General features: G+C 62.9%; 205 protein-coding genes and 2 tRNA genes (1 of these 207 cut by a window edge). 90 read left to right on the top strand and 117 right to left on the bottom strand.

Annotated elements, in window-relative coordinates:
* Together DDE20_RS12880 and DDE20_RS12875 are read right to left on the bottom strand one after the other, a co-directional pair.
* Positions 1-1,621, bottom strand: partial view of a thiamine pyrophosphate-binding protein gene (locus DDE20_RS12880; protein ID WP_116558911.1) — the 5' portion only. It extends 41 nt beyond the left edge of the window; only the first 1,621 of its 1,662 coding nucleotides appear in the window; it begins with the start codon at positions 1,619-1,621; its stop codon lies beyond the left edge, outside the window.
* Positions 1,622-1,629: 8 nt separating this feature from the next.
* On the bottom strand, positions 1,630-2,418 hold the full coding sequence (locus tag DDE20_RS12875; protein WP_165814517.1) for an SDR family oxidoreductase: 789 nt from the start codon (positions 2,416-2,418) through the stop codon (positions 1,630-1,632).
* A 128-nt stretch (positions 2,419-2,546) separates the two neighbouring features.
* Between DDE20_RS12875 and DDE20_RS12870 the strand changes: the two genes are divergently transcribed.
* The 3 genes from DDE20_RS12870 to DDE20_RS12860 all read left to right on the top strand — a co-directional run bounded on the left by DDE20_RS12870 (position 2,547) and on the right by DDE20_RS12860 (position 6,482).
* Positions 2,547-4,001: an aldehyde dehydrogenase family protein gene (locus tag DDE20_RS12870; protein ID WP_165814516.1), complete on the top strand. Its 1,455-nt coding sequence runs from the start codon at positions 2,547-2,549 to the stop codon at positions 3,999-4,001.
* 168 nt (positions 4,002-4,169) lie between these two features.
* Complete coding sequence (locus DDE20_RS12865; RefSeq protein WP_116558908.1) at positions 4,170-5,363, top strand: diaminopropionate ammonia-lyase; 1,194 nt, start codon at positions 4,170-4,172, stop codon at positions 5,361-5,363.
* A 177-nt stretch (positions 5,364-5,540) separates the two neighbouring features.
* Positions 5,541-6,482: a LysR substrate-binding domain-containing protein gene (locus tag DDE20_RS12860; RefSeq protein WP_116558907.1), complete on the top strand. Its 942-nt coding sequence runs from the start codon at positions 5,541-5,543 to the stop codon at positions 6,480-6,482.
* A gap of 65 nt (positions 6,483-6,547) precedes the next feature.
* Here DDE20_RS12860 and DDE20_RS12855 read toward each other — a convergent pair whose 3' ends face one another.
* From DDE20_RS12855 to DDE20_RS12825, 7 genes are all read right to left on the bottom strand, one after another.
* Positions 6,548-7,723 (bottom strand): alpha-hydroxy acid oxidase, encoded by a 1,176-nt coding sequence (locus tag DDE20_RS12855; protein WP_116558906.1) that lies wholly within the window; start codon positions 7,721-7,723, stop codon positions 6,548-6,550.
* A gap of 2 nt (positions 7,724-7,725) precedes the next feature.
* Positions 7,726-8,742: a proline racemase family protein gene (locus DDE20_RS12850; protein WP_116558905.1), complete on the bottom strand. Its 1,017-nt coding sequence runs from the start codon at positions 8,740-8,742 to the stop codon at positions 7,726-7,728.
* A 42-nt stretch (positions 8,743-8,784) separates the two neighbouring features.
* Complete coding sequence (locus tag DDE20_RS12845; protein ID WP_116558904.1) at positions 8,785-10,065, bottom strand: TRAP transporter large permease; 1,281 nt, start codon at positions 10,063-10,065, stop codon at positions 8,785-8,787.
* Positions 10,062-10,598, bottom strand: a complete 537-nt coding sequence (locus DDE20_RS12840; protein WP_116558903.1) for a TRAP transporter small permease — start codon at positions 10,596-10,598, stop codon at positions 10,062-10,064. The genes DDE20_RS12845 and DDE20_RS12840 overlap by 4 nt, the downstream gene beginning before the upstream one ends.
* A gap of 40 nt (positions 10,599-10,638) precedes the next feature.
* Positions 10,639-11,637, bottom strand: a complete 999-nt coding sequence (locus DDE20_RS12835; RefSeq protein ID WP_116558902.1) for a TRAP transporter substrate-binding protein — start codon at positions 11,635-11,637, stop codon at positions 10,639-10,641.
* Positions 11,638-11,892: 255 nt separating this feature from the next.
* Complete coding sequence (locus DDE20_RS12830) at positions 11,893-12,852, bottom strand: PDR/VanB family oxidoreductase (RefSeq protein ID WP_116558901.1); 960 nt, start codon at positions 12,850-12,852, stop codon at positions 11,893-11,895.
* 143 nt (positions 12,853-12,995) lie between these two features.
* Positions 12,996-13,691: a hypothetical protein gene (locus tag DDE20_RS12825; RefSeq protein ID WP_116558900.1), complete on the bottom strand. Its 696-nt coding sequence runs from the start codon at positions 13,689-13,691 to the stop codon at positions 12,996-12,998.
* 438 nt (positions 13,692-14,129) lie between these two features.
* Between DDE20_RS12825 and DDE20_RS12820 the strand changes: the two genes are divergently transcribed.
* The 3 genes from DDE20_RS12820 to DDE20_RS12810 all read left to right on the top strand — a co-directional run bounded on the left by DDE20_RS12820 (position 14,130) and on the right by DDE20_RS12810 (position 17,299).
* Positions 14,130-15,224, top strand: coding sequence for a TRAP transporter substrate-binding protein (locus DDE20_RS12820; RefSeq protein WP_116558899.1), 1,095 nt, complete (start codon positions 14,130-14,132; stop codon positions 15,222-15,224).
* A gap of 171 nt (positions 15,225-15,395) precedes the next feature.
* Complete coding sequence (locus DDE20_RS12815; RefSeq protein WP_116558898.1) at positions 15,396-15,926, top strand: TRAP transporter small permease subunit; 531 nt, start codon at positions 15,396-15,398, stop codon at positions 15,924-15,926.
* Between the two features lie 26 nt (positions 15,927-15,952).
* Complete coding sequence (locus DDE20_RS12810) at positions 15,953-17,299, top strand: TRAP transporter large permease (protein WP_116558989.1); 1,347 nt, start codon at positions 15,953-15,955, stop codon at positions 17,297-17,299.
* A gap of 301 nt (positions 17,300-17,600) precedes the next feature.
* Here DDE20_RS12810 and DDE20_RS12805 read toward each other — a convergent pair.
* Positions 17,601-17,687: transfer RNA gene (locus tag DDE20_RS12805), tRNA-Leu, on the bottom strand.
* Positions 17,688-17,915: 228 nt separating this feature from the next.
* Between DDE20_RS12805 and DDE20_RS12800 the strand changes: the two genes are divergently transcribed.
* Positions 17,916-18,905 carry a complex I NDUFA9 subunit family protein gene (locus DDE20_RS12800; RefSeq protein ID WP_116558897.1) on the top strand — a complete coding sequence of 330 codons (990 nt, stop codon included), beginning with the start codon at positions 17,916-17,918 and terminating at the stop codon, positions 18,903-18,905.
* Here the strand turns inward: DDE20_RS12800 and DDE20_RS12795 are convergent.
* Complete coding sequence (locus DDE20_RS12795; protein WP_116558896.1) at positions 18,896-19,699, bottom strand: undecaprenyl-diphosphate phosphatase; 804 nt, start codon at positions 19,697-19,699, stop codon at positions 18,896-18,898. The genes DDE20_RS12800 and DDE20_RS12795 overlap by 10 nt on opposite strands.
* A 214-nt stretch (positions 19,700-19,913) precedes the next feature.
* On the opposite strand from DDE20_RS12795, the gene DDE20_RS12790 reads away from it, so the two are divergent.
* Genes DDE20_RS12790 through gltB form a run of 3 tightly spaced genes read left to right on the top strand, consistent with a single transcriptional unit; the run spans position 19,914 to position 26,355 of the window.
* Entirely contained in the window at positions 19,914-21,350 is a 1,437-nt protein-coding gene (locus DDE20_RS12790) for an NAD(P)-dependent oxidoreductase (protein ID WP_116558895.1), read from the top strand.
* Positions 21,347-21,805 (top strand): GFA family protein, encoded by a 459-nt coding sequence (locus tag DDE20_RS12785; RefSeq protein WP_240608041.1) that lies wholly within the window; start codon positions 21,347-21,349, stop codon positions 21,803-21,805. Before DDE20_RS12790 ends, DDE20_RS12785 begins: the two co-directional genes overlap by 4 nt.
* Positions 21,802-26,355: a glutamate synthase large subunit gene (gltB, locus tag DDE20_RS12780; protein WP_116558893.1), complete on the top strand. Its 4,554-nt coding sequence runs from the start codon at positions 21,802-21,804 to the stop codon at positions 26,353-26,355. Before DDE20_RS12785 ends, gltB begins: the two co-directional genes overlap by 4 nt.
* A 481-nt stretch (positions 26,356-26,836) precedes the next feature.
* Here gltB and DDE20_RS12775 read toward each other — a convergent pair whose 3' ends face one another.
* The 6 genes from DDE20_RS12775 to DDE20_RS12750 are packed head-to-tail and all read right to left on the bottom strand — an operon-like array spanning position 26,837 to position 33,426.
* Entirely contained in the window at positions 26,837-28,003 is a 1,167-nt protein-coding gene (locus tag DDE20_RS12775; RefSeq protein WP_116558892.1) for an ABC transporter substrate-binding protein, read from the bottom strand.
* A 34-nt stretch (positions 28,004-28,037) separates the two neighbouring features.
* Entirely contained in the window at positions 28,038-29,906 is a 1,869-nt protein-coding gene (locus tag DDE20_RS12770; protein ID WP_116558891.1) for an AMP-dependent synthetase/ligase, read from the bottom strand.
* A complete protein-coding gene (locus DDE20_RS12765) occupies positions 29,903-30,673 on the bottom strand; it encodes an ABC transporter ATP-binding protein (protein WP_116558890.1) in 771 nt (256 codons plus the stop codon). The genes DDE20_RS12770 and DDE20_RS12765 overlap by 4 nt, the downstream gene beginning before the upstream one ends.
* Positions 30,670-31,470, bottom strand: coding sequence for an ABC transporter ATP-binding protein (locus DDE20_RS12760; protein WP_116558889.1), 801 nt, complete (start codon positions 31,468-31,470; stop codon positions 30,670-30,672). The genes DDE20_RS12765 and DDE20_RS12760 overlap by 4 nt, the downstream gene beginning before the upstream one ends.
* Positions 31,467-32,546, bottom strand: a complete 1,080-nt coding sequence (locus DDE20_RS12755) for a branched-chain amino acid ABC transporter permease (RefSeq protein WP_116558888.1) — start codon at positions 32,544-32,546, stop codon at positions 31,467-31,469. The genes DDE20_RS12760 and DDE20_RS12755 overlap by 4 nt, the downstream gene beginning before the upstream one ends.
* 4 nt (positions 32,547-32,550) lie before the next feature.
* Positions 32,551-33,426, bottom strand: coding sequence for a branched-chain amino acid ABC transporter permease (locus DDE20_RS12750; RefSeq protein ID WP_116558887.1), 876 nt, complete (start codon positions 33,424-33,426; stop codon positions 32,551-32,553).
* Positions 33,427-33,750: 324 nt separating this feature from the next.
* Between DDE20_RS12750 and DDE20_RS12745 the strand changes: the two genes are divergently transcribed.
* Complete coding sequence (locus DDE20_RS12745) at positions 33,751-34,833, top strand: transglutaminase domain-containing protein (RefSeq protein ID WP_165814515.1); 1,083 nt, start codon at positions 33,751-33,753, stop codon at positions 34,831-34,833.
* The gene (locus DDE20_RS12740) at positions 34,830-36,098 is read left to right on the top strand and encodes a phosphopantothenoylcysteine decarboxylase domain-containing protein (protein ID WP_116558885.1); all 1,269 of its coding nucleotides are present in this window, start codon (positions 34,830-34,832) and stop codon (positions 36,096-36,098) included. The genes DDE20_RS12745 and DDE20_RS12740 overlap by 4 nt, the downstream gene beginning before the upstream one ends.
* A 42-nt stretch (positions 36,099-36,140) precedes the next feature.
* Here the strand turns inward: DDE20_RS12740 and DDE20_RS12735 are convergent, their stop codons facing one another.
* The gene (locus DDE20_RS12735; RefSeq protein WP_116558884.1) at positions 36,141-36,845 is read right to left on the bottom strand and encodes a winged helix-turn-helix domain-containing protein; all 705 of its coding nucleotides are present in this window, start codon (positions 36,843-36,845) and stop codon (positions 36,141-36,143) included.
* Entirely contained in the window at positions 36,817-37,110 is a 294-nt protein-coding gene (locus tag DDE20_RS12730; protein WP_116558883.1) for a hypothetical protein, read from the bottom strand. The genes DDE20_RS12735 and DDE20_RS12730 overlap by 29 nt, the downstream gene beginning before the upstream one ends.
* 303 nt (positions 37,111-37,413) lie before the next feature.
* Between DDE20_RS12730 and DDE20_RS12725 the strand changes: the two genes are divergently transcribed.
* From DDE20_RS12725 to DDE20_RS12715, 3 genes are all read left to right on the top strand, one after another.
* Positions 37,414-38,028: a hypothetical protein gene (locus tag DDE20_RS12725; protein WP_116558882.1), complete on the top strand. Its 615-nt coding sequence runs from the start codon at positions 37,414-37,416 to the stop codon at positions 38,026-38,028.
* Positions 38,029-38,598: 570 nt separating this feature from the next.
* Positions 38,599-39,243, top strand: a complete 645-nt coding sequence (locus DDE20_RS12720; RefSeq protein ID WP_116558881.1) for a ribonuclease HII — start codon at positions 38,599-38,601, stop codon at positions 39,241-39,243.
* Between the two features lie 117 nt (positions 39,244-39,360).
* A complete protein-coding gene (locus tag DDE20_RS12715; RefSeq protein ID WP_116558880.1) occupies positions 39,361-40,470 on the top strand; it encodes a site-specific DNA-methyltransferase in 1,110 nt (369 codons plus the stop codon).
* Between the two features lie 137 nt (positions 40,471-40,607).
* Here DDE20_RS12715 and DDE20_RS19030 read toward each other — a convergent pair whose 3' ends face one another.
* The 3 genes from DDE20_RS19030 to DDE20_RS12705 are packed head-to-tail and all read right to left on the bottom strand — an operon-like array spanning position 40,608 to position 42,866.
* The gene (locus DDE20_RS19030) at positions 40,608-40,763 is read right to left on the bottom strand and encodes a hypothetical protein (protein ID WP_165814514.1); all 156 of its coding nucleotides are present in this window, start codon (positions 40,761-40,763) and stop codon (positions 40,608-40,610) included.
* Between the two features lie 3 nt (positions 40,764-40,766).
* Complete coding sequence (locus tag DDE20_RS12710) at positions 40,767-41,603, bottom strand: NAD-dependent epimerase/dehydratase family protein (RefSeq protein ID WP_205961670.1); 837 nt, start codon at positions 41,601-41,603, stop codon at positions 40,767-40,769.
* A 51-nt stretch (positions 41,604-41,654) separates the two neighbouring features.
* Positions 41,655-42,866, bottom strand: coding sequence for an NAD(P)/FAD-dependent oxidoreductase (locus tag DDE20_RS12705; protein ID WP_116558878.1), 1,212 nt, complete (start codon positions 42,864-42,866; stop codon positions 41,655-41,657).
* A 284-nt stretch (positions 42,867-43,150) separates the two neighbouring features.
* Between DDE20_RS12705 and cysD the strand changes: the two genes are divergently transcribed.
* Both cysD and cysN read left to right on the top strand, forming a co-directional pair.
* Positions 43,151-44,050 carry a sulfate adenylyltransferase subunit CysD gene (gene cysD, locus DDE20_RS12700; protein WP_116558877.1) on the top strand — a complete coding sequence of 300 codons (900 nt, stop codon included), beginning with the start codon at positions 43,151-43,153 and terminating at the stop codon, positions 44,048-44,050.
* Positions 44,050-45,972: a sulfate adenylyltransferase subunit CysN gene (gene cysN, locus DDE20_RS12695; RefSeq protein WP_116558876.1), complete on the top strand. Its 1,923-nt coding sequence runs from the start codon at positions 44,050-44,052 to the stop codon at positions 45,970-45,972. The genes cysD and cysN overlap by 1 nt, the downstream gene beginning before the upstream one ends.
* A 425-nt stretch (positions 45,973-46,397) precedes the next feature.
* Here the strand turns inward: cysN and glpD are convergent, their stop codons facing one another.
* Positions 46,398-47,942, bottom strand: a complete 1,545-nt coding sequence (gene glpD / locus DDE20_RS12690; protein WP_116558875.1) for a glycerol-3-phosphate dehydrogenase — start codon at positions 47,940-47,942, stop codon at positions 46,398-46,400.
* A 213-nt stretch (positions 47,943-48,155) separates the two neighbouring features.
* On the opposite strand from glpD, the gene DDE20_RS12685 reads away from it, so the two are divergent.
* Positions 48,156-49,037, top strand: a complete 882-nt coding sequence (locus DDE20_RS12685; protein ID WP_116558874.1) for a 2-dehydro-3-deoxygalactonokinase — start codon at positions 48,156-48,158, stop codon at positions 49,035-49,037.
* Positions 49,038-49,102: 65 nt separating this feature from the next.
* On the opposite strand, the gene DDE20_RS12680 is transcribed toward DDE20_RS12685, so the two are convergent.
* The 3 genes from DDE20_RS12680 to DDE20_RS12670 form a co-directional block, all read right to left on the bottom strand.
* Positions 49,103-49,177 (bottom strand) — tRNA-Lys (locus DDE20_RS12680).
* A 101-nt stretch (positions 49,178-49,278) separates the two neighbouring features.
* Entirely contained in the window at positions 49,279-49,998 is a 720-nt protein-coding gene (locus DDE20_RS12675) for a response regulator (protein ID WP_116558873.1), read from the bottom strand.
* Positions 49,995-50,495 (bottom strand): MarR family winged helix-turn-helix transcriptional regulator, encoded by a 501-nt coding sequence (locus DDE20_RS12670; RefSeq protein WP_116558872.1) that lies wholly within the window; start codon positions 50,493-50,495, stop codon positions 49,995-49,997. Before DDE20_RS12670 ends, DDE20_RS12675 begins: the two co-directional genes overlap by 4 nt.
* 162 nt (positions 50,496-50,657) lie before the next feature.
* Between DDE20_RS12670 and DDE20_RS12665 the strand changes: the two genes are divergently transcribed.
* Positions 50,658-51,527, top strand: coding sequence for a branched-chain amino acid aminotransferase (locus DDE20_RS12665; RefSeq protein ID WP_116558871.1), 870 nt, complete (start codon positions 50,658-50,660; stop codon positions 51,525-51,527).
* A 288-nt stretch (positions 51,528-51,815) separates the two neighbouring features.
* Here the strand turns inward: DDE20_RS12665 and smc are convergent, their stop codons facing one another.
* On the bottom strand, positions 51,816-55,265 hold the full coding sequence (gene smc, locus DDE20_RS12660; RefSeq protein WP_116558870.1) for a chromosome segregation protein SMC: 3,450 nt from the start codon (positions 55,263-55,265) through the stop codon (positions 51,816-51,818).
* Between the two features lie 297 nt (positions 55,266-55,562).
* Between smc and DDE20_RS12655 the strand changes: the two genes are divergently transcribed.
* Complete coding sequence (locus tag DDE20_RS12655) at positions 55,563-56,552, top strand: MDR family oxidoreductase (RefSeq protein WP_116558869.1); 990 nt, start codon at positions 55,563-55,565, stop codon at positions 56,550-56,552.
* 21 nt (positions 56,553-56,573) lie between these two features.
* Here the strand turns inward: DDE20_RS12655 and DDE20_RS12650 are convergent, their stop codons facing one another.
* A complete protein-coding gene (locus DDE20_RS12650; RefSeq protein ID WP_133240352.1) occupies positions 56,574-56,900 on the bottom strand; it encodes a hypothetical protein in 327 nt (108 codons plus the stop codon).
* A 185-nt stretch (positions 56,901-57,085) separates the two neighbouring features.
* Positions 57,086-58,180, bottom strand: a complete 1,095-nt coding sequence (locus DDE20_RS12645; RefSeq protein WP_116558867.1) for a TAXI family TRAP transporter solute-binding subunit — start codon at positions 58,178-58,180, stop codon at positions 57,086-57,088.
* Between the two features lie 230 nt (positions 58,181-58,410).
* Here DDE20_RS12645 and DDE20_RS12640 point away from each other — a divergent pair, with 230 nt between their 5' ends.
* Positions 58,411-58,866 carry an Lrp/AsnC family transcriptional regulator gene (locus DDE20_RS12640; RefSeq protein ID WP_116558866.1) on the top strand — a complete coding sequence of 152 codons (456 nt, stop codon included), beginning with the start codon at positions 58,411-58,413 and terminating at the stop codon, positions 58,864-58,866.
* A 307-nt stretch (positions 58,867-59,173) separates the two neighbouring features.
* Here the strand turns inward: DDE20_RS12640 and DDE20_RS12635 are convergent, their stop codons facing one another.
* The gene (locus DDE20_RS12635; protein WP_116558865.1) at positions 59,174-60,769 is read right to left on the bottom strand and encodes a GMC family oxidoreductase; all 1,596 of its coding nucleotides are present in this window, start codon (positions 60,767-60,769) and stop codon (positions 59,174-59,176) included.
* Positions 60,770-60,990: 221 nt separating this feature from the next.
* Between DDE20_RS12635 and DDE20_RS12630 the strand changes: the two genes are divergently transcribed.
* The gene (locus DDE20_RS12630; protein WP_116558864.1) at positions 60,991-61,296 is read left to right on the top strand and encodes a hypothetical protein; all 306 of its coding nucleotides are present in this window, start codon (positions 60,991-60,993) and stop codon (positions 61,294-61,296) included.
* Positions 61,297-61,682: 386 nt separating this feature from the next.
* On the opposite strand, the gene DDE20_RS12625 is transcribed toward DDE20_RS12630, so the two are convergent.
* Together DDE20_RS12625 and mnmC2 are read right to left on the bottom strand one after the other, a co-directional pair.
* Positions 61,683-62,561 (bottom strand): DMT family transporter, encoded by an 879-nt coding sequence (locus tag DDE20_RS12625; protein WP_116558863.1) that lies wholly within the window; start codon positions 62,559-62,561, stop codon positions 61,683-61,685.
* Positions 62,558-63,214, bottom strand: a complete 657-nt coding sequence (gene mnmC2, locus DDE20_RS12620) for a tRNA (5-methylaminomethyl-2-thiouridine)(34)-methyltransferase MnmC2 (protein WP_116558862.1) — start codon at positions 63,212-63,214, stop codon at positions 62,558-62,560. The genes DDE20_RS12625 and mnmC2 overlap by 4 nt, the downstream gene beginning before the upstream one ends.
* A 50-nt stretch (positions 63,215-63,264) precedes the next feature.
* Between mnmC2 and DDE20_RS12615 the strand changes: the two genes are divergently transcribed.
* Positions 63,265-64,347: an NAD(P)/FAD-dependent oxidoreductase gene (locus DDE20_RS12615; RefSeq protein WP_205961666.1), complete on the top strand. Its 1,083-nt coding sequence runs from the start codon at positions 63,265-63,267 to the stop codon at positions 64,345-64,347.
* A 73-nt stretch (positions 64,348-64,420) separates the two neighbouring features.
* On the opposite strand, the gene DDE20_RS12610 is transcribed toward DDE20_RS12615, so the two are convergent.
* The 5 genes from DDE20_RS12610 to DDE20_RS12590 form a co-directional block, all read right to left on the bottom strand.
* A complete protein-coding gene (locus DDE20_RS12610; protein ID WP_116558861.1) occupies positions 64,421-64,975 on the bottom strand; it encodes a F0F1 ATP synthase subunit B in 555 nt (184 codons plus the stop codon).
* On the bottom strand, positions 64,972-65,532 hold the full coding sequence (locus DDE20_RS12605; RefSeq protein ID WP_116558860.1) for a F0F1 ATP synthase subunit B': 561 nt from the start codon (positions 65,530-65,532) through the stop codon (positions 64,972-64,974). Before DDE20_RS12605 ends, DDE20_RS12610 begins: the two co-directional genes overlap by 4 nt.
* 80 nt (positions 65,533-65,612) lie before the next feature.
* Positions 65,613-65,849, bottom strand: coding sequence for a F0F1 ATP synthase subunit C (locus DDE20_RS12600; protein WP_009157477.1), 237 nt, complete (start codon positions 65,847-65,849; stop codon positions 65,613-65,615).
* Between the two features lie 48 nt (positions 65,850-65,897).
* Positions 65,898-66,668, bottom strand: a complete 771-nt coding sequence (locus DDE20_RS12595; RefSeq protein WP_276308532.1) for a F0F1 ATP synthase subunit A — start codon at positions 66,666-66,668, stop codon at positions 65,898-65,900.
* Positions 66,669-66,670: 2 nt separating this feature from the next.
* Entirely contained in the window at positions 66,671-67,006 is a 336-nt protein-coding gene (locus DDE20_RS12590; RefSeq protein ID WP_116558858.1) for an AtpZ/AtpI family protein, read from the bottom strand.
* Between the two features lie 204 nt (positions 67,007-67,210).
* Between DDE20_RS12590 and DDE20_RS12585 the strand changes: the two genes are divergently transcribed.
* Complete coding sequence (locus tag DDE20_RS12585; RefSeq protein WP_116558857.1) at positions 67,211-67,552, top strand: ArsR/SmtB family transcription factor; 342 nt, start codon at positions 67,211-67,213, stop codon at positions 67,550-67,552.
* 613 nt (positions 67,553-68,165) lie between these two features.
* Here the strand turns inward: DDE20_RS12585 and DDE20_RS12580 are convergent.
* Positions 68,166-69,515: a lytic murein transglycosylase gene (locus DDE20_RS12580; RefSeq protein WP_116558856.1), complete on the bottom strand. Its 1,350-nt coding sequence runs from the start codon at positions 69,513-69,515 to the stop codon at positions 68,166-68,168.
* Positions 69,516-69,576: 61 nt separating this feature from the next.
* Positions 69,577-70,671, bottom strand: a complete 1,095-nt coding sequence (locus DDE20_RS12575; RefSeq protein WP_205961665.1) for an ABC transporter ATP-binding protein — start codon at positions 70,669-70,671, stop codon at positions 69,577-69,579.
* Between the two features lie 224 nt (positions 70,672-70,895).
* Here DDE20_RS12575 and deoC point away from each other — a divergent pair, with 224 nt between their 5' ends.
* Together deoC and DDE20_RS12565 are read left to right on the top strand one after the other, a co-directional pair.
* On the top strand, positions 70,896-71,843 hold the full coding sequence (gene deoC / locus DDE20_RS12570) for a deoxyribose-phosphate aldolase (RefSeq protein ID WP_205961669.1): 948 nt from the start codon (positions 70,896-70,898) through the stop codon (positions 71,841-71,843).
* A 28-nt stretch (positions 71,844-71,871) separates the two neighbouring features.
* Complete coding sequence (locus DDE20_RS12565) at positions 71,872-74,181, top strand: aldehyde dehydrogenase family protein (protein ID WP_116558854.1); 2,310 nt, start codon at positions 71,872-71,874, stop codon at positions 74,179-74,181.
* A 144-nt stretch (positions 74,182-74,325) separates the two neighbouring features.
* Here DDE20_RS12565 and infB read toward each other — a convergent pair whose 3' ends face one another.
* The 5 genes from infB to pip all read right to left on the bottom strand — a co-directional run bounded on the left by infB (position 74,326) and on the right by pip (position 80,964).
* The gene (infB, locus tag DDE20_RS12560; protein ID WP_116558853.1) at positions 74,326-76,842 is read right to left on the bottom strand and encodes a translation initiation factor IF-2; all 2,517 of its coding nucleotides are present in this window, start codon (positions 76,840-76,842) and stop codon (positions 74,326-74,328) included.
* Positions 76,843-76,850: 8 nt separating this feature from the next.
* Complete coding sequence (locus DDE20_RS12555; protein ID WP_116558852.1) at positions 76,851-77,471, bottom strand: RNA-binding protein; 621 nt, start codon at positions 77,469-77,471, stop codon at positions 76,851-76,853.
* A gap of 16 nt (positions 77,472-77,487) precedes the next feature.
* Positions 77,488-79,119, bottom strand: a complete 1,632-nt coding sequence (gene nusA, locus DDE20_RS12550) for a transcription termination factor NusA (protein ID WP_116558851.1) — start codon at positions 79,117-79,119, stop codon at positions 77,488-77,490.
* Positions 79,120-79,122: 3 nt separating this feature from the next.
* Positions 79,123-79,725, bottom strand: a complete 603-nt coding sequence (gene rimP, locus DDE20_RS12545) for a ribosome maturation factor RimP (RefSeq protein ID WP_116558850.1) — start codon at positions 79,723-79,725, stop codon at positions 79,123-79,125.
* Positions 79,726-79,983: 258 nt separating this feature from the next.
* Positions 79,984-80,964, bottom strand: coding sequence for a prolyl aminopeptidase (gene pip / locus DDE20_RS12540; protein ID WP_116558849.1), 981 nt, complete (start codon positions 80,962-80,964; stop codon positions 79,984-79,986).
* A gap of 75 nt (positions 80,965-81,039) precedes the next feature.
* Between pip and ubiG the strand changes: the two genes are divergently transcribed.
* The gene (gene ubiG, locus DDE20_RS12535; protein WP_116558848.1) at positions 81,040-81,777 is read left to right on the top strand and encodes a bifunctional 2-polyprenyl-6-hydroxyphenol methylase/3-demethylubiquinol 3-O-methyltransferase UbiG; all 738 of its coding nucleotides are present in this window, start codon (positions 81,040-81,042) and stop codon (positions 81,775-81,777) included.
* Positions 81,778-81,946: 169 nt separating this feature from the next.
* Here the strand turns inward: ubiG and DDE20_RS12530 are convergent, their stop codons facing one another.
* From DDE20_RS12530 to DDE20_RS12515, 4 genes are all read right to left on the bottom strand, one after another.
* Positions 81,947-82,573 (bottom strand): HD domain-containing protein, encoded by a 627-nt coding sequence (locus DDE20_RS12530; protein ID WP_116558847.1) that lies wholly within the window; start codon positions 82,571-82,573, stop codon positions 81,947-81,949.
* 200 nt (positions 82,574-82,773) lie between these two features.
* Entirely contained in the window at positions 82,774-83,517 is a 744-nt protein-coding gene (locus DDE20_RS12525) for a hypothetical protein (RefSeq protein ID WP_133240351.1), read from the bottom strand.
* Between the two features lie 160 nt (positions 83,518-83,677).
* The gene (gene secB, locus DDE20_RS12520) at positions 83,678-84,211 is read right to left on the bottom strand and encodes a protein-export chaperone SecB (protein WP_116558845.1); all 534 of its coding nucleotides are present in this window, start codon (positions 84,209-84,211) and stop codon (positions 83,678-83,680) included.
* Positions 84,212-84,369: 158 nt separating this feature from the next.
* Positions 84,370-84,831, bottom strand: a complete 462-nt coding sequence (locus DDE20_RS12515; protein ID WP_165814513.1) for an FxsA family protein — start codon at positions 84,829-84,831, stop codon at positions 84,370-84,372.
* 101 nt (positions 84,832-84,932) lie between these two features.
* Between DDE20_RS12515 and DDE20_RS12510 the strand changes: the two genes are divergently transcribed.
* A complete protein-coding gene (locus DDE20_RS12510) occupies positions 84,933-85,592 on the top strand; it encodes a Tim44/TimA family putative adaptor protein (RefSeq protein WP_116558843.1) in 660 nt (219 codons plus the stop codon).
* A gap of 75 nt (positions 85,593-85,667) precedes the next feature.
* Complete coding sequence (locus DDE20_RS12505) at positions 85,668-86,321, top strand: Smr/MutS family protein (RefSeq protein ID WP_116558842.1); 654 nt, start codon at positions 85,668-85,670, stop codon at positions 86,319-86,321.
* Positions 86,322-86,337: 16 nt separating this feature from the next.
* Here the strand turns inward: DDE20_RS12505 and DDE20_RS12500 are convergent, their stop codons facing one another.
* Complete coding sequence (locus DDE20_RS12500) at positions 86,338-87,507, bottom strand: alpha/beta hydrolase (protein WP_165814512.1); 1,170 nt, start codon at positions 87,505-87,507, stop codon at positions 86,338-86,340.
* Positions 87,508-87,620: 113 nt separating this feature from the next.
* Here DDE20_RS12500 and ilvA point away from each other — a divergent pair, with 113 nt between their 5' ends.
* Entirely contained in the window at positions 87,621-88,868 is a 1,248-nt protein-coding gene (ilvA, locus tag DDE20_RS12495; protein WP_116558986.1) for a threonine ammonia-lyase IlvA, read from the top strand.
* Positions 88,869-88,921: 53 nt separating this feature from the next.
* On the opposite strand, the gene DDE20_RS12490 is transcribed toward ilvA, so the two are convergent.
* Complete coding sequence (locus DDE20_RS12490; RefSeq protein WP_116558840.1) at positions 88,922-89,248, bottom strand: Hpt domain-containing protein; 327 nt, start codon at positions 89,246-89,248, stop codon at positions 88,922-88,924.
* Between the two features lie 150 nt (positions 89,249-89,398).
* On the opposite strand from DDE20_RS12490, the gene DDE20_RS12485 reads away from it, so the two are divergent.
* The gene (locus DDE20_RS12485) at positions 89,399-90,679 is read left to right on the top strand and encodes a PP2C family protein-serine/threonine phosphatase (RefSeq protein ID WP_240608038.1); all 1,281 of its coding nucleotides are present in this window, start codon (positions 89,399-89,401) and stop codon (positions 90,677-90,679) included.
* Positions 90,680-90,700: 21 nt separating this feature from the next.
* Here the strand turns inward: DDE20_RS12485 and DDE20_RS12480 are convergent, their stop codons facing one another.
* The 8 genes from DDE20_RS12480 to hslO form a co-directional block, all read right to left on the bottom strand.
* Entirely contained in the window at positions 90,701-91,474 is a 774-nt protein-coding gene (locus tag DDE20_RS12480; RefSeq protein WP_116558839.1) for an ion transporter, read from the bottom strand.
* Between the two features lie 15 nt (positions 91,475-91,489).
* The gene (locus tag DDE20_RS12475; protein WP_116558838.1) at positions 91,490-92,698 is read right to left on the bottom strand and encodes a class I SAM-dependent RNA methyltransferase; all 1,209 of its coding nucleotides are present in this window, start codon (positions 92,696-92,698) and stop codon (positions 91,490-91,492) included.
* Positions 92,695-93,120, bottom strand: coding sequence for a VOC family protein (locus tag DDE20_RS12470; RefSeq protein WP_116558837.1), 426 nt, complete (start codon positions 93,118-93,120; stop codon positions 92,695-92,697). The genes DDE20_RS12475 and DDE20_RS12470 overlap by 4 nt, the downstream gene beginning before the upstream one ends.
* A complete protein-coding gene (locus tag DDE20_RS12465; protein WP_116558836.1) occupies positions 93,117-94,970 on the bottom strand; it encodes an ABC transporter ATP-binding protein in 1,854 nt (617 codons plus the stop codon). Before DDE20_RS12465 ends, DDE20_RS12470 begins: the two co-directional genes overlap by 4 nt.
* Positions 94,967-96,811, bottom strand: a complete 1,845-nt coding sequence (locus DDE20_RS12460; protein WP_116558835.1) for an ABC transporter ATP-binding protein — start codon at positions 96,809-96,811, stop codon at positions 94,967-94,969. The genes DDE20_RS12465 and DDE20_RS12460 overlap by 4 nt, the downstream gene beginning before the upstream one ends.
* 61 nt (positions 96,812-96,872) lie before the next feature.
* Positions 96,873-98,030, bottom strand: a complete 1,158-nt coding sequence (locus DDE20_RS12455; protein WP_116558834.1) for a CCA tRNA nucleotidyltransferase — start codon at positions 98,028-98,030, stop codon at positions 96,873-96,875.
* Between the two features lie 4 nt (positions 98,031-98,034).
* Positions 98,035-98,631, bottom strand: a complete 597-nt coding sequence (locus DDE20_RS12450) for a CoA pyrophosphatase (protein WP_116558833.1) — start codon at positions 98,629-98,631, stop codon at positions 98,035-98,037.
* Positions 98,618-99,610, bottom strand: a complete 993-nt coding sequence (gene hslO / locus DDE20_RS12445; RefSeq protein ID WP_116558832.1) for an Hsp33 family molecular chaperone HslO — start codon at positions 99,608-99,610, stop codon at positions 98,618-98,620. The genes DDE20_RS12450 and hslO overlap by 14 nt, the downstream gene beginning before the upstream one ends.
* A 118-nt stretch (positions 99,611-99,728) precedes the next feature.
* Between hslO and DDE20_RS12440 the strand changes: the two genes are divergently transcribed.
* Positions 99,729-100,175: an NUDIX domain-containing protein gene (locus DDE20_RS12440; RefSeq protein ID WP_116558831.1), complete on the top strand. Its 447-nt coding sequence runs from the start codon at positions 99,729-99,731 to the stop codon at positions 100,173-100,175.
* The gene (locus DDE20_RS12435; RefSeq protein WP_116558830.1) at positions 100,163-100,672 is read left to right on the top strand and encodes a L,D-transpeptidase family protein; all 510 of its coding nucleotides are present in this window, start codon (positions 100,163-100,165) and stop codon (positions 100,670-100,672) included. Before DDE20_RS12440 ends, DDE20_RS12435 begins: the two co-directional genes overlap by 13 nt.
* Before the next feature lie 22 nt (positions 100,673-100,694).
* Here DDE20_RS12435 and dalA read toward each other — a convergent pair whose 3' ends face one another.
* Entirely contained in the window at positions 100,695-101,255 is a 561-nt protein-coding gene (gene dalA / locus DDE20_RS12430; protein WP_116558829.1) for a divisome-associated lipoprotein DalA, read from the bottom strand.
* A gap of 162 nt (positions 101,256-101,417) precedes the next feature.
* Here dalA and DDE20_RS12425 point away from each other — a divergent pair, with 162 nt between their 5' ends.
* Complete coding sequence (locus tag DDE20_RS12425) at positions 101,418-102,044, top strand: L,D-transpeptidase (protein ID WP_116558828.1); 627 nt, start codon at positions 101,418-101,420, stop codon at positions 102,042-102,044.
* 151 nt (positions 102,045-102,195) lie between these two features.
* Entirely contained in the window at positions 102,196-102,372 is a 177-nt protein-coding gene (locus tag DDE20_RS19025) for a hypothetical protein (RefSeq protein WP_165814511.1), read from the top strand.
* Positions 102,373-102,483: 111 nt separating this feature from the next.
* Here DDE20_RS19025 and hemH read toward each other — a convergent pair whose 3' ends face one another.
* Both hemH and DDE20_RS12415 read right to left on the bottom strand, forming a co-directional pair.
* Positions 102,484-103,563 carry a ferrochelatase gene (gene hemH, locus DDE20_RS12420; RefSeq protein ID WP_116558827.1) on the bottom strand — a complete coding sequence of 360 codons (1,080 nt, stop codon included), beginning with the start codon at positions 103,561-103,563 and terminating at the stop codon, positions 102,484-102,486.
* 72 nt (positions 103,564-103,635) lie between these two features.
* On the bottom strand, positions 103,636-104,496 hold the full coding sequence (locus tag DDE20_RS12415) for a methyltransferase domain-containing protein (protein WP_116558826.1): 861 nt from the start codon (positions 104,494-104,496) through the stop codon (positions 103,636-103,638).
* Positions 104,497-104,632: 136 nt separating this feature from the next.
* Between DDE20_RS12415 and DDE20_RS12410 the strand changes: the two genes are divergently transcribed.
* The 4 genes from DDE20_RS12410 to DDE20_RS12395 all read left to right on the top strand — a co-directional run bounded on the left by DDE20_RS12410 (position 104,633) and on the right by DDE20_RS12395 (position 107,030).
* Positions 104,633-105,355 (top strand): double zinc ribbon domain-containing protein, encoded by a 723-nt coding sequence (locus DDE20_RS12410; RefSeq protein ID WP_240608048.1) that lies wholly within the window; start codon positions 104,633-104,635, stop codon positions 105,353-105,355.
* A 108-nt stretch (positions 105,356-105,463) separates the two neighbouring features.
* Positions 105,464-105,724, top strand: coding sequence for a glutaredoxin 3 (gene grxC, locus DDE20_RS12405; RefSeq protein ID WP_116558824.1), 261 nt, complete (start codon positions 105,464-105,466; stop codon positions 105,722-105,724).
* Between the two features lie 6 nt (positions 105,725-105,730).
* Positions 105,731-106,582, top strand: a complete 852-nt coding sequence (locus tag DDE20_RS12400) for a carbon-nitrogen hydrolase family protein (RefSeq protein ID WP_116558984.1) — start codon at positions 105,731-105,733, stop codon at positions 106,580-106,582.
* A complete protein-coding gene (locus DDE20_RS12395; protein WP_116558823.1) occupies positions 106,569-107,030 on the top strand; it encodes a MarR family winged helix-turn-helix transcriptional regulator in 462 nt (153 codons plus the stop codon). The genes DDE20_RS12400 and DDE20_RS12395 overlap by 14 nt, the downstream gene beginning before the upstream one ends.
* A gap of 33 nt (positions 107,031-107,063) precedes the next feature.
* On the opposite strand, the gene DDE20_RS12390 is transcribed toward DDE20_RS12395, so the two are convergent.
* Together DDE20_RS12390 and DDE20_RS12385 are read right to left on the bottom strand one after the other, a co-directional pair.
* Positions 107,064-107,621, bottom strand: coding sequence for an ActR/PrrA/RegA family redox response regulator transcription factor (locus DDE20_RS12390; protein WP_116558822.1), 558 nt, complete (start codon positions 107,619-107,621; stop codon positions 107,064-107,066).
* A gap of 81 nt (positions 107,622-107,702) precedes the next feature.
* On the bottom strand, positions 107,703-108,323 hold the full coding sequence (locus DDE20_RS12385) for an SCO family protein (protein WP_116558821.1): 621 nt from the start codon (positions 108,321-108,323) through the stop codon (positions 107,703-107,705).
* Between the two features lie 98 nt (positions 108,324-108,421).
* Here DDE20_RS12385 and regB point away from each other — a divergent pair, with 98 nt between their 5' ends.
* Entirely contained in the window at positions 108,422-109,798 is a 1,377-nt protein-coding gene (regB, locus tag DDE20_RS12380; protein WP_116558820.1) for a sensor histidine kinase RegB, read from the top strand.
* A gap of 87 nt (positions 109,799-109,885) precedes the next feature.
* On the top strand, positions 109,886-111,502 hold the full coding sequence (locus tag DDE20_RS12375) for a PAS-domain containing protein (protein WP_133240350.1): 1,617 nt from the start codon (positions 109,886-109,888) through the stop codon (positions 111,500-111,502).
* A 15-nt stretch (positions 111,503-111,517) separates the two neighbouring features.
* On the opposite strand, the gene trxA is transcribed toward DDE20_RS12375, so the two are convergent.
* From trxA to tsaE, 4 genes are read right to left on the bottom strand one after another with little or no spacing between them, the layout of a single operon-like run.
* Positions 111,518-111,838, bottom strand: a complete 321-nt coding sequence (trxA, locus tag DDE20_RS12370; RefSeq protein WP_116558818.1) for a thioredoxin — start codon at positions 111,836-111,838, stop codon at positions 111,518-111,520.
* A 51-nt stretch (positions 111,839-111,889) separates the two neighbouring features.
* Entirely contained in the window at positions 111,890-115,228 is a 3,339-nt protein-coding gene (gene addA, locus DDE20_RS12365; RefSeq protein ID WP_116558817.1) for a double-strand break repair helicase AddA, read from the bottom strand.
* A complete protein-coding gene (addB, locus tag DDE20_RS12360; protein WP_240608036.1) occupies positions 115,221-118,148 on the bottom strand; it encodes a double-strand break repair protein AddB in 2,928 nt (975 codons plus the stop codon). Before addB ends, addA begins: the two co-directional genes overlap by 8 nt.
* Positions 118,138-118,602 (bottom strand): tRNA (adenosine(37)-N6)-threonylcarbamoyltransferase complex ATPase subunit type 1 TsaE, encoded by a 465-nt coding sequence (gene tsaE / locus DDE20_RS12355; RefSeq protein WP_116558815.1) that lies wholly within the window; start codon positions 118,600-118,602, stop codon positions 118,138-118,140. Before tsaE ends, addB begins: the two co-directional genes overlap by 11 nt.
* A gap of 100 nt (positions 118,603-118,702) precedes the next feature.
* On the opposite strand from tsaE, the gene hslV reads away from it, so the two are divergent.
* Complete coding sequence (gene hslV / locus DDE20_RS12350; protein WP_116558814.1) at positions 118,703-119,260, top strand: ATP-dependent protease subunit HslV; 558 nt, start codon at positions 118,703-118,705, stop codon at positions 119,258-119,260.
* Positions 119,257-120,555, top strand: a complete 1,299-nt coding sequence (gene hslU / locus DDE20_RS12345; RefSeq protein ID WP_116558813.1) for an ATP-dependent protease ATPase subunit HslU — start codon at positions 119,257-119,259, stop codon at positions 120,553-120,555. The genes hslV and hslU overlap by 4 nt, the downstream gene beginning before the upstream one ends.
* Before the next feature lie 77 nt (positions 120,556-120,632).
* On the opposite strand, the gene DDE20_RS12340 is transcribed toward hslU, so the two are convergent.
* On the bottom strand, positions 120,633-121,076 hold the full coding sequence (locus DDE20_RS12340; RefSeq protein WP_165814510.1) for an acyl-CoA thioesterase: 444 nt from the start codon (positions 121,074-121,076) through the stop codon (positions 120,633-120,635).
* Positions 121,069-121,851, bottom strand: coding sequence for a hypothetical protein (locus DDE20_RS12335; protein ID WP_165814509.1), 783 nt, complete (start codon positions 121,849-121,851; stop codon positions 121,069-121,071). Before DDE20_RS12335 ends, DDE20_RS12340 begins: the two co-directional genes overlap by 8 nt.
* 160 nt (positions 121,852-122,011) lie before the next feature.
* On the opposite strand from DDE20_RS12335, the gene DDE20_RS12330 reads away from it, so the two are divergent.
* The gene (locus DDE20_RS12330) at positions 122,012-123,244 is read left to right on the top strand and encodes an argininosuccinate synthase (RefSeq protein WP_116558983.1); all 1,233 of its coding nucleotides are present in this window, start codon (positions 122,012-122,014) and stop codon (positions 123,242-123,244) included.
* Between the two features lie 56 nt (positions 123,245-123,300).
* On the opposite strand, the gene DDE20_RS19020 is transcribed toward DDE20_RS12330, so the two are convergent.
* The 3 genes from DDE20_RS19020 to DDE20_RS12320 form a co-directional block, all read right to left on the bottom strand.
* Complete coding sequence (locus DDE20_RS19020; protein WP_165814508.1) at positions 123,301-123,459, bottom strand: hypothetical protein; 159 nt, start codon at positions 123,457-123,459, stop codon at positions 123,301-123,303.
* Between the two features lie 103 nt (positions 123,460-123,562).
* Complete coding sequence (locus tag DDE20_RS12325; RefSeq protein ID WP_116558810.1) at positions 123,563-124,438, bottom strand: ribokinase; 876 nt, start codon at positions 124,436-124,438, stop codon at positions 123,563-123,565.
* The gene (locus DDE20_RS12320; RefSeq protein ID WP_116558809.1) at positions 124,435-126,705 is read right to left on the bottom strand and encodes an NADP-dependent malic enzyme; all 2,271 of its coding nucleotides are present in this window, start codon (positions 126,703-126,705) and stop codon (positions 124,435-124,437) included. The genes DDE20_RS12325 and DDE20_RS12320 overlap by 4 nt, the downstream gene beginning before the upstream one ends.
* Positions 126,706-126,854: 149 nt before the next feature.
* Here DDE20_RS12320 and mutS point away from each other — a divergent pair, with 149 nt between their 5' ends.
* Positions 126,855-129,476: a DNA mismatch repair protein MutS gene (gene mutS, locus DDE20_RS12315; protein WP_116558982.1), complete on the top strand. Its 2,622-nt coding sequence runs from the start codon at positions 126,855-126,857 to the stop codon at positions 129,474-129,476.
* A gap of 99 nt (positions 129,477-129,575) precedes the next feature.
* On the opposite strand, the gene DDE20_RS12310 is transcribed toward mutS, so the two are convergent.
* Both DDE20_RS12310 and hrcA read right to left on the bottom strand, forming a co-directional pair.
* The gene (locus DDE20_RS12310; RefSeq protein WP_116558808.1) at positions 129,576-130,166 is read right to left on the bottom strand and encodes a nucleotide exchange factor GrpE; all 591 of its coding nucleotides are present in this window, start codon (positions 130,164-130,166) and stop codon (positions 129,576-129,578) included.
* 12 nt (positions 130,167-130,178) lie between these two features.
* A complete protein-coding gene (gene hrcA / locus DDE20_RS12305; protein WP_116558807.1) occupies positions 130,179-131,252 on the bottom strand; it encodes a heat-inducible transcriptional repressor HrcA in 1,074 nt (357 codons plus the stop codon).
* A gap of 84 nt (positions 131,253-131,336) precedes the next feature.
* Between hrcA and rph the strand changes: the two genes are divergently transcribed.
* From rph to hemW, 3 genes are read left to right on the top strand one after another with little or no spacing between them, the layout of a single operon-like run.
* On the top strand, positions 131,337-132,047 hold the full coding sequence (rph, locus tag DDE20_RS12300) for a ribonuclease PH (RefSeq protein ID WP_116558981.1): 711 nt from the start codon (positions 131,337-131,339) through the stop codon (positions 132,045-132,047).
* Positions 132,044-132,655 carry an RdgB/HAM1 family non-canonical purine NTP pyrophosphatase gene (rdgB, locus tag DDE20_RS12295; RefSeq protein ID WP_116558806.1) on the top strand — a complete coding sequence of 204 codons (612 nt, stop codon included), beginning with the start codon at positions 132,044-132,046 and terminating at the stop codon, positions 132,653-132,655. The genes rph and rdgB overlap by 4 nt, the downstream gene beginning before the upstream one ends.
* 11 nt (positions 132,656-132,666) lie before the next feature.
* Positions 132,667-133,833 (top strand): radical SAM family heme chaperone HemW, encoded by a 1,167-nt coding sequence (gene hemW / locus DDE20_RS12290; RefSeq protein ID WP_116558980.1) that lies wholly within the window; start codon positions 132,667-132,669, stop codon positions 133,831-133,833.
* Here the strand turns inward: hemW and DDE20_RS12285 are convergent, their stop codons facing one another.
* From DDE20_RS12285 to rho, 6 genes are read right to left on the bottom strand one after another with little or no spacing between them, the layout of a single operon-like run.
* A complete protein-coding gene (locus DDE20_RS12285) occupies positions 133,834-134,745 on the bottom strand; it encodes a ParB/RepB/Spo0J family partition protein (RefSeq protein WP_116558805.1) in 912 nt (303 codons plus the stop codon).
* On the bottom strand, positions 134,738-135,535 hold the full coding sequence (locus tag DDE20_RS12280) for a ParA family protein (protein ID WP_116558804.1): 798 nt from the start codon (positions 135,533-135,535) through the stop codon (positions 134,738-134,740). The genes DDE20_RS12285 and DDE20_RS12280 overlap by 8 nt, the downstream gene beginning before the upstream one ends.
* Complete coding sequence (rsmG, locus tag DDE20_RS12275; RefSeq protein ID WP_116558803.1) at positions 135,532-136,173, bottom strand: 16S rRNA (guanine(527)-N(7))-methyltransferase RsmG; 642 nt, start codon at positions 136,171-136,173, stop codon at positions 135,532-135,534. Before rsmG ends, DDE20_RS12280 begins: the two co-directional genes overlap by 4 nt.
* The gene (mnmG, locus tag DDE20_RS12270; RefSeq protein ID WP_165814507.1) at positions 136,157-138,028 is read right to left on the bottom strand and encodes a tRNA uridine-5-carboxymethylaminomethyl(34) synthesis enzyme MnmG; all 1,872 of its coding nucleotides are present in this window, start codon (positions 138,026-138,028) and stop codon (positions 136,157-136,159) included. The genes rsmG and mnmG overlap by 17 nt, the downstream gene beginning before the upstream one ends.
* Positions 138,029-138,040: 12 nt before the next feature.
* Positions 138,041-139,321 (bottom strand): tRNA uridine-5-carboxymethylaminomethyl(34) synthesis GTPase MnmE, encoded by a 1,281-nt coding sequence (gene mnmE, locus DDE20_RS12265; RefSeq protein WP_116558801.1) that lies wholly within the window; start codon positions 139,319-139,321, stop codon positions 138,041-138,043.
* 17 nt (positions 139,322-139,338) lie between these two features.
* Positions 139,339-140,610 (bottom strand): transcription termination factor Rho, encoded by a 1,272-nt coding sequence (rho, locus tag DDE20_RS12260; protein WP_116558800.1) that lies wholly within the window; start codon positions 140,608-140,610, stop codon positions 139,339-139,341.
* Between the two features lie 477 nt (positions 140,611-141,087).
* Here rho and DDE20_RS12255 point away from each other — a divergent pair, with 477 nt between their 5' ends.
* Genes DDE20_RS12255 through DDE20_RS12235 form a run of 5 tightly spaced genes read left to right on the top strand, consistent with a single transcriptional unit; the run spans position 141,088 to position 145,005 of the window.
* Positions 141,088-141,684, top strand: a complete 597-nt coding sequence (locus tag DDE20_RS12255) for a Maf family protein (protein WP_116558799.1) — start codon at positions 141,088-141,090, stop codon at positions 141,682-141,684.
* Complete coding sequence (locus DDE20_RS12250; protein ID WP_116558798.1) at positions 141,681-142,520, top strand: shikimate dehydrogenase; 840 nt, start codon at positions 141,681-141,683, stop codon at positions 142,518-142,520. The genes DDE20_RS12255 and DDE20_RS12250 overlap by 4 nt, the downstream gene beginning before the upstream one ends.
* A complete protein-coding gene (gene coaE / locus DDE20_RS12245; protein WP_116558797.1) occupies positions 142,517-143,113 on the top strand; it encodes a dephospho-CoA kinase in 597 nt (198 codons plus the stop codon). The genes DDE20_RS12250 and coaE overlap by 4 nt, the downstream gene beginning before the upstream one ends.
* The gene (gene dnaQ, locus DDE20_RS12240; protein WP_116558796.1) at positions 143,106-143,801 is read left to right on the top strand and encodes a DNA polymerase III subunit epsilon; all 696 of its coding nucleotides are present in this window, start codon (positions 143,106-143,108) and stop codon (positions 143,799-143,801) included. Before coaE ends, dnaQ begins: the two co-directional genes overlap by 8 nt.
* Positions 143,791-145,005: a TIGR03862 family flavoprotein gene (locus tag DDE20_RS12235; protein WP_116558795.1), complete on the top strand. Its 1,215-nt coding sequence runs from the start codon at positions 143,791-143,793 to the stop codon at positions 145,003-145,005. The genes dnaQ and DDE20_RS12235 overlap by 11 nt, the downstream gene beginning before the upstream one ends.
* On the opposite strand, the gene DDE20_RS12230 is transcribed toward DDE20_RS12235, so the two are convergent.
* The 5 genes from DDE20_RS12230 to DDE20_RS12210 form a co-directional block, all read right to left on the bottom strand.
* A complete protein-coding gene (locus tag DDE20_RS12230) occupies positions 144,967-145,581 on the bottom strand; it encodes a 4'-phosphopantetheinyl transferase family protein (RefSeq protein ID WP_133240349.1) in 615 nt (204 codons plus the stop codon). The genes DDE20_RS12235 and DDE20_RS12230 overlap by 39 nt on opposite strands.
* A 23-nt stretch (positions 145,582-145,604) precedes the next feature.
* Complete coding sequence (locus tag DDE20_RS12225) at positions 145,605-150,137, bottom strand: MupA/Atu3671 family FMN-dependent luciferase-like monooxygenase (protein WP_116558793.1); 4,533 nt, start codon at positions 150,135-150,137, stop codon at positions 145,605-145,607.
* A 1-nt stretch (position 150,138) separates the two neighbouring features.
* Positions 150,139-151,083, bottom strand: a complete 945-nt coding sequence (locus DDE20_RS12220) for a glycosyltransferase family 2 protein (RefSeq protein ID WP_116558792.1) — start codon at positions 151,081-151,083, stop codon at positions 150,139-150,141.
* Positions 151,080-157,424, bottom strand: coding sequence for a type I polyketide synthase (locus DDE20_RS12215; RefSeq protein ID WP_116558979.1), 6,345 nt, complete (start codon positions 157,422-157,424; stop codon positions 151,080-151,082). The genes DDE20_RS12220 and DDE20_RS12215 overlap by 4 nt, the downstream gene beginning before the upstream one ends.
* A 104-nt stretch (positions 157,425-157,528) precedes the next feature.
* The gene (locus DDE20_RS12210) at positions 157,529-159,043 is read right to left on the bottom strand and encodes an amidohydrolase family protein (protein WP_205961664.1); all 1,515 of its coding nucleotides are present in this window, start codon (positions 159,041-159,043) and stop codon (positions 157,529-157,531) included.
* Between the two features lie 195 nt (positions 159,044-159,238).
* Between DDE20_RS12210 and DDE20_RS12205 the strand changes: the two genes are divergently transcribed.
* Positions 159,239-159,985, top strand: a complete 747-nt coding sequence (locus DDE20_RS12205) for a WecB/TagA/CpsF family glycosyltransferase (protein WP_116558791.1) — start codon at positions 159,239-159,241, stop codon at positions 159,983-159,985.
* 1 nt (position 159,986) lies between these two features.
* On the opposite strand, the gene DDE20_RS12200 is transcribed toward DDE20_RS12205, so the two are convergent.
* The gene (locus DDE20_RS12200; RefSeq protein ID WP_116558790.1) at positions 159,987-160,952 is read right to left on the bottom strand and encodes a glycosyltransferase family 2 protein; all 966 of its coding nucleotides are present in this window, start codon (positions 160,950-160,952) and stop codon (positions 159,987-159,989) included.
* 151 nt (positions 160,953-161,103) lie between these two features.
* Between DDE20_RS12200 and DDE20_RS12195 the strand changes: the two genes are divergently transcribed.
* The 3 genes from DDE20_RS12195 to DDE20_RS12185 are packed head-to-tail and all read left to right on the top strand — an operon-like array spanning position 161,104 to position 164,710.
* Positions 161,104-162,273 carry an acetyl-CoA acetyltransferase gene (locus DDE20_RS12195; protein WP_116558789.1) on the top strand — a complete coding sequence of 390 codons (1,170 nt, stop codon included), beginning with the start codon at positions 161,104-161,106 and terminating at the stop codon, positions 162,271-162,273.
* A 2-nt stretch (positions 162,274-162,275) separates the two neighbouring features.
* On the top strand, positions 162,276-163,883 hold the full coding sequence (locus DDE20_RS12190; protein ID WP_116558978.1) for an acyl-CoA synthetase: 1,608 nt from the start codon (positions 162,276-162,278) through the stop codon (positions 163,881-163,883).
* Between the two features lie 8 nt (positions 163,884-163,891).
* Positions 163,892-164,710 (top strand): hypothetical protein, encoded by an 819-nt coding sequence (locus DDE20_RS12185; RefSeq protein WP_116558788.1) that lies wholly within the window; start codon positions 163,892-163,894, stop codon positions 164,708-164,710.
* A 141-nt stretch (positions 164,711-164,851) separates the two neighbouring features.
* On the opposite strand, the gene idi is transcribed toward DDE20_RS12185, so the two are convergent.
* From idi to DDE20_RS12165, 4 genes are all read right to left on the bottom strand, one after another.
* Entirely contained in the window at positions 164,852-165,373 is a 522-nt protein-coding gene (gene idi, locus DDE20_RS12180; protein ID WP_116558977.1) for an isopentenyl-diphosphate Delta-isomerase, read from the bottom strand.
* 52 nt (positions 165,374-165,425) lie between these two features.
* Complete coding sequence (locus DDE20_RS12175) at positions 165,426-166,730, bottom strand: Wzz/FepE/Etk N-terminal domain-containing protein (RefSeq protein ID WP_116558787.1); 1,305 nt, start codon at positions 166,728-166,730, stop codon at positions 165,426-165,428.
* A gap of 12 nt (positions 166,731-166,742) precedes the next feature.
* Positions 166,743-167,627, bottom strand: coding sequence for a P-loop NTPase family protein (locus tag DDE20_RS12170; protein WP_116558786.1), 885 nt, complete (start codon positions 167,625-167,627; stop codon positions 166,743-166,745).
* Between the two features lie 123 nt (positions 167,628-167,750).
* Positions 167,751-169,103 carry an oligosaccharide flippase family protein gene (locus DDE20_RS12165; RefSeq protein WP_116558785.1) on the bottom strand — a complete coding sequence of 451 codons (1,353 nt, stop codon included), beginning with the start codon at positions 169,101-169,103 and terminating at the stop codon, positions 167,751-167,753.
* Positions 169,104-169,357: 254 nt separating this feature from the next.
* On the opposite strand from DDE20_RS12165, the gene DDE20_RS12160 reads away from it, so the two are divergent.
* Positions 169,358-170,578, top strand: a complete 1,221-nt coding sequence (locus DDE20_RS12160; protein ID WP_116558784.1) for a glycosyltransferase — start codon at positions 169,358-169,360, stop codon at positions 170,576-170,578.
* Here DDE20_RS12160 and DDE20_RS12155 read toward each other — a convergent pair.
* Positions 170,551-171,375 carry a glycosyltransferase family 2 protein gene (locus DDE20_RS12155; RefSeq protein WP_116558783.1) on the bottom strand — a complete coding sequence of 275 codons (825 nt, stop codon included), beginning with the start codon at positions 171,373-171,375 and terminating at the stop codon, positions 170,551-170,553. The two genes, DDE20_RS12160 and DDE20_RS12155, sit on opposite strands and share 28 nt — an antisense overlap.
* Positions 171,372-173,108, bottom strand: coding sequence for a hypothetical protein (locus DDE20_RS12150; RefSeq protein WP_133240348.1), 1,737 nt, complete (start codon positions 173,106-173,108; stop codon positions 171,372-171,374). Before DDE20_RS12150 ends, DDE20_RS12155 begins: the two co-directional genes overlap by 4 nt.
* A gap of 215 nt (positions 173,109-173,323) precedes the next feature.
* Here DDE20_RS12150 and DDE20_RS12145 point away from each other — a divergent pair, with 215 nt between their 5' ends.
* Positions 173,324-174,499: a glycosyltransferase gene (locus DDE20_RS12145; RefSeq protein ID WP_116558781.1), complete on the top strand. Its 1,176-nt coding sequence runs from the start codon at positions 173,324-173,326 to the stop codon at positions 174,497-174,499.
* A 21-nt stretch (positions 174,500-174,520) separates the two neighbouring features.
* Here DDE20_RS12145 and gph read toward each other — a convergent pair whose 3' ends face one another.
* From gph to DDE20_RS12125, 4 genes are all read right to left on the bottom strand, one after another.
* Positions 174,521-175,180, bottom strand: coding sequence for a phosphoglycolate phosphatase (gph, locus tag DDE20_RS12140; protein ID WP_116558780.1), 660 nt, complete (start codon positions 175,178-175,180; stop codon positions 174,521-174,523).
* Positions 175,181-175,812: 632 nt separating this feature from the next.
* Positions 175,813-176,376, bottom strand: coding sequence for a peroxidase-related enzyme (locus tag DDE20_RS12135; protein WP_116558779.1), 564 nt, complete (start codon positions 176,374-176,376; stop codon positions 175,813-175,815).
* A complete protein-coding gene (locus DDE20_RS12130; RefSeq protein ID WP_116558778.1) occupies positions 176,373-177,095 on the bottom strand; it encodes a GNAT family N-acetyltransferase in 723 nt (240 codons plus the stop codon). The genes DDE20_RS12135 and DDE20_RS12130 overlap by 4 nt, the downstream gene beginning before the upstream one ends.
* Positions 177,092-177,817 (bottom strand): competence/damage-inducible protein A, encoded by a 726-nt coding sequence (locus tag DDE20_RS12125; protein ID WP_116558777.1) that lies wholly within the window; start codon positions 177,815-177,817, stop codon positions 177,092-177,094. The genes DDE20_RS12130 and DDE20_RS12125 overlap by 4 nt, the downstream gene beginning before the upstream one ends.
* Before the next feature lie 82 nt (positions 177,818-177,899).
* On the opposite strand from DDE20_RS12125, the gene sfsA reads away from it, so the two are divergent.
* Complete coding sequence (sfsA, locus tag DDE20_RS12120; protein WP_116558776.1) at positions 177,900-178,619, top strand: DNA/RNA nuclease SfsA; 720 nt, start codon at positions 177,900-177,902, stop codon at positions 178,617-178,619.
* 39 nt (positions 178,620-178,658) lie between these two features.
* On the top strand, positions 178,659-179,468 hold the full coding sequence (gene map / locus DDE20_RS12115; protein ID WP_116558775.1) for a type I methionyl aminopeptidase: 810 nt from the start codon (positions 178,659-178,661) through the stop codon (positions 179,466-179,468).
* Positions 179,469-179,516: 48 nt separating this feature from the next.
* Here the strand turns inward: map and DDE20_RS12110 are convergent, their stop codons facing one another.
* From DDE20_RS12110 to DDE20_RS12095, 4 genes are all read right to left on the bottom strand, one after another.
* Entirely contained in the window at positions 179,517-179,828 is a 312-nt protein-coding gene (locus tag DDE20_RS12110; RefSeq protein ID WP_240608034.1) for an H-NS histone family protein, read from the bottom strand.
* A gap of 217 nt (positions 179,829-180,045) precedes the next feature.
* Positions 180,046-180,498, bottom strand: a complete 453-nt coding sequence (locus tag DDE20_RS12105) for a YaiI/YqxD family protein (RefSeq protein ID WP_116558773.1) — start codon at positions 180,496-180,498, stop codon at positions 180,046-180,048.
* A gap of 94 nt (positions 180,499-180,592) precedes the next feature.
* A complete protein-coding gene (locus tag DDE20_RS12100; protein WP_116558772.1) occupies positions 180,593-181,201 on the bottom strand; it encodes a hypothetical protein in 609 nt (202 codons plus the stop codon).
* Between the two features lie 129 nt (positions 181,202-181,330).
* Positions 181,331-182,152 carry an ABC transporter permease gene (locus DDE20_RS12095; protein ID WP_116558771.1) on the bottom strand — a complete coding sequence of 274 codons (822 nt, stop codon included), beginning with the start codon at positions 182,150-182,152 and terminating at the stop codon, positions 181,331-181,333.
* Positions 182,153-182,266: 114 nt separating this feature from the next.
* On the opposite strand from DDE20_RS12095, the gene cysQ reads away from it, so the two are divergent.
* The 7 genes from cysQ to DDE20_RS12060 all read left to right on the top strand — a co-directional run bounded on the left by cysQ (position 182,267) and on the right by DDE20_RS12060 (position 190,250).
* Positions 182,267-183,073 (top strand): 3'(2'),5'-bisphosphate nucleotidase CysQ, encoded by an 807-nt coding sequence (gene cysQ, locus DDE20_RS12090; RefSeq protein ID WP_116558770.1) that lies wholly within the window; start codon positions 182,267-182,269, stop codon positions 183,071-183,073.
* Between the two features lie 141 nt (positions 183,074-183,214).
* Positions 183,215-184,108, top strand: coding sequence for a UTP--glucose-1-phosphate uridylyltransferase GalU (gene galU, locus DDE20_RS12085; protein ID WP_116558769.1), 894 nt, complete (start codon positions 183,215-183,217; stop codon positions 184,106-184,108).
* Between the two features lie 279 nt (positions 184,109-184,387).
* The gene (locus DDE20_RS12080; RefSeq protein ID WP_116558768.1) at positions 184,388-185,410 is read left to right on the top strand and encodes a glycosyltransferase family 2 protein; all 1,023 of its coding nucleotides are present in this window, start codon (positions 184,388-184,390) and stop codon (positions 185,408-185,410) included.
* Positions 185,407-186,033 carry a class I SAM-dependent methyltransferase gene (locus DDE20_RS12075; RefSeq protein ID WP_116558767.1) on the top strand — a complete coding sequence of 209 codons (627 nt, stop codon included), beginning with the start codon at positions 185,407-185,409 and terminating at the stop codon, positions 186,031-186,033. Before DDE20_RS12080 ends, DDE20_RS12075 begins: the two co-directional genes overlap by 4 nt.
* A gap of 141 nt (positions 186,034-186,174) precedes the next feature.
* A complete protein-coding gene (locus DDE20_RS12070; protein WP_205961663.1) occupies positions 186,175-187,152 on the top strand; it encodes a glycosyltransferase family 2 protein in 978 nt (325 codons plus the stop codon).
* A complete protein-coding gene (locus DDE20_RS12065; protein ID WP_240608031.1) occupies positions 187,149-188,846 on the top strand; it encodes a beta-1,6-N-acetylglucosaminyltransferase in 1,698 nt (565 codons plus the stop codon). Before DDE20_RS12070 ends, DDE20_RS12065 begins: the two co-directional genes overlap by 4 nt.
* A gap of 3 nt (positions 188,847-188,849) precedes the next feature.
* Complete coding sequence (locus DDE20_RS12060) at positions 188,850-190,250, top strand: sulfotransferase family 2 domain-containing protein (protein WP_116558765.1); 1,401 nt, start codon at positions 188,850-188,852, stop codon at positions 190,248-190,250.
* Between the two features lie 237 nt (positions 190,251-190,487).
* On the opposite strand, the gene DDE20_RS12055 is transcribed toward DDE20_RS12060, so the two are convergent.
* The 4 genes from DDE20_RS12055 to DDE20_RS12040 all read right to left on the bottom strand — a co-directional run bounded on the left by DDE20_RS12055 (position 190,488) and on the right by DDE20_RS12040 (position 194,331).
* Entirely contained in the window at positions 190,488-190,829 is a 342-nt protein-coding gene (locus tag DDE20_RS12055) for a DUF2853 family protein (RefSeq protein WP_116558764.1), read from the bottom strand.
* 165 nt (positions 190,830-190,994) lie between these two features.
* Complete coding sequence (locus DDE20_RS12050; RefSeq protein WP_116558763.1) at positions 190,995-192,173, bottom strand: lytic murein transglycosylase; 1,179 nt, start codon at positions 192,171-192,173, stop codon at positions 190,995-190,997.
* A 215-nt stretch (positions 192,174-192,388) separates the two neighbouring features.
* Positions 192,389-193,222 carry an S-formylglutathione hydrolase gene (fghA, locus tag DDE20_RS12045; protein ID WP_116558762.1) on the bottom strand — a complete coding sequence of 278 codons (834 nt, stop codon included), beginning with the start codon at positions 193,220-193,222 and terminating at the stop codon, positions 192,389-192,391.
* Positions 193,222-194,331 (bottom strand): S-(hydroxymethyl)glutathione dehydrogenase/class III alcohol dehydrogenase, encoded by a 1,110-nt coding sequence (locus tag DDE20_RS12040; RefSeq protein ID WP_116558761.1) that lies wholly within the window; start codon positions 194,329-194,331, stop codon positions 193,222-193,224. Before DDE20_RS12040 ends, fghA begins: the two co-directional genes overlap by 1 nt.
* A 568-nt stretch (positions 194,332-194,899) precedes the next feature.
* On the opposite strand from DDE20_RS12040, the gene DDE20_RS12035 reads away from it, so the two are divergent.
* The 9 genes from DDE20_RS12035 (at position 194,900) to DDE20_RS11990 (ending at position 204,211) form a co-directional block, all read left to right on the top strand.
* Positions 194,900-195,835: a histone deacetylase family protein gene (locus tag DDE20_RS12035; protein ID WP_116558760.1), complete on the top strand. Its 936-nt coding sequence runs from the start codon at positions 194,900-194,902 to the stop codon at positions 195,833-195,835.
* On the top strand, positions 195,832-196,068 hold the full coding sequence (locus DDE20_RS12030) for an exodeoxyribonuclease VII small subunit (RefSeq protein WP_116558759.1): 237 nt from the start codon (positions 195,832-195,834) through the stop codon (positions 196,066-196,068). Before DDE20_RS12035 ends, DDE20_RS12030 begins: the two co-directional genes overlap by 4 nt.
* Positions 196,065-196,925 carry a polyprenyl synthetase family protein gene (locus tag DDE20_RS12025; RefSeq protein WP_116558758.1) on the top strand — a complete coding sequence of 287 codons (861 nt, stop codon included), beginning with the start codon at positions 196,065-196,067 and terminating at the stop codon, positions 196,923-196,925. The genes DDE20_RS12030 and DDE20_RS12025 overlap by 4 nt, the downstream gene beginning before the upstream one ends.
* A 13-nt stretch (positions 196,926-196,938) precedes the next feature.
* Complete coding sequence (dxs, locus tag DDE20_RS12020) at positions 196,939-198,870, top strand: 1-deoxy-D-xylulose-5-phosphate synthase (protein ID WP_116558757.1); 1,932 nt, start codon at positions 196,939-196,941, stop codon at positions 198,868-198,870.
* A gap of 196 nt (positions 198,871-199,066) precedes the next feature.
* The gene (locus DDE20_RS12015; protein ID WP_133240347.1) at positions 199,067-199,696 is read left to right on the top strand and encodes a hypothetical protein; all 630 of its coding nucleotides are present in this window, start codon (positions 199,067-199,069) and stop codon (positions 199,694-199,696) included.
* Positions 199,697-199,836: 140 nt separating this feature from the next.
* Positions 199,837-201,312, top strand: coding sequence for an AMP nucleosidase (locus DDE20_RS12010; protein ID WP_116558755.1), 1,476 nt, complete (start codon positions 199,837-199,839; stop codon positions 201,310-201,312).
* A 248-nt stretch (positions 201,313-201,560) separates the two neighbouring features.
* Positions 201,561-201,845, top strand: a complete 285-nt coding sequence (locus DDE20_RS12005; RefSeq protein ID WP_116558754.1) for an HU family DNA-binding protein — start codon at positions 201,561-201,563, stop codon at positions 201,843-201,845.
* Between the two features lie 661 nt (positions 201,846-202,506).
* Complete coding sequence (locus DDE20_RS11995) at positions 202,507-203,406, top strand: ParB/RepB/Spo0J family partition protein (protein WP_116558752.1); 900 nt, start codon at positions 202,507-202,509, stop codon at positions 203,404-203,406.
* A 10-nt stretch (positions 203,407-203,416) separates the two neighbouring features.
* Positions 203,417-204,211: a biosynthetic peptidoglycan transglycosylase gene (locus DDE20_RS11990; RefSeq protein WP_116558751.1), complete on the top strand. Its 795-nt coding sequence runs from the start codon at positions 203,417-203,419 to the stop codon at positions 204,209-204,211.
* On the opposite strand, the gene DDE20_RS11985 is transcribed toward DDE20_RS11990, so the two are convergent.
* A complete protein-coding gene (locus DDE20_RS11985) occupies positions 204,184-204,795 on the bottom strand; it encodes a hypothetical protein (protein WP_133240346.1) in 612 nt (203 codons plus the stop codon). The genes DDE20_RS11990 and DDE20_RS11985 overlap by 28 nt on opposite strands.
* Positions 204,796-205,103: 308 nt before the next feature.
* On the opposite strand from DDE20_RS11985, the gene DDE20_RS11980 reads away from it, so the two are divergent.
* Positions 205,104-205,988, top strand: coding sequence for a DMT family transporter (locus DDE20_RS11980; RefSeq protein ID WP_116558749.1), 885 nt, complete (start codon positions 205,104-205,106; stop codon positions 205,986-205,988).
* Here the strand turns inward: DDE20_RS11980 and DDE20_RS11975 are convergent.
* Positions 205,985-207,115, bottom strand: a complete 1,131-nt coding sequence (locus DDE20_RS11975; RefSeq protein WP_116558748.1) for an alkane 1-monooxygenase — start codon at positions 207,113-207,115, stop codon at positions 205,985-205,987. The two genes, DDE20_RS11980 and DDE20_RS11975, sit on opposite strands and share 4 nt — an antisense overlap.
* A gap of 24 nt (positions 207,116-207,139) precedes the next feature.
* The gene (gene mutY / locus DDE20_RS11970; RefSeq protein ID WP_116558747.1) at positions 207,140-208,225 is read right to left on the bottom strand and encodes an A/G-specific adenine glycosylase; all 1,086 of its coding nucleotides are present in this window, start codon (positions 208,223-208,225) and stop codon (positions 207,140-207,142) included.
* Between the two features lie 106 nt (positions 208,226-208,331).
* Between mutY and DDE20_RS11965 the strand changes: the two genes are divergently transcribed.
* Genes DDE20_RS11965 through DDE20_RS11955 form a run of 3 tightly spaced genes read left to right on the top strand, consistent with a single transcriptional unit; the run spans position 208,332 to position 210,732 of the window.
* The gene (locus DDE20_RS11965) at positions 208,332-208,907 is read left to right on the top strand and encodes a DUF721 domain-containing protein (protein WP_240608029.1); all 576 of its coding nucleotides are present in this window, start codon (positions 208,332-208,334) and stop codon (positions 208,905-208,907) included.
* An 11-nt stretch (positions 208,908-208,918) separates the two neighbouring features.
* On the top strand, positions 208,919-209,617 hold the full coding sequence (locus tag DDE20_RS11960) for a DsbA family protein (RefSeq protein WP_116558745.1): 699 nt from the start codon (positions 208,919-208,921) through the stop codon (positions 209,615-209,617).
* Positions 209,614-210,732, top strand: a complete 1,119-nt coding sequence (locus tag DDE20_RS11955) for a CaiB/BaiF CoA transferase family protein (protein WP_116558744.1) — start codon at positions 209,614-209,616, stop codon at positions 210,730-210,732. The genes DDE20_RS11960 and DDE20_RS11955 overlap by 4 nt, the downstream gene beginning before the upstream one ends.
* An 83-nt stretch (positions 210,733-210,815) precedes the next feature.
* Here the strand turns inward: DDE20_RS11955 and htpX are convergent, their stop codons facing one another.
* The 4 genes from htpX to DDE20_RS11935 are packed head-to-tail and all read right to left on the bottom strand — an operon-like array spanning position 210,816 to position 214,667.
* Positions 210,816-211,712: a zinc metalloprotease HtpX gene (gene htpX, locus DDE20_RS11950; protein ID WP_116558743.1), complete on the bottom strand. Its 897-nt coding sequence runs from the start codon at positions 211,710-211,712 to the stop codon at positions 210,816-210,818.
* 58 nt (positions 211,713-211,770) lie between these two features.
* Positions 211,771-212,766: an adenosine kinase gene (locus DDE20_RS11945; RefSeq protein ID WP_240608028.1), complete on the bottom strand. Its 996-nt coding sequence runs from the start codon at positions 212,764-212,766 to the stop codon at positions 211,771-211,773.
* Positions 212,763-213,407 carry an endonuclease III gene (nth, locus tag DDE20_RS11940; protein ID WP_116558742.1) on the bottom strand — a complete coding sequence of 215 codons (645 nt, stop codon included), beginning with the start codon at positions 213,405-213,407 and terminating at the stop codon, positions 212,763-212,765. The genes DDE20_RS11945 and nth overlap by 4 nt, the downstream gene beginning before the upstream one ends.
* A gap of 39 nt (positions 213,408-213,446) precedes the next feature.
* The gene (locus DDE20_RS11935; RefSeq protein WP_116558974.1) at positions 213,447-214,667 is read right to left on the bottom strand and encodes an MFS transporter; all 1,221 of its coding nucleotides are present in this window, start codon (positions 214,665-214,667) and stop codon (positions 213,447-213,449) included.
* Positions 214,668-214,924: 257 nt separating this feature from the next.
* Between DDE20_RS11935 and DDE20_RS11930 the strand changes: the two genes are divergently transcribed.
* From DDE20_RS11930 to DDE20_RS11915, 4 genes are all read left to right on the top strand, one after another.
* Positions 214,925-215,782 (top strand): methylated-DNA--[protein]-cysteine S-methyltransferase, encoded by an 858-nt coding sequence (locus DDE20_RS11930; protein ID WP_116558741.1) that lies wholly within the window; start codon positions 214,925-214,927, stop codon positions 215,780-215,782.
* Between the two features lie 132 nt (positions 215,783-215,914).
* The gene (locus tag DDE20_RS11925; RefSeq protein WP_116558740.1) at positions 215,915-216,565 is read left to right on the top strand and encodes a YiaD family glycine zipper/OmpA-like lipoprotein; all 651 of its coding nucleotides are present in this window, start codon (positions 215,915-215,917) and stop codon (positions 216,563-216,565) included.
* Positions 216,566-216,717: 152 nt separating this feature from the next.
* Positions 216,718-217,488 carry an FCD domain-containing protein gene (locus DDE20_RS11920; protein ID WP_116558739.1) on the top strand — a complete coding sequence of 257 codons (771 nt, stop codon included), beginning with the start codon at positions 216,718-216,720 and terminating at the stop codon, positions 217,486-217,488.
* Positions 217,489-217,671: 183 nt separating this feature from the next.
* Positions 217,672-217,896 carry a DUF1127 domain-containing protein gene (locus DDE20_RS11915; RefSeq protein ID WP_240608024.1) on the top strand — a complete coding sequence of 75 codons (225 nt, stop codon included), beginning with the start codon at positions 217,672-217,674 and terminating at the stop codon, positions 217,894-217,896.
* 158 nt (positions 217,897-218,054) lie between these two features.
* Here the strand turns inward: DDE20_RS11915 and DDE20_RS11910 are convergent, their stop codons facing one another.
* The 3 genes from DDE20_RS11910 to DDE20_RS11900 form a co-directional block, all read right to left on the bottom strand.
* On the bottom strand, positions 218,055-219,410 hold the full coding sequence (locus tag DDE20_RS11910) for an MATE family efflux transporter (RefSeq protein WP_116558738.1): 1,356 nt from the start codon (positions 219,408-219,410) through the stop codon (positions 218,055-218,057).
* Positions 219,411-219,682: 272 nt separating this feature from the next.
* Entirely contained in the window at positions 219,683-220,141 is a 459-nt protein-coding gene (locus DDE20_RS11905; protein ID WP_116558737.1) for a GAF domain-containing protein, read from the bottom strand.
* A 32-nt stretch (positions 220,142-220,173) separates the two neighbouring features.
* On the bottom strand, positions 220,174-220,611 hold the full coding sequence (locus DDE20_RS11900; RefSeq protein WP_116558736.1) for a MarR family winged helix-turn-helix transcriptional regulator: 438 nt from the start codon (positions 220,609-220,611) through the stop codon (positions 220,174-220,176).
* Positions 220,612-220,783: 172 nt separating this feature from the next.
* Here DDE20_RS11900 and hmgA point away from each other — a divergent pair, with 172 nt between their 5' ends.
* Together hmgA and fahA are read left to right on the top strand one after the other, a co-directional pair.
* Entirely contained in the window at positions 220,784-222,139 is a 1,356-nt protein-coding gene (gene hmgA / locus DDE20_RS11895; protein WP_116558735.1) for a homogentisate 1,2-dioxygenase, read from the top strand.
* A 95-nt stretch (positions 222,140-222,234) separates the two neighbouring features.
* Positions 222,235-223,491 (top strand): fumarylacetoacetase, encoded by a 1,257-nt coding sequence (gene fahA / locus DDE20_RS11890; RefSeq protein ID WP_116558734.1) that lies wholly within the window; start codon positions 222,235-222,237, stop codon positions 223,489-223,491.
* 128 nt (positions 223,492-223,619) lie between these two features.
* Here the strand turns inward: fahA and DDE20_RS11885 are convergent, their stop codons facing one another.
* The 3 genes from DDE20_RS11885 to DDE20_RS11875 all read right to left on the bottom strand — a co-directional run bounded on the left by DDE20_RS11885 (position 223,620) and on the right by DDE20_RS11875 (position 226,124).
* On the bottom strand, positions 223,620-223,943 hold the full coding sequence (locus tag DDE20_RS11885) for a DUF3775 domain-containing protein (RefSeq protein ID WP_116558733.1): 324 nt from the start codon (positions 223,941-223,943) through the stop codon (positions 223,620-223,622).
* 109 nt (positions 223,944-224,052) lie between these two features.
* Complete coding sequence (locus DDE20_RS11880; RefSeq protein ID WP_116558732.1) at positions 224,053-224,835, bottom strand: DUF1365 domain-containing protein; 783 nt, start codon at positions 224,833-224,835, stop codon at positions 224,053-224,055.
* Positions 224,832-226,124, bottom strand: a complete 1,293-nt coding sequence (locus DDE20_RS11875) for an NAD(P)/FAD-dependent oxidoreductase (RefSeq protein WP_116558731.1) — start codon at positions 226,122-226,124, stop codon at positions 224,832-224,834. The genes DDE20_RS11880 and DDE20_RS11875 overlap by 4 nt, the downstream gene beginning before the upstream one ends.
* A 252-nt stretch (positions 226,125-226,376) precedes the next feature.
* Here DDE20_RS11875 and DDE20_RS11870 point away from each other — a divergent pair, with 252 nt between their 5' ends.
* From DDE20_RS11870 to DDE20_RS11860, 3 genes are all read left to right on the top strand, one after another.
* Positions 226,377-226,883, top strand: coding sequence for a sigma-70 family RNA polymerase sigma factor (locus DDE20_RS11870; protein ID WP_205961667.1), 507 nt, complete (start codon positions 226,377-226,379; stop codon positions 226,881-226,883).
* A gap of 11 nt (positions 226,884-226,894) precedes the next feature.
* Entirely contained in the window at positions 226,895-227,533 is a 639-nt protein-coding gene (locus DDE20_RS11865; RefSeq protein ID WP_116558730.1) for a ChrR family anti-sigma-E factor, read from the top strand.
* 103 nt (positions 227,534-227,636) lie between these two features.
* Positions 227,637-228,482, top strand: coding sequence for a PilZ domain-containing protein (locus DDE20_RS11860; protein ID WP_116558729.1), 846 nt, complete (start codon positions 227,637-227,639; stop codon positions 228,480-228,482).
* Positions 228,483-228,571 lie beyond the last annotated feature (89 nt).

Here is a 228,571-nt window from a genome sequence, read left to right as displayed (position 1 = left end):
CCGGCACCTGAATGATCGCCGGTTTGCCCGCAGCAATCGCCGCCTTGACCGCCTCGCCGATCTCGTCCTGCGAGCGGGCGATATAGCCGTTGCCACCCAGACCTTCGGCAACCTTGGTCCAGTCGCGGCGCGGCAGGTTCATCGCATAGGTCTCGCCGTATTGCTGCGCCTGCGGCAACGAAATCGCGCCCCACATCTCGTCATCGAGCACGACAATGATCATCGCGCGGCCCTGACGCTCAAGCGTGTCCAACTCGGTGACATGGTAGCCGACGCCGCCGTCGCCGACAAAGACCACCACCGGCACATCGGGGTTGGCCATCGCCGCACCGGCGCCGTAAGGCACCTCGGCGCCCAGCGTTCCCGACTGGCCGGCGCGCAGATAGCGGCCCGGCGCGTTGATCTGCAGGCGGGCATCGGCCCAGAAGTCGACGTTGCCATGGGAGGTGACAAAGATCGTCTCTTCCGGTGCGGCATCGCTGACCGCGTCGATCGCGGCGACCGGATGGATGCCATTGGCGTCGCCCTCGCCGAGTTGCGCGGCACGCTCGGCTTGCCAGGCGGCGGTGAGCTTCTTCGTCCAAGCGCCGTCTTTGGCTTTGATCCCGGCACCATGGGCGGCAGAAACTGCCCAAGCCGGGCTCGCGGCAATCGCCAGATCGGCGCGGCGGTTGCGGTGCAACAGCTCGGGGTCCGAGGCAATCTGGATCACCCGCACGTCCTCGCCAAGCCCGTCGCCAAAGCCGAGGTCGAACTCGAAATGATGGCCGAGAACAAAGACGCGGTCAGCCTCTTTGAGCGCGTCGCGCAGGGTCTCGTTGCAGGGCACATAGCCCGGACCGGCCCAGTTCGGATGCCGCTCGTCAACGATGCCGCGCGCCAGACGCAGGGTCATGAACGGCAGATTGACCTCATCGATCAGCGCTTCCAGCTTGCCGCAGCGGTTGAAGAACAGCTCATCCCCCAGCAGCAGCAGCGGACGTTCGGCGGCGTTGAGTTCCGCGACCAAAGCCTCCAGATCCTTGGGCGAAATGCCTGCGGTACCCGGTTTCACCGGCGCTTGCGGCGCGGCTTTCGGGGTGAAACTGGCGTGGAGCACATCGGTCGGCACCTCAAGGAACACGGCGCCGGGGCGGCCCGCCCACATCTTGCGCCAAGCGATGTCGAGATACTCGGTCAACCGCGAAGGATCGATGCAGCGGCCCGCCCATTTGGTGACCGAAGTCATCGCCGGCATCACGTCATAATCCATCCCCGCGCCGCGTTGGTTGTTATGGGTCGCGGCCTGCGCGCCGACGATCAACAGCGGCGTGCCCGCCATCTGCGCGACCAGCGCTGGTGTCACCGCATTGCTGACCCCCGGTCCAAGGGTGACGACCAAGGCCGCGGGCTGGCCGGTGACGCGGCCTTCGGCCTCGGTCATATAGCCAGCGGCGGCCTCGTGGCGGGTGTGGATCAGTTGCACACCCTGCTCGGCGCAGGCTTTGTAGATCGGATTGATCGGCCCACCCGAGACCGAATACACATGGTTAATTCCGGCCGCGCGGAACCAGCTGATAATCGCTGCGCCACCGTCGATTTCCGTCGTCTCGGTGTGTGTCATGTTGGTTTGATCTTTCATGATTTGCCTCAATATGCTCGTGATTTGCCGCCATCGAGAGCGATGGCCTGACCGGTGATAAAGCTGCCGCGCTTTGACGAGAGCAGCGCCACCATGGCGCCGAAATCCGCCGGATCGCCGAACTGACCGGCGGGAACCTCATCCAGCCAGAGCGCCTCGGCGGCGGCGCGGTCGATGTTGTCGCGCTCCATCGAGGAGGTGACGAGATACTCCATACGGTCGGTTTTGAACGGGCCGGGGCACAGGCAATTGACCGTGATCCCCTCATGCGCGACCTCGATCGACAGCGATTTCGCCATGCCGACAATCGCCAGCCGGATCGAATCGGACAGCACCATATTCGGCTGCACCATCTTCACGCCGACGGTGGTCACATACATGATCCGGCCCCAGCCGTTTTTCTGCATATGCGGCAGCACCGCATGGGTCAGATCGACCAGCGGCAGCAGGCTATCGCCCAAGGCTTCTTCCCATGCGGCGCGCGGGACATCGACAAAGGGGCCCGAATCAGGGCCGCCGGTGTTGCCCAGAAAGACATCAATACCGCCGAGTTCTTTGGCCGCTTCGGCAACGCCTTTGGCCAGTGTGTCGCGGTCGGAAAGGTCGATATGCACCGCCACCGCCTTCGCGGCACCGGCGGCGCGCAACTCCTCCAGCAGATCGCCCATCGCCGCAATATTGCGCCCCGCGACCGCCAGACTGGCGCCCTCGGCGGCCAGCGCCAGGGCTGCAGCCCGGCCCAGCCCGCGTGAGGCGGCAGTGATCAGAACGCGCTTGCCGTCCAGTTCCAGGTTCATCTCAGCTCTCCGTAAAGTTTCAATGTTGATACCACCTTGTTGCCAATCCGTCAAACATTGTCGACAGTAATAATTATCTTGCATACACTCGCGTCATGGCTTTATGCAGTGATGAAAGGAGACCAAGTATGACCAACTCAATGATCCCCCTCGCCATTGGCGATGCCACCCTCACCGAGGCCAGCGGCGGTGTCGGCGAAACCCGCAACCCCGCCACCGGCGCTTTGCTCAGCCATTTCGCTATGGCCGGTGAGGTCGAAGTGAACATGGCGGTGAACGCCGCGCGCAAAGCCTTTGACGAGGGCGCATGGGGCCGCATGCGCCCGTTCGAGCGCGGGCGCATCCTGCAGCGGATCGGTGAATTGATGCTGGAACGCCGCGACGAGATCGCGCGGATCGAGACCGAAGACAGCGGCAAACCCCTGCGCGACGCCTATTGGGAAGTCGATTGCGCGGCGCGGTTCTTTGAATTCTACGGCGGTTTTGTCGACAAGATGCAGGGCAATTCGATCCCCTTGGGGCCGAATTACTCGGATTGGACCACCTTAGAGGGCATCGGGGTCAGCCTGCACATCATCCCGTGGAATTACTCGTTCCAGCTGATCGCGCGCGGTGTCGCACCGGCCTTGGCGGCGGGCTGTTCGGTGATCATCAAACCGGCGACGGAAACCCCGATGTCGGCGTGGAATTTCATCCAGATCTGCCGCGAAGCCGGTCTGCCCGAGGGTCAGGTCAACCTGATCAACGGCCGTGGCTCCGTGGTCGGCGACCTGCTGGCGCGTCACCCCGGTGTCGACCAGATCACCTTTACCGGCTCGGTGCCGACCGGCCAGCGAGTGCTTGAAGCCGCGGCCTCGCATGCGATCCCGTCGAACATGGAACTCGGTGGAAAATCAGCACAATTGCTGTTTGCCGACGCCGATATGGACGCCGCGATGCCGATGGTTCTGGGCGGTGTCTTCACCCATTGCGGACAGGTCTGTAACGCCGGCACGCGGCTGTTGGTGCAGCGCTCGGTGCATGACGAAGTGGTCTCGAAGCTGCACGACAAAATCAAGGGTATGACGTTGGGCGCCGGCATCGACGACCCCGACATGGGCCCGCTGGTCAGCAACGCGCAAAAGGCCAGTGTCGAGGAGTATTACGAGATCGCCGCCAAGGAAGGCGAGCTGTTGCTCGGCGCCGATCTGCCCGGCGATGCAGCCCTCGCCAATGGCGCTTTCGTGCGTCCAGCCATCGTCGCCGGTGTCGATAACACCGCCCGTGTCGCGCGCGAAGAGGTGTTCGGCCCGCTGCTCACTGTGATCCCCTTCGACACCGCCGAAGAGGCCGTGCAGATCGCCAATGATTCGCCCTTCGGGCTGGTTGCCGGTGTGCACACGCAGAACATCTCGAACGCGCTGGCCGCCGCCGAGCGTCTGCGCGTCGGGCAGGTCTGGATCAACAGCTTTGGCGTGGGTCTGGATGTCGAGTTCCCCTTCGGCGGCTACAAGCTTTCGGGCTTTGGCCGCGAGAAAGGGCTCGAGGCGATCTCGGCCTACCAGCAGGTGAAAAACATCTGCATCCGCCATCCCTTCGCCTAAAGCTTCCAGCCAAGGCCGCCACACAGGCGGCCTTGGCGCCAGCGCTGCGGGGCGCTACCCTGCGGCAAATCGTTACGACAGTAGGTCGACAATCGCAGACCCCCTGCACACAGTTTGGCGCAACCCCGCCGCTCACGCTGCGACTGCGCAACCGAAAGGATCTATGACATGCATGAACGTTTCCCCGCCACCGGCGTCCGTCACATCCCCTATGAGCGCCGCAGCGGCGATGCCTCCGAGCGAGTGATCAGCCGCGAAGCCTTCGCCACCGCCACTGCCGAGATCACCCAATGGGAGGGCTACGCGCCGACGCCTTTGGTGACGCTTTCGGCGCTGGCCAAGGAGATCGACGTCGCGGATATCTACTATAAGGACGAAGGCCCGCGCTTTGGTCTGGGCAGCTTCAAGGCGCTTGGCGGCGCCTATGCCGGTCTGCGCGTGTTGCAGCGCGAGATCAGCCGCAAACTGGGCCGCGAGGTGGCGCTGGCCGATATCCGCAACGGCAAACACAAGGAAGAAGCCGCCGGGATCACGCTGGTCTCGGCCACCGATGGCAACCACGGGCGTTCGCTCGCCTGGGGCTGCCAACGCTTTGGCGCGCCGTGCAAAATCTATATCCACGCGCTGGTCTCCGAGGGCCGCGCCGAGGCGATGCGCGCGCTTGGTGCCGAGGTGATCCGTATCGAAGGCGACTATGATGATTCGGTCGATCTGGCCAAATCCGAAGCCCAAGAGAACGGCTGGTTTGTGGTCTCCGACACCTCGTGGGAGGGGTATTCGCAGCCGCCGCGTGATGTGAAAGCGGGCTACGGCGTGATGGTGCAGGAAATATGCGACGCGCTCGACGCCGCGCCCACACATGTGTTCTTGCAGGGCGGCGTCGGCGGTCTGGCCGCCGGTGTCGCCGCCGCGCTGCGCCAGCATTACGGCGAGGACGCGCCGCGGGTGGTGATTGTCGAGCCCGAGCTTGCCGCCTGTTTGTTTGAAAGCGGTAAGGCCGGAAAACCGACCGCCTTTGCGATTCAGGAAGAAACGCTGATGGCGGGTCTGTCCTGCGGTGAACCCTCGGAACTCGCGTGGGAAATCCTCACCGAAGAGGCCAGCGATTTCGTCACCATCCCCGAGGAACTCGTCGCCCCTGCCGTGCGCCTGTTGGCCCGCCCCTTGGCTGGCGACACCCCGGTCGAGGCCGGTGAAAGCGCAGTCGCCGGTCTGGCGGCGCTGATCGCGGCGCGTCAGGACGAGACCTTGGCGGTGGATCTGGGGCTCGATATGTCGGCCCGCGTTTTGCTGATCGGCTCGGAAGGCGTCACCGATGCGGCGATTTTCGCGCGTATCATGGAGGAACAGGACGCGGCGTAGCCGGTCCTTGAGCGCAGGTTAGCAACACCAACGTCACCGCAGATATGCGGTGGCGTTTCGCGCTTTATGGGGCCGGTTTGCGGGCGCCCAGCGGGTTACCCGACAATCCGCTTGAACTTACCCCGCGCGCGTCGCCTAATTGCCGAGGGTGCATTGTCGCGCGCCACAGGAGGAGACATGCCGCAAGACAAAGCCGATGCCGCTCCGCGCCGCGAACCGCCGCCGCTCAAGGCCCTGCAGGCGTTCGATCTGTTTGGCCGCCTCCACAGCGTCGGCGAGACCGCCGAGGCGCTTGGCGTGACCTCCGGCGCGGTCAGCCAGCAGTTGCGCAAGCTTGAGGCGCATCTCGGGCTGCAACTGATCGAGCGGGCCGGAAACCAGATGCGGCTCACCTCTTGGGGGCAGATGTATCACGAGGATATCGCCAAGGCGTTTACCCTGATCCGCAGCGCCGAGGACAAGATCGACCAAGCCCGCGGGTATGGCACGATCACCCTGTCGACGCTGCCCTCTCTGGCGAACAAATGGCTCGGCCCCAGCCTGTGCGACTGGCAGGCGAAATTCCCCGATGCGAATGTGCGGCTGGTCAGCAGCGATGTTGAGCCGGATCTGGGGAATTCAGGCGTCGATTACCGGATCACCTACAGCCGCCGCATTGCCGGCCATGACCATTTTGTCGAATTGTTCACCGATTCCGTGGTGCCGGTCTGCGCGCCCGCGTTTCTGGCGCATTCCGGCGTCTATAGTGCCGAAGACCTGCTCGAACAGCCACTTCTGGGCATCGAATGGGATATGACCCTGCCGCCCGCACCGACATGGAGCGATTGGGCGCAAAGCATGGGCGTCACTCCGCGTGCGCCGCTGCGGGAACTGACCTTTTCGCATTCCTCGGTGGCAATTGACGCGGCGATCAGCGGACGCGGCGTGGCGCTGGGGCAGATAGCGATGATCTCGGAAGACCTGCGCACAGGACGGCTGATCATCCCGATTGACCATAGGCTACGCTTACAGGACGCCTATTATCTGGCGTGGGACCGGTCGAGTTTTTCGAAACCCTTCAGCCCGAAACTGCGCGACTGGATTATGTCGTTCTCACGGCCCAAAGCGTTCAAGGTCTAAGACGGGTGTGGAGCGGGCACGCGCACATATTGGCGCGCGCTCACGGGGCACGCGCCCAATCGAGCTCAATCGCGGACCATCTCGATCTCGCGCAGCCCGTCGATGCTGGTGCAGCCGATCTGGCCCATGCAGGTCTCGAGCTCATTGGACAACATGCCCAGCGCCGCCTCGACCCCCGCCTGCCCGCCAGCGCCCAGCCCGTAAAGCGTGGCGCGGCCGAAGAAGGCGCCGCGCGCGCCAAGAGACAGCGCTTTGGCGACATCCGAGCCCCGGCGAAACCCGCTGTCGGCGTAGATTTCGCAACTGTCGCCGACCGCGTCTTTGATTTGCGCGATCTGGTCCAGAGGCGTGGCTGATCCGTCAAGCTGCCGCCCGCCGTGGTTCGAGACCACAACGCCATCGGCCCCGGCCTGAACCGCGCGTTTGACGTCCTCGGGATGCATCAAACCCTTGATCACCAGCTTTCCGGGCCAATCCGCGCGCAGCTCTTCAATGCGCTGCCAATTCAGCGCGCGCTCCATCTGCTCCGAGATAAACCGCGCCCCATCCGCCGCCGACCATTGGCTTTTCGGCAGGAACTCGGTCAGGTTGCCGAAGATCGGGATGCCATGCGGCACCAGCACATCGAAAATCCAGCGCGGCTTCAGCGCGGTGTCGATCTTGTTGCGCCATGTCGGCACCTGCGGCTTGGAGAAATTCCGCCGATCGCTCTCGCGGTTGCCAAGGATCACCGCATCGGTGGTGATCACCAGCGTCGTGCAGCCCGCCGTATGGGCGCGCTCCATCAACCGTTTGCTGATCGCGCGGTCCTTGAGCACGTAAAGCTGGAACCAATGCTCGCCACCCTTCATCTCGGCGGCGATCTCTTCGATTGACGAGGTCGACATCGTGCTTTGAATGAACGGAATGCCGAATTTCGCCGCCGCGCGCGCCAGTTTCAGGTCGCCGTGGTGGGTCAGCATGCCGTTGTAGCCGGTCGGACAGATCGCAAACGGGCGTTTGACGCCGCGCCCGAAAAACTGTGTCGCAAGATCAATGCGCGACACATCCCGCAGCTGCCGTGGCACCAGACGGATCTGGCGAAAGCTGTTGCGGTTGGCGGCCATGGTCACCTGATCCTCGGCCCCGCCATCGACGTATTCAAACGCGAAATTGGGGATTCGGCGGCGGGCGAGCGTGCGGAGGTCCTCGATATTGAGGGCCTCCGACAGCCGGCGGATTTTGGGCGCGGCATTATTCATGGTTACAGCTGAGCGACGTCGTAGCCGCGGCCCACCGGATCGGTTGGGTCCATGAACCATTTGCCGAAACCGATCAGCTTCGAGCGGCCCTTGACCGTCGAGACCACACCGCGGTGGTTGCCGATCTTGGTCTCGCCGATCAATTCACCCTCAAAGGTGCCAAGGCCCAACATACCCTGCGCGCGCACCTTCTCGTTCATCTTGATCAACCCGCGGCCTTCCAGCATCGCCAGCATCGCCGAGGTGCCGGTGCCGCCCGGCGAGCGGTCGAGACTGCCATCGCGGTAGGCATGGACCCAGCGGTAATCGGCGTTATCGCCCGGTACTTCGTGGTAGAAGGTGACCAGGTCAATCTCGGTGATATGCGGCTTTTCGGGATGGGTCAGCTGGAAGCGCGCGTTGATCTGGTTCTTGATCACATTGCCCATATGGCCCAGCCATGCCGAATTCTCGGGGCTGACCTGCTTCACCGCCGGATCGAGCTTGACGGTGATGAAGTAGTTGCCGCCAAAGGCAATATCGACCTGGATGTCGCCCAGTTCGGGCACGGTCACGGTGATATCCTTTTCGGCCAGATAGCCGGGCACGTTCTGGAACCGGCAGCCGGTGATCTGGTCGCCTTCGGTGAACACCTCGGAGGTGACGATACCGGCGGGGGTTTCCAGACGCAGGCGGCTTTCACCGTCCTGACGCGGCAGCAGGTTGTTCGAGGCCATCAGCGTCGAGGTCGCAATCGTGCCATGTCCGCACATATCGCCGTAGCCGACGCAGTCGATCCAGATCACCCCGATATCGGCCTCGGGCGTCGAGGACGGAACGATGACGCCGCCGAACTGGTTATTATGACCGCGCGGCTCGCGCATGATACCGGCGCGGATCCAGTCGTAATGCTCTTTGAAATATTCGCGCTTGCCCAGAATATCGAGCCCGGCAGGGAAGTGGAACTGGTTGTTGATCAGCGCCGTCGTCATACCCTCGGTCTGGGTATACGAGACATCAACATAGGCGGCGACTTTCATGGTAAACTCCTATCAGTCAGGGAAGTGGGCCGGATTTCTCGCTCAGAGAAGACCGGCTTTTTGCGGAAGCCAAAGCACCGTTTGATACGGGAACAGGATGACGAGGCCGAGAATTCCACCCATCACCAGAATGAACCACAGATTGGCGCGGGTGATCGAAATCACATCGACGCGGGCCATCAGGCTGGTCAGGAACAGGGCCGAGGCCATCGGTGGTGTCTGCTGGCCAAGCCCCCAGCACATGATCAGCACCATGGCAAAGTGGATCGGCTCGATGCCCACCGAGATCGCGGTCGGCAGGAACAGCGGTACGACGATGAACATCATCGCGAACCCGTCAAGGAAGATGCCCAGAAGGATCATCACCAGCGACAGGGTGAAGAGCACGGCCAGCGGGCCCATATCGGCGGTGTTGAAATAGCCGGTGATGGTGGCGCTGAACTGCTGAAAGGTGAAGGTAAAGCCCAGCACATGCGCGGTGGCGGTGACGAACATCGTCGCGCCGGTCAGGATCGCGGCGTCGCGGATCGCATAGTAGAGCTTGAGCATGTTCAGCGTGCGCAGGATGAAGAAACCGGCGATGATCCCGTAGATACAGGCAATCCCCGCCGCCTCGGTGGCAGTAAACACGCCACCCAGAATGCCACCGATGATGATCAAGGGCATCAGTAGCGGCGGGATCGCGGCGACAAAGGCGCGCAGAAAGCGGCCAAGTTCGAATTTCTCTTCCACCGGATATTCGCGGATCACCGAGATGATCCAAGCGGCGATGATCAGGCCGAAACCGACCAACAGCCCCGGCACCACGCCGGCGATGAACAAGGCCCCTGTCGAGATCCCCATATAGGAGGCCAAGACCACCATCGGCAGGCTCGGCGGCAGCAGCACACCGATGGTCGAGGACGCAGCGGTGACGGCGGCGGTAAAGGCGCGGTCATAGCCGCGTTTGATCATATTGGGGATCATGATCCCGCCGACGGCTGCGGTGTCGGACATCGAGGTGCCGCTCATACCGGCAAACAACATGCTGGTGATCACATTGACCCCCGCCAGCCCGCCGCGCATCCGCCCGACCAGCGTCGCAGCGAAATCAACCAAGCGGCGCGAGATATCCGCTTGGTTCATCAGCGAACCCGCAAAGATAAACAGGGGCACCGCAAGGAAGGGGAATTTATTGGTGCCTTGGTAAATCCGCTGCACCGCGACCAGCATGCTGACATCCGCATACCAGAGGATAATAATCGAGATGGTGGACAGGGCGAAGGCAATCGGCATGCCGATTCCAATCGCGACCAACAGGCCTCCGAAAGCCGCGAACATCATGTCTGAAGACCCTTTTCTGCGTCCATTTCCTCGCCAAAGCCGGGCAGCGTGAAGTCAAACGTCTCGGCCTCGCCCTCGGTGAAGAATTTCCAAATGCCCAAGACGAGATCCGCGATCACCTGAAGGGTCATCGCAAACCCGCAGATCGGCACGACGATGTAAAGATAGACCACCGGCACCCGCAGGATATCAGTGGCGGAGCCGGAAAAACGGAACGCGTATTCCCAGCCCCAGATCGTCATCACGACGGTGGTGATGGCAATGCCAGACTTTGCCACCAGAAAGCAGATGAACCGGATATTCCGCGGTAGCGCCTCGACGATGACCGTCACCCGCAGATGACTGCTGGTCCGCGTTGCCAAGAACCCGCCCACAAAGGTGATGTAGACCAAAACGATCTGCAAAAACTCATATGACCAGCCAATGGACCCGCCCAGCGCATAGCGCGAGACCACCTCGGCGAAACCGACGACAGTGGCGATGACGATCAACGCCCCCACTGCGACTTCGAGTAGTTTGTCGAATATCCACATGGTTCACTTTCCTCCCAAACCGTTAATCAGCGGATTCCGATCAATGCGTGTTCTGGATACTGGTCAGCAGCGCACGCGCGGTCTCGGCATCCTCGTCCGACATTGTGTTGCTGATCATTTCCATATGCAGCGGCTGCGCGGCGGCCATGAAAGCAGCGACATCGGCGGTGTTCACCTCCATGCCGCGCGCGATCGCCCGCTCTTCGGCCTCGGCATCGGCCTGGGCACCGTAGGCCACCGATTCCTCACCCGAGATCCGCCCGCATTCCCGCACCACCACGCGCAGATCCTGCGGCAGCGAGTCGTAGGCTTGCTCGGACATCACCAGATAGCTGACGCCGTAGACATGCGAGGTGAACGACAGGTAGTTCTGCACCTCGAAGAGATTGGCATCCTCGACATAGAGTGCGGGGTTTTCCTGCCCGTCATAGACGCCGGTTTGCAGCGCCGAATAGACCTCGGACCAGGGCAGCGCCGAGGCGTTCGCACCGAGCGATTGGAACAGCATGATGCGGCTCAGGTCGCTGGGCGTGCGCAGCTTGATACCTTCCAGATCGGCGGGTGTATGGATCGGGCGCACATTGTTGGTGATTTGGCGGAAACCGCCTTCCCAATAGCCAATCGCAATCACATTGCGCGCAGCCAGACGCTCGGCGACGAAACTGCCCACCGGCCCATGCATCACGCGGTCGACATGGTCACGGTCGCGGAAGATATAAGGCAGCGTGAACACCGACAGCAGCGGATCCACGGTGACGATCGGCGACACCACCTGCGTGAAGTCGATCAGATTGGTGCGGATCGATTCCAGATTGTCGGTCTGGTTGCCCAAAGCGCCCGACGGGAAGATGGTGATATTGATCCGCTCGTTGCTGCCCTCTTGCACACAATTGGCGAAGGCCTGTGTCGCTTGGCCACCGATGCTTTGCGGGGCTTCGACATTGGCGAATTTGAACTCGAATTCGGCGGCGACGGCCGGAACAACCGCCATGGCCGAAACCAGCGCGGTTGCCGCAGTGAGTTTGCTGAAGAATTTCATAGATGGTCTTCCTCGTGTTGGTGGGGATGGCGGTGTTTTTCCACTCGCTCAATTTGCGCACACTGACTATCAAATTACACGCAATTCAGGTGACTCTGCATACAGCCATCCAGCCTGTCAACAGTTTTGAACCTGCATAAGCCATTGATTTCAAAGCGTGTCTCTGGTGTTTCTCTGGAATTTAGGGAACGCCGAAAACCCCCTCCCGCGGAGGGGAGGAGGTATAAAAATCATCGCCGGATCGGGGGTTTTACATCACAGGTCGAGCACCAGAAGATCCGATTTCGAGCGCGACACACAGACCAGCATCATCTTGCCCGAGGCGCGATCTGCGTCGGACAGGACGTCATCTTGATGATCCGGCTCACCGGCCAGAACATTGACCAGACAGGTGCCACAAATCCCTGCCGTGCAGGAATTGGTGACCTCGTGACCGGCGTCTTGCAGCACGTCGAGCAGGCTTTCATCGGGCGGCACATAGATCCGCTCACCCGATTGCGCCAGCTGCACCTCGAAGCCACCGGGCTCGGCGGTGATCTTTTGCTTGGGCGCAAATCGCTCGCGGTGCAGCCTGCCCGCAGGCCAAGACGCGCATTGCGCTTCGACCGCGTCGATCAGCGGGCCGGGACCGCAGACATAGGCATGGGCGCCATCGTCATCGGCGCCAAGATAGCCGCCCAGATCCAGCAGACCGACCTCATCTTGCGGGGCGATTGTCACCTTGTCGCCAAACCGCGCGAGGTCGTCCAGAAACGCCATCGTGTTGCGTGAACGCCCGCCATAGAGCAGCGACCAGGATTTACCCGCTGCCTCGGCCTCATGAATCATCGCCAGAATCGGGGTGATACCGATGCCACCGGCGACAAATTTGTAATGTTCGGCCTCGGCCAGTTTGAAATTGTTGCGCGGCTGCGAGACGCGGATGCGGTCGCCGGCTTTGATATGCCCGTGCAGATAGGCCGAGCCGCCGCGCCCCTCGCGCTCATGCAGGATCGAAATCCGCCATGTGCTGCAATCTTGCGCGTCACCGCAGAGCGAATACTGCCGCACCAGCCCGTTCGGCAGGATCACATCGATATGGGCTCCTGCCTGCCATGTCGGCAGCGCCGTGCCATCGGGCGCGCGCAGGATCAGCGAGACCACGCCCTCGGCTTCCTGCGTGATCTGCGCGATCTCGACCTCGAGCTGCGCGGCAGAAACGATGCTGTCTTCCATTATCATGGCGATCCTCAATGCTGGGTGAAATAGCCCTTCGCCGGACAGTTTTGGCGAAGGGCAAGTGCGACGCTATAGGGAGGCAAGCGTCAGCGACGGGTCCCGCATGCGGTGCGCGGCGGGCCCCGTTTGCGGTGCGGCGGTTACTGCGCCGCCATGCTTTCAGCGACCGATTCCGGCGTGAAAGTCTTCCACGCGATGTCGCGCATGCCGCGCATCGCGCGCAGGATTTCCTCGCGGTCGTGGTCGGTTTTCGCGTAATCGGCCAGGATCTGGGTGCCCAGACCGACGTGGAATTTCTCGTCGATGGCGATCTTTTTGTAGACTTTCACCACCGTATCGAAGCCGAATTTCTCGCCCGCTTCAAAGGTCGGCTCAAAGCTGCCCGAGGCCGAGGTTTCCGACAGGTTCCACGCGGCAATCGCGGCCAGCGGGTGACGGTCGAGGCACTCCCAGAGAAAGTCGCTCCACGGCTTCGCCGATTCCGGCACCGAGGTCGGCACCGTGCCGCCCAGCGATTCAATCACCCGGCCGACGTCTTCGTAATGCTCGGCCTCTTGGAACGACTGTTTGGCCAATAGCGTGATATGCTTGCGCGAGAACTGCATGCCGTAGCGGCGGATCTGTTCATTGAGCAGGAACACATAGTCGATTTCGCGCCATGCCCGTGGCTCCAGCCATGCGGCCAGAATCTTCGGATCGGGGTTCTCGGCATATTTATCAAAGAAAGACACCGTCGCCTGGCGGGTGTTCTCGACCACCGCATCCAGCATCGCGTCGACTTCCTCGCGGATGCCGGTCAGACCGTCCCCACCCCTGACTTGACGCACATCAACCATTTGCTTTCCTCCGTGAGTTTTCCTTCGGTCGGCCCTATGGCCACCGTCACAAACAGCAGGCCTGTGAAGATGCAGACCCGACTTACCTTTAGTGTTACGGCCCCGCCTGACCTCGGGGAAGCGAGGGAAACTGGCTTGCAGTTTAGAAAAGCTAAATCCGCGCGCGGAGGGGCTGGCGAAAGGAGCGCAAACCGCATAGATCTTTGCAAATCGGGACGCTGAAACAGATGCCGAATCCCATACATATTGTTATTAATTAGTAACTTAACCCACAAAGCAGTGTGTTTGACGGGCAGAAAACCCGTGCAAACGGCGCGCATGGGGCGAAAATTAATAATTTAGCGTATTCACAGATAATACAAAATGTCACATGCTGTATGCACGGGAGCGATGGGTCGCGCACAATACGCGCCCCAGTGAACAACAGGGAGACTATGTATGAAACGTCGTCAGTTTATTCAGGGCGCCGGTGTCGCGGCGCTGGGCAGCGCCGCTGCCGCCCCCGCCATTGCGCAGGACACACGGCGCTGGCGTCTGGTCCATGCCTACCCCAAGGGCTATCCGATCTACGGTATTGCACCAGATATTTTTGCCGAATTCGTCAACGCGGCCTCGGGCGGACGGCTCAATGTGCAGGTCTTTGGCGCCGGTGAAGTGGTCCCCGCCTTCGAGACCATCGACGCGGTCAGCAATGGCACCGCACAGATCGGCTTTGGCACCTCCTACTACTGGAAGGGCAAGGTTCCGGCGCTGCAATTCGTCACCGGCATGCCCTTTGGCCTGACCGCACAGGAGCAGAACGCATGGTTCGCCTCGGGCGGCCAAGAGCTGACCCAGCGCGCCTATGACGAGCTGAACTGCAAGTTCTTCGTCGCGGGCAATTCGGGCACCCAGATGGGCGGCTGGTTCAACCGCGAGATCAACTCGGTCGATGATCTCAGCGGCCTCAAGATGCGTATTCCGGGGCTCGGCGGCGAGGTGCTCAACCAGCTTGGCACCACCATTGTCAACCTGCCAGGCGGCGAGCTGCTGCCGTCGATGCAATCGGGCGCCATCGACGCCTGCGAATGGATCGGCCCCTATCTGGATATGGCCTTCGGCTTCCACCGCGTCGCCAGCTATTACTACTATCCGGGCTGGCAGGAACCCTCGGGGATCAATGATCTGTTCATCAACCTTGATGAATGGAACGACCTGCCTGAAGATCTGCAAGCAATCGTCGCCGCCGGTGCCGAGAAGATGAACAATTATGTTCTCAACCAGATGATGGTGCGCAACCCCGAAGCGCTGCGCGCCTTGGTCGATGAAGGCGTCGAATTGCGCCGTTTCAGCGACGACACGCTGGTCTCGCTGGCCAATACCACCGGCACAATGCTCAACGATCTCGCCTCGCAAGACCCGCTGAGCCGCGAGATCCTCGACAGCCTGCTGACCTTCCGCGACAAATCGCTGAGCAACACCGATATCAGCGAACGCGCGGTGATGCAGGCGCGGGCGCTCGATTATGAATACGGCGCGTTGAGTGGCAACTAACACTCTGCCCGCAATTGGGCAGAGGTGATGCAAAAAGGGTTCGACAGGGCGCGGAAATCCTGCACTCTGTCGATCCCGCGCGGCTTAGCCCGATGGGCCTAACCCGCCGCGATCGCGCCGGCGTCACAGTGACGTGACCGGCGCATGACCAGATTTCAAAGGGAGTGAAGGATGAACAGGCTTGCCACGATTGCCGACCGGATCGACCGCAGCGTAGATCTATTGGGCCACGCGCTGTCATGGCTGATTGGCCTCACCGTTGTGACCTGCGCCGCTGTCGCCGTATTGCGCTATACGCTGGGCGTCGGCTGGGGCTGGATGCAGGATCTCTACCTTTGGGCGAATGCCGTCGCCTTCATGATGGCCGCTGGTCCGGCGTTTCTGCTTGGCCGCCACGTGCGGGTGGATTTCCTTTATGGCGCGTTCAGCCTTCGCGGAAAGGCACGGGTGGATCTATACGGCACCTTGTTCCTGCTGTTCCCCACAGTGATTGCGATTGCCTGGCTGTGTTATCCCTATGTGCTGGATTCCTGGAAACGCTGGGAGGGCACGCTGAATGTCGGCGGCATGCCCGGCGTCTATTTGATTAAATCGGTGCTGGTGCTGTTTTGCATTCCCCTCGCAGCGCATGGCGTCTCGATGGTGATCCGCAGCTATCTGAGCCTGCACGGCACCTCGAACGACAAAGAGAATGACCAGTGATCGCACCTGAACTGATCGGGATTCTGATGTTTCCCGCCGTGATCGCCGTGCTGCTGCTCGGCTATCCGGTCGCCTTTACCCTCAGCGGTGTCGCTATCGGTTTCGCCGTATTCGGCTGGGGCTTTGACATTATCGACCTCGCGCTGATGAACAGCGTGCCGTCGCGGATCTACGGGATTATGACCAACCTTGTGTTTGTCGCGATCCCGCTATTCGTGTTCATGGGCGTGGTGCTCGAGCGCTCGCGGATCGCCGAGGACTTGCTGCTGGTTCTGGGCGCCTTGTTCGGACGGATGCGCGGCGGCCTGGGCCTCTCGGTGATCTTTGTCGGCGCCTTGATGGCCGCCTCTACCGGCGTGGTTGGTGCCAGCGTGGTCACTATGGGGCTGCTGAGCCTGCCGGCGATGATGCGCGCGGGCTATGACAAAAAGCTCGCCGCCGGGGTGATCTGCACCTCGGGCACTTTGGGCCAGATCATACCGCCCTCGACGGTGCTGATCCTGCTTGCCGATATCCTGCAGGGGGCGAATTCACAGGCGCAGATGGCCAAGGGCAATTTCGCGCCCGAGCCGATCTCGGTGGTGGAACTCTTCGCCGGTGCCTTCATCCCCGGATTGATGCTGGTCGGCCTCTATGCGCTTTACATGATCTATGTGGCGATTTTCCGTGGCGAGAAATGCCCTGCGCTGGAACCCGAAGAGGATGCAGCCCATCTTGGCCGCCGCGTACTCAAGGCGCTGCTGGCGCCGCTGGCGCTGATTGGTGCGGTGCTCGGCTCGATCCTGATGGGGCTCGCCACCGCCACCGAGGCCGCCGCCATCGGGGCCATCGGTGCGGTGCTGCTGGCCGCGTTGCAGGGCAAGCTCAACCTGAAACTGATGCGCGAAGCGATGCATTCGACGCTGATGATGTCCTCGATGATCTTCCTGATCCTGATCGGCGCCTCGCTGTTCTCTTTGGTGTTCCGCATGTATGACGGTGACCAGTTGGTCGAGGCCTTCCTCCACGGCATGCCCGGTGGTGTGTTCTCGGCGATGCTGTTTGTGATGCTGGTTATCTTTGTGCTCGGCTTTGTGCTGGATTTCATCGAGATCATGTTTTTGGTGCTGCCGATTGTCGCCCCGATCATGCTGATGTTCGACATCTCGCCGATCTGGTTCGGGATCATGATCGCGGTCAACCTGCAGACCAGCTTCCTGACCCCGCCGTTTGGCTTCTCGCTGTTCTACCTACGCTCGGTGGCCCCGCCCGAGATCAAGACCACCGACATCTACCGCGGGGTGATCCCCTTTGTCGGACTGCAGATGCTGGGTCTAGCGCTGCTGGCGGGTTTCCCCGCCTTGGCGACTTGGCTGCCGGCGGTGTTGTTCTGAGGCGCTAGAATTCTGTTTGGCCCGGGGGCACCCCGGGCCGCGCCCCCCCCGGGAGGGCGCTTTGGCGATGTGGCGTGCGGCTCGGACGCGACCAATGCTTTTAAGCGCAGCGCGTTGTGGAAGGCTTGCAAGCGCCCACCCATGGTCGGGCGCGTCCCTTCGCACTTGGCTCAAAGGATTGAGAGCAAACGGGCGCTTGCCAAAATCCCCAATGATTTCCAGCCCACCAAACCACAAAAAAAACCCGCACAACCGGCGGGTTAAAACAAACACAGATTTTACCGAAGTCTTATCTTGCAAATGGTGCCCAGGAGAGGACTCGAACCTCCACTTCCTTACGGAAACTAGCACCTGAAGCTAGCGCGTCTACCAATTCCGCCACCTGGGCAGGCTGCGTGAGCGGGTGATTAGCCCTGACGCGCGTGGGTGTCAACGGCGATCTTTCAAAAAACCTCCTCGCGGTCAAAGATATCGTCGACGCCGCGCAAAGATGTCGCGTCACCGGCTGGGCGCCGGTCTTGCTTTGGGCTTGTTTGCCTGCGCGCTGGAAGGTATTGACCGAAGATAAGCGATGCACTTTAGCGATGCACTTAAGCGATGTACTTCGGAGGGCGAGATGACAAAACTGGTCACGATCCTGGGCGGCTCGGGCTTTGTCGGGCGCTATGTGGCCCGGCGGATGGCGCGGGCTGGTTGGCGTGTGCGTGTGGCGACCCGTCGGCCCAATGAACGCATGTATGTGCGCACCTACGGCGATGTCGGTCAGGTCGAGCCGATCCTGTGCAACATCCGCGATGACGCTTCGGTGAGCGCGGCGATTGCCGGTGCCGATGCGGTGGTGAACTGCGCGGGCATCCTGCTGGAAAGCGGCAAGAACTCGTTTGACGCGGTGCAGGTCGAAGGCGCGGCGCGGGTGGCGCGGTTTGCAGCGCTGCACGGGGTGCCGCAACTGGTGCATATCTCGGCGATCGGCGCCGATGCGAATTCCGACAGCGACTATGCGCGCAGCAAAGCCGAGGGCGAGGCCGCGGTGCTGGAGCATTTCCCCTCTGCGGTGATCCTGCGCCCGTCGATCATGTTCGGCACCGAGGACCAGTTCTTTAACCGCTTCGCCGGAATGGTGCGTTTCGCGCCGGTGCTGCCGATTGCAGGCGCCGACTCGCGGTTCCAGCCGGTCTATGTCGATGACACCGCGCAGGCAGCGGCCAAAGCGGCGATGGGTCAGGTCGAGGCCGGTGTCTATGAACTCGGCGGGCCGGATATCGAGACCTTCCGCGAGCTGATGCAGCGCATGCTTGACGAGATCCGCCGCAAGCGGGTGATCGTCAACCTGCCGGGTTTTGTCGCGCGGATCATCGCAAGGCTGCTCGGCGCGGCGCAGTTCCTCACTGCCGGATTGTTCACCAATTCCACGCTGACGCTGGACCAGATCAAGAATTTGGGCCGCGACAATGTGGTCTCTGAGGGCGCCAAGGGCTTTGCAGAGCTGGGCATCACCCCGACGCCGATGGAACTGATCCTGCCCGATTACCTCTGGCGCTTCCGCCCCACCGGCCAATACACCGCGATCAACGAATCCGCCGCCAGCCTGCGCTCTCAGGAATAAGCCAATACCAATAGCAGCACGCCCAGAATGATCCGGTAGATCACATAGGGCGTGTAGCTGACCGAGCGCAGCAGCCGCATCATCAGGCTCAGCGCCAGCAGCGCGGCGACAAAGGCCAGCGCGGCGGCGATACTGCCGTCGATCAGCACCTCTGCGCTCAGTGATCCGACCAGCCCCAGTGCGGTCAGCCCCGCCGAGGCGATGATCGTCGGGATCGACATCAGCATCGACAGCCGCGCCGCCTCCTGCCGCTCGAATCCCAGTATTCGCGCGCCGGTGATGGTGATGCCCGAGCGCGAGGTGCCCGGGATCAGTGCCACCGCCTGCCAGAGCCCCAGGATCACCGCGTCGCGCAAGGTCCAGCCCTCGGCTTGGCGGGTTTCTGCGCCGCGCCGGTCAGCGATATAGAGCACGATCCCGAAGACCAGCATCGCCCAGCCGATCACCGCGATGCTGCGGAACTGATCGACCAATCCGGTCACTTTCAGCAGCAGGCCGACGACCATCACCGGAATCGTCGAGATGATCAGCAAAAGCGCCATCCGCGCGCCGGTTGATTCGGCACGCCCGCGCAGCAACTCGGGCAATCCGCGGAAAATCTGCGCCATATCGCGGTGGAAAAACAGCATCACCGCGAACAAAGTGCCGACATGCACCGCCACATCGATCACCAGCCCCTGATCCGCCATGCCGGTCAGTTCCGGCAGCAAGATCAGATGCCCCGAGGAGGAGATCGGCAGGAACTCGGTCACGCCTTGGATGACGGCCAAAATAATCAAATGAAACAAAGTCATGGAAAACCGCGTTTTGAAAGGTTTGGCGCAGACTACAGGCTTTTGGGGAAAGCGAAATGCGATAATTGGGTATCATATGCTGACCTATTATCACGTTTTTTCTTGCGCGGCACTCTGGGCCAAGTATAAATATGGGTAATTAGGTAAACTATGTTGACCGATATTGCCCGACCTCGTGCAATTATCCAGCGCAGCACACAGGGAGGACCCGAGAATGGCACAGCAACCGATGCTCAAATTCGTGCAGACCGCGCGCCAGATGCCCGACAAGCGACAGGCCGAGGACCGTCGCGAGGATTTTGACGAGATCTACCGCGAATTTGCGGCCGAAAAAGCCGAAGAACAGGCCAGCCGCTGCAGCCAATGCGGCGTGCCCTATTGCCAGACCCATTGCCCCTTGCACAACAATATCCCCGACTGGCTGATGCTGACCGCCACCGGACGGCTGCGCGAGGCCTATGAGATGTCGCAGGCGACCAATACCTTTCCCGAGATTTGCGGCCGGATTTGCCCGCAGGACCGGCTCTGCGAGGGCAATTGCGTCATCGAGCAATCCGGTCATGGCACCGTCACCATCGGCGCGGTCGAAAAATACATCACCGATACGGCATGGGAGCAGGGCTGGGTGCAGCCGGTGCAACCGCGCCAAGAGCGCGGCGAATCCGTCGGCATCATCGGCGCTGGCCCCGGTGGTCTGGCCGCCGCCGACCGTCTGCGTCAAGCCGGTGTGCAGGTCACCGTCTACGACCGCTATGACCGCGCGGGCGGCTTGATGACCTACGGCATTCCCAGCTTCAAACTGGAAAAGCCGGTGGTGATGCGCCGGATCGAACAGCTTGAGGCCAGCGGCGTGCAATTCGTGCTCAATTGCAATGTCGGTGAGGATATCAGCTTTGACGCCATTCGCGGCAAGCATGACGCGGTGCTGATTGCCACCGGCGTCTATACCTCGCGCGATCTCGGCGGGCCGGGCTCGGGTCTGGCGGGGATCGAGAAGGCGATTGACTACCTGACCGCATCGAACCGCAACAGCTTTGGCGATGAGGTCGAGGCGTTTGACAATGGCGCGCTCGATGCGCGCGGCAAGCGGGTGGTGGTGATCGGCGGCGGTGATACCGCGATGGACTGCGTGCGCACCGCCGTGCGCCAAGGCGCGAGTAGCGTGAAACTGCTCTATCGCCGCGACCGCGAGAACATGCCCGGCTCGCAGCGCGAAGTGCAGAATGCCGAGGAAGAGGGCGTCGATTTCGTCTGGCTGACCGCGCCTGCGGGGTTTACCGGCGAGGCGCAGGTCGACGGGGTGATCGTGCAGCGTATGCGCCTTGGCGTCGCCGATGCCTCGGGTCGCCGCGCGCCGGAACTCATTGAGGGTGCTGATTATATCGAGCCAGCCGATCTGGTGATCAAGGCGCTCGGGTTCGAGCCCGAGGACCTGCCGACCCTGTGGAATACGCCGGAACTGACCGTGACCCGCTGGGGCACGATCCGCTGTGATCACAAAACCCATATGAGCGCCCTGCCCGGTGTCTTTGCCGTTGGCGACATCGTGCGCGGCGCCTCTTTGGTGGTCTGGGCGATCCGCGACGGGCGCGAGGCCGCCGATGCGATGCTCGACTATCTGGCGCAGGCCGATGCAGTGGCGGCGCAATGAGAGCCGCACCGGACATCAGAACCGGCGGCTGCATGTGCGGCGCGGTGCGCTTCAGCGCGACGCTGACCAGCGCGGAATTCGGCGCCTGCCACTGCGAGATGTGCCGCCGCTGGACCGGCTCGGCGCTGCTGGGGATCACCATGCCCATGGCGAATATCACTTGGCAGGGCGCCGAACATATCCGCCGCATGCAAAGCTCGGATTGGGCAGAGCGCGCCAATTGCGACACCTGCGGCTCGGCGCTCTACTACCATGTCACACTGGACGACCCGATGGCGGACAATCTGGAGCTTTGCCTCGGCGCGCTCGATGACGCCAGCGGGCTGAGCTTCAACCGCGAGATTTATATCGACCACAAACCCGACAGCTTTGCCTATGCCGGCGAGCGCGAGCGGCTAACGCGCGCGCAGATACTGGCGCAACTCGGGATTTCGGACAAGGAAGGCCAAGCATGACCCGTTTTGACACCCCTATCTATGACGCCTCCTGGGTTGCTGCCGAGGAAGCAAAACGCGCCCGTATCGCCGAGACCGGCCTTTACCGCAGCGAGGATGAGCATTCGTCCTGCGGCGTCGGTCTGGTGGTCTCGATTGACGGCAAGCCCAGCCGCAAAGTGGTCGAGGCGGGGATCAACGCGCTGAAAGCGATCTGGCACCGTGGTGCGGTTGATGCCGATGGCAAGACCGGTGATGGCGCCGGTATCCATGTGCAAATCCCGGTGCCCTTCTTTCACGACCAGATCCGCCGCACCGGCCATGAGCCCGACAAAGACGCGCTGATCGCCGTCGGTCAGGTGTTCCTGCCGCGCAGCGATTTCGGCGCCCAAGAACGCTGCCGCAGCATTGTCGAGACCGAAGTGCTGCGCATGGGCTATAATATCTATGGCTGGCGGCATGTGCCGGTTGATACCTCGGTGCTGGGCGACAAGGCCAACGCCACCCGCCCCGAGATCGAGCAGATCCTGATCAAGGACACCAAAGGGCTGGGCGAAGAATCCTTTGAGCGCGAGCTTTATGTGATCCGCCGCCGCATCGAGAAAGCCGCCGCCGCCGCGCAAATTCAGGGGCTGTATCTGTGTTCGCTGTCCTGCCGCTCGGTGATCTATAAAGGCATGATGCTGGCCGAGGAGGTCGCGGTTTTCTACCCCGACCTGCAAGACACCGCGTTCGAATCCTCCTTTGCGATCTATCACCAGCGCTATTCGACCAACACCTTCCCGCAGTGGTGGCTGGCGCAGCCCTTCCGCATGTTGGCGCATAACGGCGAGATCAACACCCTCAAGGGCAACGTCAACTGGATGCGCAGCCATGAAATCCGCATGGCCTCGTCCGCCTTTGGCGAGATGGCCGAGGATATCAAACCGATCATCCCCGCCGGTGCCTCGGATTCGGGCGCGCTGGATGCGGTGTTCGAAGTGCTGGTGCGCAGCGGCCGCAATGCGCCGATGGCGAAAACCATGCTGATCCCCGAGGCGTGGTCGAAATCCACCGTCGAGTTGCCGCAGGCGTGGCAGGATATGTATGCCTATTGCAACGCTGTCATCGAGCCTTGGGACGGACCTGCCGCGCTGGCGATGACCGACGGGCGCTGGGTCTGCGGCGGGCTCGACCGCAACGGCTTGCGCCCGATGCGCTATGTGGTCACCGGCGACGGGCTGCTGATCGCGGGCTCCGAGGCCGGAATGGTGCCGGTCGACGAGATGACTGTGGTCGAAAAAGGCGCGCTTGGCCCCGGCCAGATGATCGCCGTCGATATGCAGGAAGGGCGGCTGTTCCATGACGCCGAGATGAAGGACAAGCTGGCCGCCTCGCAGCCCTTTGGCGACTGGATCGAGAAGGTGATCAACCTCAACAGCCTGCTGATCACCGTGCCCGAGCAGCCGATGCACCGCGGCGATGAATTGCGCCGCCGCCAGATCGCCGCCGGCTATTCGATCGAGGAAATCGAGCAGGTGCTGGCGCCAATGGCCGAGGATGGCAAGGAAATGATCGCCTCGATGGGGGATGACACCCCCTCGGCGGTGCTCAGCCAGACCTACCGCCCGCTCAGCCACTACTTCCGGCAGAACTTCTCTCAGGTGACCAACCCGCCGATTGACAGCCTGCGCGAAAGCCGGGTGATGAGCCTGAAAACCCGCTTCGGCAACCTGAAAAACGTGCTCGATGAAAGCAGCGCGCAGACCGAGATTCTGGTGCTGGAAAGCCCGTTCATTGCCAATGAAGAATTCAAGGTGATGGTCGAGCAGTTCAACAATAGCGTCAGTTTCATCGACTGCACCTACCCCGCCGAAGGTGGCGAGGACATGCTACGGCAGGGGCTGGAACGCATCCGCGCCGCCGCCGAAGACGCGGTGCGCTCGGGCACCGGCCATCTGGTGCTGACCGATGAACATCAGGGCGAGGGCCGCGTGGCGATGCCGATGATATTGGCGACCAGCGCGGTGCATTCATGGCTCACCCGCAAAGGGCTGCGCACCTTTACCTCGGTCAATGTGCGCGCCGCCGAATGTGTCGATCCGCATTATTTCGCCGTGCTGATCGGCTGCGGCGCGACCACGGTCAACGCCTATCTGGCGCAGGATACGATTGCCGAACGCATCGAGCGCGGGCTGATCGAAGGCTCGCTGACCGATGCGATTCTGCGCTACCGCGATGCGATTGACGCTGGCCTGCTGAAGATCATGTCGAAGATGGGGATTTCGGTGATTTCCTCCTATCGCGGCGGGTTGAACTTTGAATCCGTCGGTCTCAGCCGCGCGCTGGTCGCCGAATATTTCCCCGGTATGCACAGCCGCATTTCCGGTATCGGCCTGCACGGGTTGCAGCGCAAAGCCGATCAAGTGCATGAAAAGGCATGGAAAAGTGCCGCAGCCCCGCTGCCGGTCGGGGGCTTCTATAAGGCGCGCCGCTCGGGCGAGAAACACGCTTGGGAAGCGCAGACCATGCATTTGTTGCAATCGGCCTGCGACCGCGCCTCCTATGATATGTGGCGCAAATATTCCGCCGCAATGCGCGCCAACCAGCCGATTCATCTGCGCGATCTGCTGGATTTCAAGCCGCTAGGCCGCGCGATCCCGCTGGAGGAGGTGGAATCGATCACCGCCATCCGCAAGCGCTTCGTCACGCCGGGCATGTCGCTGGGCGCGCTCTCGCCCGAGGCGCACCGCACCCTGTCGATTGCGATGAACCGGATCGGCGCGAAATCCGACAGTGGCGAGGGCGGCGAAAGCCCCGATGATTTCACCCCTGAGCCCAATGGCGACAACGCCAGCGCCAAGATCAAACAGGTCGCCTCGGGCCGCTTTGGTGTCACTGCGGAATATCTGCTGAACTGCGAAGAATTGGAGATCAAGGTCGCGCAGGGTGCCAAACCCGGCGAGGGCGGGCAATTGCCCGGCATGAAGGTGACCAAACTGATCGCCAAACTGCGCCATTCGACCCCCGGCGTGACCCTGATCTCGCCGCCGCCGCATCATGACATTTATTCCATCGAAGACCTCGCGCAGCTGATCTATGACCTCAAACAGATCAACCCGCGCGCCAAGGTGACGGTGAAACTGGTGGCCTCGTCCGGCGTTGGCACGATTGCCGCCGGTGTCGCCAAGGCCAAGGCGGATATCATCCTGATCTCCGGCCATAACGGCGGCACCGGTGCCTCGCCCGGCACTTCGATCAAATACGCCGGTCTGCCATGGGAGATGGGGCTGACCGAGGCGCATCAGGTCTTGGCGATGAACAACCTGCGCGACCGCGTCACCCTGCGCACCGATGGCGGGCTGCGCACCGGCCGCGACATTGTCATTGCCGCGATGCTCGGCGCCGAGGAATTCGGCATCGGCACCGCCGCGCTGATCGCCATGGGCTGTATTATGGTGCGGCAATGCCAGTCGAACACCTGTCCGGTCGGCGTCTGCACGCAGGATGATTTCCTGCGCAGCAAATTCACCGGCAGCGCTGATAAAGTGGTCAATCTGATCACCTTCTATGCGCAGGAGGTCCGCGAGATTCTCGCCGAATTGGGTGCGCGCTCGATTGACGAGATCATCGGGCGCGCCGATCTGCTGGCGCAGGTCAGCCGTGGCTCGGCGCATCTCGATGACCTCGATATGAACCCGATGCTGATCACCGTCGATGGCACCCGCAACATCCGCTATGACCGCGACAAGCCGCGCAATGCGGTGCCCGAGACGCTGGACAGCGAGATCATCCGCGACGCCGCGCGTTTCTTTGGCGAGGGCGAGAAGATGCAGCTGAGCTATGCGATCCGCAACACCCATCGCACCGTCGGCACCCGCGCCTCGAGCCATATCGTCAGCGAATTCGGGATGAATAACGCGCTGCAATCGGATCATCTGACGGTGAAACTGGCCGGTAGCGCGGGGCAGTCCTTGGGCGCCTTTGCCGTGCGCGGGCTGAAACTCGAGGTCTACGGCGATGCCAATGACTATGTCGGCAAGGGCTTGTCCGGCGGGCTGATCGTGGTGCGTCCGCGCATGTCCTCACCGCTGGTCGCCGCGCAGAACACGATCATCGGCAATACCGTTTTGTATGGCGCGACGGCGGGTGAGCTGTTTGCCGCAGGCCGCGCCGGTGAGCGTTTCGCGGTGCGCAACTCGGGCGCCACCGTGGTGATCGAGGGCTGTGGCTCGAACGGTTGCGAGTATATGACCGGCGGCACGGCGGTTATTCTGGGCTCGATCGGGGCGAATTTCGGCGCCGGTATGACCGGCGGGATGGCCTATCTCTATGATCCCGAGGGGGTCTCGACCCCGCTGATCAATATGGAAACGCTGGTCACCTGTCCGGTGAGTGTCGCGCATTGGGAGCAGGAGTTGAAAGCCCTGATCGAGCGGCATGTGGCGCAGACCGAAAGCGCCAAGGGCGCCGAGATCCTGCGGCGTTGGGATATCGAAAAGGCGAATTTCGTGCAGATTTGCCCCAAGGAAATGCTGGTGCACCTGCCGCAGCCCCTGCTGGTCGAAGCCCCGGCGATGCCTGCGGAGTAACGCGCGTGGGGCGGTTTCGCGCCGCCCCGCCGCCCTCGCCCGCGCGGAATCAAGGCGGAGCCGCCGCGCATCGCCAGTCCGCCCCGCGGACTGGCTGACTAGCCGTTGTCTATTGGTCCAATACCGCAACCGCCGCATACCGCCCTGCGCGGAATCAAGACGAAGTCGCCGCGCATCGCCAGACCGCCCACGGGGCTGGCGATCTGGTTGCTGTTGGCACGTCGCTTGAATGTCGCCCGAACTTAGCCACCATAAAGCGCATTGCTCCACACTTGGCTCGCCATCCCGCGGCCTGGCAATGCGCGGCTTGGTCTGTGCCGCCAAGGTCGCATCGTGCAAAAGGGGGCCGAACCTAGCCACTATAAAGCGCCCCGCTCCACGCTCGGCTCGCCATCCCGCGGACTGGCAATGCGCTTCTCGTCATAGGCCGCGCATGAAAAAGGGGGCCCTCAGGCCCCCTCTCCCGCCATAGTCCAGCGAATTACTCGCCGCTGATCGTGGCCAGCGTGTTCCAATGGCCATCACCCACCTGGCTGATGAACACATCATTTGCGCCCTGATGATCCTCGGGGGTGAAGTTCACATGCGTCCCCAACAGCGCATCGTCGTAATCAAGCGAATGCATCCCGTCCATGAAACTCTCGACGGTCAGATCCGGCCCTGCGGCCTCCAGCGCCATCACCATCTGCTGCGCGGCGGTATAGCCGAGCATGGCGAAACCACTTGCCGGCTGGCCATAACGCTCTTCATAGGCGGCGATGAAGGCGGCGGGCGCTTCTTCGGTGGCGCGGGCGCGCAGATCCTGCCAGCCCGAGGCACCATAGAGCCCGTCCGTCACCCCGCCCGGAACCATTGCCACCGGCTCAAGGAAACCGGCCGAGGAGACCAGAAAATCAACGTCATCCCAGCCCAGCTGCTTGGCGGTGCCGACCACGGTGATCGAGGCGCGCACGCCCAGCGCGATGGTCACGATATCGCATTCGGCAGCGCGCAACCGGCTGACCGAACCGACGAAATCCTGATCATCAGGACGATGCGTGGTCTCATCGGCAAAGGTCAGACCCAGCGCCTCGGCGGTCTCGCGGCTGGAGATCGCGATCTCTTCGCCGAAATCCGTCGGCAGATACATCGCGCAGACCGTGTCGCGACCGTTCTCATTGTGCAGATACTCGATGCCCTGCGCGATCTGGTCGTAATAGCTTGAGAACGAAGAGAAGTTCATCAAGGGCGGATCGGGCAGGATCGCCCGTGCGGCGGTCAGGGGCGCCACATTCGGCACGCCGCGACGCTCCATCAGCGGGTAATGCGCCAGGTTATGCGGGGTGCCGAGGTTGAGCAGCATGGCGAACACCTGATCGCGCTCGATCAGCTTGTTATAGGCCTGCGTCGCGCGCGGCAGTTGGTAACCGTGATCCTCGGTCATATAGTTGATCATCCGGCCATGCACGCCGCCGTTTTCATTGACCATATCGAAATAGAGATTGGCGCCCGAGACCGCAGGCGTCGAGACCGCGGCGAAGACGCCGGACAGGTCATGCACGCCGCCGATGCGGATTTCGTCATCGGTGACACCGCGGGTCTGCGCCTGCGCGCCCACCGCCAGCGTGGTCGCCGCCGCTGCCGCCATCAGAGTTGTCAGTTTTTTCATGGTTTTCCTCCCCATAACGAGTCCAAGACTCAGATCAATACATATCATCAATCAACGCCTTGTGGCGTTTTTCGACACTCGCACGCTTTAGTTTCATTGTGGCCGTCAACTCTTCGTCCTCGGCGGTCAGCAGCACATCAATCAGCCGGAACTTCTTGATCTGCTCGACCTGCGCGAACTCTTTATTGGTGCGCTCGACCTCGCGCTGGATCAGCTCGACAACCTCGGGCGCGCGGCACAGGCTGCGGAAATCGCCAAAGGGCACTTTATGGTCCTGCGCGAATTTCTCGACGTTCTCCTGATCAATCATAATCAGGCAGGTCAGATATTTGCGCTTGTCGCCGATCACCACCGCATCCGAGATATAATGGCTGAACTTCAGGCTGCTCTCGATCTCGGCGGGGGTGATGTTCTTGCCGCCGGCAGTGATGATAATATCTTTGATCCGTCCGGTGATGGTGACGAATCTCTCGTTATCAATCCGCCCGACATCGCCGGTTTTCAGCCAGCCGTCCTCGGTGAAGGTTTCGGCGGTTTGCTCGGGCTTGTTCAGATAGCCTTTGAACACCACCAGACCCCTGATCTGGATTTCCCCGTCCGGTGCAATCCGCACATCGACACCGCGGATGGTCTGCCCGACCGAGCCGGTCTTATTCGCCTCCGGCAGGTTGATCGTGGCGACACCGGCGGTTTCGGACATGCCGAAACCCTCGAACAGCGGCACGCCGATCGCGTGATACCACTTGAGCAGCTCCGGCGAGATCGGCGCCGCACCGGTCAGCCCGCGCTGCATCCGGTTCATCCCCAGAAGCCGCCGCAGATTGGCCAGCACCAGAAAATCCCAGATCCGGTAACGCAGCGCCACGCTTGATGGCACCTCTTGGTTCTCCATCGTATAGGCGGCGCGCGCATGACCGGCCTTGATCGCCTGCGCAAAGGCCCAGCGCCCGATCACGGTGCTCTCCTGCGCCATCACCAGAACACGGGAATAGATCTTTTCCCACACCCGTGGCACCGCGACAAACCCGTGCGGCGAAACCTCGCGCAGATTGTCGAACACCGTCTCGGGGCTTTCGGCGAAATTCACCGTCGAGGACACAATCAGCGGCGTATAGAGCGAGACCAGCTTTTCCAGAATATGGCACAGCGGCAGGAAACACAGTTGCTCGGCGCTCTGGTCGAACGGCAGGCTGTAAAGCCCGCTGGCCATACCGGCGAGGATATTCTCCTGCGTCAGCATCACGCCTTTGGGCTGGCCGGTGGTGCCCGAGGTATAGATCAACACGCCAACGCTTTCGGGTGTTACCGCGTCGATCTCGGCATTGAACACCGCCTCATCATCATTGGCGCGGCCCAGTTCATAAAGATCGGACAGCAACATGCATTTGTCGTTCTGGAAATCATGCAGCCCCTCGGGATCAAAGATGATCACCTTGATCAGGCTGGGCATCTGGTCCTCGACCTCGAGAAACTTATCCAGTTGCTCGTCATTCTCGACAAACAGGAATTTGGTCTGGCTGTCATTGACCAGATAGGCCAATTGCCCCGCCGCATCGGTGGTATAGACCCCCGAGGACACCGCCCCCATGCATTGCGCCGCCATGTCGCAATACATCCATTCCTTATTGTCCTCGGACAGGATGCTGATCACATCGCCGCGTTGCAGGCCAAGGGCGCGCAGCCCCATGCCGATCCAGCGCGCGTGGTTCAGGTAATCGGTCCAAGTGTAGGCCTGCCAGATGCCGAGGTCTTTCTCGCGGTGCGCGGTCTTTTCGGCATTCGCCAGACAGCGCGCGCGCAGCAGTGCCGGCACGGTGGTATGCCCGTCGATATGGGCGGGGCTCTGGTCGGGCAACGCATTGACCCGCACACCCTTCAGCAGCGTTTCGGTCGGTGCATTCATCGCCAGGTCTTCCTTTTCTTCCAGCGCCGCTCACCGCGCGCCCCCTCATTCGCGTGGCCCAGATAAAAGCTCTGGATATCCTCCGAGGCCGAGAGTTTCTCCGCCGTATCGGCCATCACGATGCGGCCCAACTCCATCACATAGCCGGTGTCGGCCAGATCCAGCGCCACCGCGGCGTTTTGCTCGACCAGCATCATTGTCACCCCCTCATCGACATTCAGCCGCTTGAGGATTTCAAAGATTTCCTGCGTCAACAGCGGCGAGAGGCCAAGGCTCGGCTCATCCAGCAGCATGATCTTGGGTCGCAGCATCAACCCGCGCCCGATCGCCAGCATCTGTTGCTGCCCGCCTGAAAGCGTGCCCGCCTCTTGCTGGCGGCGGTCCTTGAGGATCGGGAAATAGCTATAGACCAGATCGCGGTCGCGGGCGATTTCCGCACGGTCCGAGCGGGTATAAGCGCCGAGCGAGAGGTTTTCCTCAACCGTCAGCAGCGGAAACACCTCGCGCCCCTCGGGCACCTGCACCACGCCGCGGCGCACGATCTGATGCGGCTCGCGGCCCTGAATTTCCTCGCCTTCAAAGACGATCTGCCCCTTTTCAGGGTCCATAATGCCGGAGATGGTTTTCAACAGCGTGGTTTTCCCCGCGCCATTGGCGCCCAGAACCGTCACCACCTGCCCCTTATGCACCTCCAGCGACACACCCCTGATCGCCATGATCGGGCCGTAAAACGTCTCGAGATTGCGAACTTCCAAAAGCGCGCTCATACCCGCTCTCCCTGTGCGTTCGCGGTCTTGGAAATCGCCGAGGTGCCCAGATACGCCTCGATCACCGCCGGATGCGCCTGCACCTGTGCCGGTGTGCCCTGCGCCAGTTCCGCGCCATCGGCCAGCGCCAGCACGCGGTCGCAAACCTTGCCGACCAGCCCCATGTCATGCTCGACCATCAGCACGGTGATGCCCATCTGGCGGCGGATATCCTCGATCCACCAGCGCATATCCTGCGTTTCCTCGACGCTTAGGCCCGACGCCGGTTCATCGAGCAGCAACAGCCGCGGTTTTGTCGCCAATGCGCGCGCCAGTTCCACCACTTTGCGCACCCCGTAGGGCAATCCGGCGATATGCTGGTCGCGGTAGGCTTGCAGATCGAGGAAATCGATCACCTCCTCCACCGCCAGCCGGTTCTCGCGCTCCTGCGCGCGGGCGCGGCCAATAAACAGCATTTCCTCCAGCAGCATGGTCTTGCGGTGCCGATGCCGCCCGACCAGCAGGTTTTGCAGCACCGTCGCGCGTTCGAACAATTCGATGTTCTGGAAGGTCCGCGCGATGCCTTGGCTCGACACCTGATTCGGCTTTTGCTTCAGCAGGTCCTTACCGTCAAAGCGGATCGAGCCGCGAAACGGGCGGTAGAACCGCGAGATCATATTGAACACGGTGGATTTGCCCGCGCCATTGGGGCCGACCAGCGCGAAGACCTCGCCCTCTTCGACCGACATCGACAGGTTGTTCACCGCGGTAACGCCGCCGAATTTCAGCGTCACATTTTCCAGCTCAAGGAGGCTCATCTCAGGCGCTCCGTTTTCAAATAGGTTTTCTGGCGGCGGAACATATCGCGCCGCGCGAAGGGGAAGAGTTCAAGCCATGTGCGGATTTTCAGCCATCGCCCGTAAAGCCCCATCGGCTCGAACAGGATGAACGCGATCAGGATCATCCCGAAGACGCCGGTCTCCAATCCGGGGATCGAGGACGAGCCCAAGAAATCGGTGGAGATCGACAAAAGCTGCGGCAGGAAGGCGATCACAATCGCGCCCAGAAACGCGCCGTGGATGAACCCCAGCCCGCCGATGATGATCATCATCAACAGTTGAATCGCGATCAGGAAGTTGAAGGTCTCATTGTTAAACGCCCCCGCAAACAGCCCCATCAGCGCGCCGCCCAAGCCCGCAAAGGCGCAAGACAGGCCAAAGGCAATCGTCTTGGTGCGCGCCACATCGACGCCCATCGCCTGCGCCGAAATCTCACTATCCCGCACCGCCGCAAAGGCGCGGCCCAAGGGCGAGCGCAAGAGGTTGCGGTAAAGCAAAGTCACCACCAAAGCCGTGCCCAGCGCCAGATAATACCACGCAGCGGGGTTGATCCAGCGGTTGACCTCAATGCCGAAAATCCAGATCTCCGGCGCGAAATAGCCGTTCACCCCGCCGGTCCAGTGATCCAGAATAACGATGATATCATCGGCCAAGATCGCCAGCGCCAGCGTTGCGATAGTCAGATAAACACCGTGCAATTTCAGCGCCGGTATCGCGATCACCGCGCCGATCACGCCGGTGATGATCCCCGCCAGCACAAACGCCAGCAAAAACGGCATGCCGGTTTCCATCAGGTTCACGCAGGTATAGCAGCCCAGCGCCATAAACGCCGAATGGCCAAGGCTCACCTGCCCGGTCTGTCCGGTCAGCAGCATCAGCCCGAGACCGGCGACGGCCCAGATCAACACATTGGTGACCTCACCCAGATAGAAACTGTCGATCACCATCGGCAGCACGATCAGCACCACCAGAAGTGCGGCATAAAGCGAGAAGTTCCACCAGTCGGGAAACAGCCTAATGTCCTGATCATAATGGGTTTTGAAGTGAAATCTCATGATGTCAGACCTTCTTTATCCGGACCTGCGAGAACAGACCGTTCGGGCGGAACACCAAGACGATGATCAGCAGGGCATAGGGGGCAATCTGGCTGTAACCGGCGGGCAGATAGCGCGAGGCGAAAGGCTCGATCACCCCGACGATCAACCCGCCCATCAAGGCACCGGGCAGACTGCCGAAACCGCCGATCACCGCCGCCGCAAAGGCTTTGATACCGATGAAACCGGCCGAGATATCCAGCGTGCCCTTCGAGGCATAGAGGATCCCCGCCACACAGGCGACGACACCGGCCAAGGCCCAGACCGCGCCCTGAACGCGCTTTACCGGAATGCCCATGTAATAGGCCGCCATCTGGTTCTGGCTCGCCGCCTGCATCGCCAGCCCCAGTTTGGTGCGCTGAAAGAACTGCCAGAGGAACAGGGTCATCAACACGGTGACCACGATCACCGAGATATCGGCGAAACTGATCACCACATCACCGAGCCGCAGATCGCCAAAGGCCAGCGGCGAATGCAGGTTCAACGGCTCATGCCCCCAGATCAGACCGGCGACAAAGCGGATCACAAAGCCCAAGGAAATCGTCAGGATCACCACCGCGATCTGGCTCTGGCCAAACATGAAGCGCAGCACCGCCAGATCCAGCAGATAGCCGAACACCCCCATCACCAAGAGCGCCAGCGGCACCGCCAGCCAGAAGTTCAGCCCGAGGAACTGCGGATTGACCAGACCAACCATCACAAAGGCGCCCAGCATCATGAAATCGCCCTGTGCGAAATTCACCGCTTCGGTCGCCTTGTAGATGAGCACGAAGCCCAGAGCGACAAGCCCGTAAACGCAGCCGTTGGCGAGCCCGCTCAACAGCAGTTGTAGAAATTCCATGAATGGCCCTCCCAGACCGGCGCCCCAGACCCGCCGTTTCCCGCCGGTGTCAGTTAACCGTGAGGCGCCTGTCTTCAGGATTGCCGCAACTCATCAACGTTTCAAGTAATTTTCTTACCCCGACCTGAGGGCGACGTAACGGAAACCACCCCCATTTGAGCCATGAACAATAGGCCTCGCCCGGTGATTTTGTTGAACAAATGTAAAATATGGCTTTTTTTGGGCGAATTACGGCGGTATTGTGGTGACAGCGCCAGTTCACGAGCTGCCCGTATCAAAAGTACCGGCGCCCTACACCGTAAAATAAATCTTGTTGGGGGACTTATGACAAACACGATTGCGATGCAGCACAACCCTGAATTGCTCGACCAATTTAGCGATTCAACTCTCGGACTCTTTCTCGATGATGACTGTCCGCAAGTGTTCAACGCCGGGGTGATCCACAAGCTGATTCCGGGCGCAACCCTAAGTAATAAAGGGATTCGGCCCCTGCATATCGTGCTCGATGGCCGTGTCGCCGGCGCCCGTGACTGGTTCGGACCCGGCAACCATTTCGAGACCAGCGGCCAGACCCTGAGCGCGGTCGATCTGCCGGCGCGGATCTGGACCATCGACCTTGGCGCCCCCGCCTGGACGGCCCCCGGCAACCGCAGCCTGCGTCGGGCGATGACCAAAGCCCTGATCGCTGCTGATTCGGCCGAGGCGAATGCCACGCCGCCCGCGATTCTGCCCGAGCCAGAGACGCTGTGTGACATTGATCACCCCGATATCCAGCGTCAGGCGACCCGTCTGCGCCGCGCCACACAGGCCAGCACCGCCGAAGCGGTGTTGCGTTTTGTCCACAGTTTCCCCTACCGCTTTGGCGCCTGGCAAGAACGCGCCTCGGACACGCTGTCGCGCGGTGTCGGCATGTGCACCACCAAGACCAACCTGCAGGTCGCGCTGATGCGTGCCGCCGGTCTCGAGGCCGGTTTTGCCGAAATTCCGATGGAAACCAGCGTGCTTGGCAAGCTGATGCCCAGCGGCTGGCTGGCGCTGCAGCGTCCGACCGTCAAACACTACTTTGCCGCCGTTAAGCTGAACGGGGTTTGGCATGGCGCCGATTCCTCCTATGATGTGGCCAGCTACCGTATTTTCCTGGAGATGTTCCCCTGGATGGCCCACCGCGAAACCCCCACCCTCACCGAGGGCAGCCCCTATATTCCGGCGCTGGAAATCCAGCATGCCGATTTGTTTGACATCACCGTGGTCGACAGCATCGCCAATGAGATGGGCAAGCGCAGCCGCTTTCTGCCGCGCCATTTCGAAGCGCTGAACACCCGCGTTGACCGCGCCCGTGGCGTCCATCGCCATTGGGGCCGCGTCGCCCAGATCATCGAGACCGAGCGTGAAGAGGCCCGCCGATGAGTCACTTCGACTGGGACTTTTCTGCACCGACCCCTTCCGACATGGGCGACCATGATGTGCCCCCCGCCTCCACTCGCTTGGCGGGGCGGCGCATTGCGCTTTTGGTCACCGGCGGCATTGCCGCGATGAAGACCCCCGAAGTGGCCCGCGGCTTGCGGCGTCACGGCGCCGAAGTCGTCGCTTTCGCCAGCGAGGATGCGCTGCGCTATGTGGCGCGCGAGGCGCTGGAATGGGCGACGCTCTCGCCGGTGATCACCGGTCTGACCTATCAGGCCGAGCACCTCAGCGATGGCGCGCCTTTCGACGCCTATCTCCTCGCCCCCGCCACCCATTCGACGATTGCCAAAATGGCCCATGGCATTGGCGATACGGTGGTGACCTCGGCGCTGATCTCGGCACTTGGCCGGATGGAGCGCGGCGAGACCCAAATTCTGGTCGCGCCAACCATGCATGGCACGATGCATAACGCGCAACTGGTGGATAACGCCAAACGGCTGGCCGCGCAGGGGGTGCATTTTGTCGCCCCGCGCGACGCCTATGGCAAGCATAACCTGCCCGACACGCAGACGCTTTGCATCGCTGTCGGTCGCGCGCTCAGCACCTCGCCGCTGGCTGGCAAACGCATCATGGTCACCGCCGGTCCGACGCCGGTGCCGATCGACGGCGTGCGCCGTATCGTCAACCGCTTCCGTGGCCGCTTGGGCGCGCAGATCGCCGAAGAACTGACCTGGCGCGGGGCCGAGGCCGAACTGGTGCTTGGCGATGGCGCATGGCGGCCCAAGGCGCCCTTGGCACTGACCGTCACCCGCACCTTTGACGCCTACCGCGACACCGTGGTCGCGCGCGCCAATTCCGGCCTCTGGGCGGCGATCTTCTCGGCGGGTGTCGCCGATTACCGCCCGAAACAGGCGGTGGCGGGCAAGATCACCTCGGGGCAGTCGTCATTGATGCTGGAGCTGGAGCCCACCGAAAAGGTGATTGATCTGGCGATGAAAGCCGCGCCTGCGATGCATTCGATTGCGTTCAAATACCTTGAGGGCGTCTCGGAGGAAGAGCTGATCCGCGTCGCCGGTCAACGGCTTGACCGTGCCAGCCTTGTCGTTGCCACCCGTGGTGAGGATACTCGCGGCACCGAGCAGCGCGCGCTGATGGTGCGGCCCGACGGGGTGACACCGATCGAGAATAAAGCCGCGATTGCCGCCGCGATTGCCGATCATCTGGAGACATTGGCAGCGCAGGACGAGATCCGCATCGCCGCGCAATAACCGCGCAAAACACCCAATCGGGGCGGCAGCATCCCTGCCGCCTCAGATCATCCGGATCACGTCTTTTTCCACCGTCAGCATATAGCCCTGCCGCGCGATATTGCGCACCAACAGCTCGGTAACGATCTGGTTGCCAAGGGAATCGCGCAGCCGTTTGATCCGCGTCGCGCCGGCGGCCTCTTCGCAATCCGCCTCACGCCGCCCCGAAATCACCGATTCCAGCTGCGTGCCGGACAGCATATCGCCATCCATCCGCGCCTCGGCCAGCACCGCGAGGGTCTCGACCGCGGCTTCGGTCAGGTTGAATTCCAGATCGTTGATATAGACCTTGCGCTCGGCGCGGCTGATCACCAGCGAGGACACTTGAATCCCCGCCTTCTGCACCGTCGCCAAGCGCCGGTTCAACCCGATCAGCGACAGCACCAAGACCAGCGAGGTGATCAACAGCGCGCTGGCAAAGACCAAAAGCACAAAAATCACCATCCTATAGCTGACCAGAACCTCGGAAAACGTTGTCCCCGATTGCGCCAGTATCTCCAGCAGACGCAACTCGGCCTGCTCGCTCAGATTGGTGTTTTCAATAAATATCCGCTCGACCCGCGCGTTGAACGCATTGGTGTCGGGCAGGTTGATGAACAGCAAAACCGCCGCCACCGCCAGGATCGCGACAATCGCCGCCAAGCCCAGAACAATGGCGCGCGAGCCAACGCGCGTCAGGTTAGTATCTAAGGTAGTATTGTCCTGCACGGCTTCGTCTCGACGCTAGTCCATCCTCTCTGAACGTGGACGAAACATTGGCCAAGGTCCAGCCATTCCGCTGCAATCTGCCGACGAGTTCATTATAGGCCGCAGCATTGTTACCGCAGGCGGCGTCGGAAATCGTCGCCACGCCGGTGTGAAAGATCACCGCACCGATCTGCTGGGCGCGGTATTCGGCGTAACACTGGGCCGAGGCCGGCAGTGCCAGCATCAGCGATGCGCCTAGGGTCAAGAGGAACGGTCGAAACTTCATAGCGGGTGGTCCTTGTAAACTGGAATGCGAATTGATTGCTCTGCTGCTGAACATGCCGCTGGCAGGCCTGCTATGCAATATCGGCCCCCCGCTTTGGCCCTGCGCGGCGCTGGTTATCCAATAACGCGGCCCCGTTATTGCCTGTCACGGGGGGCAGGCGCAGGATTGCGCAGAGATACGGGCGAAGCCGTTATTTGCCGCCCGCTCCCTGCCCTCAATTGCCAACCGAAAGGCCTTTCCATGACCTATGTATTGCCCGCCAACGGGCCGAGATTCAGACAGAATTCCAGACGTTTAACCGTCATGCTTGCCGCTGTCGCGATTGCGTTCGCAGGCATGGCGGCAAGCACCAAACCCGCCCGCGCCAATGCCGAGGATATCCTGCGATTCCTTGCCGGAGCGGTGATTGTCGGTGCCATCGTCAATGCCATCGATGACCACCACACGCCGCGCTACTACGGCTCTTCGGCGCTGCCCGATTCCTGTATGGAGACCGTCCGTGTCGATTGGCGCAACATTCAGGTCTATAACAAACGCTGCCTGAACCGGGGCAATTACCACGGGCTGCCGCAGCGCTGCGAGCGGAACTTTCGGGTCAATGGCCGCAACCGTCGCGGCTATGTGGCGCAATGCCTCTGGGACGCCGGTTTCACCCGCGCCAATGGCTGGAGCCAGCCGCCGCGCCACAACAACCCGCCCTTCGTGCCGAGCCCGCCGACCTATGGCCATAGCGACCGGCTGCCGACCAGCTGCCTGATGCGCTATCGCCAGAACGGGCGCAGCATTCAGGGCTATTGGGCCAGCTGCCTGCGCGACAGCGGGTTCCGCAATATGCCGCAGAACTGCCGCCTGCGCACCCGCGACGGCGACCGGCTGTTCAACGCGCAATGCCTCTATAACGCAGGCTACCGCAACTGAGGATACGGGCGGGCCATCTGGTCCGCCCTTTCGCCACCCCCGTGGTGCAAAGGGTCGCGCCCGACCCTGGGTGGGCGCCCTGCCCTCGCCACAACGCGCCGCACTCAAAAGCACGCATGTCGCCCGCGCGGTGAAGACCATCGCCAATGCGCCCTCCCGGGGGGAGGGTCGGGCGCGGCCCGTGGGTTCCCACGGGTGGGAAGGGTGGGGATGTGGCTCTGCTGGGGGCTGTGGTTTATGCGTTGCCGGTAAGAGGGCGCATTGAACTGGGTTCGTTTCGCTTTCAGGAGGCTGGCATCCCCTGGAGCGCACCGTGTTTCAAAGCCCTTCGCAACGCGCATAGGGACGCGCCCGACCCTGGGTGGGCGCCACTGCCTTCACCACACAGCGCGGCGCTTGAAAGCTGAAATGTCGCCCGAGCCACACACAGCATCGCCAAGGCGCCCTCCCATGGGGAGGGTCGGGCGCGGCCCGGGGTGCCGCCGGGCCAAACAGAAGAGCGGTGCCGAACGGGAGAGCGGCGTGGCCCTTCCCGCTTGCAGCCTATCGCCGTGCATGGTTGATACCCGCATGCCCAGTGACCTCCCCAAACCCGCCACCAAACCCGCCCCCGATTTCGCCCTCGAGGATGCCGCCAAGGCGCGGGGCTTCGCGCGGATTGCCGGTGTTGATGAGGTCGGCCGCGGCCCCCTCGCCGGTCCGGTCACCGCCGCCGCCGTCATCCTTGACCCCGCGCGCCTGCCGCAGGGGATCAACGATAGCAAACGGCTCAACGAGACCGCGCGGCTCAGGCTGGCGGCGGAGATCAAACAGATGGCGCTCGCCTGGTCCATCGCCCATGCCACGGTCGCCGAGATCGACCAGCTCAACATCCTCCACGCCAGCCTCTTCGCGATGGACAAGGCTCTGCAGGCCCTTGCCCCCGCCGCCGATTTCGCGCTGGTCGACGGCAACCGCCTGCCCCCCGCCATGGCGCAACCCGCGCAAACCGTGGTCAAGGGCGACGCGCGCTCCCTGTCGATTGCCGCCGCCTCGATCCTCGCCAAGGTCGAGCGTGACCGGATCATGCGCGAACTGGCCCTTGAACACCCCGATTTCGGCTGGGATCGCAACATGGGCTACCCGACCGCGCAGCACCGCGAGGCGCTAATCCGCCTCGGACCCACCCCACATCATCGAATCAGCTTCGCGCCAGTCCGCAAGATGTTGTGTTAAGACAACTAAATAACGCCCTGATTCAAAAAGAAATTGACGCGCTGGCCTAGATGACTCATCTTAGCCGGTAACGGAGCGCCGCCGAAAAAACAAAAATGGCGCCCGATTGAGGCAGTGATGACGACAAGAACCAGAGCTCCAGACGCGGGGTCGCTTCCGCTGGACCAAATTATCGCGGGCGATTGTATCGATGTGATGAACGCGTTGCCGGAATGCAGCGTCGATCTGATCTTTGCCGATCCGCCCTATAATCTTCAACTCAAGGGCGCCTTGCATCGCCCCGACAATAGCGAAGTCGATGCGGTCACCGATGACTGGGACCAATTCGCCAGCTTTGCCGCCTATGACCGGTTCACCCGCGAATGGCTGGCCGCCGCGCGCCGCATCCTCAAGCCGAATGGCGCGATCTGGGTGATCGGCAGCTACCACAATATCTTCCGCGTTGGCGCCTCGCTGCAGGACGCGGGCTATTGGATCCTCAATGATGTGGTCTGGCGCAAATCCAACCCGATGCCGAATTTTCGCGGTAAACGGCTGACCAACGCACATGAGACAATGATCTGGGCCTCCAAGGCCGAGGGCGCGAAATACACCTTCAACTATGAAGCGCTGAAAGCGCTCAATGAGGGGCTGCAAATGCGCAGCGATTGGGTGATCCCGATCTGCACCGGCCATGAGCGGCTCAAGAACGAGAAGGGCGACAAGGCGCATCCGACGCAAAAGCCCGAGGCTCTGTTGCACCGCGTGCTTTTGGGCACCACCAATGAGGGCGATGTGGTGCTTGATCCGTTCTTTGGCACCGGCACCACCGGCGCGGTCGCCAAGATGCTGGGCCGCCATTACATCGGCATCGAGCGTGAGGCCGACTACCGCAAGGTCGCCGAGAAACGGCTGGCGAAAGTGCGCAAACTCGACAAAAGCGCGCTGGAAATCACCACCTCGAAACGCGCCGAACCCCGCGTGCCCTTTGGCCAACTGGTCGAACGCGGGCTGTTGCGCCCCGGTGAAGTGCTGGTCAACCAGCGCGGACAGGCGGCGAAAGTGCGCGTCGACGGCTCGCTGGTTTCAGCCGAGCATCGCGGCTCGATCCATCAGGTCGGCGCCCTCCTTGAGGGTGCGCCCTCCTGCAATGGCTGGACCTATTGGCAGTTCAAACGCGACGGCCAGTTGATCCCGATTGATATTCTGCGTCAGCAAATCCGCACCGAAATGGGCAAACACGGCTGACGCCCCCCGGTTTACCGCCTGCATCCGGGCCCCCAAGGCCCAGATGCAACCTATGCCCCGGCCTCTTGTGCCGGGGCCTTTTTTTTATCCTGAGGGGCGTCGCCGCCACGGTCCGGCCACAGCGACCGGACCGCAGATCAATCGGCCTCGGGTGCGGCTTTCGCCTTCTCCGCCGCCGCTTTCATCCGCGCCAGCAGTTCGGCCTTGTCGTCAGCCTTACCGCTTTGCGGATAGGGGTTGCGTGGCTCCTTGCGGTTGCCTTTCGAACTCCCCGATTTGCCGTAGTCAGCCATAGTTCACACTTCTTTCTTGTCATTGATGATATTCATCGAGGCGACGCCGCTCTCGCCCAAAGGCACCGAAGCGAACGGCCCGCCGTGATACATTTGCGCCGCGTCGGTGGGGTCGGCAGGTGGCGCCTCGGCCAGAACCTGTTCGGCAAATTGCTCGGCGTTATCCTTGGGCCGGTAGCCAAGATAGGACGCCAGATGATTGTCCACCGGCGCGCGGTCGTTGTTTGAAACCCCGTAGATCACCGAGAATCCCGTGGTCGGCGTGTCGATCGCGCGGGTGACCAGTTGGATCAGGTCATCATAGCTGAGCCACGAGCCCAGCGCACGCGGGTTGTTGACCTGCGCCGCCGAAAGAATGCGCAGACACACCGCCTCAAGCCCGCGCTTGTCCCAATACATCGAGGCCAGATCCTCGGCAAAGCATTTCGCCAACCCATAGAAGGTATCGGGCCGGTGCGGCGCATCAATGCCGATGAAATCCTGCTTTTTATGCATGCCCACCGCATGGATCGAGCTGGCATAGACCACGCGCCGCACCCCGTGCTGATAGGCGGCCTCCCAGACGTTATAGGCGCCGATGAAATTCGGCCCCAGCAGCACCTCAAACGGGCGTTCATCGCCAATCGCACCGAAATGCACCACCATATCGGCGCCCGCGATCACCGGCGCAATCTCACTCATCTGCGCCAGATCGGCCTTCTCATAGCGCTCACCTTGGTAAAGCGTGCCGATGTCATCAACGATATCCGTCGAGACCAGTTCTTCGCAGAGCTTGCTCAGCGGCTCGCGCAGATAGGACCCCAAACGCCCCGCCGCGCCGGTCAGCACAAGTTTCTTCATCATAAATCGCTCCTTCATATCCTTGGTGCCATACCCGACCTAGCGGCCGCGTCAGATCACCGCTTGTTCAATCATCGGCTGCCCCGCCGCAATCCGCGCATAGGAAAACGGCGTCAGATCGAGCGTCTGATAGGCGCCGTGGGTGATGAGTTCCGCCACCCCGCGCCCCATTGCCGCCGATTGCTGGAGCCCGTGGCCCGAGAACCCGTTGAGAAAGATGAAATTCTCCACCTCCGGATGCGGCCCCAGCACAGCGTTCTGATCCAGCGTGTTATAGGCGTAATGTCCGGCCCATTCGGTAACCAGCCGGATCGCCTCGAACTGCGGAATGCGGGTGGCGACAATCGGCCAGACATGCTCCTCCCAGAGGCTGTGATCCATGACGAAATCATCAGGCTCCACCGCCGGATCAGGCTCTCCGCGCGAGCCGACCATATAGGTCGTCGGCCCGTCCTGACGCATATGCACGCCCGAGGGGTCAATGGTCAGCGGCAAATCGCGCGGCAGCGGCGTCTCGGCGGTGAAAATCCATGTGTAACGCTTGCGCGGCTCCACCGGTAACTCGACCCCCGCCATCTTTGCCGTGCGCGCCGCCCGTGGCCCCGAGGCATTGACCACTGTCCCGCAAGCCACCACCTCGCCGCTGGCCAAGGTCACGCTCTCCACCCGTGCGCCCTTGCGGGTCATCGCGACCACTTCATTACTGATATACTCCACACCCCGCGCCCGCGCCGACCGCCGCCACCAGTCAAACACCGTGCCGCCGTCCCAATAGCCCTCATCCTTGGTGTTGATCGACCCCAAGAGAATATCATCCACCTGCATAAACGGATATTCGGCGCGGATGTCCTCGGCGCTCAACAGCCGCGTTTCCGCCCCCGCCGCCAGTTGCACCTTCTGATTGGCGCGCAATGTCTCGGCGAACCCCTCGTTATCCGCCAGATAGAGATAGCCGTAGTTCTGAATGGTCAGCTCCGGCACCCGATCATCACCAATCCGCGCGCGCAGGTTTTTCACGAAATCGGCGGCAAACTGCGAGATCTGCACGTTCAGCGCGTTAGAGAACTGCTGGCGCATGCAGGAATTGGTGTGCGCGGTCGAGCATTGCGCATAGCTGGGGTCTTTCTCGACCACCAGAATACGGCCCTGAAACCCCGCCTCGGTGAGGAACCACGCGGCGGAACTGCCCATAATCGCACCGCCGACGATCACCACGTCATAGACCTGATGCGCAGGCGTGGCGGATACTCCCTGTGTTGTCACGTCTTATCCCTTTTATCCCCTCGCTTTGGTGAAACCGTAACCAGCCATCTGCGCAATTACCATTCCCAACCCCGCCGCTTTCGCGCCAATCCCGCCAAAGCGCCGCCACCCCGCCTTGGCCGGCGTTCCACACAAATGCCGCAAGCGATGATATCCTCCCACTTGTGCCGCGATTTGCGGGAAACCGGCGCTTTTCATTTGGAAAACAGGGGCAAGCAATCGACAATCAGCAAAGATAGCGCAAGACATAGCCAATATTCGTCAATTGAGGTCCGTATCCGCCCATGTCTATGACCCATCTGCAGCGGCTCGAAGCCGAAGCGATCCACATCTTCCGCGAGGTTGCGGCAACGTTTACCAAGCCGGTGATGCTCTATTCCGTGGGCAAGGATTCTTCGGTGATGCTGCATCTGGCGATGAAAGCCTTCTATCCCGCGAAACCGCCGTTTCCCTTTCTGCATGTCGATAGCCATTGGAAATTTGGCGAGATGATCGCCTTTCGCGACCAGATGGCCGAAGAACTCGGCTTTGATCTGATCGTGCACAAAAATATGGAGGGCGTGCGCGACGGCGTCGGCCCCTTCACCCACGGTTCAAACGCGCATACCCATCTGATGAAAACCATGGCCCTGCGCGAGGCGCTCGACCTGCACGGGTTTGACGCCGCCTTCGGTGGTGCCCGCCGCGACGAAGAGAAATCCCGCGCCAAAGAGCGGATCTTTTCCTTCCGCAACGCCCAGCAGGCCTGGGATCCGAAAAACCAGCGCCCCGAGATGTGGAAAATCTTCAACACCCGCATCGCGCAGGGCGAATCGATCCGCGTGTTTCCGATCTCGAACTGGACCGAACTCGATGTCTGGCAATATATCCTGCAAGAGGGCATCCCGATTGTGCCGCTCTATTTCGCCGCCAAACGTCCGGTGGTCGCGCGCGACGGCATGTTGATCATGAAAGACGACGACCGCATGGAATTGCGCGACGGCGAGGTGCTTGAAGAGCGTCTGGTGCGCTTTCGCACCCTCGGCTGCTACCCGCTGACCGGCGCGGTCGAAAGCAGCGCCGACACGCTGGAGGGGATCGTGCGCGAGACCCTCGTGGCGCGCACCTCGGAACGTGAGGGCCGCGCGATTGACCATGACGAATCCGGCTCGATGGAAAAGAAAAAGCGTGAGGGGTATTTCTGATGGATACGCAGTTTCAAACCAGCGGCACCCCCAGCCGCGAAGAAATCAGCGCCGAAGTGCAGGCATTCTTGGCCGAGCAAGAGCAGAAAACCCTGTTGCGGTTTCTCACCTGCGGTTCGGTTGATGACGGCAAATCAACGCTGATCGGGCGGCTCTTGTTCGACACCAAGCTGATCTATGAGGACCAGCTTGCGGTCTTGGAACGCGACAGCCGCAAACACGGCACGGTGGGCGATGATTTCGATCTGGCGCTCTTGGTTGACGGGCTGGAAGCCGAGCGCGAGCAGGGTATCACCATTGACGTGGCCTATAGGTTTTTCTCCACGCCCAAGCGCAAATTCATCGTCGCCGACACGCCCGGTCATGAGCAATACACCCGCAATATGGCCACCGGCGCCTCCACCGCTGATCTGGCGATTGTGCTGATCGACGCGCGCCGCGGGGTGCTGCCACAGACCCGCCGCCATAGCTTCATCGCCTCGCTTCTGGGCATCCGCAACATCGTCGTGGCGGTGAATAAAATCGACCTTGTCGATCACAGCCAAAAGGTCTTCGACACGATCACCGCCGACTACCACGCCTTCGCCAAAGACCTCGGGTTTGAAAGCGTGCAGGCGATCCCGATGTCGGCGCGGTTTGGCGATAATGTCAGCACCCGCTCAAACAAGCTGGCGTGGTTCGACGGGCCGACCCTGATCGAACATCTGGAGAGCGTGCCGGTCGATGAGGGGCTCGCCGAAAAACCCCTGCGCTTTCCGGTGCAATATGTCAGCCGCCCGAACCTCGATTTTCGCGGCTTCAGCGGCACCATTGCCTCGGGCCGCGTATCACAGGGCGACCCGATCGTGGTGGCGAAATCCGGCAAACCCTCGACGGTGGCGCGGATCGTCACCCAAGACGGTGATCTTGCCAGCGCCTCGGCAGGGCAAGCCGTGACACTGGTTCTGGCGGACGAAATCGAGGTTTCGCGCGGCAATATGCTGGTCGCCCCCGACACCCGCCCCGAGGTCGCCGAGCAATTCGAAGCCTCGCTGGTCTGGTTTGACGAAAAACCGATGATGCCGGGGCGGTCGTATCTCTTGCGCACGGAAACCGACCAGACACCGGCCAGTATCACCGCGCTCAAACACCGCGTCGATGTGAACAGTTTCGCTCATGAGGCGGCCAATTCGCTGGACCTTAACGAGGTCGGCGTGGTCAACCTCTCGACACAGGAACCGCTGGTCTTTGACCCCTATGCGCAGAACCGCGTCACCGGCGCTTTCGTGCTGATCGACCGGCTGACCAATGCCACGGTCGGCGCCGGCATGATCAACCACGGGCTGCGCCGCGCCTCCAACGTGCATTGGCAATCGCTGGACGTGAACAAACCCGCCCGCGCCGAGCAAAAGCACCAAAAGCCTGTGGTCCTGTGGTTCACCGGCCTCTCGGGGTCCGGCAAATCCACCATCGCTAACCTCTTGGAAAAGCGGCTCTTTGCCGATGGCCGCCACACTTATACGCTGGACGGTGACAACCTGCGCCACGGTCTGAACCGCGATCTAGGGTTCACCGAGGAATCGCGGGTCGAGAATATCCGCCGCGTCGGCGAGGTCTCGAAACTGATGGTCGATGCGGGGCTGATCGTGCTGGTCTCCTTCATCTCGCCCTTCATCGCCGAACGCCGCATGGCCCGCGCGCTGGTCGAGGAGCACGAATTCGTCGAGGTCTTTGTCGACACGCCCTTCGAGGTCTGCGCGGCGCGCGATCCCAAGGGGCTTTATGCCAAGGCGCTGCGCGGCGAGATCAAGAATTTCACCGGCGTCGATTCGCCCTATGAGCCGCCGGAAAGCCCCGAGATTCATCTGCAGACCGTGGGCCGCAGCGTCGAGGATATGACCGACGAGATCGAAGATTGGCTGAAGCAACGCGGCTATATTTGAGGCGAAGGGGCGGGCCCCTAATCGGACCCACCGCCTCGCCCTATACAACCCTCAGGCCCGGCGGCACCGCCGGGCCGCGCCCGACCCTCCCCACGGGAGGGCGCACGGCGATGGCTTTCACTGCTCGCCCGACACGAATGCTTTCAAGCGCACCGCTCTGTGGAGAGGGTCCGGCGCCCACCCAGGGTCAGGCGCCGCCCTTCGCGCTTGGCGGTGAGGATTGTTGGCGGTCTTGCACACCTGCCACCAGATTTTGTCGCATCACTGGTCACCCGTCAGGCCCGTGGGCACCACGGGCCGCGCCCGACCCTCCCCCCGGGAGGGCGCATTGGCGATGTCATAAGGGGCTCGAACGGCATGAGTGCTTTTGAGTGCCCGGCATCGTGGCAAGTTCACCGGCGCCCTCCCAGTCTCGGGCGCGTCCCTCAGCTCTCGCGCGCGCGCATCCAGTCGTCCAGCGCCGCGATCTGCTCTGCCGTCATCCGCAGCCCCAGCTTGTTGCGCCGCCAGACCACATCCTCGGCGCTCACTGCGAATTCCTTTTCGATCAGCCAGACCACCTCGCGCTCACTTAGCGTCGCGCCGAAATCGCGCCCCAGATCATCCGCCGCCTGCGCATCGCCCAGAACCGCGCCCGCCTCGGTGCCGTAAGCGCGGATCAGGCGACCGGCCCAAGCCTCATCCAGAAACGGATACGCGGCCTGCAACCGCGCCTGCAAATCCGCCACACCGTCCACGGGAAAATCCCCGCCGGGCAGAGGCACCCCCGCCGTCCAATCGCCGCGCAGACCGGGAAAGAACAGCGCCGCTTTCTCCATCGCCCGCTCGGCCAGACGCCGGTAGGTGGTGATCTTGCCGCCAAAGACATTGAGCACCGGCGCGCCCAACTCGGCCTTTACGTTCAGCTTGTAATCGCGCGTCGCGGCGGTGGCGGAACTCGCGCCGTCATCATAGAGCGGGCGCACGCCGGAGAACGTCCAGACGATATCCGCGCGGGTGATGTCCTGCTTGAAATAGCCATTGGCGAAATCGCAGAGATACTGCTGCTCTTCGGGGGTGCAGATGGCGGGTTCCTCGGGGCTGCCATGATCCTGATCAGTGGTGCCGATCAGGGTAAACTCGCCCTCATAAGGGATCGCGAAAATGATCCGCCCGTCGCCGCCCTGAAAGAAATAGGCCTTGTCGTGATCAAACAGCTTTTTGGTCACGATATGGCTGCCGCGCACCAGCCGCACGCCCTCATTGGTGTCGATATGCACACGGTCCTGCAGGATCTCCCCGACCCAAGGCCCACCGGCATTGACCAGCATTTTCGCCCGCACCACCCGCTCGGCACCGGTCCGCACATCTTGCAGGGTCACCGCCCACAGCCCCTCAGCGCGGTGCGCGGCGGTCACTTTGGTGCGGGTCAGGATCTGCGCGCCACGGTCCTGCGCATCGCGGGCATTCAGCACCACCAGCCGCGCATCCTCGATCCAGCAATCAGAATATTCATAGGCCTTGGTGAACCTGTCGTCCAAGGGCGCGCCCTCCGGCCCCTCCCGCAGGTCCAGGGTCGTAGTCGCGGGCAGGATTTTGCGCCCGCCCAGCGTGTCATAGAAAAACAGCCCCAGCCGGATCAGCCACGCCGGCCGCCGCCCGCGCATCCACGGCATGACAAAGCTCAACACCTTTGAAACCGGCGTCTCCGCCTCAAAGCGCATGTCCTTATGGTAAGGCAGAATAAACCGCATCGGCCAGGAGATATGCGGCATCGCCTGCAGCAAAACCTCGCGCTCGATCAAGGCTTTGCGCACCAGCGAGACCTCGAAATACTCCAGATACCGCAGCCCGCCGTGGAACAATTTGGTCGAGGCCGAAGAGGTCGCCCAACCGAGATCATTCATCTCGGCCAGCACCACGCTGAGGCCCCGCCCCGCCGCATCCCGCGCGATCCCGCAGCCATTCACCCCGCCACCGATGATCAACATATCGCAGGGGTCAGGGCTCTGCTCTGGGTGTTGGGTATGCGCCACGGTGGTTCCAATCGGGTTGCCGGAACATCAGACGGCCCGATGTTCGTTTGTAAATTTATATGTTCGCAAATGCGCGATTTCAAGTCAGGAAACCCTGCCCATCGCTCCGCTTTGAATTTTCCCGCGGCAATGTTACCCCCAGCCGAGCGCAGCATCGGAGGCAGAGCCATGACCACAGACATTCGCCCGCAGTGGATCGCCGTCGATTGGGGCGCGGAGGTGCAGCGCGCTTATGCGATGGGCAAGGGCGGGCAGGTTCTGGCGCGCGCCGAATCGCGCCACGACAGCCTCGCGGATATCGAATCGCATCTGCTGGATCTGATCGGCCCTTGGCTTAGCGACACGCCGCTGCCGGTCCTCGCCTCTGGCCATATCGGCGCGGGTGGTGCCTTTGCCGTCACGCCCGGTGCCGTGCCTTGCAAACCCGCCGAGGCCAAGCCGCAACGCCAGCCGACCTGCGACGCACGCATCGCCCTGCATATTCTGCCCGGAGTGCAGCAATCCCGCCCCGCCGATCTGATGCAGGGCGGCGAAACGCAGGTGGCGGGTATCCTCGCCCAGCATCCGCAATTCGACGGCGTGCTTTGTCTGACCGGCGCGCAAAGCCGCTGGATCCATATCTCGGCCGAGGAAATCGTCAGCTTTCAATCCGCCCTCACCGGCGAATTGCGCGCGCTCCTGAGTGATCACAGCAGCCTGCAATCTGCGCTCAAGGGCGACGGGCCGCTCGATTTTGATGCGTTTGACGCCGCCCTCTCCGAGACCCTCTCGCGCCCCGAGCGGTTGGCACAGGCGCTGGCCGGCCTGCAGGCGATCACCGATCCGGCGCAAGCGCGCGGGCGGCTTTCGGGGCTGTTGATCGGGGCGGAACTGGCGGCGATGCGGCCCTATTGGCTGGGCCAACAGGTGCTGCTGGCGGGGCCGCAAGACCTCTCGGCGCTCTATGCCCGCGCGCTGCAAACACAGGGCGTGCCCAGCGCCAGCAATGATGCGGAATTCCTCACCCTCGCCGGTCTGTGCCTTGCGTGGAAGACCTTGCAAGCCGGATAACCGCGGCCGCATACCCCCAGAATACCAAAAAGCCCGCGCATCGCTGCACGGGCCTTTGGGATATATGGTGAGCCGGATTGGGATCGAACCAATGGCCAGCTGATTAAAAGTCAGCTGCTCTACCGCTGAGCTACCGGCCCACACATGCGATGCTACCTAAAAAGAACCGGCGCCAAGGTCAAGCGGTAAGCTGCACTTTTTCTTACACATTGTGCATCGAGGCGCCTTATGTCGCAGCGAATCAACCGCCGCTCAACATATAGCCCTCGCCGCGCACGGTTTGCAGGTAGCGCGGGCGCCGCGGGTCGGGCTCGATTTTGCGGCGCAGACGGGTGATCTGCACATCAATCGCGCGCTCTTGCGAGGGTTCCGGCGCCGCCAGCCCCTTGTCGCGGCTCAGATGTTCGACCAAGGCCTCGCGGCTCACCGCCTGCCCCTGCCGCGCCGCCAGCACCCGCATCAAGGCGGCCTCGGTCTGGGTCAGCCGCACCACCTCGCCGCCGTCGCGCAATTCGCCGCTCTCGATCTCATAGCGCATCCGCCCCATGATCAGCATCTGCGGGGTCAGCGGGCCTTGCTCGGGCAGCGGCGCGCGGCGCAGGATGGCATTGATCCGCAACACCAATTCGCGCGGCTCGAAGGGTTTGGCGAGATAGTCATCCGCCCCCGCCTCGAACCCCGCAATCCGGTCCCGCGCCTCGCCCCGCGCGGTCAGCAGGATCACCGGCGTGTCCAGCGCGCCGCGCAGCGCTTGCGTCAGTGCGATCCCGTCCTCGCCCGGCATCATCACATCCAGCACGATCAGATCGAACGCCAACCCGCTGAGCAGCCGCCGCGCCTGTGCGGCATCGCGGGCGGCGGTGACCATGAACCCCTGTTTGACCAGATAACGCTTGAGCAAATCCCTGATCCGCGCGTCATCATCGACGATCAGCAGATGCGCGGCGGTGAGATCGCTCATGAATTTGCGTCCATCAGTGACAGATATTGCGCGCGGATCTTGTCATCCATCATCGCCTCCAGCACCTGCCGGAACCCGGCCACCGCCTGCGGCCCCGCCGCGCGGTAGGCCGCCCGCATCCGCGCCCGCTGCGCCTCGGAAAGCTGCCGCTCCAGCTCCGCGCCTTTCTCGGTCAGATAGAGATGCCGCTCGCGCTTGTCCTTCAGGCCCACCCGCGATTCCACCAGCCCGTCCTCGATCAACGAGCGCAACACGCGGTTCAGCGATTGTTTGGTCACCCCCAGAAGCTTCAGCAGGTTGTTCACCGTGGTGCCCTGGTTGCGGTTGATGAAATGCAGCGCGCGGTGATGGGCGCGCCCATAGGACAGATCCGCCAGAATGCGGTCGGGGTCGGCGGTAAAGCCGCGGTAGGCGAAGAACATCGCCTCGATGCCTTTGCGCAACTGCTCATCGGTCAGGAACAGCAGAGTCTCGCCGCGTGTCGTTGTCTCAACCATATCTGCCCTCTGCTTTATCATCTCGCCTCCCGCCATTTTATGTCAGCCTTGTTGACTTTCCAAGATTATATTGTTAGCGACTCTCGTGATTGGCGCAACTTTATGCACGGCTCGCCCCCATAATGCGCAACAAAGTTAAAAACCAAGCAATCGGAGGCTCCTATGGCCGGTGCATATGACGACAGAGACGGGTTTATCTGGATGGACGGCGAACTGGTGCCTTGGCGCGAGGCCAACGTCCATATCCTGACCCACGCCCTGCATTACGCCTCTTCGGTGTTCGAGGGCGAGCGCTGCTATTCCGGCAAGATCTTCAAAAGCCGCGAACATTCGGCACGGCTGCTGGAATCCGGCAAGCTTCTGGACATGCCGATCCCCTATTCGATCGACGAGATCGAGGCCGCCAAAGAGGCCACGCTCAAGGCCAACAACCTGAGCGACGCCTATGTGCGGGTGGTCGCTTGGCGCGGGGCCGGCGATGATATGGGTGTCGCGTCCAGCCGCAATCCGGTGCGGATGGCGGTCGCGGTCTGGGAATGGGGCGCCTATTACGGCGACGCGAAATGGGAGGGCGCCAAGCTCGACATCGCCAAGTGGAAACGCCCCTCGCCCGAGACGATCCCCGTCGATGCCAAGGCCGCCGGTCTCTATATGATCTGCACGATGTCCAAACATATCGCCGAGTCCAAAGGCTGTTCGGACGCCTTGTTCATGGATTACCGCGGCTATGTGGCCGAGGCGACCGGCGCCAATGTGTTCTTTGTCAAAGACGGCGAGGTGCATACGCCGCTGCCCGACAGTTTCCTCAACGGGATCACCCGGCAGACGGTGATCGGCATGCTGGCCGAGATGAATATCCCCGTGCATGAGCGCCATATCATGCCCGAGGAACTCTCGTCCTTCACCGAATGCTTCCTCACCGGCACCGCCGCCGAGGTCACCCCGGTGGCGCAGATCGGCGATTATATGTTCGAGGTCGGGCAATTGACCCGCAATGTCTCGGACGCCTATGAAAAACTGGTCCGCAGCTGACCAAAAGGGAGCCCTCGGGCTCCCTTTTTCACTCCGCGCCGCGCCACCCTCTGGCCCGTGGTTCCCACGGGCCGCGCCCGACCCTCCCCCCGGGAGGGCGCACTGGCGATGCCACTCACCGCCCCACCAACATCCATGCTTTTGAGCGCCCCGCGCAGTGGCGAGGGCAGTTGCGCCCACCCAAGGCTCGGGCGCGCCCCTCAGCACAACACCCCGCCCCCATCATCTGTCCAAAAATATCCTGGGGGTGAGGCCCAAAGGGCCGAGGGGGCAACGCCCCCTAACCCCTCACGCCACCAGCGCCTCGGCCCGCTGCAGATCGACGCTGACCAACTGGCTGACCCCCTGCTCGGCCATGGTCACGCCAAACAGCCGGTCCATCCGCGCCATGCTCAGCGCGTTATGGGTGATGATCAGGAACCGCGTCTCGGTGCGCCGGGTCATCTCGTCCAAGAGGTCACAGAACCGCATGACGTTGGCGTCATCCAACGGCGCATCGACCTCGTCGAGCACGCAGATCGGCGCCGGATTGGCCAGAAACACCGCGAAGATCAGCGCCAGCGCGGTCAGCGTCTGCTCACCACCGGACAGAAGGCTCAACGACGACAGTTTCTTGCCCGGCGGCTGGCAGAGGATCTCCAGCCCCGCCTCCAAAGGATCATCGGATTCCACCAGCACCAGCCGCGCCTCGCCGCCGCCAAAGAGATGGGTGAACAGCGTGGCGAAATTGCTATTCACCTCGTCAAAGGCCGCCAGCAGCCGCTCGCGCCCCTCGCGGTTCAGCGCCGCAATCCCGTTGCGCAGCTTGCCAATTGCCGCCTCCAGATCGGCGCGCTCGGACACCAAGAGCCCGTGCTCCTCCTCGATTGCCCGTGCGTCTTCCTCGGCGCGCAGGTTGACCGCGCCGAGCCCGTCGCGGGCGCGTTTGAGCCGCGCGATATCGGTGTCGAGCTGCGCCACTTCGGGCATCGCATCCGCCGCAACCTCAAGCTGGTTCAACAGGCCCTGCGGCGTCGCGTCCAGCTCATCGGCGATCCGGTTGGCGGCCAGCGTCACCGCCTCGCCCGCCGCATCGACCCGCGCCTCGGCCCGCGCCCGTGCCTCGCGCGCTTCACCGGCGCCGCGCTCTGTCGCCCGCTCGGTCTCCTGCGCCGCCCTGAGCGCGCTTTCCGCGGTCAACAGCGCCTCGACGGCGGCATTGCGCCGCGCTTCGGCCTCGGCAATCGCCTCGCCCAATTCCTCGCGGCGCGCCTGTATTTCCTCGGGCGCGGCATTGGCCTCTTCCAGCTCTTCGGCGGCGGCTTCGGCGCGGCTTTCCAGATCATGGATGCGCTGCGCGGCGGTGGATTTGCGGCTTTCCCAGCTTTGGATATCGCGCGCCACTTCCTGCGCGCGGCTGCGGCGGGCAGACCCGTCGCGGCGCAATTCCTCCTGCGCGGCGCGGCGGGCCATCATCGCCATCCGCGCGGCCTCGACCTGTGTGCGCAGGCTCTCCAGCCCCGCGCGCGCCGTGTCCAGATCCTCGAGCCCCGCCAAAGCGTCCTGCGCCTCGGCCAGCCGTTCCTCGGCCTGTTCCGCCTCGCCCTGCATCCGCTCCAGCGCCAGAGCTGCGGTTTCGCGTTTTGACTGCAACAGGCTCGCCTGCGCCTCGGCGCGGCTGGCGGCGCGATTCGCCTCGCTCAGCCGCTGCTCGGCGGCGCGGCGGGCATCGCGCGCCATGCGGTCAGCCTCGGTCAGTTCCGCCAGTCGCGCCTGCCGCGCCTCATGCGCCTCACGCGCCATGTCCTGCCGCGCTTCGGCCTCGTCCAATTCCTCGCGCAACGCCTCAGCACGGTTGATCTGGGTCAGCCGGATTGCCGCCGCATTCGGCGCATCCTCGGCGCGCTGCATCAACCCGTCCCAACGCCAGAGATCGCCCTCGCGGGTCACCAACCGCTGCCCCGGAGAAAGCGCCGCATGCAAAGCCGCAGCCTCGCCCGCCGCGACCACACCGACCTGCGCCAAACGCCGCGCCAGCGCCTCGGGCGCCCGCACATGCGCCGCCAGCGATGCCGCGCCCGTGGGCAAAGCCGCCTCAGTCTCATAGGCGGGCAGTGCGTGCCAACCCGAGCCACCCTCCGCCAATGGCGCATTCAAATCATCGGCCAAAGCCGCGCCCAGCGCATGCTCATAGCCCGGATCAACGCCGATCTGGTCCAGTATCGCCCCCGAGGCATCGCGGTCGCGGGCAATCAGCCGGTCCAGCGCGCCCAATTCCGCCGCCAGCGCGGTCACCTCGCCCTCGGCAGCGGCCCGCGCGGCGCGGGTTTCGACCTCTTCCGCCTGCGCATCCCCGCGCGCTGCTTCGGTCTCAATCAGAGTTTCCTCGGTGGCCTCCAACAGCTCAATCGCAGCCTCGCGCGCCTCGGCGCTTTCCTCCTGCGCCTCTTCGGCATCGGCCAGAGCCTGCGCCGCCTGCGCCGCCTCATCCGCCGCCCGTTGCGCGCCCGAGGCCGCGCGCGTGCCCTCGGCCTGCGCCTCAGAGGCCTGCCGCGACAGCGATTGGTGCCTTGCTGCCAAACGCGCCACATCCTCGGTCGCCTCGGTCAGATGCGCCTCGATATCGGCCAGCACATCCGACGCTTCACGCGCCGCATCCACCGCTTCGGCCAAGCGCTCCTCATGGCCCTCACCGGCCTGCGCCAGCTGCTCGTCTTCCCATTGCAACCGCTCGATGCTCTCATCCGCATCCGCCGCCAATCCGGCCTCGCGCTGCGCATCCAAACGTAGCTGCTCGATCCGCGCCATCAGGGTGCGCACGGTGTCACGCGCGCGCGCCTCCTGATCGGCCAGCGTGTCGCGCTGCACCTGCAAGCGCTGCAGGATCGCACCGGCAATCGCCTCTTCCTCACGCAGGGGCGGCAGCGCATCCTCGCTGGCCTCGCGCGCTGCCAAAGCCTCGCGCGCCAGCCGCTCGGCAGTCACCGCCTGCGCAACCGCCGCGCTCAGCGCGGTCTGCACCTCGGTGCGCGCCAAGGACGCCTCGCGCCAGCGCCGATAGAGCAGCATCCCCTCGGCGCGGCGCAACTCCACGGCAATCTCGCGGTAGCGTTTCGCCTGCCGCGCCTGCCGCGCCAGCACGGTCAATTGCTGCGCCATCTGGTCAACGGTATCGCCGACGCGCTCCAAATTCGCCTCGGTGGCATTGAGCCGCAACTCCGCCTCATGACGCCGCTGATAGAGGCCCGAGATCCCCGCCGCTTCCTCCAAGATCCGCCGCCGCGCCTTGGGTTTGGCGTTGATCAGTTCCGAAATCTGCCCCTGCCGCACCAAGGCCGGAGAATGCGCGCCGGTCGAGGCATCGGCAAACAGCATCTGCACGTCGCGCGCCCGCACATCCTTGCCGTTCACCTTATAGGCCGAGCCCGCATCACGGGTGATCCTGCGCGAGACCTCAAGAAAATCGGAATCGTTGAACCCCGCAGGCGCCAGCCGGTCGGCATTATCAAGGCTGAGTGCGACCTCGGCAAAGGCCCGCGCGCCGCGTGACGAAGTGCCGGCGAAAACCACATCCTCCATCCCCGAGCCGCGCATCGCGGTGGGGCGGTTTTCGCCCATCACCCAACGCAAGGCCTCCAAAAGGTTGGATTTGCCGCAGCCATTCGGCCCGACCACACCGGTCAGCCCCTCGCGGATCACCAATTCGGTGGGGTCCACAAAGCTTTTGAAACCGTTGAGCCGGAGCCGCGTAAAATGCACGTGCCTGTCCTTCTTGGCATATTGCTCTTTATCCGGGTCTCGCGCCGCCAATAGCGCGCCCTTGCGCCTTGCCAAATACCAGAATCCGGTCAAATGCAAGAACGCACAGTCTCAGGCCCCGCTGCGCCCCTGTCAATGAAACCCCGCCCGATATGGCGTGATCTGCACCCTTATCCACAAGATATTGCGTGAAACAGCGCCATCCCTCCCCTGTGGGCCAGATGGATTGGCCCCTTGATGCGATGGGCGGTTTCGCGCCACACTGCGGAAAATCACTCAACCGTTAGGGTCAGCCAAATGTTCAAAGCGCTCGTTGTCGAAAAAGCCGAATCCGGCGACACCCACGCCTCGGTGCAAAATCTTGAGGACAGCCGCCTGCCCGAGGGCAATGTCACCGTCGCGGTGGAATATTCGACGCTGAACTATAAGGACGGGCTCTGCCTGACCTCGGGCGGCGGGCTGGTGCGCAATTACCCGCATGTGCCGGGCATTGATTTCGCCGGCACCGTCGAGGCCTCCGAGGATCCGCGTTACCGCGAGGGCGATAAGGTGGTGCTCACCGGCTGGCGGGTTGGTGAGGTGCATTGGGGCGGTTACGCCACACGCGCACGGGTCAATGCCGATTGGCTGGTGCCGCTGCCCGAGGGCTTGACCACGCGGCAGGCGATGTCGGTCGGCACCGCCGGTTTCACCGCGATGCTGGCGATCATGAGCCTTGAGGATCACGGGCTCGCCCCCGGCAATGGCGAGGTGCTGGTCACCGGCGCCGGTGGTGGCGTCGGCTCGGTGGCGGTCTCGGTGCTGTCGCGGCTCGGCCATCAGGTGGCGGCGGTCACCGGTCGCCCCGCGCTGGAGCCCTATCTGCGCGATCTCGGCGCCCACCGCATTGTGCCGCGCGAAGAGCTGGCCGAGACCGTCAAACGCCCGCTCGAGGCCGAGACCTGGGCGGGGTGTATCGACAGTGTCGGCGGCCCGATGCTGGCGCGGGTGCTGGGCCAGATGCAATATGGCGGCTCGGTGGCTTCGGTGGGTCTGGCGGGTGGGGCGAACCTGCCCGCCACCGTTATCCCCTTCCTGCTGCGCGGGGTGAACCTTTTGGGCATCGATTCTGTGATGCGCCCCTATGCCGACCGGGTGCGCGCATGGACCCGCATCGCCCGCGATCTGCCGGTCGAGAAACTCGAGGCGATGGTGCAGCCCGCGACGCTCAGTGATCTGCCCGATCTTGGCGCGGCGATCCTCAAGGGGCAGGTGCAGGGCCGTGTGCTGGTCGATGTCAACGCCTGACGCGGGCGGTTGATTAGCGCCCTAGTCACCACCCGCCGCGCAGTCCCGCGGTGCGTTGACCATGAACATCGCCGCCGCGGCCAGTTCCAGCGGCGGCACCACCCCGCGCAAGCGCTGCGCCTCGGCGTCATCGCCCGCAAAGGCGGCGATCACAAATGCCTGCTGATCCGCGTTCAACTCCGCGGAGGCCTGCGTGCCGATGCAAGTGCAGAGTTCCACCGGCATATTGCTGCCCGTGCCGCAGGCCGTGGCCACCGCTTGCACCTGCACCTGCGCCTCAGCCGCCGCATCTCCGCCCTGATCAGCCAGCGCCGCCGCGCCCAGACCAAGCACTGCGATTGCCACCAAGGTTGACGCTGAAGCTGACGCAGACACCGAAGCCGACACGGCCGAAATAACCCGAAATCCCATGGAATGACCCTTTCACTATCGCCTGCCGCGCCTTGAATGCCCCTGCGGGACAGCCAAAACGCAACCAGCTTGAAAGCCTCTATTCTAGCATGGATCGCGCGCGCCCCGAAGCGCGGCGCCGTTTAGCTGTCGTCGTCACCCTCGACAATCAGATCACTCTCATCGGCCATTTCCTCGAAATACCGCGCCGCGCCGGGATGTAGTGGCACCGGCAAACCGTCCTGCGCCATGCTCAGCGACAACAGACAGGCCGCCTGATGCACCTCGCAAAGATACTCCAGATTCTCGAACATCACGCGGGTGATCCGGTAGACATCCTCCTCGGGCACATCCGCATGCACCGCCAGAAAATTCGGCACCGCAATCGACTGCACCGCCTCCTCCATACCGGCATAGGTGCCGCCCGGGATCGACACCGTGGCGGCGCTGCGCAAGACCTCCGAGATCCGCGCCAGCTCCGCATCCGAAACCGAGAGCAACACCACACTGTCGCCCATCGCCGTCATCAGATTGGAGACCGCGCCGACGCCAAGACCGGATTCGATATTCACCCCGGCGATCCGCCCCTCGGGCAGGGATTCCACCGAATCGCGGTAGGTTTCATTGACCGGATTCCACTCCTGATAGGGCAGCTCCAGCGCCTCGAAGATCAGCGCGTTGATCTGCTCGGTGCTCGACCCCGCCGGGCCCAGCGAAAACCCCAGTCCGGTCAGGTTCTGCAAATCCGCCAGCGTGCCCTCCTCGGCGAGATCGGCGCGCAGGAGAAAATGCGCGACATCCGGCCAGAGCATGGTGACCGCCCGCAGATCCTCGCCCGCGGTCAGCGCTTGCACCGCGTTTGCCGCGCCAGAGGTCGCCTCGGTGGCTGTCTCGCCGCTGGTCTCTTCAGCCTCCGCAGACACCTCGGCCGCAGCGCCCGCCGCCATACCCACCGCCTGCAAGAACGCGAAATCGGCGCGGCCGGCCTCCATCATCGAGATATTATCCACCGACCCGCCCGAGACCACCGCCTCCATATCAATGCCGAACTGGCTGGCGAGGTTGATCTTGGTCAGTAACGCCAGCGCCACCCCCACCGGATAATAGGTGCCCCCCGCATTCGCCGTCGCCAACGTATAGACACGCGGCTCGCTCTGCGCCGCCGCCGTCACCCCCGACAGCGCGGCAAGTGGCGCGGCCAAAGCCAAAGCAAGCAGATGCGGGCGGATGAAACGCATAGAGTTCTCCAATCAAAACCGGTGCCGGAACCGTCAAACAGCGTGGAAAGCATGGCGATCTGACGATAATTATCAAGCCGCAATAGCGTTAATTTCGCCCCGCGAACACCCCGCGCCCCCGACGATCGCGTGATCCGCGCGCGCCGGATCGGCTTTTGACCCGCCGCGTAAAAACCGGCAGACTATGCGGGAAATCCGCAACATCCCCTCAAACCCCGCGAGAAACCGCCATGCTGGACCAGATCGACGCCAAAATCCTCGCAGCCATTCAGGATAACGCCATGTTGACCGCGCAAGAGCTGGGCGAGCGCATCAACCTCTCCGCTTCGCAGGCCGCCCGTCGCCGTGCGCGGCTGGAAAGCGAGGGCTATGTCACCGGCCATTCCGCCCGCCTCGACCCCGCGCGCATCGGGCTCACTGTGCAGGCCTTCGTGCAGGTGCAAATGTCCACCCATACGCCCGAACGCGCCAAGGGCTTCGAGCGTCTGTTGCAGGCCCAGCCCGAGGTGATCAGCGTCTGGACCCTGACCGGCGAGGCCGATTATCTGCTGCATGTCTGGTGCGCCGATCTCGCCGCGCTCAACCAGTTGATCCACGACCGCCTGCTGCCCGACCCCGCCGTCGCCCGGGTGCAAAGCCAGATCGTGATGAACCAGCTCAAATCCTTCACCGGCCTCCCCGTCTGAGCGCAAACTGTCTGAGCCACCCGATCAATCCGCAAACCCATACAATTTGCCTAAAATTGCCCCACTTTATGCCCCAAATATCCTGGGGGTGAGGCCCGCAGGGCCGAGGGGGCAACGCCCCCAACCCTCTGGCCCGTGGGAACCACGGGCCGCGCCCGACCCTCCCCCCGGGAGGGCGCATGGCGATGTCAGTCAAATCCCGACCGACATACGTGCTTTGAAGCAGGCCGCGCCGTGGAAAGCGCTCAAACGCCCACCCAGGGTCGGGCGCGTCCCTTCGCACTTTGTGTTGGCCGCATCGGCCCCCCTACCCCGCCAGGATCATCGCCGCCGCCTTCTCGGCGATCATCAGCGTCGGGGAATTGGTGTTGCCGCTGATAATACTCGGCATGATCGAGGCATCGACCACCCGCAGCCCCTCGACGCCATTGACCCGCAGCTCAGGGCTGACCACCGCGCGCGGATCAACCCCCATGCGACAGGTGCCCACCGGATGGAAAATCGTCGTCCCGATATCCCCCGCCGCGCGCATAACTTCCGCGTCGCTCTGCGCCTGCGCGCCGGGCATGAACTCCTCGGGCCGGTAGCGCGCCAAAGCCGGCGCCTGCATGATCCTGCGGGTCAGCCGGATCGCGCGCAGCGCCACCTGCCGGTCGGCCTCGGCACTCAGATAGTTCGGCGCGATCACCGGCGGCTGCATGGGATCGGGCGAGGCTATCCGCACCGTGCCGCGGCTCTCGGGCTGCAGATGGCAGACGCTGGTGGTGATCGCCGGAAACCTATGCAGCGTCTCGCCAAAGGCGCCCAGCGACAGCGGCTGCACGTGATATTCCAGATCGGCGCGCGCCACATCGGGGCCCGAGCGCGCAAAGGCCCCCAATTGACTGGGCGCCATTGACATCGGCCCACTGCGCGCCAGCGCATATTGCAGCCCGATCTTCGCCTGCCCCAGCCATGTGCCCGCCATCGTGTTCAGCGTCTTCGCGCCCGTCACCTTATAGGCCATGCGCAGTTGCAGATGATCCTGCAGGTTCTCGCCAACATCGCTGTCATGGCGCGTGGCAATCCCGTTTTCTTGCAACACCGCCCCCGGCCCGACGCCTGAGAGCTGCAACAGCTGCGTCGAGCCGATCGACCCCGCCGAGAGCACCACCTCCGCATTGCAGCGCGCCTCTACGGGATGCCCGTCGCGCAGATAGCGCACGCCGACGCAGCGCGCGCCGTCGAAAATCAGCCCCTGTGCCTGCGCGCTGGTGTGGATCTCAAGGTTGCGCCGCCCACGCGCGGGGCGCAAGAACGCCTTGGCGGTATTCCACCGCCAGCCGCGCCGCTGGTTGACCTTGAAATAGCCGACGCCCTCATTGTCGCCGGTGTTAAAATCCGCCGTTGCGGGGATGCCGGTCTCGGCGGCAGCCTTGGCCCAATCGTCCAGAATATCCCAGCGCAGCCGCTGGTTCTCGACCCGCCATTCACCGCCCACGCCATGCATCTCACCGGGTTCGGCGTCCAAATCTCCGGCGGCATAATCCTCATGCGCCTTGAAATAGCCCAGCACATCCTCCCAGCCCCAGCCGGTATTGCCCATCTGCCGCCAAAGGTCGTAATCCGCCGCCTGCCCGCGCAGATAGAGCATGCCGTTGATCGAGCTACAGCCGCCCAATATCTTGCCCCGCGGATACAAGAGGCTGCGCCCGTTCAGCCCCGCCTCTGGCGCGGTTTTCAGCAGCCAGTCGGTGCGCGGATTGCCAATGCTATAGAGATAACCCACCGGAATATGCACCCAGAGGTAATTGTCGCGGCCCCCCGCCTCGAGCAAAAGCACCTTGGCTTTGGCGCTCAGCCGATTGGCCAAGAGCGCTCCGGCGCTGCCTGCTCCCACGATGATATAGTCGTAATCTGCCATCCGCGCCTCCGCCTGCAGCGACAGTAGCAGCCTGTGATTCGGATGCAACGCGCAGATGGTGGGGCCGATCGCATCGGGATCGACTGTAAGTCTTGCGGTGGGGAAGGTCGCTGATGCTATCCCTAGCGGTTGTTGAAAATCCGGTTTTTTGCTACATCAGGTCAGAGTATCCACCGCATCAAGACGGCGTTAAATGCCGCACAGACCGGATCGAGGCAGAGATGAAGCATTTACTCCTAACCGCAACGCTGGGACTGGCGCTGCTGGCGCCCGCGGCGGCCATTGCCGGACCGTTGGAAACCGCCTGCAACCGCTCGGACCGGGCGCAGTCCAACCGCGCGCTCTGCCGCTGCATCGATTCGGTGGCCCGCAACACGTTGACCCGCAGCGAGCAACGCCGCGCCGCGCGGTTCTTCTCCGAGCCGGATGAGGCACAGCGCGTGCGCATGTCGCCGACGCGGCGGGACAATGAGTTTTGGGCCCGCTACCGCGCCTTCGGCGCCGCCGCCGAACGCAGCTGCTCGTAAGCCAAGCGCAAACCTCTGTTTCGCCCGGCGCCACCGCCGGGCCGCGCCCGACCCTCCCGCCGGGAGGGCGCAGTGGCGATGTCAGGCAAAGCCCAACCCACGCTGTGGAAAGGGTGCGTCCCCAGTATCGTGCGCAACCCTCTGTGCTTTCGTTACAGTGGTTTAATGAAAGGCGGGTTCAGGCGGCGCTGGTAACTGAGGCGCCACTGTTCAACCGTTTGGCCCGTGGGAACCACGGGCCGCGCCCGACCCTCCCCCCGGGAGGGCGCATTGGCGATGTCATCAGCGGCGCATGCGTCGTCCGTGCTTTGAAGCACACCGCGCAGTGGCGAGGGCAGTCGCGCCCACCCAGTCTCGGGCGCGTCCCTTAACGCCTCAGCGTCGCCTCAATCCCGCTGTTTCACCACCCGCTCGCGCCAGAGGGTGAACAGCCCCGCGCAAATCACGATCCCCGCGCCAATCGCCACATTATTGCGCAGCGTCTCGCTAAAGATGAACATCCCCAGCGCCGAGGCAAACACCAGCTGCGAATAGGCCAAGGGCTGGATCGCGCTCGCCTCGGCGAACTCATAGGCGCGGATCAACATATAGTGGCTGCCCGCCGCGGTCACACATAGGGCTGCCATCCAGCCCCAGTCGCTCTGGGTCATCGGCTGCCAGTAAAACACCCCGATCCCGGTGGTTACCAATGCGCCGATCACCCCCATCCAGAAAAAGCTCACCGCGCTGCTGTCATGCCGCGAGACATAGCGCGTCAGCAGCGAGTAGAGCGCGAACATCGCCGCCGCCAGCAGGGGGATCAACGCCTCGACCTGAAACACCCCGAAGCCGGGCTGCAGGATCACCAACACGCCGATAAAGCCGACGCCAATCGCCAACCAGCGCCGCCAGCCGACCTTTTCGCCCAAGACCGGCCCCGAAAGCGCTGCCACCATCAACGGGTAAACCGCAAACACCGCGTGGCTCTCGACCAGCCCCAGAATGGTGAAGGCCGCGACCATCACCAAGACCTCGACCGCGATCAGCACGCTGCGGAAGCCTTGGATCAGCGGGATTTTCGAACGCGCGGCTTTCATCACCCCGCCAGCGCTGCGCGAGGCCAAGGCGATGACAAACACCGCAAAGAACCAATAGCGCACCATGATCACCATGAAGACGTTGTATTCGCTGGCCATATAGCGCGACAGCGCGTCGGTCACCGCGAAAACAAACATCGCCGCCAGCATCAGCCAGACACCGGCTTTGGGGTTACTCTTGCTGCTCATTCGGGCATCCTGCCAATTGTCATATGTTTCTTGCGACCATAGCCCGCCGCGCGTGTGATCACAAATCCACCGGCCTCGAGCGCGCGCCTGACATGGCCCGCGGCGGTATAGGTGGCGACCGTGCCGCCTGCTGCGGTATGGCGCGCGACCTCTTGCATCAAATCCTCGCCCCATAACTCGGGATTGCGCGCGGGTGCGAACCCGTCGAGAAACCACGCATCCGCGCGCCCGTCCCATGCCGCCAAGGTCTCGCGCGCATCGCCGATATGGATACGCGCCTCAACGCCCTGCAGCGAAATCTCCCGCACTGGCCCCGTTGCATCCGCCCATTGCGCCACCAGAGCCTCGGTTTGCGGCAAGCCAAAGGGCGCCAGCGCGCGGGCCATATCCTCGGCGCGCATCGGATAGGCTTCAAAGGAGGTAAACCGCAAGATCCCTGCCCCCTCATACACTTGCGCCAAGGCCAGCAGGTTCAAACCGGTGCCGAACCCCAGCTCCGCCACCGCAAACCCGTCGCACATCCGCGCCGGCAAGCCGTTGCCCGCCAGAAACACATGCCGCACCTCGCCGAGACCGCCGGTGAAATAGGGGTCGTCGAAATCCGTGGCGACCGGGCAATCACTGTCGGTCCAGCTGAGCGAAGGGTGGTTCATCGGAGAAATGCACGTTAGGAACGCGCTGACCTTGGCGTGACACTCGGGGAATGGCAATGGCTGAAATCACCATCATCGGGGCCGGTATCTTTGGCCTGAGCGCCGCCTATGTGCTGGCGCAGCGCGGTGCCAAAGTGACAATTGTCGAGCGTGATCACATCGGCGCCGGCGCCTCGGGCGGGGTGGTCGGCGCGCTCGCCCCGCATGTGCCGGAACTGTGGAACACCAAGAAAGCCTTTCAACTCGAAAGCCTGCTGATGGCGCAGGGGTTCTGGGATCAGGTCGCGGCGTTCAGCGGCGTAAACCCCGGCTATGCCCGCCTTGGCCGCGTGCAACCGATCCCCGACACTGCCGCCTTGGACCGCGCCCATGAGCGGATCGCCGGGGCCGAGGAGCTTTGGCAAGGTCAGGCGACATGGCAGGTGCTACGCCTCAGTGACACGCCGGGGCTGAGTTTTGACAGCCCCACCGGCTGGGCGATCTATGACACGCTGACCGCCCGCCAAGCGCCCCGCGCCTCCGCCCATGCGCTGGCCACGGGCTTGCGCCGGATGAATGCGACGTTTCTGACCGGCGACCAACCGCCCGAGGGCGCGCAGAAGGTGCTCTGGGCCAGTGGCGTGCAGGGGCTTTTGGATCTCGGCGAGGCGATGGGCAAGATGATGGGCAATGGCGTCAAAGGCCAAGCCGCGCTCTTGGATGCCGATTACCGCAACGCGCCGCAACTGTTCATCGACGGGCTGCATATCGTGCCCCATGCCGATGGCACCACCGCCGTCGGCTCGACCTCGGAACGTTATTACAGCCACGCCAGCCACACCGATGAGCAGTTGGAAACCCTGATCGGTCGCGCCCGCGCCGCCTGTCCGAACCTCAAAGACGCCGTGGTGCTTGAGCGTTGGGCCAGCCTGCGTCCGCGCAGCCCGACCCGCGCGCCGATGCTGGGCGAATGGCCCGACAGACCGGGGCATTTCATCCTGAATGGCGGGTTCAAGATCGGCTACGGCATGGCGCCGAAACTCGCCCATCTCGCCGCCGATCTGCTGCTTGAAGGTGAGGCCGATATCCCCGAGGGCTTTCGCGTCACTGACAATCTGCCGCGCAAAAACGGCGGGCCGAAGAACTACACCTAGCCGCGCCGAGACGCCAAAACAAAAGGCCCCAACCACGCGGGTCAGGGCCTTTCATAACTTGTCAGCATCTCGCTCAGTGCAAGCGCGTTTCCACGGTCTCGATCGAGCTTTCGATCAATTTACCCGCGTCTTCGGCGCTCAGGTTCTTTGCGATCAGGGCGCCCGCCGCGGCAACCGCCACATTGATCGCCGTGTCGCGCACTTCGCGCACCGCCGAGGATTCAGCCGAGGCAATCTGGTCTTCGGCACCGCGCAAACGCCGTGCAATCGAGGCTTCCAGATCCACCCGCGCCTGCTGCGCCGCAACCTCGGCATCTGCCTTGGCTTTGGCGACAATACGCTCGGCCTGCTCTTTGACTTCGGCCTTTTTACGCTCGAAGGACGCCCGCAGCTCCTGCGCTTCTTCACGCAGTTTACGGGCTTCTTCCAGCTCGGCACGAATGGTCTCGGCGCGTTTGTCCAAGAGACCGGCCAAGAGACCGGGCACTTTGAAATAGACCAACACGCCGACGAACAGCAGGAACGACAGCAGCACAACAAAATCGGTGTTGCGCAGCGAGATTTCCCAGCCAGCCGCCATTGCCGGTGTGGCAATCAGCGCCGCGAGGGGGGCGATTAGACGGATCATGCGGCACCCCCTTTCAACTGGGCATTCACCGCAGCGGTCACCGAACGCGCATCGGCTTTGACGCCGAAGGAGTTGAGCAACTCTTTGGTGGTATCCTTGGCAACCGTGGTCACCGCCTCGGTCGCCGAAGCGCGGATTTCATCAATCCGTGCCGCGGATTCCGCTGTGCGAGCGGCGATTTCAGCGTCAGCCTTGGCGATCGCAACGTCGAGATCCTTTTGGATATCGGCCTTTGCGTCATTGATCACTTTGGCAGCCGCAGCGCGCGCGTCGTCGAGTGCCTGATGATAGGCGGCCTCGGCCTCGGCGGCTTGCTGTTTAAAGGTTTCCGCGGCGGCGATATCATTGGTGATCGTCCCGGTCCGTTCGGCCAGAACCGAACCGATACGGGGCAATGCCACGCGCGAAAGGATAAGATAGAGCACGACCAGCGCGACCACGAGCCAGAGGATCTGGTTCGGGAAGGTCGCGAAATCGAGTTGCGGCATGCCGCCCGAGCTGGCCGCATCTGCGGCATGTCCGGCGTCTGTCGCGTGCTCTGCGGTATGTTCAGCCATTGGGCGTCCTCCTGATGGACCGTAACCGTCGGGTGCACGCTGGCGCCCACCCGACCGTAAGGATCACGGAAAAGTCAGGATCAGACGGCGAACATCAGCAGCAGCGCCACGAGGAACGAGAAGATCCCCAGCGCTTCGGCAAACGCGATGCCAATGAACAGCGTCGCGGTCTGGCCAGCGGCAGCCGACGGGTTGCGCAGCGCACCCGACAGGAAGTTGCCGGCAACATTGCCCACACCAACAGCGGCTCCGCCCATGCCCATGCAGGCCAGACCAGCGCCGATGTATGCGCCCATTTGTACGATATCGCCTTCCATAGCAGTAGCTCCTTACGATTGGAAATTGGCTAGTTTGATGAACCCGAATTAGTGCGCAGGATGCAGGGCATCTTTCAGATACACACAGGTCAGGATGGTAAAGACATAGGCCTGGATAAAGGCCACGAGGATTTCGAGCCCGTACATCGCGGTGATGGCGATGATCGACAGCGGGGTGACCGCAATGCCGATGCCCGAGATCAGGATCAACGGCGCGAAAGCCGCGAAGACTTTGATCACCGCGTGACCGGCCATCATATTGCCGGCCAAACGAATGGAATGGCTGACCGGGCGCACGAAGTAGCTGATCACTTCGATCAGCGCCAGCACCGGCCGCAGCGCGAGGGGCGCCGAGGCGACCCAGAACAGGCCCAGAAACTTCATGCCGTGGATATAGAAACCGACAAAGGTCACGGTCAGGAACACCCCCATCGCCAGAATCGCCGTCACCGCGATATGCGAGGTCGGCGTAAACGCCTTGGGCAGCAAGCCAAGGAAGTTCGAGAACACGATGAAGATGAACAGGGTGAAGATATAGGGGAAGAACTTCAGCGCGTCGCGTCCCGCTACGTCTTCAACCATCTTGTGGATGAACCCATAGGCCAGCTCGGCGATCGACTGGATGCGGGTCGGCACAATCGCGCGGCCACGGGTGCCCATCACGAACAACAGCGCCGCCGCGATCACGGTGACCGCCAACCAAAGGGTCGAATTGGTGATGGTAAAGACCCCAACCGCACCGTCGCCGAACAACGGCTGAACGATGAATTGATCCATCGGGTGGAACGTTAGGCCTTCGCCATGCTCTTCCGCTGCCACGTCTAGTCCCCTTCGTCACGGGCGGATTGATCCGCCTCTGCCATGCTTCTGCGCTGGACGTCGACGGCGGTGCGCATCATCACGCGAATCCCGGCCGTCAGGCCCAGCAAGACAAACAACACCAGAAAAATCGGCATGGTGCCAAACAGCGTATCCAGGCCAAATCCGATGCCAAAGCCGATCAAAAGACCGGCCACAAGCTCTGTTACCATGCGCCAGGCGTGCTGCGCCATCTCATGGCTGTCTGCCTTTTTGGGCTCCGGCACTTGCGCCTTCTTCAGCTTCGCGAGCCTCTCGTCGAGCGCGCGCAGGCGCTCCAGATCGTGCGGATCACTCATTCTGATCGCCCTTTGGACAGTCGAGCGCAAACTAGGGCGCACCCCCCTCAGAGTCAAGCGCGGTGATTTGCACGTAAGCTATTGTAAATACTCATATTTCACTTATCGCATCGCGCCAAAATCCGCCGCCTGCACCGGTATTTTCTGCATCTGCACATTCAACCATCCGGTTGAATGTTCCCGCGCCTGCCGCCACAATGGCGCATGACCACGGATGCCAGCACCCAACTCGACACGATCTTCACCGCCCTCGCCGATCCGACGCGGCGGGCGATCCTCGCGATGTTGCTTGAGGATGATATGGCGGTCACCGATGTCGCCGAGCCCTTCCCCGCCTCCCTCGCCTCGATCTCGAAACACCTCGGCGTGCTGGCCAACGCGGGGCTGATTAGCCAGGAGAAACGCGGGCGGGTGAAATGGTGCAAACTCGAGCCCGACGCGATGCGCGACGCCTCGGTCTGGATGCAGGCCTTCGGCCAATTCGAGCCGGTCAACCTCGACGCCTTCGAGCGTTTCTTGGAGTCCGAGCTCGACACCAACGCATAACCCCCGCCCCCATCATCTGTCCAAAAATATCCCGGGGGTGCGCCCATCGGGCGAGGGGGCAGCGCCCCCTTCTTCCTAAGCCGCCACAACCCGCCTGCGCCTATACCCTAAGGGCCGCGCCCGACCCTGGGAGGACGCCGCACCCTCGCCACAACGCACGGCGCTCCAAAGCACGCATGCCGGCTGCGCTGCTCAAGCCATCGCCAAGGCGCCCTCCCATGGGGAGGGTCGGGCGCGGCCCGGCGGTGCCGCCAGACCAAACAGCCGAACCGATGCGCTCAAAGCCCTAATGGCCGCGCCGCACCCGAGGTGGTTTCAACACCCTCCTCGCACCGCGCCCAAGCCCTAAGGGCCGCGCCCGACCCTGGGTGGGCGCATAATCCGATTCCCGATGCGCGGTGCTTCAAAGCACGAGCGCCAGTCGAGCCCCAAACAACATCGCCAAGGCGCCCGCCCGGGGGGAGGGTCGGGCGCGGCCCGTGGTGCCCACGGGCGAAACAGGGGCCCCAACCAACCCCAACCGCTGCTTAGAGACCTAGGCGCCAATCACGCACGCGCGCCCCGTAGGGTGTGTGCTCTGCACGCACCGTCAGCGCACCGCCAGCACCACCCCCTACCGCCGCATCCGCTCCAGCAGCGCGAAGGACACATAGCCATCCGGCGCCAACCCCTGCGCCGCCTGCCAGTCGCGCACCGCCGCCAATGTCCCCGAGCCGACCCGCCCGTCGATATTGCCGTCGTAATGCCCCGCCCGCTGCAACACCCGCTGCAACTCCTCCCGCTCGGCGCGGCTCAATGGCCGGTCATCGCGCGGCCAATCGCCGACAAACCCGCCGCCGCCACGCAGCCGGTCGGCCAGATGCCCGATGCCGATCGCATAGGCATCGGCGTTGTTATAGCGCTTGATCACGTGGAAATTGCGAAACGCCAAGATCGCCGGCCCCTCGGAGCCCGCCGGAAACAGCAGCGTCGCCTCGCCCGAGCGCGGCAGTTCCAGCCCCGCCTGTGGCCTCACCCCCAGTTCCACCCAATCGCCCACATCCCGCGCGGTATTGGCCAGCCGCGGATTAAACCGCGCCGGTATCTGCACCTCGACACCCCATGGCTGCCCGCGCTGCCAGCCATGACGCGCCAGATATGCGGCGGTCGAGGCCAGCGAATCCGTCGGATCATCCGACCAGATATCACGGTGCCCGTCGCCGCGAAAATCCACCGCATAGGCCAGATAGCTGGTCGGAATGAACTGCGTGTGGCCCATGGCACCAGCCCATGACCCCACCAGATGCCGCCTATCCACATCCCCCGCCTGCAGGATCTGCAGAGCACCGATCAACTGCTGCTCATAGAACTCGGCGCGGCGGCTGTGGATCGCCAAAGTGGTCAAGGAGGGGATCAATTGCGAGGTGCCGCGCAGCGCACCATAGGAGCTCTCCAGCCCCCAAATCGCGATCACCACCTCGCGGTCAACGTCATAACGCGCCTCGATCTCGTCCAGCACCGCGCGGTGTTCGCGCAGCATCGCGCGCCCGCCCCGCACCCGTGCGCTGGACACTGCGCTATCCAGATAGGCCCAGATCGGACGGGTGAACTCGGGCTGGCCGGATTCGCGGCGCAGGATCTCGCGGTTGATCTCGACACCGGCAAAGGCGGCGTCAAACACAGAGCCGCGAATGCCCTGCGCCAGCGCCCGCCCGCGAAACCCCGCCAGCCATGCCGCCAGTTGCGCATCACGCGAGACGCCCAAACCGTCAGGCCGCAGACGCGGCAGGGCGGAGCGGGCGGGCGCAATTCCGGCCAAAGGCGCACGGTCCGGCGACGCGCCACCATGGCTTACCTGCGCCGCCACGGGTGCAGCGCTGTCAGGGCGGGGCATCGGGTATAGGGACCGTTCCACCGAGGCGTGGCCGTCAACCGCCAGAAAAGACGCGGCAAACAGGCCGATAAATCCGGCACGCAGTGTCATCAGGGCTGCTCTCTCTTGTTTTGCCGCAGATTACCGCATTTGGCGGCGCCAAGAAAGCCGCTCAACCGGCCCTAAGCGGAACTACGCAATCACAGATCCGCAGCTGCACACGGGTGCCGATCTGGTATTGCGCGCCGGGGCCGGAAATCACGATCATGCAATCATCGCCCTCCTGCACCCAGTAAATCTGGTCATGGCCGCGAAATTCGCGCCCGATGATCGTCGCCGAACCCAAGGGATCGGGCTCCAGCATGATCTGCTCGGGGCGCACCGCCAGATCGACGGCACCATTGGCCGCGCGCGACATCGGCAGATCGCCAAAGGCGGTGCGCACGCTCATCCCGTTGGCGGTGCCGCGCAGGATATTCGAGCGGCCGATGAAATTGGCGACAAATTCGCTGACCGGATTGGAATAAATCTCGTCCGGCGTGCCAAATTGCACCACGCGGCCCTTGTCCATCACCGCGATCCGGTCGGCCAAGGCCAGCGCCTCCTCTTGGTCATGGGTGACCAGAATCCCTGCCGAGCCGGTGGATTTCAACAGTTTGCGCACCTCTTGCCGCGTCTCCACCCGCATTTTGGCATCGAGATTCGAGAACGGCTCATCGAGCAGGATCAACTGCGGCGAGACCGCCAGCGCCCGCGCCAAAGCCACCCGCTGTTGCTGTCCGCCCGACAACTGGTGCGGGCGCCGTTTGCCCAGCTCTTCCAGCCCGACCAGCGCCAACATCTCCTCGGCCCGCGCCTTCGCCGCCGCGCGGGTCAGCTTGCGCAGCCCGAATTTGACATTATCCAGCACGCTCAGATGCGGAAACAGCGCGTAATCCTGAAACACAAAGCCGATGCCGCGCGCTTCCGGCGTCAGATGGGTGATATCCTGCCCGTTGAACAGCACCCGCCCCTCGTCCGGCACCTCAAAGCCGCCGATCATCCGCAGCGTCGTGGTCTTGCCGCAGCCCGAGGGCCCCAAAAGCGCCAGCAACTCGCCCTCGCCCAGAGCCAGCGACACCCGCTCAACCGCGGCGCTATCGGCATGGGCAAAGGTCTTGCGCAGCCGCTCGACCTCCAACAGCGGTTTCGCGGGCCGCTGCTGGAACCCCATCACCGAAGCCTCGGCGGGCATGCGAAATCTCAGGGCTTTGGGCAGTTCATTCATAGGTCACTCCGACCCTAATATACGTGGCTGCGCGGGTAATTCCAACCATTGCACTTGGTTATGATCGGCGCGCGGGGATGTCAATTTGCTTTGCCCCGCAGCAGATCAGCACCGGCCCCGCACAGACCCGCCGCAGACCCTGACCAGATGGTCAGACAGGGGGATTGCAAGGCCGCCACGCAATGCGCATACTCGCCGCTTGATCCCCAGCTTATGGACCGATGATGCACGCCCGAAACCCCGGAACGCCCCTGACCGTTGACTGGTTCGACCGTGTGCAGGTGAATCGCCCCGCCACCGAACGCCGCGCCAACACGTTGACCACGCGGCGCAGCGTCAAAAAGCAGTTTCAGGCGGCGTGGCTGGTCAATGCGATCACCTGCACCGATCTGACCACGCTGGCCGGCGATGACACCGACGCCCGCGTCGAGCGGCTCTGCGCCAAGGCCCGCCGTCCGCTGGCCGATCATATCGTCGAGGGGCTCGGCCTGCCCGATATGCCCAAAACCGGCGCGGTCTGCGTCTATCCGACGATGGTTGCCACCGCCAAACACGCGCTGTCGAACTCGGGCATTCCCGTGGCCTCGGTCGCCACCGGCTTTCCCGCCGGTCTGATGCCCCTCGATATGCGGCTTGCCGAGATCCGCTATGCCGTCGATCAAGGCGCCGATGAGATCGACATCGTGATCACCCGCGCGCATGTGTTCAACGCCAATTGGACCGCGCTTTACGACGAGATCGCGGCAATGCGCGAGGCCTGCGGCGCGGCCCATATGAAAGCGATCCTTGCCACCGGTGAGTTAACCACGCTGTCGAATGTCTACGCCGCCTCCATGGTGGCGATGCAGGCGGGCGCGGATTTCATCAAAACATCGACCGGTAAAGAACCGGTGAACGCGACCCTGCCGGTGTCCTTGACCATGGTCCGCGCCCTGCGCGATTACGGCGACCGCACCGGCTATAAGATCGGCTTCAAACCGGCTGGCGGGATCAAGACCGCCAAGGACGCCATCGCCTGGCAAATCCTGATGAAAGAAGAGCTTGGCCGCGATTGGCTGCGCGGCGATCTGTTCCGCTTTGGCGCCTCGTCGATGCTGGGTGATATCGAACGCCAGCTCGAACATTACGTCACCGGACGCTACGCCGCCTCGCACCGCCACGCCATCGCCTGACCCCAATTTCGAGCAAATCGAGGACGCCATGCCCACCGTTACCGAGGCCCTGAACACTATGGATTACGGTCCCGCCCCCGAATCGACCGGCCACGCGATGGACTGGCTGAAATCCCGCGGATTTGGCCATTTCATTAATGGTAAATTCATCTCCGGCAGCGAGACTTTCGCCAGCATCAACCCCGCCACTGGCGAGGAACTGGCGCAAGTCGCGCAGGGCACGGCGGCGGATATCGACACGGCGGTGAAAGCCGCGCGCAAGGCCGCCAGCGGCTGGGCGGCGCTGTCCGGCCACCAGCGCGCGCGCCATCTCTATGCTCTGGCGCGGCTGATGCAAAAACGCGAGCGGCTGTTTGCGGTGCTGGAGACGCTGGATAACGGCAAACCGATCCGCGAGAGCCGCGATATCGATGTGCCCTTGGCGGTGCGCCATTTTTACCATCACGCGGGCTGGGCCGAACTGGCCGAGGTCGAATTCCCCGACCACCGCCCCCACGGCGTCTGCGGCCAGATCATCCCGTGGAACTTTCCGCTCCTGATGCTGTCGTGGAAGATCGCCCCCGCGCTGGCGGCGGGCAACACCGTTGTTCTGAAACCCGCCGAGCAAACGCCGCTGACCGCGCTGTTGTTCGCCGAACTCTGCATCGAGGCCGGTCTGCCCAAGGGCGTGGTCAATATCGTCACCGGCGATGGCACCGCCGGTGCTGCGCTGGTCGAGCACGCGGGCGTCGATAAAATCGCCTTCACCGGCTCGACCGAAGTGGGCCGCAAAATCCGCCACGCCACCGCCGGCACCGAGAAGGCGTTAACCTTGGAACTGGGCGGGAAATCCCCGTTTATCGTCTTTGCCGAGGCCGATCTTGACGCCGCAATCGAGGGCGTCGTCGATGCGATCTGGTTCAATCAGGGCGAGGTCTGCTGTGCGGGCTCACGCATTCTGGTGCAGGAGTCCGTTTCTGAACAGTTCACCAACCGGTTGAAAGCGCGGATGAAAACCCTGCGCGTGGGCGATCCCTTGGACAAATCCACCGATATCGGCGCAGTGGTTGACCAGATCCAACGCCAGCGTATTTGTTCCATAGTCGATGACGCGGTCGCCCAAGGCGCGGTGCTGCATCAGGCCCCGGCCTATGAAGGCAAGGGCAGTTTTGTCTCCCCCGGTCTGCTCACCGGTCTTGGCGCGGCGAATATCGCCAATTCCGAAGAAATCTTTGGCCCGATTGTCACCCTGATGACCTTCCGCACGCCGAATGAGGCGGTGGAACTGGCCAATAACACCCGCTACGGGCTCGCCGCCTCGATCTGGACCGAGAATATCACCACCGCGCTGGACATCGCCGCGCAGGTCAAGGCGGGGATCGTCTGGGTCAACGGCACCAATATGTTCGACGCCAACGCCCCCTTTGGCGGCATGCGCGAATCCGGTTTTGGCCGCGAAGGCGCGCGCGAGGGCATGTTGGCCTATCTCGCCCCCGCCGCCCCCAAGGGTGCCGCGCGCAAAGCTGTTGATGCGCCCTCGGCCCTGCCCGAGGCTGGCAGCGGCGACGCCATCGACCGCACCCGCAAGCTCTATATCGGCGGCGCCCAGAAACGCGCCGACAGCGGCTATTCCTACGCCGTCGCCGGAGCGCAGGTGCCTTTGGGCAACCGCAAGGACATCCGCAACGCCGTGGAAGCCGCGGACAAAGCTGGCAAATGGTCCGGTGTCACCGGCCATAACCGCGCGCAGGTGCTGTATTTCCTCGCCGAGAACCTCAACGCCCGCGCCGCCGAATTCGCCAAACAAGTGGGCGAGGCCGAGACGCAGGCAGCGATTGCCCGCGCCTTCTACTGGGCGGCTTGGGCGGATAAATTCGATGGCCGCGTGCATTCGACGCAAAGCGCCCATGTGACCTTGGCGATGAAGGAACCTTTCGGCGTGATGGGGGTGATCTGCCCTGAGGAAGCGCCGCTTTTGGGCTTTGTCTCCACCATCCTGCCCGCCATCGCCATGGGCAACCGCGTGATCGCCGTGCCCTCGCAGGCCAACCCGCTGCCCGCGCTGGACCTCTACCAAGTGCTCGACACCTCGGATGTGCCGGGCGGTGTGGTCAATATCATCACCGGCCCGCGCGCTGAACTGGCCGAGACTTTGGCCAAACACGACGGGGTCGCCGCGCTCTGGGCCTTTGCCGATCCGGCAATTTGCGAATCCGCCAAGGCGCAGTCCGCCGGAAATCTCAAACCCGTCTGGGCCGAAAGCCAAGAGCGCGACTGGCAGGGCGCCGAGGGGCAATCCCAAGACTTCCTGCACCACGCCGTGCAGATCAAAACCATCTGGGTGCCCTACGGCGCCTGAGGGTTTTCACAGCGAAAAACAATAAAGGCCCGGTAGATTTACCGGGCCTTTATCATGAATATTTCGCTAACGCTGCAAGCCAAGCCGTTGAATTTGCACGACCCGCCACTGTCCCACGCGCGGGACAGCGGCGCGGCGCAAATCTTAGCTCAAGGTCCGCTCGACGGTCTCACGCTCGAAGATTTCGATCACGTCACCCTTGCGGATATCGTTGTAATTCTCGAACGCCATACCGCATTCCTGACCCGAGATGACTTCTTTCACCTCGTCCTTGAAGCGTTTCAGCGTCTTCAGCGTGCCCTCATGGATCACCACGTTATCCCGCAGCAGGCGCACCCCTGCCGAACGACGCGCGACCCCTTCGGTGACCAGACAACCGGCAACCTTGCCAACGTTCGAGACGTTGAACACGTCGCGGATTTCTGCGTAGCCGATGAAATGCTCGCGCACCTCATCCGACAGCAGACCCGAGGCCGCGGCTTTGATGTCGTCGATCAGGTCGTAGATGATCGAGTAGTAGCGGATCTCGACGCCCTTTTGCTGCGCAGCCGCCCGTGCCGTCGCATTGGCCCGCACGTTGAACCCGATCACCGGCGTGCTCGAGGCTTCGGCCAGACCGATGTCCGAATCCGTGATCGCGCCGACGCCGTAATGCAGAACCCGCACCCGAACCTCGTCGTTGCCGACCTTCTCGAGCGCCTGCACGATTGCCTCGGCAGACCCCTGCACGTCGGCTTTCACCAACACCGGCAGTTCCGCGACGGTCTGGTCAGCCTTGGCTTTCGCCATCATCTGCTCCAGCGTCGTCGCAGCACCGGCCGCCGCGCGTTTGTCCTTGGCCGCCGACTCGCGGTAGGCCGCGATCTCGCGGGCCTGCGCTTCGGTTTCGACCACGTTCAACACATCGCCCGCTTCCGGCGTGCCGTTGAGACCCAGAACCTCGACCGGAACCGAGGGACCGGCTTCGTCGACGCGCTCACCCTGATCGTTGATCAAGGCGCGGACCTTACCGAACTGCTCACCGACGACAAAGATATCGCCTTTGCGCAGCGTGCCGTGCTGGACCAGAACCGTCGCCACCGGACCGCGGCCCACGTCAAGCTTGGCTTCGATCACCGCGCCCTGTGCGGCACGGTTCGGGTTGGCCACGAGTTCGAGGATCTCGGCCTGCAGCGCCACCGCTTCGAGCAGTTGATCAAGCCCGTCGCCCTTGAGCGCCGAAACCTCCACATCCTGCACGTCGCCGCCCATCGCCTCGACCACAACATCATGCTGCAGCAATTCGGTGCGCACGCGGTTGGGATCAGCGGCCGGACGGTCGCATTTGTTGATCGCCACGATCAGCGGCACATTCGCCGCTTTCGCATGGCTGATCGCCTCGACGGTCTGCGGCATCACCGAGTCGTCGGCGGCAACCACGAGGATCACGATATCGGTGACCTGAGCCCCGCGCGACCGCATCGAGGTAAAGGCCGCGTGACCCGGGGTGTCGAGGAAGCTGAGCACAGCCCCCGATTCCGTGGTCACCTGATAGGCGCCGATATGCTGGGTGATCCCGCCGGCTTCGCCCGAGACCACATTGGTCTTGCGGAAGGCATCCAACAGCGAGGTTTTGCCGTGGTCGACGTGGCCCATGATGGTGACGATCGGCGGGCGCGGACGCATGTCCTCGTCCTTGTCCTCGACGGTGTCGATGACCTGCTCAACGTCCGAATCCGAAACCCGCACGGTCTTGTGGCCGAATTCCTCGATCACCAGTTCGGCGGTATCGGCGTCGATGGCTTCGTTCATCGAAACCATCATGCCCATTTTCATCAGCGATTTGACCACATCGGCAGCACGCTCGGCCATACGGTTGGCGAGTTCCTGCACGACGATGGTTTCCGGCAGCTGCACGTCGCGCACCTGCTTTTCCTGCTTCTGGCCGAGACCCAGCGCCTTGGCGCGGGCTTTTTCCTGCTTGCGCTTCATCGCCGCCATCGAGCGCTGGCGTCCGCCGCCTTCACCGCTCAGCGCGGCGTTCAGCGTCAGCTTGCCCGAGCGACGGCCACCGCCATCGTTGCGGCCTTTGCCACGGCTGTTGCGATCATCGCGTTCGCGGTCGGTCTTGCGCGGGGTCGGTGCAGCGCCACCACGGACCGGGCCACGGTCGGCGCGTTCGGCCGGTTTCTCGGGCGCGGGCTGGGCGGCAACCGCCTCGGCAGCTTTTTCGGCTTTCGCAGCCTGTGCAGCCTCGGCGGCTTTGCGGGCCTCTTCTTCTTCACGGGCCTTGCGGGCCTCCTCGCGCTCACGCTCTTCGCGCTCGCGGTCCTCGATTTCCTGGCGCCGGCGCTCGCGTTCTTCTTCGCGGGCCTTTTCTTCGGCGACACGGGCCGCTGCATCCTCGGCTTCACGCGCTTTCGCAGCGCGCACAGCCGCGAGGCGGCGCTCGAGTTCAGCCTCGGAAATGCCTTGAGGCCGGCGCGCAGCAGAGGCACCGACCGCGTTTTTCTTGGCCGCGTTATCTAGGGAAGGCGCCGTAACACCCGGTTTGGGCACGACGACGCGCTTGCGCTTGGTTTCCACAACCACTGCCTTTGTGCGGCCATGGCTGAAGCTCTGCTTCACTTGACCGGGGGTCCCGCGAAGCCCAAGGGGTTTTTTGCCGTCAGTATCGCTCATGCGTCTCGTCAATCCTCTCCGGCGGACACGCCGCCGTCACGCCCGCGCATTCGCGCCAGCTTCGCCGCTTCCTCTACTACACGCGTGCACAGACCGCCAGCGGCAAGCGCGGCATGTATCACATGTTCCCGACCGAATGCCAAACCCAATTCACCTGCGTCAAGGCAGGTGATATGGGTTTGTGCGCCGTCAGGGGGGCGCAGTTTGGTCTTGCCCCGCTCAGAGCCGTCAAAAGCCTGAACGAGTATTCTTGCATCTTCGTTACGCAACCAGTCGCGGGTCTTTTCATACCCCGCAACCGCCTGCCCGGCCTTGCGCGCCAGCGACAGCGAATCAATCACCCGACGGGTCAGCAGATCATGAACCTGATCCGCCAGATCGTCGGGCGCTGTCACCTGCGCCTTGGCCGCGCGCGAGAACAAGCGGCGTTTGACCGCTTGGTCTATCGCGGCACGGTCCGCCGCCACATACATCCCGCGTCCCGGCAATTTACCCGAGACATCGGGAACCACGCTGGCGTCCGGCCCGACCACGAAGCGGATCAAGCCGCCGCGCGGTTGCGACTCGCCCGTGGCAATACAGCGCCGTTCGGGTTCGTCTTGGTCTTTGGTCCGGCCGCCACGCGTCATGCGCTCGCCTCCGGCCTTAACCGATGTCTTCTTCGCCGTCTTCGGCGAGAAGCTCTTCGGTGTCTTCGTCTTCGTCGTCGCTCTCCAGTTCTGCCGGATCGACCCAGCCCAGCTGGATACGCGCCGTCATGATCAGCGTCTGCGCCTCTTCGAGGCTCATCTCGAAGGGTTCGAGCAGACCGTCATCCTTGATCCGCTGCCCGTCGACATTGGTCCAGCCGCCAGCCAGTTCCCAATCGGCGCAGGTGGCGAAATCTTCCAGCGTCTTGATGCCGTCCTTGGCCAAGACTTCGATCATCTGCGGGGTCAGCCCGTCAAAGGTGATCAGACTGTCCTCGACACCCAGAGCCCGAGCCGCATCCAGCGCGGCGGTGTTGATCGCTTCCAACTTGTCGCGGGCGCGGGCCTGAAGTTCGGTCGCGGTGTCGTCGTCAAACCCGTCGATCGACAGCAATTCGTCGATTTCGACATAGGCGACCTCTTCCAGCGTCGCGAACCCCTCTGCCACCAATAGCTGGGCCATCATCTCGTCGATATCAAGGGCCTCCATGAACAAAGCCGTGCGTTCGGCGAATTCTGCCTGACGCCGGGCCGATTCATCGGATTCCGTCATGATGTCGATATCGAGACCGGTCAGCTGGCTGGCCAGACGCACGTTCTGGCCACGGCGGCCAATGGCGAGCGACAGTTGCTCGTCGGGCACCACCACCTCGATGCGTGCGGCGTCTTCGTCGATCACAACCTTGCTGACCTCGGCGGGCTGCAGCGCGTTGACGAGGAAGGTCGCCTGATCCTCATTCCACGGAATGATGTCGATCTTCTCGCCCTGCAACTCGTTGACCACGGCCTGCACACGGCTGCCGCGCATACCGACACAGGCGCCGACCGGATCAATCGAGCCGTCATAGGAGATCACTGCGATCTTGGCACGCGAACCCGGATCACGGGCGACGGCTTTGATGTCGATGATCCCGTCGTAAATCTCGGGCACTTCCATCTTGAACAGCGCGGCCATGAACTCGGGCGCGGTGCGCGACAGGAACACCTGCGGACCACGGGCCTCGCGGCGCACATCCTTGATGAAGCAGCGGATGCGGTCGTTGGGGCGGTAAGTCTCGCGGCCGATCTTCTCGTTGCGGCGCAGGATACCCTCGCCACGGCCGATATCGACGATGATATTGCCGTATTCCTCACGCTTGACGACACCGTTGATGATCGTCTGCGCGCGGTCTTTGAATTCTTCATACTGGCGATCACGCTCGGCTTCGCGGACCTTTTGCAAGATCACCTGTTTCGCCGATTGCGCGGCGATCCGGCCCAGTTCAACCGGCGGCACTTCTTCGCGGATCTCGTCACCGATTTCCGGCGCTTCCAGATAGGGTTTGGCCTGCTCGACGGTCAGTTCAGCGTGGTAGTTTTCCAGCAGCTCCTCATCGACCACAGTGCGCACACGGGTAAAGGTGGCGCGGCCGGTCTTGCGGTCGATATGCACGCGGATGTCCATATCGGCGCCGTAACGCGACTTTGCCGCCCGCGCGAGGCTGTCTTCCATCGCCTGCACGACCAGTTCGGGGTCGATCAGTTTTTCACGGGCGACCGCTTCTGCGGTTTGCAGCAGTTCCAGCTGATTGGCACTGGTGATGGCCATAGATCACTCCTCCTCGGAAGCGGTGTCGGTTTCGATATCGTCAAAGTCCGATTCATTGACATCGCCGGTGCTTTTGCGGCTGCGCAAGGTCTCGGCAATCAACTCGTCTGTCAGGATCAGCTTGGCATCCGACAGCCAGTCGAATTGCAGGCCAATGGTCACCGGCGTGCCGTGATCTTCGATCTCGATCAGCACTTCGTTACCCTCGACACCCTGCAGCGCACCCTTAAAGCGGCGGCGGCCGTCGATCAGTTCTTCGGTCTCGATCCGTGCCTCATAGCCCGACCAATCCTCGAAATCCTTGAGCCGTGTCAGCGGGCGGTCGATGCCGGGGCTCGACACTTCCAGCACATAGGCGTCTTCCAAGGGATCATCGACATCGAGCACCGCCGAAACCATCGTGGTGATCGTGCCCAGATCGTCAATCTCGATGCCGCCGCCGGCGCGGTCGGCCATGATCTGCAGGGTGCGGGTCTTGCCGGCCATCAGCCGCAAGCGCACCAGTTCAAAGCCCTCGGCCTCGACCGCAGGGCGCACAATCGCTGCCAACCGCCGGTCAATGGCGGTGCGGGCAACCAGATCATTGGGTTCTGCACTCTCGCTCATCGCGATCTCCAGAAGTGATACCACAGGCCCGAGGGTCAAAAACCTTGGGGCCAAAAACAAAAAAACGGGCCAAGCGGCCCGTGCAAGCGTCCGGTGGCGCCGTCGAGTTTGGACCTCGCAGCCGCCGCTGTTGAAGGCGATATACGCCCCGCGCGCGCAAACTTCAAGCGATACTTCACGAGGTCACTCACGGGCGCGGTGTTTCTGCGCAATTTCACCCGCGGCGCAGGCTGAGTGCCACCGCTGGCGGGCGTCAGATCAACTGCGACGCGCACGGTCGCGCAGCCCGTCCATCACCCGCACCAATTCGGCGGTGATCCCCGGTTCCGACAGCGCATGCCCCGCCATCGGCACCATCCGCAGCGTGTTGCTGGCCCATTTGCGGTGTAGGTTCCAGGCGGTGACCGGCGGGCAGATCATATCGTATTGCCCCTGCACGATCACCCCCTGCACGTCTTTCATCCGCCAGAGGTTCGCCATCAACTGCCCGTCCTCTTCAAAGAAGCAATTGTTAATGAAATAATGGTTTTCCAGCCGCGCAAAGGCCCGCGCGTAATCCACCGGCGTGTCGAATTGCCCGCGGGTTTCCACCGTTGCCAGCGCGTTCTCCCAATTCGACCAGAGTTTGGCAAACCGCGCCTCTTCGGCGAAAACATCCGAGAACAGCCGCCGGTGATAGGCGCCGATCAGATCATTGCGCTCGGCTTCGGGGATCGGATCGACAAACCGCGCCCAGAACTCGGGATAAAACCGCCCCGCGCCGCCGCCATAGAACCACTCAAGCTCGCTTTGGGTGCCCATAAACACCCCGCGCAACACCAGATAGGCGACGCGCTCAGGATAGGCTTGGGTATAGGCCAGCGCCAGAGTCGCGCCCCAACTGCCGCCGAAACAGAGCCAGCGCTCGATGCCGAGGGTCTCGCGAATCAGTTCGATGTCATTGATCAGATGCTGGGTGGTATTGCCCTCGACACTGGCATGGGGCTTGGAGCGCCCGCAGCCGCGCTGGTCAAACAGGATCACGCGGTAATAGGCGGGGTCGAAAAACCGCCGCATCATCGGGCTGGAGCCACCGCCCGGCCCGCCATGCAACACCACCACCGGCACGCCCTGGGGGTTGCCGCATTGCTCGACATAGAGGCTGTGGCCGTCGCCGACCTCCAACATCCGCCGGTCAAAGGGCTCGGTGGCGGGGTAAAGATACGCGGTTGCGCGCTTTTGCTCGTGGGACTTATCCATATCTCGGTCTATATAACGGGCCGTGCCACCTATACGATGGGATCGCGGCACAAAACGCAAGCCGGAGAGCGCAGAATGACCACCACCACCATCGACCCCGCCGAAGTTGCCAAATTCGAGGCCATGGCCGCGGAATGGTGGGACCCGCATGGCAAGTTCAAACCGCTGCATATGCTCAACCCTTGTCGGCTGGATTATATCACCGCGCAGATTGCCGCCGAGTTTGGCCGCGACCTCAGCGAACCCCTGCCGTTCAAAGGGTTGCGGCTGTTGGATATCGGTTGCGGTGGCGGGCTGCTGGCGGAACCGATGGCGCGGCTGGGGGCCGAGGTTATGGGCGCGGATGCGGCGGCGGGGAATATTCCGGTGGCGCAGTTGCATGCGCAGCAATCGGGGTTGCAGATTGATTATCGCCACACCAGTGCCGAGGATCTGGCCGCTGCTGGTGAGCAATTCGACGTGGTGCTGAATATGGAGGTGGTCGAGCATGTCGCCGATCCCTTGGCCTTTCTGAGCGCCTGCCATGATCTGTTGCGGGCGGGCGGGCTGATGGTCTGTTCGACGATCAACCGCAATCCGAAGAGCTTTGCCATGGCGATTGTCGGCGCGGAACTGGTGATGCGCTGGCTGCCGCGCGGGACCCATGACTGGGCGAAATTCATCACGCCGGATGAATTATACGAGCTGCTGCGCAACGCGGGGCTGGAGCCGGTGGACCGCAAGGGCATGGTGTTCAACCCGCTGGGCTGGAGCTGGTCGCTCTCCGCACGGGATCTCTCGGTGAATTACGTAACGACATCGGTAAAGCGCTGAGCCCAAACCCTGTTTCGCCCGTGGGCACCACGGGCCGCGCCCGACCCTCCCCCCGGGAGGGCGCACTGGCGATGGCATTCACCGCTCGAGCTTCGTCAATGCTTTGAAGTGCCGCGCTTTGTGGTGAGGTTGCGCGCGCCCACCCAGGGTCGGGCGCGTCCCTTAACGCTTAGAGCCCCTCCGCGTCGATCTCTTTGATCAACGCATGATGACGGGCGATGAAATCCGCGCGCACCTGCACCGGCGGGCGCGGGTGGATGGTCAGGCTATTCGCGAACACCGGCGGTTTGCCGAAAATCGCATTCGCCTCGGTCGCGGTGAAACCGGCGATCTGCGTGGCCTCGAGCCAGGCGCTGATTGTATCGGCGCGCTTGATTCGTGCCTTGATCACCTTCGGCAGCGCGGCGGGCAGGCCAAACCGGATGTGGATCGCGCTGGTCAGCCGCTGGTCCAAAGCCTCGTAATCCGGCCCGACCGCGGCTTTGACCGGCGAGATCATATCGCCGATCACATATTCCGGCGCATCATGCAGCAGCGCCGCCAGCCGCCAGCGCGGCGAGGCGGCAGGGTCCGCGCGGGTAAACAGATCCTCGACCAATAGCGAATGTTCGGCCACCGAATAGGGCCAGTCGCCGGTGGTCTGCCCGTTCCAGCGCGCGACAAAGGCCAACCCGTGGGCGATATCCTCAAGCTCGATATCCACCGGCGTCGGGTCCAGCAGATCAAGCCGGCGGCCCGAAAGCATCCGTTGCCAAGCGCGCGGTTGTTTGCCTGAGGGTTTTCGGGGCTGTTTCATGCGGTCACCAAGGAAAAGCCAGCGTCAGAGAGCGCTGATACCCCGAAGCGACCATGGGGGTAAAGCCGCGTGACGGGCGTCACGCCGTAGTGCTCAGGCGCGAATGCCCACCGCTTACCGCTATGCCGCGGCGTCAGAATAGATCGCAATGACGTGAATTCGCCACTTGGTGGGGAAGACGTCATGCCACGCGGGCGGCGTTAGAACAGCAACAGCACCCAGAGGCCGACCAGACAGCCGCCGAGCAAAAACACCGTTAACACGCCCAGCCGGAACAGCGTTTGCAACAGCCGCGAGGGTGCCGAGAGGCCGGAGGCCTGCGCGTTACGGGCGGCGGCGGGGTCTGTCATAGGCTCGGAGCGCAGCGCCGGTTCGGGCGGGGTCAGCTCATCCTCATCGTCGATCCATGCGGCGGCGCTCAGGATTGACGGCTTGCCCTGCGCCCGCTCGGAACTGCCGCGCTGTGGCGCCATATCGGGGCGCATATCCGAACCATAAGCACTGCGCGGCGGCGGGGCGCTGCCCAGATCCTCCACCGAGGCCATCAATTTTTCGATATCCAGCGACAGCGTCTCGGACCCCTCAACCGCGGCCTCTGCCTGCGGGGACACGGGGTCACCAACCTCAGGCAGTTCCGCTGCGCGCGGCATGTCGGACACCTCCGCGCGCCTTGGCGGACCCTCGTCGACAAGCGGGTGGGTGGCAAAATATGCCGTCTCATCCAGTGCCGCAGGAGGCGGCGCCTTGGGCCCTGCTGCCGCCCGCTGGTCACGGCGCGACGAGCGCAGGTTCAGCCATTTGCCCATCAGCGAGGCGCGCCGCGGCGGTGGTTTCGGCGGTTGATTGGGGTTGCGTAACAGACCCACGCGCGCCTGCCGGTCAAGCCGGAGCTTGCGCCGCGACAGGGCAGCCGAGGGTGGGGGCGACGAGAGGGTTTGTGACACAGCGACCTTCCAATACAAGACACGGGCCCCTGCAGCATCGCATCAGGATGTTAACAAACGCTTTCGATCCGCAAACCGCCGCCATTTTCCCGCATTCCCGGCCCCGTAAACACAAACGGCCGGACCCGAAGGCCCGGCCGTATCCGTGATGCCGCCGCGCTCAGGAGGCGGGCGCGTCGCCTTGGCCCTGCTGCGCCTGACGGGCGGCAAGCTGCTGGCGATACATCTGCATGAAGTCGATCATATCGAGGTTCAGCGGCGGGAAGCCACCGTCGCGGGTCACATCCGAGATGATCCGGCGCGCGAAAGGGAACACAATGCGCGGGCATTCGATCAGCAAGAACGGATGCATCTGGTCCTCGGGCACACCGTCGATCAGGAAAATCGCGCCATACTCCAGCTCGACCAGATACAGCGTCGCGCCGGTCTCTTTGACCTTGGATTCGATGCGGTATTTGCTGATCACCTCAAAGTGATTGTCCGCACCCTCTTTCTTTTTCGCGTCGAGGCTGACCTGAACCTGAATGTCCGGCTGGCCGGCAGGGATTTTGCCGTCGCCACGCACCACGGCGTTTTCAAACGACAGATCGCGCACAAATTGCGCCAAAACCTGAAACTTTACCTGCGGCGCTGCGCCTGCAGCGGCGGGCTGCGCACCATTTTGCGGTGCTGCACCGTTGCCATTCTCGGCCATGAAACTCTCCTGATGTCAAAAACTGTTGGGGCGTTCTAGCAGGTGCTTTAAATGCGCTCAATGCCTGCGCGGAACAGCGACCCAACGATCATGGCCAGCTTACCACCGTGACGGTGATCGGGGCCTGCGTGGTTAAGCGGTCCTACTGTCGGGGCCAACTATCGGGGCCTACGCGGGTCATCAATCCGGCGGTCGGGTTCCAGAGGGTCGCGTGGGCCGTCGCGAACCTCGAAATCGCCCTCGATAATATCATCGCGCCGCGCATGGTGGCTGCTGTGCACAGTGGTGCGGGCGGCGACCGCGCGCATCAAGGCACGCTGCAGCGGCGGCACCAGCAGCAAAAGCCCCAGACTATCGGTCAGAAACCCCGGCAGGATCAGGAACAGACCGGCGAGCACCCGAAACGCGCCCTGCGCCAGAAACGCCCCCGGCTCGATCCGCAGCCCGCCCTGCATCAGCCCCAAGGCGCGTGCATGCTGGCCGCGCAGGATCGTCACCCCGACGGCGGCGCCCAGAACAATCAGTAACAGCGTGGTGAACACACCGATTTCAGACCCGATTGCGATAAACAGGGCAATCTCGATCAATGGCAGGGCAACAAAGAGTAATAGAACGGGCACGTGGGCGATTCCTCGGCGGTGACGTGGTAGACTTGCGGCGTCGTCCACCCTACATAAGCGATGAACGCTTAAAACCAAGCCCAGATTTCCCCGAGGACAACATGGACTCTGCCGTGATACAACTTCTCGTTTTGGCCGGCATCGCGGTCTTCCTGATTATGAAGCTCAGAAGCGCGCTTGGCACGCGGGACGGCTATGAACGCCCGCCCGAGCCGGTGATTGATCCGGCCACAGCCGCGCGGCAAGGGTTCGAGGTGATCGAGGGCGGCGAAGACCACGATATCACCGACCATGTGCCGGCCAATTCGGACTCGGCCAAAGCGCTGGCCGAGATCAAACGCGCCGAACCCTCGTTCAATGTCACCGAGTTTCTCGGCGGCGCGCGCGGTGCCTATGAGATGATCCTGATGGGCTTCGAGAACGGCGAGCTGGACGATCTGGTGCCGCTGCTGTCGCGCGATGTCTTCGAGAGCTTTGACGAGGTTGTGCAACTGCGCGAGCGCGAGGGGCTGAGCGTCGAGGCGCATTTCGTCGGGCTGCGCGAATTGGCGCTGAATAAGGCGCGATTCGACCCCGCCAGCAAAGAGGCCGAGATCACCGTGCGTTTCGTCGGCGAACTGACCTCGGTGGTGCGCAATGCCGAGGGCGAGGTGGTCGAGGGCGACGCCAATGCGATCAAGCAACAGCGCGACGTCTGGACCTTTGCCCGTGTCACCGGTTCGGACAACCCGAACTGGCGGCTGGTGGCCACCGGCGGCTGAGCGCGCCTGAGCCGCCGCTAGAACCGGTCGCACACAGGTCCCCAGCGCGGGCGTAGACGCAAGGAGGGAGCGCCAATGCCCCGTCGCTTGACCGACGACGACAAAGAGCTTTGGCAGCGGGTGGCGCGCAGCACCACCCCGCTGCAGCCAATGCCCTCGCCCAAGCCGGACCGGCGCAAAGCCCCGCTGCCGGACCCGCAGGCGCCGGAGCCCGCGGCGAGTTTCACCCCTGCATCTATGTCCCAGCAAATCCCCGCTGCGATGCCGCCGCGCTCGGCTAAACAAGTGGCGAAACAAGCCACCGCCCACCCCGCGCACCCGCGGATCAATCTGGATCTCGCCGAGCCGGTCGCACGGCAATTGGCCCGCGCGCCGGTGGCGATGGAGCGCAAGCTGCACAAGCACATGATGCGCGGCAAACTGCTGCCCGAGGCGCGGATTGACCTGCACGGGATGACCGTCGCGCAGGCGCATCAGGCGCTGATCGGCTTTATCCTCTCGTCACAGGCGCGCGGCTTGCGGCTGGTGCTGGTGATCACCGGCAAGGGCCGCAAGAAAGCGCCGGATTACGTGGCGCCGATGCCGGTGCGCGCCGGTGTGCTGAAGCATGAGGTGCCGCAATGGCTGCGCGCCGCGCCCTTGGGGCCGCTGGTGCAGGAATTGCGCGAATCACATCAAAAACACGGCGGCGCGGGCGCCTATTACGTCTATCTGCGCAAACGCCGCTAAGCTGAGTCGGGGGGCGTCAGCGGCGCGGGGTTGCCGCCTCGGCGCTTACCCCACCGCTCATCCGGCGCAGCCACCATGGCCGCGTGCGCCGCGATCCGGTCTCGGTCAGCGGCTGCAGCACCACCTGCGTGGTGTTTTGCAGGGTCAGGATCGTCGCCGGCAACAGCGGCAGACTGGCCGAGGTGCCGTCGGCGAGCGCGGAATTGAGCATCTGCATCTGATCCAACAGCCCGATCAAAGCCGGTGAGGAGGCCACGGTGAAATGCCCCGCCCCCTGCGAAAAGGCGCTGACATCCAGCAGCGTTACACCCAAACCGTTCAGCGGGGTGGCGTCGGGTAGATTGCCCAGCCGCGCGGTCTCGCCGCTGAGCCGTGCCGAGAGGGTCAACACGCGGTCACGCTGCGAGGTGACGATGACAAAGGGGTCCGGCAATGGCCCGATCGCCGCCACCTGCTGGCGGAACACTGAGACGTCGATATCAGGCGACAGCAGGAACACGCCGCCAATCGCCCGCAGTGCCGGATCATTGGTCAGCGCCAGTTGCCGCATTGCCTCCATCAACAGATGCGCACCCATCGAATGCGCGATCAGGATGATCCGCTGCGGCCTTGCCGCCTGCACCCGGCGCAGCATCTCGACCAGCCCGTCGCGGGCAAACAGCGCGCTGTCGCGGTCATGCGCATAGGCCAGCGGCGAGCCCAGCGAGGGCCATGAATAATGCAGCGACGCGCCCGGCACCCGCAGGTCGTAATCCAGTTGCGCGGTGCGGTAGAGCCCCTCGATAAAGGTGTTGTTGAACCCGTGCACATAGATCACCGCCTCACGCTCGCCCACGGGCTCACGGGCCAGAGCGGCGCGCACCGCCGTTTCGAAGGCGGCGCCATCCAACATCTGCGCATCCGCCAGCATGAAATGCCGTGTGGGGTCCGCCGCAGAGCGGTCACGCGGGCGCGGAATTTCGCCGAGTTCACGGTCGGGCGGGATCGACGTGGTGAAGCTGCCAAAGCTGACCTGTGCGCGGCGCTCCCAGCCCGGCACCGGCTGATTCGGATCCGGCGCGCGGGTGGTGGCAACCAGAACCGGCCACAACACCGCGCCCGGCGCGGGATGCTCAACGAAATCAACCTGTTCACGAACCGCACAAGCGGAAACACTTATTAAGAGAGCAAAAATAAAGACGCGCATGCACGGTTCCAACCCAAGTTCTGCCCTTGATACACGAGCATTCGGCCTCATGGCAGGGGGCTAATTACAAGTTGATCGTTTTCAATCCGTCGCGCGGGCGCTATCTGTTCGGGATGAGCGACATCATCCACTCCGCCGAGACCGCCACCCGCCAATTGCGCGCGCTGTTTGACCAGACACCGCTGCAGCGCAACGCCTATCTCTCGACCCGCTTTGGCGCCGATATCTGGCTCAAGCGCGAGGATCTGACGCCGGTGCGCTCGTATAAAATCCGCGGCGCGTTCAATGCCATGCGCAAGGTGCTGGAACAGACCCCCGAGCAGGAGATTTTCGTCTGCGCTTCGGCCGGAAACCACGCGCAGGGGGTGGCCTTTGCCTGTCGTCACTTTGGCCGTCGCGGGGTGATTTTCATGCCCGTGACCACGCCCAAGCAAAAGATCGACAAGACCAATGTGTTTGGCGGCGGCATGGTCGAGATCCGGCTGATCGGCGATTATTTCGACCATGCGCTGAGCGCCGCGCAGGACTATTGCGCCGAGGCGGGCGGGCATTTCCTCTCGCCCTTTGACGATGCGGATGTGATCGAGGGGCAAGCCAGTATCGCCGCCGAAATCCTCGATCAACTGGGCCATGCGCCGGATATGATCGTGCTGCCGGTGGGCGGTGGCGGCTTGGCGGCGGGGCTGCGCGGCTATTTCAAAGCCCGCGATCTCGCCACCGAATTCCGCTTTGTCGAGCCTCTGGGCGGCGCCAGCCTCACCGCCGCGCTGGCCAAGGGTGCGCCGGTCACATTGGACAGCGTTGACAGCTTCGTCGATGGCGCTGCGGTGGCGCGACTGGGCGAACGCCCCTTTGCAGCGCTGGCCGATGTCACGCCTGCGCAAGTGTATCTGGCGCCCGAAGACCGGATCTGCGTGACGATGCTGGAAATGCTCAACGCCGAGGGGATCGTGCTCGAGCCTGCCGGTGCGCTCTCGGTCGATGTGTTGACCGATCTCGCCGAGGACATTCGCGGCAAATCCGTGGTCTGCGTGACCTCGGGCGGGAATTTCGACTTCGAGCGCCTGCCCGAGGTCAAGGAACGCGCGATGCGCTATTCCGGCCAGAAGAAATATTTCATCCTGCGCCTGCCACAACGCCCCGGTGCGCTGCGCGAGTTTCTGGAAATGCTGGGCCCCGAGGATGATATCGCGCGGTTTGAATACCTGAAGAAATCGGCGCGCAACTTCGGCTCGGTGCTGATCGGCATTGAGACCAGCGAATCGGCCAATTTCGACGCGCTCTATCAGCGTATGCAGGACCGTGGCTTTCAATACCGCGATATCACCGATGACGAGACCTTGGCCAATGTGCTGGTCTGACGCCTAAGCTGCACGCCCACATCATAGCGCACCCCAGCCCTGAACGCGCCTGCCTAGGCGGCGCGGGTGCGCAGACCGCTGGCCAGCGCCTGCCGCGAGGCTTCGAAACTGGCGCGGATCGCCGCAAGATCCACCTGTGCCGCCTGCCCGGCATTGGCCTGCGCCTCGCCCTCACCGCAAAGCGCGGCGAACTCGGCAAACCCGAGGTTCAGTGCCGCGCCGCGCAGAAAATGCAGATCCGCCGCCAGAGTTTGTGCCGGAACCGTAGCCTCCAGCCGTGCCACGCCGTCGCTGGCCTCCAGCAGGAAGGCCTCGACCACCTCGTCAAAGGCGTCCTCCATATCCTGCTTCAATTCATCAATATGCGACCAGTCAATCATGCCACCCCCTTGGCTGCTGTCCGAGTATGCGCGCAACCGCCTAACCGGTTCTTAACGCGAATGTCCAAATAAAAACAATTTTTGCGTTCAGTAAATCTTAAGACGCCCTGCGCCAAACTAACAGTTAACTTATCAAAGGTTCTTTTTGTGTTGCCCTATGCTGCAGAACTTCCCACGCTCGACCCGATCGCTTCGGGACAGGCGATCCGCAATGTGCTTGTGGTCGATGATTCCCGCGCCCAACGTTTGGTGCTGGCCGCCGGTCTGCGCAAATGGGGCTATTGTGTCCATCAGGCAGAGTCCGGCGCGCAAGCACTGGAAATCATTGCCAAACATGAGATTGATCTGGTCCTCTCCGACTGGATGATGCCGGGGATGAACGGCATTGAATTCTGCCGCACCCTGCGCCAGCAGGACAGTGAGCGTTATACCTATTTCATCCTTCTGACCTCGAAATCCGACAAGGCCGCAGTCGCCGAAGGGCTTGAGGTCGGCGCCGATGACTATCTGGCAAAACCGGTTGATTCGGGGGAATTGCGCGCCCGAATCAAAGCTGGTGAGCGGGTTTTGGCGATGGAACGCGCCCTGCGTGGTAACAATGAATTGCTCACCGACACGCTGGTCAAGCTGCGCAACCTCTATGCGGCGCTGGATCGAGATCTGGTCGATGCGCGCAATTTGCAACAATCCCTGCTGCGCGAACCGCATCACCGTTATGACACCGGCGCGATCAGCGTGATGCTGCGGCCCTCGGGGCATGTCGGCGGCGATATGGTCGGATTTTTCGAGATCACGCCGGAACTGACCGGCATGTATGGCTTTGATGTCTCGGGCCATGGGGTCGCCTCGGCGCTCTTGACCGCGCGGCTCTCGGGGCTGCTGTCGGGCGCCTCTTCGGATCACAATATCGCCGTTGAACACGGGCCGGACGGGCCGATGGGGCGGGCACCGGCGCAGGTCGCCAAGGTGATGAATGAGCTGATGCTCGGCGAGATCGAGACCGACCGCTACGCCACCCTCGCCTATGCCGAGATCAATCGCACCAATGGCAAGCTGCGGCTGGTGCAGGCCGGACACCCGCATCCGCTGCTGCAACATGCCGATGGCAGCGTCACCATTCTGGGCCAAGGCGGGCTGCCGGTCGGCCTGCTGGAAGGGGCGGAATATTTCGGCTTTGAAACCACTCTACAACCCGGTGAGCGGCTGATTCTGGTCTCGGACGGGGTCACCGAATGCCCCAACCCGCAACAGGAAGAACTGGGCCATGAGAGGCTCAACCGCATCCTCACGCGGCTTGCTGATCTGCGCGGCAATGCGCTACTCGAGGCGCTAATGTGGGAACTGGCAACTTGGCACGACTCCGAGGATTTCCCCGACGATATCAGCTATGCGCTGTTTGAATATGATGGGCCCGCGGGGGAGGTGGCGTAATCCACCGCCACCCTGCCCCGTTCAATCGCGGGCCTGCAGCTTGGCCTCGATCGCCTGCAACCGCGCCAGAACCTCGTCGCGGTAAACATCGGTGCGCTCATTGTTTTCCTGATCATGCGCCTCTTGCATCGAGTTGACGATCAGGCCGACCAGCAGGTTCACCACCGCAAAGGTCGTGACCACGATAAACGGCACGAAAAACAGCCAGGCGTAGGGATAGACCTCCATCACCGGCCGCACGATCCCCATCGACCAGCTTTCCAGCGTCATGATCTGGAACAGCGAATAGGCCGCGCCGCCGAGATCGCCGAACCATTCGGGGAAAGCGCTGCCGAACAGCTTGGTCGCCATCACCGCCGCGATGTAGAAAATCATCGCCATCAGCAGGAACACCGACCCCATGCCGGGCACCGCGCGGATGAAGCCCTCGACCACCCGTCGCAGGCTGGGCGCGACCGAGACCACGCGCAAAAGCCGCAATACGCGCAGGGCCCGCAACACGCTGAATCCATGGGCAAAAGGCAACAGCGCAATGCCGACAATGATAAAATCAAACAGGTTCCAGCCCGAGCGGAAAAACCGCAGCCGCTTGGCGTAAAGCTTCAGCGCCAGCTCGATGACAAAGACCGCCAGACAGGCGGTATCCAGCGCCAAGATCAGCGGCCCCGCGACATCCATCACCGGCTGCGAGGTTTCCAACCCCAAGAGCACCGCGTTGAACAGAATCACCGCGATCACCGTGTTTTGCACGATCGGACGGTCGATAAATGCCGCCACTTTCTGTCGAATTGTCATAATCTCGGGTAGCCCTCAGGTCAGCGTGAACCGCGCTGCAAGTTCCACATGGGCAGACCAGCGGAACTGGTCAACCACCTGCACCCAATCCAACAGATAACCGGCGCTGACAAGGGTCTTTGCGTCGCGCGCGAATGTCACCGGATTGCAGCTGACAAAGGCGATCACCGGCACGCCAGAGGCCGCGAGTTCCGCGGTCTGCGCCTCAGCACCGGCGCGCGGCGGGTCGATCACCACCGCGTCAAATGCTGCCAATTCATCGGGCAACAGCGGGCGGCGAAAGAGGTCGCGCGTCTCGGTGGTGATCCGCTTCAGCCCCGTGGCATTGCGCCAGCCGAGATCGAGCGATGCCAACATCTCCGCCGCGCCCTCCACCGCCAGAACCTCGGCATTCTTGGCCAGCGGCAAAGAAAACGTGCCGCAACCGGCAAAGAGATCGGCGACCGAGCGCGCCTCGCCCACCGCCTCGCGGACCGCGCGCAACAGGCTGGCTTCACCATGCGCCGTGGCCTGCAAAAACGCCCCCGGCGGCGGCGAGACTTTTGCCGCGCCCATCGGCAGGCTGGGCGGCTCAGACTGCAACAGCACCTCGCCGTCCCATGCCAGACGCGCCACGCCATATTGTCCGGCGATCTGCGGCAGCCCCATGCGCAGCGCATTGTCCAACGGCTTGCCGCCGCTTGCCGCCACTTCGACCCCCTGATCAAATAGGGTGACGGTCAGTTTCACCTCACCCTTGCGCGAGCCCCCCAGCGCGACCAATGCCTCGAGCGCGGGGATCATGGCGATCAACGCCGGGTCGAGCAATTGGCAGTCGGGGATCGCCGTCACCGTGTCCGAGGCGCGGGCGTGAAACCCGACCAGCGCGGCCGATTTCAACCGCCGTCCGGCCAGCGTGGCGCGGCGGCGGCTGCGGGGTGGCGAGGTCAGGATCGGGCGGAACGCGGCCTCGATGCTCTGCAAGGCCAGCGCATGCCGCACCACATCCTGCTTCCATTCCGCGACAAATGCGTCGCTGGCATGCATCAACGCACAACCGCCGCAGGCTTTGTAGTGCTTGCAGGGCGCCGCGACCCGTTGCGGTGACGGCTGCAATATTCGCGGCTGCGCGATACGTCCGCTGTCTTCCGCGCCCTCGACCGCCTCGCCGGGCAAGGCGCGCGCCACGGTGACACCCTGCGCCACGCCCTCGGCGCGCAGATTGAGGCGCTCGATGGTGATCATGTCAGCGCCACGGCAGGCGAAAACGCATAGCCTTCGGGCGCCAGAATCGTCGCCTCGCGCAACCCGTGGGGTTTGTCGGCGGGCGGTTCGATCACCATGCCACCGGCGGGTTCGGCACGCGCGCAACAGGCATCGGGATCAAGCCCGAAAAGATAAAGCTGCACCCCCGCCCCGCGTGGCGGGTTTTCGGGCAGTAGATTGGTTAACGGATGCGCGGCGAATGTCCCGTCGGAATGCAATTGCACCAGAACCTCGCCGTATCTGGCGAGGGCGAAATCATCGCTGAGCCGGTGGATCGTCAGGCCGAAACACTCCTGCAGAAACTGCGCCATGCCGCGCAGATCGCGCAGCAGCAGGTTGACGCCCAACCCGCGCAAACCGCGCCCGAAATCCGCCGCGCTCACTGTCTCCAAATCCGTCACGCTGTCTCGCCTTCTTCCGCGTTTTCGTCCTCGCCGGTGCCCAGAAACCCGCCCGATTGCCGCGACCAGAACCGCGCGTATTGCCCGCCCTGCGCCAGCAATTCATCATGCGTGCCTTGCTCGACAATATGCCCCGCGTCCAGCACGATGATGCGGTCCATATTCGCAATCGTCGACAGGCGGTGGGCAATCGCAAGCACGGTTTTCCCCGCCATGATCTGGGTCAGCGCCTCCTGAATCTGCGCCTCAACCTCGGAATCCAGTGCCGATGTGGCCTCATCCAGCACCAGAATCGGCGCGTCTTTCAAAAACGCACGGGCCAAGGCAATCCGCTGCCGCTGCCCGCCGGACAAGCGCACACCGCGTTCACCCAGATGGGCCTCATAGCCCTCGCGCCCCGCCGCGTCGCGGAGATCTTGAATGAAATCATCGGCTTCAGCGGCGCGCGCGGCCTCGATCAACTCGGCCTCACTGGCATCGGGGCGCCCGTAAAGGATGTTGTCGCGGGCCGAGCGGTTGAACATCGCGGTGTCCTGCGTGACCATGCCGATCTGGCGACGCAGGCTTTCCTGTGTGACATCGCGCACGTCGATCCCGTCGATCATCACGCGACCTTCCTCGGTGTCGTAAAGCCGCAAGAGCAGTGCCACCAGCGTGGTTTTCCCCGCCCCCGAGGCGCCGACAATGCCGATCCGCTCGCCGGGTTTAATGGTTAAATCGAGATGCTCCACCCCGCCCGAGCGCCGCCCGTAAGCAAAGCCCACATCCTCGAAACGGATTTCACCCAGAACCGAGGGCATTTCGCGCGCGGTCTCCGCATCGGTCAGCGCATGGGCGGCGGTCAATGTGCGCATGCCGTCCTCGACCTCGCCGACATTGGCGTAGATCGCCATCAAGGTAAACGACACCCAACCCGTCATCTGCGCCAACCGCGTCGAGACCGCGCCCGCCGCGACAATCGCCCCCGCCGAGGCCTCGCCCTGCGCCCAAAGATACAGCGTGCCACCGACCAGAGCGACCGGCAGAACGCCGGCGATGATCATCAAGGTGACGCGGAAACTGGCCGAGAGAATGCCGAAAGACAGCACCTTTTCGCGGTAGCCCTGCATCGCCTCCAGCGCATTGCGATCCTCATGGCGGGAATGGGCGAACAGTTTGACGGTGCGAATATTGGTTATCGTATCAACCACTTGTCCGGTGACCATCGCCCGCGCCCCGGCCCGTGCGCCCGAGCGTTTGCGGATATGCGGCATGAACAGGCGGATCATGAACAGATAGACCACCGACCAGACGCCGAGCACCGCGCCAAGCCGCCAGTCGATCATCCCGACCAGCGCCGCCGAGCCGATCAGCGTCGACAGCGCGAAGGCCACGGTGTTGATCGATTCCGAGATCACCTCGGTTAATGCCCGCGCCGCCTGTATCTGCTTTTGGGCAATGCGACCGGCGAAATCATTGTCGAAAAACCCGATGTCCTGCCCCATCGTCCAGCGGTTGAGCCGCGACAGCACCAAGGGTTCGACATTCGGTGCGATGGTGACGAAATTCGCCGCCGAACTCAGGCCGAAGGTCAGCGGCCGGATCAGCAGGAAGAACGCCGCAAAGACGGTTAACAACAGCCAGTTCTCGGCGACAAAATTGCCCACCTGTGCGGTGGCGGTCGCGTCGATCAATTCGCCCATGATATAGGCCGCGAAAACCTCGGCCACGCCCGCCGCCGCAGAGATCAGCGTGGCGACCAATATGCCGCGCCCCGCGCCCGAGAGCGCCCAGCGAAAGAACCGCCACAGACTGTTCGGCGGCGGTCCCTCGGCCTGCATAAATGGGTTAATCAGCCGTGAAAGCTTCATTCTGCCGCCTCGTCCGTTCCAATAAATCCGCCTGATTGGCGCGCCCAAAATGCGGCATAGAGCCCGTTCTGCGCCATCAGATCGTTATGCGTGCCGTCCTCGACAATGCCACCGTCGTCGAGCACCACGATCCGGTCCATCCGCGCGATGGTCGACAGGCGGTGGGCAATGGCGATCACGGTTTTGCCCTCCATCATACCGTAAAGCGTGCTCTGGATCTGCGCCTCAACCTCGGAATCCAGCGCCGAGGTGGCCTCATCGAGCACCAGAATCGGCGCGTCTTTCATCACCACGCGGGCAATCGCGATCCGTTGCCGCTGCCCGCCGGACAGCTTCACGCCGCGCTCGCCAACCCGCGCGTCATAGCCCGTGCGCCCCTCGGCATCGCTGAGCGTCTCGATAAATTCATGCGCCTCGGCGCGTTTCGAGGCATCGAGCATCTGCGCGTCACCGGCCTCGGGGCTGCCGTAAAGGATGTTCTCGCGCACCGAACGGTGCAGCAGCGAGGTGTCTTGCTGCACCATGCCGATGCGCGCGCGCAGACTGTCCTGTGTCACCTGCGCGATATCCTGCCCGTCAATCTCGATGCGCCCGTGTTCCACGTCGTAAAACCGCAGCAGCAACTTAACGAGGGTCGATTTCCCCGCGCCCGAGCGTCCGACAAGCCCGACCTTCTCACCCGGTGCGATGGTTAATGTCACATGCTGCAACCCGCCCGAGCCGCGCCCATAGTGGTGGCTGACGTCCCGAAAGGCGATCTCACCGGCGCGGAACTCGAGCGGCTTCGCCTCTGGCGCATCGACCAGTTCCACCGGCTGGGCGATGGTCTCCATCCCCTCGGCGACAACGCCAAGGTTGCGAAAGAACGAGCTCACCGCCCACATGATCCAGCCGGTCATCGCGTTGAGCCGCAGCACCAGCGACGCCGCCGCCGCGACAATGCCGAGCGTCGCGGATTGTGTCGACCAGAGCAGGATCGCCCAGCCGACCACCGAGACGATCAGAAACCCGTTCAGCAAGACCAGCGACAGGTCCATCGTGGTAAAGATGCGCATTTCCTTCTGAAAGGTGACGCGCGCATTTTCGATCGCCTCGCGGGCGTAGTCGTTTTCATGATCGGCCTGCGCAAACAGCTTCACCGAATGGATGTTGGTATAGGCGTCGACCACGCGGCCGGTGACCGCCGAACGCGCATCCGAGGCGGCTTTCGAGGCCGGACCGACGCGGACAATCGTCCAGCGGATCAGCGCTAGATAGAGCGCCAGCCAGACCAGCAGCGGCAAGACCAGACGCAGATCGGCGCCCATCAACAGCACCGCCGCACCAATGATATAGGCCAGCGAAAAGCCCAGCGCGTCAAAAATCTGGAACACCGCTTCGCCAGCGGCGGGCGGGGTTTGCATGATCCGGTTGGCGATACGTCCGGCGAAATCATTCTCGAACCAGCCGACCGATTGGCGCAGCACATGGCGATGCGCGCGCCAGCGGATCAGCGTGCCAAAATTGGGCAGCACCGCGTTGTTAAGCAGGCCGACATTGATCACCTGAAACAGCGGCCGCAGGGTCAGGAGGATCAGCGCGGCGATCATCAATTCGACGCCATTCTCGGCCCAGAACCCGTCGATACCGCTGCCCTCGAGCAGATCGACCACGCGGCCCAGATACCACAGAAAGCCGATCTCGACGAAAGCGGTGATCACCGAGAAAATGCCGGTGACGATAAACACCTTGCGAAACGGCACCATATAGCGGCGCAGAAACGGCCAGAGACGGCGCGGCGGCGTGTCCTCTTCGACATAGTCGGTATAGGGATCCACCAGATTTTCGAAAAATTTATACACGCAACCAATCCTTAACCCGTGTGGCAATCTAGGGCGATTGGCGGCGCCTGACCAGTGCGCGTTAGCCCTTGTCGAGCCAAGCGATCAGCGCGGCGCCATCGGGGGCGAAATCCTGCGCGATCCACTGCGCTTGCGCCGCTTTCAGCGCTGCGCCCAGCGCGGGGCCGGTGAGCGCGGGCATCAGGTCTTTGGGCTTTAGCGGAAATTCCGCCGCCACGCCGCGCGCGATATCGGCACGCCAGCCTGCGGGTGGCGGCGTCTCAAAGAGCGCGGCGCGGGCGAGGATGATGTCTTCGGCAACTTCGCCGCCGTGCAGAAAGGCCAGCGCGGCGGCGGGGGTGGGCGCGCCCAAAGCGTCTCTAACATGGCTGAAATGGCGGATCTCGGCCTTGGTCATCCGCAAGCGGGCCTCGGGTGCAGCACCGCCCAGCACCGCCAGCCTCCGCAGCCAGCCGCCCGCGCGCCCGTCTTCGAAATGCACCAGAATCGGCAGCGCCTGCGGTTGCGCGCCGGACAGGATATGGTGCAAGACCCCGCTTTGCGCCATGGCGGCTACCGCGGGTGCGGGGTCGCTTGCGGCGAGGAGTTTGCGCAGCTCGGCGGTGATGCGTTCGGCAGAAAGCGTCTCTAACATGGCCGAATGTGCTGCACAGGCGGCCAGCGCCTCGGCATCAAGCCCCTGCGCGGGGTCGCCGTATTGGGCATGAAAACGAAAGAACCGCAGGATGCGCAGATAGTCCTCGGTGATCCGCGCCTGCGCGTCACCGACAAAGCGCAGGCGGCGCGCGCGCAGGTCCTCGATACCGCCCAGAGGGTCAACAACGGTGCCATCGGCACGCGCATAAAGCGCGTTCATGGTGAAATCACGCCGCCGCGCGTCCTGGATCAGATCGGCACCAAAGGCGACGCGGGCGTGGCGGCCGTAACCCTCTTCGTCATGACGAAACGAGGTCACTTCAAACCCCTCCCCCCCCGCCACCACGGTCACCGTGCCATGGGCAATGCCGGTGGGCACGGCGCGCAAACCGGCGTTTTCGGCAAGGTTAGTGACGATTTCCGGCAGCGCATCGGTGGCGATATCCACATCGACCACCGGCTCACTTAGCAGCGCGTTGCGCACGCAGCCGCCAACCGCCAGCGCCTGATAGCCGGCGTCACTCAGCAGCGCCATCACGGCTTGGGTGTTCTCATTCTCCAGCCATGCGCCACTGACCCGCATGTGCTCACTCCACCCGCTGGGCCAGCGCCCGCAGCATCCGCGCGGTGGCGCCCCAGATGTAATAGGGCCCCCATGGCACGGTATAGAAACTGCGCCATTGGCCCAGCCATTGACGGCGCTGCACCGCGTAATTCGCCGGATCGAGCAGATGCGCGAGCGGCACCAGAAACGCCTCTTCAACCTCGCCCCGCTCAACCACCAGATCGAAGGGGTCGCAGATATGGCCAAGGACCGGCGTCACCGCGAAACCGGTCACGGTTTCATGTTTCGGCATCTCGCCCAGCACCGAGACCAGCGCCGGATCAAGCCCGACCTCTTCCCGCGCCTCGCGCAGGGCGGCGGCGGTGACATTGGCGTCACCCGCATCCACTTTGCCGCCGGGAAAGGCGATCTGCCCGGGGTGATGTTTGAGCCCCGAGGCGCGTTTGGTCAGCAAGACCGATAGCCCCTGCGGGCGCTCAAGGATCGGCATCAGCACCGCGGCTTCGCGCAATGGACGATCCTTGGGGCGGAAATCGGGGTTCAGGTCAAAATCGCTCGAAGGGGAGCCGGATCTCGCCAGCGCCCTCTCGATGCGGGTTATCGCGTCACTCTTTGCCATCCTGCTCGGCCTCGAACCCCACGCTTTTGGCGTCCAACACATAATGCGCGCCGCAGAACTGGCAATCGGCGCTGACCGTGCCGTCATCCAGCGTCATATGGCCGATGTCCTTGGCCGAATAGATCGACAGACTCTGGCGCACTTTGTCCTCGGAACAGGTGCAGCCGAACTCAAGCTGCTGCGCGTCAAAGATGCGCGGCGATTCCTCGCTGAACAGCCGCACCAGCAGATCGGTCGGCTGCACCGTGGGGCCGACCAGCTCAGTCTCTTCGACGGTATCCAACAGGATATTCGCGCGGCTCCAGTTCTCCGCGTCATCGCCCTCGACCAGATCACCGGCAGCCAGCAGACCCTCTTCGCCACTGGCCGCGTCCTTGGCATGCGGCGAGGCTTTCGGCATATGCTGCAGCATCACGCCACCGGCGCGCCAGCGTTCATCTTGACCGGCCAGCGTCGAGCGCCCGAAGGCGGTGGCGAAACGGGTCGGCAATTGCTCGGACTGCGCGAAATAGGTCTCGGCGCAGGACGACAGCGAACCACCGGCAATCGGGGTGATGCCCTGATAGGGGGCCATATCCTCGCCCTGATCAATGATCACCGCGAAATAGCCTTTGCCGAGTTGGTCAAACGCGGCGGCCTTGAGATCGAGCGCCTCGGCGTCATAGCTGGCATAGGCGCGGATCTGCGCGGGCGCGCCATCGCCGGTTGGCGCCACGTAATCGGTGGCGATCAGACGCACCGCGCCTGAGCCGCGCACCTGCAGGGACAGCCGCCAGCGCAGTTTGATGGTCTGGCCGATCATCGCGGTCAGCAGCACCGCCTCGGCGACCAGCGCCTCGATCGGTGCGGGATAATTGTGTTGCGACAAGACCTTATCCAGCACGCCATCAACGCGCGCCAAACGGCCGCGGATATCCGCGTGGTCCAATTGAAAGGGCAGGACGGTGTCGTCCCAGGCGATTTGCGCACCGAGGGTCATGAGGAACCTTAACATCTAGGGCTTGGCATTGAGGCTTTCATATAGGAACCCATAGCTGGGGGAAAAGGGGCATAAGTGATTCGCCTGCCCGATCCGCCGCGCAACCCGAGGGTCATGGATGATTCGCCGCTACGGAAAACCCGCCGAAAGCCACCGCCGCTATCGCCTCAGGCGCGGGGCGTATGGCGTGTTGTGGCGGGGCGGGCAGGTGCTGCTGACCCATCAAGGCGCGCCGCGCTCCGAGTTCCAGCTGCCCGGCGGCGGTATTGATCCCGGCGAATCGCCGCTACAGGCGCTGCACCGCGAGGTCCGGGAAGAGACCGGCTGGTGCATCGGCACCCCGCGCCGCCTCGGTGCGTTCCGGCGGTTTACCTATATGCCCGAATACGACATCTGGGCCGAGAAGCTCTGCACGATCTATCTGGCGCGCGCGGTTCGGCAGAAATCCGCCCCGCTTGAGCAGGGGCATACGGCGATGCTGGTCGATCCTGAACGCGCCGTTGATTTGCTGGCCAATTCCGGTGATGCTGCGTTTCTACAAGGAGTTTTGCGATGGTTGCGGTAATCTCACGGCGCGCGGCGCTACTATCGGGCGTGGCTTTGGTGCTCACCGCCTGCACCCGCGCACCGCGGTATCTGGAGTATACCGGCCCCGAGATCACCGAGTTGCGGGTCTATAAGGGCGCGCGGCGGCTGGAGCTCTGGCATCATGAGCAGATGCTGCATGACTACGAGATCGGGCTGGGGCAGAACCCCTTTGGCCATAAGCAATATGAGGGCGACAGCCGCACGCCCGAGGGCAGCTATATCATCGACCGGCGCAATCCGCAGAGCGCCTATCACCTGTCGATCGGCATCAGCTATCCGAATGAAGAGGATATCGCCCGCGCCGAGGCCGCAGGCGTGCCGCCGGGGGGCGATATCTTTATCCACGGGCGCGGCGACTGGGGAATCGACCGGCGCGGCGACTGGAGCGCGGGCTGTATCACCGTGACGAATTCCGAGATCGAGGATATTTATGCGATGGTGCGCGATGGCACGCCGATCCACCTCTATCCCTGATCCCGTCTGAGCGCGCCGCGGCTTAACCTGCAGCGGCGGCCAGTGCCTGCGGCTGATTCGAGACGCCGGTGGTCAGCACCCACCAGAGTTTGCCATTCGCTTCCTGATGCCAGGCAAAGCCGATCTCGCGGGCGCGCGGATCCAGCAGGATCGCGCGTGTGTCGCGCTGATCAAGCCATGCGGTCAGGGTCTGGATCTCGGTCTCATAGGTTTCTGACAGGGTCTCGCCGAGAAACTCGCCGCGATAACCGACCCGCGCCACACGGTCGATCGGCGAGGAGCCGTCCGAGCCGAAATGCCATGGCCGCCCCTGAATTGACATATCGCGGGCGTGAGTGGCGGCGGCCGAGGTCAGCTCGACGCTCAATTCCACCGGCGCGACACCGGCCTGCGCGCGCACCGCATTGATCGACTCGCGCATCCGCGCCTGAATCTGCGGCACGTCCCCCTCGCGAATCCGGTAGACCACCGGCAGCGGGCGGCCATCAGGCCCAAGGCGCATCGCGGCGCTGGTCGATCCGGTGGTGGTGCAGGCGGCAACTGCAGCAAGTGCGGCCAAAGCGGGAATAACGGGGCTGGGCATGGCACTCCTGACGGTTGATTGTTGCTTTGCCATAGCGAATCAGCGGCAAAAATTCAAACACAACTCACCGTGATCGCCCGTGTCGGCGTTGCGTCCTCGTTGCGAATACAGCGTTTTTACCCTATCCTTTACAAAAAATCCGGATGATGTGAGGCAGTGACAATGGCAAACGACCCTTTCCTGCGGCTCAGCCGCCGAGGATTTTTGGCCGGTTCGGCAGCAATGGGCGGCGTATTGGCGGCGCCGGCGGTGCTGGCGCAATCGGGCACCACCCCCGAGATCATGGCCAATTCCACCGAGATCGAGACCACCGGTCTGGAAACCACCGACCGCAATATCTCGAGTTTCCGCACATTGAACTGGCGCGACCATTTCCCCAACCTGCGGCGCGGGGCGATTCTGGCCGATACCCAAAGCCGCGCGGTGCATTACTGGTCCGAAGATCACAGTATTTACCGGCTATATCCCTCCTCGGTGCCGATGACCGAGGATCTGACGCGGCGCGGGCGCTGCTCGGTGACGCGGCTGGTCGAAGGGCCGGAGTGGCGTCCGACGCCCTCGATGCGGGCGCGCAATCCCGAATGGCCGCCCTATGTCGGGCCGGGGCCGGACAATCCGCTGGGCACCCATGCCTTGTATCTCAGTTGGCAATATTACCGCATCCACGGCACCCATGACACGCGTAAAATCGGGCGGCGTTCATCGAATGGCTGCATCGGTCTCTATAACGAACATATCGCCGAACTCTTTGGCTTTGCTCAGGTTGGAATGCAGGTGTTGCTAATTTGACGACATTCCAGTGAAGTCGTAGAGGGCGAAAACTCCTCCGTTGCATTTGGCGGCGCAAACTGGTTTGAGAAGATCACGAGGTATCGTCTTGGGTGCGCTTTTTGCCATCTATGTGAATAGATTGAAGCGCACAATTACTGGAGGTTGACAAATGAAGAAACTCGCTCTTGCTGCACTGGTTGCAGTCACCGGTTCCGCAGCAGTCGCTTCGGGCTACATCGAACCCTACGTCGAGCCTGAAGTCATCGTGACTCACTCGTCGTCGTCGGTTGGTGGCGTCGTTGTGCCGCTGCTGCTGTTGGTTTTGGTTGCCGCTCTGGCTTCCTAATCAGCAATGCTGCCGATTAAGCAAAGGGGTCTAGCGCAAGCTGGACCCCTTTCGCTTTGGGCGGTGCGGTAAGTATCTTCGCCGCACCCACCCTCACCAAATCCCGCGCGATTATTCGATCCAGCCGCGCAGGTTCTCGCTGACAATCGCCGCCAGCGCATCCATATGCGCCGCGTCATCGTTCAGACAGGGAATATAGGTAAAGCTCTCGCCGCCGTTTTCTTCAAACGCCTCGCGAATCTCGCCCTCGATCTCTTCCAGCGTCTCGATGCAATCCGCCGCAAAAGCCGGTGCCACCACGGCGATCCGCTTGATGCCCGATTTTGCCAGCTCCGCGACATGTTCCACCGTATAGGGCCGCAGCCATTCCTCGCTGCCGAATACCGACTGGAAGGTGGTGTGGATCTTGCCCTTCTCCCAGCCCAACCGCTCCGACAACAGCCGCGTCGATTTCTGGCACTGGCAGTGATAGGGATCGCCCTCAAGCAGATAGCGCTTCGGCATCCCGTGATATGAGGCGACCAGCACCTCGGGCTCCTGTTCGATCGTCGGCCAGACCCGCTCGATCGACTGCGCCAGCGCCTCGACATATTGCGGATGGTCGAAATAGGCGGGCACGGTGCGCGCGGCAGGCTGGTATTTCTCCTCCATCAGGGCGCGGAAGAACTGGTCGTTGGCGGTGGCGCTGGTGGCACCGGCGTATTGCGGATAGAGCGGGAAAAACAGGATCTTCTCGCAGCCATCCGCGACCATCTGCCGGACGACCTTTTTGGTCGCCGGATTGCCGTAGCGCATGCAGAATTCGACCTGCACCTCGCCGCCATATTGCGTCTGCATCCGCGCGCGCAGGGCCTCGGTCTGGTCCTTGGTGATCGTCATCAGGGGGCTTTCGCCCTTATCGTGATTCCAGATCAATTTGTAATTCGCGCCCGAGGTAAACGGGCGTTTGCTCAGGATAATCAATTGCAGCAGCGGCTGCCATTTCCACGCCGCATAATCGATCACCCGCTTGTCCGAGAGAAACTCGTTCAGATAGCGGCGCATCGACCAATAGTCGTAATTGTCCGGCGTGCCCAGATTGGCGATCAACACGCCGATTTTCGCGCGTTTCACCGGCGGATGATCGGCTGGCGCATGCTGCAGGCGTCCCGCGCCGGGGTGGTCGGTCAAGCTGTTCGAGGCGTCAGACATGGGCATCCTTCATGGGCTTCCTGGATCGCAGGGGGTGGCATCCGCCCTGAGTTAGCGGGGTTGCGCGCGGGGTCAATCCTTGGTGGGCTTGGGTGCGGCAATCGGCGCCGGTTCCAGCGGTGTTTCGGTGGCGCCCAGCGCATCCGCCAGCCGCGCGGCGGCGCTTCCGGGGCGCAGCGGCTTCTGCTGGCTCTCGGCGGGCGCCCAACCGGTGAGGAAGATCGTCTCGACACTGGCGATCAGTCGCCCCTCGTCATCGGCGAACATCTCACGGTATAGCGCCTCGGCCCGCGCCAGCACATCGCGGCGCATCGGCGCGCGGTGGCGGCTGGCCAAAGCGTTGCTTTCACCCATACCGCGCAGATCGCGCACCAGATGCTGAAAATCGCGGTAGAGGATCTGCCGGGTGAACCCGTCTGCCACCGGCAGCGCCAGTTCGGCGCGTTGCAACAGCGCCCCCAGATCACGGATTTCCGCCATCGGCACGACGCGCGGCGACAGCCCGCCGGTCACATCCGCCTCGGCCTGCGCCAGCACCGCGCGCAGCTCATGCAGGCTTTGGCCGCCAAACATCACCCCGATGAACAGCCCGTCGGGCGTGAGCGCGCGGCGGCATTGGATAATCTGCCCGATCGGGTCATCCGCCCAATGCAGCGCCAGCGCGTGGATCACCAGATCATGCGCGCCAACCTGCAGATCAAGCACCGGCGCATCCGCCACAATCCGCGCGTCTTGCAGCCGATCCTGCCAGATTTGCGGAAAACCTGTCACCACAGCGGGCTTTGTAAAGGTTCTGTTAACCTCGTTGAGTCTCTCCTGAACCTCATCCGCCGCGTCCTCTTGCAGAAAGAACGCAGGGTTTTTGCAGGCGCGGGCGCGAAACCGCTCCAGCGCGGCGCGGTCGGTCAGGGTCGGGGGAGTGGATATGCTCATGAGGTCTGTGTTTGGCGCCCGCAGCGGTGAAGTCAAGAGGAGCACTTGCCGCAGCCCCGTGGATACGCACCCCGAATCCCATGCCGACACCAGCCCGAAACCCCATGCAGACCCCCTGCCCGAGACCCTGCCTGCCATCGCCCTGCGCCACCTGCTCAACACGCTCTACCCGCCGCATTGTCTGGCCTGCAGCACGCCGGTGCGCCGCGCCGGTCTTCTCTGCGCCGCCTGCTGGACCAACACCCCCTTTATCGACGGGCTCGCCTGTGATCACTGCGGCACGCCCCTGCCCGGCCCGCTTGAGGATGCGCCGGTGCACTGCGACGACTGCCTGCGCATCGCCCGCCCGTGGAGCCATGGCCGCGCCGCGCTGGTCTATAGCGACAGCGCGCGGCGGCTGGTGTTGGCGCTCAAACACGGCGACCGCCATGATATCGCCGCCCCTGCCGCGCGCTGGCTGGCGCGGCGTTGCGCGGGGCTGATCCGGCCCGACACGCTGATCGCGCCGGTGCCTTTGCACCCCACGCGGCTGTTTCAGCGCCGGTTTAACCAATCCGCGCTGCTGGCCAGAGCACTGGCGCAGGAGGTCGCGCGCCCCGCCTGCCCCGATCTGTTGCGCCGTATCCGCCGCACCAGCTCGCAGGATGGCCGCACACGCGAAGGGCGTTTCGAGAATATGCAGGGCGCGATTGCCGCCCATCCACGGCACGCCGCGCGCATCACCGGGCGCCATATCCTGCTGGTCGACGACGTGATGACCTCGGGCGCGACGCTCGCCGCCGCCGCCGAGGCCTGCTTTGCCGCCGGTGCCGATCACGTAGATGTGGCCGTTATGGCACGGGCAAAACGCCAGATATAGGGATTTGCCCCGCGATATCCCCGGTATAGCCGGTGAAACCCGATGATTGCGGTTCACAAGTGAAGCGCGGGTCACTACATCTTTGAGGCAAGGCAAAAGGATGTGCATATGGCCAAGATCGAAATTTACTCCTCGCCGTTTTGCGGCTTCTGCCACGCCGCCAAGCGGCTGCTGACCCAAAAAGGCGCCTCGTTCACCGAGATCGACGTGATGAAAAACCCCGACCGCAAAGCCGAGATGATCCAGCGCGCCAAGGGCAAACGCACGGTGCCGCAGATTTTCATCGATGGCGCGCATATTGGCGGCAGCGACGAGTTGCACGCGCTTGACCGGCGCGGCGGGCTCGATCCGCTGCTCAATGGCGCCTGAGCGTTGATCCGCGCGGGTCTCCTCCAGCTTTCTGTCGGTGATGTACCTGCCGAGAATGTCGCGCCGGTGCGCGCGGCGATCCGGCAGGCGGTGGCGGGTGGCGCTGGCATTGTGCTGACGCCCGAGGTGACCAATTGCGTCTCGACCAGCCGCAAACACCAGCATGAGGTTCTACGGGATGAGGCGAATGATCCGGTGCTGGCGATGATGCGCGAAGAGGCCGCGCGCGCCGGTATCTGGCTGCTCGCGGGCTCGGTCGTGGTGAAAACCGATGATCCCGAGGGCCGTTTCGCCAATCGCTCGCTATTGATCACCCCCGAGGGGCAGATCGCCGCGCGCTATGACAAGATCCATATGTTCGATGTGCAGGTCTCCGAATCCGAGACCTACCGCGAATCCGCCGCAATCCGTCCGGGTGCGCGCGCGGTGCTGGCGCAAACCCCCATCGGCGCCATCGGCATGACCGTCTGTTATGACCTGCGCTTTGCCGCGCTCTACCGCGATCTGGCGCAGGCCGGCGCCCAGATCATCACCGTGCCCTCGGCCTTCAGCCCCGTCACCGGTGCCGCACATTGGGAGACCCTGTTGCGCGCCCGCGCCATCGAGACCGGCTGTTATGTTCTGGCGCCCGCCCAGACCGGCACCCATCCGCATAGCACCGGCCGCAGCCGCGAGACCTGGGGCCATGCGCTGGCGGTGGCACCTTGGGGCGAGGTGCTGGCGGATGCAGGCCGTGAGCCCTCCGTGATCTATGCCGATCTTGACCTTGATGCGGTCACAGATGCCCGCCAACGCATCCCCGCGCTGACCCATGACCGCGCTTATGATCTGCACAGGGTTGATTATGAAAACCTCTGACGATCTGGCGGTCTCGCTGTTTGCCGAACTCTTCATGGCCGATCAACTGGCCCGCGCGCGGGTGGTCAAACATCTGCCCAAGGGGTTGGAGCTGTCGCAGTTTTCGGTGCTCAACCATCTGGCGCGCACCACCGAAGACCGCACGCCCGCGCAACTGGCCAAGGCGTTCCATGTGACCCGCGGGGCGATGACCAACACTTTGCGCAAACTCGAGGTTGCGGGGCATGTGCATATCAGGCCGGATTGGGATGACGCGCGGCGCAAATTCGTCACCATCAGCCCCGCCGGTCTGCGCGCCCGCGAAGACGCGATCCGCGCGATATCGCCGGTGATTTCAGGGCTGGCCGAGAAACTGGGCACCGCGCGTATCCGCACCGTGCTGCCGCTCTTGCGCGATCTACGCTCCGAGCTGGAACAGCCTGACGAGCCGACCCCTAGCCGCAAATAGCACGGTCGCAAATAGACCCGTCAGATCAAAGGCTTACCGCGGGCTACGCTTGGCCAGAATCCGCTGCAGGGTCCGCCGGTGCATCGACAACCGCCGCGCGGTCTCGCTGACATTGCGGTCGCATTGCTCATAGACACGCTGGATATGCTCCCAACGCACGCGGTCGGCGGACATCGGGTTGTCCGGCGGCTCGGGCAGCACCGCATCGCCGCGTTGCAACAGCGCGTTGACCACCTCTTCGGCGTCGGCTGGTTTCGACAGATAGTCGGTAGCACCAATTTTCACCGCCGCCACGGCGGTGGCAATCGCACCGTAACCGGTCAGCACCACGATCCGTGCATCGGGACGTTTCGCGCGCAGCACTTCGACCACATCCAGCCCGTTGCCATCCTCAAGCCGCAGGTCGATCACCGCATAGGCGGGCGGCCTCGCGGTCGCCAGAGCGCGGCCCGCAGCCACCGAATTGGCCATCTCGACGGCAAAGCCGCGCCGCTCCATCGCGCGGCCTAAACGCTTGAGAAAAACCTCATCGTCATCCACCAGAAGCAGCGACGGATCCTGGCCCAAATCGAGTGCAACATCGTCAGCCATGCCGAGTCCCTTTTGTTTGCACTTGATCTAGGCATTGCACCCGCCGAGGTCAAATCCCGGCGCGGTGAAAAGCGCAATTAATTACGCACGCTCAATGAAACATTGCGCGGTTTGCGCGACCTGCTCGGCGGTCAGATCCTGCCGCAGAACCTCGACGGTGCCATGGCCGGGCATCACCAGATAGGTAAAGGTCGAATGATCGACGAGATAGAAATCATCATCCGATTGATGCGCCGAATAGAAGGTGCGGTAGGCGCGCGAGGCAGCGCGGACCTGTTCATCGCTGCCGGTCAGCCCGACTGCGCGGTCATGGAAAATACTGGCGAATTCACCGACAACCTCGGGCGTGTCGCGGCGCGGGTCGATGGTGATGAACACCGGCTGCACGATATGGCCTTCGTCTTCCAAAATCTCGGTCGCCAAAGCATTGCGCGCCATATCCAGCGGACAAACATCGGGGCAGAAGGTATATCCGAAATAGACCATCGACGGCTGGGTGATCACATCCGCGTCGGTGACCGTCTCGCCTTGGGCGTTGATCAGTTCAAACGGCCCGCCGATGGCATCCAGCCCGCCCTGCATGGCGGTGGTGCGGCAGGGGGCGAACGGATCGTCGCTATTGCCGCCATACATCAGATAGCCCATCACGCCCAACACCACAGCGAGGAATGACGCTGCACCAATGGAATATGCTCGAATCATCTTTTCCCCTCGCATGTCCGGTCCACTGTTGTGCTTGATGCCCCAGCACCGGCTGCTTAACAATGGTCAAACCCCTTACCGCGACAACAGGCCGCTTTATGACGATTGAAAAACAGGGTCTGATGAACCGCGAAACGCAGGGTCATTGGGTGCGCCTTGAAACCCTGACCCGTGTGCGCTGGCTGGCCGTAGCGGGGCAGATCACCGCGCTATTGGTCGCCTATTACGGGTTGGAGCTGCAGTTTTCGCTGGTGTTTTGCTTGGCCGTGGTGGGGGCTTCGGCGCTGACCAACCTGCTCAGCCGCTTTGTCTATCCGCGGATCAAGCGCCTCTCCGACAGCGAAACCCTGCTGACGCTGGCCTTTGACGCGGCGCAATTGTCGCTGTTGCTGTTCCTCACCGGTGGCTTGAACAATCCCTTTGCGCTGATGCTGGTCGCGCCGGTGACGATCTCGGCGACAGCGCTGCAATTGCGCAGCACGGTGATCTTGGGCGTGTTGACCTTTGTGCTGGCCTCCCTGCTGGCGGTGTCCTTCGAGCCCCTGCGCCTGCGCGATGGCAGCATTCTGGAACTGCCCGATCTGTTCCGCTTTGGCTTCTGGCTGGCGCTGGTTGTCGGCATTGCCTTTACCAGCCTCTATTCGCGCTCGATCGCCGCCGAGAAACACAAATTGGCCGAGGCGCTTTTGGCCATGCGTCTGGCCTTGGCGCGCGAGCAAACCCTGACCGATCTGGGCGGGGTGGTCGCCGCCGCGGCGCATGAATTGGGCACGCCGCTGGCGACGATCAAACTGGTCTCGGCCGAGCTGATCGACGCCCTCGGTGATACGCCGGAACTGGTCGAGGATGCACAGTTGATCCGCGAACAGGCCGACCGCTGCCGCACGATCCTGCGCTCGATGGGACAGGCGGGCAAAGACGATATGCATGTCCGCCACGCGCCCTTAGAGGTGATCATCTCGGATGCCGCCGCCCCCCATATCGAACGTGGCATTGCATTTACCTTCGATCCCCTGAACCCCGATTACCCTGAATCGATGCCGCAAATCCTGCGCCGCCCCGAGATCATCCACGGGCTGCGCAACCTGATCCAGAACGCGGTGGATTTCGCCGATAGCCGCGTCTGGGTCGAGGCCGATTGGACCGACAGCCAGATCAGGCTGCGGATTATCGACGACGGGCCCGGCTATCCGGCGAACCTGCTCAAACGCATCGGCGAGCCCTATCTGCGCGACCGCCGCAGCGACCGGCGGCCGGAATACGAGGGGATGGGGCTGGGCCTGTTCATCGCCAAAACCCTGCTCGAACGCACCGGCGCCGAGGTGTTTTTCGCCAATGATACCGGCACGCAACCACCGCGCGGCTATACCGGCGAGAAACTCGGCGCGACGGCGCAGGTGACTTGGCCACGCAGCGCTATCGAAGCCGATCCGCGCAGTGCTCTGGGCGAGAACCTGCGCTTTCCCACCGGCTAGCCAACTTATCCTTAACCGCGCCTTAACCAATAAGGCGCAGGGTCACCTAAGCCAAATGTGTTTTTTCTGCGGCAAAAGGTGGTCAAAATGTTATCAACGCTTCTGCTGGCATTGGTGCTCACGGGAACCTCGGCGCTCACTGTCGCAGCGGTCTTGCTGATCACCGCCGCCCTGCCCCGCAAAAACCGCCGCAGCCGCCGCGCGCCCGCCCTTGGCGGCGGGGATGCCGCCTTTCTCTTTGCCGGCGAAGAGCTGATCGACACCAATGACGCCGGCGCCGCTTTGTTAACCGTGTTATCCGCGGCCAGCGGCGGTCGGGTGCAGAGCGATTGGCAGCGGCTGCTCACCCATCTCGACGCGGATTTCCCCGATCTGGGCAGTAAACTTGCGCAGGTCGCCGCCGATCACCGCGTCAAACTGTTGCCCGATACCACGCCCGACACCACGCCCGGCCCATCCTCGGCGCTGGAACTCGAGGTTGAGCGGCGCGGCGACACCCTGCGGCTGCGATTGATCGATACGCAGGCCGAGGGCGGGATGATCGCGCTCGACCGGCTCAGCTACCGCGCGTTGCAGGCGGAACTGGCGCTGCTGCGCGGCTTGATCGACAGCGCGCCCTTCATGCTCTGGCGCGAGAATAGCGACGGGCAGGTGATCTGGGCGAATAGCGCCTATCTGCTCCGCCTCGCCGCGCAGACCGAGATTTCCACATGGCCGCTGCCCAATCTCTTCCCGCAGGGCGAGATCGGCGACCCGCAGCGCCTCGCCCTGGTCGATCCCGCCACGCAGGGCCGCAATTTATGGTTCGATGTCAACCGGACCAGCGACCCTGCCGGACGTTTGGGCTTTGCCGTGCCCGCCGATGAGGCGCAAAGGGCCGAGCGGGTGAAACAGGAATTCGTGCAGACATTAACCAAGACCTTCGCCACATTGCCGACCGGACTGGCGGTATTCGACCGCACGCGGCGGCTGCAAATCTTCAATCCCGCGCTGATTGATCTGACCGGGCTCGAGGTGGAATTTCTCCTGTCTCGTCCTGGGCTTGAGGGGTTTTTGAACCGGATGCGCGACAAGCGGGTGCTGCCCGAGCCGCGCGATTACCACGCATGGTCGCGGCGCCTGCTCGATATCGAAAGCTATTCACCGCAGGCCGAATTTGATGAGACTTGGACCCTGCCCGACGGCCAGACCTTTCGCGTCAGTGCCAATCCGCACCCTGATGGCGCGCTGGCGTTTCTGATCGAGGATATCACCTCGGAAACCCGTATCACCCGCCATGTGCGCGCCGAAATGGAGACCAGTCAGGCGGTGCTCAACCAGATCGACGCGGCGATCGCGGTGTTTGCGCCGAACGGCCATCTGGTGCTGACCAACCGCGTGTTCTCGCTGCTTTGGCCCGCGGCAGACGAGGACCTGCTGACCGCCGTCACCCTGCCCGAGGCGCTGAAAATCTGGAGCGCCGCGGGCACCGATACACAGCTTTGGCAGCGGATCGGCGCATTGGCGCGGCGCCCTGCAGCGGATGCGCTGCCGATCACCGGCGAGATGCAATTGCCCGATGGCGAGCCCCTGCAAATCGAGGCGCGGCGGATGTCGAGCGGTGCGCTGATGCTGGTATTCACCGGCGAGCACCTACGAAAAACCGCCTCCAGGCTTGCGCCGGAGACGGTGTCAGACGCAGCTAAACTGCGCGCGAGTGCCTGAAATCAGGCGAGCGCCTTACAGCGACTCGTCGATCCAGCTGGCCAGCGCCGCTTTCGGGGCCGCGCCAACTTTATTGGCAATGATCTTGCCTTCTTTAACCATGAACAGCGCCGGAATGCCGCGGATCCCCATCGCTGCGGTGACCTGCGGGTTCTCATCGACATTGACCTTGGTGATCTTCACCCGACCGGCATATTCCACCGCCAGCTCTTCGAGCGCCGGGCCGATCTGCTTACAGGGGCCACACCATTCGGCCCAGAAATCAATAACGACCGGCAGGTCGCTGTCGCGGACTTCGGCGTCGAACGTCGCATCGGTCACAGCTACGGTGGACATGGCTTTCTCCTGATCGGATGGCGGTTTCGCCAGTTTTCATCTCAGACCTACCTAAGAAGGCACCGGTGTCGGGTCAAGGGCGGCCCGCGCCAAAGCGCCCGCGATCACATCTGCGTCAAGCGGCATCAATGCCGCCGTCGCGGTCCAGAGCACCGCCATCTCGATGCGCCGCTCGGGGTAGATCGCGCGCAACATATGGGCATAGGCGCCCATCTGGCGCAGCAGACCCTCGGGCGTGTCCTTGGGTTGCGCGGGCACCATACGGTTGGATTTATAATCAATCGCCAGCACGCGGTCTTGGGTCACGATCAGCCGGTCGATCATCCCCCAGATCGCGCGCCCCTCCCATGTGCCGCTCAGCGCCACCTCGACCAAAGCCTCACCGGCGAAAACTTCGGCCAGCTCCGGCGTGCTAAGCACCGTCAGAACCTCCTCCAGACAGGCTTGCGCATCGACTAACTCGGGGTCCGCGCCCCCCATCAGCATCTGCGCCCGCGCCACCCGTTGCGTCTCGGGCAGCTGCGGCAGAACCTCCAGCAGCGCGTGGATCAGATTGCCCCGTGCCAGCGCCGCGGGCGTGTCATCGCCCTCGCCCGCCAGCGCCTTGGCCCCGCCCAGCGCGGTCGGCGAGATCACCTCGACCCCCAAAGGCGCATGGGGCACGGCGGGCAAGTTCAGCGGCGCGATCACCGGCGCGGCCAACCGCGTCGCATGGCCCACCGGTTGCGGCCAGTCGCCATGGGTGATCCGCGCGCCATCGCCAAAGGGCGTCGACACCGAGACCGGCCCCATCGCCGCCACCCCCTGCGCCACCCGTTGATACCAGCTTTCCGGCGCCTCGGTCTTGCCGGCTCCGGCAATGATTAACCAGTTTTCCGCACGTGTTAGAGCCACATACAACAGCCGGTCATTCTCGGCCTCGCGCAGCGACACTGCTTCGGCCTCGGCCTCCAACTGCGCCTGTGTGGCATCCGCTTTATTGGCGTGCAGGATCGGCACCCCGTCGATGGCGGTGACCCCCGAGGCATTGGGCGAGCGCCGCAGCGCGGTATCGGGCAGGATCACAATCGGCGCTTCCAGCCCTTTCGCGCCATGCACGGTCATCACCCGCACCCGCCGCCCCGCCGATTCAGACTGGCGTTTGACCTCGGCATCGCTGGCCTCGAGCCAACCCAGAAACCCGTCAAGCGAAGGGATGTGCCCCTGTTCATAACTCAGCGCCAGATCAACGAAAGCCTCCAGCGCCTCGCTCACCTCATCGCCGAACCGCGCCCTAATCCGCCGCCGCCCGTCATGCCGCGTCAGCACCCGTTCGATCAACTCATAGGGGCGCAGGAAATCCACCTGTCCGCGCAGATCATCCAGCACGCGGCGCGCCTCTTCGGCCTCGGGCGCGTGGCGCATCACCTGCCACAGATAGGCCTCGCCGCGCCCATGCGCCAAGCGAAACAACTGGTACTCGCTCCAGCCAAATAGCGGCGAACGCAACACTGTCGCCAGTGACAGATCATCCTCGGGCAGCGCGAGGAATTTCAGCAGCGCAATCAGGTCCTTGACCGCCAGTTCCTCATCCAGCACCAGCCGGTCGGCACCGGCGATCTCCAGCCCCTCTGCCTTGCAGGACCGGATCAGCGCATCGAACAACAGCTTGCGACGCCGCACGAGGATCAGGAAATCCCCCTCATGGATCGGCCGCAGCTTCCCGCCCTCGTCAATCTGCTCACCGCGGTCGATGATCGCGCGGATTTCACCGGCAATCGCCTGCGCCAGCACGATATCCTCATGCGATTCCGAGGGCCGGTCGAGGGGATCATACCACGGCATATCCTCGCGTTTCTCGGCCTTGGGCACCGCTGGCCACAGATCCACGCGCCCCGGTTTACGGTCATGAAACGCCAGATGATCCGCCGCCCCACCGAGCCCGTTCTCGCCCAGAGCGCTGGCAAAACACTGATCGACCAAGTTCAGGATCGCCGCCGAGGACCGGAAGGAATGCTTGAGGTTCGAGGCCACCAACACCTGCCCCGCATCCGCCAACCGCTGGCTAAACGCCGCATGTGTGCGCTCATAGCCGCGCAGATCGGCGCCCTGAAACGAGTAAATCGACTGTTTGTGATCCCCGACCACGAAAATCGTCCGCAGATCCTCGCGCGCGCCATGACCGGCGGCAAATTCCTGCGTCAACAGGTCAATCACCCGCCATTGCTCGGGGCTGGTGTCCTGCGCCTCATCGACCAGAATATGGTCAATGCCGCCGTCAAGTTTGAACAGCACCCATTGCGCCACCGAGGACACGCCCAGAAGGCGCCGCGTCAGCCGGATCAGATCGTCAAAATCCAGCCAGCCGCGCGCGGTCTTGGCGCGGTCAAAGGCGGGCAGCCAGAGATGGGCGAATTCATGCAGGACGTCGGCCCCGCGGATCGTCTCCAGCGCCTGCCGCTTGGGCCGCGCTTCCTCAATCCGCGCCGCCAGATCGTCAAGCGCCAGTGCGTCCCCCTCGCCGACATGCGCCATCCCCGCTTTGCCGATCAATTTTCCGGTCTTGGCAACAAAGGGCGTTTTCGCCGTCGGACCAAACAGCAGCTTTCCGGCCAGTGCGGTGATTGCCCCGAGGTCAAACTCGGTGATCTCGGCCAGCGCCGTGGCCAGTTTCACATCATTGGCGCCACCGCGCTGCAACTGCGGGATGATCCGCGCGAAGAGGTCCGCCTCGCCACCGTCAAACGCCTCGGCCAGAAGCCGCGTCTCGTCATAGCCCTGCGGCAGGTCAAAGAGCGCGTGAAAATCGGGGGTCTCTAGATCAAAAGCGTCTCTATGCCTGCCCAAATCCTGCAAAATCCGCACAAAGGCGTCTTCGGTGAGACGGGTCAATAACGCCGAAAGTGTCACCGCCTCCGGCCCCTGCGCAAAGCGATCTAGCAGTTCCACACGCAGCTGTTGCAGGCTGCGCTCCTCAACCTCGGCGAAATCCGGCGAGACCGCCGCCTCCAACGGAAACCGCCGCAACAAGGACGAGCAAAACGCGTGAATGGTCTGGATTTTCAGCCCGCCCGGCGTCTCGATCGCGCGGGCAAACAGCCGCCGCGCACGCAGCAGCAGATCGGGGTCGGCCTCGCCATGTTCACCCAGATCGCGTAGCGCCGCCTTCAGGTCCGCGTCAGGCAGCATCGCCCATTGCCCCAGCCGCCGGAACAGCCGGTTCTGCATCTCGCTGGCGGCGGCTTTGGTATAGGTCAGGCAGAGAATCCGCTGCGGCGGCGTGCCATGCAGCAACAGCCGCGCCACACGGTCGGTCAGCACTTTGGTCTTACCCGAGCCCGCATTCGCCGACAGCCACGTCGAGGCGCCCGGGTCCGCCGCTGAAATCTGCCGGAGCGTTGCGTCATCCATCGGGGTCACCCACTTTAATCGTCTCGCTCGGATCGGTCGGTTGCCATTCGCCGCGCCGCGCCAGCGCATGAAAATCGCCGATCCGCGCTTCGTTCTCGACCGCGCGCATCACCGTGAACCCCTGCTCGGGGTCCAGATAATGCGCCAGCAGTTTGATCAGATCCTCACGCGTGGCGCTCTGGTTTTCCGGCGTCACATCGGCCTCGGATTCGGCAAATTCCTTGCCCAACCCGATATAGCGCGCCTCCCCCACCGGCACCGGCCCGATATCCTCGAAGGCGCCGTCTTCAATCATCAGCGCCAGCAGGATCAACTGTTTCGAGAAGCGGCTTTGCTGCGCTTTCGAGGGCAGCGCGCCGGTTTTATAATCGTAAACCCGCGCCCGCCCATCGGCGCCGATGTCGATCCGGTCGGGCTTGCCGATCAGATCAAAGGCGGGCAACGGAATATGCAGCCGCGCTTTTTTCTCGGTGACGCGGGGCTCGGCGTCGAGCTCTTCGTTCCATGTCACAAACCCCTGCGCCGTGCGCCGCAACCGCGCCAGCCAATGCAGACGGGTCGCTTGCCAGGGGCATTCCTCGGCCAAAACCGTCTCTGCAATTGCCATAAACGCCTCGACATCGCCTTTGGTGCCGGGTGGAAAGCGGCGCACATATTCCTCGGGCACGCGGTGCAAGACGGTGCCGCGCAGCCGCGCGTCGGGCTCAGGCGCCAGCGGATCCATCGGTTTGAGCCGCAGCACATGCTCGGCGTAAATCGCATATGGATCGCGCGACAGCGTCTCGATCCGCGTCACCGGCAATTCACGCGGGCGCGCCGATAATGGCGGTGCGGGCGCAGGCCGCGGGTTGCGCGTGGCGCAATGCAGCGGCACCCCGGATTGATCCGCGTCGTAACGGTCGGCCAGTTCTAGCCAGTGATTGCCCCTTGCGACCATCCCTGCCAGCGCCGCCTCGCCATGCTGCGCCGACAGTCCGAGGATCAGGTTGGTCAACCGGTTAAGCCAGCGCGAGGGCACGGTTTCCGCCTCGGCATCGCGTTTGGCGCGCGAGAGCACCACCTCGGGCGCGCCGATGGCGATCTGGAAGTCATGCGCCGAAAGGCCGATCTGCCGCTCGGGCAGCAACAGCCCCGCATCCAGCCGCATCTGCCGGTTGAACCACGGGTCCGGGCTGGGCGCGGCGGGCCATGTGCCATCGACCAGCCCGCCCAGAACCACGATATCGGCGCTCTGTGCCCGCGCCTCCAAGGTGCCCCAGATCATGATATCGGGGCGCGACTCGACGCTTTCGCGCACCTCTTTTCCGGCCAAAACAGTGTCTAACAAGGCAGAATACTCGCTAAACCGCATCTCGCCGCCATAGGCGGATTCCGTGGCCAGCTCGGTGAACACCGAAAGCGCCGCCTCGCCTGCAGGTTTCAGCCACAACTCGCCGCTGCCCGCGCCACCCGCGCCCGCCGCCAGATGCTGGGCGAGCGCCTGATGCGCGGTGATCCAGTCGCCCAGATCGCGCTCTTCATCGCCATTTGCCAATGTTAGTGACGTTTTCACCCACTCCGCCCAAGCCTCGCGCTCGGGTTTGCGTGCGGCAAAATCATCCAGCGATTGCGCGGTTGGAAAGGCATGGGCGCGGCGGCGCAGATGTATTTCCAGCTCGCGCAGGTGACGCAGATGCGGGCCGCGCTCAACGGCGCTATGGCTGATCGGGTGTTTCAACAGCGTGATCAGCGCCTCGGCGGTGACCGCGCGGCCAAACATCCCCGCGCTGAGCCGCATAAACCGCCCCGGCGCCGAGAGGCCCAGCGGGCGACCGGCACTGTCATCGGGGATCACTTGCCAACGGTCCAGCGCCGCCGTCACCCGCCGCGCCAAGGTCCGGTCCGGCGTGATCAACGCCGCGGATTTCCCGTCAACCGCCGCCTGCCGCAACACCAGCGCAATCGCCAGCCCCTCTTGCCGTGGTGAGCCCGCCTCGATCAAGGTCAGTGCCTCGGTCGGCGGGCGCAGATCGCCCAACTCCGGCCCATCGCGCAGCCATTGATCGGTGACCGGCGCAGGGCGCAGCGCCAGTGAGACGATCCGGTTGCGCTGCGCATCGGGCGCATCCACCTCGGTCCAACCCCGCACTTCACTGGCCGCGATCCCCAGCGTCTCCATCAAGCGGGCAAAGCGGAACTGCGGATGATCCTCGCTGTGCAGAGGATTGTCGAAACTTTGCCAGACCGCGCGCGGCAGATCGGCGTCAAACCCCGGCAGCACCAGCGCACCCTGCGGCAGATGCGCGACCGCCTGCATCAACAGCGCCGAAGGGCCACGCGAGCCGGTGGAGCCCGCGACAATAATCGGGTGATCGGGCGGCGCGACCTGCCAATCGGCGGTCAGTTGCGCAATCGCCGCGCGCAACCGCCCCTGCCCGCCCGAGACCGGCCCGAAATGATCCGCAATCACCCGAATGAACCGCAGTGAGCGCGTCCAATGCTCGGAATGATTGCTGACATCCAACGCCTCGAGCACGTCCAGATCGACGCCCTCACCCTGCATTTCATCGAGCAGACCATAGAGTCCGTCAGCCAGCGAAAACGCCGAACTCGCGGGGCCAAGGTCCGGCTCGCGTTTGAGCAGCGCGCGCACCGCCTGCGCCAGCGCCAGACGGGTGCGCAGGGGATGCGTCGGCGTGGTGGCGGGGTCGAGATCGCTGATCAGCCGGATCTGCGGCAGGAACCCCGCACCCTGACGCACCAGTGCCTCGCGCAGCCGCACCTGCACCCGCGCGGTGTTGACGATGACCTCAACGCGCGCCATCGCCTCGGGCGGTTCGCCCTGCATCCGCGCGCGAATCCCACGCGCCAAAGCGGCGGGAAAATCGACGCCGCAGGGCAAGCCGAAAACGCGCGGGGTTGTCGTGGCTTCAAACATCATCAAGCGCTTTCAATCTTTGCTGCCATTGCGGCGCGGGGCTGAGGAACTCCACCCTGCGCCCCTCGGATTCAGGCACTAACTGCAGGGTTAGAGCCTGTTTTGGCGCATCATCGCCCAGCTTCTCGGGCCATTCAATCAGGCAAAGCGCAGTCTCGAAAGCCTCGATCAGACCCAGCTCAATCGCCTCGTCGGGATGGCTGAGCCGGTAGAGATCGGCGTGCCAGATCTCGAACTCCGGCGCGTCGTAAGTCTGCACCAAGGTGAAGGTCGGCGAGGGCACATCCTCGGCGGTGAACTCTTGAATCAAGGCGCGGGCGAAATGGGTTTTGCCGGCGCCGATCTGACCCTCGAGCAACAGGCAATCACCGGCGCGCAACAGCGGCGCCAGCGCCTGCGCAAGGGCGGAGGTGGCCTCGGGATCGGGCAGGAATATGGGAGCGTGGACGGTGTTCATGGCGGCAGACTAGCGCCGCATTCCGGCCCCCGCCAGAGGGGGTTCTTGTGATACCGCCCCTGCACCGCCATATAGGATCAGGAATTGAAAGAGGATTGATATGGCGGAGCAGACATTCCCCGGTTGGCACGGCACAACCATACTTGCGGTGCGGCGCGGCGGTGAAGTGGTGGTGGCCGGTGACGGGCAGGTGAGCCTCGGGCAGACGGTGATCAAAGGCTCGGCGCGCAAGGTGCGCCGGATCGGCGCCAGCGGCCGCGAAGTGGTCGCCGGTTTCGCCGGATCGACCGCCGATGCCTTCACCCTGCTGGAGCGGCTGGAGAAAAAGCTCGAGGCCGCGCCCGACCAGCTCACCCGCGCCTGTGTCGAACTGGCGAAAGACTGGCGCATGGACAAATACCTCCGCAACCTCGAGGCGATGCTGATTGTCACCGACGGCGACGACCTCTTGGTGATCACCGGCGCGGGCGATGTGCTGGAGCCGGAATATGACGTCGCCGCCATCGGCTCGGGCGGGAATTTCGCCGAAGCCGCGGCGCGGGGATTGATGGAAACCGAGATGTCCGCCGAAGAGATCGCCCGCAAAGCGATGGCCATCGCCGCCTCGATCTGCGTCTACACCAATGGAAACCTGACCGTGGAGAGCATCCGCAAATGACCGATCTGACCCCGCGCGAAATCGTCTCCGAGCTTGATCGCTTTATCATCGGCCAGTCCGATGCCAAACGCGCCGTCGCCGTGGCGCTGCGCAATCGTTGGCGGCGCAAGCAGCTGGATCCGGCGATGCAAGAGGAAGTCTATCCGAAGAACATCCTGATGATCGGCCCCACCGGCGTCGGAAAAACCGAGATTTCCCGCCGGTTGGCGAAACTGGCGCGGGCGCCGTTTCTCAAGGTCGAGGCGACGAAATTCACCGAAGTTGGCTATGTCGGCCGCGATGTCGAGCAGATCATCCGCGATCTTGTCGATGTGGCGATGCAGATCACCCGCGACGCGATGCGCGAACAGGTGAATGCGCTCGCCCAGACCAATGCCGAAGAGCGCGTGCTCGATGCGATTGCCGGTAAGGATGCGCGCAGCGGCACCCGCGACCTGTTCCGCAAGAAGCTCCGCGCCGGTGAGTTGAACGACACGGTGATCGAGCTGGAACTGACCGATCCCAGCCCCGCAATGCCGATGATGGAAATCCCCGGTATGCAGGCGCAGGGGATGAATCTGGGCGATATTTTCGGCAAGGCCTTTGGCCAGCGGACCTCGAAAAAGCGGGTGACGGTGGAGGAAAGCCACGAATTATTGATCGCCGAAGAGGCGGATAAATTGCTTGATGAAGAGGCGGTGAAAGCCGCGGCGCTGGAGGCGGTCGAGCAAAACGGCATCGTGTTTCTCGACGAGATCGACAAGGTCTGTGCCCGCGCCGAAACCCGCGGCGCCGATGTCAGCCGCGAGGGTGTGCAGCGCGATCTCTTGCCCTTGATCGAGGGCACCACGGTCAGCACCAAACACGGCGCGGTGAAAACCGACCACATCTTGTTCATCGCCTCGGGTGCCTTTCACGTGGCGAAACCCTCGGACCTGCTGCCGGAATTGCAGGGCCGCCTGCCGATCCGCGTGGAACTGCGGGCGCTGACCGAGGATGATTTCGTCCGCATCCTGACCGAGACCGACAACGCGCTGACCCGCCAATATGCGGCGCTGATGGGCACCGAAGAGGTCGAGGTCAGCTTTACCGAAGACGGTATTCGCGCGCTGGCCAATATCGCCGCCGAGGTCAACCGCGCGGTGGAAAACATCGGCGCGCGGCGGCTTTATACGGTGCTCGAGCGGGTGTTCGAGGAGCTTTCGTTCCACGCGCCGGACCAAGCGGGGCAAGTGATCAGCGTCGATGCCGCCTATGTCGAAAAGAGCATCGGCGATCTGGCGCGTTCGGCGGATCTGAGCCGCTACGTGCTGTAAATGTGGCTGAGGGGGCTTTGCCCCCTCGGCCCTGCGGGCCTCACCCCCAGGATATTTTTGGACAGATGAGGGGGCGGTTATTCCGCTAACAAATGCTTTGAAAGACGGGCGCGAACCTCGTCGGGCATTGGTGCGGATTTGCGGGTTTTGGGGTCGAAGAAGACTTCGGTCAGGTTGTAAGTCGCATGCAGCGCGCCGGTCTCGACATGGGTCATGCGCTGGTGAAAGGTCACGCTGCGGCGGCCGATCCGGCTGACCGCGCCGTCGATGATGAACCCGTCACCGGCGACCAACTCTTTGATAAAATTGGTTTCTGCCTTGGCCGAGACGATATGGATGCCGAATTCCTCGATCAGCCAGTTGATCGAGATATCCATCGCCGCATAGAGGAAAAACGACGCGTCATCAAAGAACGGCGCATAATGGCGCACATTCATATGACCGAAGATATCATGATGCCACGGGTGCACCACACCGCGCAGAAGTTCGGGGCGCAGAAGTTCGGGTCTATTGTCAGGCATTGAGGTCTCGCTTTTGCACGTAATGGCCATAAATCGTGGTCAGGATACTCGCGCCGACGACAATGGCCAGCCATTGCGCCACCGCCGCCCAGACCAGCGCGATCGGCAAAGCAACGGGGGCGATCAGCGAGGCGGGCATATTGACCAGCCAACCGGCCAGCACCGAGATCACCGTCAGCACGACAAAAGCGGCGCCGCTGGGGCTGGTTTGATACCATGCGTCTTTGAGCGTCATCGCCTCGCCAATCGCCGCGGCGGGCAGGATCGGCGAGAGGCGGTAGGCGATATAGGCGGCGGGGACGTAGAGCAGCAGCGCGCCAAGGAGACCGGCCAGCAGCGAGGCCTGGCCATTGGTCGCCAAGGGCAGCAACAGCATGCCGCCGATCATCATCACCGGAATCATCACCGCGATCAGGATCAGGACAAGGATCAGACCGGCTTTGAAATAGCCGATGATCTCGGCGCCGTTCCACGCCGGAATATAGCCCGCAGGCTCTTGCTGCAGCAGGATATAGCGATGCCAAGCGACCGCGATCCACAACGCGAAAATGAATTGCACCAGACTGGCGGTCAGCAACAGGCCGGAGCTCTGCGCCCCGTCCATCATCTCGCCCACCACCTCACCGCTGGCCATGCCGCGGGCGAAATAGGCCTCGCCAAGGCTGAACACCAAGACCAGTTGCACCAGCAGCAATATACCGGCGATACGCAGCACGGCGTTGAAATTCCGTGTCACCATGCCCACCGCATGGGTGAAAATCTGGATGCCCTGCACCATCGCCTCCTGTTATTTGGCTCAATCTAAGCGGGCGCGGCGCGGCCTTGTCAATGAGCCGCTGCCAGGCAGGCAGATGCCCGCCGATGTTCAGCAGGTGTTGCGCCCAAGCGGTAAAGGGGTTAGCCAAAACGCGATTATTTTCATGGGAGTTTTCCACATGTCCGCCCCCAAAAAAGTTGTGCTGGCCTATTCCGGCGGCCTCGATACCTCGATCATTCTGAAATGGCTGCAGACCGAATATGGCTGTGAGGTGATCACCTATACCGCCGATCTGGGCCAAGGCGAAGAGCTGGAACCAGCCCGTCGCAAGGCCGAAATGATGGGCATCAAGCCCGAGAACATCCATATTCTGGACGCCCGCGAGGAATTCGTGCGCGATTATGTGTTCCCGATGTTCCGCGCCAATGCGCTCTATGAGGGGCTCTATCTGCTGGGCACCTCGATCGCGCGGCCGCTGATTTCCAAGCATCTGGTGCAGATCGCGCAAGAGCATGGCGCCGATGCGATTGCCCATGGTGCCACCGGCAAGGGCAATGATCAGGTGCGCTTTGAACTGGCCGCCTATGCGCTGGATCCGGCAATTCAGGTGATTGCGCCCTGGCGTGAATGGGACCTGTCGAGCCGCACGAAACTGTTGGAATTTGCCGAGAAACACCAGATTCCGATTGCCAAGGACAAGCGCGGCGAGGCGCCCTTCTCGGTGGATGCGAATCTATTGCACACCTCAAGCGAGGGTAAGGTTCTCGAAGATCCGGCCGATGAAGCGCCCGATTATGTTTATCAGCGCACCGTTTCGCCCGAGGATGCGCCGGAAACGCCCGAGATGGTCGAAGTCGAATTCGAGCGCGGCGATGCGGTGGCGATCAACGGCGAGCGGATGAGCCCGGCGACGATCCTGACCAAGCTCAATGAATTGGGCGGCAAACACGGGATCGGGCGTCTGGATCTGGTGGAAAACCGCTTTGTCGGGATGAAATCTCGCGGGGTCTATGAGACGCCGGGCGGCACATTGCTGCTGGAAGCGCATCGCGGGATCGAGCAGATCACGCTGGATGCAGGCGCCGGTCATCTGAAAGATTCGATCATGCCGCGCTATGCCGAGCTGATCTATAACGGCTTCTGGTTCTCGCCCGAGCGCGAGATGCTGCAGGCGCTGATCGACAAATCGCAAGAGCATGTCACCGGCACGGTGCGGATCAAGCTGTATAAAGGGTCGGTGCGGACGGTGGCGCGCTGGTCGGAGCATTCGCTGTATAGCGAGGCGCATGTCACCTTCGAGGATGACGCCGGTGCCTATGATCAAAAGGACGCGGCAGGGTTCATCCACTTGAACGCGCTGCGTTTGAAGCTGCTGGCCACGCGCAACGCGCGGGTTGCGGGCAAAAAGTAAACTTGTCTCTGGCGGGGCGCCCCACGCGCCCTGCCCTTGCCTTGGTTAGGCGGCCCTTACATCAACAGGGCAAAAATCCCGATCCATGTCACAGAGCCAATCAAGGCGGCCAGCGCCAGACCTGCGCCTGCGGGCAAGCGGATGCTGTCGCGGTCGGCGGAGTCGATCAGCGTGCTGTCGATCATCGAGGCGGCGGTTTCGGCGCGGGTGTTCATGGCGGTCCCTTTCGGTCATTTCAGCCAGTCTGGCCGTCATTTCTAAAAGAACCCTTAATTGCGACCCAATAATGGCAAGGCGGGGGTGATTTCCTGCGGCGCTTCAGGAATTATCCATAAAATTTTTCACATCCGCACGGCTGGGCATGGCATCGGCGGTGCCCGCGCGGGTCACCTGTAGCGCGGCGGCGGCAGCGGCATAGCGCATTGCCGCGGCGGGGTCAGCGCCGGTATCCAGCGCCGCGGCCAGCGACCCGGCAAAGCAATCACCGGCGCCGGTGGTATCGACCGGCTGCACCTTGATTGGCGGTGTGTGCTGCGGCGCCTTGCCCTGCTCGATCCAATCCGCACCCTGCGCGCCGCGGGTCATGATCACCGCCTGCACCGGCTGCTGTTCCAGCGCCACGCCCGTGGCGGCGACCAGTTCCGCGCCCTCGCCCTCATTGAGCAACAGATGCGTCACATAGGGCAGCACCGCGCGCAAAGGCTCCAAGGCAAAGGGCGCGGCGGAATAAAACACCTGCATCCCCGCCGCATGGGCCAGTTTTGCCGCCTCGACCTGATGCGAGGTCTCGTTTTGCAACAACAGGATATCACCGGCTTTGGCGCCCGAGAGGGTGAAGCGGATCATCTCGGAAGATTGCGCGTTATTGGCGCCCGAATGGATGATGATCTGGTTCTCGCCGGCATCGTCAATCGCCACAATCGCATGACCGGTCGCCACCTCAACGCGCGAGACCGCACCCATGGCAACACCGTGGCGGGTCAACTCGCCCTCGATCCAGGCGTCATCGCGGCCAATGGCGCCGATATGCACCACTTCGGCACCGGCGCGCAGGGCGGCGATCGACTGGTTGATCCCCTTGCCGCCCAGCCCGCGCGAAAACCCCGTCGCGGCCAGCGTTTCACCGGCTTTCGGCAGCGCCTGCAAGCGGTAGAAATTGTCGATATTGATCGAGCCCAGACAATAGACCGTCATTTTGTATTCGCACCGATCCGGCTGGCGGCCATCACCGACATATTGAGGATGTCGTTCACCGTGGCGCCGGTCGAGAGGATCTGAATCGGTTTCGGCACACCGGCAAGGATCGGGCCGATCACCGTGGCACCGGCCATCTCTTGCATCAGCTTGACCGAAATCGAGGCCGAATGCCGCGCTGGCACCACCAGCACATTCGCCGGACCGGTGAGCCGCGAGAACGGATAGGCGGCGGCGACGGTCGGGTTGAGCGCCACATCGACGGTCATCTCGCCTTCAAACTCGAAATCCACCCCGCGGCGGGTCAGCACTTCGGGGGCGCGGTGCATCTTGTCGGCACGCTCGGACACCGGATAACCGAAGGTCGAGAAGCTGACGAAAGCCACCCGTGGCACCAGCCCGATCGAACGCGCAACCTCGGCGGCGCGCGTCGCGATATCGGCCAGATCCTCTTCATCGGGCCATTCATGCACCAATGTATCGGCAATGATCATCACCTTGCCCTTATAGAGCAGCGCCGAGACCCCGACCGCACCATCCTGCGCGCGCGCGTCAAACACATGGTTGATCATATCCATCACCAGCGCCGATTTGCGCGTGGCACCCGTCACCAGCCCGTCGCCATGCCCGTGCTGCAGCATCAGCGCGGCAAAGATATTGCGGTCGCGGGTCACCAGCCGGTGCACATCGCGCTGGTCCATCCCCTTGCGCTGCAGGCGTTTATAGAGAAACGCGCGGTAGGTATCGAGATGACGGGTATTGGCGGCGTTGACGACCTGCAACTCGCGCATCGCATCGCCAAGACCGGCGGTCTCGAGGCGACGCTTCACGTCATCCTCTTGCCCGACGACCAGCGATTTGCCCAGACCGGCGCGCTGGTAGGCGACGGCGGCGCGCAGCACCCGCTCGTCATCACCCTCGGTAAAGATCATCCGCGATTGCGCCTGACGGGCACGGGCATAGAGACTCTGCTGGATCGAGGCGGTCGGATCCATCCGCGCCTTCAGCGAATGCTGATAAGCATCCAGATCAATGATCGGGCGCCGCGCCACGCCGGTGTCCATCCCGGCCTTCGCCACCGCGGGCGGGATCGTATAGATCAAGCGCGGGTCAAAGGGCGTCGGAATGATGTAATCGCGACCAAAGCTAAGCTTGCGCCCGTAAGCCATCGCCACCTCGTCGGGCACGTCCTCGCGTGCCAGCGCCGCCAAAGCATGGGCGCAGGCGATCTTCATCTCGTCATTGATCGCGCGGGCGTGGATATCGAGCGCGCCGCGAAACAGATAGGGAAAGCCCAGCACATTGTTGACTTGGTTCGGGTAATCCGAGCGGCCGGTGGCGACAATCGCATCGGCGCGCACCGCATGGGCCTCTTCGGGGGTGATCTCGGGGTCGGGGTTGGCCATCGCGAAAATCACCGGATTATCCGCCATCGAGGCGACCATTTCCGCCGTCACCGCGCCTTTGGCCGAGACGCCGAGGAACACATCGGCGCCGTCCATCGCCTCCTCTAGGGTGCGCAGATCGGTCTCGGCGGCATGGGCCGACTTCCACTGGTTCATGCCTTCGGTGCGGCCCTGATAGATCACACCCTTGGTGTCGCACATGATGCAATTGTTCTGCTGCGCGCCCATCGACTTGACCAGTTCCAGACAGGCGATCCCTGCCGCCCCTGCCCCGTTAAGCACAATCCGCACGTCTTCGATCTTTTTACCGCTGATCTCCAGCGCGTTGATCAGCCCCGCCGCGCAGATCACCGCCGTGCCATGCTGGTCATCATGGAACACCGGAATATCGCAAATCTCTTTCAGCCGCTGCTCGATGATGAAACACTCGGGCGCTTTGATATCCTCAAGGTTGATCCCGCCAAAGGTCGGCGACATCAGATGCACTGCTTTGATGATTTCATCGGCGTCCAGCGTGTCCAGCTCGATATCAATCGCGTTGACGTCGGCAAAGCGTTTGAACAGAACCGCCTTGCCCTCCATCACCGGTTTCGAGGCCAGAGCGCCCAGATTGCCCATGCCCAGAATCGAGGTGCCATTCGAGATCACCGCGACCATATTGCCCTTGACCGTATAGTCATAGGCCAGCTCGGGGTTGTCCGCGATCGCCTGCACCGGCACCGCAACACCCGGCGAATAGGCCAGCGACAGATCGCGCTGCGTGGCCATCGGTGTCGAGGCCACGATTTCATATTTGCCCGGCGTCGGCTCGAAGTGATAGGCCAGCGCTTCTTCGTCGGTGATGCGGTATTTGCGGGACATGGGATCTCCTTGTGATGCCTTACCTTTACCGCGCGGCCTGCGGCCAAACAACACCAAGCAAACCCCTTTCGGCGGGCCTGCGGGTTTTGTAGGGTGCGGCGCTGAATACGGAGAGTGAAGTGAGCGACGCGCAGCCCAATGTGACGCCGATGATGGCGCAATTTCTCGACATCAAAGCCCGGCATGCGGATGCGCTGCTATTCTACCGCATGGGCGATTTCTACGAGATGTTTTTCGACGACGCGGTCGCCGCCGCCGCCGCTTTGGACATCGCCCTGACCAAACGCGGCACCTATGACGGCGCGCCGATCCCGATGTGCGGCGTGCCGGTGCATTCCGCCGAAGGCTATCTGCTCAGCCTGATCCGCAAAGGCTTTCGGGTGGCGATTGCCGAACAGATGGAAGACCCCGCCGAAGCGAAGAAACGCGGGTCGAAATCGGTGGTCAAACGCGATGTTGTGCGGCTGGTCACGCCGGGGACATTGACCGAGGATTCGCTGTTGGAGCCGCGCCGTCACAACTATCTGACCGCATGGGCCGATATCCGCGGCGCCTCGGCGCTGGCTTGGGCGGATATCTCGACCGGTGAATTGCGGGTGATGCCTTGCCCGCGGGTGCGGCTGGCGCCGGAACTGGCGCGGCTGGGGGCGCGGGAGTTGGTGGTCACCGAGGATGTGGCCGCGGGGCTGCGCGAATTGGCCGATGAAATGGGATTTGCGCTGGCCGAACGCGGGCGCGCGGCGTTTGATTCCACCAATGGCAACAAGCGGCTCTGCGCGCTGTTCAACACCGCCACGCTGGACGGGTTCGGCAGCTTTGAACGCGCGGAACTCTCGGCGCTGGGGGCTTTGGTCGATTATCTGGATATGACGCAAAAGGGGCAGATGCCGCTTCTGACCCCGCCGGTGCGCGAGAATGCCAAGGCAGCAATGCAGATCGACGCGGCGACACGGCGCAATCTGGAACTGACCCAAGCGCTGGCGGGTGGCCGCGCGGGCTCCTTGCTGGCGACGGTGGACCAGAGCGTCACCCCGGGCGGCGCGCGACTGTTGGAGCGGCGGATTTCCAGCCCGTCTTGTGATCTGGGCGAGATCGAGGCGCGGCTGGCCGCGGTCACCGCGCTGGTCGACAGCGACCGGCTGCGCGGCGATCTGCGCGCGGCGCTGAAATCCGTGCCCGATATCGACCGCGCGCTGTCACGGCTGGCGCTGGACCGTGGCGGGCCGCGCGATCTGGCAATGCTGCGCGCGGGTCTCGGCGAGGCCGGAGCGATCGCGGAAATCCTCGGCAGCGCGGCGGTGCCGCCCCTGCTGGAAACCTCGGCCATGGCGCTGGTCGGCCATGAGGATCTGGCCGCCTATCTCGAGGCCACGCTGGTCGCCGATCCACCCTTGCTGGCGCGCGATGGCGGCTTTGTCGCGGCGGGTGTTGACGCCGATCTCGATGCCGCGCGTGAGCTGCGCGACGAGGGCCGCGCGGTGATTGCACGGATGCAGGCCGATTACGCCAAAGAGACCGGCATTCAGGCGCTAAAGATCAAACATAACAATGTCTTGGGCTATTTCGTCGAGACCACCGCCACCCATGCCGACAAGATGCTTTCCGCCCCGCTCAATGAAAAGTTCAAACATCGGCAGACGACCGCCAATCAGGTGCGTTTCACCACGCCGGAACTGACCGAGTTGGAGACCAGTATCCTCAACGCCGGTGGCCGTGCGCTGGATATCGAGCGTCGGATTTTCGAGGAGATGCGCGCCGCGCTGCTGGCTGCTGCGGGGGAGATACAGGTCACCGCGCGGGCGCTGTCGGAGATCGACGTCGCCGCCGGTTTCGCCGAACTGGCGCGGCATAACAACTGGTGCCGCCCGGTGGTGAATGACAGCCGCGATTTCAACGTTGATGGCGGGCGCCATCCGGTGGTCGAAGCGGCACTGCAGAAAGCCGGACAGCCGTTTGTGGCCAATTCGCTGGGGCTAGAGCCTGCCGCAGACGGGGCCGCGATCTGGCTGGTCACCGGGCCGAATATGGCGGGTAAATCAACCTTTCTGCGGCAGAACGCATTAATTGCAATTCTCGCGCAGGCGGGCGGCTACGTGCCGGCGAAAGCCGCCACCATCGGGCTGGTCGATCAGGTGTTCAGCCGCGTCGGTGCCTCGGATGATCTGGCGCGCGGACGCTCGACCTTCATGGTCGAGATGGTCGAAACCGCGGCGATTCTCAATCAGGCCGGGTCGCGGGCGTTTGTAATCCTTGATGAAATCGGCCGCGGAACTGCCACCTATGACGGGCTGTCGATTGCCTGGGCGGTGCTGGAACATCTGCACGGCGTTAACCAAAGCCGCGCGCTTTTTGCCACCCACTACCACGAGATGACCGCCATGGCCGACAGGCTGGACGGGGTCGATAATGCCACCGTCGCCGTGCGCGAATGGGAGGGCGATGTGGTGTTCATGCATGAGGTCACCAAGGGCGCTGCGGACCGGTCGTATGGGGTGCAGGTGGCGCGTCTGGCGGGGCTGCCCGAGGCGGTGATCGGACGCGCGCGCGAGGTTCTCGATATGCTGGAACGCGGCGATCAGGGGCAGCGCGGGGCGAAAACCCTGATCGACGATCTGCCGCTTTTTGCCATGCAGCCCACGCCGCCGCGCCCTGCTCCGGTGGCGAAATCCTCGGCGGTCGAGGACCGGCTGGCGGATATCCACCCCGACGCTTTGTCGCCGCGTGAGGCTTTGGCGCTGCTCTATGAATTGCGCGAGTTGCTGCCCGAGTAAGGCACGGACATCCGGGGCAATGAAAAAGGCGAGCCGGTTGCTACCAGCTCGCCTTTATATTTAGTTTCAACAGCTTATACGCCAAGACCCGGCCTGTATTTAGCCCGCGGGGGTCGAGGAGACACCGACCTGCGCGGGGCGCAACAGTTGCTCATGCAGGCGGAAGCCGACGTTGAGAACCTGGATGATCTGACCGGCTTTGGTGTCCGGCACCGGCGCTTCGAACATCGCCTCATGCAGATGCGGATCAAACTCTTCGCCGATCTCTGGCGCGAGTTTTTCAATGCCGTGGCGGGCGAAAATATTGACCAATTCGCGCAGCGTCAGCTCCAGCCCCTCAACCAGCCCTTTGCTGCGGGATTTGGTATCCTCATCAACCAGTTCCAGCGCACGGTTCAGGTTGTCATAGACCGGCAGCAGATCGCGGGCCAGCTTGGTGCCGCCGTAAAGCGCAGCCTCGCGGCGATCCTTTTCACCGCGTTTGCGGCTGTTTTCCAGATCGGCCAGCGCCCGCATCAGGCGGTCACGCATCTGCGTGCGCTCTTCCTCGAACTCGGCCTGAACCTCGGCCAGAACGGCGAGCGGGTCCATCTCGGCCTGCTCAGCCTGCACCGCCTCATCGGCCAGCGCGTCCTCTGACAATGCGTCATCTGCCTGTGTGTCTACGATATCTTCTTGTGGCTTTGCCATGTCTTCCTCTGTTCACTCGGACCCCAGTTCGGTCAGCATGCGGCCGACCAACTGCGCGGTATAATCAACTATCGGCACAATGCGACCGTAATTTAGCCTCGTCGGCCCGATCACGCCCACAGCACCGATAATCTTGCTGTCGGCGTTCATATAGGGAGAAACGACCAAAGTGCTACCCGTTAGTGAAAAAAGCTTGTTCTCGGCGCCAATGAATATGCGCACACCGTCGCCACGCTCGGTCAGTTCCAGAACTTCGGCGATATCCCGCTTGCGCTCAAGATCATCAAACAGCTCGCGGATCTTCAACAGACTGTCGGAATCGGTCTGATCCAGCAGATTTCCGCGTCCGCGCACGATCAGGCGCTCGTTATGGCCGCCCTCATCCTCCCAGATCGCCATGCCGCGTTCGATCATATCACCGGCGATGGTGTCGATCTCTTGCCGGCGCACGCTGATTTCCTTGCGCAGACGTGTGCGCAGATCGCTCATCGTCAGGCCGGAGGCGAAAGCGTTGATAAAATTCACCGCCTCGCGCAGCGCCGAGGGCAACAGACCTGGCGGCGGGCGGAACACGCGGTTTTCCACCTGGCCGTCAGCAAAGACCAGCACCACCAGCGCGCGGTCGGCGGCGATCGGCACGAATTCGATATGGCGGATCGGCGCCTCATGTTTAGGGGTCAACACAAGGCTGGCGCCCTTGGTGATCGACGACAGCGCATGGCCGACATTATCGAGCATCGAGCCGAGATCACGTTCGTTGTTCATCCGCGAGGCTTCGAGCTTCTCGCGGTCGGTGGCGGTGACCGGATCGACCTCAAGCAGCGCATCGACAAACAACCGCAGCCCGTTCTGCGTGGGCACCCTGCCCGCCGAGACATGCGGGCTTTCCAGCAAGCCGAGATATTCAAGATCCTGCATCACATTGCGGATTGTCGCCGCCGAGAGGTTCTCGCTGAAGTCCCGCGTCAGGGTCCGCGACCCCACCGGCGCACCGGTTTGCAGATAGGATTCGACGACGCGGCGAAAGACTTCGCGCGTGCGGTCGTTGAGGTCTGGAAACAGGGTGTTTTGCGGCTGATGTGTCATTTGGCGTGGGTTTCAGAGTGGATCCGGTTGCATGATCGCTGAAGGGGCGTGTAATTGGAAGCCAACATGGAAAAGGAAACCGAGATGCGCCCCTCTGGACGGAAGTTAGATCAAAAACGCAGCGTTTCAATCGAAACCGGTGTGATGAAACATGCGGAAGGCTCGTGTTTGATTAAAGTCGGCGACACCCATGTGCTCTGCTCCGCCTCGGTCGAAGAGCGCATTCCGCCGTTCCTGCGCAACACTGGTCTGGGCTGGGTGACAGCGGAATACGGGATGCTGCCGCGGGCCACCAATACGCGCAACCGGCGTGAGGCTTCGCAGGGCAAGCAAGGCGGCAGAACTGTTGAAATTCAACGGCTTATAGGTCGCTCTCTGCGCGCGGGTATCGACCGCTCGGCGCTTGGCGAACGCCAGATCACCGTCGATTGCGATGTGATCCAGGCCGATGGCGGCACCCGCTGCGCGGCGATCACCGGCGGTTGGGTGGCGCTGCGGATGGCGGTGAATACGCTGTTGAAGGCAGGGGTGATCTCCTCCGATCCGATCATTGACCATGTTGCCGCGGTCTCTTGCGGGATTTACGCCGGTCAGCCGGTGCTGGATCTGGACTATGCTGAAGACAGCTCGGCCGGCGTCGACGGGAATTTTGTGATGCTGGGCGATCTGCGGATGATTGAAGTGCAGATGTCGGGCGAAGGCAGCGTTTTTGGGCGCGCCGAGATGAACACGATGCTGGATCTGGCCGAAGCGGGAATCACCGAGTTGGTCGCGGCGCAAAAGGCGGCGCTGTGACCCGCGCCCTGACCGCCGATCAACTGCTGTTTGCCACGCATAATGCGGGCAAACTGGAAGAGATGCGTGAGTTGCTGGCGCCGCGCGGGGTGACGGTGGTTTCGGCAAAGGATCACAACCTGCCGGAGCCGGTCGAAACCGAGGATACTTTCGTCGGGAATGCGCGGATCAAGGCTCATGCGGCGGCCTCTGCGACCGGACTGGTGGCTTTGGCGGATGATTCCGGCCTTTGCATCGAGGCTTTGGGCGGTGCACCGGGGGTCTATACCGCAGATTGGGCGGAAACGCCCGAGGGTCGCGACTTTGATCTGGCGATGGGGCGTGCGCATAAGGCTTTGATTGATGCCGCTGCGCCGCAGCCTTGGCGCGCAACCTTTGTGTCGGTCCTGGTTCTGGCTTGGCCGGACGGGCATGATGAGGTGTTTGAGGGGCGGATTGACGGGGAGTTGGTCTGGCCAACCCGCGGCGCGCATGGGCACGGGTATGATCCGATGTTTATTCCCGAAGGCCATACTCTCACTTTTGCCGAGATGTCCCATCAGGCGAAAAATGCGGTCAGCCACCGCGGTCGCGCCCTGCAAAAATTGCTTGCCGAGTGTTTCACGTGAAACAATTCGCCATGCAAGAGCGCGAAGATTGGCAGAATGGAGGCTTCGGCCTCTATGTGCATTGGCCATTTTGCGCGGCGAAATGCCCCTATTGCGACTTTAACAGCCATGTTGTGCGGCACGTAGACCAGGTCGCTTGGCGCGATGCATTGGTTGCGGAAATCACCCGCTATGCCGCAATGACACCGGGGCGCACGCTGACATCGATCTTTTTTGGCGGCGGCACCCCGTCTTTGATGCCACCCGAGACGGTTGACGCGGTGATATCCGCCGCCCGCCGTGGCTGGGGTTTCGCGAATTCCATCGAGATTGCCTTAGAGGCCAACCCCTCATCGGTGGAGCTTGGCAAGTTCAAGGATTTCGCCAGCGCAGGCGTCAACCGCGTGTCATTGGGGTTTCAGGCGCTCAATGATGCAGATTTGCGCCGTTTGGGCCGGTTACACAGCGTTTCCGAGATCTATCAAGCCTGGGACGTCGCCACCACCGCCTTTGACCGCGCCAGTTTCGACCTGATCTATGCGCGTCAGTTCCAGGACGAAGCCCATTGGCGCGCCGAGTTGACCGAAGCCCTCGCCCTGCAACCGAGCCATATGTCGCTTTATCAGTTGACCATCGAAGACGGCACCGCCTTTGGCGATCGTTACCGGATAGGAAAGCTACCTGGCCTGCCCACTGATGATATCGGCGCTGATCTTTATCAAGCAACGCAAGAGCTTTGTGTGGCCGCCGGCCTACCCGCCTATGAAGTCTCTAATCATGCCAAAACCGGTGAGGAATCCCTGCATAATCAGGTCTATTGGCGCTATGGTGATTATGTCGGTGTCGGCCCCGGCGCGCATGGGCGCATAACTTTACATGGCCAACGCTGGGCAACCGAGGCCGAGCGCGCACCGACGCGATGGCTGCAATCCGTGCGTGACGGCAGCGCGAATCACGACAGTAAAACCGCCTTAACGCCGGCAGAAATGGGGTCAGAATACCTGATGATGAGCCTGCGCCTGAGCGAAGGCTCCAATCTGGATCGCTGGCGCAGACTAAGCGGCGCTGAGATCAATGAAAACGCGATGACTGCGCTGCAAGAGCAGGGTTTTATCTGGGTTGATGGCAGTCAATTTGGCACCACGGACAGCGGCAGACCCCTGCTGAATTCAGTTCTGCGCGCCTTGCTCAGCGATTGATTATCTGATCTGCGAAAGCAATTGGCACAATTGATCGAGCTGATCGAGCGAATTATAGCGAATGGTCAGTTTACCCTCGCCTCCTGCGCGATGGTCAATGATCACCGCCATGCCCAGATTTGCCGAAAGATCATCTTCCAATGCGCGGGTATCCGCATCACGCTGCCGCGCATCCGCGCGTTTCTTCGCCGGATCCTGCTCAGGTGTTGAGACCTTCTTGGCCAATGCCTCGGTGTCGCGAACCGACAAGCCCTTGGCATAGACCCGTGCCGCCAAAGCCTGAGGATCCTCGGCGGTAATCAACGCACGGGCATGACCCGCCGAGATTTTTCCGGCAACGACCATATCCTTGACGCCATCAGGAAGGTTGAGCAATCTCAATAGGTTAGCGATATGACTGCGGCTCTTTCCAAGTGCTTCCGCAACCTTTTCTTGGGTATGGCCGAAACGATCAATCAGCTGCCGGTAGCTTGCAGCCTCTTCAATCGCATTGAGTTCTTCGCGCTGGATATTCTCGATAATCGCAACTTCCAGCATCTCTTGGTCGCTGAAGCTGCGAATAATCGCGGGAACTGTGCTCAGTTGCGCCAGTTGCGACGCCCGCCAGCGCCGTTCGCCGGCAACAATCTCGTAAATTTGAGAGTTTTCAGGCGACTGACGCACCACCAGCGGCTGCAGAATGCCCTTCTCGCGGATCGACGCGGACAATTCCTCGAGCGCCTCAGGCTCAAATGTGCGGCGAGGCTGGTTCGGGTTCGAGACGATGTTCTCGATCGCAATCATCTCAAGGTTGGCGCGAGACGGCGTCGTGCCACTGGTTTCACTCGCATTCGGCGTGTCAATCCCCACATCTGCCATCAAGGCGGACAATCCGCGCCCCAATCCGCGACGTTCATTCCTGCGTTCAGCCATCTGCTTCGACCTTCTGCAAATTATTGTTATTCCTCAAGAATTCCTGCGCAAAGGCCCTATAGGCCATCGCCCCTTTGGACGTAGAGTCGTAGGAAATTGCCGGCATTGCGTAGGATGGCGCCTCGCTCAAACGAACATTGCGCGGGATAACCGTCTGATAGACCAGATCCCCGAGCGTGTCGCGCGCATCACTCTCGACCTGCTGCGCCAGATTGTTGCGCTGGTCGTGCATGGTCAGCAAAATCCCCTCAACCCTAAGCGCGGGATTCGCTGTTTGGCGGATCTCGCGAATGGTCAGCATGAGTTGCGACAGGCCTTCCAGGGCGAAGAACTCGCTTTGCAGAGGGATCAGAACGGAATCCGCGGCAACCAGAGCATTCACTGTCAGCAAATTCAGCGATGGCGGGCAATCGATCAGAACAAAATCGAATCGCTGGGCCTTTAGACCGGTGGCAGCCAGTGAGTCCTTGAGCAGAAAGCTGCGCTTGTTGACGTTGAATAGCTGCACATCCGAGGAGGATAATTCCGTCGTCGCGGGAATGAGCCAGACGCGTTCGGTCTCGGTTTCGACAACCGCCGCCTCAGCGCTCACATCCCCGAGCAGCAAATCGTAGACCGTTAACTGCCTTTGATCGAGACCGATGCCGAAACCGGTCGACGCATTTCCCTGCGGATCCATATCGATGACCAGAACCCGATGCCCGGCTTCAGCGAGGCTTGCCGCAAGGTTGATCGCCGTGGTGGTCTTGGCCACCCCCCCTTTTTGGTTCGCGATGGCGACAATTTTCATCCAGCAATCTCCCTTTTCCTAAGCCTCGAGAGTCGCAAGACGCGAGATTCCGGATCAACTCGGCTGGTTTCAACCTCTACATTGAATTGCCACGCTAAACTCGCCTGATCAAGCTCTGCTTGGAAGTTTCTGCCTTTAAACAACAATGCGGTGCCCATTGGCTGCATATGTTGCGCGACATAGGTTAATAACAGGTCAAGCGGCGCCAATGCCCGCGCGGTCACTATGTCCGCTTTCGCGCTTGGTGCTTTCTCGATCCGTTCCACCACCACATTCGCGTTCAACGCGTGCCGGTCAATCATCAACTTCAAGAAGGCCGCTTTACGCTTATCCGATTCGATCAACTGCGTTCGCGCCCCGGGGCTGGCGTCCTTCAGCAGAATTGCCACCACAATTCCAGGCAAACCTCCGCCAGAACCCAAATCTGCCCATTGTACCGGCCCATCTGGTGCTAGCCGCAATACTTGCGCGGAGTCGCAAATATGCCGCGTCCAAAGCTCGGCCATGGTCGAGGGCGCAATCAGATTGATCTTCCCCGACCATTTTATCAGGTTCTCGGAATAATCAACCAATGCGTCCAATGTTTCACGTGAAACATTCGCCCCGACGCTTGCCTCCAAGTCATTGCGCTGCTGCATTGCGCGTCCGGCCAAATTGCTTAACACCCGCCAAAATTAGCAATGTCGCGGCGGGGGTCATCCCCTCAATGCGCCGCGCGTGATCAATGGTCCGGGGCTGGATCCGTTGCAGTTTCTCGCGCTGTTCGTTCGACAAGGATGGAAGCCTGGAATAGTCAAATTCAGCCGGAATTCTCTTACTTCCCTCGTCCTTCAACCGCTCCACTTCCTTCAAATGCCGCTCAACATAGGGCCGGTAGAACGCATCCTTCTGCAATTGTGCAACTTCCCACTCTGACAAACTGAACTCATCATGAAAAACCACATAGAAGCGCTCAAGGTCCAAATCTGCCAACCCCAAAACCTCGAAAAGATTGCGTTTCGCGCCGGATTTCAGGTGCGTTAGACCCAATGATGTCAACTCATCACCGCTAACAACGCGCTGCCGCAAGCAAGCCTCCAGCTGCGCCAAACGTTCCAGTTTCGCTTTGGTGAATGCAGCGCGGGTTTCATCAAGCAGCCCCAAATCCAGCGCCAAAGGGGTGAGCCGCGCATCGGCATTATCCGCGCGCAAAATCAGCCTATGCTCGGCGCGAGAGGTAAACATGCGGTAGGGCTCGGTCACCCCTTTGGTCGTCAGGTCATCAATCATCACACCGATATAGCTGCTATCTCGCACGAAATTCACCGGCGATTTCTCTTGAGAGAACCGCGCAGCATTCAGCCCCGCAACGAGCCCCTGCGCGGCAGCTTCCTCATAGCCCGTTGTGCCATTGATCTGCCCTGCAAGATATAAGCCATTGATTTTCTTGAGATCTAATGTCTCGCCCAGCTCGCGGGGATCGATATAGTCATACTCAATCGCGTAACCATACTGATAAATCTCCACCGCCTCCAATCCGGGAATGCTGCGCAAGAAGGCATCCTGCACATCCACCGGCAGCGACGTCGAAATCCCGTTCGGATAGACGGTATCGATGCCCAATCCCTCCGGTTCCAGAAAGATATTATGCGAGTCTTTCTCGGAAAAACGGGTAATCTTATCTTCAATCGACGGGCAATAACGCGGGCCAACACCCGAAATATTGCCCGACCGCATGGCCGATAAATGCAGGTTTTGCTGAATGATCTCATGGGTCTCAATGGTGGTGTTCGTCACCCCACAAGCGATCTGTTCCGCCACCGGCTGCCTATTCATAAACGACAGCATCACCGGTTGCTCATCACCCAACTGCCGACCGATCCGGTCCCAATCAATACTCGTGCCCTTCAAGCGCGCAGGCGTGCCGGTTTTCAAGCGCCCCATGCGCAAACCAAGATCCCGCAGACGCGCCGCCAATTTGACCGAGGCTTTGTCACCCTTCCGCCCCGCAGCAATCCGCTCGCTTCCGATATGAATTTCGCCACCAAGGAATGTGCCGGTGGTTAGGATCACCGCACGGCTACTGATCTCGGTCTCATCCGCCATCACCACGCCGCGCAGAGCCCCGCCATCAAGCAGCAGGTCAATGACTTCGCCCTCGATCACGGTCAGGTTCTCTTGGCGCGCAACATAGGGACCAATGAAATCAGCATAACGCCGCCGATCCACCTGCGCACGCGGCCCCTGAACCGCAGCGCCGCGCGATTGGTTCAACAGGCGAAACTGGATACCCGCGTAATCCCCGGCCAGCCCCATCACCCCGCCAAGCGCATCAATCTCGCGCACCAGATGACCTTTGCCGATCCCACCAATAGCAGGATTGCACGACAAGACCCCTAGATCTGCCTTCCGAAAGGTGATCAGCGCCGTTTGCACACCACTCCGCGCTGCCGCCAGCGCCGCCTCGACACCCGCATGGCCACCGCCTACGACAATCACTTCGAAGTGTTTCACGTGAAACAATCCCTATTTACCAATGCAAAACGACGAGAAAATCCGCCCGAGAACATCCTCGATATCTACCCGCCCGACGATTCCGTCAAGGCTTCGCAACGCCGCGCGCAGGTCTTCGCTGGCGATCTCCCAAGCGCTGGCCGGTGACAGCAATTCCGCTTTCGCGCGCGTCAACGAGTCGACCGCTCGCGCCAGCTTATCAAAATGCCGCTCACGCATAAACACCGAAGACCCTTTGGTCTTCTCGCGCAATATCGCCTCAATCCGCGAGATCAGAGCGGCCACACCTTCGCCAGTGACGCCGGACACCCCCTCTTCACCCCAAAGATCCGCCTTTGACAAGACAACAATGTCCCCCTCCGACACCCCAACCGGCGCATCTTCAGGATCCGCTTTCAGGAATACCCGCAAATCCGCCTGCGCCGCCCGCGCTTGCCCGCGATCAATGCCCATGCGCTCGATCTCATCCTCGGTCTCGCGCAGCCCCGCGGTATCAATCAACGTCACCGAGAGCCCACCGATATCCATCCGCACCTCGATCACATCGCGCGTGGTGCCCGCCCGCTCCGAGGTGATCGCCGCATCGCGTCCGGCCAAAGCGTTCAGCAGCGTCGATTTCCCTGCGTTGACCCGCCCGATAATCGCCACTTCGAACCCGTCGCGCACCGATTCCGCGGCCGCACGCCCCGATAATTGCTGCGAGAGACTGCCCAACACCCGGTCCAGTGGCGCCACCACCAACGGCGTCAGATCATCGGGCAATTCTTCATCCGAGAAATCCATCGCCGCTTCCAAAATCGCCAAAGACTGCAGCAAATCCTCGCGCCAGGCATCCACAAGCCGCCCGGCTGAGCCATCCAACACCTGCATCGCCTGCCGCCGCTGGCCCTCGGTTTCGGCATCAATCAGATCCGCCAAAGCCTCGACTTCGGTCAGATCCATCTGCCCGTTCAGAAACGCGCGTTTGGTGTATTCCCCGGGTTCTGCCGCCCGCACACCGTCAACCGAAAGACAGGCACGCAGCATCGCCGCCACCACCGCCTGACTTCCATGCACTTGAAATTCAACGATTTTCTCGCCGGTAAAGCTGCGGCCTTCCTCGAAAACCAGCACCAGACCATGATCGATCCGCTCCCCCTGCGCATCGCGCAACACCGACAGCCGCGCCACTCTCGGCTCCGGCACGATCCCCGCCAGAGCCTTGCATACGGTCCAGGCCAGCGGGCCGGAGACGCGAATTACCGCAACGCCAGCGCGCCCCTGCGCCGTGGCCAGCGCAACAATCGTATCCATGGCAGTGCCTTCACGTCTTAGGTGTTCATCGAGTCGAAGAATTCGCCATTCGTTTTGGTCTGTTTGAGTTTCGAGATCAGGAATTCGATCGCATCGGTGGTGCCCATCGGGTTCAAAATCCGCCGCAGCAGGAAGGTTTTCTGCAGATTGGCCTTATCCACCAGCAGCTCTTCCTTCCGCGTGCCCGATTTCAGGATATCCATCGCCGGGAACACGCGCTTATCGGCAATTTTGCGATCCAGCACGATCTCGCTGTTGCCGGTGCCTTTGAACTCCTCAAAGATCACCTCATCCATGCGGCTGCCGGTGTCGATCAGCGCGGTCGCGATAATCGTTAGCGAGCCACCCTCTTCGATATTCCGCGCGGCACCAAAGAACCGCTTCGGCCGCTGCAGCGCATTCGCATCAACACCACCGGTCAAGACCTTGCCGCTTGAGGGCACAACCGTGTTAAACGCGCGCCCCAGACGGGTGATCGAATCCAGCAAAATCACCACATCGCGCTTATGCTCGACCAGCCGCTTGGCCTTCTCGATCACCATCTCGGCCACCGCCACATGTCGCGTCGCCGGCTCGTCAAAGGTCGAGGACACCACCTCGCCGCTCACCGAGCGCTGCATATCGGTCACCTCTTCGGGCCGCTCGTCAATCAACAGCACAATCAGATAGCATTCCGGGTGATTACGCTCGATCGAATGCGCGATATTCTGCATCAACACCGTCTTACCGGTGCGCGGCGGCGCCACGATCAGCGCCCGCTGCCCCTTACCCAGAGGCACCACGATATCGATAATCCGCGAGGACCGATCCTTGATCGTCGGATCCTCGATTTCCATATTCAGCCGCTGGTCGGGGTACAGCGGCGTCAGGTTGTCGAAATGCACCTTATGGCGCGCGCTCTCGGGATCGGTGAAATTGATCGAGGTCACCTTGGTCAGCGCGAAATACTTCTCGTTCTCGCCGGGCGCCTGGATCACCCCCTCGATGGTATCGCCCGTGCGCAGCGAATACTGCCGGATCATATCGGGGGTGACATAGATATCATCAGGGCCAGAGAGGTAATTCGCCTCAGTCGAGCGCAAAAACCCGAATCCGTCCTGCAAAACCTCCAGAACCCCGTCGCCGCCGATTTCCCAACCGTCTTCAGCGCGTTCCTTGAGGATCGAGAACATCATCTCGCCCTTACGCATCGACGGCGCGTTATCGATTTCCAGCTCTTCAGCCATCGCCAGCAATGCCGCAGGCGTTCTCGCTTTGAGATCAGCTAGATTCACACGGTTCTCACACATGAGAAGCCCTCCAAGACACCAGTAAGCATCTGTCAATTGTCACAACGGGAAATACGGTGGCCGGACGGCTCCGCTCAGAAGGTTCTCTAAGCTGATCCACCGGTCGAGTCAATCAGTGCCCTCGGTCCTCCGGGCGCCAGCTCTCCGCCTGCTTCTATTAATAAGAAAGAAAGATAAATGAGATGATGATGAAGTAGGGCCTAGGGATAAGTGTAATTATTCATTGATCCCCTGAGTTACACACAGGTCCAATCCAGCCGACAAACCGCGATTCGCAGTTGTTTAACAAGGAATTGCCGCGCTTTCTTCACCTTACATCCCCAGCCGCCCGGAACTATCCACAGGCAGTGGTTTTCACCTATCCACTGTGGATAACCGTGTCTCGCACCCTTGACATCCTGTGGTCAGTATCGCGTTCTGATCGCCCGCCCCGCTTATCCCCGAATTTGCACCGCACTGCCGCACAGGGTTATCCACATGTCTATCCTCACCCTTGCGTCCGGCTCTTCGATCCGCGCCACGCTCCTGCGCAACGCCGGCATCGATTTTGACGTGAAAATCGCCCGAATCGACGAAGAGATGATTCGCCTCTCGCTTGAGGCCGAGGGCGCCACGCCCCGCGATATCGCCGACGCGCTGGCCGAGCATAAAGCCGCCAAGATCGCCAATAAGCAGCCCGAGGCGCTGGTGCTGGGCTGTGATCAACTTCTGGAATGCGAGGGGCAGATCTTCGCCAAACCGCAAAATCCTGCGGATGCGATGGCGCAACTCCAAGCCCTGCGCGGCAAGACCCACCGGCTCCACACCGCCGCCGTGCTCTATGCCCAAGGCCAACCCGTCTGGCGCCATGTCGCCACCCCGCGCCTGACCATGCGCGATTTCTCGGAGGCTTTCGTCAAAGACTATGTCGCCCAGAATTGGGAGGAGATCCGCCACTGCGTCGGCTGCTACCAGATCGAGGGCGCGGGCATCCGCCTGTTCTCCAAAATCGAGGGCGATATCTTTGCCATTCAGGGCCTCCCCCTGCTAGAGCTCCTGACAATCCTCACCAGACGCAAGGATATCCCAGGATGAGCGCCCCTTTACCCCCAAATGCCATGCCTCTTGCCGCCGTGATCGGCGATCCCATCGCCCATAGCCGCTCGCCCCGCCTGCACGGGCATTGGCTCGCCCGCTACGGCATCAATGGCCATTATATTCCGCTGAAAATCGCACCACAGGACTTCGCCGAAGCCCTGCATATGCTGCCGCGCATGGGGTTCGCGGGCGCCAATGTGACAATTCCGCATAAAGAGGCGGCGCTTGCCCTCGCCGATCACGCCACACCGCTGGCCAAACGCATCGGTGCGGCCAATACGCTAAGTTTCACCGAAAACGGGATCGAGGCTGACAACACCGATGCTTATGGGTTCACCCAGAATATCCTCAGCCAGCAGCCCGATTGGCAGCCCAAAACCGTCGCCGTGATCGGTGCCGGTGGTGCTAGTCGCGCGGTGCTCGCCGCGCTCCTGGATCTGGGCGCCACGGATATCCGCCTGAGCAACCGCTCGCCCCAACGCGCCCTCGATCTCGCCGCCGAATTTGGCCCCGCGATCCGCGCCGTCGCGTGGGATGAGCGCAGCACCGCCCTCGCCGATTGCGACACGCTGGTTAACGCCACCTCTTTGGGCATGCAGGGCCACCCCGCGCTGGAGCTCGATCTCAGTGATCTGCCCGCAACGGCCGTGGTCAATGATCTGGTCTACGCCCCCTTAGAGACCCCGCTGCTGGCCCAGGCCCGCGCGCGCGGCAACCCCTGCGTCGACGGCCTCGGCATGCTGCTCTATCAAGCCGCCGCCGGTTTCGAGCGCTGGTTTGTCCATAAACCCGAGGTTGACGAGACCCTGCGCCGAGCGGTGCTCGCATCATGAGCGTTATCCTCGGTCTCACCGGTTCCATCGGTATGGGCAAATCCACCACCGCGCAGATGTTTCGCGACGCTGGCGTGCCGGTCTGGGATGCCGATGCCGCCGTGCATGACCTCTACGCGCAAGGCGGCGCGGCGGTTGCGCCAATGGCAGCGCTGCACCCGCCGGCGCAGAAAAACGGCGCCATCGACCGCGCCGCCCTCCGCGACTGGATCGCCGCGGACGCCTCTGCGCTCAAGCAAATCGAGCGCATCGTGCATCCCCTCGTCGCCAGGTCCCGCGAGGAATTCCTGCAACAACACGCAGGCGCGCCGCTTATCCTCCTCGACATCCCGCTTCTGTTCGAGGGCGGCGGCGACCGCGCTGTTGACGCCACCCTTGTCGTCTCCGCCCCGCAAGATGTGCAAAAATCCCGCGTCCTCGCCCGCCCCGGCATGACAGAGGCGCATTTCCAAACCATCCTTGCCAAACAGATGCCCGATGCCGAGAAACGCGCCCGCGCGACCTATGTCATTGAAACCCTGAGCCATGATCAAACCCGCGCCGATGTGCTTGATCTGATTGACAAATTGACAGGACCGAACAGCGATGCGTGAAATCGTTCTCGATACCGAAACCACCGGCCTTGATCCCAATGACGGCCACCGTCTAGTCGAGATCGGCGCGGTGGAACTCTATAATCACATGCCGACCGGCAACACCTATCACCAATATATCAACCCCGAACGCGGCATGCCGGTCGAGGCCTTTGAGGTCCACGGACTCGGCGATGAATTCCTCGCCAAACAGCCCAAATTCGCCCAGATCGCGCAGGAATTTCTCGATTACGTCAAAGGCGCGACGCTGGTCATCCACAACGCCGCCTTTGATATGCGGTTTCTGAACGCCGAACTCAAATGGGCCAATCTGCCCGAACTCCCCACCGACAATGTGATCGACACGCTGATGATGGCGCGGCGCCGTTTCCCCGGTTCGCCCGCCACGCTGGACGCGCTCTGCCGCCGGTTTGAGATTACCGGTTTCAACCGCGATCTCCACGGCGCGCTGCTGGACAGTGAGATCCTCGCCGAAGTCTATCTTGAATTGATCGGTGGGCGGCAGCCGGATTTCGCCCTGTCCGTGCACACCGACAGCGGCGGTAATCAAGACGCCAGCACCGCATGGCGCCCGCGTCCGCGCCCCACGCCCTTGGCCGCGCGGATCACCGAGGAAGAACGCGCTGCCCATGCCGCTTTTGTCGAAAAACTCGGCGATTCGGCGATCTGGCGACGCTATGACGGCTGACGCGCCCGTCGCGCTGGTCATCGGCGCCGGTCCTGCCGGTCTGATGGCCGCCGAGCAACTCCTGCGCAGCGGTCTGCCGGTCGTGATCACCGAGGCCAAACCCTCCCCCGCGCGCAAACTGCTGATGGCGGGAAAATCCGGTCTCAATATCACCAAAGACGAGGCTTTTGAGGCCTTTCTTGCCCAATACGGCGAGGCAGAGCCTTGGCTGGCCCCGATGCTGCGCGAGTTCGGGCCGGATCAGGTCAAACTCTGGGCGCAAGCCCACGGCCAAGAGATTTTCACCGGTTCCTCGGGCCGCGTCTTCCCCAAATCCATGAAAGCCTCGCCGCTTTTGCGTCATTTGCTCAGTGATCTGCGCAGCCGCGGGTTGGACCTGCGCACCCGCTGGCGGCTCACCGGCATCGGTGACGGTTTTCACTTTGACACCCCCGAGGGCGCGCATATCCTGCGCCCCAAAGTCACCATCCTCGCCATGGGCGGCGCCAGCTGGGCGCGGCTGGGCTCGGATGGCGCTTGGGCGCAGATGCTCGCCGCGCGTGACGTGTCATTAACCCCGTTTCAACCGGCAAATATGGGGTTTCTGGTCGATTGGTCCGCCCATATGACCCCGCATTTCGGCGCGCCGCTCAAATCCATCACCCTGATCGCAGGCGCGCAGCAGCAACGCGGCGAAGCCGTGATCACAAAACGCGGGCTTGAGGGCGGCGGCATTTACGCGGTTAGCCGCGCCCTGCGTGATGGCGCGCCCCTGACACTCGATCTTTTCCCCGATCTGACCCTTGAGGCGCTCACCAAACGCCTCGCGCAGCGCCCCAAGGGCGAAAGCACGGTTAACACGCTGAAAAAAGCCGCGAGGCTCTCCGGCGCGCGGCTCGCCTTGGTGCTCGAATGCGCCCGCCCCTTCCCCGTTGATGCCGCGGCGCGTGCCAAACTACTGAAAAATCTGCCAATTCCGATCACCTCCCCCTGCCCGATGGATGAAGCGATCTCCACCGCAGGCGGCATCCCCAGAACCGCGCTCGACGACACCCTGATGCTCAAAGCCATGCCCGGCGTCTTCGCCGCTGGCGAAATGCTCGATTGGGAGGCGCCGACCGGCGGCTACCTGCTCACCGCCTGCCTCGCCACCGGACGCTGGGCCGGAAACGCCGCCGCCCGCTGGCTAGGCGATGCCGGTCAGGATAAACCCGCCGCCGATTGAATACCGCCCGCGCAGGCAATCGCCCGCCGCAAACGGCGCGATATCCCGTTGAAAAACCGCGGTAAACACGCCGCTATCGGGTTCTAGCGTCACCTCGAACACCTCAAACCCGAACACCTGATTTGAACGCGGATACTGCACCTTATAGGCGCATTCCTTGGCGCTAAAAATCACCCGCGCCCATCGCCCCACATCGGGCATATCGCGCAGCGCAGCGCGCTCGCTATTGGTCAACACGGTCTCCCAGACCTCTGCCGGTAGCGCCGCGTCAACCTCCAGATCAATGCCGATCAACCTCTCCGCCGTGCCCGCCACGGCTAGCGCCCAACCGCCCGCATGAGTGATCGAACCGGCCATGCCCTCGGGCCAGACCGGCGCGCGATCCTCTGCCATCACCACCGGCAAATCGCGCCCCATCGCTGCCCGCGCCGCGATCCGCCCCGCCGCGAATTCCCGCTGCCGCGCCGGCACCGCGCTTTTGACCGCAGAATGTTCCACGTGAAACAATCGCGCCACATCCGCACGCGCCACCGCGCAGATCCCGCGCGCCACTGCGGGCGGGAAAACTTGCGCCATTAGCGCGGACAGCGCCGCGCCGCTCACCCCGAGCGGCTCAACCGTTCGGCCCGCATCGCGCGGCGCCGAGACATCGCATCGGCGCGGCTCTTCGCGGCGCCCGCCTCCGCCACTGCCGGAGCCCCCGCCGCAGGGTGCGGCTTCAACTTGCCGTCAATATGCCCTGCCAGCGCCGAGAGCACCGGAAAGCGGAACACATCGGTGATCGACAATCCGGGCAACGCCAGCGCCTCGCGGATTTCACGATGCGCCTGCACCGCCAGCAGCGAATGCCCGCCCAGCATGAAGAAATTATCCGCCGGTTTCACCTCCGCCACGCCCAGCACCCCGCGCCAGATCGTCGCCAGCTTCTCCTGCGTGTCGCTGCCATTCGCCGCCACCGGCGCCTCGATCACCGCGGGCCGCAGCACCCCGGGTTTCGGCAGCGCCTTGCGGTCGATCTTTTTGTTCGGCGTCAGCGGCAAAGCCTCCAGCTTGACGATATGCGCCGGCACCAGATGCCCGGGCAACCGCACCGCCAAAGCCGCGCGCAATGCAGCCGCATCCGCCGTGCCCACCACATAGCCGACCAGCCGCATATCGCCGGGCACATCCTCGCGCGCGATCACCACGCTCTGGGTCACCCCCGGCTGTGCATCCAGCGCGCTTTCGATCTCGCCCAGCTCGATCCGATGCCCGCGCAGCTTCACCTGATGATCCGCACGGCCCAGAAAATCCACCGTGCCATCAGCACAAAGCCGCACCAGATCGCCGGTGCCGTAAATCCGCCCCGCGCCAAAGGGATTGGCCACAAACCTATCCGCCGACAGATCATCGCGCTGCCAATAACCGCGCGTCACCCCCGCGCCACCGATCCACAACTCGCCGATGGCCCCCAGCGGCACCTCGCGCCGTGCCTCATCGAGGATATGCAGCGTGGTATTGGCAATCGGCGCGCCGATCCCGACCACCCCGTCACCGCCCGAAGTCGTCTCGCTGGTTGACCAGATGGTGGTCTCCGTCGGCCCATAAAGGTTAACCACCTCCTGCCCGCTGATCTGCGCCAGCTCCGCCGCCAGCGCACCCGGCAAAGCCTCACCACCGACCAGCAAATGCGGCACCTGCGTCAGGGCCGCGCGCGCGCGCTCATCCTCAACCAGCATCCGCGCCATCGAGGGCGTGCATTGCAGATGCGTCACGCCGTGGCGCTGGATTTGCGCGGCCAACGACACATCATCCGCCGCCAGTTCCACCGGCGCATTTGCGCGGCGCAGCACCTCGGCCAGCGGATAGAGGCTCTCGAGCACCTGCGCCGTCGGGATGCCGTAATCGATCAGACAGCCGATCTCATCCACACCAATCGCCTTGAGTTGCTCGGTGCGGCGCAGGCAATCCTCGACCGTGCCAAACAGCCCCGACTCCTCGAAATACCGGTTAAAGGCAAACTCGAGGATCCCGTCGACCTCATCCTGACTGAGCGCACTCAGGTCGATATCCATCGGATTTTTGGCGCCCGCCGGTTTCTTGAACGCCGGAAACGCCCAAGCGTATTGTTTGACCAGTCCCGCCGCCGCCAGAAGGTAGTTTTTCATCGGTTCGCGCGCGGTTTCACGCGCCAACTCACGGCTGCGCGCAACATAGGTGTGCAGCATCAGCGTGACTGTGAAATCCTTGGGGTCATGCCCCGCCTTGCTCAGCGCCTCATGGTAAATCTTGATCTTCCCCGCCACCTCGTCAATCGACTGGCCAAGCAGATGCGTCAGCACATTCGCGCCAATCTCGCCTGCCTCGCGCCAGGTGTCGGGGTTGCCGGCAATGGTCAGCCAGAGCGGCAATTCCTTGGACACCGGACGCGGCAATGAGGTCACCACCCGCGTCTCGCCATTATGGTCAAACGCCACCTCGTCGCCGCGCCATAGCTTGCGCAGTTTCTCAATGGTGTCGAACATCGCCGCCTTGTTATTTGGCACCGAATTCTCCGGCCGCAGCACAAAATCCACCGGATGCCAGCCCGAGGCAATGCCCAGCCCCGCGCGCCCGTTGGTCAGATTGTCGATCACCGCCCATTCCTCGGCGATGCGCAGCGGATGATGCAGCGGCGCCACGCAAGAGCCCGAGCGCACGTCGATATTCTGCGTCACCGCCGCCACCGCCGCGCCGGTCACCGAGGGGTTGGGGAACGGCCCGCCGAAGGCATGGAAATGCCGCTCGGGCGTCCAAACCGCGCGAAACCCGTGACTATCGGCAAACTTCGCGCCTTCCAGCAGCAACTCGTATTTCTTCGGCCCCGCGCCATCGTCATTGCCCCAGTAGAACAGGCTGAAATCCATACGCTTTTCGGTGATTGGCAGGGCGCCGCCCGAGACTTCCATGCGGCTTTCGTCCGAGGTCAGAACCAGTTTAAAACCGCGCGACAGGGTCCAGAACAGCTCGAGCACCGAGATATCAAAGGACAGCGAAGTCACCGCCAGCCAGACACCGCCCGCCTCATGGGCGATGCGCTCGTCCATCCCGGCAAAGAAATTCGCCACATTGCGGTGTTCGACCATCACGCCCTTCGGCAGACCGGTCGAACCCGAGGTATAGATCAGATAGGCAAGGTTTTCGGGCGTGGCACCGCTCTCGGGGTTCGCCTCCGGGGCCGCCGCCAGCCGCGTGTCGGTATCCAGCACCAAGAGTTCGGCGCTATGTTCAGGCAGCGCGTCAATCAGCCCCGATTGCGTGACAATCACCGGCGCGCCGCTGTCGCGCAGAAAATGCCGCAGCCGGTCCGCCGGATAGCTGGGGTCCATCGGCACATAGGCACCACCGGCTTTCAAAATCCCCAGCGCCCCGATCAGCAAATCCGGCGCGCGTTTCGAACACAGCGCCACCGGCGTATCTGGCGTGATCCCCATCTCCTGCAGCACATGCGCGACACGGTTGGCGCGCGCATTCAGCGCCGCATAGCTCAGGCTCTGGCCTTCAAACACCAGCGCGGTCGCATCGGGGGTTTTCGCCACCTGCGCTTCGAACAAGCGCGAGATCGTGCGGTTGTCAAACGCCCGCTCGGTGGCGTTCAGCGTCGCAAGGATCTCCCGCTCGGGCGCGCTGATCCGCTCCAGTTCCGCAACCGGTGCTTCACGATCCGCCTGCGCCAATAATTCCAACCGCGCGGCATAGATTTCCAGCAGCGCCGCGTCGCATTTACCAAGATCCGCCGAGAGGCTCACCCCCTCCGGCCCCGCCACCACACAAAGCGCCGTGCCGTCAATCCGCGCATGGCTCTCCGACAGGCCGAACGCAGGCGTTTCCAGCGGATCAAGCGCCGGATCACGGCCAATCAGATCGCGCGCGAAACTGGGCGATCTCTCCGCCCTCCGCTGCGTCGCTGCAATGCCCTCTTCCAGCGCCGCCAGCGTTTCGCCCTCCAGCACCATCGGCAACCAATCGCTTAGATATCTGGGCGCCGCTGCGAACAAATCCTGCGTCTCCGCCGCGGCATAGGCCCAACCGCCCGGCGCATAGCTGGCGATAATCGCCGCCGCCTGATGCGCCGACAGGCCTGCAATCTCGCGCGTTGCGATGCCTTCCGCCGCGCCGCGCGCGCTCGGCGCCTCGGCTGCGGCAAATCCGGTTAACACACGGCGCCAACGCGCCTCGCCCGGCGTCACACGGGCGATCACCTCATCCAATAGCGCCGCATTTGGGGCGGGCAACACCTCACCTTCCTGCGCGATATCCTGCGCCGCGACCGCCACGCCGTCCAACGTGGTCAACCCGCTCAACCGCACGGCACCATCCGCGCAAGCGACGGTTAACGCTTCACCACAGTCCAAAACCGTGCCCGCCACGCCGGTGCCCGCCACCGGTTCGGCAGAGGTCACCGCAAAAACCCCCGCGGATGTTTCGATTTTCGGCAAGGCCAGCGGGTTCCAATACCCACCGTGATCGAGCGCCCGCACCAGCCGCACCAGTTCTGCCACCGGCTGCGCGAAATCCAGCCGCGCCGCCGCTGCGGGCCGGTCATTGCGCCCGCAGACCGTCCTCTGCGTCAGATCCTGCGCCTGCCGCTCGGGCGCGCCTTGCTCCAGCGCGTCCAAAACCCGCGGAAAACTCTCGATCGCCGCGCCAAAACAGCGCGCATTCAGCGAAAACGCCGTGTCCTCTTCGGTGATATCGAACGCCACCTGCGCAAGGATATCCCCCTCATCGACCCCGCCGTCGATCATATGCCAGGTGATCCCGTGCTGCACCTCGCCCTTGAGCCGCGCCCAGATCGGCGCGTTCAAACCGGCGTAGCGCGGCAGTGGCCCATCGTGGAAATTCACCGCACCCTTGGCGGCCCGCGCCAGCAGCGCATCGGGCAGCACCCTCAGGTTGGCAATCGACAACAGCCAGTCAAACCCGCCGGTAATCCGCGCGTCCAAATCCGAATCCGGCGCCACGACCGGCAGCCCCTCGCCCTCGGCCCAGGCCAGAACATCGGCGTTGTCGCTGGCGATCGCCGCGATCCGGTGGCCGCGCGCCAAAACCAGCTTGGCGCATTCAACCACCAAGGATTGATTGCCGATCATTACACACGAAAACGAGGTCATACTAACTCTCCTGGGACATACGCGATCGCCAGCTGTGTCGCATAAGATCGCGGGCAAAATATGGCGGTGTATGGGGTTTCTTGCGCTGCAAAATCACGCGAAGGCCATAAATCCCCAGCCCCGCCAGATGCGCGAGGGTCGCCATGCCGGCATAAATCCGCCCGTGGTTTTTCTCAAAATAATACCGTCTTGAGGCGAACCAATAGTCCGGCACCCGCGCCCAATCGCGCATCCCTGTGCTGACCGAGCCGATATGCATCACGCGGCTTTCCACCACGTAATCCATCGCCCAACCGGCCCGCGTGGCGCGCAAACACAGGTCGGTTTCCTCAAAATAGAGGAAAAACCGCTCATCAAACAGCCCGATCTCATCAAGCACCTCGCGTCGCATCAACACGCTGGCACCGGCCATCCAGCCCACCCGCGTCGTTTCCTCGGGCAGCGCCGGCGCAACAATCGCGTGTTTCAACAGTCGCGAGATCGGTCCGGTCTTTGCCGCCCCCTCAAACTCCGAGGCAATCGAGGGAAAGCGGAACGCCGTGGTGTGCGGCCCCCCATCCTCGCCGTGGATATAACTGCCAGCAAACCCCACCTCGGGATGGGCGATCAAGTGACCCAGCAATTGCTTAATCGCATCCTCTGCCGGAAACGCATCGGAGTTGAGCACATAGATAAAATCGGGCTGCGATCCGTCGGGCAATCCGGCGCGAATGCCAAAGTTATTGCCCGCACCAAACCCGCCATTGCGCCCCGATTGCAGCACCTGCACCCGTGGCCACTCCGCCGCTGCCGCGCGCATTGTCTCAAACGAGCCATCGCCGCTGTCGTTATCGACAATGGTGATCGCGCCCTCGATCCCCTCCATCGCCGCCAGCGCAGAGCGCGCCGCGCGCAGGGTCATCTCGGGCGTGCGCCAGTTGAGTATGACGCAAAGAACTCGGCTCATATCTCGGCCTCGGCAATTAAATCTCGCAGGGTCGATGCCATCACCCGCACATTGGGTTCCAGCACCATGGAATCGTGATCGCCCGGCACCTCATGCACCGAAAGCGCAGGCATCCACGCCGACCACTGGTTGTCCTCATAGACATATTCTTTTTCGCGGCTGACCCAATGCCCGCCCGTCACCCGCCAATGACGATCCAGCGGCGGGCGGAACAGCGCCACGCGGCCCTCATAGGGGCGCAGTTCAACATGCGGCAGCGCCTCGCGAAACGCCGCCTCAATCGCGCGGTTCTGGAACCCGCTGGCGCATTCGCCCGAGGAATCCTGCGCAATCCGCGCCAATTCCTCTTGCCAATCGCGCCGCGCCTGCAGCCATTCCGCCAGATACCCGGGCCCCTTGCGGCGAAATTCCTGTAGTTTAATCATCGCCTTATCCACGCGGCTTAACGTGGGACGCAGCGGCAGCGGCGTATCGAGCAGGGCCAAAAGCTGCACCTCCTCGCCCTCAGCCCGCAGTTGATGCGCCATTTCCAGCGCGGTCAGCCCGCCGCCCGAAAACCCGCCCAGCAGATAGGGCCCTTTGGGCTGCACCTGCCGCAGTTCCACCAGATAGTCGCGCGCCGCCTCCTGCAGGCGGTTATGCGGCGCCGCATCGCCCATCAGCCCGCGCGCCTGCAATCCGTAAAACGGCCGGTCCGCGCCCAGAAGCTGCGCCAGTTGTCGCAGGTTCAGCACATTGCCGAACATCCCTGCAACAAGGAAGAACGGCGTTTTCACCCCGCCCTCGCCCTCATGCATCGGCACCAGATATTCAAACCGCCGCACCGGAGCCACAGCCGCAGGCGCATCGCCGGTCTCACTGATCCCCGCCACCTGCGCCACCCGCGCGGCGATCTTCTCCACTGTCGGCGCCTCGAACAACACCGAGATCGGGAAATCCACCGCCCAGGTCTTTTTCACCCGCGCAAACAGCCGCACCGCGATCAGGGAATGGCCACCGAGATCAAAGAAACTATCCTCAACCCCGATCCCCTCAACGCCCAGCAAATCCTCCCAGATGCCGACCAGCATACGCTCCACATCATTGCGCGGCGCGACATAGGCACCATCGAGATCAGGGCGCTCGAACTTCTGCCCGCCCTCGCCCGCCTCCTGCATCACCTGCCCCGCCTCGGCGATCAACTCTGGCAGCGTTAGAGACGAAATCACCACTTGCGACTGCTCCACCCCAAGCGCCCGCAAAAACGCCTCGCCACCCTCGCGCGGGGTGATCCCCTGCGCCAGATTGCGCGCCAGACGCTCCTCGGCGGGGCTCAGCGCACGGTCGGCACCCTCCACCGCGTCAAACTGTACTTCCGAGGGCAGCAAAGGCGCCGGAGTCCCCAGTCCGCCCGCCATCCGCTTGATGGTAAACCGCTCGATCTCCGCGCAAACCCGCCCATCGGGCGCGGCCAGCGTAATATCAAATGTCGCAAATCCCGGCTCGGCTTCGGCAATCCGCACATGGCTGACGATCCGCGCGGGCAAGGCGGAAAACACCCGCACGCGCCCGTAGGACACCGGCACCCAAAGGCTCTCGCCCGTATAACCGTCGATCAACCCCATCGCCCAGCCGGTGGCGATATCCATCAGCGCCGGATGCAGGATATAGCCGGCCTCCAGATCGCCGTGAAACGCCTGCGGCAGAGCCAGATGCGCAAGCCCCTCGCCCGCGCCATAAGCGCGCCGTTGCAACACCCGCCAGCGCGGCCCGAACGCCAGATGCGCCTCCTGTCCGGTGGCCATGCCTTGCACATCCTCGGCAATATCCCGCGCACAACGCGCTGAAATCGCTGCGATATTCAGCGGCGCGGGCGGCTCCATCTCACGCATGTCAATCTGCGCCTGCGCGTTCAACGCATAGCCCGCGCGCCCGTTCAACGTCACATCCGAGCGCAGCGCAAACTCATAGCCCGCATCTGATCGCTCCAGCGTCACCCTGATCTCGCGCGGCACCGCTACATCCAGCGGGCGAAAGAAGGTCAGATCCTCAATTTCAAACGGTGCCACCTCGCCCTGCGCCTGCAGCGCCTGCAAAGCGATCTCCAACATGCCGGTGCCGGGCATCAGCGCGCGCCCGTCCTTGGTGCGGTGTTCATCCAGCAGCCACATATCGGTGGAATATGTCGCCGAGAACTGCCTATTCATCTGCGCATCAAAGCCCGCCGCGTCCAAAAGCGGCTCTAACACTGGTGTTTCGGGCAATTTTGGCCCGTTGCCCAAGCGGCTGGCCATCGCCTCGGCGGCCATGCCCACCTCGGCCCAGATGCCCCAATTCAGCGCCAAGACACGGGTTTTTCCGCCCGCCCGCGCCCGCGCCCAGGCGTTGAGATATTCATTCGCCGCCACATAATCGACCTGCCCCGCCGGAGCGGTCAGCGTCGAGGTCGAGGCAAAGACCACGATCTGTTCCACCGCGCCATCGGGCAGCAGCGCGTCAAGCACCCTGAGCCCGTGCACCTTGGGCGCGAACACGCTTTCGACGCTGCCCACGGTTTTCGCCAAAAGCGGCGCGTCGTCGATCACCCCCGCCGCATGCACCACCCCGTGGACCCCACCAAACCTTGCGCGCACCGCGTCAAGAGCGCCGCGCATCTCGTTGATATTGCACACATCTGCCGCGGCGATCATCACCTCGGCGCCAAGCGCTTCCAGCCGCTCCACCGCCAGAATCCGCCGCGCGACCGGATCGGCGGGATTGTCCTTAATGCCGGGCCATTCCGCGCGGTCGGGCAGCTTTGTGCGCGAAATCAGCGCGATCTTCGCCCCCGAGGCCCCAATCAACGCCTCCGCCACGCTCAAACCGATGCCACCAAAGCCACCGGTGATCACCCAAGCCGCCCCCTGTGGCAATTGCGGCGCTACCTCAAGCACCTGCGGGCGCAACCGCTGCTCATACCGCTTGCCGCCACGCAATGCGGCCACGGTATTCGCCGGTTCCGCCAGCAATTCCTCCAACAGCGGCAGGATCAGATCCCCATGCCCGCCACGCTTGCGACTGCGCGGCTCGATATCCAGCGTCGCGACGGTGATTTCCGGCGCCTCGCGCGGGATCACCCGCGCCGGTCCGGCAATCATCGCCTTTTCCGGCCAGCGCAGCGCTTCATCGCGCACCTGCGCCGCGCCGGATGTGATCACAGTGATATGCAGCGGCGCGGAGAGCCCCTCACCGGCAATCGCCTGGCCAAGGAACATCAGCGCGTAAAACCCGCGCTCGATATGCGCCTGAAACGCATTCGAGCCCGCGCGAAACCGTTCTTCGCCCCCCGCCAGCCAGAAATGCGCGATGCGGGTGGGGATCGTGCCGCGCTGCACAAGGTCTTGAATTAACTGGTCATATCCTTCGCGCCCGCGTTCCGTAGGCAGCGAATAGAGACTGTCAGTGCGGCGGCGGAAGGTGTCGCCCGCCTGCACCTCGATCACGCGGTGTTTGGCGGCGCGCAGACGGGCGATCAGGGGCGCGCTGATCCCCTCTTGATCGGTGAACACGAGCCAAACCTGCGGCTCGGCACCGTCCAACTCCGTCTCGACGTCAAACGCCAGTTCGGCAGACCGCGGCACAAAGGTCAGCCGCGTGCCCATATCGGCGACAGCTTCGATCCGCGCCGGTTCTTTCGTGATCACATCATCCCGCGCCTGCGCCGGTGCGATGAAATACTCGCGCCGATCAAAGGGATATGTCGGCAGCGGCAGCTTCACCCGCCGCGCTTCGCCCCAAATCTGCGCCCAATCGAATGTGCCGCCCAAGGCCCAGATCCGCCCCAACAGCCCCATATGATAGAGGTCATCGGCGATATCTTCCTCGGGGTGGCGCAGCGCCGCCAGCACCTGTTGCGGTGGCACATCGCCGTGCATCCGCACTAAGGATGACAGCGCCTTGCCCGGCCCGACTTCCAGCCAGATGCGGTTCTTCTCTTGCGCCAGATGGGTCACGCAATCGGCAAACATCACCGTGCCGCGCAGATGCGCCGTCCAATACTCGGGGCTTGTCGCCTGCGCATCACTCAGCGGCTGGCCGGTGGTATTCGAGATCACCGGAATGCGCGGTGCGCTCAGCGGGATCGACGCCAGATAGGCGCGAAAACGGGCTAAAATAGGCTCTAACATACGTGAATGCGCGGCAATATCGATGGCAATGCGCTGGCTTTCGATCCCGTCGGCGCGCAGTTTTTCGGCCAGCGCCTCAAGCGCCGCATCGGGGCCGGAGACCGCCGTCAGTTCCGGCGCATTAACGCTGGCCACGTCCAGATCGCCCAGATAAGGCCGCAGTGCCGCCAGTGACAACGGCACCGACAGCATCCCGCCCGAGGGCACCGTGTCAAACAATGTGCCGCGCAAATGCACCAATCCGATGCAATCCTCGAATGTGATCACACCGGCCAGACAGGCGGCGGTATTCTCACCCATCGAATGACCCAGCAGCGCCGCGGGCCGCACGCCCCAAGCGATAAACATCTGCGCCAGCGCGTATTCGGTGATCATGATCAGCGGCAATTGCACCGAGGGTTTTTTCAGCGCCGCATCGGCGGTGGCCTCATCTCCCGCCTCGGGCAGCCAGAGCGCGCGGATGTCGTAGTCGAGCTTGGGCTGCAGGATTTCCAGCCCGCGGTCCATCCATTCGGCAAACACCGGCTCGGTCTCGTAAAGATCGCGGGCCATACCGGCATATTGCGCACCGCCACCGGGGAAGAGAAACACCACATCGGGGTTGTCGAGCGCAGAATGGGTGAACACCCGCAGCGGGTTGTCCGCCTTCAGCAATTCGGCGGCCTCTTCGGCGCTCTCGGCCACCACCACACGGCGTTTGTCAAAGGCATGCCGCCCCTCTTGCAGGGTCCATGCGACATCGGCCAGATTGTGATCACAACCGCGCAGATACTCCGCCAGATTGCCAGATTGCGCGTCCAATGTGGTTTTTGAGCGCGCCGACAGGGTCAGTAATTGAAACGGCCAATCGCTTTCGTCCGATGCCGCCCGCGCGGGCGCCTCCTGCAACACCGCATGGGCATTGGTGCCGCCGACCCCCAATGAGTTGACCCCCGCGCGCCGCGGATGCGCACCCTCCTGCCACGGGGTTAACCGGTCATTCACCACAAATGGCGATGCGTCAAAATCAATCGTCGGATTCGGCGCCTCATAGCCCAGCGAGGGCGGCAACTCGCGGTGATGCAGCGACAGCGCCACTTTCACCAGACTGGCCACGCCCGCCGCCGTGTCCAGATGCCCGATGTTGGTCTTGACCGAGCCGATGCGGGTGATCCCCGTGGCCTGCGTTGTCTGCCGATACGCCTCAGTCAGCGCCTCAACCTCGATCGGATCGCCCAGATAGGTGCCGGTGCCATGGCACTCGATGTAATCAATCGTCGCGGCGGGCGTGTCGGCCATCGCCTGCGCTTCGGCGATGCACCCCGCCTGCCCCTCGACCGAGGGCGCCAGATACCCCGCCTTTTGCGCGCCGTCATTGTTGATCGCCGAGCCTTTGACCACCGCCCAGATATGATCGCCGTCGCGCTCGGCATCCTCCAGCCGTTTCAGCGCCACACAGCCCGCGCCCGAGCCAAACACCGTGCCCTGCGCGCGGTGGTCGAACGCGTGACACTCGCCATCGGGGCTGAGCACCTCATTCTCGCGGTAGAGATACCCGCGCCCCTGTGGCAGCTCGATGGTCACCCCGCCGGCCAGCGCCAGATCGCATTCGCCGCTGAGCAGCGCCTGCACCGCGTAATGCAGCGCCACCAGCGAAGTCGAGCACGCCGTCTGCACATTCACCGAGGGGCCGCGCAGATCGAAAATATGGCTAACGCGGGTGGCGAGGAAATCCTTGTCATTGCCGGTATGGCGCAACAGGAACATGCCGACATCGCGCACCAGATCGCGGTTACTGCACAGGTTGAAATAGAAATAGCTGCCCATGCCGCAGCCCGCATAGACGCCGATATTGCCGTCAAACCGCGCGGGAACGGTGCCGGCGTTTTCCAGCGCCTGCCATGCGACCTCAAGGAATTTACGGTGCTGCGGGTCGAGGATTGCGGCCTCTTTCGGTGAAAACCCGAAGAACTCGGCGTCAAACTCGGCGAACCCCTCCAAATGCGCGGCAAAAGGGACATAATTGCCCTGCCGCATCAACGCCGGATCTTCACCCGCCGCCAGCAGTTCTTCCTCGGACAGGCGCCGGATCGCGCGCAGCCCGTGGCGCAGATTGTGCCAGTATTCGTCAATCGATGCGGCGCCGGGCAATTGCGCGGCCATGCCGACAATCGCGATATCGGTCTCGGACGTTTCGGGCGGGGGAGTGGCGGACATCGGCATACCTGAACTGAGCGTTTACGCGGGAAGATCATCACATTTATACGGCGAGAATTGCCCGCAAATCGGGCCGAAAGGTGGCACTGGCGGCAAGTCTGTGATCACAACACCGAGCGCCTCGCCTTTGGCGCCTCCGGTTCCGGCGGCACCAAGGTCGGCACCCCCAGCACCACACCGGCATGGGCCTTACGCAGATTGGCGGCGCGGGCGGCTTTATTGGCGTGGCGCAGGTCCTCGACATAGCCCAACAGCGCCCCCGCCATCAGCCATGTGAACGGGATCAGCGTCGCATTGGGCAGCAGATCGACCATATTCACCGCAAGGATCAGCGCCAATGTGCTGACCGCCACGGGGATCGGCGGCGCCTGCGGTTTGCGCGCCTGCCACCAGAGCCCGAGCAGTGGCATCGCCAGCAGGCCAAACAGCGCGATAAACCCCAGCCAGCCGTAATGCCCGATGGTGATGATCCATTGCCCGTCAACCACGGTTTGCGACTCGCCGGTGCGCGGATCATAGACCATGAACCGCCCCCAACCGCCCCAGCCGAACAGCGGTTTCGCCTCGACATGGGCCAGAATGTCATCCTCGTTGTCAAAGCGGTATTCCAAGGATTGCGCGCGCTCGGCGTTATGCGGCGCGAGGCTGGCGACCATCTGCTGGGTCGGCACAACGCCCGAGCCGCGCAGCAGCGGATAGGCCAGCACCAGCACCGCCAGACCCGCCGCGATGGTGACATTCACCCGCGGTTTGAACAGCAGCACCATCGGCACGAAAGCCAGCGTGAACACCAGCGCGCCCAAGGATTTGCAGATCACCACCAAGAGCGCCATCAGGCCCAGTATCATCAGCCGTTTGCCGCGGTCACGGACCTTGGAGTCGCGGACCCAAGCGGCGGCGGCCATGGCGCACATAAAGGCAAAAAACGCCACCCAAAGCCCATGTGGCATGAACACGAAGGGCCGGAACCCGCCGTCCCGCATCGCCTGCGCAAAAGAGTGCTGGAAGAACCCGTAAACCTGCGTGTGTAGCTGCGGGCTAAACCGCACTTCCCAGAGCATCGGCAGCGCATAGATCGCCCCCGCGATGACCAGCGCCAGTAGGATCTCGCGGATCGCCGCCTCAGAGCGCAGCACCGCCCGCGCCAGAAAGAACGGCAGCATCAGGAACACCTGCTGCGCCAGCGCCGACAGCGAATCGTAAACCCGCAGCCCCGGCAGCCCCCAACGCTCCAGCGCATTCGGATCAACCAGCCGCAGCGAGCCGAACTGGTCAACGCCAAATTCCACCGGCTCGAGGTTGGTCAAAACGGTGATCGCAGGGCTGACAATGAACATCACCAACAGGATACGTCCGGCGATGCTTTGCGGGACAATATCGGGCCGCTTGCCCCAGATCCCGAGACACAGCGCAAAAGCCATCAGATTGGGGATCGTCACCTTATCAAAGGCAGGGATCGCCGGCAGATTGATCTCGCTGACCTGCGGCAGGAACATATAGGCGGCAAGGATCGACCAGATCAACGCCCGTTCCAGCGGCAGGCGCTTGAACAGCATCACCGCCACCAGCGGCCAGCCGAGCAGCGCCAGCAGGGCAAATGAATTGCCGATCTGGATCATACGCGCGCCCCGATCCGCGGCACCGGCCCAAGCTGGATTTCCATGCCGTTTTGCCCTCTACCTCGCAGATCAACGCCCCCTCTGCCGGAGTTTTGATTGACCATGGCCCAAGTTATAACAAAGTTCACCGGCAAAGTCTGCCCTGACACTGGGGGCTATTCTTGGCGTCAAATGCGTTCAGAGTAAGAGAATTTGATGAAGTTTTCATTTCCACCGGATCAGATCACCGTGAATATGCCGGATCGCGCGACGCTGCTGGCCGAGGTCGGCAGGCGGATGCGGGCGCGCACGGGCTATGCGCTGGCCACGATCAACCTCGATCATCTGGTGAAACTGCGTCGCGATGCAGGGTTTCGCCGTGCCTACGCCGCGCAGGATCTGGTCTGCGCCGATGGCAATCCGGTGGTCTGGCTTTCCAGACTCGCGCGCAAACCCGTGTCTCTGGTCCCCGGCTCCGATCTGGTGCTGCCTCTGGCTGAACTCGCCGCTGCCAACAATGTGCCCGTGGCGCTGATGGGCTCCACCGATCCCGCGCTCAAAGCCGCCGCCGCAGCACTCAAATCCCGCATCCCGGGCCTAGAGGTCGCCGCCACCATCGCCCCGCCGATGGGCTTTGACCCCGGCGGCGATGCGGCCCGCGCTATCTTGCATGAGATCGAGGCGTCCGGCGCGCGGCTGGTGTTCATCGCGCTCGGCGCCCCCAAGCAAGAAGCCTTCGCCGCGCTGGGCCGCGACCTCACCCCGCAGATCGGCTTCGCCTCGATCGGTGCCAGCCTTGATTTCCTCGCCGGTCGCCAGAAACGTGCGCCAAAATGGGTGCGCCGCATCGCGATGGAGTGGCTCTGGCGCATGCTCAGCAATCCCCGCCGTCTGGCCAAACGCTATGCCGAATGCGCGTTAATTCTGCCGTCGGAGGCCCTGCGCGCTATGCAGCAACGTTAACTCACTTATATTCGATCAACCGCGCCTCACCGCGTCCGATCCGCCGCGCATAAAACCGCAGCGCGCCCATCGCCTCGGGGAATTTCCCCAGCGTGTTGAAAAACGCCCCGCGCCAGCCCATCGCCCCCTGCAGGCGTAGCACCTGCAGCGGATAGGCCAGCAACAGCAGCAGCGCCGCCGGATGCAGCAGCGACCCGACCAGCGCAATCAGCGGCAGCGCCAGCCCCCAGATCCAGATCCGCCGCACCTCGCGCGTCCAATGCGGGCTACGCGTCGTCGAAAACCGCGCCGCCCCCTCGGCAAAGGCATGCCCCGCCCGCTCGGCCCGTCGCCACCATTGGCCAAACCGCATCATTTCGGCGTCATGCCATGTCATTTCCGCATCAATCCGCCAGATGCTCCACCCATGCGAGCGCAGCCGCAGACACAATTCCGGCTCCTCCCCCGCAATCAGATCCTCGCGGAACCCTTTCACCGAACTCACCGCCTGATAGCGCATCAGGGCATCGCCGCCGCAAGCCGTCGCCTTGCCCACCGGCGTGTCCCATTCCGCATCGATCATCGCGTTATAGAGGCTCGCCTCGGGGAACCGCTCACGCCGCCGCCCGCAAACCACCGCCGCGCCCAGATTGTCATGCAAAAACTGCCGCCCGCGCGCGATCCAGCCCTCGCGCAGCGCGCAATCACCGTCGATGAATTGCACGAAATCCGGCGGGTCATCCGCCAGCGCCGCCAGCCCCGCATTGCGCGCCCGCGCGGCAGTAAACGGCAGGCTCATATCCAGCGCCACCACCTGCGCGCCCATCGCAAGCGCCGCCTCGACACTGCCATCACTCGAGCCGCTATCGACATAGACCACCCGCCGCACCTCGCCCGTCAGCGAGGCCAGACAGGCCTGCAACCGCGCGCCCTCGTTGCGGCCGATGGCCACGGCGTCAATCGTCAATGTCTGCGCGGATTTCGGCATTCGGTGAACTCTTTGATCCGGCGTATCCGGCACATTCTGGCAGCCACGGCAGGCGCGGCTCTGGTCCGGCGCGCAAGGAAAATGCGCGCATCCTCTGGTTATTAGCAGATAAATGTGTTGCATTCTCGCGCAAAACACAAAGGATTTCGCCATGACAAACGCCCAGATCGTCGGTTGGAGCCACTCCAAATTCGGCAAATCCGACCAGCCCGACACCGAACATCTGATCGCCGAGGTGCTCGCCCCCGCGCTTGAACACGCAGGCATCGGTGCCGAGGATGTCGACGGCATTTTTGTCGGTGTTTTCAACAACGGCTTCTCGCGGCAGGATTTTCAGGCGGCCTTGGTCGCGCTGGCCGATGAGCGCCTGCGCCACACCCCCGCGATCCGCTATGAAAACGCCTGCGCCACCGGTTCCGCCGCACTCTATGGCGCGATGGATTTCATCGAATCAGGTCGCGGGCGCATCGCCTTGGTGGTCGGCGCCGAGAAAATGAGCGCCACACCCACCGCAGAGGTCGGCGACATCCTCCTCGGCGCCTCCTATGTCGCCGAAGAAGCCGATGTCCCCGCCGGTTTCGCCGGACTGTTTGGCAAGATCGCGGGCAGCTATTTCCAGAAATACGGCGATCAATCCGACGCGCTGGCAATGATCGCCGCCAAGAACCATGCCAATGGCATGGCCAACCCTTATGCCCATATGCGCAAGGATTTCGGCTTCGAGTTTTGCAACACGCCGTCGGACAAAAACCCCCATGTTGCGGGGCCGCTGCGGCGCACCGATTGCTCGCTGGTCTCGGACGGGGCGGCGATTCTGGTCCTCGCCGACGCGGAAACCGCCGCCACGCTCAACCGCGCGATTGCCTTCCGTGCGCGCGTTCAGGCGAATGATTTCCTGCCCCTCTCGCGCCGCGATATCCTCGATTTCACCGGCGCGCGCAAAGCCTGGGCCGGTGCCTTGGACGGCGCCGGTCTCGCCATCGACGATCTCAGCTTTGTCGAAACCCACGATTGTTTCACCGTCGCCGAAATGATCGAATATGAGGCCATGGGTCTGGCCGAGCGCGGCCAAGGCCACCGCGTGATCCGCGACGGCGTCACCACCAAAGATGGCAGATTGCCGGTGAACCCCTCGGGCGGCTTGAAATCCAAGGGCCACCCGATCGGCGCCACCGGCGTCTCGCAACACGTGATGGCCGCGATGCAGCTCGCCGGTGAGGCGGGCGACATGCAGATCAGCGGCGCACGACTGGGCGGCGTGTTCAACATGGGCGGCGCGGCGGTGGCGAATTACTGCTCGATTCTGGAGCGCGTGAAGTGAGGATCGACCTCTCGCAGGGCATTGTGCCGGTCTCCACCCGCGTGATGAACCTGTCGCATCTCCTGACCGAGGTCGCGCGGCGCCACCCCGATGCCGAGGGCTTTATCTGGGGCGAATCGGTCTGGACTTGGGCGCAGATCGAGGCCCGCGCCGCCGCTTTCGCCGAACTCCTGATCACCCGCTACAAGGTGCAAAAGGGCGACCGTATCCTCGTCCAATCCGCCAATAACAACCAGATGTTCGAGGCGATGTTCGGCTGCTGGCGCGCCGGTTGCATCTGGGTGCCGGCCAATTTCCGCCAGACGCCCGAGGATGTCGCCTATCTCGCGCAATCCTCACAGGCGCGCGGGTTGCTGGTTGGCGCCGAATTCGCCGCCCACGCCAAAGCCTGCGCCCCCCATCTCGACTTCACCATCGCCATCGGCGCCCCCGATTACGACGCGGATTTCGCCCCCGATTACGACGCCCTCATCGCCCCCCATATCGGCCAATCACGCCCCGCAGTGGATGTGCTGCGCGATGATCCCTGCTGGTTTTTCTTCACCTCCGGCACCACCGGTCGCCCCAAGGCCGCGGTGTTGACCCACGGGCAGATGGGCTTTGTGATCACAAACCATCTGTGCGATCTCATGCCCGCCAGCGGCGCCGATTGGGGCAGCGCCGACGCCTCTTTGGTCGTCGCCCCGCTCAGCCACGGCGCCGGTATCCACCAGCTTGCGCAGGTCGCCCATGCCGTGCCCACGATCCTCCCCGCCGGCAAAACCTTTGATCCCGCCGAGATCTGGTCCCTCGTTGAGCGCCACCGCGTGACCAATATGTTCACCGTGCCGACGATTGTGAAACTCCTCACCGAGCACCCCGCGGTTGATGCGCACGACCATTCCAGCCTGCGCTATGTGATCTACGCGGGAGCGCCGATGTACCGCGCCGACCAGATCACCGCGCTGGAAAAACTCGGGCCGAAACTGGTGCAATATTTCGGGCTGGGCGAGGTCACCGGCAATATCACCGTGCTGCCCCCCGCCCATCATTCCTCTGGCGACGACATGCGGATCGGCACCTGCGGCTTTGCCCGCACCGGCATGCAGGTGCAGATCCAGCACCCCGATGGCGGCGAATGCGCGCCCTTGGAAACCGGCGAAATCTGCGTCACCGGCCCCGCGGTTTTCGCCGGCTATTTCAACAATGACGCCGCCAATGCCAGCGGCTTTCGCGACGGCTGGTTCCTGACCGGCGACCTCGGCCATATGGACGATGAGGGCTTCGTCTATCTCACCGGCCGCGCCTCGGATATGTATATTTCCGGCGGCTCGAACATCTACCCGCGCGAGATTGAGGAAAAAATCCTCCTCCATCCCGCGGTCTCCGAGGTCGCTGTCCTCGGCGTCGAAAACCGCAAATGGGGCGAGGTCGGCATGGCGGTTTGCACCTGTTCAGCGCCCCTGACCGAGGCCGAGTTGCTCGAGTGGCTCGGCCCGAGGATGGCGCGCTATAAACTGCCGCAGCATGTGGTGTTCTGGGAGGATCTGCCGAAATCCGGCTACGGCAAAATCACCAAAAACCTGATCCGCGACCGCCTGATCGCCCGCGATCAACTCCCGCCTGCATGAGCCTGCCGATGCTCACCCACCCCGGCCCCGCCGCCGCCGAGCGCTGGGCAATCGCCCGCTGTCAGGCCATGCCCATCGAGGTGACATTACCCCTCGCCGATACGCTGGCAGCATCCGTCGCCGCCGCCCTCGCGCAGTTCGACGGCGGCTGGCTGGTGATCGAGGATGCGCCGCTGGCCAATCTCGATTTCCTGATCCCCGGCGAAGACCCTACAGGCGCTCATGCCGCGTGGTATGCCGGCCCGCACCAGATGGGCGCGGGGAAAATCCGCCACCTCGGCTTGCACGTCGGGTGCAAAGACGGCGCGCCTTGGCTCCACGGCCACGGCAGCTTCACCGCCCCGGATTGGAGCGGCCCAAGCTTCGGCCATATCCTGCCCAATGAGAGCCACCTCGCCCATCCAATCCGCGCCCGCGGCTGGGGTCTCAAAGGCGCGCGTCTTGAGGTCACGCCCGACACAGAGACGCATTTCCCCCTGTTCCAGCCGGTGAAAACCGTCTCTCACCCTGCCGAAAACGCCGCGCTCGTCACCCTGCGCCCTAATCAGGACCTCTGCGCGGCCCTCGCCAGCGCTGCCGAATGCGCCGGTCTCACCGAGGCCCGCGTTTACGGTCTCGGCTCGCTGATCCACCCGCGCCTCACCGGCCAGCCGCCCATCGACAGCTACGCCACCGAAATCCTGCTCACCAGCGGCACGCTCTCGGATGGCAGCGCGCAAATCGACGCCGAAATCGTCACCCTCAAAGGCAGCACCCACAAGGGCCGCCTGACGCCGGGCCAAAACCCGATCTGCATCACCGCCGAACTGCTGCTCGTCGCGCCCTGACCCCTCATCTGTCCAAAAATATCCCGGGGGGCGGCGCAGCCGCGGGGGCAGCGCCCCCTCCATCATCGCGCATCAAGCGAAACCCCCGGCTTCATCTTGCCAAAAATTCTCAAAATCCCGGCGCATCAACACGCCAAAGGATCAAAACCCGGGCAACACCTGCTCGGCATGATCGCGCAGGTAGATCCGCAGCCATGGGGTGAATTCCTCGCCACGCTCGGCCAGCGCAATACGCAGCGTCGCGGGGTCGATCCATGCGGTGTCCATCACCTCGGCGGGGTTCAGGGTGATCTCCGGCGGCGCGGCAAGGTCGGCCAGATAAAGATCCACCAGCTCATGTTCGATCAGCCCGCCGCCGACATCGGCGCGGTATTCCACCTGCCCGCGATGCGTCAGGCTCAACCCGTGGATGCCCAATTCTTCAGCCAGCCGCCGCTGGGCGCAATCCAGAGGCGTCTCGCCCCACAGGGGATGCGTGCAGCAGGAGTTCGCCCAGAGCCCCGGCGTGTGGTATTTGCCCAAAGCGCGGCGCTGGATCAACAGCCGCCCGCCCGCGACCACAAACACCGAGACCGCCGGATGGCGCAGCCCCAATTGATGCACGCGCAGTTTGTCCATGGGCGCCAATTCGCCCTCGACCCAAGCGGGAATATCTTGCTGCATGATCATCGCCCTTTTCCCGCTCTATGGCGCAAATAGGCGCAAAACGGAAGGGTCAGAACAGCCCCAACGCCCAAGCGGTGGCCAGACCACCGGCGACCAGCAGCACCGTGCCGAACCCCCAGATCATCTGGCGGCGGCGGCGCTCATGGCCGGGCATCGTATAGGGAATGCTGATCACCGGCCGCAATTGCAGCTCGCGCTCGACCCGCGCGGCGGTGCGCATCACCGGATGCAGGAATTCCAGCAGATAGGCCAAAAACACGCCCAGCATCACGCCCCCCGCCAGCCCCATCAGCGCCACCTTCTTGCGGCTGCGCGAGATCGGATATTCCGGCACCAAAGCCGCCTCCAGCAGTTCGAACCGCTCGCTTTGCTGGTCCACCTCGATCCGCGCGCTCAACTCTGCCTCGCGACGCCGTTCCGAGGCGCCGGTAAGCTGCGCCTGAAACTGCTCCATCCGCCTATTCATTGCGATCAACTGCTGTTCAATCGCCGGTGCCGCTTCCAGCACCTCTTGGATCTCGTTGATCCGCGCGTTGACCACTTCGGCCTGTTGGTTCAACTGCGCGATCTCTTCGGTCAGCTGCGCGACACGGCGCTGGGTCACCGCGCGGCGTGAGCCACTGTCCTGCCCGTTCAACTCATTGCGCCGCGCCGAAATCTGCTGTTGCAAGGATAGCAGCGTGTCGGTCAACCGCCCGCGCTCCTCGCGCCTTTGGGTGATTGCGGCGGGCAAGAACCCCTCGTTTTCGCTGCGAAACTCGGCGATCTGATCCTCCAGCGTGGCGATCCGCGCCTCAAGCCGCGCCTCTTCCGCGCGGAAGAACTGCAACGCCTGTTCGGCCTCGCTTTGCCGGTCACTGATGCTTTCGCGCAGCAGCGCCCCCGCCAGATCATTTGCTACCGCGGCGGCGGTCTCGGCCTCTTCATGCGAGGCGCGCACGACCAGCGCCGACAGCGAGCCATCGCGGGAAAACCCCTGTTGCGCGGCGGCAATCGCCGAGATGCTGAAGGATTGCCGCATCAAGGCGACCTGTTCCACCGGGCTGATCGGCAGACCCTCAAACAGGTTCAACCGCGCCGCCAGATCCAGCAGCGCCTCGCGTGACATCAGCCGCTGTTCGATCATCTGCACCCGCCGGGTGATATCGGGCGCGCCGTTGCGCGCGCCGCTTTCGGGGGTCACGTCGATCACCGGATTGATCACCTGAATCACCGCGCTGGCCGAATAGACCCGCTCGGTCTGCATCGCCATCACCAGACCGGCGACCGCGCCCAAGAGCGTCGCCAGTGCCAGCAGACGCCAGCGACGGCGCAGCCAGCTTGTCAGTTCCTGCAGGTTCTGGATCGGTCCCATGACAGCGCCCCTCTACGCCCGGCGCCGCGGCGCATGGCGCGGATCGCGGTCTTCGGATTTGTTCAGCGCCAGCCCCAGCAGCGGCACCTGCCCGTCCAGCATCCGCTCGCATTCGCTGATCTCATGGGCGGTGTTGCGCTGCCCGTCCGCGACCAGCAGCACCGCGTCCAGTTGCGGCAATAGCGCCTGCGCCAGCGGATCATCCAAGAGTGGCGGCATGTCCAAAATCATCACATCCGGCGCCAAGAGGTCATTCATCGCCCTGAGCGCCAAAATCCCCTCGGGCGCCAGCAGCAGTTCGGCGCCGTATTCCTCCGGCGTGTCATTGAGCGCCAGCGCCAGACCGCTGCCCATGCGCATCAACTGCGTCTCGGGCGCACGGCTGCCATTCAACACCTCGGCGATCGGCCCCGGTGCTTCGGCATGAAACAGCGCCGCCAGCCCCGGCGATTCCAGATCGGCATCAACCAGCAGCACCCGCATCGCATCCAGCCGCGCGATACTGGCCGCCAGACCTGCGGCGAAGAAGCTCCGCCCCGCCCCGCGCGTCGCCGAGCTGATCCCGACCCGCCGCCAGTCATTGGCCTTGAGCGCCCGCGTCAACTGGGTGCGCAACTGGTCAAAACTCGCCCCCGCCAGCGAGCCACGGTCAATCGCCGGCACCAGACCGGCACGCGCGGCCAAAGCATCGGGCGCATCCTCCAATACCGGCAGATTATCCCAAGCCTCGGCCACCGCCAGACGCCGCGGCCCCGGAGCACCGCCGCGCGCGGAAGTATCCACACGGCCCTGCAACATCGGCACATGCGCAATCGGCCGGTTTTTCGGCACCACTTCGGGGTCGCTGGCATTGCGCCGCCACCCCAGCCGTTGTTCAAGAATGCGGGTATTCACCATTGCCTAACCCCTGACCGCCAGTTCCAGCGGCCTACACGATATGTTTTGCCTGTTCTCGCTGCAAAGCCTGTCACAAATAGGGCAAAATAGCGGAGTTTGCGCCCTGTATCTGGCCGCTTGGGGTCACACTTGCGCGAAGATCTGCGCCAAAGTCTCGCCGTGCAGCAGCCAGACCACGCTCATCAAAGCCAGCGCCGCCAGCGCCATCACCCCGTCATGCAGCCCGTCCCACGCACCGTATTTGCGCGCCAACCGCAGTTGCAAAGGATAGGACAAAAGCGCCGTCGCCGCCATTGCCAGCGGCGCACCGGGCACGCCCAGCATCGGCACCAATGTGAGCAGCAGCGTCACCAAAAGCACCGCGCGGCAGGCGTTCAGCAGGAAAAACCCGCGCGAATCGCCCGAGGCCAGCGCCACCTGATCATAGGTCAGCCCCAGCATTTGCGGCAGCAGCGCCACCGAAACCAGCGTGGTCACCGCGCCCGAGGAATAATACCGCGCGTCATAGAGGAAATCGACGATCCACAGCCCGCCCAAAGCCAGCGGGATCACCCCCGCAAACAGCATCGCCGAAAGTAGAAACCGGATCCGCCGCAACCGCGCGAAATTCTCGGCCGAGGCACTCGGCGGGCTGGCGCGGTAGATCGGGATCATCAGCCGCTGCACCAAAAGTTGCCCCAGCATCAGCGGGAAACCGGCAAGGAAAAACCCGATGTTATACAGGCCCAATTGCTCCATGGTCAGGAAATGGCCAAGGATCAGCTTGTCGCTTTGCAACACGATGAAACCGGCCATCGTGCTAAAGAAAATCCACCGCCCATAGCGGATCAACTCGCGCGCCGAGACCCGGTCCAGATGCAGCCGGTTGGAAATCCCCGGAAGCATGATCCAGGCCAGCGATGCCCGCGCCGCTGCAGCGACCAGATTGCCCGCGATCAGCGCCCAGATCGAGCCGGTGAGCCACGCCAGTATCAGCATCGCGGTGACGCTGATCAGCTGCGCGCTCACCTCCATCAAGGTCACGCGGCCCAAGGCCATATGCCGCGAGGCCACCTCGGCGCGGGTCGGCGAGAGCGCCAGCAGCAACATGCTAATCGCCGCCACCGGAATAAGCTGCATCAACAGGGGTTCGCCATAAAACCACGCCATCGGCCAGGCCAGCGCGCAGGCCGAGAGAAACAGCACCACCGCGCGGATCATATTCAGCGTCCATGCGGTGTTCAGAAAATCGGGCTCATCGCCGTGTTTGCTGCTCTGGATCGCCGGTTGAATGCCCAGATCCGACAGCATCGTCAGCCCGACCAGCAGCACTGTGACCAGCGCCATCGTGCCAAAGGCCTCGGGGAACAGCAGCCGCGCAAGGATCAGATTCGAGCCAAAGCGAATCACCTGCTGGGTGCCGAATCCGACAATGGTAAACGCCGAGGATCGCATGATGCGGCGCATCAACCCGCCGGGGATTTCGGGAGTGGTCATTGTGGAATCAGCCAAAACATTACTCGCTTTTACGCGTCAAATTGCCGAAAAGGGAACGCCCCAAAGGTAAAGATGAAATCAGGCAGATGAAATGCACGTAAAATGCGGCATATCTGTGACCTTGCGCGATGGGCCGCGATCTGCCTTGGCATTTCCGCCCGTGTTTCTTGAATTTGCCCGAATTGGCCAATAGCTCTCGCCCCCTGACCCCAGCCGCAGACCCTGATCTCGGCGGCCCGTCCAACAGGTGAATTGTGAAAACCGGATACGTCCTCAATACCTACCCCGCGCCCTCGCACAGCTTTATCCGTCGCGAGATGCGCGCGCTTGAGCGGCGCGGTTTTCAGATCCACCGCTTTGCCATGCGCCCCTTTGACGGGGTGCTGGTCGATCCCGCCGATCAGGCCGAGGCCGCGCGCACCGAATATGTGCTGGGCAAGGGCATTCTGGCGATGATCTGGGCGCTGTTTACCGTCGGGCTGCAGGCGCCCCTGCGGATGCATTCGGGGCTGGCGCTGGCGCTGAAAACCGGCTGGCGCTCCGAGGCCGGTGTGTTCAAACATCTGATATATTACCTCGAGGCCGCCTATGTCGCGCGCCGCATGTTCGAGGAAAACATCCCCCATATCCACGCCCATTTCGGCACCAATGCCGCGACCGTGGCGATGCTGGCCGGTTATCTGACCGCCCGCCCCTATAGTTTCACCGTCCACGGCCCCGAAGAATTCGACAAACCCGCCGCCATCGCCCTGCCGGAAAAGATCGCCCGCGCCGAATTTGTCGTGGCGATTTCTTCCTACGGGCGCTCGCAACTCTGCCGTCTGGTCGATTACCGCATGTGGCCGAAAATCAAGACCGTGCATTGCGGCATCGAACCCGAGCATTACCCCGCCGCCCAGCCGATGCCCGAGAGCCGTCCGGTGCGTTTCGTCAACATCGGCCGGTTCGCCGAGCAAAAGGGCCAGCTTTTGCTGATCGACGCGATGGAAGAGCTGGTCAAACGCGGGGTCAACGCACGGCTCACGCTGGTCGGCGACGGCGAGCTGCGCCCTGCCCTTGAGCGCGCGATCTCCCATGCCGGTCTCGGCGCCCATATCACCCTGACCGGCTGGCTGGACGAAGAGGGTGTCAGCCGCGAGATTGAAAACGCCCATGCCCTCGTGCTGCCCTCGTTCGCCGAGGGTCTGCCGATGGTGATCATGGAGGCGATGGTCACCGCGCGGCCAGTGATCGCCACCTGGATCGCTGGCGTGCCTGAGTTGATGCAGGCGGGCAAGACGGGCTGGCTGGTGCCCGCGGGCAATACCGCCGCGCTGGTCGAGGCGATGACCGAGCTTGCCGCCACCGGCGACGACCGTCTGCGCCGCATGGGCACGACGGGTCGCGCGCGGGTGCTGATCCGGCATAATATCGACACTGAAGCTGCCAAACTCGCCGGTTTCTTCACTCAGCGCCCGCGCACCCAGCCCTCCTGAGCACCCCAGCCCAATCGCACCAAAAGCGTCACCGCCGCATAGGTGACAAACGCCAAGGGATCGCGCAGCAGGCGGGCGATTAACCACGCCTTGCTCGGGCTGGCCTTGCCCTCATTCGCCATCAAAACCGGCTCTAACATGGCCAATTCCGCCACGCCCTGATCCTGCCTGCGCCGCACCCGCACCAGATTGCGCAAGCCCTCGGCCATCGGCCAATCATATGGCGCCGCCACTTTCACCCGCTCATCCGGCGTGAACTGTATCCGCACATAGGTATCATCCGAGATCACACGCGGGAACAGATCCCAACGCGCCCGCCCCGCGCCGTTCACCGCATAAAGCCCGAAGCCCGGCACCCCCTGCGCGACAAACGGCAGCCGCACCCAGAACCGCGCATAGGCGCGCGTCACCCGTGAGCGCGCGGTGACCCTTGGCGTGCCCGAGGCATAGCGCGCTTGCGGCACATCCAGCACCTCGGCGAGTTGCGACAGGAGCGCGGGCGAGATCACCACATCCGCATCCAGATAAACCCGCGAGGCGTAGACCGCCGCACGGTCGCCCGCATCCAGCGCAGCCGGTTTGCCGATGCCGTCCAAGTCCAGCACCCGCAGCGTCCAGCCCCGGCCCGCAAACCCCGTCGCATGGGCTTGCGCGCGTGCCACCGTGTCATCGCGGCAGCCGTTCGCCACCACCACCACCTGCATTTCAGCCAGCCCGCTGCTGGCCAGAAGCGCCGTCAAACAGGCGTCGATATAGGCGGCTTCATTGCTCGCCGGAATAATCACCGACAGGCTCATGGATCGGCGGTCTCCATGGTGTCATCAGCCCCATCAGGCCCCACCCGCTCTGGCGCAGTCGCCGCCATCAACGCATCCCAGCGCGGGTTCTGATCATCCAGATGCCGCAAATGCCCCCATGATCCCCAGCGCGAGGGCTCGCCGATATCCATATAGGCGGTGAAGGGCGCCTCGCTCAGCGTCCGCCAGCCGCGGATCAGCGCCGCATAGAGATCGCCCATCTGCGGCGCGTAATTCAGCGCGGTGAAAAACGCCACCAACTCCTCGTTCTGGTGATCTTCGGGATGCACTGCCACATGGGTGCCGCCCTCATACATCACCAGCGCCAGATCATAGGCCCGCGCAATCGCCGCGTGATGGGTCAGGGTGCGGTCGATCAGATCGCGCACCGAATTCTCCGCATCGCCCGAGACCCCGCCGTCCAGCAACTCCTGCCCCGCCAGATCAATCGCCAGATCAAAGCGGTGCGCCTCAAGATAGGCCTCACGCGCCGCACCCGTCAGCCCCTGTTCCTCAGCCTGCGCCTGCGCCTCAGCGCGGCTTTGCGCCAGCCAGCCCTCGATCATCTCGCGCTTATCATCCGAATGCATCTCGCCCGAGAAATACGCGGTCACCGCCAGCGCATCGAAAAACTCATGCGGCGGGCGGTGGCTCTCGTCCTCGGCCATGTAATCGGGCGCCTCTAGCATATCATTCTCCAGCCCCAGCCAGCCGGTGAACAGCCCCAGCACCCGCACGCGGCGCGTCAGATCCTCGGCGTAAACCGCATCAATCCCCCGCATCACCTCGGCGGCGCGCACGGCGGCGAATTGCACCCAGGCGTTATCCCGGCCCCAGCGTGCCTGCGCCTGCGCCTCGGCCCATTGCGCCTGCCGGAACCCCCAGTTCCACATCTCGTTAGATAGCTCGAACCACGCCCGCAACTCAGGGTCCAATGTCTCGCGCACCAGCTCGGCAAACTGCCGCACATAATCATCGTCCGCCAGATGCGGCAGCGTCAGCCACGGCTCCGCGCCGGTCTCATTGGCCAGTCTGATCAGCACCTCAAGGGGCACCCCGCGCCGCGTATAGCTGTAGTCACCCAGCTGCGCGCGCTCCTCCCATTGGCTGACCTCCGAGCCATTGGTGCGCATCCAGTCCATAAAGCGGAACTGCTCGACATCGCCGACCCGCGCCAGAAAATCGGGGTTGAATATCTCGCCCGCCGCAAACGCCTCAAGATGGCGCTCATGCACCACGCTCAGATTGCGCAGCGAGCCGCGGTTGAACTCGATAATCACCGCCCCGCGCCCGGGTTCGAAATCGAAACTCGCCGCATTATCGCCAAACCGCACATTGCGCGCGGCACCGGTAAAGCCCAGATAGGCGCTGCCCTCCCATGTCGCATGCCAGCGCCCCGCGGTTGAGGTCATCCCCGCAGGCAGATCCACCAGCACCGAGGTCGACAGCCGCCGCGCATTCCGCGGCACGCCCATCGGCCAGCCGTCCGCGTCCAGCACCCCCGCCTCAAACAGCGCGTCCTCATCCAGCCCGCCCCATTGATCCGGCAGATGCCCGACCCAGCGGGTGCCATTGCGCATCACGTCAATGAACGGCAGTTCGGTGGACCAGCCGCTGACCACCGCAAGGTTCAGCGCCAGCGCCCGCCGTCCCTCACGCGGGGCGACGTCAATCTGCGCCGCCGCCACGGCAGGCCAGAGCGCAAGACAACAGGCCAGCATCAATCGGATCATCACCACCACCTTTCGCATCACCGCCGCAGGATGACGCAAGCCTGCGGCTGCACAAGTCAAAACCCCGATAATCTGCACAGAGAGCAGGCGCCATTCCCGCCAATACCGGCTATCATACGATTCTGGATGGACTTTTGGCGGTTTTCCACTGTTTTCTGGTCTTTCACCGGTTTCTCGGGGCAGCCTCTGGCGCCCACCCTTACGCGGACTGAAAAATGACGTCGCTGTTGATGCTTTCCCCTGCCCCTTTGGCCGAAGTGGTCGCAGGCGAAGTGGTGCTGGACGTGAAATTCGTCGAGGGGATGAAGCTGCATTCTCTGCTCTGGCCCGGTAAGCTGCGCTGTGTGCTCTGGCGCGGGCCGCATCGGATCGACGAGCCGATGCGCTACTCATTGGCGCAACTCGGGTTCGAGTTGATCATCCTTGATCACGGCGCGCCAGTGCCCGACCTGCTGCTCGACGAGGCGGCTCTGGTCTATTGCTCGGCCGACGATATGAAGCATCTCGACCTGCCGCAGGCGATGAGCGGGCGTTTTGGCAAGCTGGTCTATACCATCGAGCAATCGCTTAGCGGCCGCATGGCCTCGGGCATCGCGCAGCAGGCGAAACTGCGCCGCCGCATCGGCTCGGCGGTGTTCAACCTGCGCCATGAGCGACGGTTGCGGCGCGCTTTGGCGCAGGCGGACGGCATCCATTGCAACGGCTACCCCGCCGCGCGCGCCTACCAGCGGCTCAATGGCAATCCGCTGCGCTATCTGGATAACCGCATGCGCACCCCGATGCTGGCCCGCCGCTCCGAGCATCAGATCCGCACCCGCCGCGTGCTCTCGGGCGCGCCGCTTCGGTTTCTCTGGTATGGCGCGCTGACCCCGGAATCGCGGGTTTTGGATTACCTGCCCATCGCCTGTCTTATGGCGCAGCGCGGCCTGCCCTTCGAACTCGAGATCATCGGCAGCGGCCCTCTGGCCGGTCGGTTGCAAGACGGGATTTCCGCCCTCGGCCTTGGCGCGCAGATGCGCCTCCTGCCGCCGCAGCCCTTCGATGTGAATTTGATCCCGCGTATGCGCCAACGTGCAGATATTTTTCTCTCCACCCGCCGCCTGCCAACGCCGTTAAGTTCCTATGTCGAGGCGCTGGGCTGCGGTCTGCCGATCCTTGGCACCCGCAACGCCATGTGGAGCCGCTTGCACGCCGCCTCGAATGCGGGCTGGCTGGTCGGGCGTGGCGGTGCGGGCGCGATGCTGCGCGCCATCGAGCGGCTGCATGAGGATCGCGGCGCGGTGGTCAAAGCCTCGCAAAACGCGGTGGATTTCGCCCGCGCGCATAGTTTCGAGACGGTGTTCGCCCAGCGCATGACCCATCTGCGGGCCTTGGTGCATGCGGATGATTGAGCACGCCCTAAACCGCTCGTTCTAGGCGGGGTTTGGCAGCAGGCTCTCGGCAATCGCCGGCAGATCGGCCCAACTGTCAAAGGCGCGCTGATGGGCAATCGCCGGCACCGGTGATTTGCGGTAACCCTCGGTAAACAAAGCAAAAGGCACCTGCGCCGCCTGCGCGGTCTCGGCATCCACTTCGCTGTCACCGACATAGACCGCCGGCCCGCCGCCCATCTGTTCGATCACCGCGCGCAAGGGCGCCGGATCGGGTTTGCGGCTCGGCAGGCTGTCGCCGCCAAGCACCACCTCGAACCGCTCGGCCCAGCCGAAATGCGCCAGCACCGCGCGGGTCGGCGAGATCGGTTTATTGGTGCAAATCCCCATCCGCCAGCCCGCGTCCTGCAGCGCGGTCAGGGTCTCGCGCACGCCGGGGTAGATACGGGTCAGCGCATGGGCGGTCTCGTAATGCTGCAGGAAGCTGGCGCGCATCCGGGCCAGCCGTTCGGGCTCCGAGGTTTTCGCGGCGGCAAGTTCCAGCCGCTCGACAAACACCCCCGCGCCCATGCCGACAAAGCTATGGGTCTGGGTCAGGGTCACCGGCGGCAGCCCCTCCTCGGCGAGCACCGCATTGGCGGCGGCGTTGATATCGGGCGCGGAATCGATCAGCGTGCCGTCAAGGTCGAAGACAATGAGCATGGTTACCTCGGTCAATGCGCTGCGTGTAGATCACAATTCACCAGCGGCAGCCAGAGCAAGGTGACGCGTGTCGTTCGCCCGTCCCGCCCGATAGGCTCCGCTCGACCAGCGCCCCTACGCGCCCTCCCGCCCGGCGGCACCGCCGGGCAGCGCCGCCACGCCCCCCCGGGGCGGCGCTCCGCTCTGCCCCGCGTGTCCGCGCTGCCCTTGTTCTGTAAGCGTGAGGGTAGGTTCTGCTTATATATGATCACCCACGCATTCCGAGCCTATTAGGCGGCTCCTAGTCTCAGCTCGATTTGCAGTGTGCGATCAATCCATGTCCCGCCCGATGGGCACCATCGGGCAGCGCCGCCACGCCCCCTCGGGGCGGCGCTCCGCTTTGCCCCGCGTGGCTGCGCTGCCCTTTGTTTGCAAACGCGCGGACAGGGCTCAGCTTCGATGCAATCACCCGACTGCGAGCCGATTGAGCCGGTCTCGGTTCTGTCTTGCGCCGTGCGATCAATCCATGTCCCGCCCGATGGGCACCATCGGGCAGCACCGAACCGACCCCACGGGTCGGCGCTCCGCTTGCCCCTCGGTTCGGCGCTACCCTCAGTCTGCAGGATCAAAGGGGTCTTTTCAGCGCAACAAGCTCACCGCGCCTGCCCGTGATACTCCGGGTTCGGCTCCATCCCCGTCGCCGAGGCCACCCTGTTCGACATGTTGAAAAACCCGATTACCGAGGCCAGATCAAAGATATCCCGATCGCTCAACCCCACATCCCGCAGCGCCTGCCGGTCCGCCTCCAGCACCTCGGCGCTCGCCTTGGTCACCTTCTCGGCAAACCCCAGCATGGCGAATTGCCGCGCATCCAGCTTCGCCGCGCGCCAGTTCATCACCATCGCCTCGCCCAGCGCGGGATCGCCCGAGAGTGCCCGCACCGCCGCCCCATGCGCGACCTGACAATACCAGCAGCGGTTGATCGAACTGACCACCACCGCGACCATCTCGCGCTCGAGCTTGCTCAGCCCCGAGGGCGCCAGCATCAGATCGTTATACATGCCGGTAAAGGCATTTAGCTTATCAATATCAAAAGCATAGGCCTGCAACACATTCGGCACCATGCCGAGCTTGTCCTGACAGGTATCAAAATATTTCTGCGTCTCCGCGGGCAGCGGATCGACGCGCGGCAGATCAAGGGCGGTGGGCTGTGTCATGTGGCTCTCTCGCGGTAATGATAGCGGCCAGCTTCGATCATGCCGAGGGCTCTGTAAAGGTTGCGCGCAGCGGTATTTTCCTCGGTGACGGCCAGCGCAAAGACCCGCGCGCCCTGCTCCTGCGCCCAATGGGCCATGCCGCGCACCATATAGCGCGCCACCCCCTGCTGGCGAAAACCGGTCTCGACCAAGAGCGCATGCATCATCGCAATCTCGTCGTGAATCGCCGCAAACGCCGCCCCCGCCACGCGGTTATGATAGCGCGCGATAAACCCCTGTTTGGGATCACAGGCGCGCTCCATCACCGCCACCCGCGCGTCACCGATATCGCCATCGGCCCAGACCTGCCGCTGCATCGCCAAGGGCGGCCAGGCGGCCAGCAAAGACACCGGTCGCGGCTTTTGCGCGATCTCGGCCACCGGCGCGGCATAGATCACCGTCGGATCCTTGATCCGATACCCGCGTGCCTCCAGCGCCTTATCCAAGGTCTCCTGCCCGCCGCGCAGTTGGAACAATCGCGCGGGCGTCAGCACTTCGGCGGCATCCAGCGCCTCGGCATCAAACGCCCCGCGCAGCACCGTCGCACTGACCCGCGCGCCGCCACCGCCACCATCGCGCAATTCGAACGGCCCGCAGGCCTGCTGCGTCACCGGCGGCCATGTCGCATCCAGCGCGTCAAACAACCGCGCGAGACTGGCGATGTCGGGCGCCGCACTCACGGCGCTTTGACCAGATCCGACAGCGCCACCATCGCCGAGGCCAGCCGCCCCGCATCGGTGCCCCGCACCACCAGTTGCGTGCCATGCGCCCCGTGCCGCTGATAGGGATACGAGCCGAACTCCAGCTCGGGAAATTGCGCCGCCAAAGCCTTCAGCGGTCCGGCAATCTCGCCCTCGCCACGGTTCACATCAATCATCTGGCTGAGCAGCGGATCACCGCCGGTCAGCGTCGGCAACACGCTGGAAACCATCGCCTGAAAGATCGCCGGCACCCCCGCCAGCACATGCACGTTGCGCAGGGTGAACCCGGGCGCGGCGGACACCGGATTGTCGATCAGCGCCGCCCCCTCAGGAATGCGCGCCATCCGCAACCGCGCGTCGTTCAACTCCAGACCGGTGCGCGCGTAATGCTCGACCAGTATCTGCCGCGCATCCTCGCGCACATCAATCGCGGCGCCAAAAGCATCGGCCACCGCATCGGCGGTGATATCGTCATGCGTCGGCCCGATCCCGCCCGAGGTGAACAGATGATCAACCGCGCCGCTCAACTCGCGGATCGCCGCGACAATCGCCGCGTGATCATCGCGCACCACCCGCGCCTCGCACAGGCGGATACCGCGGCCGGTCAACTCCCCCGCCAGATAATGCATATTCGCGTCACGGGTGCGGCCGGTCAGGATCTCGTCTCCGATGACAAGCATGGCGGCGGTTGGATTGCTCATAAGGCCCTCGTGCTGATTTGCCCTGACAGTAGCGCAGGCCGCCGGCGTTTCCAATCACAGCAATGCTTGCTATGGCACGGATATGGAGTTCACCCGCCCCCTGATCCGCGCCAAATTGCTGCGCCGCTACAAGCGCTTTCTCGCCGATATGGAAATGGACAGCGGCGAGGTGATCACCGCCCATTGCGCCAACCCCGGCTCGATGTTGGGGATGAATGCGCCGGGCCTGACCTGCTGGCTTGAGGGCAACGATGATCCCAAGCGCAAGCTGCGCTGGTCTTGGAAGCTGGTCGAGGTGGGCGAGGGGTTGGTTGTCGTCGATACCGCGATTGCCAACCGCGTCGTTGGCGAGGCTCTGCGCGCCGATGCGGTGCCGGGCGTCAGCGCTGGCGAGTTCCGTGCGGAGGTGAAAATGGGCCAGAACAGCCGCGTGGATTTCCAGCTTGGCGATGGCACGCTGCTTGAGGTCAAATCCGTGACATTGGCCCGTGACACCTCGCATGACGGCTGGGCCGAATTCCCTGACAGTGTCACCGCCCGCGGCACCAAACACCTGCTGGAACTGACCGAGGCCGCACGACAGGGCCGCCCCGCCGCGATGCTCTATCTGCTGGCCCGCAATGACGTCCACCGCATCCGCATTGCCGCAGATATCGACCCGACCTATGCGCAGGCTTTTGATATCGCCCGCGCCGCTGGCGTGCGTATGCTCGGGCTGGGCTGCCAGATTTCCACCACCGGCATCCATGCCACGGGCGCGGTCTTGATTGATCCCGCGCCGCAGACTGGTAAATCGCGCTAAACCGGCCTATCTAAGTGCGGAAAACAACGAGGTTCAGCCGTGTACGACAAGAGCACTCGCGTCACCCGCGAGGGGATACGCATTCATAATCCCGAAGATTCCGCTGGCATGCTCAAGGCCGGTCAGGTCGCGGCGCAGATCCTCGATGACATCATCGAGCATGTCTTCCCCGGCCAAACCACCGGCGAGATTGACCGGCTGATCACCGAAATGGTCGCCCAGCACGGCGCGACTTCGGCGACCATCGGCTACCGCGGCTATCAGCACGCCAGTTGTATCAGCGTGAACCATGTGGTCTGCCACGGTATCCCCGGTGCGAAAACGCTGAAAGACGGTGATATTCTCAATATCGACGTGACGGTGATTGTCGACGGTTGGTATGGCGATACCTCGCGGATGTATGTCGCCGGTAAATTGCCGCGCAAAGCCGAGCGTCTGCTACAAGTCACCCACGACTCGCTGATGCTGGGCATCGAGGCGGTGAAACCGGGCAATACATTCGGCGATATCGGCTATGCGATCCAATCCTTTGTCGAGGCGCAGCGGATGTCGGTGGTGCGGGATTTCTGCGGCCACGGGCTGGGGCGGGTGTTCCACGCGCCGCCCAATGTCTTGCATTACGGGCGTCCGGGGCGCGAGGCGGTGCTTGAGGAAGGGATGTTCTTTACCATCGAGCCGATGGTTAATCTGGGCCGCCCTGAAACCAAAGTGCTGGCCGATGATTGGACCGCCGTCACCCGTGATAAATCGCTTAGCGCGCAATACGAGCATTCAATCGGCGTAACAGCCGATGGTTGTGAGATATTTACCCTCTCACCTGCAGGTAAGTTTCACCCGACTTGGGGTTGAGCAAAGGCGGCCAATTGGCCGCCTTTGTCGCTTTTGGAATGTCGCGGGTTAAATCGCCAGATCGTCGAGGGTTTTACCATCGGCCAGCGCCGCGGTCACCCAATGCGGACGCCGTCCACGCCCCGACCAGGTGACACTGGGGTCATTCGGGTCGGCGTATTTCGGCGTTGCCGGACGCCGCGTGCGCTTGCGCATCAGCGCCTGCAGATCGGCGGGTGACAACCCGCGATCACGGGCAAAGGCTTCGACCTCTTCAAGCGCGCGACGGGTTTCGCGATCCTTGAATTCGGTAATTGCAGTTTCCACTCGTTTCTGGAGTTGCTTCAACTCTTTAAGCGACAGACTTTCTAGGTCGATCATTTCCATATCTCCGATATGTATTCAGTTGTGAAACTTTCCTTACATGCACTGGCAAAAAACGCAATTGCTAATCGCAAATGGGTTAATGGAATCTATTTCAGATGCAGTCGAATTTCAATTCACCGGCGATTTTGACCAATTGGTATATTTCGCGCGTAAAACAAAATAACCGCGTCAATTTCGCGTTAAACGCGATTAATATACCGGGCTTTGCCGCTTATCCGCGTAGTCGTGCGCTGACCAGCCGGTCCAGCGCCTGCGCGAAATTTCCGCGATCACGGTTGCTAAAGGCTTTGCCCGAACCGGCGCGAAACGGATCGGCGGCGCGCAGATCGGCGGCCAGATCACGCATCGCCAAAGCATTGCCGATCGAGCTGGCGGTCAATTGCGCGCCATCGGGTTTTAACACAATTGCCCCCGCGTCAATGCAGCGCGCAGCCAGCGGAATATCACTGGTCACCACCACATCTGCCGCACCGCATTTCTCGGCGATCCATTTGTCCGCCTCATCGGCGCCCTGATCGACATAGACCATTTGCACCAGCGGGTGATCGACCGGCCTGATGCCGCCATTCGACACCATGACCAGCGCCACATTATGGCGCAGCGCCACGTTCAAAGCCTCGTTGCGCACCGGACAGGCGTCGGCGTCGATATAGATTGCGGTCATTCTCGGGCCTTTGTTTATTGGCCCCTTTAAGCCGCGCGGTCGCTGAAATGCAAGAACCCGCCGCGCCAATACCGCGCCGCAAGCCGCGCGCGGATTACGGCGTCAGCGTGCAACAGCCCGAGAACCCCTCGCGCGCGCCCTGCCAATAGATCTGCGTTTCCAACCCGAATAGCCGGTCGCTCATCCCGTCCGAACAGACCCCCTGCCGGATCACCGCAAACCCCTGCCGCGCGCCGTTAAACCGCAGCGCCATGGTTGCCGGATGGCGGGTGATATTATGGTGCGGCGCATTCGAGCGCACCTCGAAACCGCCCATGCCAAGGTCTTCGAATTCGGCGCGGTTGCTGGGCATGAAGAGGTTGAAACTCCAGAACGGCTCGGTGCCGAAACAGGTCAGATGCTGGGTGCCATCCTGCCAGCTACCGGTCCGCTGCGGCGTCAGATAGCGCATCGAACTCCAGCCCACGCCCTCACCACTGCGCACCAGACCCCAGCGCCGGTCCGGCGACAGGCCGACCACCTCGATCCCGCGCTCATGCGGCCCGAAACTGCCGACAATATCCGCGCGTGCCGAGGGTTCGGCGCGAATGTTCAAAACATCGTGATTGGCCACGCCGGTGACATGATGCACCGCGGGAAAATCCTGTGCGGCAGCGCTACCGGCGAAACACAGCGCGGCGATGGTGATCAAAATCCGTAACATAAAATGCTCCTGTCGTGTAAAAAGCGGCAATATCCCGCCAGCATGACACAGCGGCAGGCGCAGCAAGGGTCACATTCCTGACAGCACCACAGCGCGCAGCCGGCAATTCCGCACCAAACGGGCAGGCGCTTAATGCCGCGCGCCCCAGCTGAGCGAGGCCCGACGACGGGTGTAAAACTCGCCCATCAACCCGATGAGCAGCAGCACCAAAGACACCACCACCGGATAGATCACCGAGGAGTAATGCGGATTATAGTTGAGAAACGCGAAGCCCCGCGCCTGATCAATCGTGTGGAACAGCGGGTTCCAGTCGAAATAGGGGATCATGAACCCGGGCAGCGAATTGGCCACAAACATCTTGCCCGAGGCAAACATATTCGCCCGCGAGTAAATCTGCGTGACCAGCGCAATCGCCTGCGGTGCCCAAGGTTTCGCCGCCAATAGCAGCACACCAATCGCCGCACCGGAAAACCACGCCAGCAATAGCATAAAGATCGTGCCCAACAGATCGTGGATCACCAAGGGCTGCCAGGCTGCGTGATAGATGAACAGCACCACCAAGACCGAGAGCACCTGCACATATAACTCGCCCAAGGCCGCCGCGCCGATCGCCACAATCGTATTCATCGGCGCGTGTTTCATCATCGCCGAGGTCGGCCCCTCGGACCCGACCACCGCGCCCATCGCTTTGACGTGGCACATGAATAAGAACACGCCGGTCATCAGATACAGCATGAAATCGCCACGAATGCCGCCCGAGGAAAACCCCATGAACAGATACATCGTGTAAAACACCGCCACCAACAGCATGGTCTGCGCGATATTCATCAACAGGCCGATCACCGCATTGCCATGGCCCTTGCGAACCGAGCGGATCGCCGAATGGAAGATCAGCTCAAGTATGGTAAACGCCGAGGCAAACCAGTTCTCTTGGCTTTTGTTGTTGAGCACTTGCGGGTTCCCTTGCCAGTCTGCATGTTCAGCGCAACGCAGTGAAACAGCGGCCCGCCAATGCTACGGGCAAAGCCATTCGCGATCAACACGCCACGATTATACAGGGTATTTATGACCAATTCCTTTCTCGACCAGATTGAAACCGGCTTTCGCGATATCGCCTTGAAGGCCGGCGCGGTGATCATGGAGGTCTACGCACGTCCTGATTTCGAAGCCCGCAGCAAAGCCGACGATAGTCCGGTGACCGAGGCCGATGAGGCCGCCGATGCGTTGATCCGCGCCGAGTTAACCAAACTCTTCCCCGAGATCGCCGTGGTCACCGAGGAGCTCTCGGAAAGTCACAGCATTCAGGCCGAGCGGTTTATCATTGTCGACCCCTTGGACGGCACCAAGGAATTCGTCAAACGCCGCGGGGACTTCACGGTTAATCTGGCGCTGGTGGAAAATGGCGTGCCTCTGCGCGGCGTGGTCTATGCACCGGCCAAAGAGCGGCTGTTCTACACCCGCGCCGATGGCTCCAGCGTCGAAGAGGCGGGGCCGTTTACCGATACGCCCGGCGCGCTGACGCCGCTGAAAGTCTCGCAGCCCGATAATGACGCGCTCTTGGTCGTCGCCTCGAAGTCCCACCGCGACGCCGCCACCGACGCTTATATTAACCAATACGCAGTCAAGGATTCGAAAAGCGCGGGGTCTTCGCTGAAATTCTGTCTGGTCGCGGCGGGCGAGGCGGATTTTTATCCGCGTCTCGGGCGCACCATGGAATGGGACACCGCCGCAGGCCACGCCGTGGTGCTGGGCGCGGGCGGGCAGGTGCTGCGCTTTGATGACCACACAGCGCTGCGCTATGGAAAACCCGGTTATGAGAACCCGTTTTTCCTGGTTACCGCGCCGGGCGTGGCGCTGAAACCGGCGGGGTAATGTGGCGGGGCGCGGAGAATTTGCTTTAAATGAGCACAAAACTCTCGGGTTCTGGCCATAAACGCGCCCCGATTGAGGATCACATCTGAGCTTGTGGACGGGAGAAGCCCGTCAAATGACAAGTACAGCTGGAGTCTTCCGATGCAGAATAAAGTTACCAAAGCCGTGTTTCCCGTCGCTGGCATGGGCACGCGCTTCTTGCCGGCCACGAAATCGATCCCCAAGGAAATTCTGACGCTGGTGGACCGCCCGCTGATCCAATACGCCATTGACGAGGCCCGCGAGGCCGGCATCACCGAGTTCATCTTTGTCACCTCGCGCGGCAAAAGCGCGCTGGAGGATTACTTTGACCGCGCCCCCGATCTTGAGGCGACGCTGAGAGCCAAGAAGAAGACCGCGCTGCTGGATGTCTATGAGCAGACCTGCATGGCCTCGGGCGCGATTGCCTATGTGCGCCAGAATCAGGCGCTGGGTCTCGGGCATGCGGTCTGGTGCGCGCGCAATCTGATCGGCTATGAGCCTTTCGCGGTGCTGCTGCCCGATGATGTGATCGCTGCCGACAAACCCTGCCTCGGCCAGATGATCGAAGCCTATGAAGAGACCGGCGGCAATATGGTCGCGGCGATGGAAGTGCCCGAGGAGATGACCTCGAGCTATGGTATTCTGGACGTGAACGCCGGGCTTGGTCCGAAGCTGAAGGTCAAGAATATGGTGGAAAAACCCGCTCAGGGCACCGCGCCTTCGAACCTCGCCGCGATTGGCCGCTATATCCTCTCGCCGCAGGTGCTGCGCAATCTCGACGGTCAGGCCAGCGGCGCGGGCGGGGAAATCCAGCTCACCGATGCGATCGCCAAAGAGATCGAGACGTCCAACAATGTCTACGGCTACCGGTTCCAGGGCCAGCGGTTCGACTGCGGCTCCAAGGCCGGGTTCCTGCAGGCGACGCTCTCCTTCGGGCTGGCCCGCGAAGACCTGCGCGACGAGTTGGAAGATTATATCTACGATATGATGGCCATGCGCCAAGCGGCGCAATAAGCCGCACCTGTCGGATAGCCGCGCATCGCCAGACCGCGGGATGGCGACCCAACCTTGGAACAATGCGCTTTATGGCAGCTATATCCGAATAAGGACTAAGCGATGCGCCGCCCCCAAAAAGATCGCCAGCCCGTGCGGGCGGTCTGGCGATGCGCGGCGGCTTCGCCTTGATTCCGCGCTTTAGGAAGAAAAAAGAGGGGGCTGGCGGCCCCCTCTTCGCCTTTGGCGAATTCACCCCCGCGAGTATTTAGGGCAAGATGAAGCCGCAAAGGGGGAGTGATGGGTCCGGCGGCGCAGATAATTCAAGCCTTGAACTGGCGGCGGCGGCGGCAACAGCGGCTAGCCCGCGCGCTGCGCAAACGCCGCGAGTTGGCGCTATTGGTCAATCGCACCGAGGCGATCCGCCCGCGCGATATCCTGCTGTTTTGCACCCTGCGCAACGAGGCCGCGCGGCTGCCCTATTTCCTGCGCCATTATCGCGCGCTTGGTGTGCGCCATTTCCTCATTGTCGATAACGCCAGCACGGACGGCAGCCGCGAGATGCTGGCGGAACAACCCGATGTCTCGCTCTGGCATACGCAGGCAAGCTACCGTGAGGCGCGCTTTGGTATGGATTGGCTGCAGGGCCTGTTGATGAAATACGGCCACGGGCATTGGTGCGTCACTGTCGATGCTGATGAGCTGTTGATCTACCCGCATCACCTGACCCGCCCCCTGCCCGCGCTCACCGACTGGCTGGAGGCGGAGGGCGAGAGCGTGTTCGGCGCCTTGATGCTCGATCTCTATCCCAAAGGCCCGATCACCGCGCAGCGCTACACGCCGGGGCAGGATCCGAGCGAGGTGCTGACCCATTATGACACGGGCAATTACACGATCACCCGCAAGCCAGACACGCAGGCGCTGTGGATCCAGGGCGGCCCCCGGTCGCGTGCCTTTTTTGCCGACACGCCGCAGCGCGGGCCGACATTAACCAAAATCCCGCTGGTCAAATGGCACTGGCGCTATCTCTATCTGAACTCGACCCACACGCTGCTGCCGCGCCATCTCAACCGGATTTACGACGATGCGGGCGGCGAGAAACTCTCGGGCGTGTTGCTGCACAGCAAGTTCCTGCCCGAGGTCAGTGCCAAATCCGCCGAGGAAAAACACCGCCATGAGCATTTCGGCGCGCCCAAAGATTTCGCCCCCTATTACGACGCGCTGGTGGCGGGGCCGGATTTGTGGGCGCCGCATTCCACCCTATATAGAGGCTGGCAGCAGTTGGAAGCCGAGGGTCTAATGTCACGCGGAGGCTGGGGATGACGAGCAGACAAGAACATTGGGACGCGGTCTATAGCAGCAGCGATGATGCAGCGCTGACCTGGTTCGAAGACAGGCCCGACCTGTCCCTGCAAGTGATCCGCCAGATCGGCCTGCCGGATCGGGCGCGGGCAGAGCTGCGGGCGGTGGATGTCGGCGGCGGCACCTCAAGGCTGGTCGATGCGCTGTTGGACGATGGGCTGCGCGATCTCACCGTGCTCGATCTCTCGGCCGAGGCGCTGCAGGTTTCGCAAGACCGGCTCGGTGCCCGCGCTTCGCTGGTGCAATGGATCACCGGCGATGTCACCGAATGGCGCCCCGAGACGCGCTTTGACCTCTGGCATGACCGCGCCCTGTTCCATTTTCTCACCGATCCCGAGACCCGCGCCGCCTATATCCGCACGATGACCCTGGCCCTGTGCCACGGTGGCATGGCAGTGATCGGCACCTTTGCCAGTGACGGGCCCCAGCGCTGCAGCAACCTGCCGGTGATGCGCTATTCCGCCGAGGAACTGGCGCAGGAAATCGGCGAGGGGTTCGAGCCGCTGGTCAGCCTTGAACACATACACGAAACCCCCATAGGCCAGCGCCAGCCCTTCGTCTATCTTGGCTTCCGGCGGCGCTGAAACCGCGGCAATCCCGCCACGTTCCTGCAGACACAGGGTTTTTTCATTTTGATCCTCATTCGCAACGGGTTAGACGGGATCATCACGGTTGAGTAAACGGGAGGCAGCGTGCGGGGAGTGAGGTCATATCGGTTGCGCTGGATGCGCAAACGCTGGCTGATCCGCGCACGTCGCAAGGCGCAGGCGCTCAAACCCGTGCAGGACCGCACCAAAGCCTTGAAACCCAACAGCCTGCTGCTGTTCGCCACCATCCGCAATGAACGTTCGCGCCTGCCCTATTTCCTCAAATATTACCGCGACCTCGGCGTTGAGCAGTTTCTCTTTGTCGATAACGGCTCCGAGGATGGCTCGGCCGAATATCTCGCCGCGCAGCCGGATGTCTCGCTCTGGTCGACGCGCGCCAGCTATAAATCTGCGCGTTTCGGGATGGATTGGATCAACGCCCTGTTGCGCAAATACGCCCACGGGCGCTGGGCGCTGGTCGTCGATGTGGACGAGTTTTTCGTCTACCCGTTCTGCGACACCCGCCCGCTGCGCGCGCTGACCGACTGGCTGGACGATTCCGGTCTGCGCAGTTTCGGCACGCTGATTTTGGATATGTATCCGAAAGGGCCGGTGTGCGAGCAGCCCTGCGCCGAGGGGCAAAATCCCTTTGAAATCGCCAGCTATTTCGACAGCGGCAATTACGCGATCACGATGAACCGCTTCAAGCGCAACCTGTGGATCCAAGGCGGCCCGCGCGCCCGCGCCTTCTTTGCCGACCAGCCCAAAGCCGCGCCCGCGCTCAACAAAGTGCCGCTGATCAAATGGCACCGCAGCTTTGCCTATGTCTCCTCGACCCATATGCTTTTGCCGCGCGGGCTCAATCTGACCTATGATACGCTGGGCGGTGAGAAAGCCTCGGGCTGCCTGCTGCACGCCAAATTTATCGCCTCGCTGGCCGATAAAGCGCAGGAGGAAATCGCCCGCGGTGAGCATTACGCCAGCGGTCGCGAATACCACGCCTATGCCGAGGGGCTGCAGGACCGCACCGACCTGTGGAACAAATGGTCCGAGCGGTTCATCAACTGGCGGCAGCTCGAAATCATGGGGCTGATGTCAAAAGGAAACTGGGCATGAGCGCGCGTCTGGGTTTCATCATGCTGGTGCATACGGCACTGGACCGCGCGGCGCAGGTGGCGCGGTTTGTCGCCGCCTCGGGCAGTCCGATAGTCATCCATGTCGATGCCCGCGTCAGTGCCACGGATCACGCCGCCTTCAAGACCGCGCTCTCCGATCTGCCCGATCTGCGGTTTGCGCGCCGCCACCGCTGCGAATGGGGCACATGGTCGCTGGTCGCCGCGATGCAGAGCGCCGCGCGGCAGATGCTGGATGAATTTCCCAAGGTCGAGCGGGTCTATTCGATGTCCGGCGCCTGTCTGCCGCTGCGCCCGATCGCCGATCTCGAGGCGTGGCTGCGCCGCCATCCCGACAGTGATTTCATCGAATCGGTCAATGTGGCGGATGTGAACTGGACCAAAGGCGGTCTCTCGGACGAGCGTTTTACCCTGCATTTCCCCATCGGCTTCAAACGCAACAAATGGCTGTTTGATCGGCTGGTCGATGCGCAGCGCCTCATGCGGGTGAAACGCGAGTTGCCGGACGGGCTGACCCCGCATATCGGCTCGCAATGGTGGTGTCTGACGCGGCAAACACTGGATGCGATCCTGCGCGATCCGATGACGCCGCATTATGAGCGCTATTTCAAACGCGTCTGGATCCCGGATGAGAGCTATTTTCAAACGCTGGTCCGGCTGCATGCGCGGCGCATTGAAAGCCGCTCGCCGACGCTGGGGAAATTCGACCACCAAGGCCGCCCGCATGTGTTTTACGACGATCACCTGCAACTGTTGCGGCGCTCGGAATGCTTCATGGCGCGCAAGGTCTGGCACGGCGCCGACCGGCTTTATGAGCATTTCCTCACCCCGCGTGAGGGCGGCGTCTCGGGTGCCGAGCCCCAGCCCAGCCGCATCGACCGGCATTTCGCCCGCGCCACATTGCAACGTATCCGCGGCCGCGCCGGTCTCTATATGGCCAGCCGCTTTCCGGTGAAAAACCGCGAGAACGGCAAAACCGCCGAGCCCTATTCCGTATTCCAAGGCTTCACCGAGGTGTTTCAGGACTTCGAGGGCTGGCTCGCCGCCGTTGCCTCCTGCCGCGTGCACGGCCATCTCTTTGCGCCGCATAAGGCTGAATTCGCCGGTCGCGAAAAGATCTTCACCGGCGGGCTTTCCGACAATGCCACCCTGCGCGACTACAACCCGCGCGCATTTCTGACCAACCTGCTGTGGTCCACCCGCGGCGAACGCCAGTGTTTCCAGTTCGGCCCCGCCGACACGCAGGGCCACCGTTTTGACCTCCTGTCATTCATGGCCAGCGATTCCAACGCGCAGATTTCGGTGATTTCCGGCGCTTGGGCGGTGCCGCTCTACCTCTCGGGCAAGGACAGCACCGAGGTCCGCCGCGAGGCCGCGCGGTTGCAGCGCATCGAGACGCGGATGCTGGAAATCCTGCAATCCCCCGATGTCCGCGCCCGCATCCGCATCTGGACGATGGCCGAGTTTCTGGAAAACCCCGCCGAGCCGCTGCATCTGCTATTTGACGAGATCGCGCCGCATTCGCAGGCCCGCCTGTTGCGCCTGCCCGATCTGGTTGATCTCGGCGGCTTCGGCACCTTCCTGCAAGAGCTGCGCAATCAGGGGATGCAGCCCGTGTTGATGGGGGATTTCCCGCTCAATCCGACCAGCCCCGACCCCTCGCACCGGATGAAATGACCTATGGCTTTTGACTATTTCACCGTCCTGGCCGAGATGCGCACCGGCTCTAACCTCTTGGAATCCAACCTCAATGCGATTGAGGGGATCGAATGCCACGGCGAACTCTTCAACCCCGGTTTCATCAACCGCGCCGGCACCGACAGCTATCTCGGCGTCAGTCAATCCGAGCGCGACTCCGACCCGTGGAAGCTGATGATGGCCACGCGCGCGGGTGGCGGGCGGATGGTCGGGTTCCGGCTGTTTCACGACCATGACCCGCGCATCTGGCAGCATGTTTTGAATGACAGCGGTTGCGCCAAGATCATCCTGACGCGCAATCCTTTGGACAGCTATGTCTCGCGCAAGATCGCCGCGGCGACCAACCAATGGCGGCTTGGTGATGTCAGCAACCGCCGCCAGACCAAGGTCGCCTTCGACGCCGCCGAATTCGAGACCCATCTCAGCCGCATGCAACAGGTGCAAATCGGCATCCAGCGCGCTTTGCAGAGCACCGGCCAATCGGCGTTTTACATCAGCTATGACGATGTGAACGATCTTGAGGTGCTCAACGGTCTTGCCCGCTGGCTGGGTGTGCCGTCGCGGCTCACGGAATTGCCGCGCGCATTGAAAAAGCAGAACCCCGAGCCTTTGGAGGCCAAACTCAGCAACCCCGAAGACCTCGCCCCCGGTCTCGCGCGGATCGACCGTTTCGATCTTGGCCGCACGCCGGTGTTCGAGGTCCGCCGCGGCCCGCTGTTGGCCGCCTGTTACGCCGGTGCGCAGACGCCCTTGCTGTTCCTGCCCCTGCGCGGCGCGCCCGAAGCCAGCGTGATCCGCTGGCTGGCCACGCTCGACGGGGTGGAGGAGACCGCTTTGCCGCATGATTTTGACCACGGGCGGCTGGCCAAATGGCGGCGCGGTCACCCCGGGTTTCGCGCCTTCACCGTGATCCGCCACCCGCTGATGCGCGCGCTTGAGGTCTATAGTAGCAAGGTCGTCAGCGGCGAATTCGAGGCGGTGCGCGAACATATGGCGCGGCTGTTTGACACGCGCTTCCCCGAAGACCCCGCCAGCATGTCTGAGGGCGACCACCGCGCGGCTTTCAAAGCCTTCCTGAAGTTCTGCGCCGCCAGTGTCTCGGGGCAGACCGGCTTGCAGCCTTGGCCAATGTGGGCCTCGCAATCTGCCAATCTCGCGGGTTTCGCGCAGGCGATACAGCCGGATTTAATCTTGCGCGAAGATCGACTTGCCGAAGACCTCAGATATCTCGCGCAGAGCCTCGGCCATGACGCGCCGCCGCCCTATCAGCCGCCCACCAAAGAGCCGCTATCCGCAATCCTTGATGCGGAATGCCACGCGCTGGCCTATGCCGCCTATCGCCGCGATTACGAGCACTTCGGTTTCGCAGCGCCGCAGACCTAGCATTTGCAAATAATCCGCCCGAGGCCCAAATGATCAACGCCCGCGCCACCGCAAATCGCAGCCGACCCTTAAACCGCGTCGGGGGTTCCGGTTACCCGAAACCCCCTACTCCCACGCGCCCTTCGCACCACGCATGAAACTGGGTATGTTCCGGGCCATCCTAGCCCTGCGCTTACCCTCTCATGCACAACCTATGCGCGCAACAATTGAGCGCGGTGCATTTTAGTCAAATCCGGCTCAGCCGTAGACGGATTCCTTGCCGAAATGTTTGGTCAACATATAGTAAACCACCGCGCGATACTTGTTGCGCTCGGATTTACCATAAGTCTCGATCACCGCCGCGATCGCTTCATCTAGTGCTGGCCCGTCCGGCAATCCCAACTTCTTGATCAGGAAATTGTTTTTCACCGTCTCGATCTCGCCGGGCTGGCTGCCCGCCACGGTCGAGGCATCGGCGTCATAGATCGACGGGCCGCAGCCAATGGTGACCTTGGTCAACAGCGCCATATCCGGCTCCATGCCGCATTTATTCTTCAAATCATCCGCATATTTCGCGATCAATTCGTCCCTACGTCCCATACGTCACTCTCCCGTGTTAAAATACGCCGTGATTTTTGCACCAGCATAGGGAGGCAGGCGCCGCGCGATCAAGCCTAAACCTCACGTCAATGCGGCATTCCGCGCCCTCAGGCCCCGGAATACGGCGTTATCATGGTTAATGGCGGCGCGGCCCACCGCCACGGATCACAAGCGCCGCAGCAGCGCCGGTGTTGGCCAGCCATCGGCGGGCATGCCCAGTTGCTGCTGCACATCCTGCACCGCCGCCCGCGTGCCGGCGCCCAGAATCCCGTCGATCCCGCCGACATCAAAACCGCGCCCCGCCAGCCGCCGCTGCAACTCGCGCATCTGGTTTTGATCCAGCCCGCCCTCGGGGTTTCCCGCGTTATAGACCGGCGCCCCCTCGATCCGCGTGGCGAAATAGGCGGCGGTCGCGACATAGGTAAAGCTTTGATTCCATTCAAATAACACGCGGAAATTGTCAAAGATCATGAAGGCTGGCCCGCGATGCCCCTGCGGCAGGATCACCGAGGCGCGCATCCCGCCCGAGGGCAGGCTGCCGTGGCGCGGCTGCACCCCCAGATTGCGCCAGTCACTCACCGACATCTGCGTGCGCAGACCGGTGCGGCTCAGGTCCAGATTGCCGGGGATCGCCACCTCATGCATCCACGGCTGGTTGGCCTGCCAGCCATGATGGCGCAGCAAGGCCGCCCCCGACAGCACCGCATCCGCCAGCGAGCGGCGCGGATCGACATGGCCATCGCCATCGCCATCCACCCCGAGGTTGAGGATATCGCGCGGCAACATCTGCACCATGCCGATCTCGCCAGCCCAAGCGCCGACCGTGGTCGCCGGATCCAGCTCACCACGCCGGTAAAGTTCAGCAAAAGCAAGGATCTGCGGGCGGAAGATATGCGGGCGGCGGCAGTCATGGGCCAAGGTCGCCAGCGCATTGGCGGTGTTGATATCGCCCTGAAACGCGCCAAAATCGGTTTCAAACGCCAAAAACGCCAGCATCACGCCGGGCGAAATCCCGTAGTCGCGCTGCAAGCGCTGGAACAACCGGCTTTGCTGCTGCATCATCTGCCGCGCGCGGTCCATCCGGTTCTGGCTGATCAACCGGCGCGAGAAATCAATAAACGGGCGCTGGAAAAACCCCTGCGCGCGGTCAAGGCGCAGCACTTCATTATTCTGCCGCAGCCGTCCGAAAAACTGGTCCGCGGTTTGTGGCGGCACTCCGTTTTGCACCGCTTCCGCGCGCAACCCGTTGATAAACGACGACCATGAGCCGCCACAGCCATTCTGGGCCGCCAGTGGCGAGGCCAGCATCGCCGCCAATGCCCCCGCAAGAACCATCACACGCATAAAATCACTCCCGCTACAATTTTGCCGAAGCCTAGCAACATGACCCGCCACCTCCAAGAGGCCAGACGCCCCTGCGAAACTTTATGCCTTAAATATCCTGGGGGTGAATTTGCGCAGCAAAGAGGGGGCAAAGCCCCTTCAACGGATGCGCAACAAAAAGAGGGAGGCATTGCCCCCCTCTCCTCTGCCCGCTTCCGCAGACGATCGTGCTTAGCTCACGCCTTCAGATACTTCGCATGCCAGTCGATATGCGCGGGCATAAAGCTCGAGATGAAATAATACGAATGGTCGTACCCATCATGGATTTCCAACTCGACCACCTGCCCCGCCGTATCACAGGTCTCGCGCAGCAGCTCGGGCTTGAGCTGCTCTTCCAGAAACCCGTCGGCACCGCCCTGATCCACCTTCAGCGCCGCGACCCGCGCGCCACCTTCGATCAATTTGCAGGCGTCATATTCGGCCCAAGCCGCGCGGTCCTCACCGAGATAGCCGCCCAGCGCCTTATGCCCCCAAGGGCACTCGGTCGGGGCCGAGATCGGCGCGAAGGCCGAGACCGATTTGAACCGCTCGGGATTGCGCAGCCCGATGGTCAAAGCGCCATGCCCGCCCATCGAATGGCCGGTGATCGCCTGCCGGTTCAGATCGACGGGGAAATGCTCGGCGATCAGCGCCGGCAGTTCCTCTTCGATATACTGGCGCATCTTATAGTGCTTGGCGAAAGGCTCTTCGGTCGCATCGACGTAGAACCCGGCACCGAGACCGAAGTCATAGGCGCCCTCGGCGTCATCCGCGACCCCCTCGCCACGCGGCGAGGTGTCGGGGGCGACAAAGACGATCCCGTGACGCGCGCAGGCTTCACGGTAGTCGCCTTTTTCGGTCACATTCGACCAGTTGCAGGTCAGGCCGGACAGATACCAGAGCACCGGTTTCGGCCCTTCGCCCTCGGGCAGAAAGATCGAAAACTCCATCGGCGTGCCGGTGGTCTTACTGTCATGGCGCCAGACTTCCTGCCAGCCGCCAAAAGCTCTCCAACGATTGATCCGTTCCATTAGAATATCACGACTCCACGCACGGACTTGCCTGCATGCATCAGGTCAAAGCCCTTGTTGATCTCTTCCAGCGAGAAGGTATGGGTGATCAGAGGATCGATCTCGATCTTCTTGTCCATATACCAATCCACCAGTTTCGGCACATCGGTCCGCCCGCGCGCGCCGCCAAAAGCCGAGCCCTTCCAGACCCGTCCGGTCACCAGTTGGAACGGACGTGTGGCAATCTCTTTGCCAGCTTCGGCGACGCCGATCACGGTCGAGACACCCCAGCCGCGGTGACAGGCTTCCAGCGCCTGCCGCATGACCGTGGTGTTGCCGGTACAGTCAAAGGTGTAGTCGGCACCGCCGCCAGTCAACTCCACCAGATGCGCCACAATGTCGCCGTCGATCTCGGTCGGGTTCACGAAATGCGTCATCCCGAACATTTTGCCCCAGGCGGCTTTCTCGTTGTTGATGTCAACACCGATGATCTTGCCCGCGCCGACCATCCGCGCCGCTTGCAACACGTTCAGGCCAATGCCGCCAAGACCGAAGACGATCACATTGTCGCCCGCCTGGATCTTGTTGGTATAGATCACCGCGCCAACGCCGGTGGTCACGCCGCAACCGATATAGCAGGCTTTGTCAAACGGCGCGTCTTTGCGGATATTGGCCAGCGCGATTTCCGGCATCACCACAAAGTTCGAGAAGGTCGAGCAACCCATATAGTGATAGATCGTCTCGCCCTTATAGCTAAAGCGCGAGGTGCCATCGGGCATCACGCCCTTGCCCTGCGTGGCGCGAATCGCGGTGCAGAGGTTGGTCTTGCCGGAGAGGCAGGATTTACACTGGCGGCACTCGGGCGTGTAGAGCGGGATCACATGGTCGTCCGGCTTGACGCTGGTCACCCCGGGGCCGATCTCGCGCACGATCCCGGCACCCTCATGGCCCAGAACCGAGGGGAAAATACCCTCGCTGTCATGCCCGTCGAGCGTATAGGCATCGGTGTGGCAGATGCCGGTGGCCTTGATCTCGACAAGGACTTCGCCCTCTTTCGGGCCCTGCAGGTCAAGTTCAACGATTTCCAGCGGTTTCTTGGCTTCAAAAGCCACGGCGGCGCGTGTTTTCATGGGGTCCTCCATTGGGTTGGATATTTGCGCGCAGGCTATCCTCTATGCGGTTAACTTGGCAAACAGATTGTATACGAAGTGGCGCTTGACATTCCCCCGTCCGAGGGGTCGCATCGCCAGTCCGCCGCCACCGCGCCAGAGCTGCGCATCACCAGTCCACGGGGTGGCGACCATCGCGCAGAGCAGCGCGCTTTATGCCAGCGCCTCAACCCTACCCTCGCCACATAGCCGCGCAACGCCAGTCCGCGGGATGGCGCCCCTCGCGCGGAACAACGCGCTTTATCCCAGCGACGCGATTCAACCCTCGCCCCAAGCCGCGCATTGCCAGTCCGCGGGGTGGCGACCCTCCCTTAGAGCGACGCACTTTATCCCGGCCTAATCCGCACACGATCAAAAGCGAAGCGCATACGGCCACCAGATCGCCAGCCCTGTGGGCGGACTGGCGATGCGCGGCGGCTTACGCCTTGATTCCGCGCGGCCCCATACCCCCGCGCCATCCCCTGCCGATTATGCCACCGCCGCCCAGCCACCGCTTGCAGGGTGCCCCGCTTCGCCCTAGCTTGCCGGTATGAGCACCCTGTTTTACACCGATCCCGCCTGTCTCAACCATCTCACCCCCGAGGGGCATCCCGAGCGTGTCGACCGCCTCCGCACCGTCCTCGCCGCGCTCAAGGCGCCCGCCTTCGCAGCGCTCGACCGCCGCGAAGCCGCCCCTGCCGATCCGGTGGAACTCCTGCACTGCCACCCGCAGTCCTATATCGACCACATCCGCCAAGCGATCCCCTCCGAGGGTGTCGCGCCGCTCGATGCCGACACCCATGTCTCACCGGGCAGTTGGGACGCCGCCCTCGCCGCCCTCGGCGCCACGCTCGCCGCCACCGATGCGGTGCTCATGGGCGAGGCGTCAAACGCCTTTGCCGCCATTCGCCCGCCCGGCCACCACGCCGAACGCGCTACGCCGATGGGGTTCTGCCTCTTTGGCACGGTCGCGATTGCTGCCAAACGCGCGCTTGACCACCACGGGCTTGCCCGCGTCGCGGTGCTGGATTTCGACGTCCACCACGGCAACGGCACGCAGGATCTCTTGTGGGACGAACCCCGCGCGCTGTTTATCTCCAGCCACCAGTCGCCGCTCTGGCCCGGCACCGGCGCCGCGCATGAGACCGGCACCTCGGGCAATATCCTCAACCTGCCCCTCGCGCCCGACAGCGGCAGCAAGGAATTCCGCGCCGCATGGGAAGACACCGCCTTTCCGCAACTCGAGGCCTTCAAACCCGAGTTGATCCTGATTTCCGCCGGTTTCGACGCCCATGCCGACGACCCGCTGGCCAATCTTAACCTGCAGACAGAGGATTTCATCTGGATCACCGAGCGGATTTGCGACATTGCCGACGCCCATGCGCAGGGGCGGGTGGTCTCGGCTTTGGAAGGCGGCTATGATCTCGCCGCGCTGGCGCAAAGCACGGCGGCGCATATCAAAACACTGATGGAGCGGGGCGCATGAAGCCAGTTGCCGAGATGACATTCGAAGAAGCCCTGCGCGAGCTGGAGGGCGTCGTTGGCCAGCTGGAAAGCGGCAGCGTGGATCTGGATAAATCGATCCAGATCTATGAGCGCGGCGCCGAGTTGAAAAAACACTGCGAGGCTCGGCTGGCGCAGGCACAGGCGCGGATCGAACAGATCACTGCCGCCGAAAACGGCACGCCCGAGGGCACGAGACCCTTCGACGCGCAATGAGTTTCCCCGCTGAGTTGAGCGCCGCCGCGCAAGCTGTCGAGGCTCGGTTGGCGGCGGCGATCCAGGCGCTGCCCGACAGCCGCGTGCGCGCGGCGATGGCCCATGGCATCCACGGCGGCAAGGGCTTGCGCGGCTATCTGGTGCTGGAAAGCGCTGCGCTCCATGATGTGCCCCGCGAGGCCGCCTTGAACGCCGCCGCCGCCATCGAGGCGATGCACGCCTATTCGCTGGTCCATGATGATCTGCCGGCGATGGATGACGATGATCTGCGCCGTGGCCGCCCCACCGCCCATATCGCCTTTGACGAGGCCACCGCGATTCTCGCCGGTGACGCACTGCAGGCACTGGCGTTCGAACTCTGCGCCCAGCCCGAGCAGCCCCAAGCCGCCGCGCTGACCCTCAAACTCGCGCAGGCGGCGGGCGCTGCGGGTATGGTGTTGGGCCAAGCGCTTGATATCGCCGCCGAAACCGCCGCCACGCCCTTATCGCTCCAGCAGATCACCGCGTTGCAAAACGGCAAGACCGGCGCGCTGTTCAACTGGGCCTGCACCGCCGGTCCGCTGATGGCCGATGCCGATCCCGCGCCACTTGCCGCCTATGCCAAGGCGCTGGGCCTCGCTTTCCAGATCACCGATGATATTCTCGACACCGAAGGCAATGCCGAAACCGCCGGCAAACGCTTGCAAAAAGACGCCGAGGCGGGCAAGGCGACCTTTGTCTCCCTCTTGGGGCTGGAAGCAGCGCGGGCGCGTGCCCAAGACTTGATCACCGAGGCCTGCGATGCGCTGGCCCCCTATGGCAAAAAGGCGGAATCCTTGCGATCCGCCGCGCGATTCGTTATCAGCCGCGACAAGTAATTCGAGGTATTCCATGAGTTCCGACCGTCCCGCGACCCCGCTTCTGGACACCCTGCAGTCGCCGGCGGACCTCAAACGCCTGAGTGATCCGCAGCTGCGCCAAGTCGCCGACGAGCTGCGCGCCGAGACGATCAGCGCGGTCTCCGAGACCGGCGGCCATCTGGGCGCGGGGCTGGGCGTGGTCGAACTGACCGTCGCGATCCATGCGGTGTTCAACACCCCGCGCGACCGGCTGGTCTGGGATGTCTCGCATCAATGCTACCCGCATAAAATCCTCACTGGCCGCCGCGACCGCATCCGCACCCTGCGCCAGAAGGACGGGCTTTCGGGCTTCACCAAACGCTCGGAATCGCCCTATGACCCTTTCGGCGCCGCGCATAGCTCGACCTCGATTTCCGCCGCGCTGGGCTTCAAAGTCGCCCATGATCTCGGCGGCACGCCCGACCCCGCGCTAGGCGATGCGATTGCGGTGATCGGCGATGGCTCGATGTCGGCGGGCATGGCATTCGAGGCGATGAACAACGCCGGGCACTTGGGCAAACGCCTGTTCGTGGTGCTCAATGACAACGAGATGTCGATCGCACCCCCCACCGGCGCGCTCTCCTCCTATCTCTCGCGGCTCTATGCCGAAGCGCCCTTGCACGATCTGAAAGCCGCCGCCAAAGGCGCGCTCTCCCTGCTGCCGCCGCCGCTGCAGGACGCCGCCCACCGCGCCAAGGATATGCTCAAGCATTCCGTCCTCGGCGGCACTATGTTCGAGGAGCTGGGCTTCAATTACGTCGGCCCGATCGACGGCCACGATATGGAGCAATTGCTCGCCGTCATGCGCATCGTCCACCAGCGCGCGCAGAAGCCGACGCTGATCCATGTGATCACCAAAAAGGGCAAAGGCTACCGCCCCGCCGAACTCGCCGCCGACAAAGGCCATGCAACGGCGAAATTCGATGTGCTGACCGGCAAGCAAAAGAAAGCGCCGTCGAACGCGCCCAGCTATACCAAAGTCTTTGCCGAAGCGCTGATCAAAGCCGGTGAGGTCGATGACAAGATCGTCGCCGTCACCGCCGCCATGCCCGATGGCACCGGCCTCAATCTGTTCGCCGAGCGTTTCCCCGAGCGTTGTTTCGATGTCGGCATTGCCGAGCAACATGGCGTCACCTTCTGCGGCGCGATGGCGGCGGGCGGGCTGAAACCCTTCTGCACGATGTATTCGACCTTTCTGCAGCGCGGCTATGATCAGGTCGTCCATGACGTGGCGCTGCAAGGCCTGCCGGTGCGTTTCGCCATCGACCGCGCCGGACTGGTCGGCGCCGATGGTGCCACCCACGCCGGGTCTTTTGACATCGGCTTTATGACCAACCTCCCCGGCATGGTGGTGATGGCCGCCGCCGATGAGGCGGAACTTGTGCATATGGTCGCCACCGCCGCCGCCTATGACGACGGCCCCTCGGCCTTCCGCTTTCCGCGCGGCGAGGGTGAGGGCGTTGAGATGCCCGAACGCGGCATTCCGCTGGAAATCGGCAAAGGCCGGATGATCCAGGAGGGCGCCCGCGTCGCGATCCTGTCGTTCGGCACCCGTCTCGGCGAGGTGATGAAAGCCTCCGAGGCCCTGCGCGCCCGTGGCATCACCCCCACCGTGGCCGATGCGCGTTTTGCCAAGCCGCTGGACCGCGATCTGATCCTGCAACTGGCCGCGGATCACGAGGCGCTGATCACCATTGAAGAGGGCGCAGTCGGCGGTTTCGGCAGCCATGTCGCGCAGCTTCTGGCCGAAGAGGGCGTGTTTGACAGCGGGCTGAAATATCGCTCGATGGTGCTGCCCGACAGTTTCATCGATCAGGCCAACCCCGCCGATATGTATGCCGCCGCCGGTCTCAACGCGCCGGATATCGAGGCAAAAGTGCTCGAGGTGCTGGGCTTGGGTCATGTCGGGGCGAAACGCGCCTGATCCGCCGCGCGAAATGCGAAACCCCGCGAGGACCTTTCGGCTGTCGCGGGGCTCTATCAAATTGAAGGCTTGTCGCTGCCTTCGACGCTTAAAATATACGCATCGCGCATATGCAAATCAAGTTCAACTTGACTCTACCTGTGATTGAGTGGCGAGAATGTAAGTCACTTTTTCGTAAAATCACAGCAGGTTGGCTTTGTTACTTGATGCCCTATCAAAAGAGCGCCTTCGGCCCTATGTTCTCGCATCTGGTCATAATGAGTCGACCGCGCTCGAACTTTACGGCTGGAACTTGCGGGTCAGCGCCGCCTTTTACCCCCTGTTAGCAACAACCGAGGTTGTTCTGCGCAATGCGGTCTCTGACAAGATCAGAGCCAAACACGGCAAGACATGGTGGGAGAACGACGCCTTCCATTCGGTCGTGGGCGGCAAGGCGAAAGGCATGGTCTTGCGGGCCAGAAACAAACGAGCACAAGAGAAAGGGCAGGTGTCGCATGGATGTATGGTGGCAGAACTGACCTTCGGCTTCTGGGCGAATATGCTGCTCGCCAAATATGAGCGCCACTATTGGACACCACTTGTCGATGCGTTTCCGGATATTCCCGCGTCGGTCACCTACCTCGACCTATCGGCCAAATGCGACAGGGTGACGTCATTGCGGAACCGGATTTTTCATCATGAACCGATGTTCAAGCGGAACATCACCAAAGACTATAGTGACACTTTGGCGCTGGTATCATGGCTCAGCCCTGATGCGGCACTTTGGATCAAGCCGCGGCTTCAGATCATGGCCATTCTACGTCAACGTCCGCGGCATCACAGCTAACGGCACTTTCCTTCCCCAGAATCCTCTGCCATCCTGCGTCATGGAAAACCCACCCCCATCTGTCGAATACCGTGTCGAATATTCACAAATCTGTCGCCCTTTTGTGGCACAGAGGGGCGTCCGATATTGATGAGAGCCGTATGAAACCTACCCGTTCGCTTCCGGTGCAATTGGCACCCACCGTGCCCTCGCGCAGCTTTACCGACGCCGCCGAGGCCGTCGCCCATTTGCAAATGCTCTACCAGCAGGCCACCGAATTTCTGGTCGCCAGTTTCCGTGAGGTGGTCAGCGAGGGCCAGCCGAGTGCGCGCTACCGTGCCTTTTATCCCGAAATCCGCATCACCACGACCAGCTATGACCGGCCCGACAGCCGCCTCTCCTTCGGCTATGTCTCCGAGCCGGGCACCTATGCGACCACCGTCACCCGTCCCGATCTCTTTGCCAAATACCTTGAGCAGCAGATCAAGCTGATCATGCGCAACCACAAAGAACCGGTGACCATCCGCCAGTCCAGCACCCCGATTGCGCTGCATTTCGCGATGGCGGCGCAGGGCGATATCGACCTCACCGGTGAGGTTCAATTCACCCTGCGCGATGTGTTTGACGTGCCGGATCTGACCATTATCGACGACCAGATCGTCAATGGTGAAAGCGTGCGCAATGATGACGGCTCGGTGCCTTTGGCGCCCTTCACCGCGCAGCGCGTCGATTATTCGCTGGCGCGGTTGGCGCATTACACCGCCACCGAGCCCGAGTGTTTCCAGAACCATGTGTTGTTCACCAACTACCAGTTCTACGTCGATGAATTCGAGGCCTATGCGCGGCAAGCGCTCGCCGATCCCGAGAGCGGCTATACCAAATTCATCGCCCCCGGAAACGCCGTGATCACCTCGCCCGACGGGGTGATCGCGCCGCTCGCCCGCATGCCGCAGATGCCCGCCTATCACCTGCTGCGCGACGACGGCATGGGGATCACTCTGGTCAATATCGGCGTCGGCCCCTCGAACGCGAAAACCGCCACCGACCATATCGCTGTGCTGCGGCCCCATGCCTGGTTGATGGTCGGCCATTGCGCCGGTCTGCGCAACTCGCAGTCGCTGGGCGATTTCGTTCTCGCCCATGCCTATCTGCGCGAAGACAATGTGCTCGATCACGACCTGCCGATCTGGGTGCCGATCCCGGCGCTGGCCGAGATCCAGATCGCCCTCCAAGAAGCAGTGGCCGAGATCGCCCATCTCGACGGTTTTGATTTGAAGAAAATCATGCGCACCGGCACCGTCGCCACCATCGACAACCGCAACTGGGAGCTGCGCGATCACTCCGGCCCGGTGCAACGCCTCAGCCAGTCGCGGGCGATTGCCCTCGATATGGAAAGCGCCACCATCGCCGCCAACGGTTTTCGCTTCCGCGTGCCCTATGGCACGCTTTTATGTGTCTCCGACAAACCCCTGCACGGCGAACTGAAACTGCCCGGCATGGCCAGCGCCTTCTATAAAACCCAGGTCGCGCGGCATCTGCTGATCGGTGTCCGCGCCATGGAGCGGCTGCGCGAAATGCCGATCGAGCGCATCCACAGCCGCAAGTTGCGCAGCTTTGACGAGACGGCTTTCCTGTAATCGCAACTTTAACGCGGGTTTTCGCCGAATGGGGAATTGACCGGCCCAACTGAATGGGTAAGCTGCGGCCATCCAGAGTAGCGGCAGACACCAAAGTTTCGCCGCGTCAACCCCAAGGTTTTAAGCGTTTTCTCGCTTTCCAGTGCGCTTAGCGATTGTCTGGCGCGCAGCGAGCCGATACATGCGATTTAGGACGACACAGCGGCAACACAGAACGCCGCTCACAACTGAAAAACGGAGACCGACCGATGAACAAGCCGATGACCAAAACCCAACTCGTCGCGACCCTGTCCGAAGAGATGGGCACCGACAAGAAAACCGCCTCGGCCGCGCTGGAGGCGATTGCCGCTGTGGTCACCCGCGAAGTCGCCGCCGGCGGCGCCGTCACCCTGCCCGGCATCGGCAAAGTCGCCTGCCGCGCCCGTCCCGAGCGTCAGGTGCGCAACCCCGCCACCGGTGAGACCCTGACCAAGGCGGCCGACCGCGCGGTCAAAGTGACCATCGCCAAGGCTCTGAAAGACGCTGTCGCCTGATCTCTGGCTCAGTTGACGACCCCAAGGCCGCCCATCGGGCGGCCTTTTCCATTCCTGACTAAGCGCGCCACAGGCAAAGAGCCACGCGCGACCCTGCGGTGTGTATGGCGCGGTCCGCGCTGATGCCCGTGGCAAACAGAGCGGCGATGCGGAACTGGCTGTCTGTCCTGAAACGCGCCTGATCAACCGTCCGGCCCGTGGGCACCACGGGCCGCGCCCGACCCTCCCCCCGGGAGGGCGCCTCGGCGATGCCCTGCACCGCGCAACCGACATTCATGCTTTCAAGCGCAACGCTTTGCGGCACCCTAACCTGCGCCCACCCAGGCTCGGGCGCCCCCCTCCTTGCTTCGCTCCCACCGCGCGCCCCTTCACTCGCACTCAACCCGCTTGCACCCATCTGGCCCCCAGCCAGAAATCCCCAGCCCCACCCTTGGCACGGGCCCCGACCCTCCCCCCGGGAGGGCGCCTTGGCGATGTTGTTTGGGGCTCGACCGGCATCCGTGCTTTGGAGCGCGCCGCGCAGTGGCAAGGGTGAGGCGCCCACCCAGGCTCGGGCGCGCCCCTCCGCGCCCCTCCGCGCTTCGCTCCCACCGCACGCCCCCTTCACCACCCGTCAACTCGCTTGCGCCCTTCTGGCCACCCCCAGCCAGAAAGCCCCGCCATGCCCCAAATCCACCACCTGCCGCTTGCCGATATCGACGCCACCGCCCTTTTGCGCGACCGCCTGGCGCTGGACGCCGCCGCGCTTGGCACCCTGCAAGCCTCGATCCTGCGCGACGGGTTGCGCCAGCCGATCGAGGTCTTCGCCCAACCCGACACCCAGCCCGGCACCCTGCCCTTCGCGCTGATCTCCGGCCTGCGCCGCCTCACCGCCTTCCAGCGCCTCCACGCCCAGAACCCAGCCGACAACCCCACCACCAACCCCGGGCGTTTCGCCACCATCCCCGCCTTCATCCGCGCCCCTCAGGATACCGCGCAGGCGCTTGCCCTGATGGTCGCCGAGAACGAGATCCGCGCCCCGATCACCCCTTGGGAGAAGGGCGCGCTGCTGCAACACTGCCTTGATGCGCGGCACTTCGAGACCCTCGACGCCGCCACCGAAACCCTGTTTCCCGATCTCACCCGACAGGGCCACTCGCGGCTGCGCGGCTTTGCGCTGGTCTTTGCCGAACTCGAGGGCGTGCTGACCGATCCCGAGCGGCTCAGCGCCCGCCGCATGGACCGCCTCGCTGTGGCCTTGCGCGCGGGCCTCGGCGAGCTGCTGCATCTGACGCTGGCTGATCATCGCGGCGCGGGCCCCGAGACCCAATGGCGCGCGCTCGAGCCGGTGATCACCGAAGCCCTGCTGCTGCCCGAAGCACCGCCCCCCGAAGCACCGCCCAACACCCCCCGCAAACCCGGCCGCCCCCGCCGCGCCCTCCATTTGCGCTCAGGGATAACCCTACGCCGCGAATGGACCCGCAACGGCTGGATCATCAGGATCAACGCAAGGCACTCTGAGCATCCCGAGATCGTCGACGATATTCTCGATCTGGTGGAGCGGTGGTTTCAGGGGGAGTGAGGAGTTGGGGTTGCTAAAAGACAATTACTATGCTTGCAGTTGGTGTTGGGCGCGCTTGTTGATGGATATTTCAGTGAAAATTGGGAAACGGACAGTTCAGCGAGGCCCTAGATCTTCGGTTGGGGTGAAAAAGTTCTTGCTTGGCCTCAATCGGGATTTGGATGCGATCAAGCGTTCTGTCCTGTTTAACTCAAATTATTATTTTATTTCACAGGCATCTCTTCCGCCCCAGGAGGGAAATTTTCTTCCAATCGAAATTTCTGTTCTTTATCTGGAGGATCGGCGTTTCTTTTTACATCGCGGGGCAGAGTTCCGATCCATTGCACGTGGAGTAAAAAGGTACGTTAAAGGGAATGGATTCGGAGGAATTAGTACGATTGATCAGCAGGTTGTGCGAATATCAGTTGCAAGATATGAACGAACCGTTAGTCGGAAAGCGCGAGAAATATTACTTGCAATATTTTTGAACTTCCATCTCACAAAGCGGGACATTTTTTCATACTACTTGAACAACGCCTACTTAGGTCATCGTATGAGTGGCTGCGAAGAAGCGGCAAATTTGATATTTAATATGCGGGCAGATAAGCTAGATCAAGATCAGGCGGCATTCATAGCGAGCCTGTTCCCTTTGCCGTTTCCAAGGTCTGTATGGGAGACCTACTCAAAGATGGGTTTCTACCCGCTAAGCGATCCCTACGAGATTATTTCTTTTGCCGAAGCAATAGCTCCAAGATGGGCAAAAAGAGTTCGCAATAGGATGAATCTTGCGATGTCGGCCTATGACTTTAGCCCTAAGAGTCTTTGAATTAAATAGATGCGTGAAATCATATCCAGCTTGCCAACATCAATGTTATTATAGTGCGATGACTTACCCACTTCCATATTTGAAAGGGCATCATTAAGATCTTGTAAGAACTTAAAAGCAGTGTATCGCGCGATGTTGACGCGAGCTTCGATGCCAAGAAACTCTTCTTTGTGTTTGGTGCTCAAACGTTGAAGTCCATATCGTTGAGCTCTCAAAACAACTCCACTTGCATCTGCAATTTGCTTGTGGACACTTTGCTCAAAGGTGAGCATCCGGTCTCTGCCGTAATAATGGAACAATTTGGATTTGAACGACGAAAACTCCTGCATCCAATCTTTTACAATATCTGTGTACCCTGTAATGTCGCTATCTGTTAAGTCATCTCTGCGAATTAGCGCGGCATAGTGCGTTATCGAGTACAGGCGCAGATCAATAGCTTTACTTAGGGAATCTATTAAATGCATGCATTCATCAAATTCCCGCTGTCTCGTTTCTTCTTGTAGTTTGTGTTGCCATGCGCGCTGTTGGAGATAGTAGCCCACAACAGCGACAGTCAGACCGATGAGTACAGTTTGCGGGAACATCATCGCCACCAGAAATTGAATCAGAATAACAGTATCGAGTTCTTGTCTATTTGCAAGACAACACAAAACGTGGTCGATCTGTACGGGTGGTGATATTCAATTTGGCAGTGAACTTGAAAATCAAACGAACCCCCATCATCCCTAACACTCCCTTAATCCAACAAGCTAACCCCTTGATATTCCTTGTCCCCCGCCCTGTCCCACGCGCGGGACAGGCGGTGGCCAGCCCGAGCCGCGATCCGTCTGGCATCCCTGTTTAATCCGCGATATCCAGAGCCGGTGGCCTGATTGGGGCCAGAGGGGGCGCTATGGATTTTCGAGCACTATTAATGGGCCTCGCCTTCGCCTTCATGTGGTCCTCGGCCTTCACCTCGGCCCGCATGATCGTCGTCGACGCCCCGCCCCTGTTCTCGCTCTCGGCGCGGTTTCTTCTCTCCGGTCTGATCGGCATCGCCATCGCCCGCGCCCTCGGCCAGACGTGGCGGCTGACCCCCGCGCAATGGCGGGCGACGCTGATTTTCGGGGTCTGTCAGAACGGCATCTATCTGGGGCTCAACTTCGTTGCCATGCAGTGGATCGAAGCCTCGGTCGCCGCGATCATCGCCTCGACCCTGCCGCTGATCGTCGCGCTGGCCGGTTTCGCCTTTCTTGGTGACCGGCTCAAACCCCTCGCCGTCGCCGGTCTGGTCGCCGGCTTCGGCGGCGTGATCCTGATCATGGGCGCGCGCCTGTCCGGCGGGCTCGATCCGCTCGGCGTGGGTCTCTGCGTGATCGCCGCCATCGCGCTGGCGATCGCCACGCTCTCCCTGCGCGGCGCCTCCTCGGGCGGCAATGTGATGATGGTGGTGGGGTTGCAAATGCTGGTCGGCGCGGTGGTGCTGATCTTCCCGTCGCTGGCGCTGGAAGAGATCACCGTGACCTGGACCCCGCGGCTGATCCTTGCGTTCCTCTACACCACGCTGGTGCCGGGACTGGCCGCGACATGGGTCTGGTTCCTGCTGGTGCAGCGGATCGGCGCGGTGCGCGGCGCGACCTTCCATTTCCTCAACCCGTTCTTCGGCGTCGCCGTCGCCGCCGCCCTGCTCGGTGAGGGGCTGGGGCCGGTGGATATCCTCGGGGTGGTGATCATCATGGCGGGTATTCTGGCGGTGCAACTGTCGAAAACCCCCGCCGTCACGCCTGCCCGTCGCTAGCGCGCGCCTTTCGGCATCGGCGTGCTGCCGGACTTATAGGCGCTCCAATCGGTGACCTGCGGATAAAACCGCCGCCGCCATTCCCGCACGCGGGGGTTCATCAACCGCCGCCAGACCGGCGGAAAGGCCGCCAGCACCACCATCGTCGGATAGCCCAGCGGCAGCTGCGGCGCCTCTCCCGCGTCATAGGTCTGCAGCAGCGGAAACCGCCGGTCGGGTTTGTAATGGTGGTCGGAATGGCGCTGCAGGTTGATCAGCAACCAGTTCGACGCCCGATGCGCCGCATTCCAGCTATGGCGCGGCAGGACGTGCTCATAACGCCCGTCGCCCAGATGCAGGCGGGTGAGGCCGTAGTGCTCGACGTAATTGGTCAGCTCCAGATGCAGCACCGCGACAAAGGCCTGAAACAGAAACAGCAGCACCCCGATGCCGCCGCCAATCCCCCAAGCCAGCGCGAGAAACAGCACCTGCAGCGTGGCGTAACGCCAGAACGGGTTTGACGCCGACCATTTGGACCTGCCGCCCCGCGCCAGCAGCGCCACCTCGGCGCGCCATGCCGAGCGCGGACAGGCCAGCAACACGCGGGTGAAAAACCGCCAGAACCCCTCATTGTAGCGGGCGGTGACCGGATCGCGCGGTGTGCCGACCCAGAGGTGATGCACCCGCAGATGCTCGGAGCGGAAATGTGAATAGAGCACCGACGCGAGCAGCAGATCGGCGAGCCAGCGCTCGAGCTGCGATTTCTGGTGCATCAACTCATGCGCGTACACGATCCCCACCGCGCCCGAGGCGATCCCGATACTGTAAAACAACGCCAGCACCTCAAAGCCGCGCAGATGGTCGGTATGGGTCACCCAATACAGCGCGCCAAAGATCAGCGCCATCTGCACCGGAAACCAGACCAGCGTGATCAGCCGATACCAGAAGAGCTCGCTCACCGGCGTATCGATCTGCGGGTTGGCCGAATTCAATCCGGTGATGAAATCAAGGATCGTGATCAATCCGAAAGCATAGAGCGGGATCAGCAGCAGCCACCAACCGCCCCATGCCGCGCCCGCCGCGATCAACGGGGCGAAGCCCAGCGATAGCCAGAAGGGCAGGGCGGATATCAGACGCGTGCTGTGCATTCGGAAGCCTTTGCTGCCGGCAGTCTAACGCGGGAAATGCGCCGCGAATAGGGGATCTGACGCTGCGTGTTCCCAGATTTTGCGCATCACTGTGGGCAGGGCGCTGGGGCTGAATTCAGGGTGGAACGCGCCTGTTTTGGGCTGCGCGTCCACGGCAACACGGGAAATGGCGACGGTCAGTTCCAAATGGAAATGGGTGAAGGTGTGGCGCACGAGGCCGGTGAGGTCCTGCCACTCGGCGGCGAGCGGTGGGGCAGGGGGTAGAGGCTCGGTCCAGTCCGCGCGCCATTCGGTGCCCGGCCAACCCAAGGTGCCGCCCAAGAGGCCACGCGGTGGGCGGGTTTCCAAAAGCAGCGCGCCATCTTCGCGCAGCGCCACATAGGCGATGCCGCGTCGCACCGGTTTGGCGGCTTTCGGGGTTTTGGCGGGTAGGCTGGCGGCGATGCCTTGGGCATAGGCCTGACAAAACCCCGAGAGCGGGCAGGCGTCGCATTTCGGGTTGCGCGGAGTGCAGATAGTGGCGCCGAGGTCCATCATCGCCTGCGCGTAATCGCCGGGGCGCTGCGCGGGCGTGAGGATCTCGGCCAGCGCTGTCAGCTTCGGTTTGGATTTCGGCAGCGGCTCGGTGACCGCAAACAGCCGCGACACCACCCGTTCGACATTGCCATCGACCACGGTCTCTTGCCGCTCCCAGACGATCGAGGCAATCGCCGCCGAGGTATAGGGGCCGATACCGGGCAGGGCGCGCAGGGCTTTGGCGTCATCTGGAAAGCCGCCCAACTCGGTGACTTGTCGCGCGCAGGCCAGCAGATTGCGGGCGCGGGCGTAATAGCCGAGCCCCGCCCATTCCGCCATCACCTCGGCATCCTCGGCAGCGGCGAGGGCCTGCACATCGGGCCAGCGTGTAGTGAAACGGTGGAAATAATCCTTAACCGCAGCCACCGTGGTCTGTTGCAACATCACCTCGGAGAGCCAGATGCGGTAGGGATCGGGGCGCACGCCGGCGGCGCGGTCGGCGGGGCTGACGCGCCACGGCAGCACCCGCGCGGCGCTGTCATACCAGCGCAGCAGCGCCAAGGCGGGTTCGCTCCTCGCAATTTCGTCACGCATTCTTGACGCCCTTTGATCCGGCTTTATCGTGGCCCCTCTGGCCATGGTCGTGTAACTCACTAGACTAGTGCCAAGACACAGGAAAGCACGGTGCCGCATGGCTTCTATGGCGAAAAAACCCCGAGGATCGGGGGCGAAGACAGGCAGCGCGCGGCCTAAGCGCCGGATGCGCGGGTTCGAGGCCGCATCGGGGCTGCTACGCGATCCGATTCGCAAGGCAGGGGAAACCCGCGGCTTTGCGGTGACCAAACTGCTGACCCATTGGCCCGAGGTCGCGGGTCCGCAACTGGCGCCGTTGTGCCGTCCGGTCAAGATTGGCTACGCGCAGGGCGGCATGGGGGCGACGCTGACCTTGCTGGCCTCGGGCGCGGCGGCGCCTTTGGTGCAGATGCAGTTGGAAAAGCTGCGCGAGAAGGTCAATGCGATCTATGGCTATGCCGCGATCTCGCGGATCAGGGTGACGCAGACCGCGGCCGAGGGCTTTGCCGAACCGCAGACGCCTTTCGAGGCGGCGAATATCCGCACGCCCTCGCCGCAGGCCTTGGAGCGGGCGCGCGGGGTGGTGTCGGGGATGACCCAAGGGGTGGCGGACACAGATTTGAAATCGGCTTTGGACCGGCTGGCCACCAATGTTTTGTTGAAAAAGAATACGCGCGATCCAGTTGGATCGGGTGGTGAATGAAAGGATTACTCATGCAAAGACGCACGCTTTTGCTCTCGGGGGCTGCGGCCCTGACCGCGGTCGGTGGCTACAACCTCTATGCCTCGCTGAGCGGTGGCGCCCCGCTTCCGGGCAGCACGCTGATTGAACCCGGCGCGGCGCAGGCGCAGACCTCGGACGGCGCCGAGATCGACATTTCGCAGGTGCTGGAGATGGAGGCGGGCAACCCCGAGGCCGAAGTCACCATCATGGAGTTTTCCTCCTTCACCTGCCCGCATTGCGCGCGGTTCAACCAGACCGTCTATAATGATCTGAAAGAGGCCTATATCGACACGGGTCTGGTGCGCTATATCAAGCGCGAGGTGTATTTCGACGCTTACGGGCTCTGGGCCGCCTTGGTCGCGCGTTGCGGTGGGCAGATGCGGTATTTCGGTGTCGCCGAGATGATCTATGCCGAGCAAAGCGACTGGGCACGTGGCGAGAGCGGTGCCGACGTCGCCGACAGCCTGCGCCGCATCGGGCGCCGCGCCGGGATGAGCGACGAGGAGCTCAACGCCTGTCTGACCGACCGCGATCAGGCGACCGCGATGATGCAGGTCTACCAGAACAATATGGAAGAATACGGCATCACCGGCACCCCCTCGTTCGTGATCAACGGCGAGACCTATTCCAACATGAGTTTCGCCGAATTTCAGGAGATCCTCGACCCGCTGCTGCCTGCATCGGAATGAGTAACACGCCGTTGAAAGGTCTGCGCGTCGTCGAGTTGGCGCGCATTCTTGCTGGACCCTGGACCGGCCAGACGCTGGCCGATCTGGGGGCCGAGGTGATTAAGGTCGAGGCGCCCGAGGGCGACGATACCCGCCGCTGGGGGCCGCCGTTCATTGACCGCGAGGGCGGTAAGGTGGCGGCGTATTTCCATGCGGCCAACCGTGGCAAACGCTCGGTGGTGGCGGATTTCCGCACGCCCGAGGGGCAGCAGAAAGTGCGCGATCTGCTGAAAGACGCGGATATCCTGATCGAGAATTTCAAGGTTGGCGGGCTGGCCAAATACGGGCTGGATTACGCCAGCTTGAGCGCCGAGTTTCCGGCGCTGATCTATTGCTCGATCACCGGTTTCGGGCAGGACGGACCCTATAAGCACCGCGCGGGCTATGATTACATCATTCAGGGCATGTCCGGGCTGATGTCGATCACCGGGCCGAGTGAGGGCGAGCCGCACCGTGTTGGCGTGGCGGTGACCGATCTGTTCACCGGCGTCTATGCCTCGACCGCTGTTCTGGCGGCGGTGCATGCGCGTCACCAGTCGGGCAAGGGCGCGCATCTGGACCTGAGCCTGATGGATTGCGCGGTTTCGGTGATGGCCAATCAGGCGATGAATTACCTCGCCACCGGCACGCCGCCGGGGCGCACCGGCAATGTGCATCCCAATCTGGTGCCCTATCAGGTGTTTGAATGCAGCGACGGGCATATCATCATCGCCACCGGCAATGACGGGCAATACCAGCGGCTCTGTGGGTTGCTGGGGCGTGAGGATCTGATGCGCCATCCCGATTATCTGGATAACGCCAGCCGCGTGGCCAACCGCGTGGCGCTGATGGAAGAGTTGGGCGCGGTGACGGTGGGCTGGTCAAAGGCCGATCTGCTGGCGGCTTGCGAGGCCAAGGGCGTGCCTGCGGGGCCGATCAACACCATGGATGAGGTGTTCGCCGATCCGCAGGTTCAGGCGCGCGGTATGGAGCTGGATCTGGGCGCGCATAAGGGCGTGCGCTCGCCCTTTGTCATTGACGGGCAGCGCTGTGCGTCGGACCTGCCGGCGCCGGAACTGGGCGAGGCGGATAACTAGGGGGCGCTGCCCCCTCACTCGCTTTGCGAGTTCACCCCCGGGATATTTATGGACAGATGACGGGGCAAATGCGCGGTGGACGCTTAGGACCACGGGCCGGAGCGATCCGGCCTGCGGCTGCTGCGGCTTGGGGCAGATTGAACGCCCATCTCAGCGGCCATTTTCTCGAGCGTTTTGACGCGGTTTTCGGTCGCCGGATGGGTCGAAAACAGCTTGTCGCGTTTGAACGCGTGCAGCGGGTTGATGATGAACATATGCGCCGAGGCGGGGTTGCGCTCGGCGCTGGCGTTATCGATCTGGCTGGCGAAACCCTGAATGCGCTGCAAGGCGGAGGCGAGCCACAAGGGGTTGCCGCAGATTTCGGCGCCGATCCGGTCAGCCTCGTATTCGCGCGACCGCGAGATCGCCATCTGCACCAGCGCGGCGGCCAAAGGCGCGAGGATCATCATCGCGATCATCGCAATCGGGTTCTGCCGGTTGCGCCCGCCGCCAAAGAGCATGGCGAAATTGGCCAGCATCGAGATCGCACCGGCAAAGGTTGCGGTGACGGTCATCGTTAATGTGTCGTAATTGCGGATATGCGCCAACTCATGGGCCATCACCGCAGCGACCTCTTCCGACGAGAGGCGATCGAGAAGACCGGTGGTGGCGGCGACGGCGGCATTATCGGGGTTGCGGCCGGTGGCAAAGGCGTTGGGCTGGTCATTCTGGATGATATAGACTTTGGGCGTCGGCATATCGGCGTTGCGCGCCAGATCCATCACCATCTTTTGCAATTCGGGCGCGGTATGGGCGTCAACTTCGCGCGCGTTGTGCATGCGCAAGACCATCGTGTCCGAGTTCCACCATGCGAAGGCGTTCATCCCCGCCGCCACTGCCAGTGCAATCAGCGCGCCGGTGGCACCGCCCAAGATATAGCCCATGCCGAGAAACAACCCGGTCATCGCGGCCATCAGTATTCCGGTTTTGACGTAGCCCATCCAGCCCTCCGTGATTGGGTAATTATATGGGCAAGCGCGGGGTGTGCTGCAAGTGGGTTCAGACCAGCCCTTCGGCTTTGAACAGCGCCAGAATATCGCGGTGCGGGCGGGCGCCGAGATGGGTGATCACCTCGGCGGCGGCGATACAGCCCATGCGGCCACAGGTCTCGAGCGGCAGGTCTTTGACCAGCCCGTAAAGGAAACCGGCGGCGAATTGATCGCCAGCGCCGGTGGCATCGACCGGCACCACCTTATGGACCGGTGCCTCGACGCGGGCACCGTTCTGGATCAGCACCACATCCTCGCCCGAGCGGGTGCAGACCACGATCTCGCAATCGGCGGCGGCGCGTTCGAGCGCCTCGTCTAGCGTGTTGACCTGATAGAGCGAGACCCATTCCTGTTGGTTGCCGATCACGTAATCCATTTCTTCGGCGACCAACTGGAGGAAATCCGAGCGGTGGCGGTCGACGCAGAAGGGGTCCGAGAGCGCAATGCCGACGCGGCCACCGGCGGTGCGGCAGGCGCGGGCGGCTTTGAGGAAGGCGTCTTTGCCCTTGGGTTTGTCGAACAGATAGCCCTCGAGAAACAGCACCTCGGTATCCGCCATCACCGCGGCGTCGACATCATCGGGGCCGACCTCGGCGGAGATGCCGAGATAGGTGTTCATCGAACGCTCGCCATCCGGGGTGACGAAAATCATCGAGCGCGAAGTCGGCAGTTCCCCACCCGCAACCGGCGGATTGACGAAGGCGGTGCCGGCGCGTTCGGTGTCGCTGGCGAAAAAGCGCCCGAGGTCATCGTCGCGCACACGGCCCACAAGTGCGGTTTTCAACCCCAGCGCTCCGGCACCGGCAATGGTGTTGCAGACCGAGCCGCCCGAGGCCTCTTGCCGGTCATCCATCGCGGCATAAAGCGTCTCGGCACGCTCACGCTCGATGAGCTGCATGATACCTTTGTGGATCTCCATCCGCTCGAGAAACGGGTCGTCCACGGTCGAAATCACATCGACAATCGCATTGCCGATACCGGCGACTTGATAGGTTTTACGGGTCACAGGGTTTTGTCCTCGTATGGGCAGAGATCACGGATCACGCATGCGCCGCAAAGGGGTTTGCGGGCTTTACAGACGTAGCGGCCGTGCAGGATCATCCACAGATGCGCGTGTTTTTGGAAGTCGACGGGGATATGGTCTTCGATTGCGCGCTCGACGGCGACGACGTTCTTGCCGGGGCAGATGCCGGTGCGGTTGCCGATACGCTCGATATGGGTGTCGACCGCCTGCGCGGGGTAATCCCACCACATATTGAGCACCACATTCGCGGTTTTGCGCCCGACACCGGGCAGAAGTTCGAGCGCGGCGCGGGAGTTGGGCACTTCGCCGCCGAAATCATCGACTAGCATCTGCGCCATCTTGATCACATTCTTGGCCTTGTTGCGGTAAAGGCCGATGGTCTTGATATGCTCGATCACACCCTCTTCGCCGAGTGCCAGCATTTTCTCGGGCGTATCGGCGATTTTGAACAGCTCGGCGGTGGCGCGGTTGACGCCGATATCGGTGGATTGCGCCGAGAGCGCCACGGCAACCAGCAGGGTATAGACGTTGGTGTGATCCAATTCGCCCTCGGGCGCGGGGTTTTGCGCCTGAAACCGTTCAAAGATCGTGCGGATGGTGTGATAATCGAGTTGCGCAGCCATGGGGTCTACTTGCACCAAGCGAGGGGCCAAGGGCAAGGCTCAGCGCTCGGGTTTGCGGCGCAAAAGCCGTCCGATGATGAAGGAGGTGCGCGGCGCATAGACGTAGCGCGTGCGATCCTCGGGTGCGGCGCGGGCGCGGATGCGCAGCAGGCCGAACAGGATCAGCATCAGATGCGCCAATGCGATAAAGCCGAACATCGCGCCGGGGCCGAAGCCGGTGATCAGCGCCGAGGCGATCACCGGACTGGCAATCGCGCCGAGCGCATAGAGGAACATATGCGCGGCAGAGAGTTCGACACGCTCGTCCTGCGCGGCGAAGTCATGGGCGTGGGCGGTGGAGATCGAGTAGATCGGAAAGGTGGTGGCGCCAAAGAAACCGGCGGCGAGAAACAGCAGTGTCACGCCGCCTTGCGTGGCCATCGCCATGACCGCGCAGCCGAGCATCGCTGCCGCCGAGAGGGCGATCAGCACATAGCGGCGGTCGTATTTATCGGCCAGATAGCCGACCGGAAGCTGCGCCAGCGCGCCGCCCAAAACATAGGCCGATAAGAAGAGCGCGATCCGGTCCGCCGAAAGCCCGACCGCGAGGCCATACAGCGGGCCGACCATCCGGAAGGCGGCGCCGGTGATGCCCGAGACCACCACCCCCGTGGCGCCGAGCGGCGAGCGTTGCCACGCCAGTTTGGGGCGCAGGCGCGGGGCCGTGCCGGTGGCGGGGGCGGCGGATTTGGTCAGCAGCACCGGGAACAGCGCGGCGCATGCGATCAAGGCGAGGAGGTTGTAGCTCAGGTAGACTGCGGGTTCGAGAAAGGCGATCAGCAACTGTGCGCCGAAACTGCCCGAGACATCGACCACGCGGTAGACGCCCATCGCGCGGCCCCGCGTCTTATTGGTGACACGTGACTGCACCCAGGCCTCGATGATCGTGTAGCAACCAGCGATGGCCATGCCCGAGATCACCCGCATCAGGGTCCAGGCCCAGGGATCGACCAGCATCATATGCGCGAGGATCGAGATTGTGCCGGCGGCGGTAAAGGCGGCAAAGGCGCGCGAATGGCCGACATCGCCCATCAGCCGCGGGGCCCACCAGCAGCCGATAAAGAACCCCAGAAAATGCGCCGAACCCAACAGGCCGATCTGCGCGCCGGTAAAGCCCAGAAGAGCGCCGGAAAGCGCATCAAGCGGCACCACGCCGCCGAACGCGAGTTGCAGCATCAACACCGATGAAAACAGGGCCGCGAAGGAAATCAACACACGCATGGCAGGCACCAGACTGCAGGATGTGGCCACCATGGCGGCAAGTTGTGGTCTGGTCCAGAGGGGATGCGCGCATTGGTTGCGCGGCGGCGGCGCTGTGGCAGATTTGCGCAGGAAACGGGTCGCTGCAGCAGGCGGGGCTGTGGTATCCCTGAAGGATGGGAAGAGGGGGCGTTGCCCCCGCCGCGCGGCGCGCGACTCCCCCAGGATATTTATGGACAGATGACGGGGGCAGGGAGATGGATCAGAGGGTGAGCGGAATGGCTGAGGGTTCGGAGGCGGAGCGCGGTTATCATTACGGGGTGATTGCGCGGGCGATCGAGGAGCTGGATGCGGCGGGCGGGGCGCGGCTGTCGCTGGAGGATCTGGCAGCCCGGCTGGGAATGTCTGCGGCGCATTTTCAGCGGGTGTTCACCCGTTGGGTCGGGGTCTCGCCGAAACGCTATCAGCAGTATCTGGCGCTCAACCACGCGCGGGGGTTGCTGGCCGAGCGGTTCACCGTCTTGGATGCGGCGCAAGAGGCCGGGCTCTCGGGCGGCGGGCGGCTGCATGATCTGTTTCTGCGCTGGGAGGCGATGACGCCGGGGGAGTATGCCAAGGGCGCGGCGGGGTTGGTGATCTACTGGGGCTGGTTCGACAGCCCCTTTGGTCCGGCGATTGTCATGGGCACCGGCCGTGGGCTCTGTGGCATGGGGTTTGCTGCGGATATGGGGGCCGAGGTCGCCTTTGAGGATCTGCGCAAGCGCTGGCCGAAGGCGACATATGTCGAGGCACCCGACCGGTTGCGCGACTGGGTGGCAGCGGCCTTTGGCGCGGCCTCCAGTGGTGAACCGGCGCCGCTCTATCTGATTGGCGCGCCGTTCCAGCTTAAGGTTTGGGAGGCGCTGCTGCAGGTGCCGAGCGGCCATGTCACCACCTATTCCGAGATCGCCCGCGCGATTGGCCGCCCGACCGCGATGCGCGCGGTGGGCACGGCGGTGGGGCGCAATCCGGTGTCCTGGCTGATCCCTTGCCACCGGGCGCTGGCGAAATCGGGGCAGTTGGGCGGCTATCATTGGGGGCTGCCGGTGAAACGCGCGATGCTGGCCTATGAGGCGGCGCGGGCGGATGTCGCCTGAGGACTGACAAAGCCGGGTGCCTCTTGCAGGTTTCCGCCGATCAAAGGATCGTGAGGCGCGCAGCGGTCACTTGACCCTGTCTATGCCCAGGTCAATTGAATAGGCTGTGCTTTGAAATCTATTCTCGAGGAGATGAATTTAATGTTTGCACCCAAGGCTTTTGCCGCTCTGGCCGCTGTCGCATTGATTGCTGGCTGCACCGATCCGAACACCGGCGAATACAGCCGCGAGCGCACCGGCATGTTGAGCGGCGCGGCCATCGGCGGTCTGCTGGGTGCCGCAACCGGCAGCGGTGGACGCGCGCCCGAAGTGGCGATTGGCGCGGGTCTTGGCGCGATTGCCGGTGGTGCGATCGGTGGCCATCTGGACCGGCAGGCGGCGGAATTACGCGCTGCGGTGGGCTCGGATGTGGGCGTGGTCAACACCGGTTCGGAAATCGTGGTGACGATGCCGCAGGATATCCTCTTTGCCACCGATAGCGCGACGCTGCGCGGCGATCTGCGCGCCGATCTGGTGGCGATTGCGGGCAACCTGCAGCGCTATCCCGACTCGGTGGTCTTGGTCACCGGCCATACCGACAGCACCGGCAGCGCCGGCTACAACCAGAGCCTTTCCGAGCGGCGTGCCGATTCGGTGGCGGGTGTGCTGATTTCCTCGGGCGTGCCCTCGCGCCGTGTGGTCGCGCGCGGGGCCGGACAGACGCAGCCGGTGGCGCCGAATACCACGGCAACGGGTCGGGCGCAGAACCGCCGGGTGGAGATCACCATTCGCCCGAACGGCTGAGGTCGGATCACAGAGCGATACACCGTGCTGTAAGCCTGCGCGGTGGTGCGAAATATCGGGGGTCGGGCGCTGCGTCCGGCCCCTTTTTTCAGCGCAAATCACCTTGCCGATGGGGGCGTTTGGTCATATCTTTTGACCAATCGAGGAGAGTTATGCCGTTTCAGCCCGTTCACCAAGAAAAGCTTGCCAAAGGCGTTGTGCGTCAGATCGAGCTGTTGATCCTGCGCGGGTTGTTGCGCCCCGGCGAACGGCTGCCCTCGGAGCGGGATCTGGCCGAGCGGATGGGCGTCTCAAGGCCGTCATTGCGTGAAGCGATTGCCGATCTGGAAGCGCGCGAACTTCTGGTCTCGCGGGCGGGGTCCGGCGTTTATGTCGCCGATATGCTGCAATCGACCTTTCCGAAGGCGCTGATCGAGCTCTTTGCCACCCATGACGAGGCGGTGTTCGACTATGTGTCCTTCCGGCGCGATCTTGAGGGGATGGCGGCGGAGCGGGCGGCACGGTTTGGTTCGGAGACCGATCTGAAGGTCATCGAAGCGGTGTTTTCCAAGATGGAAGAGGCGCATTTCCGCCAGCATGCGGCGGATGAAGCCGCGCTCGATGCCGAGTTCCATCTGGCGATTATCGAGGCCAGCCATAACATTGTCATGCTGCATACGATGCGGGTGATGTTCGATCTGCTCAAGGCCGGTGTGTTCTATAACCGCCAACAATTGTTCCGCCAATGCACCACCCGCGACACGCTTTTGGAGCAGCACCGCGCGATCCATCTGGCGATTCAGGCGCGCGATCCGAAAGCCGCGCGCGAGGCCGCCGAGGCGCATATGACCTATGTCGAGACGGTGCTCGATGATCTGCGCAAGGCAGACAAACACGAGGGGATCGCGCAGCTGCGGTATAAATACGCGGTCGAGCGGGGTTAGTGCGAGACTGGTGCTTGGCGTGGCGTTTCAAACAAGCGGTTGAAACGATTCAGATGATAGCGCCAACAGGCATGCGGGACTCGCATAGCGGCATTGCGCCGCAGCGCTATTGTGCAACTGCAGCATAAGCCTATGTAGAGACGGAAGGGTAAACCACCCTGACTTAACTGCAAGGAGCAAAACATGTCTGCTACAGATATTCTTCACAACCACCACCACAACACCGGCATTATGGCCTCGCTGCGCCAGTTCGGCGAGCGGATGCGCGTCAAAGCGCAGCAAAACCAAGCCTACCGTCAGGTCTTTGACGAACTCTCGATGCTGTCGGATCGTGATCTGGCCGATATCGGTCTGTCGCGCTCGGATATCACCGATGTGGCGAAACAAGCCGCTGCCGAATACGCCTAAGCGAGACTGCAGCGCGCCACTTCGGCGCGATGTGACGAGACGACTGATGTGACGACGCTGGCAACCGTCCTTGACGGTTCAGCCAGCCTCCGTCACCGGCGCCGAGACGAGAGTGCAGCGCGACCTATCCCCAAAAATCCAACGTGACCGCAATCCCTTCAGGCAATCGCACGCCAGAAGCGGATATGCAGGGCAATCGCGGCGGCGGTGAGGCCGGTCACCAGACCGAACCAGACGCCGACCCCCTCGAGCCCGAGCAAAAAGCCCAGCCCGTAGCCGATGGGCAGGCCGATCAGCCAATAGGACACCGCCGCGATCAGCATCGGCTGGCGGGTGTCATGGATGCCGCGCAGAAAGCCCATCGCCATCGCCTGCGCTGAATCGGCCAGCTGGAACAGCGCCGCGACCCACAGAAGCGAGATACCTAGCGGGATGATAAAGCTGCGCTCGGGGTCATCGGGGCTAAGGAACAGCCCGACCATAGTCTCGGCAAAGATCACATAGACCGCCACGGTGAACAGCGCCACGCCCAGCGACAACACCAGTGAGGCGCGGGCGGCGGCGCGCAGCGCCTCGGTATCGCCGCGGCCTTTGGCGCGTCCAACCAGCACCGTGCCCGCATTCGACAGGCCCAGATGGACCATGAAGAACATCGCGGTGATCTCGAGAGCGATGGAATGCGCGGCGAGCGTTTCCTTGCCCAGCCAGCCCATCATCACCGAAGAGGCGGCAAACAGACCGGTCTCGGCCAGCAGCGCCAGCCCGATCGGGTAGCCCATCACATGCACCATGCGCAGCGCCTGCCAGTCAGGCCGCCAGAAGCGGATCAGCAGGTGATAGCGGCGCAGCGCCGGCAGCCAAGCGGCATAGGCGAGCAGGATCACCAGTGTGAACACCTGCACCGTCACCGAGGCAATCGCGGCGCCGCGCGCACCCATCTCGGGAAAGCCGAAATTGCCGAAAATCAGCAGGTAATTGATGCCGATATTGACAAACACCGCGCCGACCGTGGTCCAGAGCACCACCTGCGTGCGCTCGAGTGCGGCGAGGTAGCTTTTGAGCACCATCACCACGAGCGCCGGACCAATGCCAAAGCCGACCATCGACATATAGGCGCCGCCCAATCGCGCGACATCGGGGTCTTGGCCCATCGCGCCAAGGATCGGCGAGGCGAAGAGGAACACCGGCAGCACAATCAGCGCATAAAGCAGCGACAGCCACATTCCCATACGGGTGGCGCGGCGGACCTCGGCGTCATTGTCACCGGCGGCATTGGTGGCGACCAGCGGCATCACCGCATGGGCATAGCCCGAGCCGAGGGTGAAAAACACGAAAAACACCGTCGCGCCCAAGGCTCCGGCGGCGAGATCGGTGACCGAATACCAGCCCAGCATCACCGTATCGACCACATGCAGCGCGAATTGCGCGACATGGCTGCCGACCAGCGGCAGGCCGAGCACGAGAACGGCGCGTGCATTGCGAAGAAAACCGGTGTGCGCGGGGGCTGTGGTCATGGATCTGTCCGGATGTTGACGGGCGCTTCTCCGCGCCCTGCCTCAACCTATGCCCGATTGCGGCGTCTTGGCAAAGCCCCATGCGTTTGAATCTGCGCGTTTAAGTCAAGCGCGGAGGGCTGCGCCCGACCCCGGGGTGGGCGCTGGGGTGTTTGGAACGGGGTGTTGCGCATCAAAGCATTGATGTGGGTTGCGCTGTGAAGGGCATCACCAATGCGCCCTCCCGGGGGGAGGGTCGGGCGCGGCCCGTGGTTTCCACGGGCCAGACGGTATCAGCTGACCTGCGCGAAAACCTCGTTGAGGATCGCGGTTAAGGCCTCGGCGTCCTCTTGGGTGAACGCATCCGGCTGGTCGCTGTCGATATCAAACACCGCGATCACCTCTCCGGCGCCGTTGAACACCGGCAGCACCAGTTCCGAGCGGGTGCTCGACGCGCAGGCGATATGGCCCTCGAATGCCTCGACATCGGGCACCAGTTGCACCTGACCGGAGCGCGCCGCCGTGCCGCAGACGCCGCGTGAAAACGGGATCACCAGACAGCCGTGGCCACCCTGATAGGGGCCGATTTTCAACAATTCCGGCGCGGTGACGCGGTAGAAACCGGTCCAGTCAAAGCGGTCGTCCGAATGATGCACCTCGCAGGCCACGGTGGCCATCAGGGCGACGGCGTCATCCTCGCCTTCGGTCAGGGCGTGGATGGTTTGGGCGAGGGTGGGGTAGTCGACGGCCATATGGCTTCCTGTGTATCGCGTGGGGGTTAGCGTCAGCTTTCGTCTTGCAGCAAAACCGTCAGACCGGCGTCCAGCCCCTCGGCCAAGGGGCCGAGTTGCTCGAGCATCTCGCTTTGAAACTGCATCGCCACCGGCAGCAACCGTGCGACCAGCGCCTTGCCCTCCTCGGTCAGGCGCAATGACAGCAACCGGCGGTCGCTGTCATTGACCGCTTTGGTGATGAAACCGGCGGTTTCCAGCCGTGTGGCGGCGCGGCTGACCTTGGATTTCTCCATATCGATCCGCGCCTCGATATCGCGCACCGAGACATCGCCGGATTGATAGAGATGCGCCAGCACCCGCCATTCGGGGATCGAAATGCCGAATTCACTGCGATAACGCTCGGAGAATTTGCGGCTGATACGACTGGCAGCAGCGGCCAGCCGATAGGGCAGGAAGCTGTTGAGATCAAAACTGAAAGGGTCAGGCATGGCTGTCTCCACAAGGTAAGGAACCCGATCATAAAGCCTCGGGGAATTCAATCATCCAGCGCGGTGTCTGGTGGTTGCCTCCGACGGGTGCGGGGGCTGTGGGCTTGACATTGTTGCAGTTGCAATAAATACCGGTAACACAGATGAATGTTTTCCAAGCAAGGAGCAAGCCATGAGTGACCCGGCCCTGCCCGAGGGAATGACCCGCGCCCCCAGCCTCGGCGGCGTCCATGAGGGCTATATGCCCGGTTTCGGGAATGACTTCGAGACCGAGGTGCTGCCCGGCGCGCTGCCGCAGGGGATGAACAGCCCGCAGAAATGCGAATACGGGCTCTATGGCGAGCAACTCTCGGGCACCGCCTTCACCGATGTACGGCCTGAGCGGACCTGGTGCTACCGCATCCGCCCCTCGGTGAAACACTCGCACCGCTACACCAAGATCGACCTGCCGCATTGGAAATCCGCGCCACATGTCGATCCCGATGTGGTCTCGTTGGGTCAGTATCGCTGGGATCCGGTGCCGCATACCGGCGAGGCGCTGACCTGGCTGACCGGCATGCGCACGATGACCACGGCGGGAGATGTGAACACGCAGGTGGGGATGGCGAGCCATGTCTATCTGGTCACCGAGTCGATGGTCGACAGCTATTTCTACAGCGCTGACAGCGAGCTGCTGGTGGTGCCGCAAGAGGGGCGCCTGCGGTTTTGCACCGAGCTGGGGATCATTGATCTGGAGCCTAAGGAGATCGCGATCCTCCCGCGCGGGCTGGTTTACCGTGTCGAGGTGATTGAGGGGCCGTGCCGCGGTTTTGTCTGCGAGAACTACGGCCAGAAATTCGAACTGCCGGGCCGTGGGCCGATTGGCGCGAACTGCATGGCGAACCCGCGTGACTTTAGGGCACCGGTGGCCGCCTATGAGGATCGCGAAGTGCCCTCGACCCTGACGATCAAATGGTGCGGGCAGTTCCATGAGACCAAAATCGGCCAGTCGCCGCTGGATGTGGTGGCCTGGCACGGCAATTACGCGCCCTATAAATACGATCTGTGCACCTATTGTCCGGTCGGCGCGGTGCTGTTTGACCATCCCGACCCGTCGATTTTCACCGTGCTCACCGCGCCATCGGGCCAGCCGGGCACCGCGAATATCGACTTTGTGCTGTTCCGCGAGCGCTGGATGGTGGCCGAGAACACCTTCCGTCCGCCGTGGTATCACAAGAACATCATGTCCGAGATGATGGGCAATATTTACGGCCAATATGACGCGAAGCCGCAGGGTTTTGTGCCGGGCGGTATGAGTCTCCACAATATGATGTTGCCGCATGGGCCGGACCGCAACGCCTTTGAGGGCGCGTCGAACGCCAATCTGGGGCCCGACAAGCTGGACAACACTATGTCCTTCATGTTCGAAACCCGGTTCCCGCAGCATCTGACCGGCTTTGCCGCCAATGAGGCGCCGCTGCAGGATGATTACATCGACTGCTGGACCGACCTCGAGAAGAAATTCGACGGCACGCCCGGTAAGAAGTAATCTCAGGCGACAGCATTTCACCGGGCGCGTGGTTGCATGCGCCCGCGCCATCCATCACGGTGCGTGCATAGCACACACCCTACGCAGGACATCCTATGACGCTCATTCGTTCCTGGGTCGACACCGCAAATGACCCCGACTGCCCCTTCCCCCTGAACAACCTGCCCTACGGGGTGTTTTCCACCGCCGGTTCGGCGCCGCGCTGCGGCGTGGCGATTGGCGATTTCGTGCTCGATGTGGCGGCGCTGGAGAAATCCGGGCTGCTGCCGCTAACCGGTGCGCCGCATTTGGATCGCGGCGCGTGGAATCCGGTGATGTCGGCTGGCTCGGCGGTCTGGGCGCATCTGCGCAAGCTGCTGTTCGGCCATCTTGCCGCCGACAGCGGCACCCGCGACCAGATCGAGCCGCATCTCTATGCGCTGGGCGCTGTGACGCTGCATATGCCGTTCAACGTCAGCGAATACACCGATTTCTATGCCGGTAAGAACCATGCGGTGAATGTCGGCACGATGTTCCGCGGTGCCGAGAATGCGCTGCCGCCGAACTGGCTGCATATCCCGATTGGTTATAATGGCCGCGCCTCGTCGGTGGTGGTTTCGGGCAGCGATGTGCGCCGTCCTTGGGGCCAGTTGAAAGGCCCGAATGACGATGCGCCGCGTTGGGCACCCTGTGCGCGTTTTGATCTCGAGCTGGAGATGGGCGCGATCGTCGGCACCCCCTCAGAAGGGCCGATCTCGGTGGCGGAGGCGGATGAGAATATCTTCGGCTATGTGCTGCTGAACGACTGGTCGGCGCGTGATATTCAGGCCTGGGAATACCAGCCGCTGGGGCCGTTCCAGGCCAAGGCCACCGCGACCACGATCAGCCCGTGGATTGTCACCAAAGAGGCGCTGGAGCCGTTCCGCACCAGCACGCCCGCGCGCGAGAAGGAACTTCTGCCGCATCTGAGAGAGCCGGGGCCGATGCTCTATGACATTGATCTGACGGTGGAACTGGCGCCGCAGGGCGCTGCGCCCAGCGTGATTGCGCGGACCAATTACAGCCAGATGTATTACTCGGCGGCGCAACAACTGGCGCATCACACCACCTCGGGCTGCCCGATGCGTGCGGGTGATTTGCTGGGATCGGGGACGATCTCGGGGCCGACGCCGGAAAGCCGCGGCAGTCTGCTGGAACTGAGCTGGGGCGGCAAAGAGCCGTTGACGCTGGACGGCGGCGCGACCCGCAGCTTCCTTGAGGACGGCGATACGCTGACCCTGAAGGGCGCGTGTAAAGGCGCGGGCTATACGATCGGCTTTGGCGATTGCACCGGCACCGTCCTGCCCGCGCTTTCCGATCCTTATGCGCGCTGATCACGGCTGATTGGGCCACTTGCCCCGTCATCTGTCCAAAAATATCCTGCGGGGTGAGCCCGCAGGGCGAGGGGGCGCATAGCCCCCTTTTTTGCTTTCCGAGGGCCAACGCCGTCACCCGCCAGACGTCACCTGTCGTAGAAATCTTCCTCGGCATCGCTGACATCGATATCCAGCGCCTCAAGCCCGGCTTCGAGGTTTTCGGAGAGATGCGGCATGCCCATCAGGTAATCGGCGGTCGGTGTGGTCGCCTCGGAAAAGGCGGTGGCGAGGGCATCGGCGTAATCCTCGGGCTCGAAGGCGCCGCGTCCGATCCATGCCAGCACCACCAGATGCGCCTTTTCATCCTCGTTGAGCGCATCAATAAACGCCCGCACCTCGCCCGCGCGGCTGGTCTCGCGGGACTGGATGATGATGTGAACGACTTTCTTGGTGCTGATTTCGGGCGTCATGATGAGCCTCCTTATCCCGATCAGCATTGCGCGATGCGGGGATTCGCGCAAGGGCCAAGGGGGTGAGACGCCGCCTTTGGGCGCGTGCCCGCTCAAAACCGCAGCGGGGTCAGGCGTCGGCCTTCTCGTGCAGCGGTGGCGAGACCGGCGATACGGGCACCGGCGCGGGTGGCCTATAGCCCGCGCCCTTCCACCAGAGTTTCAACGCCTGCCAATGGATCAGCGCCAGCACCCTGCGCGAGCCCAGCGGGCGGCGGAGCATGGCGCCCAGTAAGCCCAAAGTGCTGGCCGGTTTGCGCGGGCCGGTCAGTGTGGCGATCAGCCCGCCTGCGCGGTGTCCGTAGTCGATGCGAATGGCGATGGCCTCGGCGCTGATGTCAAAGCGAAAGCGGTAATTGCCCTCGGTCGGCTGGAACGGCGAGACGTGGAAGATCTTGCGCGCGGTAAGCTCGTCATCGGAGCGGATCGGGGCAAAATCATCATGGTGGCACAGGTAGGAATGGCGCGCGCCGAAGGTGTTGTTGACCTCGGCAATCACGCAGATCAAGGCGTCCTGCGGGTCCAAGCAGAGCCAGAAACTGACCGGATTGAACACATGCCCCAAGACCCGAGGCTGGGTGAGTAAATGGATGCGGGCGGGCGTAGGTGCTTCGGCCTGTGCCAGCACATCGCGCACCCATGAGGCGCCGCGTCCGGCCCCGCGTGCGCCACCGTGATCGCGGTCTTGCACCGACAGCAGGTTGCGCCGGTTGCGCGACAGGATCGCGGGGGCGGGCTGCGCGACCTCGGGCTCGAGCAGCAGGTAATCGACGCTATAGGTAAAGCGGTTCTCCAGCGCCCCGCGCCGGGCGTGAAAGGTCTTTCCGGCGATATGTTCCACGGGATGGCTCATGCCGCGACCCGCTGCGCCTGCGCGCCCATGGCTTCGACCACATCGACAGCGCTGGCAAACCCGTCTTCATGAAAGCCGTTGCGCATCCATGCGCCGGCAAACCATGTGTTCCGCGCGCCGTTCATCGCTTGCAGGGTTTTCTGCGCCTGCAGAGCTGCCAGATCATAGACCGGATGGCGGAAGGTGGCGCTGTCATAGATCAGCTCGTCGCGGATGGGATGCTGCGCGTTCAGGGTGACGATCAACAGGTCGTCCTGCGGGATCGGTTGCAGGGAGTTCATCCAGTAGCTGAGGCTGATCCGCTCGCGGTCGGCGGCGCTATTCTCGGTGTAGGTCCAGCTTGCCCAGCATTTGCGACGGCGGGGCATGACCGCGGCATCAGCGTGCAGGATGGCGTGGTTGTCCTGATATTGCACCGCGCCAAGCGCCGCGCGTTCCGAGGCGCTGGCGTCCGAGAGCATGGCCAGCGTGTCGTCGGAATGGGTGGCAAAGATCACCTCGTCGAAATGCTCCCATGTGCCGCCCTGACAGCGCAAGTCCACGCCCTGAGCCAGCCGCCGCACGCCGGTGACTGGTGCCGAGGTGCGGATCTCGACGCCGCGCACTTGCAGATCGCGGGTCAGGCGGCGGACATATTCGACTGAGCCGCCATTGACCGTGTGCCATTGATGCTGGCCACTGGCCTCCAGTAGCGCGTGGTTGCGGAAGAATTGCACCATGGCGCGGGCGGGAAACTCCATAATCTGGGCCTTCGGCGTTGACCAGATCGCTCCCGAGAACGGGGTAATATAGCGCTCGCGAAACCAGCGACCCATCCCAAGCCGGTCCATCAAATCGCGGATGGTCATATCGGGATCATTTGCAGCACCCTCGGCCTGCGCGTTGAACCGCAGGATGTCGCGGACCATGCGCAGGAACCGCGGATCGGCGATATTGCGACGGGTGGCGAAAAGACTGTCGAGCGTCTCGAGATTATACTCGCAAGCGCCGTTATCAAAGGAGGCGCCAAAGCTCATTTTCGCCGGTGCAATGGGCACGTCGAGCGCCTCGAACATCGCGGTGAGATTGGGGTAATTGACCTTGTTGAACACGATGAAACCGGTGTCGACCGGCTGGTCTCCGCGTTTACCGGCCAGCACCGTGCGCGCATGGCCACCCAGACGCGGCGCGGCCTCGATCAGGGTGACGCGGCTGCCCGGCGCCAGCAGCCAAGCGGCGGCCATGCCTGAGATACCGCCACCGACGATGGCAACGCTGGGGCGGGGATGCGGGACGGATTCAAAAGGCATAGGTCAAACTCCACTTGGGTTGCAGGGTTTACGCAGCAGATCCGCAAGTGGATGACAGAAAGTTTTCTCGAGATTATTCGCCGCGCCGATGATCCAGTGCCGCGTGACCCGCGTAACAGGCTTATGTTGCAGATCGAGAGCGAAACCTTGACTATACCTGCCAGACCCGCGCCCCTCGGGCATGGGAACCGGCGACATAAGGAGCGCGCGCGATTGGTTCAGGGTGAGGAAAACCGGCTCTTGGTGCAGCAGATGCTGGCGGTTGCGCAATCGCAGGATGAGGCCGCTTTTGCCGCGCTATTCAGTCATTTTGCCCCGCGTCTGAAGGGGTTCTTGATGAAATCCGGCGCCGCCCCCGCGCAGGCCGAGGATTGCGTGCAGGATGTGATGGCGACGGTCTGGCGCAAGGCGGCGATGTTCGATCCCGCGCGGGCCAATGTCTCGACCTGGATTTTCACTATTGCGCGCAACCGGCGGATTGATCTGTTGCGCCGCGACCGGCGGCCCGAGCCCGAAGATCTGCCATGGGGGCCCGAGCCCGAGCCCGACCAGATCGACGCTCTGGCCCTTCAGCAGGACAGTGAACACCTTGGCGCGGCGCTGAAAGCCCTGCCTGATGACCAAAGAGAGTTGATCGAAAAGGCCTATTTCGGCGATCTGAGCCACGGCGAGATTGCTCGTGTAACCGGCCTGCCATTGGGCACGATCAAATCCCGCATTCGACTGGCGATCCGCAAGCTGCGCCAGTCCATGAGTTGAGGAACCGAGCGATGATCCGACATCATCTGACCGATGCTTTGCTGATCGCCTATGCCGCGGGCGATCTGGCCGAGGCCTATAGTCTGGCGGTCGCCACCCATATCTCGCTCTGCGACGAGTGCCGCGCGCGTCTGGCGGCCTATGAGGCGCTGGGCGGTGCGGTGCTGGAGGGTTGCGACAGGGCGCCGGTCTCTGACGGCAGTCTTGCCGCGACGATGGCGCGTATTCGTAACGGCGCACCTGCCGAGCGTGCGGTGCCGGTCTCGCGCGGGGTCTTCCCGACGCCCTTGCAAGCCTATATCGGCGGCGACGCCGAGGCGGTGCGCTGGCGCTCGATTGGCGGCGGCGTGAAACAGGCGATATTGGGCACCTCCAAAGCGGCCTCGGCGCGGTTGTTGCGCATTCCCGGCGGCACCGCAGTGCCCGATCACAGCCACGGCGGGCTGGAGCTGACCTTGGTGTTGCAAGGCGCGTTCAGCGATGAGGGCGGGCGGTTTGCGCGCGGTGATATCGAGATTGCCGATCAAAGCGTTGAGCATACGCCCACCGCCGAGGCGGGGCCGGATTGCATCTGTCTGGCGGTCACCGATGCGCCCCTGCGGTTCAACAGTTTGATCCCGCGCTTGCTGCAACCCTTCGTGAAAATCTGACGCGGAGCCGCGCCGACATATCAAGTTTTACGGACTTACCTCCGCCGTCCTAACCCTTTCTTAAGTGCCTTTGCGTCAACTTTTCCGGCAAGGAGTGCGGGATATGCGCAGGCTGGCAATCATCGGGGTGATCTGGGTTCTGACGGGCGTTGGCAGCGTGGCGCGGGCGGATATTTTGCCGATCTGCGGGCAGGTCAATATGCTGTTGACTGCTCATAGCGATGGCGCGCCCGCGGGGGCGGTGGAAGACCCCGCTGCGGCGATCCGCACGTTGGGGGATCTGGCCGCGGGTCTGCAACGCAATCTGGTGATCCATGCCACCGACGACCTGACGCGGATCGCCGATCTTTTCACCGAGAGGGCGCAGCTCTTGCGCGCCGAGGGTGCCGGTGCGGCGGCGGTGCATGATGACCTGTCCTTGCTGCACGATGACCTCTGGCGCATGGATGACCACTTCGGCTGCGAGGTTATCCTGCCCGAGTCGGAAGCCGGCGTCGCTGAACTGGGCAAGACCGAACACGGAATTTTCGAGCGCCTCGCCTCGCGGTTCAACACCGAGAGTTTCTCGATCCTCCCCTATATCGGCATCGCCCTAGCCCTGCTGATGCTGGCGCTTTTGGCGCTCTGGCGGAGGCGGTTCCAGCGCAGCGAGACACGGCATATGTGCAATGTGCCGCTACATATCGTTTATGACGAATTATGCACAATCACCCGTATCATCGACATCAGCCGCAGCGGCATCCGCGTGGAGGCAGCGACCAATAAAACCGTCAGCGATGACTGGATCGAGTTTCATTTCTGCGGGATGATGGTGCGCGGGCAGGTGGTCTGGCGGAACCAGTATTTCGCCGGTGCCAGATTCGAACAGCCGCTCAGTGACGAGCAACTCGCCAAGGTTCTCAGCATGAACCAGCAGTGTCCCAACAGTTGGTGTAACTCCCGCCGGTAGTGCGGGCTGAGCGGAGCCTTCGCATAGCGAAGCGAGGCCCGCGCGGGTCGCTTGGCGGCCATGGTTGTTCTTCGGCTAAGGTTTGGTTT

The organism is Pararhodobacter oceanensis (assembly GCF_003076755.1).
Lineage (GTDB): Bacteria > Pseudomonadota > Alphaproteobacteria > Rhodobacterales > Rhodobacteraceae > Pararhodobacter > Pararhodobacter oceanensis.
The sequence above is the reverse complement of the archived record's forward strand: the minus strand, read 5'-3'. Positions and strand labels throughout refer to the sequence as shown.

Excerpts from the sequence above, each read along its gene's own strand:
- DDE20_RS12875 (WP_165814517.1), bottom strand. The coding sequence starts at position 2,418 with ATGAACCTGGAACTGGACGGCAAGCGCGTTCTGATCACTGCCGCCTCA.
- DDE20_RS12870 (WP_165814516.1), top strand. The coding sequence starts at position 2,547 with ATGACCAACTCAATGATCCCCCTCGCCATTGGCGATGCCACCCTCACC.
- DDE20_RS12865 (WP_116558908.1), top strand. The coding sequence starts at position 4,170 with ATGCATGAACGTTTCCCCGCCACCGGCGTCCGTCACATCCCCTATGAG.
- DDE20_RS12860 (WP_116558907.1), top strand. The coding sequence starts at position 5,541 with ATGCCGCAAGACAAAGCCGATGCCGCTCCGCGCCGCGAACCGCCGCCG.
- DDE20_RS12855 (WP_116558906.1), bottom strand. The coding sequence starts at position 7,723 with ATGAATAATGCCGCGCCCAAAATCCGCCGGCTGTCGGAGGCCCTCAAT.
- DDE20_RS12850 (WP_116558905.1), bottom strand. The coding sequence starts at position 8,742 with ATGAAAGTCGCCGCCTATGTTGATGTCTCGTATACCCAGACCGAGGGT.
- DDE20_RS12845 (WP_116558904.1), bottom strand. The coding sequence starts at position 10,065 with ATGATGTTCGCGGCTTTCGGAGGCCTGTTGGTCGCGATTGGAATCGGC.
- DDE20_RS12840 (WP_116558903.1), bottom strand. The coding sequence starts at position 10,598 with ATGTGGATATTCGACAAACTACTCGAAGTCGCAGTGGGGGCGTTGATC.
- DDE20_RS12835 (WP_116558902.1), bottom strand. The coding sequence starts at position 11,637 with ATGAAATTCTTCAGCAAACTCACTGCGGCAACCGCGCTGGTTTCGGCC.
- DDE20_RS12830 (WP_116558901.1), bottom strand. The coding sequence starts at position 12,852 with ATGGAAGACAGCATCGTTTCTGCCGCGCAGCTCGAGGTCGAGATCGCG.
- DDE20_RS12825 (WP_116558900.1), bottom strand. The coding sequence starts at position 13,691 with ATGGTTGATGTGCGTCAAGTCAGGGGTGGGGACGGTCTGACCGGCATC.
- DDE20_RS12820 (WP_116558899.1), top strand. The coding sequence starts at position 14,130 with ATGAAACGTCGTCAGTTTATTCAGGGCGCCGGTGTCGCGGCGCTGGGC.
- DDE20_RS12815 (WP_116558898.1), top strand. The coding sequence starts at position 15,396 with ATGAACAGGCTTGCCACGATTGCCGACCGGATCGACCGCAGCGTAGAT.
- DDE20_RS12810 (WP_116558989.1), top strand. The coding sequence starts at position 15,953 with ATGTTTCCCGCCGTGATCGCCGTGCTGCTGCTCGGCTATCCGGTCGCC.
- DDE20_RS12800 (WP_116558897.1), top strand. The coding sequence starts at position 17,916 with ATGACAAAACTGGTCACGATCCTGGGCGGCTCGGGCTTTGTCGGGCGC.
- DDE20_RS12795 (WP_116558896.1), bottom strand. The coding sequence starts at position 19,699 with ATGACTTTGTTTCATTTGATTATTTTGGCCGTCATCCAAGGCGTGACC.
- DDE20_RS12790 (WP_116558895.1), top strand. The coding sequence starts at position 19,914 with ATGGCACAGCAACCGATGCTCAAATTCGTGCAGACCGCGCGCCAGATG.
- DDE20_RS12785 (WP_240608041.1), top strand. The coding sequence starts at position 21,347 with ATGAGAGCCGCACCGGACATCAGAACCGGCGGCTGCATGTGCGGCGCG.
- gltB (WP_116558893.1), top strand. The coding sequence starts at position 21,802 with ATGACCCGTTTTGACACCCCTATCTATGACGCCTCCTGGGTTGCTGCC.
- DDE20_RS12775 (WP_116558892.1), bottom strand. The coding sequence starts at position 28,003 with ATGAAAAAACTGACAACTCTGATGGCGGCAGCGGCGGCGACCACGCTG.
- DDE20_RS12770 (WP_116558891.1), bottom strand. The coding sequence starts at position 29,906 with ATGAATGCACCGACCGAAACGCTGCTGAAGGGTGTGCGGGTCAATGCG.
- DDE20_RS12765 (WP_116558890.1), bottom strand. The coding sequence starts at position 30,673 with ATGAGCGCGCTTTTGGAAGTTCGCAATCTCGAGACGTTTTACGGCCCG.
- DDE20_RS12760 (WP_116558889.1), bottom strand. The coding sequence starts at position 31,470 with ATGAGCCTCCTTGAGCTGGAAAATGTGACGCTGAAATTCGGCGGCGTT.
- DDE20_RS12755 (WP_116558888.1), bottom strand. The coding sequence starts at position 32,546 with ATGAGATTTCACTTCAAAACCCATTATGATCAGGACATTAGGCTGTTT.
- DDE20_RS12750 (WP_116558887.1), bottom strand. The coding sequence starts at position 33,426 with ATGGAATTTCTACAACTGCTGTTGAGCGGGCTCGCCAACGGCTGCGTT.
- DDE20_RS12745 (WP_165814515.1), top strand. The coding sequence starts at position 33,751 with ATGACAAACACGATTGCGATGCAGCACAACCCTGAATTGCTCGACCAA.
- DDE20_RS12740 (WP_116558885.1), top strand. The coding sequence starts at position 34,830 with ATGAGTCACTTCGACTGGGACTTTTCTGCACCGACCCCTTCCGACATG.
- DDE20_RS12730 (WP_116558883.1), bottom strand. The coding sequence starts at position 37,110 with ATGAAGTTTCGACCGTTCCTCTTGACCCTAGGCGCATCGCTGATGCTG.
- DDE20_RS12725 (WP_116558882.1), top strand. The coding sequence starts at position 37,414 with ATGCTTGCCGCTGTCGCGATTGCGTTCGCAGGCATGGCGGCAAGCACC.
- DDE20_RS12720 (WP_116558881.1), top strand. The coding sequence starts at position 38,599 with ATGCCCAGTGACCTCCCCAAACCCGCCACCAAACCCGCCCCCGATTTC.
- DDE20_RS12715 (WP_116558880.1), top strand. The coding sequence starts at position 39,361 with ATGACGACAAGAACCAGAGCTCCAGACGCGGGGTCGCTTCCGCTGGAC.
- DDE20_RS19030 (WP_165814514.1), bottom strand. The coding sequence starts at position 40,763 with ATGGCTGACTACGGCAAATCGGGGAGTTCGAAAGGCAACCGCAAGGAG.
- DDE20_RS12710 (WP_205961670.1), bottom strand. The coding sequence starts at position 41,603 with ATGAAGAAACTTGTGCTGACCGGCGCGGCGGGGCGTTTGGGGTCCTAT.
- cysD (WP_116558877.1), top strand. The coding sequence starts at position 43,151 with ATGTCTATGACCCATCTGCAGCGGCTCGAAGCCGAAGCGATCCACATC.
- cysN (WP_116558876.1), top strand. The coding sequence starts at position 44,050 with ATGGATACGCAGTTTCAAACCAGCGGCACCCCCAGCCGCGAAGAAATC.
- glpD (WP_116558875.1), bottom strand. The coding sequence starts at position 47,942 with ATGTTGATCATCGGTGGCGGGGTGAATGGCTGCGGGATCGCGCGGGAT.
- DDE20_RS12685 (WP_116558874.1), top strand. The coding sequence starts at position 48,156 with ATGACCACAGACATTCGCCCGCAGTGGATCGCCGTCGATTGGGGCGCG.
- DDE20_RS12675 (WP_116558873.1), bottom strand. The coding sequence starts at position 49,998 with ATGAGCGATCTCACCGCCGCGCATCTGCTGATCGTCGATGATGACGCG.
- DDE20_RS12670 (WP_116558872.1), bottom strand. The coding sequence starts at position 50,495 with ATGGTTGAGACAACGACACGCGGCGAGACTCTGCTGTTCCTGACCGAT.
- DDE20_RS12665 (WP_116558871.1), top strand. The coding sequence starts at position 50,658 with ATGGCCGGTGCATATGACGACAGAGACGGGTTTATCTGGATGGACGGC.
- DDE20_RS12655 (WP_116558869.1), top strand. The coding sequence starts at position 55,563 with ATGTTCAAAGCGCTCGTTGTCGAAAAAGCCGAATCCGGCGACACCCAC.
- DDE20_RS12645 (WP_116558867.1), bottom strand. The coding sequence starts at position 58,180 with ATGCGTTTCATCCGCCCGCATCTGCTTGCTTTGGCTTTGGCCGCGCCA.
- DDE20_RS12640 (WP_116558866.1), top strand. The coding sequence starts at position 58,411 with ATGCTGGACCAGATCGACGCCAAAATCCTCGCAGCCATTCAGGATAAC.
- DDE20_RS12635 (WP_116558865.1), bottom strand. The coding sequence starts at position 60,769 with ATGGCAGATTACGACTATATCATCGTGGGAGCAGGCAGCGCCGGAGCG.
- DDE20_RS12630 (WP_116558864.1), top strand. The coding sequence starts at position 60,991 with ATGAAGCATTTACTCCTAACCGCAACGCTGGGACTGGCGCTGCTGGCG.
- DDE20_RS12625 (WP_116558863.1), bottom strand. The coding sequence starts at position 62,561 with ATGAGCAGCAAGAGTAACCCCAAAGCCGGTGTCTGGCTGATGCTGGCG.
- mnmC2 (WP_116558862.1), bottom strand. The coding sequence starts at position 63,214 with ATGAACCACCCTTCGCTCAGCTGGACCGACAGTGATTGCCCGGTCGCC.
- DDE20_RS12615 (WP_205961666.1), top strand. The coding sequence starts at position 63,265 with ATGGCAATGGCTGAAATCACCATCATCGGGGCCGGTATCTTTGGCCTG.
- DDE20_RS12610 (WP_116558861.1), bottom strand. The coding sequence starts at position 64,975 with ATGATCCGTCTAATCGCCCCCCTCGCGGCGCTGATTGCCACACCGGCA.
- DDE20_RS12605 (WP_116558860.1), bottom strand. The coding sequence starts at position 65,532 with ATGGCTGAACATACCGCAGAGCACGCGACAGACGCCGGACATGCCGCA.
- DDE20_RS12600 (WP_009157477.1), bottom strand. The coding sequence starts at position 65,849 with ATGGAAGGCGATATCGTACAAATGGGCGCATACATCGGCGCTGGTCTG.
- DDE20_RS12590 (WP_116558858.1), bottom strand. The coding sequence starts at position 67,006 with ATGAGTGATCCGCACGATCTGGAGCGCCTGCGCGCGCTCGACGAGAGG.
- DDE20_RS12585 (WP_116558857.1), top strand. The coding sequence starts at position 67,211 with ATGACCACGGATGCCAGCACCCAACTCGACACGATCTTCACCGCCCTC.
- DDE20_RS12580 (WP_116558856.1), bottom strand. The coding sequence starts at position 69,515 with ATGACACTGCGTGCCGGATTTATCGGCCTGTTTGCCGCGTCTTTTCTG.
- DDE20_RS12575 (WP_205961665.1), bottom strand. The coding sequence starts at position 70,671 with ATGAATGAACTGCCCAAAGCCCTGAGATTTCGCATGCCCGCCGAGGCT.
- deoC (WP_205961669.1), top strand. The coding sequence starts at position 70,896 with ATGCACGCCCGAAACCCCGGAACGCCCCTGACCGTTGACTGGTTCGAC.
- DDE20_RS12565 (WP_116558854.1), top strand. The coding sequence starts at position 71,872 with ATGCCCACCGTTACCGAGGCCCTGAACACTATGGATTACGGTCCCGCC.
- infB (WP_116558853.1), bottom strand. The coding sequence starts at position 76,842 with ATGAGCGATACTGACGGCAAAAAACCCCTTGGGCTTCGCGGGACCCCC.
- DDE20_RS12555 (WP_116558852.1), bottom strand. The coding sequence starts at position 77,471 with ATGACGCGTGGCGGCCGGACCAAAGACCAAGACGAACCCGAACGGCGC.
- nusA (WP_116558851.1), bottom strand. The coding sequence starts at position 79,119 with ATGGCCATCACCAGTGCCAATCAGCTGGAACTGCTGCAAACCGCAGAA.
- rimP (WP_116558850.1), bottom strand. The coding sequence starts at position 79,725 with ATGAGCGAGAGTGCAGAACCCAATGATCTGGTTGCCCGCACCGCCATT.
- pip (WP_116558849.1), bottom strand. The coding sequence starts at position 80,964 with ATGGATAAGTCCCACGAGCAAAAGCGCGCAACCGCGTATCTTTACCCC.
- ubiG (WP_116558848.1), top strand. The coding sequence starts at position 81,040 with ATGACCACCACCACCATCGACCCCGCCGAAGTTGCCAAATTCGAGGCC.
- DDE20_RS12530 (WP_116558847.1), bottom strand. The coding sequence starts at position 82,573 with ATGAAACAGCCCCGAAAACCCTCAGGCAAACAACCGCGCGCTTGGCAA.
- secB (WP_116558845.1), bottom strand. The coding sequence starts at position 84,211 with ATGGCCGAGAATGGCAACGGTGCAGCACCGCAAAATGGTGCGCAGCCC.
- DDE20_RS12510 (WP_116558843.1), top strand. The coding sequence starts at position 84,933 with ATGGACTCTGCCGTGATACAACTTCTCGTTTTGGCCGGCATCGCGGTC.
- DDE20_RS12505 (WP_116558842.1), top strand. The coding sequence starts at position 85,668 with ATGCCCCGTCGCTTGACCGACGACGACAAAGAGCTTTGGCAGCGGGTG.
- DDE20_RS12500 (WP_165814512.1), bottom strand. The coding sequence starts at position 87,507 with ATGCGCGTCTTTATTTTTGCTCTCTTAATAAGTGTTTCCGCTTGTGCG.
- ilvA (WP_116558986.1), top strand. The coding sequence starts at position 87,621 with ATGAGCGACATCATCCACTCCGCCGAGACCGCCACCCGCCAATTGCGC.
- DDE20_RS12490 (WP_116558840.1), bottom strand. The coding sequence starts at position 89,248 with ATGATTGACTGGTCGCATATTGATGAATTGAAGCAGGATATGGAGGAC.
- DDE20_RS12480 (WP_116558839.1), bottom strand. The coding sequence starts at position 91,474 with ATGACAATTCGACAGAAAGTGGCGGCATTTATCGACCGTCCGATCGTG.
- DDE20_RS12475 (WP_116558838.1), bottom strand. The coding sequence starts at position 92,698 with ATGATCACCATCGAGCGCCTCAATCTGCGCGCCGAGGGCGTGGCGCAG.
- DDE20_RS12465 (WP_116558836.1), bottom strand. The coding sequence starts at position 94,970 with ATGAAGCTTTCACGGCTGATTAACCCATTTATGCAGGCCGAGGGACCG.
- DDE20_RS12455 (WP_116558834.1), bottom strand. The coding sequence starts at position 98,030 with ATGCGGGTCAGTGGCGCATGGCTGGAGAATGAGAACACCCAAGCCGTG.
- DDE20_RS12450 (WP_116558833.1), bottom strand. The coding sequence starts at position 98,631 with ATGGCAAAGAGTGACGCGATAACCCGCATCGAGAGGGCGCTGGCGAGA.
- hslO (WP_116558832.1), bottom strand. The coding sequence starts at position 99,610 with ATGACCCTCGGTGCGCAAATCGCCTGGGACGACACCGTCCTGCCCTTT.
- DDE20_RS12440 (WP_116558831.1), top strand. The coding sequence starts at position 99,729 with ATGATTCGCCGCTACGGAAAACCCGCCGAAAGCCACCGCCGCTATCGC.
- DDE20_RS12435 (WP_116558830.1), top strand. The coding sequence starts at position 100,163 with ATGGTTGCGGTAATCTCACGGCGCGCGGCGCTACTATCGGGCGTGGCT.
- dalA (WP_116558829.1), bottom strand. The coding sequence starts at position 101,255 with ATGCCCAGCCCCGTTATTCCCGCTTTGGCCGCACTTGCTGCAGTTGCC.
- DDE20_RS12425 (WP_116558828.1), top strand. The coding sequence starts at position 101,418 with ATGGCAAACGACCCTTTCCTGCGGCTCAGCCGCCGAGGATTTTTGGCC.
- DDE20_RS19025 (WP_165814511.1), top strand. The coding sequence starts at position 102,196 with ATGAAGAAACTCGCTCTTGCTGCACTGGTTGCAGTCACCGGTTCCGCA.
- hemH (WP_116558827.1), bottom strand. The coding sequence starts at position 103,563 with ATGTCTGACGCCTCGAACAGCTTGACCGACCACCCCGGCGCGGGACGC.
- DDE20_RS12415 (WP_116558826.1), bottom strand. The coding sequence starts at position 104,496 with ATGAGCATATCCACTCCCCCGACCCTGACCGACCGCGCCGCGCTGGAG.
- grxC (WP_116558824.1), top strand. The coding sequence starts at position 105,464 with ATGGCCAAGATCGAAATTTACTCCTCGCCGTTTTGCGGCTTCTGCCAC.
- DDE20_RS12395 (WP_116558823.1), top strand. The coding sequence starts at position 106,569 with ATGAAAACCTCTGACGATCTGGCGGTCTCGCTGTTTGCCGAACTCTTC.
- DDE20_RS12390 (WP_116558822.1), bottom strand. The coding sequence starts at position 107,621 with ATGGCTGACGATGTTGCACTCGATTTGGGCCAGGATCCGTCGCTGCTT.
- DDE20_RS12385 (WP_116558821.1), bottom strand. The coding sequence starts at position 108,323 with ATGATTCGAGCATATTCCATTGGTGCAGCGTCATTCCTCGCTGTGGTG.
- regB (WP_116558820.1), top strand. The coding sequence starts at position 108,422 with ATGACGATTGAAAAACAGGGTCTGATGAACCGCGAAACGCAGGGTCAT.
- DDE20_RS12375 (WP_133240350.1), top strand. The coding sequence starts at position 109,886 with ATGTTATCAACGCTTCTGCTGGCATTGGTGCTCACGGGAACCTCGGCG.
- trxA (WP_116558818.1), bottom strand. The coding sequence starts at position 111,838 with ATGTCCACCGTAGCTGTGACCGATGCGACGTTCGACGCCGAAGTCCGC.
- addA (WP_116558817.1), bottom strand. The coding sequence starts at position 115,228 with ATGGATGACGCAACGCTCCGGCAGATTTCAGCGGCGGACCCGGGCGCC.
- addB (WP_240608036.1), bottom strand. The coding sequence starts at position 118,148 with ATGATGTTTGAAGCCACGACAACCCCGCGCGTTTTCGGCTTGCCCTGC.
- tsaE (WP_116558815.1), bottom strand. The coding sequence starts at position 118,602 with ATGAACACCGTCCACGCTCCCATATTCCTGCCCGATCCCGAGGCCACC.
- hslV (WP_116558814.1), top strand. The coding sequence starts at position 118,703 with ATGGCGGAGCAGACATTCCCCGGTTGGCACGGCACAACCATACTTGCG.
- hslU (WP_116558813.1), top strand. The coding sequence starts at position 119,257 with ATGACCGATCTGACCCCGCGCGAAATCGTCTCCGAGCTTGATCGCTTT.
- DDE20_RS12340 (WP_165814510.1), bottom strand. The coding sequence starts at position 121,076 with ATGCCTGACAATAGACCCGAACTTCTGCGCCCCGAACTTCTGCGCGGT.
- DDE20_RS12330 (WP_116558983.1), top strand. The coding sequence starts at position 122,012 with ATGTCCGCCCCCAAAAAAGTTGTGCTGGCCTATTCCGGCGGCCTCGAT.
- DDE20_RS19020 (WP_165814508.1), bottom strand. The coding sequence starts at position 123,459 with ATGAACACCCGCGCCGAAACCGCCGCCTCGATGATCGACAGCACGCTG.
- DDE20_RS12325 (WP_116558810.1), bottom strand. The coding sequence starts at position 124,438 with ATGACGGTCTATTGTCTGGGCTCGATCAATATCGACAATTTCTACCGC.
- DDE20_RS12320 (WP_116558809.1), bottom strand. The coding sequence starts at position 126,705 with ATGTCCCGCAAATACCGCATCACCGACGAAGAAGCGCTGGCCTATCAC.
- mutS (WP_116558982.1), top strand. The coding sequence starts at position 126,855 with ATGATGGCGCAATTTCTCGACATCAAAGCCCGGCATGCGGATGCGCTG.
- DDE20_RS12310 (WP_116558808.1), bottom strand. The coding sequence starts at position 130,166 with ATGGCAAAGCCACAAGAAGATATCGTAGACACACAGGCAGATGACGCA.
- hrcA (WP_116558807.1), bottom strand. The coding sequence starts at position 131,252 with ATGACACATCAGCCGCAAAACACCCTGTTTCCAGACCTCAACGACCGC.
- rph (WP_116558981.1), top strand. The coding sequence starts at position 131,337 with ATGCGCCCCTCTGGACGGAAGTTAGATCAAAAACGCAGCGTTTCAATC.
- hemW (WP_116558980.1), top strand. The coding sequence starts at position 132,667 with ATGCAAGAGCGCGAAGATTGGCAGAATGGAGGCTTCGGCCTCTATGTG.
- DDE20_RS12285 (WP_116558805.1), bottom strand. The coding sequence starts at position 134,745 with ATGGCTGAACGCAGGAATGAACGTCGCGGATTGGGGCGCGGATTGTCC.
- DDE20_RS12280 (WP_116558804.1), bottom strand. The coding sequence starts at position 135,535 with ATGAAAATTGTCGCCATCGCGAACCAAAAAGGGGGGGTGGCCAAGACC.
- rsmG (WP_116558803.1), bottom strand. The coding sequence starts at position 136,173 with ATGCAGCAGCGCAATGACTTGGAGGCAAGCGTCGGGGCGAATGTTTCA.
- mnmE (WP_116558801.1), bottom strand. The coding sequence starts at position 139,321 with ATGGATACGATTGTTGCGCTGGCCACGGCGCAGGGGCGCGCTGGCGTT.
- rho (WP_116558800.1), bottom strand. The coding sequence starts at position 140,610 with ATGTGTGAGAACCGTGTGAATCTAGCTGATCTCAAAGCGAGAACGCCT.
- DDE20_RS12255 (WP_116558799.1), top strand. The coding sequence starts at position 141,088 with ATGTCTATCCTCACCCTTGCGTCCGGCTCTTCGATCCGCGCCACGCTC.
- DDE20_RS12250 (WP_116558798.1), top strand. The coding sequence starts at position 141,681 with ATGAGCGCCCCTTTACCCCCAAATGCCATGCCTCTTGCCGCCGTGATC.
- coaE (WP_116558797.1), top strand. The coding sequence starts at position 142,517 with ATGAGCGTTATCCTCGGTCTCACCGGTTCCATCGGTATGGGCAAATCC.
- dnaQ (WP_116558796.1), top strand. The coding sequence starts at position 143,106 with ATGCGTGAAATCGTTCTCGATACCGAAACCACCGGCCTTGATCCCAAT.
- DDE20_RS12235 (WP_116558795.1), top strand. The coding sequence starts at position 143,791 with ATGACGGCTGACGCGCCCGTCGCGCTGGTCATCGGCGCCGGTCCTGCC.
- DDE20_RS12230 (WP_133240349.1), bottom strand. The coding sequence starts at position 145,581 with ATGGCGCAAGTTTTCCCGCCCGCAGTGGCGCGCGGGATCTGCGCGGTG.
- DDE20_RS12225 (WP_116558793.1), bottom strand. The coding sequence starts at position 150,137 with ATGACCTCGTTTTCGTGTGTAATGATCGGCAATCAATCCTTGGTGGTT.
- DDE20_RS12220 (WP_116558792.1), bottom strand. The coding sequence starts at position 151,083 with ATGAGCCGAGTTCTTTGCGTCATACTCAACTGGCGCACGCCCGAGATG.
- DDE20_RS12215 (WP_116558979.1), bottom strand. The coding sequence starts at position 157,424 with ATGTCCGCCACTCCCCCGCCCGAAACGTCCGAGACCGATATCGCGATT.
- DDE20_RS12210 (WP_205961664.1), bottom strand. The coding sequence starts at position 159,043 with ATGATCCAGATCGGCAATTCATTTGCCCTGCTGGCGCTGCTCGGCTGG.
- DDE20_RS12205 (WP_116558791.1), top strand. The coding sequence starts at position 159,239 with ATGAAGTTTTCATTTCCACCGGATCAGATCACCGTGAATATGCCGGAT.
- DDE20_RS12200 (WP_116558790.1), bottom strand. The coding sequence starts at position 160,952 with ATGCCGAAATCCGCGCAGACATTGACGATTGACGCCGTGGCCATCGGC.
- DDE20_RS12195 (WP_116558789.1), top strand. The coding sequence starts at position 161,104 with ATGACAAACGCCCAGATCGTCGGTTGGAGCCACTCCAAATTCGGCAAA.
- DDE20_RS12185 (WP_116558788.1), top strand. The coding sequence starts at position 163,892 with ATGCTCACCCACCCCGGCCCCGCCGCCGCCGAGCGCTGGGCAATCGCC.
- idi (WP_116558977.1), bottom strand. The coding sequence starts at position 165,373 with ATGCAGCAAGATATTCCCGCTTGGGTCGAGGGCGAATTGGCGCCCATG.
- DDE20_RS12175 (WP_116558787.1), bottom strand. The coding sequence starts at position 166,730 with ATGGGACCGATCCAGAACCTGCAGGAACTGACAAGCTGGCTGCGCCGT.
- DDE20_RS12170 (WP_116558786.1), bottom strand. The coding sequence starts at position 167,627 with ATGGTGAATACCCGCATTCTTGAACAACGGCTGGGGTGGCGGCGCAAT.
- DDE20_RS12165 (WP_116558785.1), bottom strand. The coding sequence starts at position 169,103 with ATGACCACTCCCGAAATCCCCGGCGGGTTGATGCGCCGCATCATGCGA.
- DDE20_RS12155 (WP_116558783.1), bottom strand. The coding sequence starts at position 171,375 with ATGAGCCTGTCGGTGATTATTCCGGCGAGCAATGAAGCCGCCTATATC.
- DDE20_RS12150 (WP_133240348.1), bottom strand. The coding sequence starts at position 173,108 with ATGATCCGATTGATGCTGGCCTGTTGTCTTGCGCTCTGGCCTGCCGTG.
- DDE20_RS12145 (WP_116558781.1), top strand. The coding sequence starts at position 173,324 with ATGACGTCGCTGTTGATGCTTTCCCCTGCCCCTTTGGCCGAAGTGGTC.
- gph (WP_116558780.1), bottom strand. The coding sequence starts at position 175,180 with ATGCTCATTGTCTTCGACCTTGACGGCACGCTGATCGATTCCGCGCCC.
- DDE20_RS12135 (WP_116558779.1), bottom strand. The coding sequence starts at position 176,376 with ATGACACAGCCCACCGCCCTTGATCTGCCGCGCGTCGATCCGCTGCCC.
- DDE20_RS12125 (WP_116558777.1), bottom strand. The coding sequence starts at position 177,817 with ATGAGCAATCCAACCGCCGCCATGCTTGTCATCGGAGACGAGATCCTG.
- sfsA (WP_116558776.1), top strand. The coding sequence starts at position 177,900 with ATGGAGTTCACCCGCCCCCTGATCCGCGCCAAATTGCTGCGCCGCTAC.
- DDE20_RS12110 (WP_240608034.1), bottom strand. The coding sequence starts at position 179,828 with ATGATCGACCTAGAAAGTCTGTCGCTTAAAGAGTTGAAGCAACTCCAG.
- DDE20_RS12105 (WP_116558773.1), bottom strand. The coding sequence starts at position 180,498 with ATGACCGCAATCTATATCGACGCCGACGCCTGTCCGGTGCGCAACGAG.
- DDE20_RS12100 (WP_116558772.1), bottom strand. The coding sequence starts at position 181,201 with ATGTTACGGATTTTGATCACCATCGCCGCGCTGTGTTTCGCCGGTAGC.
- cysQ (WP_116558770.1), top strand. The coding sequence starts at position 182,267 with ATGACCAATTCCTTTCTCGACCAGATTGAAACCGGCTTTCGCGATATC.
- galU (WP_116558769.1), top strand. The coding sequence starts at position 183,215 with ATGCAGAATAAAGTTACCAAAGCCGTGTTTCCCGTCGCTGGCATGGGC.
- DDE20_RS12080 (WP_116558768.1), top strand. The coding sequence starts at position 184,388 with ATGGGTCCGGCGGCGCAGATAATTCAAGCCTTGAACTGGCGGCGGCGG.
- DDE20_RS12075 (WP_116558767.1), top strand. The coding sequence starts at position 185,407 with ATGACGAGCAGACAAGAACATTGGGACGCGGTCTATAGCAGCAGCGAT.
- DDE20_RS12070 (WP_205961663.1), top strand. The coding sequence starts at position 186,175 with ATGCGCAAACGCTGGCTGATCCGCGCACGTCGCAAGGCGCAGGCGCTC.
- DDE20_RS12065 (WP_240608031.1), top strand. The coding sequence starts at position 187,149 with ATGAGCGCGCGTCTGGGTTTCATCATGCTGGTGCATACGGCACTGGAC.
- DDE20_RS12060 (WP_116558765.1), top strand. The coding sequence starts at position 188,850 with ATGGCTTTTGACTATTTCACCGTCCTGGCCGAGATGCGCACCGGCTCT.
- DDE20_RS12055 (WP_116558764.1), bottom strand. The coding sequence starts at position 190,829 with ATGGGACGTAGGGACGAATTGATCGCGAAATATGCGGATGATTTGAAG.
- DDE20_RS12050 (WP_116558763.1), bottom strand. The coding sequence starts at position 192,173 with ATGCGTGTGATGGTTCTTGCGGGGGCATTGGCGGCGATGCTGGCCTCG.
- fghA (WP_116558762.1), bottom strand. The coding sequence starts at position 193,222 with ATGGAACGGATCAATCGTTGGAGAGCTTTTGGCGGCTGGCAGGAAGTC.
- DDE20_RS12040 (WP_116558761.1), bottom strand. The coding sequence starts at position 194,331 with ATGAAAACACGCGCCGCCGTGGCTTTTGAAGCCAAGAAACCGCTGGAA.
- DDE20_RS12035 (WP_116558760.1), top strand. The coding sequence starts at position 194,900 with ATGAGCACCCTGTTTTACACCGATCCCGCCTGTCTCAACCATCTCACC.
- DDE20_RS12030 (WP_116558759.1), top strand. The coding sequence starts at position 195,832 with ATGAAGCCAGTTGCCGAGATGACATTCGAAGAAGCCCTGCGCGAGCTG.
- DDE20_RS12025 (WP_116558758.1), top strand. The coding sequence starts at position 196,065 with ATGAGTTTCCCCGCTGAGTTGAGCGCCGCCGCGCAAGCTGTCGAGGCT.
- dxs (WP_116558757.1), top strand. The coding sequence starts at position 196,939 with ATGAGTTCCGACCGTCCCGCGACCCCGCTTCTGGACACCCTGCAGTCG.
- DDE20_RS12010 (WP_116558755.1), top strand. The coding sequence starts at position 199,837 with ATGAAACCTACCCGTTCGCTTCCGGTGCAATTGGCACCCACCGTGCCC.
- DDE20_RS12005 (WP_116558754.1), top strand. The coding sequence starts at position 201,561 with ATGAACAAGCCGATGACCAAAACCCAACTCGTCGCGACCCTGTCCGAA.
- DDE20_RS11995 (WP_116558752.1), top strand. The coding sequence starts at position 202,507 with ATGCCCCAAATCCACCACCTGCCGCTTGCCGATATCGACGCCACCGCC.
- DDE20_RS11985 (WP_133240346.1), bottom strand. The coding sequence starts at position 204,795 with ATGTTCCCGCAAACTGTACTCATCGGTCTGACTGTCGCTGTTGTGGGC.
- DDE20_RS11980 (WP_116558749.1), top strand. The coding sequence starts at position 205,104 with ATGGATTTTCGAGCACTATTAATGGGCCTCGCCTTCGCCTTCATGTGG.
- DDE20_RS11975 (WP_116558748.1), bottom strand. The coding sequence starts at position 207,115 with ATGCACAGCACGCGTCTGATATCCGCCCTGCCCTTCTGGCTATCGCTG.
- mutY (WP_116558747.1), bottom strand. The coding sequence starts at position 208,225 with ATGCGTGACGAAATTGCGAGGAGCGAACCCGCCTTGGCGCTGCTGCGC.
- DDE20_RS11965 (WP_240608029.1), top strand. The coding sequence starts at position 208,332 with ATGGCGAAAAAACCCCGAGGATCGGGGGCGAAGACAGGCAGCGCGCGG.
- DDE20_RS11960 (WP_116558745.1), top strand. The coding sequence starts at position 208,919 with ATGCAAAGACGCACGCTTTTGCTCTCGGGGGCTGCGGCCCTGACCGCG.
- DDE20_RS11955 (WP_116558744.1), top strand. The coding sequence starts at position 209,614 with ATGAGTAACACGCCGTTGAAAGGTCTGCGCGTCGTCGAGTTGGCGCGC.
- htpX (WP_116558743.1), bottom strand. The coding sequence starts at position 211,712 with ATGGGCTACGTCAAAACCGGAATACTGATGGCCGCGATGACCGGGTTG.
- nth (WP_116558742.1), bottom strand. The coding sequence starts at position 213,407 with ATGGCTGCGCAACTCGATTATCACACCATCCGCACGATCTTTGAACGG.
- DDE20_RS11935 (WP_116558974.1), bottom strand. The coding sequence starts at position 214,667 with ATGCGTGTGTTGATTTCCTTCGCGGCCCTGTTTTCATCGGTGTTGATG.
- DDE20_RS11930 (WP_116558741.1), top strand. The coding sequence starts at position 214,925 with ATGGCTGAGGGTTCGGAGGCGGAGCGCGGTTATCATTACGGGGTGATT.
- DDE20_RS11925 (WP_116558740.1), top strand. The coding sequence starts at position 215,915 with ATGAATTTAATGTTTGCACCCAAGGCTTTTGCCGCTCTGGCCGCTGTC.
- DDE20_RS11920 (WP_116558739.1), top strand. The coding sequence starts at position 216,718 with ATGCCGTTTCAGCCCGTTCACCAAGAAAAGCTTGCCAAAGGCGTTGTG.
- DDE20_RS11915 (WP_240608024.1), top strand. The coding sequence starts at position 217,672 with ATGTCTGCTACAGATATTCTTCACAACCACCACCACAACACCGGCATT.
- DDE20_RS11910 (WP_116558738.1), bottom strand. The coding sequence starts at position 219,410 with ATGACCACAGCCCCCGCGCACACCGGTTTTCTTCGCAATGCACGCGCC.
- DDE20_RS11905 (WP_116558737.1), bottom strand. The coding sequence starts at position 220,141 with ATGGCCGTCGACTACCCCACCCTCGCCCAAACCATCCACGCCCTGACC.
- DDE20_RS11900 (WP_116558736.1), bottom strand. The coding sequence starts at position 220,611 with ATGCCTGACCCTTTCAGTTTTGATCTCAACAGCTTCCTGCCCTATCGG.
- hmgA (WP_116558735.1), top strand. The coding sequence starts at position 220,784 with ATGAGTGACCCGGCCCTGCCCGAGGGAATGACCCGCGCCCCCAGCCTC.
- fahA (WP_116558734.1), top strand. The coding sequence starts at position 222,235 with ATGACGCTCATTCGTTCCTGGGTCGACACCGCAAATGACCCCGACTGC.
- DDE20_RS11885 (WP_116558733.1), bottom strand. The coding sequence starts at position 223,943 with ATGACGCCCGAAATCAGCACCAAGAAAGTCGTTCACATCATCATCCAG.
- DDE20_RS11880 (WP_116558732.1), bottom strand. The coding sequence starts at position 224,835 with ATGAGCCATCCCGTGGAACATATCGCCGGAAAGACCTTTCACGCCCGG.
- DDE20_RS11875 (WP_116558731.1), bottom strand. The coding sequence starts at position 226,124 with ATGCCTTTTGAATCCGTCCCGCATCCCCGCCCCAGCGTTGCCATCGTC.
- DDE20_RS11870 (WP_205961667.1), top strand. The coding sequence starts at position 226,377 with ATGCTGGCGGTTGCGCAATCGCAGGATGAGGCCGCTTTTGCCGCGCTA.
- DDE20_RS11865 (WP_116558730.1), top strand. The coding sequence starts at position 226,895 with ATGATCCGACATCATCTGACCGATGCTTTGCTGATCGCCTATGCCGCG.
- DDE20_RS11860 (WP_116558729.1), top strand. The coding sequence starts at position 227,637 with ATGCGCAGGCTGGCAATCATCGGGGTGATCTGGGTTCTGACGGGCGTT.